Below are 204,662 nucleotides of genomic sequence, written 5' to 3'. Positions count from 1 at the left end.
TTAATTTTAGCGAATTTTTTGTTATTACAATAGCATTTAAAAATGGGTTTCAACATCCATTTTAGGGTGGTACAAAAATGTGAATAAAATTCAGTATAAAAAAATCAATTTGCTATTGATTATTAACTATTTTTTACGTAAAATGGTAAAAAACTAATTGTTCACACATTTTGAAAAATTCATCAACTAAAACACGAATTCGTTATTCAGAAACCGACCAAATGGGCGTTGTCTATCACGGAAATTATGCTCAATTTTTTGAACTCGGGCGTACAGAATGGTTACGTTCCTTGGGGGTTACATACAAAGATATGGAAATAAGTGGTATAATGCTTCCTGTAATTTCGATAAACTTTAATTTTATTAAATCTGCATTCTATGACGATGTTTTAACTATAAAAACTTATTTAAGAAAAAAGCCAATGGTTAAAATTGAATTTGAATATGAAATTGTAAACCAGAATAATGAAATTATTTGCACAGGCAGTTCTGTTTTAGCTTTTATGAATTCTAAAACGATGAAACCAACTCGTTGTCCGGATTATTTATTAAAAAGTTTAGGATATTAAATAGAAACATAAAAAATTCTATTTCACTTTTTAAAAAGAATCTTAATTATTTTCTGTTGTTTCTACACCATTTATTTGTTGATAGGTTAAATTGTCATGTAAATAAGTGGCAACTTCTGGTAGCCTGTTAATAAGGCTTTCCATAACTTCTGGGTTTGTTAAACCACTACGAACTCCGGGAATCATGCTTAAAGAAGGATCGTCAAAATCTGCACAACCCATGGCCCAGTTTAAAAACATTCGTTTATCTACCAAACGATCATCAATAATTTTAAATTCGGTATGTCTAGTATCTTTACGAAGGCGAGCTAAAAGATCATTAAGGTCTTTAGGTTCTCCTTCTAAAATCTGAAGAAAATATCCCTCTTTATGAATTAGCACTCCGCTAATATTATCTAAGGTATTATAGGCTCTAGAATCGTGAAGTAAATCTAATAAATCACGCTTAGTAAACTCTACAGTAGCCTTACTAGTGTAGGCAATACGACGTAATTTCATAAATAAGTGTAATTAAAGTTTAACATAGCTATTTTAACTTTTTTTATAAAGTTACACTATATTTTATTTAGAATCAAATTAATTTTAGTAGAATACCTCAACCGTCAATTCACATAAATTATCAATAAAATTATGAGTAAGTTTTATTGACTTCAATTTTAATCTTTGTTTTGATATGCTCTTTTAGGAAACCTCCTTTACGGCTACTTTATATAAATTATCAAAAATAGTAAAGATAGCAGCTGCATCTTTTTTTCTAACTGAAATAATATACTCGCAATTCATTTCTAAAGTCTGATTGGTAATTTCAATGTTTTTTTCTTTGATGATTCTTTGCACAGCATTCATCATATCATAATTAAAGGTCAATTTATAAAAAACATTAATGGTTTTTACTAAAATATCTGCCGCCTCTAAAGTAATTTGTGCTGATGTTTTATATGCTGAAATTAAACCGCCTACACCTAATTTTGTACCTCCAAAATATCGTACTGAAACAATTAAAATATTGGTTACTTCAAAAGACTGAATTTGGCCGTAGATTGGTAAACCTGCAGAATTATTAGGCTCCCCATCATCATTTGCTCTAAATTTAATTTTTTCGATACCTAATTGATATGCATAACAAAAATGACGTGCTGCGTGATGTTTCTTTTTTAAGTCTTCTAAATGTTCTTTTACATCATCTTCTGATAAAACAGGAAAAGCATACCCAAAAAATTTAGACCCTTTTTCTTTAAACAGTGTTTCTTCAGATGGTTTTTCTATTGTTTTATAAACGTCTTCTAACATATTATGCAATGGTTACTAATACAATACCTATAATTGCCAAAGCAACTCCTATTTTATTTTTTAAACTAAATTTTTCTTTAAATAAAAGTAATCCTATTAAGGTAGACACCACCACTACAGACACGTTATTTATAGTAAACAAAGTTGAACTTTCAAAACCAGAAGTTTGTAAAGCTTTAATTAAAAAAACAATAGTAAAGTAGTTTGGTACTCCTAAAATAATACCTGCCATAACGTTTTTAAATCCAAATGGTTCTCTTTTCTGAATTGTTTTTACCAATAATATTAGCAAGCCAAAAATAGCTGCAAAACCAAATAAACTTCCAGAAAAAAGGGCTACTTCATTTGCTGGCACAAAATTAACTTCTACATATTTAAGAATTGTATCTATGGCGCCAGAACCAAAAAAGAGTAAAATAGGAAACAATAATCCTGCTTTTTGTAAATTACTTTCTTTTTCTTTTACAGAGGCCAAATAAACAGATACTAAAGCGATTAAAATACCTACAATTTTAAAAAAAGTAACCGATTCATCATATAATAAAACACCAAAAAGTACCGGAATAACTACCGACATTTTTCCTGCAACAGAAGCTACAGAAACACCATTTTGTTGCGCTGTATTTGCCATTACAAAGAAAATAGAAACAAATAAAGCACCTAAAATAATAGCCCCAAAAAACCATGATTTCTCAGGGATTTCTGTAATAGAAAATGTAATTTCAGACAGTCCAAAACCTAAACCAAAAGCAACCAAGTAATTTACTACAATGGCTTTTAATGTGTCTATTTTATAAATGTCGAAATATTTAAAAATAACAAATAATGAGGTTGAAAAAAGAATACTAAAAAGTAAGTAAATCAAAATAAAAATTCTTTTTTAACAAATAACTCCGTTACATCTTCTTGACCAGGAATTAAATTCCAAACATGAATACCTAAAGAGTTTGCTGCATCTGTATTTTCTTTTGTATCATCTATAAAAAGGGTTTCTTCTGCAATTAAATTATTTTCATTTAATACAAACTCATAAATATTAAGATTCGGTTTTCTTAAATGTATTTCATGTGTTAAATAAAATTGCTCAAAACAACCTTTAAATGCAGTATACAAAGCTAACTTCCAATCATTTTTAACCCAAGAAATATGTAAATCATTGGTATTACTTAATAAAAATAATCGGTATTTATTACTTTCTGAAAGTTCTTGAATAAATTTTAATCTTTTTTCAGGAAAATCTAACAGAATAGAATTCCAAGCTTTTATTAATTTCTCTTTAGGTACATTAAATTTGGCTTCAAAAAAGGCAACAAATTCTTCTGTAGAAATTAATCCCATTTCATAGTCATTTAGAATAGGTAAATTTGCTTCAGATTCTTGCGAAATTCCAAGATTTTGTAATTCTTTTGCAAACTTTTTTTTATCTAGGTTGATAAAAATATCGCCAAAATCGAAAATGATGTTTTTAATCATTAGTATATATTTTTAAAACATCTGTTTTGATGTTTATTTTTTCTTTAATTGCCTTATTAAAAAATGGTGCTTTTACACCTTCTTTAAATGCTACTTTACCAACAAAAACACGTGCTTCATCCCACAAATCTTCATCAATAAAAGTTTGTAAGGTTTGCGTACCTCCTTCTATAATTACAGATTGAATTTTATGTTTTTGTAAAACTTCACAAATTTGTCCTGCTAGATTATTAGAGAATTTTATAGTTTCTATAAATAGTTCTCCACTACCGTCAAACAAACATTCTTGCTTTTCTGTAATCACTATCGTTTTAACACTTCCATCAAAAACACTAAGGTTTTTTGGTGCTCTTAAAGTACGATCTAAAACAATTCTTACAGGGTTTTTACCAGACCAACTCCTTACATTTAATTTAGGATTGTCTGCAATTACCGTATTTGTCCCTACTAAAATTGCGTGTTCTTCACTTCTCCATTTATGTACCAATTGTTGCGAATATTGGTTAGAAATCCAAACAGGTTTCTGGGCATCTTTTGTTAACGGAGCCACAAAACCATTTTTAGTTTGTGCCCATTTTAAAATAATATAAGGTCTTTTTTTATCTTGAACCGTAAAAAATCGTTTGTGACGTGCTCTACATTCGTCTTCTAAAACACCAACTATAACATTTATTCCTGCATTTATAAGACGCTCAATTCCTTTACCAGCTACCAAACTATTAGAATCTACGCAACCAATAACTACATTTTTAAGTTTGTTTTTTACAATTAAATCTGCACAAGGTGGTGTTTTTCCAAAGTGAGAACAAGGTTCTAGGGTTACATAAATTGTAGCCTTTTTTAAAAGCGATTTGTCTTTTACAGCACCAATTGCATTTACCTCTGCATGATTGCCCCCATAAGGCGATGTAAAACCTTCTCCAATAATTGTATCCTGATAAACAACAACCGCACCCACAGAAGGATTAGGACGAGAAGCCCCAATGCCGTTTTGGGCAATTTGCAAACAGCGTTCTATGTATTTTTTATGGTTGATAACTCTAAATTAAAATTTAATATTCTGTATTTCATCTATTGGATATTCGCTAGAAAAACCAAAAACTTTATATTTTAAATCACCTTTAAATTGAACCTCTATAGATTTCTTTAAAAACGAATTTAACAAGCCTCCTAGAACACCATTTTTATTATTATCAAATACTTTTTTAGCAGGAATTGCCACTTTTAGTGGTATCGTAAATTCCTTTCTTGCAGGTACTTCAAACTCATCCGAAGAAACCTGTGCAACCTCTACTCCATTTACAATTACTTTAATTTCATCGGTTGCAATTTTACCACCAACATCATTTGGGTTTGTAAAAAAAGCATTGGCTTTTAAACGGATTGTATCTCCTGTAAAACTAGAAACTTTTACATTATCTACCTTAATAAAAATAGGCTTTTCACTTACAGAACAGCTTGTAAAAACAAGAAATAAAAGTATAAAATATAAATGATTTTTCATCTTAATTCATTAAAAAATTAGGTAAATTGCTCTTGCAAAAATACAGTAATAAATGACAAGTAAAGATTTTATCATTAGAGAAATTCTACCTAAGGACAATGCACAAATAGCAATGGTAATTAGAGAGGTTCTTTTAGAGATGGGCGCTCCAAAAATTGGCACTGCTTACGAAGATAAAGCTACCGATAAAATGTTTGAAAACTTTGAGAAACCAACCTCTTTTTATTATGTTATAGAACACAAAAACAAGGTTGTGGGTGGTGCAGGAATTGCTCAATTAGATAATTTTGAAGGTAAAACTTGCGAACTTCAAAAAATGTATTTCTTGCCAATTACTAGAGGAAAAGGTTTAGGTTCTAAATTAATTGAAACTTGTTTAGAAAAAGCAAAATCGATTGGTTTTGAAAATTGTTATTTAGAAACGATGCCTTATATGGATGCTGCACAAGCATTGTATAAGAAAAATGGTTTTATAAATCTTGATAAACCCATGGGAAATACCGGACACTATTCTTGCCCAGTTTGGATGCTAAAAAAATTATGATATTAAAAGATTTTAGACTTTATTTTACAGAAGCACTTTCAGAAATCTATCCAAAGACAGAAATTGATGCTTTCTTTTTTTTGTTGATTGAGGCAAAACTCAATTTACAAAGAATTGATACTGTAATGAAACCCGATTTTTTAATTATTGATGAAGCTTTATCAGAATTAAAAGTGATTGTTAAAAGATTAAAAACAGAAGAACCTATACAATATATTTTAGGTGAAACTGAATTTTATGGATTGCCTTTTAAGGTAAATGAGAACACTTTAATTCCGAGACCAGAAACTGAAGAATTGGTAGAATGGGTTATTAACGAGACACCAAAATTAAGAAGCAAGAACCCAGACCAAAAACTAAAAATTCTAGATATTGGTACCGGAACTGGCTGCATACCAATTTCTCTGGCTAAAAATTTAAAGAACGTAACCCTTTCTGCAATCGATGTTTCATCAGAAGCCCTAAAAGTAGCACAACAAAATGCTCTTTTAAATAACGTCGCTATTTCTTTTTTAGAAATAGACATTTTAGATGCAGCAAAATTACCACAAGAGTATGATATCGTTGTTTCTAATCCGCCTTATGTTAGAGAATTAGAAAAGGTAGAAGTAAATAATAATGTTTTGCAAAACGAACCTCATTTAGCGCTGTTTGTTGATGACCATAACCCATTAATTTTCTATAAAAAGATTGCTTCTTTAGCAAAACAAGGTCTTACTAAAAACGGATTGTTGTTTTTTGAAATCAATCAATATTTAGGAAAAGAAACTGTAGAAATGTTACAGAAACAAGGTTTTAAAAATATCGAACTAAAGAAGGACTTTATTGGAAATGATAGAATGATAAAAGCGAATATTTAGAATGTTGTTTCTTTAGTTTGTATTAAATATCTTTATGTAGTAAAAGATGAGTTTACAGAAATGTGGCTAATTTTGATAAAGCTAAAAATAAGTACTTTTTTATACACGGCGTTCTACGCAGTTGTTATTTCAGTTGTTTTTTCAGATCCATTCTCTGGTCCAAAATTCTAACAATTTCCACAATTTCATTTTCTGCTTTTCTGTAAAAAATTAGATGAGAGTTAATTTTTGAATATCTGTAATTTTCTCGAGTTTGTTCAGCCGATTTCCCAATCATAAAGTTATCAGATATAAATTCAATTTCTCCGATTATTAGGTCGTAATACCTATCCGCTTGTTTTTTAGACCACTTGTAAAAAGTATAAACCCAAATATCATTTAAATCCTTAATTGCTTGTTCACTTATTCTGTATTTGTTTATACTCATAAATGTTTACGATGTAATTCGGCTAGGTTTTGCTTTGGATCGAAATTTTCAACAAAACCGCTTTCTTCTCCAACTTCAAGAGCTTTAATTAATTCTCTTTCTTTATTTTCTTCACTTTCTAGCAAACGTAATGCTGAACGAATTACTTCACTTACTGAGCTATATCTTCCTGATTTTACTTCTTGTTTAATAAAATCTTCAAAATAGTTTCCGATTGATATTGATGTGTTTTTTCCCATTTAAAATCTAATTTATTCAAATATACCTAATCTTGGTAACGCAACCAAATTGTGTAGAATGTGATTGTATATGGTTTGTTTCGTGTTTTAAGCAACTAATTTAGTAAATAAAAACAGAATAGAAAATTCGTAATAATTTACATAAATAAGCGATAACCAAACAATAAACTACAGATGGTACTATGTAACGTTATTTTTCATTCTCCATAATTTTCAAAAGTTTTTTCAGATTTTGTCGATTATCCCAAAAGGCAGTAACTAATATTTGTTCATCAGTAACTTTGTAATAAATACTAAAATTTCTTAAAGAAGCGATTCTAACATCTTTAAAATCAGTTGACTTATAAATAAAAGGATTTTCAGAAATCTGTGAGGTTCTTTCAGTAACTAATTTCAAAAGTTTTTTTGAAAATCTATTCGATTTATTCTTTTTAACCCAATATTCTAAAATTCCCACGAATTGAATGTCAGCCGTTCTTGTCCAAACTATATTGCGTTTAGCCATTCAAGATTCCTTTTATTCATTGCTTCTTGAGAAATGAGTTTTCCAGTTTTTATATCATTTTCACTCATTTCCAACATTAACTTTTGCTCATCCGTTAATTCTACGATTTCTAATTCAAATTTACTTGATGAAATTAGTTTATCAAGAGCTTCTAAAAAATCTTTATTGTTAATCGATAGAATTTTGTCAATTAATGCAGTTCTTATTTTGTCAACTGTTGCCATATTATTCTTTTTATAATTCAAATATCCGATATTCTATCGGTCTTTCCTAATGCTGTACACCCCCTTTTTTCCAAACAATCTACCCTTTTTTCAAACCAACTTTATGTCCACCAAAAGCATAATAAAGAATAATGATATAACAAGGTAACAGAATCCAATACCCAAAAGAAGAAGCTTCTGCCAATGCATTCACTTCATTTACGCCAGATATTATTAAATCTTCTTTTTTATTATCGACAATAAAACCATACAAGGGCGGAATAATAGCGCCACCAGAAATTGCCATAATTAACAAAGCAGACCCTCTTTCTGTAAACTTACCTAAACCTGTTAATGCCAATGGCCAAATTGCAGGCCAAACCAATGCATTTGCAATTCCTAAAGCAGCCACAAAAAGCACCGATGTAAATCCGGTTGCATACATAATACAAAATGAGAATACAATACCAAGAATTGCACTTGCTTTTAAAGCGAAAGATTGTGTAATATATTTAGGTATTAAAAAGGCGCCTAAAGCATAGGTAGCCACCATTGCCATTAATGTATAGGTGGTAAAAAATTTGGCTTGTTCTACAGGAATATCTAGAGAAATTCCATAAGAAATAATTGTATCACCAGCAATAACCTCTGCACCTACATATAAAAACAATGCTAAAACACCCAACCATAAATGAGGAAATTGAAAGATGCTCGTTTTGGTTTTTTCTCCAGATTTAGATACTTCAATTGGTTGCGCTTCTACATGTGGTAAAGGTGCTTTTCTAATTAAAATACCCAACACAAATAAAATAACAGCCATTACAATATAAGGCGTAACAACACTATCTGCCATCGTATCTAATAAACTTGCTTTTTCAGCTTCGTCTACAACATTTAATTTGTCTTTAATTTCTTTTATGCCTGATAATAAAATTGCTCCGAAGATTACAGAACCTAAAGATCCTGCTACTTTATTAGCAATTCCCATAATTGAAATACGTTTTGCAGCACTTTCTATAGGTCCTAAAATAGTGATGTAAGGATTAGAAGCGGTTTGTAACAATGTCATTCCGATTCCTTGAATAAAAATTGCCGATAAAAACATCCAGTAAGTTCTTGCTTCTGCAGCCGGAATAAACAATAAAGCACCAATTGCCATCACAATTAAACCTAAAGACATCCCTTTTTTGTAACCAATTTTGTTAATTACATAAGATGCAGGCAAAGCCATTACCACAAAAGAAATATAAGATGCAGATGCTACTAAATAAGACTGTGCATCCGTAAGCTCATTAATGGTTTTCATAAACGGAATTAACGCTCCGTTGATCCAAGTAACAAACCCAAAAATAAAAAATAATCCTGCAATAATAAGTATAGGAATAAGTGTATTATTTTTTGTTTCGGACGGCTGCTGAACAGTAGTAGACATAAAAGGTATCTTTTGATTATTTATAATAAAAATGAAATATACGTATTCCTATATTAAATTCTTATTTAAAATATCAATAAAAATAGATTCAACCCCAAAAAGTAGGTTTGTTTCTAAAATCGATTATCTCCATCTAACAAATCTCCTATACCTCCTAAAACACTGCCTTCTCCTCTACTTCCGTTTCCAGACCTTGGTGCCATAGAAAGGACTCTTCCTGCCAATCTACTAAATGGTAAAGATTGTATATAGACCGTTCCTGGTCCGCGTAAAGAAGCAAAAAACATTCCTTCGCCACCAAAAATGGTGTTTTTTATACCACCAACAAACTCAATATCATACTGTACATCTTGTGTAAAACCAACAATACATCCTGTGTCTACTTTTAAAACTTCTCCTGGTTGCAATACTTTTTTAGCCATGGTACCTCCTGCATGAATAAAGCCTAAACCATCACCTTCTATCTTTTGCATGATAAAACCTTCGCCTCCAAACAAACCTCTACCTAGCTTTTTAGAAAACTCAATACCAATAGAAACTCCTTTTGCTGCACACAAAAAAGCATCTTTCTGACAAATGAATTTTCCACCAAACTGGGTTAAATCAATCGGAATTATTTTTCCAGGATATGGAGATGCAAATGAAATTTGTTTTTTACCTACTCCGTCGTTTGTAAAAACAGTCATAAATAAACTTTCTCCGGTTAAGATTCTTTTTCCTGCAGAAAATATCTTCCCTAACAAACCCGTTTCTTGATTAGAACCATCACCTAAAATAGTATTCATTTTAATGTTGTCGTCCATCATCATAAAAGTACCTGCTTCTGCAACTACGCCTTCTTGCGGATCTAACTCAATTTCTACAAACTGCATTTCTTCGCCAAAGATTTTATAATCTATTTCGTGTGCATTTCTATTAGATGAATTTTGTGGTATTTTATCTTGAAACATAACTCGGTTTTTAAGGTTTATATATTATAAGATGATTTTAGACTCTTTTTGTTACATCAGTAAATAATTAATTTTTAAATTTAATCAATTTTACTTTCTTAAAAAGTATCTAATCTTTTTTCCAAAATCACATATACTCATCTACATTATGATAAAGTTAATTTGATCACTTTACTTATAACACAAAATTAACTTCTTGTTGTTTTACTGCGCAAACAAAAATATTACTTTTGATATGTAGTTAGAAAAAAGCTAATTTGTAAATTATAAAAAAAAGAAATTATGAAATATTTATCTCCAGAAATAGAAGCTTTCTATAATAAATTTGAAACATCAAAACCGTTAGCACGTACAAGTGTATCTTGTGGTATTTTTCAAGATTGTGATTACAACGAAGAAAGACCAGAATTATACAAAAAGAAGGACTAATTTATTTCTTTACACGTAAACTCCAATGGAATTGAAATCTAGAAACCACAACACCTTCTTTATTTTTCCCTTCGGATGTTAAAACAATTACTTGTCCTTCTCCTGTGGCTATAGATTTTTGAATTGCCTCTCTAATCTCATTTCCACCTTTGCAAGAAAAAAGGATTTTTCCTGTTGCCTTTTTAAAGAACTCAGCTTCTTGCTTTGTTACCAGCATCGATACTTTCCGCTTAGAATCATCTATTGCCTTCATTACCAAAACTCCCGTTGGCATTTCTGCTGCCATACCTTGCGCAGCCCAAAACATACTTTTAAACGGGTTTTGATTCATCCAACTATGTTTTATAGAAACCACCACTTCTGTATCTGTAATTGTGCGTGCTCTTACGCCTCCTAAATACGCCAAAGGCAATTTTACAAGGTTAAAAAGATTGACTTTTCTTGGTGTAAATTTCATTTTTTTGATTTAATAAATTTCATCAATATATTTTGACCTTGACAAGGTAGTTAAAATAAATGAAACAAAAACTCAATAAGAACAAGACATACAAGCCTTTTTAATTTTTTTATTTCAAAAAACAAAATGTTAAAAAAATGTTAATTATAGTACTATGCAATGCATAATACCTTTTTTAAGACATATATTTGCATAAGAAAGTATTATATAGTTTATAAATCATGAAACAAAATAAAGAAAACACCAATGCCTTTTTAATTCATATTTCTGCATTTTCAGGATTTATATTTCCTTTTGGTAATATTATTACACCTTTAATTGCATGGCAAACATTAAAAGACAGAAGTAACTTTTTAGACGAACAAGGTAAAGAAGCTATTAATTTTAATATCAGTTATTCTTTATACATCTTTATTTTAACCTTGTCTTTTATCCCTCTTTTTATTGGTTCTATTTTTAAAAACTTAAACAATTTTAACAACTTTAATCAGGTAAGTATCAATTTCGATTCACATAGCTTTTTTGGCTTTATGGGGTTTGCTTCTTTAGCAGGAATTGTAGGAGTTATTAAAATTGCTTTAATCATTATTGCCGCATTAAAAGCAAAAGAAGGAGAAAATTATAAGTATCCTTTCACTATAAAATTTATAAAGTAATCATTTAAAAACCACAATAAATGAAAATAGAAAATACAAAAGCACAAATGCGAAAAGGTGTTTTAGAGTATTGCATTTTATCCATTCTAAAAAATGGTGATGCCTATACTTCTGAGATTCTTAAAACGCTAAAAGGTGCAGAAATGATTGTGGTTGAAGGAACCATATATCCGTTACTAACCCGCTTAAAAAACGCAGGACTATTAACCTACAGATGGGAAGAATCAACCTCTGGACCACCAAGAAAGTATTACGTTTTAACAGAAAACGGAGGCATGTTTATAAAAGAATTAGACAAAACATGGAGTAATTTAGTTAGTGCAGTAAACCAAGTAATCAGCAAAAAACCAACGACAAATGAATAAAACTATCAACATAAATTTAGGCGGATTTTTCTTCCACATAGATGAAATTGCCTATCAGAAATTAAAACGATACCTAGAATCTATTTCTAGATCGTTAAGCGATGATCCGCAAGGAAAAAACGAAATCATTGCAGATATAGAAGCTCGTATTAGCGAATTGTTAACAGAAAAAATAACAGACGCAAGACAGGTTATTAATGAAGGTGATATTGATGATATCATTAAAATTATGGGACAACCAGAAGATTACGCTGGTGCAGAAGAAGAATATAACGATGCTAGTTATTCTTATAAAAGAAATAACTCTACCGGAAAAAAACTTTTTAGAGATGGTGATGATAAATTTTTAGGTGGAGTTGCCGCAGGTATTGCACATTATTTTGATGTAGATACTATTTGGATTCGCCTTGGTTTATTAGCTTTATTCTTTGGGGCTGGTTTTGGAGTAATCTTATACATTATCCTTTGGATTTTATTACCTGAAGCTAAAACCACTGCAGAAAAATTGCAGATGGAAGGTGAACCTGTAAACATCGATAATATCGAAAAAAAGATTCGTGAAGAGTTTAATAATGTTTCAGAAAATGTATCTGAATTTGCCAACAAAGCATCAGAAAAGTTTAAAGACGGTGCCAATGAGTTTTCAGAAAAAATAAATCAAACTTTTTCGGGAAAGCCGGTAAAAAATAACGGACTACAAGATTTTATCAACACCATAGGCAAGATTATTCTTGTACTCTTTAAAGTGATTGGTAAATTTATTGGAGTGCTACTAGTATTTATTGCTGGTGCAGTTATTTTATCACTAATAATTGGTGGGTTTTCTGTAGGAAGTTTAGAATTTTTAAATGTAAATGGTGAGTTTTTACAATATCCGCCGTTTTTCTACGATGCTGTTTTACCTAAATGGGCATTAACATTAGCTGGTTTTTTATTAATAGGTATTCCGTTTTTAATCTTATTTGTTTTAGGATTACGCATTTTATCTAGCAGTATTAAAAAAATTAGCAAACCAACCTCATTAACGTTGTTAGGTATTTGGGTGATTGCTTTATTAACCATGATTTTTACAGGAATAGAATACGGAACGTCTCATGTAAATGACGGACAGTTTGTAAAGAAAACCTCTTTAAATATCATCGAAAAGGATACCATCACTCTAAAAATGATTAATGATGATGAAATCTATTATATCCATAATTTAAGAAGAAGTTCTCGTAAATATGAGGTTGATATAGACGGAACGCCTAAAGCATATTCTAATGATGTAAGTATAAATGTGAAACGCAGTAATTCTGATGAAGGCTATATTATTGTACAAAAAGAATCTGCTGGAAAAACAAGAAGTAGTGCAAATAAGAATGCTGAAAAGCTTGAATATAAATTCGAAATTGTAGATAACACCATCATTTTGGATGCTTATTACTTGTCTAACTTTAAAAACATGTGGAAAGACGAAGAGATTAATGTTACTATTTATCTACCACAAAGCAACACCGTATATTTTGATCATTCTGTAAAAAACTTTTTGAATGATGTAGATAATGAAGGTGATATTTATGATAAAGATATGGCGAATCATCATTTTATAATGACTGATACAACCTTAAAATGTACAGATTGTACCGGTAATGAAAAGACGATCTAATACAATTCACCCATAAAAATTGACAACTGAGTAACCAATCTTTGATTTTAAGCGTCTATTAAAAGACATTTACAATCTAATCAACCTAAAACTCATGAAAAAATCAGTAACAAAAATTATCGCAATCTTATTTATAGCAACTCTTTTTACTTCTTGTGCAGTAGATATGTTAAATAGAGTAACCGGAAACAGAAATGTAACAACGGAAGTAAGAAAAACATCGAATAACTTTACAGGGATTCAAGTTAGCACCGGCATTGATTTGTACATAACGCAAGGTGCAAAAAACAAAGTTGTTGTAGAAGCAGATGAAAACTTACACGATATTATTATGACTGAAATTGAAGGCGGTATTTTAAAAGTCTATGTAGAAAAAGGTATTTGGAGCGCAAAAGCAAAAAAAGTACATGTTACTGTTATAGACTTAACCCTTTTAATCGCCACAAGCGGAAGTGATGTTCGTGGAAAAGGCGTTATAAATACGAATGACATTTCTATTTCTGCTACTAGTGGTGCCGATATTAATATTACTGTAAATGCAACTAGTGTAGCAACTATTGCAACAAGTGGCGCAGATATTAACATTGCAGGAACTACAAAAAACCATGCTTCTAACGCTACAAGCGGAAGCGCTATAGATGCGTATGATTTAGAAAGTAAAAATACCATTGCTAAAGTAACAAGTGGTGCTAATATTAATATTTATGCTTCAGAAAAATTAGAAGCATATGCAACTAGTGGTGGAGATATTGATTTTAAAGGAAACCCAAAATCAATCAATAAAAAAGCGTCTTCTGGCGGAAGTATTTCTAAAAAATAACACCAATTCATCAACCAAACTAAACAACTACTATGAACTCTTTTTTAGAACCTTTTAGAAATTCTTTTGTTATTAAAGTGATTATTTTTATTGCAATGTTATTCTATAACTTTGTTTTAAACGCTCAAGTTGATGACAATTCTGATCTCTATAAAACATTAAAATCTAAAGACAGTATTATTTTTGAAAGAGGGTTTAACCTTTGTGAAACTGAAAAATTAGAAGCTATTATTGCTGATAATTTTGAGTTTTATCATGATGTTTCTGGTATACAAAACAAAGCACAATTTCTAACGATTATAAAGAAGAACCTTTGTGCTAAACCAGGAAACAATACTAGACAATTGGTTGCAAATTCTTTAGAAGTACATCCACTAAAAAACAATGGCGTTTTGTATGGCGCCATTCAGAAAGGAGAACACACGTTTCAAGAAAAACAAAAAGGTGTATTAAAAACTGTTGGAATTGCAGCTTTTACACACCTTTGGATTTTAGAAAATAATATTTGGAAATTAAAAAGGGTTTTGAGTTATAATCATCAACCTTATTCCGAATAAAAATTTATTAGAAAGCTAACTTCTAATATTAGTACTAATACTTGGTTTTATTAGTTTACTTGGTAAGTCGTCGTTTTGTAAAAAACGACGCTTACTTTTTTATAATAACTTATTGTATAGGTTTATCAAAAAACGAATCTGCTAATTGTGCTTGACTTGCTAAAGGCGATTTAAAATCTACAATTTTAGTTGTAGGGCCATATACATCATCCTTATCTTTTGCATACCAAGTAATTTGTTTTGGTAAAACAAAACCATTTACATTTTCCCAAGCATTGTATTTTATCAATTTATAGTTATCAACTGGCGATTTCGTTCTAAAAGTTACGGTATACGCGAGCCATTCCATTTGATACGTTTTAGCATTGTAATACACAATATAATTATCATCAGGAGAAGTACCTACATTGGCTTTGTAAGAAATTTTATAACCCGGATAATTGATGCCTTCAAATACAAAATCAGCTACTTTTTCATAAATAATTCCATCATCAGCTAAAACAAAAGGCATGGCATAAAAGTAAAAATATAGGTTATAATAAAAAGCAGGATCTCTTTTTAAACTTCCTTTTTCTTCCTCTAAAGACCAAATTTCATTTCCGTCGAAACCAAGAGAATATTTAGGAGAGTTCACTAAAATTTTACGTGAATTCATATCAGAAGTATGTACCTCATCTTCTTTAGTAAAAGAAAGCGTTTTTACTTTTCTCCATTTGTCAATACCACCATGAGCTTCAAATACTTTTCCTAACTCTGTAGGAAAAACCTCTTTTTTAACAGCTACAATAGTTTCTTTTTTAATTTCTTTTTTCGCTTCATTTTTACACGAAACTGCTATTATCACCAGTAATACTAAAAGTATTTTTTTCATAATTTAATTTCTATTTTTTTGAACCATTAACTTCAAATAGACTTATTTAATTGGCTTCTCAAAAAATGAAGCTGCCAGTTCTTTATTACTTATAGATGCAAAAGTAAATTCCGTTGCAGGTCTTGCAGGTTCTGTTGGTATACCTGTTTCATCTGTTTTATACCATGCAATTTCAGAAGGTAAAACCAATCCGTTTACGTTGTTCCATTTACCATATTTAATGACATTAAATTTATCGCTTGGTTTTTTAGTACTAAAAGTTGCCGTATATGCCAACCATTCCATTTGATATGTTTTTGGATTGTAATATAATTTATAATTATCATCAGGAGAACTCCCTACATTTGCTTTAAAAGACATTTTATACCCAGGATACACTACTCCATCAAAAGTTAAAGGTGCTATTTTTTTATAAGAAATTCCATCATCAGACAAAACAAAAGGCATGGCATAAAAATAAAAGAAAAGGTTATGATAAAAAGAAGGATTTCCTTTAAAAGCACCTTCTTGTACTTCATCTAACCAAACCTCTTTACCATTAAAACCAACAGCATATTTTGGTGAATTAATTACATTTTTACGCGCATGTAAATCTATAGTATGTACTTCTTCTCCTTTTGTAAAAGTTAAAACAGCTGCATTTTTCCATGCTTTAATTCCCCCATGAGCTTCAAAAACTTTTCCTAATTCTTCTGGAAAACTTTCTTTTTTTACTGCTGCTATTTTTTCTTCTTTGATTTCTTTTTTTGGTTCATTTTTACAAGAAACTGCAAATACAACCATTAATACTAAAAGTACTTTTTTCATAAATAGGTTTATGTTTTAAATTGGATAATTTAGATGGTCGTTATCATAAAGAATCCTTACAAAAAAAGTAAAATTTAACTATTAAATTTTAGATTGATAGGTGTATAAATCAAAATACCTACCTTCTTTAGCAATTAACTCATCATGCGTTCCTCTTTCTGCAATACTCCCCGCTTCTATTACTAAAATCTGATCTGCTTTTTTAATAGTACTCAATCTGTGAGCAATTACAATGGTAGTTCTGTCTTTAACTAATTTTGATAAACTTTTCTGAATTAAAGATTCACTTTCTGTATCTAAACTAGACGTTGCTTCATCTAAAATAATAATCTTTGGATCTGCTAAAATAGCTCTTGCAATTGCCAATCGCTGACGCTGACCTCCAGAAAGTTTCACCCCTCTTTCACCTATTAAAGTATCTAAACCATCATCAAATCTATCTGTAAATTCGTTTACATACGCAGCATTCACTGCATTTTGTAATTCTTCTTCTGATGCATCTGGTCTTGGAAACAAAATGTTTTGTCTAATGGTTCCTTCAAACAAAAATTCGTCTTGTAAAACAACTCCTAAGTTTTTTCTGTAACTAGACAAATTAACCTTAGACATGTCTTGATTATCAATCGTAATCTTACCCGATTTAGGGTTTAAAAAAGTGGCAGATAAACCTGCAATGGTAGATTTACCAGAACCAGAACTCCCAACTAAAGCCGTTACAGAACCAGAAGGCACTTTAAAATTGATGTTATTTAAAACCTCTTTCCCTTCTTCATACTCAAAAGAAACATCATCAAAAACAATTTCTCCTTTTATATTTTCTAAAAAAATGGTTCTGTCTTTATCATCTTCTTCCGCAGCCATATTCATTAACTCTTCTGTTCTATCTAAACCCGCCAAAGCTTCCGTTAATTGACTCCCAATATTACTCATTTGCACAATTGGAGCAACCATAAATGCTAATAGAAATGTAAACTGAATAAAATCTCCAAAGGTCATGGATCCCTCTATCATATAATAACCACCAATTCCCATAACTCCAGTTGTTGCTAAACCAATTAACAGTGTTGATGAACTCGTCATAATAGCTGTTGCAGTCATACTTTTTTTAACATTTATAAAAATATCAGCGACACCTTTTTCAAATATTTTACTTTCTTGCTCTTCTGCATTAAAAGCTTTAATAACTCTAATTCCACCTAAAGTTTCTGTTAAACGTCCTTTTACTTCTGCATTAATTTTTCCTCTAGCTCTAAAAATAGGTCGTATGTATTTAAATGATTTTAAGGCGATAAATCCGAAGATTGATAAAGGAACAAAGGTAAAAACGGTCATCCAAACATTCATTTTAATCAGAATAACCAAAGTTACAATGGCCGTAAAAGAACCACCAATTAATTGTACCAAACCAGTACCAATTAAGTTTCTTACCCCTTCTACATCAGTCATAATTCTAGAAACTAATGCGCCCGATTTTGTGTTATCAAAAAAACTAATAGGTAAAGACAACACCTTCTTTTGTACTTGCGCTCTTAATTCTGATATTAAATATTGTGCCTGAATACTCAATACTTTTGTCAATAAAAAAGAAGTAACGGCTTGTACTAAAATAGCGCCAATAACAATAAATACTAAGTTATATAAGTGACTGTAATCTTTATTAGGTATTACATCATCCATTAATATTTTACTCTGCATGGGTAAAACAAAGCCAGATAAACTTCTAATAATTATAAGAATTAAACCTAAAAACACCAAATTTCTCCTTGGCCAAATAATTGTTTTAAAAGCTTGTTTTAAGGTTACTTTAGGTTTGGTTTTATTATTTTTTGAATCTTTAAGATGTTGCATATTATTTTTTAAGAATATAAGTAAATACGGAAGTCAATTTATATGCCACATAAAATAACATGACAAATTAACAAAACAAATACTGTGCAAAAGTACGTATCTGTTTATTAAAACACCCAAAATACAGCGCATAAAAAGGCAGCTCCAGATCTCATCTGGAGCTACCTACAAAAAAAACTAACTTAACAAATTAGCAAATTAGACCATACTATTTTTTAATTTTTTATAATTATTTAAATGCTCTATATATAAATTTCTATTTTTTTTATGCTCTGTGTAAAAGAATAAATCACATTCTAAATCAATACATTCAATGTAATTATCTAAGACATTTCTATATTCTAAAAGTAACTGATGTAAAACCTTATTATCTTCTACAATCTTAAAAAAAGCATCACTTAAATTCTTTTTTTTAAGTATTTCAAACTCAACATTATTACATTCTTGCGAGATTTCATTAAGATCTAACATCCATCTATTTACCTCTCTTAAACTTCTTTTTTGAATTATTTCATTTTCAGAATATTCACTTATATTATTTTTTACACGCATCATAATTACCTATTTGGTTACCTTTAATTCTTGCTCTACATTTAACACATTCAATTTTTGTAAACCTCCAGGAAAATCCCATAAAATAACATCACCCTTTGCGTAGCCCAAAACAGCTGTTCCCATAGGTAACAATAAAGAAATTTTATTATCTAACGTATTACTATTAGCTGGTACAACTAGTTTAAATGTTTTTTCCCACAAACCATCTTGAGAGCTAACTGTTACCAAAGAATTTAGTCTTACAACATCCTTAGGCATGTTATTTTCCGCAACTACTTTTGTAGCATTTCTTAGCTCTTCTTGTAATTTTAAAATATGATTTTTAACTGTTTTTGAGGCTGTTGCATTGTTTAAATTCAAGAGTTTTTCTATAATTAAAAACTCATTTTCTTCAATAATTAATTGACCATATTTCATTTTTTCTAAAATCTTCATTATTACATAATTTCGAGTTCTATTTCTCCTTCTGTAAAACTAAAATCGGGTGCTATAGTAGTTGTTGAACTCGAAGTACTAAAACTCTTTTTTTCATATTCACTACAAGACCAAATTGCATTTTTATTTGATGTTAAGCTGCAATCTATCTTATGAATACACGTATTACATAAACTTTTACTATTGAGTATCATAATATAATTTTAAATTACAATTACCTATTGGCAAGCCATGTGCCACCTTTTTAGAACAAAAACACAACACCCCTCAAAACACTATAAAACAACCACTTAGTCAAAACATAGCTTATATCACAAAAAAAGCAGCTGAGGAATATTTCCCCAACTGCTACTTTTTTACCCGCTTTTTTAAAAATTTATTTTAATTTTTCTCGAAGTGTTTTCCGGTCTATTTGAAGAATTTCTGCGGCTTTTGTTTTGTTGTTATTGGTTGCTTGAAGCACTTTTAAAATATACGTTTTCTCAAACTCTTTTAAAGATACTAATTCTTTATTTTCAGAAAAATCTATCTGATATTTAATGTGTTCTGGCAAGTGCTCTACATCTACAAACCGATCGCACATAATAATGGCTCTTTGTATTACATTTTCTAACTCTCTAATATTACCTGGCCAATTGTATTTTTTTAAAACGGCTAAAGCTTCTGGAGTTATTTTTAAAAACCGGTCTTTATATTCTATTCCGTATTTAAACAGGAATTTATCTACCAATAACGGAATGTCTGTAACTCTTGCTACCAAAGAAGGAACTTCTATTTGTACTACCGTTAACCTATAATACAAATCTTCTCTAAAGCGCTCTTTTTTTATTAAATCTTTTAGATTGATGTTGGTTGCGGCAATTACGCGAACGTCAATTTTTTCTGGTTTTTGAGCTCCCACTCTTACCACTTCTTTTTCTTGCAAAACACGTAATAACCTTAATTGCGTTGATAAAGGAGCGTTCCCTATTTCATCAAGAAAAATAGTACCATTATTTGCTGCTTGAAAAAAACCTTTTCTGTCTTTATCTGCTCCAGTAAATGCTCCTTTTACATACCCAAATAACTCTGACTCTAACAAATTTTCTGGTATGGCCCCACAGTTTACCACAATAAATGGTGCTGAAGAATATTTACCCATATAGTGAATAGAACGTGCAACCAACTCTTTTCCGGTTCCGCTTTCTCCATGAATAAAAACTGTTGCTTTGTTATTTTTTAAACGCTCTATTACGTCCGTTACTTTTTTCATGGCAGGAGAAGTACCTATTAATTCTCCATATGGTTTTGATACCTTTTCAGCTTTTACCTTGGTAATTTTATCTACTTTAGGTTTAGATGCCATCGATTTTAAAATGGCCGTTTTTAACTCTTCTTTTGTAAAAGGTTTGGTAATATAATCTGCCGCTCCAGATTTCATAACCTCTAAAGCGCCATCTATAGACGGAAAACCGGTAACAACTAATTTAGGTATTTTAGGATAATGTTCTGAGGCATACTTGATTAATTCTAAACCATCTACACCAGGCATTTGTAAATCTGTTATTAACAAATCTATAGAAGTATCTTTTAAAATTTCTAAAGCTTCTTTTACCGAAATGGCTTTGTATGTATGATAATTTAAGGATTGCAAATGCCTTTGAATGAGTTCTAAAATATGAATATCATCATCTACAATTAAAATATTCTCTTTATTTAGCATCTTTTAACTTTTAGGAAAGCGAACAACAAAAATAGTGCCTTTTGGTGAATTTGTTTCATGAGCAATCGTTCCTTTATGACTTTTAATAATTCCGTGTACAACGCTTAAACCTAAACCAGCACCTTCGCCTACAGGTTTGGTTGTAAAAAATGGATTAAAAATGTTTTCTGAGTTTTCTTTAGAGATTCCTTCTCCTTCATCTGAAATTTTAATTTCTACTATTTTTTGTTTGTCTTTTACCTCAATATTAATTTTACCTTTAAAAGGTGAAAAATAGATAGCATTCATTACCAAATTGAAAATAACTTGAGTTAATTGAATTTTATCTACCTTTAAGTAAACCTCATCACTAGAAAAAGAAACTGTGCAACTTATATTTTTCTTCTTAAAATTAGGATTCAACAAACGTATCGATTCTTCTATAATAGTATTGATATTAATTGCGGTCATTTGTTGTGGCATTTCACAAGAAAAAAACATTAATTTTTTTACAACTTCTCTAGAATAAATAGCACTATCTATTACTTTATCTAGATCTTCACTACCAATTTCATCATCCTTATAGCGTTCTTTTAACAACTCTGTAAACCCTAAAATATTAGCTAATGGTGTATTTAATTCATGTGCTATACCCGCCGTAATTTCACCTAAAATAGTTAATCTGCCAGCTCTTTCTATTTGGCTTTGTGCTATTTTTTCTTTTTCTTTTATTTGTTCTCTTTCTAAAAAATCGCCAATTTCTAAAGCTATTTTTTTCAACAGTAATTTCTCTTCTTTTAAAAATGCGTTTTCAGAAAATTTTCGTTTAGAATACCCAACGGTTACAGCTCCTTTTATATGACTAAACGTTTTAATGGCAGAAATTATAAAAATAGCATCTTCTATTTTTTTACCTGTAACAACGGTAATTTCATCAACTTTAATTTCTACAAACGCTTCTTTTGGAAAACGTATTGCTTGTTTTAAACTGATGCCTATTTCATTTAATAGTGCTTTTCTATTATTAAAATTACTATTTCTAATTAAAGAACTGACTCGGTATAAGCAAGTCAGTTCTTTAATTCTTTCTTTTAATTTATCTTCTAAAGTAATAGAATCTTCCATTTATAGTTAAATATCACAATCTATTATCAATAATTATTTGCACAATTTCTGGATTTAACAAAGTACTTGTATCCCCTAAATTATCCATTTCATTACAAGCAATTTTACGTAAAATACGTCTCATAATTTTACCTGAACGAGTTTTTGGCAATCCTTCTGTAAACTGAATTTTATCTAATTTTGCAATTGGGCCAATTCTATCTGTTATTAATTGATTAATTTCTTTTTGTAAATTGTTATGATCTCTGTATTCTCCGGCATCTTTTAAGGTAATATAGCCATACAACGCACTCCCTTTTATATCATGAGGAAAACCAACAATGGCACTTTCTGCAATTGCAGGATGTTCATTTATAGCATCTTCTATTGGTGCGGTTCCTAAATTATGACCAGAAACAATAATTACATCATCTACTCTACCTGTAATTCTATAATAACCAACCTCATCTCTAAGCGCTCCATCACCAGTAAAATACATGTTATCAAACGCAGAAAAATAGGTTTCTTTATAACGCTCGTGATTGCCCCAAATGGTTCTTGCAATACTTGGCCAAGGGTATTTTATACACAATCTTCCTTCTACTTGATTTCCTTTTAATTCTTCTCCGTTTTCATCCATTATTGCTGGCTGAATTCCTATAAAAGGCAATGTTGCATAGGTGGGTTTTGTTGGTGTTACATACGGAATTGGAGTAATCATAATTCCACCAGTTTCTGTTTGCCACCAAGAATCTATAATAGGACTTCTTCCTTTACCAACATTATCATTATACCAGTGCCAAGCTTCTTCATTAATTGGTTCTCCAACTGATCCTAACACTTTTAGGCTAGATAAATTGTATTTATCAATTAATGCTGTACCATGTTTTGCCAAAGCTCTAATTGCTGTTGGCGCCGTATAAAACTGGCTTACTTTATGTTTTTCGATGATATCCCAAAAGCGTCCAAAATCTGGGTAACTTGGTACACCTTCAAACAAAACAGTAGTTGCTCCGTTTGCTAAAGGCCCATAAACAATATAAGAATGTCCTGTTATCCAACCAATATCTGCCGTACACCAATACACATCATTTTCTCTATATTGAAATGCATTTTTAAAGGTATACGCAGTGTACACCATATAGCCTGCCGTGGTATGTACCATTCCTTTTGGTTTTCCTGTAGACCCAGAAGTATACAAGATAAATAACGGATCTTCTGCATCCATTATTTCTGCTTTACATTCTTTAGAAGCGTTATCTAATAAAGGTTGTAACCAAGTATCTCGTCCTTCTTTCATGTTGATATCTGCATGGGTTCTTTTGGCAACCAACACATTTTCTACACCAGGACAACTTTCTAATGCTTCATCTACAATTCCTTTTAAATCTATTGATTTTTTCCCTCTAAAAGAACCATCAGCAGTAATAACCATTTTACAGTCAGAATCATTTATTCTGGTAGCTAAAGCTGTTGATGAAAACCCTGCAAATACAACGGAATGAATGGCTCCTATTCTTGCACAAGCCAACAAAGAAATTGCCAATTCAGGAATCATTGGCACATAAATACAAACTCTATCTCCTTTTTTAACGCCGTGTTCTTTTAAAACATTTGCAAATTGATTTACTCTTTCGTGCAATTGCTGATACGTAATATGTTCTGCGGGTTCTGCGGGATCATTTGGCTCAAACAAAATAGCCGTTTTATCGCCGCGTGTAGCCAAATGCCTATCAATACAATTTTCTGTAATATTTAATTTAGCTCCTTGAAACCATTTTATTTCTGGCTTCGAAAAATCCCAATCTAAAACTTTATCCCATTGTTTTCTCCATAAAAAATGTTCCTCTGCAATTTCTTCCCAAAAATTTTCTGGCTCTCTTATCGATTTTCTATAAACTTTAAAATATTCTTCTAAGTGTTTTATGTGGTAGTTGCTCATACTAATTTAGTTAATTGTAATTATTTCTTAAAAATATAAATTATATTTATGATTGCGAAGGGTAATAGATTAATTTAAGTGTTTTTTTAACATTAAAAATAAAAATCATGCATTTTTACCCCCTTTTTTATATTGATTTCATAAATATATCAATAAAAAAGTACTAATTCTTTTGATCTTAATTCACTAATCTCACTTAAAGAAAGTTCTTTATTTTTAAATTAAAAAGCTATTAAGTATAACAAAGTGGTCTTTTTTATCTATTTAATATTTCAACAATATACCATATCTTTATAAAAAGAAAAGCTAAAGCTATAAAATTACTTAGTAGTTGATATTAAGAAATCATTTAATTCTTAAATTTTATCATTATTTATGCTACCTTTATTTTTTATTACTAAAATATCTTCTTTTTTTTCTAAACTTTTAACTTGTTAATAGACACACTTTTTACTTATTGGCCCATTATATTACTCTTTTTTACTGTTGCTATTTTATATGCGGCTGTAGGATTTGGTGGCGGATCTAGTTATTTAGCTATTTTGGCTTTAACAGGTATTGTTTTTACTCAAATTAGAGCAACTTCACTTTTGTGTAATATTGTTGTGGTTGTAGGAAACGTATTTTTATTTCATCAACAAAAAGCCATTCAATGGAAAAAAGTGATCCCCCTAATTACCTTTAGTATTCCTTTGGCTTATTTAGGTGGATACCTAAAAATAAGTCAACAATTCTTTTTTATTCTATTAGGGCTTACATTACTTTTTGCAGCAATTACCATGTGGATTTCAAAAAAAATAATTTCTTCGGATGAAAAAAACAACTCTTCAACACCAATAAGAAATGCTAGTTTTGGAGGAATCATAGGCTTTGTTTCTGGAATGGTTGGAATTGGTGGTGGTATTTTTTTGGCTCCTTTACTACATCTTACCAACTGGGATACTCCTAAAAAAATAGCCGCTACGGCAAGTATATTTATACTCGTAAATTCTATTGCTGGTTTATTGGGGCAATATTCTAATCCAGATTTTATTATTGATTGGAACTTAACATCTTTATTATTAATTACTGTTTTTATCGGCGGACAAATAGGTAGCAGAATGAGTCATAATTACTTTAGTCCCATTCAATTAAAAAAAGCAACTGCCATTTTAATTGCCTTTGTAAGTTTACGTATTCTATGGAAATATCTTTTTATTTAATTCTCTTTAGAAATTAAAATTTTTAAAACTCCTACTTTCAATCTTTCAAAAATAATATTGTGTAATCAATACAATCGAAATATCTTTGAAACATCTATAAAAAAAAATAAAAAATGTTAGGAATTCTTTTTACGTTATTAATGCTTGTTTTATTACAAGCTGTGCTTGGTTTTGACAACCTCCTTTATATTTCATTAGAATCTAAAAAAGCACCAGAAGCAGATCAAAAAAGGGTTAGAAAAGTAGGTATTTTAATCGCTATCGTATTAAGAATCGTTTTACTTTTTGTATTGGTTTCTATTATTGATTTTTTTCAAGAACCTTTTTCTTTTTTATCTGGAGGAATTACAGATATTATTCATTTTGCATTTAACGGTCATAGTATTATTGTACTTCTTGGTGGTGGTTTTATCATCTACACCGCTATTAAAGAAATTTGGCACATGATTTCTACTAAAGGACTTGAAGTATCTGACATGGCTACAGAGCAAAGTACAAAATCTTCTAATGCCGTTATTACTAGTATTGTTATTATGAATTTGGTTTTTTCTTTCGATTCTATTTTAGCTGCCATTGGTCTTACTAGTGAAATAGAAAGTGCTACAACCGCTTTTATCGTTATGGCAATTGCTATTGTAATAAGTGGTTTATTAATGCTTGTAATGGCCGATAAAATATCTACTTTCTTATCAAAAAACAGAATGTACGAAGTGCTTGGTTTATTTATCCTTTTTATTGTGGGAATTATGTTGGTTACAGAAGGCGGACATTTAGCACATTTAAAACTGTTTGGAGAAGAAATTGTACCAATGAGTAAAACAACATTCTACTTTGTATTGGCTATTTTAATAGTTGTTGATGTTGTACAAGGAAGATATCAAAAGAAGTTACTTTCTCAGAAATAAGAGAATCTAAATTATACTAAAAAGGGTTTCAAATAAATGAAACTCTTTTTTTTGATTTTACATTAATTTTGTTGAACAATAATTAGCTTAAGTTAAACAAATTAATTACATTTGCTTTAATTAGTTTCGGGGGAAACTAATTAATTAATAGTCAGATATATTGTCACACTTGATAATAGATTATTAAAACCGTTACTCTATAGTAACGGTTTTCTTTTTACAAACAATAAATAGCAATAGTAACAGATAAGCAACCAAAAGCTATTCTAGTGGTTTATCTATCAAACATCAAAAGCTTAATTATTATCTTTTAATAAAAGCAACCTGCAATCTCATTACATACATATAGTGCAAAAAAAAAATCCTATTATAAATTATAATAGGATTTTTTTGATATTTATTTTCATCGAATAATACTATTCGATTACATTTATACTGTATTAACAGAAAGTAATAGCATTTTTACTTAGCTACATTAACCGCTCTAGTTTCTCTAATAACAGTTACTTTTACCTGACCTGGATACGTCATATCGTTTTGTATTTTTTGAGAAATACTAAAAGACAATTCTGCTGCTTTGGTATCATTTACTTTACCACTTTCTACCATTACACGTAGTTCACGTCCTGCCTGAATAGCATAAGCTTTTTGAACACCTGCAAATCCAAATGCAATATTTTCTAAATCTTTTAAACGCTGAATGTAAGAATCTAATACCTGACGTCTTGCCCCTGGTCTTGCTCCTGAAATAGCATCACAAACTTGTACAATTGGCGCTATTAACGTTTTCATTTCAATTTCATCATGGTGTGCTCCAATAGCATTACAAACATCTGGTTTTTCACCATATTTTTCTGCCCATTCCATACCTAATAAAGCATGCGGAAGTTCGCTTTCTGTATCTGGCACTTTACCAATATCATGCAATAAACCTGCACGTTTTGCTACTTTAGAGTTTAAGCCCATTTCTGCAGCCATAATACCACAAAGATTAGCTACTTCTCGCGAGTGTTGTAATAAATTCTGTCCGTAAGAAGAACGATATTTCATTCTACCAACGGTTTTTATCAATTCTGGATGTAAACCATGAATCCCTAAATCTATAACAGTTCTTTTACCAACTTCTATAATTTCTTGTGTAATTTGGTTCTCTGTCTTTTTAACAACCTCTTCAATCCTAGCAGGATGAATTCTACCATCCGTTACTAATTTGTGCATTGCTAATCTTGCAATCTCTCTTCGTACAGGATCAAAACAAGAAAGAATAATTGCTTCTGGAGTATCATCTACAATAATTTCTACACCAGTTGCTGCTTCTAAAGCTCTAATATTACGTCCTTCTCTACCAATAATTCGTCCTTTAACATCATCAGACTCTAAGTTAAATACAGACACACAGTTTTCTACGGCTTGCTCTACACCTACTCTTTGTATGGTTCCTAAAATAACTTTTCTAGCTTCTTGTTCTGCTGTTAATTTAGCTTCTTCAATAGAAGTTTGTACAAAAGCCATAGCTTCTGTTTTTGCTTCGTCTTTTAAAGATGAAATCAACTCTTTTTTAGCATCTTCTGCAGATAAACCAGAAATTTGCTCTAGCATGTCTACATGACGCTTGTGCATTTTTTCTAGCTCAGTTTCTTTATTTTCTAAAAAGTCTAATTTTTTATTAAACTCCCCTTCTTTATGTTCTAAAGATTTATTTAATCTTTTATTTTTATCTACTTCAGATGCTACTTGAGACTCTCTATCTCTAATACGTTTTTCTACATCAGAAATCTTTTTTTCTCTACTAAGAATTACTTTTTCATGCTCTGCTTTTAATTCAATAAACTTTTCTTTTGCTTGTAATATTTTCTCTTTTTTTACAGAATCTGCATCTATTTTTGCCTCTTTTAAAATTGCTGCAGCTTCTTTTCTTGTTCCACTAAGTATCTTTTTCCCTTTTGCTTTTTCTAAAGCATTTGCAATTAAAAATCCGACTGCAATTCCTATCAAAACTCCCACAATAATGGGAAGTATCATTCCATCCATAATTTAAATTTAATATATAAAAAAAGCCTACATTAGTGTGGTTTTTTAAACTCCAAATATGTTACTTATAGGACTAACTAACTGTTCAAGGATCCACTTGGTACTGAAATAAATTCAGCAGCTATGGCTTGCTATAGTAGTTAAGACTCATCCTTCATAATTGAATCGTGTTGAGTTTAATAAACAATGTACTAACGTAGGCAGTGTGTTGTTAATGTATATTTTAAAGAACTTATTTTAAATGAGAATCAACCAAATTAGTTAACTCTTTTATTTTATCTACTACTTCTCTATCTGTAGAATCCTTTTCTATTGATGTTATTTCTACTTTAGAAGCAAATTGTAATGCACACATTGCTAAAACATCTTGTTTATCGCTTACTGCATAATTTTCTTCATACATAGAAATTAACTTATTAATAGCAGTTGCGGCTTTTCTCATGCCTTCCTCTTCTTTAGTGTTATTCACACTTAAAGGATAGGTTCTACCTGCTATAACAACATTAATTTTAAGTTTTCCCACAATTTAATGAACTTTATTTGTGTAATTCTATAATACACTTATCGATTTCTCGAATTAAAGTATTTATTTTGAGTTTTGTATCTCTTGTATTTGTACTACTGCCGTCTATAGTTTTTGCAATCTTAAGCAAATCATATTCTTTTTGCTGTTCTGCTAATAATCGCTGACTTTCAATTAACTGATGTTGTAATTTGTTTGTACTTTGAAGCAATATTTCATTTTCATTCTTTAAAAATTCATAATTAGATAATAAGCTTTGTAGCTTATCTTCCAGTAAATGAATTGCTTCTATTGTATTACACATCTAAATCTTAAGAATAAAACTATAACTACAAAGTTAACATTCTGTTTTAAACTTTACAACATTTTGTTACTTATTTTATCAATACATTAAGGATTAACCGTTTAATCAAAAAATGATTTTTACTATTTTTGCATAAAATAATCGCATTTTGAAACAAACAGTATTGTTATTCACATTCTTATCTACTTTTTTTAGTTTTTCCCAAGAAAAATATCCCCAAGACTATTTTAGAAACCCTTTAGACATTTCTACTGTTTTAGCGGGTACTTTTGGCGAATTAAGGAGCAACCACTTTCATTCTGGAGTGGATATTAAAACTCAAGGAAGGGAAGGTTTAAAAGTTTATGCACCTGCAGATGGATATGTCTCTAGAATAAAAGTAGCACAATATGGTTATGGTAAAGCTCTTTATATTACACATCCAAATGGATTTACTACCGTATATGGGCACTTAAGTAAATATGCTGATAAAATTCAAGAATATATAAAAGAACTTCAGTATAAGAAAGAGAACTATGAAACTGGTAATTTATTTTTTAAAGAAGATAAATTTCCTGTAAAAAAAGGAGAAGTTATTGCGTATTCTGGAGACACAGGTAGTTCTGGAGGACCACATTTACATTTTGAAGTGAGAGATACTAAAACAGAACACGTAATTAACCCATTGTTTTTTGGATTAAAACCAGAAGATACAACCTCTCCTCTTTTTCTAGCATTAAAAATATATCCGCTTAACAACAACGCAAGAATTAATAATAAAAATAAAAGCTTGGTTCTTCCTTTAAAAAGTATAAAAAAAGGCAGTTATTCAGTGAATAAAATTGCTGCTTCTGGAATAATTGGTTTTGGTGTAAATGTTTTTGATAGACTAGATAAAGCAAATAATAAAAACGGAATTTATAGTTTAGAAATGTTTGTAAACGGAAAACGTTTTTACCATCATGATGTAGAAACTTTTTCTTTTGCAGAAAGTAAGTTTATTAACTTACACATCGATTATCCACATTATAAAAAATACAAGAAAAAATATCAAAAAACATATAAGGAAACGGCAAACAAGCTTTCTACTTACGAAGGATTGATTAATAATGGGAAAATAAACATAAAAAACGGATTGAATTACAACATAGAAATTATTGCTAAAGATTACAAAGGCAACCTTAGTTCACTTAAAATACCTATAGTAGGAAAAGAAAGTAATGCTATTTTTACTCAACAAAAAGATACAACTGCTTATAAAATTGTAGCTAAAAACTTTTATAAATTTACGCAAAAAAATGTAACCGTTGCTTTTCCTAAAAACACCTTTTATGAAGATCTTTATTTAGATTTTAAAGTGGATAAAGGCGTTGCTAAAATCCATACACCTACCCTTCCTTTAGATAAAAGTTTTACTTTAACTTTTAATGTTTCTAAATATTCTGAAACAGAAAAACAACAACTTTATATTGCTAATGTAGAAAACGCAAAATATCCGTGGTACCAATACACCAGAAAAAAGGACAGTACTTTTTACACTACAACAAAAACGTTGGGCAAATATGCTTTAGTTAGTGATACTCATAAACCAAAAATAAGTTTATTGTATTTTAAAAATAACCAATGGATTTCTAAAAGTAAAACCATTAAAGTAAAAATTTCTGATAGTGGTTCTGGTATTAAAAATTACAGAGCTACCATTGATGGAAAATGGATACTAATGGAGTACAATCATAAAAAAAGAATATTAACCTATAATTTTAGTGATAATAAATTGGTTGGTAGCAAACATATCTTTAAAATTGTAGTCTCGGACAATGTTGGAAATACGAATACACTTTCTGCAACGTTCTTTAAGAAACAAGTAAACTAATATGTATCTAAAAAAAGTATTTCTAATTTTATTATTGCTACCTGTTTGCTCATTTGCTCAAAAAATGACTATTCTAAAGGGAACTGTTAAAGATAAAAACAAGCAACCTATAGAAAAAGTATCCATAAAATATAACAACGTGGGTACAACCACAGATAAAAATGGTAATTACCAAATTAGAATTCCTTACAGAGAAGAAATCATACTAGTTTTTAGTCATTTATCTTACAGAACTTATACTAAAAAATATATTGCAAATAGTAGAAATGGAGTTCGTTACTCTGTTACACTTACTTCTAAAACAGAAGAATTAAAAGAAATAGTTATTAAAGATAACATTAGAAATGCACAGGGTGTAAAGAAAATTGACATTGCAGTTGTTAAAAATGTTATTGGACCAAATGCTGGTGTAGAAAACGTTTTAATGACCTTACCTGGTGTTAGTAATAACAACGAATTAAGTACTCAATACAATGTTAGAGGTGGTAATTTTGATGAAAACCTGGTCTATGTAAATGGTATTGAAATCTACAGACCTTTTTTAATTAGATCTGGTCAACAAGAAGGGTTGAGTTTTATCAACTCAAACATGGTGCAAAACATTAATTTTTCTGCAGGTGGTTTTCAGGCCAAATATGGCGATAAATTATCCTCTGTTTTAGACATTACATATAAAAAGCCAACTGAAACAGCCACCACTATTGATGCTAGTTTATTAGGTGCTAGTGCTACTTTTGAAGGGCAGTTTTTAAATAAAAAATTAAGTACAATTACAGGTATTAGATATAGAGATAACAGCTTGTTTGTAAATAGCAAACAAATTGAAACCAATTTTAAACCAAAATTTACAGATGTACAAACCTATTTATCTTATGAGTTTTCAGAAAAATTCTCATTAAATTTCTTAGGTAACTTTTCTTTAAATGATTACAATTATCAACCACTATCTAGAAGAACACGTTTTGGTACTGTTGCAAATCCTTTAGAGTTAATTGTTTTTTATTCTGGTCAAGAACAAGATAAATACTTAACAATGTTTGGTGCTTTGTCTGCCGATTATAAAGTAAGTGATAATTTTACTTTAACAGCAACCGCATCTAGATACAATACACAAGAAGAAGAACATTTTGATATTGCAGCTGCGTATAATTTAGGTGAAATTGATGCAAATATTGGTTCAGAAAATTTTGGCGAAGTAGATTTTTCTCAAGGAATTGGTTCTCAATTAAATCATGCCCGTAACGATTTAGATGCGTTAATAACCAATCTGCAAATAAAAGGAACCATTAAAAAAGGTGACATTCAATGGAACTTTGGAGCTAAATATCAAAAAGAAGATATTAGAGATCGTATTAGAGAGTGGGAAGTTATAGACTCTTTAGGCTTTGCTATAAGACCGCCTTTCCATAGTTCTAACAATCAACCTTATCAGCCTTTTGAAGGCGAAATAACCCCATATCAAAACATTAGAAAAGACAATAATGTTGCTATCAATAGAGTTTCTGGTTTTGTGCAATTTAACCAACGTTCTTTTTGGAATGAGCATGAGGTTTTTTATAACTTAGGAATTAGATCTCAAAGTTGGTCAGTAACAGGAAATGGTATTGCATCTAAAAACCAAACCATTATTAGTCCTAGAGGTCAATTTGCCATCAAACCTAATTGGGACAAAGACATGTTGTTTCGTGTTTCTGGTGGATGGTATTCTCAACCACCTTCTTATAGAGAGTTAAGAGACTTTAATGGAGATATTAATGTAGATGTTAAAGCTCAAAAATCGATTCACATGGTGGCAGGAATGGATTATAGTTTTCAAATGTGGGAGAGACCTTTTAAGCTAACAACAGAATTGTATTTTAAAGATTTATCTGATGTAAATGCCTATTCTATAGACAATGTTAGAATACGTTATAGAGCAGACAATGTAACTACAGCCTATGCAACCGGATTAGATATGCGATTAAATGGAGAGTTTGTTCCTGGTAGTGAAAGTTGGGTTAGTTTAGGATATTTAAAAACAGAAGAAAATATTGATAACAAAGGTGCTATTGCAAGACCTTCTGATCAACGAATTAAATTCGGAATTCTTTTTCAAGATTACGTACCGAATTTACCAAACCTAAAAGCCTATTTAAACTTGGTATACAACACTGGAGTTCCAGGTGGTTCTCCATCCTATGCAGATGTTTATAATTTTCAAAACCGTTTAAGAGATTATAAACGTGCCGATTTAGGAGTATCGTATATTTTTGTAGATGCAAATAAACAATATACAACAGGTTGGATGTCTAAATTTAAAGAATTATCCGCAGGTTTAGAACTCTTTAATATGTTTGATATTCAAAACTCTATTACCAATACTTGGGTTAGAGATGTGTATTCTAAAACCCAATTTGGTATTCCTAACTTTATGACAGGGCGTGTATTAAACTTTAAAGTTGGTATGAAGTTTTAAATTATTATCTAAAACAATCTGATTTTTTAGGATACTTGTTAGAGCTTAATAAATCTCTTCTATAAAATAATACTTTACCTACAGAGATATTAGATTTTTTTGCAGACATGCCTAAAAACAACTCCTTTTTCCCTTTTCTAGCAAAATCATAAGTTAAGTCTTGATGCAGTGCTTTTTGAACACCTTTGTATCTATAACATACTAACAAACCATAAACACCCGAACTTTTAGTTGGCTTTTTAGCTTTCATATCATAAGAATTTGGTGTAACAATTAATCTAGCATTACCATATTCATTTTCTTCTAATAACGTTTTAACATTAGTAATTGCTTGTGAATTGATGTTTTGTGCTATAAACATTACACCAATAATAAATAATTTTGTTGTTTTGTTCATCTTATTTAAATTTAAATAATTAATACATTCTTTTTTAATAAAAAAAGCGAACAGGTTTTAATTTGCTCACTTTCTTCATTCAAACAAATTTACTTCTCCTTTTTATATTTTATCTAAAACATTAAATGCGTTGGCATATTTATACAAATCAAATATAGATTCTAACTCTAATTTTTGTTTTATATTTTTTCTATGAGTACTAACAGTTGTCGGTTCTATAAAAAGTTGTGTTGCAATTTCTTTGGTTGATTTCCCTAAAACAACCAACTCAAAAATTTGGCTTTCTTTTTTAGTTAACGAATAAAATTTAGCTTTATTCAATTTTTTAAAACGCTTTTCTTCTTGTAAATTTTTAGAAAACTTTTTAAGATATGAAAGGTCTTGCAACCCTAGATTATAAAAACGCAAAAAATCTTCAATAAGATTTATAGGTATTTCTTTATCGCTAATTTGATATTTATTATCAATCGATTTTAACTCGTTATACTCATACAATTTTTTAACTTCCATAGCATAAATCATTTTTCATAAGCAAAATTAGGTTGTACTCATAAAAAAAAAACCATACTTTAGTCGGGTCTTTAAATACTAAATGTGAAAATTAAACTCCCCCTACTCTTATTTTTCTTTGCTTTATGTTCTTTTTCACAAAAAGAAGCACCTTCTGTTTATAAATCTATTTCATACTTTAAACACCCTACCAAAGACACTGTTTCTTTTACTAAAATTATTAAAAACCACAAAGAAGGAAAATTTCAAGTAGAAAAAAACCCGAAAATTTATAAAAAAATAGAAGAAAACACTTTGTGGAATCATTTTGAATTGCAGCCATCTACCATAAAAAATGACTACAAATATTTTACAATTGCCGACCCATATTTACCTTACGGAAAAATATATTTAAAAATAGGTGATAAAATTGACTCTCTTTATAAAGTTTCTAATAACAAAGAATTTCCTCATAAAAATATATTTTACAGATACCCTGTTTGGAAATTACCTATAGATACTGTTAAAACTACAGATGTTTTTTTAAAAATTAAAAATACAGACACTAGAACCCGATTATCTTACTTTTTAGAGACTGAAAATCAATTTTTAAAACGTGTAGAAACCGAGTATTTTTCATTTGGCTTGTTTATAGCCTTTCTAATTTCCATGGCTTTTATTTTGGTGTTTTTTGCCGTTATAAAAAAAGAATATGCCGTTTTATTTTACGCCTTATATATTTTTACGGTATTAATAGAATTTTTAGCTGGTAAAGCAATTGGAGTGCAATATTTTTGGTCTGGTAGCGAATTTGCAATTAATAATATTAGAAGCCTTAGCCAAACAATTGGAGTGGCAGCTATTGGATATTTTTATTTAAAATTTTACAAACTAAACAAATCTCAAATAATTCCTAAATTACTTTTTAAGATTGGTACTTATATTGCTTTAACTCTCCTATTATTCTATTTGTATAAATTTTTCTTTGGTGGACTTATTACTTTATACCTTTATGTTTGGACTATCTTAAAAATAATAATTTTTATTTGGGTTTTAAACCACTTGTATTTAACCATTACAAAACAACTACCAATATACTTGGTTATCGCTTTTATACTACCTATACTAGCCGTAATAAATGGGCAAATTATGAATCCGAGTGTCTACAATCCGCTAGCCATAAAATTTAGTGGTCCGGCAATTTACTACATCGCTTTATCTTTAGAAATTTTACTTTTTACTCGGTTTATTTTTGGATCTGTCATAGAAACTCAGTTTAAATATTTTAAACTTAAAAAAATAAGCGATGAATTAAAATATAATTTTCAAAATAAAACCTTAGCATTTCAGCACGCAGAAAGAAATAATTTAGTAAACAATGTACATGATACTTTTGGTGGTTATTTAGAAGCTTTAAAACTTCGTTTATTACAAAACGATGAAAAATCACCAGAAAAAGTAAAAGAAATTTTAGATGCTTTTTATAACGATTACAGATATTTACTAAACAGTTTATATGCCCCCAAAATTAATTCTGATAATTTTATAGATAGTTTAATAGAGTTCTGTTCTAAAATTGATAATTTAACAAAACACAAAATTAGCTACAACTTCAATCTTAAAAACATCGAACTTTCTCAAGATAAATGTGTGCATCTGTATCGAATAATTTCAGAATTAACTACAAATGCAATAAAATACTCTAAAGCATCAGAAATAAAAATTAGTATGAATGCCCATAAAAACCAACTCATAATACTTAACGTTACCGATAATGGTATTGGTTTTAATGAAGACTTAGTGCTAAAAAAAGGTTTTGGTTTAGAAAGCGTAAAAAAAAGAGTAGAACAAATAGAAGGAACTTTAAAAATAGACACAAGTAAAAAAGGTTCTAATTTTGAAATAAAAATACCTATAACCAATGATTAACCCCCCAATAAAAATTGTTATTGCAGATGATAATCGCTTTTTTTGTGACGCTCTAAAAGATAGTTTAAATGCTCATACTGAATTAAATGTAACCCATACTTTTACTACATTAAAAGAATTGATTCAATATACAAACAGTTGTAATTTAGACGTTTTAATATTAGATGTAAATTTTAATGGTCAAAATTCTTTAGATTTTATTGATGAAATAAAGAAAGTAAATAACAATTTTAAAATTATTGCTTTAACAACAATGAATAATAATTTTATTAAAGAAAAAGCGATAAAAAATGGTGTGGATGTTTTTGTAGGAAAAGACGGAAATCTGGCTAATTTTAAGACAATGATACTAAATTGTTTAACAGATAAAACTGTTAAAAAAGATAAAACCTCATCAAAAATTATTATAGATAATTACACATTTACAAAACGAAAGCTAGAAATATTACAAGCTTTATTTAAGCATTCTGATAAAAATGAAAAAGAACTTTCGGCAATATTACATATTACAGAAAGTTCTTTAAAATCTCATAAAAGAGAGCTTTTTGAAATTACAAATACTAAAAGCACTCCAGAATTAATCAAATTCGGAATTCAAAAATCTTTAATAGTTGTTTAATCTAAAATCTGAGCAGCGTGTGCTTTTGTTTTTACTTTTGCAATAACATCTTCTATTACTCCATTTTCATCAATTACAAAAGTAGTTCTATGAATTCCATCATATTCTTTACCCATAAATTTCTTTGGTCCCCAAACACCAAAAGCTTCAATAACAGCTTTATCTTCATCTGCTAACAACGGAAAAGGTAATTCGTTTTTGTTAATGAAATTTTGTTGTCTTTTAGCAGAATCTGCACTTACGCCCAAAACATCATATCCTTTAGCTAAAAAAGATTGATAATTATCTCTTAAATCACAAGCTTCATTAGTACAACCTGGTGTACTTGCCTTTGGATAAAAGAATAAAACCAATTTCTTACCAGTATAATCAGATAATTTTATGGTGTTTCCTAAATTGTCTTTTGCTTCAAACTCCGGAGCCTTATCTCCTATTTTTAGTGATGTCATGTTTATCTTAGTTTTTAAAGTTTAAAAGTACAAAGAAAAATTTACTGAAGTATAACAAAGAGCATAACAAAAACCACAGTTTTACTTAAACTGTGATAAATAATTTCATAATCTATACTAAATTAGCACTAAGCTCTTTGGTCTGCCAAAGCAAAATTCTGTAACATTTTACCTTTAGCATCTATGATTTCTATTTTACCATCAGAATAAAAACCAATATCGAAAATTTCAGTTGATTCAACCGAATTTTTTATACCTGCAGCAGACATAACACTAGCAACTGGCAAGGCAAAAAAATGATGTCCTTTAAAAGTTGGATTGTAATTTACAGCCACACTACCTGTTAAGTATGCCCTATATGTAACCTTAACTTGCATAGCCCCTTTACTTGCAGAAAGCTTTGCTTCTACAGATTGCCCTGGATCTAAATCTACACTTACACCAGAAGAAGACCCTACAGTAGTAGTTTCACTCTTTGTTTCTCCAATAGACCAAGACTGACTATAAGATAATGTTGTTGTTGATTTTGCACTTACAACCTCTATACTAACACCTACCTCAATAGCTTCACTTATAGAAAGTGTACCTCCTGTAGACCATGAACTTGAAACGGTATTTGAAACCTGCTCAGAAATACTAGCATTAAAAGAGCCTTTAACACTACTATTATTTGTAAATGTTTTGGTTGCTAAAATATCTGGTTTAGATGAGATCCCTAAAATTTCTGCTCTAATAGGTACTAAAACAGTACTTACTTGAGACCAACCATAGGTTCTGTATAAATCATTCCAAGGTGTTGGACTATGAAGATATGCATCATTAGGATTTTTTCCAAAATACTTTCCAACAGCATTCTTTAAAGAAGAGTCAGATAATTTAAATGTAGACCGCTCAGTATCTGTAATAATATGCTGAATACTTCCTGTTGCTGTTGCTTTTGATGCATTTGCATCTGTAGCAGCCGTAATATTAATTACAATTCCCATAATTATTTGGTTTTAAATTATTAATAAAATGTGTTTATTTTAATAGTTAAAAAACTATTTTACTCACTTCAAAAATACACACTTAAACAACTCTATAACATAAGGTTAACACCTGTTTAAAAAATCAAGTTCTTCTACCTATTATTCTTTTTTATTATTAACAAATATTATATGTTCTCTAAATTATTATTAAAAAAAATCAATATGCATATATTTGCTTAATCATATAAAACAACAATGACCAAACAAGAAAAAGTACAATTTGTAATTGACACACTGCAAGAAAAATATCCAGAAATACCGGTTCCTTTAGATCACAAAGACCCTTTTACGCTTTTGGTTGCAGTTTTACTATCTGCACAATGTACAGATGTAAGAGTTAATAAAATTACGCCTTTGTTGTTCGCTAAAGCGGATAACCCTTTTGATATGGTAAAAATGACCGTAGAAGAAATTAAGGAAATTATTCGTCCTTGTGGCTTGTCGCCAATGAAAAGTAAAGGCATTTACGGTTTGTCTAAAATATTAATAGAAAAATATGACGGAGAAGTTCCTAAAACTTTTGAAGCTTTAGAAGAATTACCTGCTGTTGGTCATAAAACTGCTGGCGTTGTTTTAAGTCAAGCTTTTGGTATTCCTGCATTTCCTGTAGATACTCATATTTTAAGATTAATGTATCGTTGGAATTTATCTAACGGAAAAAGTGTTGCTCAAACAGAAAAAGACGCAAAAAGACTGTTTCCAAAAGAACTGTGGAACGATTTACACTTGCAAATTATTTGGTATGGTAGAGAATACTCTCCTGCTCGAGGATGGGATTTAGAAAAAGATATTATCACCAAAACAATTGGTAGAAAAACCGTTTTAGATGACTATTATAAAAAATAGATTAAAAATTAAATAATAATTCTATCGAACTTAATTATTTATCTTCCTCTTCTATAAGTACAGTAACTTTAAATCGATCATCAATAGAGTCGGGGCCACTCCATTCTTGCCAATATTTAAGCTCAACAGTAATTTCACCAAGTTCTTGGGCTATAAATTCTACAACTCTTTTTCCGCTTCCCCCTAAGGTTTTTTTATGGGTTAATTTATAATCATTAAAAACTACCTTTAATAGAGAAGGTATTTCCCCTTCAATATCCCAAATATAACCTGTATTTGAATTTTCTGTAAGTATTATTTTTATAGAATCTCCAATATTTACATGAATAACACTATCATGATCTTCTTTCGTTAAAATAAATTCGTTGTTCATTTCTATTTTTAATTTAAAGTTAAAAAAACTTGAGCATTTCTGCCCAAGTTTTTACACATTCTTTTACCAAACATATATTTCTTTTATTTGCCCACCATCAATTTTAATTTTAGTGTTCTTATTATATTGTTTTGCATGAGCAGCTAAAATAGATAAAGCTACACAAGAAGAGTTATTAGAAGAATTTAATTTCTTCCAACCCATTCCGTTAATTCCTGCCCAAGAGTTTCTTGTTTCATCTTTTGCCCATAAAGAGGTAACTTTTTTGTTTTCGTGCCAAACACCTGCGCCAAAGCTATCATTTTCTGCAGCTTCCTCTTCATTTGGCGGAAGCAATTCTGGACCAGAAAACTCACTAAAAGCATCTGTATTTTCTAAACTTTCTTGTGGTGTAGATTCTAAAGAAGATTGCATATTTAATTCTTCTATATTTTCATCTGGACAGTTACATTTTTTATCATCTTTCATTTTGTTTATTTTTAGTGATTAATAATTAAGCGTAAACTTCAATAATTTCGCCATTACTTATTTTTACAGTTGCATTTCCATTCATTCCTTTAGCTGTAGCTAAATAGGTAAGCATTATATAGAAATTAGTATCATTTTTATTACTAATTCTCTTCCATCCTTCTCCTGATAAATACACAAAAGCATTTCTAGTTGATGAATTTGCCCAAAGACCTGTTACTTTTTTAGTTAAGGTTCCAGAATCAACAATTCCTTCAACGCCCCACACTTCATTATCTATTCCACATTGTCCGTATCCTATTTTAAAGAACCCTTGTTCTCCAAAACCAGTTCCCCAACTATTTTTACAAATCCAATACCTACCGCTGTCACTATAACCTACAATAGAAACACAATGTCCCCCTCTTTGAGTAGCACCAGCAGTTTTTCTATAAACACCACTTCTATAACCATAAAAGTCTGAATACACGGTATAACAAGCTGTAAGTGGTCCTTTTGTAGACAACCAATCTTTCATTTTACTGATAGACGTTAATTTTTTAAAACCACTAATTTTCTTAACACTGTTTTGCCATCCAGATTTTAGTCCGGTACAATCTTGATCACTCGCCGTATAAGGATAATGCGCTTCATCTGTTACCCCTTTACTTTTAAAAGCTGTCATTGCTGGTGGCACCCACCAACCGCCTTTACTACCACTACACCTTCTTCCTTCTGCTCTAGCATGACAATAAAACAAATGTGCTTCTGAGAAATCAACGGCATAATTTGCATCATTTCTCATTTTTCTTATGGTTCCTTCTACCGTAGCAATGGTACCAAAAGCAACACAAGAGCCACAACTTCTTTGATTTTTTACAGGCGTAATAAAATTTTTGCCACCTACATTTCGTAAATCGTAACTAGACGGTGCTGAAAAAGCTTTATTGGATGCTAACATAACCATGTATTCTTGAAAATTTGCTTGAGCAGCTTCTTCTTTTTCTTCTAAAGACGGCTCATCATCTCCTGGAATATATCCCAAAAGTAAATCTTGCTCTTCTTGCGACAATTCGAAAATATCAGAACTACCAGCTTGCCAACTAGCACCTTCATTTTCAATCGCACTTTTAATTGATGTTAATTTTTCTGTTTGATTAGACATAATAATTAGTTTAAGATTAATATAATAAGATATCTACACTTGCAATTGCATTACAAATGTAGTATCAACCCAAACCAATAAAAAAGGTAAACAACTGATAATCAGAAAGGAAAAACACCTTAAAAAATAAATAAAGAAGAAAAAAAAACATAGAAGCACAAAAAAAAGCCCCAACGTTAGTTGAAGCTTTTTCCTCTCTTAATTCAAATTCAATTCAATGAAGTCTTTTGATTTCGTTTTAACAAAAGTTAGCGATTTGGAAAAATTAATCAAAAATTGAACTGTTTCTTGTTTAGGTTGCTTCCGAAAATCAGAAGACTTTTTAGAGTAAAGTTGCATCATATAGTTAATTTAATAAACTGATTATAAACTACTAACGCTACTTAATTTCTTTTATTGTTAATCTACCAAAATAATTTTATGTTTTTCTATTAATTTACGCATATTTATAAGAGCATAACGCATTCTACCAAGTGCTGTATTAATGCTAACCCCTGTATTTTCGCTAATTTCTTTAAAACTCATATCTTTATACATGCGCATTATCAAAACCTCTTTTTGTTCTTCTGGCAGCTCATTTACAAGCTCTCTTACATCTGCATGAATCTGTTCTTGTATAATTTGTTTTTCGGCATTTAAGTTACCATCACCCAAAATAGAAAAAATATCAAACTCATCAGTATTTTTAAAGCTTGGCATTCTATTGGTTTTTCTAAAATGATCTATTACCAAATTATGAGCAATTCTCATAACCCAAGGTAAAAACTTACCTTCTTCGTTATAATTTCCTTTTTTTAAAGTTCTAATAACTTTTATAAATGTATCCTGAAAAACGTCTTCTGTAATATCTCTATCTTGTACTTTGCTATATATAAAGCTAAATAATCTTTGTTGATGTCTTTTAATTAAAACCTCTAAAGCTGCTTCTTTTCCTAAAATATAATTACTTACTAAAGTACTGTCTGTAATTGAGTTTTTTTCCATCATAACCACTTTTAAAGAGCAAGTTGCCCTTCTGTTTTATTATTAAATTAATAATTTAAAAGTAGTTTTTTACGTATATGCGTCTAATTTAGTGGTGCTTATGAGTTCCAAATATCAATATTATTTTTGAAATCAACAAATGTTTTAGCAAAATTCATTAACATTTCTTTTAAATTGGTTTAAAAAAGAGGTATTTTTATACCTTATATTTTTTATGAATGAAGACGGACATTTCTAAAGTAAATCCTAAAGAAAACATTATAATTAAAGGAGCTAGACTCCATAATTTAAAGAACATAGACGTTGTAATACCAAGAAATAAATTGGTTGTAATTACAGGACTTTCTGGTTCAGGAAAGTCATCTTTAGCGTTTGATACTTTGTATGCAGAAGGTCAGCGACGTTATGTAGAGAGTTTAAGCTCTTATGCGCGTCAGTTTTTAGGCAAATTACACAAGCCTAAGGTAGATTATATAAAAGGTATTGCACCGGCAATTGCCATTGAGCAAAAAGTAAATTCTACAAATCCGCGTTCTACAGTAGGTACATCAACAGAAATTTACGATTATATAAAATTATTATACGCCAGAATTGGTAAAACCTACTCACCTATTTCTGGTAAAGAAGTTAAAAAAGACACGGTTTCTGATGTTGTTAACTTTGTAAAAGAGTTTAATGAAAGAACAAAACTATTATTGTTAGCTCCTATTACAATTGATGAAAACCGAGATTTAAAAACCGTTTTACAAGTTTTAGAACAGCAAGGGTATGCACGTTTAAAATGGAACGATAAAGTATATCGAATTGCAGATTTTCCGCAGGCTGAATTTAAAAACGAACCTTTATTTTTAGTCGTAGATAGAATTATTACCAAAGACGATGACGACTTTTTTAATCGTTTAGCAGATGCTATTCAGACTGCTTTTTTTGAAGGAAAAGGAATCTGTTTTATAGAAAATTTAGAAGACAATAAAGTAGCTGAATTTAGTAATAAGTTCGATTTAGACGGCATGTCTTTCTTAGAACCCAACACACATTTATTTAGTTTTAACAATCCTTATGGCGCTTGTCCAACTTGTGAGGGGTATGGAAGCGTAATTGGTATCGATGAAGAATTAGTGATTCCGAATACGGGTTTATCTATTATGGAAGATTGTATTTTTCCGTTTAAAACACCTTCTTATGTACATTATAAAGAAGACTTAATAGATGTTGCGTATCAATTCGATATTCCTATTCACAAACCTTGGTTCGAACTTACCGAAGAACAAAAAGAATTGGTTTGGAATGGTAATAAATCCTTTAACGGAATACATCATTTCTTTACCGTTTTAGAAGAAAAAAGTTATAAAATTCAGAACCGAGTAATGCTTTCTCGCTACCGCGGAAAAACAAAATGTACGTCTTGTAATGGAAAACGTTTAAGACACGAAACGAATTTTGTAAAAATAAACGAAAAAACAATTTCAGACCTAGTAACTCTTCCTTTAGATGAATTATCTGTCTTTTTTAAGAATATTAAATTAGATAAATACGATGCTAAAATAGGGCAGCGTTTACTAACAGAAATTAACAATCGTTTGTTGTTTTTAACCAATGTTGGTTTATCCTATTTAACTATCAACAGAACTTCTAACACACTTTCTGGAGGTGAAAGTCAGCGTATTAATTTAGCAACTTCTTTAGGGAGTTCTTTAGTGGGTTCTATGTATATTTTAGATGAACCAAGTATTGGTTTGCATCCAAAAGATACCGAACGCTTAATTGGTGTTTTAAAAGATTTACGAGATTTAGGAAACACCGTTGTTGTGGTAGAGCATGATGAAGATATTATGCGAGAGGCCGATTATATTATAGATATTGGTCCAGAAGCTGGTACTTTTGGTGGACATGTTGTTGCAGAAGGAAACTTTGATGCGATCTTAAAATCAGACTCATTAACGGCAAAATACCTTAACGAAGAATTAAAAATCGAAGTTCCTACCAAACGTAGAACTTCTAGAAATAAAATTGAAATAATTGGTGCTAGAGAAAACAATTTAAAGAATGTAGATGTTACGTTTCCACTAAATTGTTTGTCTGTAATAACAGGCGTTTCTGGTTCGGGAAAAAGTACGTTGGTTAAAAGCATTTTGTATCCAACAATGCAAAAACAACTGATTGGTCATGGAGAAAAAGTTGGGCAACATACAGAAGTAAAAGGCGATTTTGACACCTTAAAACACGTAGAATTTATCGATCAAAATCCAATCGGACGCTCATCTCGTTCCAATCCTGTAACGTATATTAAAGCTTATGATGATATTCGCTCGTTATTTGCAAATCAGAAATTATCATCCATCAGAAACTACAAACCCAAGCACTTTTCTTTCAATGTAGAAGGCGGTCGTTGCGAGGTTTGTAAAGGAGAAGGAGAAGTTACCATAGAAATGCAATTTATGGCAGATGTACATTTAGAATGTGATGCTTGTAACGGTAAACGCTTTAAAAAAGAAGTTTTAGAAGTTAAATTCGATGGAAAATCTATAGATGATATTTTAAATCTAACGATTGATGATGCGGTTGCATTTTTCTCAGAAAATTTGGTAACAAAAATTGCAAGTAAATTAAAACCTTTGCAAGATGTTGGTTTGGGTTATGTAAAATTAGGCCAGTCTTCTTCTACCCTTTCAGGCGGAGAAGCGCAGCGTATAAAATTGGCTTCCTTTTTAGTAAAAGGAAACACCAAAGACAAGGCATTGTTTATTTTTGATGAACCTACAACAGGTTTGCATTTTCACGATATTAAAAAATTATTAGCATCGTTTAATGCCTTAATAGACAAAGGGCATTCTATTATTGTGATAGAACATAACATTGAATTAATTAAATGTGCAGATTATATTATAGATTTAGGTTTAGAAGGTGGTAAAAACGGTGGAAACCTTATTTTTCAAGGAACTCCAGAAGATTTAGCAAAAAATAAAGAGTCTTATACGGCTAAATATTTGGCAGAAAAATTGGTTTATTAGAAGCTATTTCCGGCTTTACACTATATCTTTTTATAGCCGTCATTGCAAGTTTACTTTTTTGTAAACTGTGGCAATCCCTTAATTAAAGAGATTGCTTCGTTCCTCGCAAAGACGCCCATTAATTAAGGCTATAAAAAGGATGTCGTTTCAATCCGGGCTAGACTTGTTTGCAAACAAAGTGAGAAAAGATATTTAATATGTCATTCCGAATGAGGTACGAAGAGGAATCTTAAAACATTAAAATGATGAGATTTCTCAATCGCTGAAAAGCTCATTTCGAAATGACAAACGTTAGACAAAAGTATTAAAATGACAAACGTTAGAAAATAAAAACAAATAAGATGATCACAAATCTAACAGACAAACAGAAAATAAATTGGGTAAGAATACTTGCTATTCTTGCAGTTTTGGTATTAATGGTCTATGCACCAAAATTATGGCTAACAACAAAAGTTTTCCCTGTAATACCTTTGTTTGATTGGTTGCCAATACCTATCTATCCTTTCGATTATATTTTAGCCGGATTTTTCTTTTTAATACAAATTGTCTATATTTTTCAGAATAAAAGATGGCAAGGTTGGACCATTCTTGGTGTATATCTCTTTTTAGCGCTCGTAGATCAAAACAGATTGCAGCCTTACTTTTATCAAAGTTTTTTAACCATTTTTGCAATAGAAATTTTCAATAGAAAAGCAAATCCAAGGAAAATATTATACGCTATTATCCTTATCTTTTTCGCTACTTATTTTTGGAGCGGAATTCAGAAATTAAATGAAGCCTTTTACATACAGTGGTTAAGCGCTATCAACAAACATTTTAGTTTTTTGCCACAATGGTTTTTAGTTGCTTTTACGTATGCTGTGCCTTGGCTAGAAGCTTTAATGGGGGTTTTACTATTGTTCAATAAGACTAGAAAATTCGGAGTCGTTTTTATCCTCTTAATGCACTCAACAATTACATTTCTATTATTTTATTTAGGGTATGGTTACAATGTTGTGCCATGGAATATTCAGAATATGTTAAGTGTAATCATCATTTTTTGGACTTTAAAAACATCAAATGCATTTGAATTCTTTCTACAATTTTTTAATACACAGAAATTAGCCATTTTGGTTTTCACCATGATGTTGCCGTTAGCAAATAACTTAACAGGTTTTTATGACAACTTGTTATCTTTTCATTTTTTTACGGCAGATTTAAAATACTATATTGTCTATCTAGATGAAGAGTTAGAAGAGAATTTACCAGAACACATTCAAGATTTTTATAGAACCTACGAAGGAAAAACATATATAAGCGTTACAGAATGGTCTCAACATGATAATAAAGTATTGTTTTACCCAGAAGATAGAGCTATTGAATATTTAGATACTTATTTACGTTCTTTTGCAACAAACCCAGCTAAAGAAGGGTTGACACAATTGGTAAATTACAATCAGATTATTAAGAAATAAAAAAGCCGTTTAAACTTTCGTTTAAAGGGCTTTTCCAACTAAAATTACAATTTATAGATTAACTTATTGTAATAAACTGTATATAAATTCTGGATGACCTCGTTCTCCTGCTTCGTTAGTTAATGCTAAAAACTGGAGTTTATATAAGTTACCATCTGTATCATTTACAACATAAAATACATTGTCTTTTAAAGAGGAGGAACTTCCTGGTACAACTCCGTTTATCCAAGTACTAACAATACTTCGTTGGTCTTTTGTAAATTTTGTGGCATAATCAGAAAATCCATAAGAACCATAACGCTCAATTTCGTTGGTAAAAACTGTAAAATTTAAGTCCCAATTTGTTTTTTCTGGGACTACAATAACTTCACTTTCTGTATTAAAACTAAAAATACAATTTCAATTTCTTTATTTAGAAACATTCTTAATAATTTTCGACAAATATATGCGTTATTTTTAATCAATCTAAATAAATTTTATATTTTTGTCGAAATAATTAAAACACCAAAAAATTATAAAATGACTAAATCAATATTAACTACACTACTACTTTTAGTTTCGATAACTATTAGTGCACAAAGTAAAAAGAAGAAAGATCAAAATGCCATAAAAGAAATGTGTGGCTGTTATGAAGTGACTTTCAATTTTGCTGAAACTTTTAACTATAGTAAAGATTCTACTTACAGACCTTCTAAAACAAAAGTTGATAAAGGTTTAGAATGGGCAGGCTTGGTAGAAGACGAGAATAATAAAATATCAATTCAACATTTATTACAAGTTGGTAACCCAAAAGACCCAATGATTATTAAGCATTGGAGACAAGATTGGTTGTACGAAAACACAGATTTTTACATGTTTAATGGTGATAACAACTGGACTTTTGAACAAAAAAGTAAAAGTGATGTAAAAAAACAATGGACACAAAAAGTATATCAAGTAGATGACAGTCCACGTTACGAAGGTTCTGGAACTTGGGTTCATGTAGACGGAAAAAGCTATTGGGAAAACGAAACTACCGCTCCATTACCAAGAAGAGAATACACCAAGAGAAACGATTACAACATCACGTTAAGAGGTAATAGACATGAAATTACAAGCTACGGTTGGCTTCATGACCAAGATAACAGTAAAATTATTCGCGAAGCGGGAAAAAAAGATGTTGTGTTAGCCAAAGAAAAAGGATACAATACGTACGTAAAAGTTGATGATAGTAGATGTAAAGCAGCTTCTGATTGGTGGAAAGCTAACAATAATAAATGGCAATTGGTTAGAAATAAATGGGAAGATGTTTTTAATAGAAACAGAAATTTATCCTTAGAAACTAAAGTAGACAACAAACCATTGTACAAACATTTATTTTCTGATAAAATTACCAAAGAAGACGAAATAAACACAATCATAGAATCATTTGTAAAAAAATAAATTATGCAAAAATCAAATAAAATAGCCTTACTATTTTTACTTATTAGCGTTACAGTAACTGCGCAAAAAAACAACATTTTTCATAACAGAGCTTTTTGGAAAACAAACCCAAGTATCTCTATTATAGATCAAAAAATTGCAGAAGGAAATGATGCTTCTGCTTTAAACCAAAATGCTTTTGATGGCGTTGTCTATGCCATTTTAAATAAAGTAGATAACAAAACAATCGAATATCTTTTAACTAAAAAAGGAAATGACGTTAATAAAAAAACACACGATGGACGAACGTATATTTTTTGGGCCGCATACACTAATAATTTAGAAATTATGAAACACCTTGTTTCTAAAGGAGCAAAAACAGATGTAATAGATACACACGGAAACACTTTTTTAAACTTTGCAGCTTCTGCCGGTCAATTAGATATAGAATTATATAAATATAGTTTTAGTATTGGTGCAGATATTACAAAAGAAAAAAACCATGATGGGGCAAATGCATTGTTGTTGGTTGCTTCTCATTTAAAAGATTTTAAACTTGTAAAATATTTAATTACAAAAGGCGCTTCTTTAGATGATAAAGATGCAGAAGGAAACGGGCTTTTTGAATATGCCGCAAAAGGAGGAAATACACAATTCTTAAAAATTCTTTTAGACAAGGGGGTTGATACCGGAAAAAATGCGATGTTATTTGCTAGCAAAGGTTCTAGAAACAAACAGAACACTTTAGAAACGTATCAATTTTTAGAAAAAAACGGAATAAAACCAAATGTTGTTGATGACAATAATAGAAATCCACTTCACTTTATCGCTAGAAATAATAAGGATCTTTCAATTTTTAAATACTTTATAGATAAAGGAGTATCTACTAACTTACAAGATAAAGAAGGAAATTCTCCTTTTATAAATGCTGCCAATAGCAACAGCTTAGAAGTTGTTAAATTATTATCTAAGGATGTAAAAAGTATCAACCTAAAAAATAATGACGGTCATACTGCCCTAACAAATGCTGTTGGTAGAAACTCTGTTGATGTTATTGAATACTTATTAAAAAAAGGTGCAGACATTAATATTGTTGATAAAGATGGAAATACGCTTTCTTATTATCTAATTAAAAACTTTAAAGCAAATAAGCCCGAAATTTTTGATGCCAAATTAAACGTTTTAGAAAAAAACGGATTGGTTATAAATCAACTTCAAAATTCTGGAAACACATTATTACATATTGCCACTCAAGAAAATAATTTGCCTTTATTAAAAAGGTTAGCCGCATTTAAAATTGATGTAAATACACTAAATAAAGAAAGCTTATCTGCATTACAAATAGCAGTAATGAAAGCTAAAAACACAGAAATCATTAAATATTTACTAAGCATTGGTGCTGATAAAAATATAAAAACAGATTTTGATGAATCTATTTTTGATTTAGCCTCTGAAAACGAATTATTAAAAAAACAACAAATCAACTTTTTAAAATAATACCCTAAACGATGATTAAAAAAATCTTATTTATAGTTCCAATATTTTTATTGGTTGTAACAGCCTTATTCAGTTTTAAAAAAACAAGTGAAAGCACTCCATACAAATGTATGATTCAAATGAAAAACTACACGGGCGAGGGTGCTTATGTAGTGGTGTCATTATTAAACCCAAATGGCGAATATGAAGAAACTTTATATGTGCAAGGTGATGATGATGAATGGTATTTTGACATTACAGAATGGTGGAATTTTCAAGGTAAAAAAAGAGCTGATATTGATGCGATTACAGGAGCTACAATTAGCGGCGGACAACGTACTATTAGCATAATTAGAATTGATAAAGATAAAATAGATAAAGGATATAAAATCCGTTTTGAAACTGCTGTAGAAGATCAAAAATATCATAAAGATGATGTAGAATTTGAGCTAACAACAGCCAATTTAAAGTCTAAAATAGAAGGAAAAGGATTTATACGCTACGTAAGAATGTTAGCACAATAAAAAGAAACAGAATGACAATTTCTATTTGGAGATATAGCCACTTAACCCTAGCTATATCTTCTGCTTTATTTATTATAATTGCTTCTGTTACCGGAATAATATTAGCTTTTGAACCAATCTCAGATAAATTAAACTCGTTTGATGTTGTGCCTACTAATCAAATTTCTATTGCAGAAACCATTGCCGTATTGCATCAAAAATACGAAGAGATAATTACCATAGAAGTTGATGAGAATGATTTTGTGTCTGCAAATGTTATTTTAGAAGATGGTAAAAGTGCTACTTTTTATATCAACCCAAAAACAGGAGAAAAGATTGGAGAGATCATAGAGAAAAAACCAATTTATGAATTTGCTACAAATTTACATCGTTCGTTATTTTTAAAATCTACAGGAAGAATCTTAATTGGTTTTGTTTCCTTTTTACTGCTGTTAATTTCCGTTACCGGAATTGTATTAATTGCAAAAAGACAAGGTGGTATTTCTAAGTTTTTCTCTAAAATTGTTAAAGAAGATTTTAACCAATATTACCATATTATTATAGGTCGCTATACATTGATTCCTATTATTATCATTACCGTAACCGGAGTTTATTTGTCTTTAGAAAAATTTTCTTTGTTACCAAAAGACACTGCTATTCATCAAAATATTGAACAGAAAAAAGACACCTCAACAGTTAATAGCGCTACTTTTGAGTTTTTTAAAACAACAAAGTTAGATAAAGTCAAAAAAATAGAATTCCCTTTTTCTACAGATGAAGAAGATTATTACTATGTAAAACTTACTAATAAAGAAGTTGCTGTACATCAAAAAACAGGACAAATTATTAGCCTAAAAAAACAACCATTGGTAACTTTTGGCTCTTATTATAGCTTATTACTCCATACAGGAAAAGGCTCTATTTTATGGTCTATCATTTTATTATTAGCTTGTTTTGCTATTTTATTCTTTATTTTTTCTGGTTTTGCAATGACTTTACAAAGAAGAAAGAAAACAACAATCATAAAAAATAAGTTTCACAAAGATGAAGCTGAATACATTATACTAGTTGGTTCTGAAACCGGAAGCACTTTTAATTTTGCAACGGCATTTTATAAAGCTTTAATAACTTCTGGAAAAACGGTGTTTTTATCAGAATTAAACCAGTACGCAAGCTATAAAAAAGCCACAAACCTTATTATATTTACTGCAACTTATGGTGAAGGAGAAGCACCCATAAATGCGAAAAAATTTATTTCTAAAATTGAAAGCACACCGCAAAACAATGTCTTAAATTTCTCTGTAGTAGGTTTTGGCTCTAAAGAATATACACAATATTGTAAGTTTGCTGTTTTAGTACACGCTAATTTACAATTACACAATAAGTTCACTCCTATTTTACCCGTTTCTAAAATTAATAATCAATCTTTTTCTGAATTTAATCAATGGTTAGAAGAATGGAATTCTTTTAACAAAACAACCCTTACAATAACTGCAGAAAGTCTTTTAACAAATAACAAAAAGGAACAAGAATTTACGGTAATCAATAAAACTGATATTAATATTGATGATACTTTTTTAATTCAATTAAAGCCGAATAAAAAAACAACTTTCGAGTCTGGAGACTTACTTTCTATTACTCCAAAAAATGAAACGAGAAGCCGTTTGTATTCTATTGCTAAAATTGATCATACAATTCTGTTAAGCATCAAAAAACATGAATTCGGACTTTGCTCTACCTATTTTAATAGCTTACATACAGCTGATAAAATGGTAGCTAGCATTCAAAAAAATGCAGCATTTCATCTTTCGAAGAAAACAAAAGAAGTTATTTTAATTGCCAACGGAACCGGAATTGCACCATTTTTAGGAATGATTAATAGAAACAAATCAAACACAAAAGTCCATTTATTTTGGGGAGGAAGAACAAAAGAATCCTTTAATATCTATAAAAACAACATTAATACTGCTATAGAAAACAAAGGACTTACTTCTTTTTATACTGCCTACTCTCAAGAAGAAAAAGAAAAAATATATGTTCAAGATATAATAAAACGGCAAGCAACTTTAATTGCAAATACTTTAAAAAACGGAAATATAATTATGATTTGTGGCTCTATTGCTATGCAAAAAGGAGTTACAAAAGTGTTAGAAGAAATCTGTAAAAAACACCTACAATCTTCATTATATAAATTTGAAGAAAACAACCAAATTAAAACTGACTGTTACTAAAAATTAAAAGAATGTGTCAAAAATCTAAAATAATAGCTAGCGTTAAAAACGGAGAAATATCAATTTGTAAAGATTGTAATAATTATAACCTTATTTTTAATAATATCTTTTTTCAGTTTGATAAAGAGCAATTAAAGAAATTTAAAGAATATGTTGCCGCCATAGACATTCATTATTGGTTAGATTACAGTGCTAATACAACACAAAGAAGAAAGATACCGGTACCCACTTTTCATCAAAATTTAGTTTTAGTTTTTGATACTTATGAAATTGAAGAACTTAAAATTTTATTAGGAATTTATCCTTCCAATAAAAACAAAATAATAGCTACGGCTGATATCGATTATTCTTTAATTTTAAATTAAAACACGAATTCTAATTCATTATTTACGAATTCTAATAGCCGCAAAATATAAGAGATCTTCTCAACTACTTTTACAGTGTATTAACATTTAAAAAAGCAGAAAACATGAGAACTATCTTAAAAACATCCGTATTTGTAGCAGGTTTAATTTTATTAAGCAGCCCTTTTATCTGTTGTGATAGCAACGAAATAAAAAAAGAAACAATTGCTATAGTAGACAACAACACTATTAAAAATGAAATAGCTGTAAATGTTGCTGCAAGAAAACCCATTGTATTTATTACCGGTTTCGATAAAGGCAACGAAACTTTTTATTCGAATGCGCGCGCCTATTTTCAGGAAAAAGATATCAAAATAATTGACGGACAATATTCTTTAGAAGAAATTATTTTGTGGTTAAATAAAAACGCAAATAAGCATCCTTATGGAGATATTCATATTGTAAATAAAAGCAATCCTTATAAAGGAATGAATTTAGAAACCATTGTTAGAGGAGACAAAATTACCACAGAAACCCTAAAAAGAAGCTTAAAAGAAGGTACTTTGCCATCCCTAAAAGATGTGGTAAATAATAACACAAAAATAGTATTTCATGCTTCTGGTTTGGTAGAAAACGCCACGCTTTTAAATACGTTAAAAAGTGCTTTATCTGCTAAAAGTTTACCAAAAGTAATTGCATCGCCATATTACACCGTTTTTGGCGGCAAATTCTCTAACTACTATTTAGCACAACCTTATTATGTTTTTTATCCAACAGCAAATTCGCCAGGAAAAATAGATTTATCTAAAGAAATCGCCAGAAAATATCCAGAAGAAAAAGACATAAATTGGTATGATGCTTTAAATAATGAAGAAGAAAGATACGTAGGTGAACCTTATACAAAACAGTTTTCTATACCTATTAAATGGGAATTTGGATACCATAATACAGATGATGAAATGCCAATATTTACATCACAAGAAGAAGTAATGGATTGGATTGAACAAAATGAAGAACTAATGGTAGAAATGAACGCACATAACATTCCGCTAGAAAAATATAGATGGAATTGGAGTACTAAAAACAGCACTTTAATAATTAGAGGAAGAACATCTGGTTTAGTGGTTTTAAAACCATTGATTAAGCCTTACGGAGATTTAGAACACATAGAACCAGACACCAACAACAAACGCTTGTATGCGATGAAGTAATTTTAAATGGAAATTGTACCTTAAGCGTCATTACACAAAATTAAAAATGGTGTAATGACGTTTTAATTAGTAAGTTTGTTATCATGGAAATAATTTTTAAAATTTTGTCTTCTAAATATCACGCAGAACAAGGAGCAAAAAGGAGACTAAAAACTTCACTTTTCTTTCTTGTTTTTTTTCTGATAAACGCCATGTATTCTCAAGAAAACACGCTTCAAAATTTTTCTATTTCTGACGGATTACCAACAACTTCTATAAATGATATTGCACAAGATAAAATTGGCTATTTATGGCTAGCCACAGATAAAGGATATACAAAGTTTGATGGTGTAAATTTCACCAACCACACACAAGGAAAAGCAAATTGTATTCTTATAGAAGACAACAAGGTTTATGTGGGGTTAAAAAACGGACTTTTAATTCTTCAGAACAACAAATCAATCTTTTTTGAGAGTAAAGAAATCCTTAAAATTAAAAAGATACAAAATCAAATAATTTTAGCAACGGTACAAGGAGTCTCAGAATTAAGAGAAGATTATATTCAGCCTTTAAAAATAAATACTCAAATAGATTTTTCTATTATTAATGACATCGTTTATGTTAAAAACTCCTTTTACATTACTTCTATAAAAGGATTATGGAACATAGACAAGCTTTACCAACCAAAGAAAGTAACTAAAATTTCTAATGATAATTTTACCTCTTTTTTAATACAGAATGATAAAATAATAGCAAGTAGTTTTTTAAATGGATTAAAAGTTATTGAAAATGATTCCATCATTAAAAACATTCCAACCTCTAAAAACACCTCATCTTTAAAGAAAATAAATGATGAAATTTGGATTACTACCAAAGAAAATGGAATCGAAGTTTTAGACGCAGAAAATTATACTTTTAAAAGAAACATAAACAAATACAATACAGCAATTTCTAATAAAATAAATGCCCTAATTATAGACCAACAAAATACTATTTGGATTGCAAGTTCTAACAAAGGTTTATATAAATACAATACCTTTTTAAAAACAATTACACCGCGTGTTTTTATTGAAAGTATTTCTGTAAATTATAAATTCTTAGATTCAATAAACATAAAAAAGCTAACTTTAAAACCTAATGAAAACAACATTTCATTTACTTTTAAAACAGTAGATTTAAGAAATCCAAAAAACTTACAATACCGTTATCAACTAAATAATAAGTTTACGCCTTGGAGCCATCAAAATCAGGTAGATTTCGCAAACTTAAAAGCTGGTAACTATACATTTTCGGTGCAGTCTAAAGATGGAGATACAGTTAGTAAAAAAGCATCCTTTTCTTTTTTTATAGAAACTCCGATTTATAAAAAAGCTTGGTTTTTAATTTTATGTGTTGCTTTTTTATGTTTGTTATTGGCTGCTATTGTTGAACTATATATTAGAAAAATCAATAAAAAAAATCAACAAAAAATTGATACCCTAAAAATAAAAAACAAGGTATTAACTCTAGAGCAGAAAGCGTTGCAATTACAAATGAATCCGCATTTTATTTTTAATGTTTTAAACGGAATAAAAGCACTTGGTAATGCTGGCGATTCTAAAGAATTAAACAAAACCATTTCTCAGTTTTCTATACTTTTAAGAAGTGTTTTAAATAATTCTCGTTTAGAAGAAATTAGCTTAAAAGACGAACTTGAAACCATAAAGAATTATTTAGATTTAGAACAAAAAATGAATTCGAAATCTTTTGAATATAACATAGAAACCTCTTTAAATAATATAGATTCCGAAGAGATTTTAATTCCGCCTATGTTAATTCAACCTTTTATAGAAAACTGTATCAAACACGCTTTTCAACCGAATAAAAAAGATGCAAAAATTAAACTTATTTTTGAAGTTAGAAATAGTTTCTTACATTTTACCATAGAAGATAACGGTATTGGCTTTTATCAATCAAAAAAAGAAAAGAAAAATACAAATCATCAATCGGTGGCGTTAGAAGTTACAAAAGAGCGTATTCAGCATTTAACAAAATACAATTCATTTTCTATTGAAGAAATAAAAAATAAAAACAACATAGAAGGCACAAAAGTTGGGTTTAAAATTCCTCTAAAAACAGACTATTAAAAAATGGAAAGACGAAAATTTATAAAAAACACTTTACTTACAGGAATAGGAGCCACTGCTATTGGAGGTCTTTACTCTTGGCAGGTAGAACCTTTTTGGTTAGAATTTGTAAACGTAAAAATGCCTATTAAAAACCTACCTAAAAACCTAATTGGCAAAACATTAATGCAAATTAGTGACATTCATGTGGGGAATAAGTTTGATTATAATTACATTATCGATTCTTTTAAAAAAGCACGTCTTTACAACCCCGATTTTGTTGTGTACACAGGAGATTTTGTTTCTTATGAAACTCCAGAACAGTTTGATCAATTAGAAAAAGTTTTTAAATATGCGGTAAACGGTAAGTTAGGAACTGCAGGCGTGTTAGGCAATCATGATTACGGTGTTAATTGGTTAGAACCAGATGTTGCCGATAGAATTTCTAACATTTTAGATAAAAAAAACATTACCATTTTAAGAAACCAAGAAGTTAGTTTTAGTGGGCTAAATATACTAGGTATTGATGATTATTGGAGTTCTAATTTTAACCCCGTAAAAATAATGAACAAATACGATGCTAAAAAAGCTAACGTAGTATTATGCCACAACCCTGATGTTTGCGATTTAAATGTTTGGAATAATTATAAAGGTTGGATTTTATCTGGACATACACATGGCGGACAAGTAAAACCTCCGTTTTTAAACCCTCCTATTCTTCCTGTAAAAAACAAAAGATACGCTGCCGGAGAATTTGATTTGTATGATGGTAGAACTTTATATATTAATAGAGCACTTGGTAATTTGTACCAAGTACGATTAAATGTGAGACCAGAAATTACATTATTTGAACTCGTTGAAGAAGTATAATATGAAAGAATTAACCGCTATTTTAGTTGATGACATGCCAGTAGCTTTAGACATGTTGGCAAATGATATTACTAATAACCATACAGAAATTAAAATTATAGGAAAAGCAACCTCTGTTGTAGAAGCTGCTAAATTGCTACGCAAACAACAACCAGATATCTTATTTTTAGATATTATGCTAGGCGATGGAACTGGATTTGATATTCTAGAGATTTTTCCTGATCTAAAATCCAAAATCATCTTTGTAACCGCAAGTGACGCTTTTGCCATAAAAGCCTTTAAGTTTGCCGCAATCGATTATATATTAAAACCCTATTCCGACGAAGATTTAGCTATTTCTATAGAAAAAGCACAAAATCAAATTCAGCCAGACAAACAACAGCTAAATGTTTTACAAGAAGCAGTAACATCTCCAAATAATAAACCGAGTAAAATTTCTTTACATACTTCAGAAAAAATAATTGTAGTAAATATTGAAGATATCATTCACTGTAAATCTGACAACAACTACACTACCTTCTTTTTTAAAGATAAATCTAAAATATTAGTTTCTAAAACACTGAAACACTATGCAGATATGTTAAAAGAAGTTGGTTTTTTAAGAGTACACCAAAGCCACTTAGTAAACACCACTTATATTAAGGAGTTTATAAAATCTGACGGTGGATACCTTGTACTTACCGACGCTTCTAACATACCTGTATCTGTTAGAAAAAGAAACGAGGTTTTAGAAGTTTTAAATTGTTTTTAACTACTTGCAAGAACTTAAAAAAATAGAAGCCTCCCTTTAACTCACTTTAACAATAGTTTTACACCACTCACCGACCAAAACAATACAATTAATCGAAATTAAAAAATTAAAGGTCATTAAAGTCATATCTTTGAAGTGTCTTAAAAGACATATACATTTATAAGTTGGGGAATTTATAAGTAATGATAAAACCATCTAAAATTAATTTTTAAGATGGTTTTTTTTATATTCTAAAATTAAAACACAATTCTGTATTAAACTCAGAAGAAAAGTTTGGGTACAAAAAAAGCTTCTTATTTCTAAGAAGCTTTGTTTTTTTGGGTGGAAGACGGGACTCGAACCCGCGACACTCGGTACCACAAACCGATACTCTAACCAACTGAGCTACAACCACCATATAATTGCGGCTGCAAATATAAAAACTTTTTCTGTTTCTAAAAAATAAAATATCAAATTAATTTACTTAAATTTTCAACAGCAACGTAACGTTCTGAAATAAAGCCTTCTGCAAAATCTACTCCAATCAGTCTTCCTAAATCTTTTGCTCTATAATCTACACTGTCTGTAAAATTCTTACTCGTAATAGGTGTTTCTGGCTCATTACTGGTTGGATCATAGAACTGAGAAGTGTATGCTAATACAGATTTCTTTTTAAGATCCATAAAACCGGTAACATCAATTACAAAATCTGGTTCTAAATTTTTCCATTGTATATAATGATATACCAACTTTGGTCGCCACTTTTCTTGCAACTCCCCTTCTATTGTTGTTTCAATCTTTAACAACCCACTTAAAAAACACGCATCAGAAACCAAACGGCTTCCTTTTGGATGATCTATATGACGATCATCAACAGCATTACACAACACAATTTCTGGTTGGTACTTTCGTATCATTTTAATAACTTCTAATTGATGTTCTTTATCGTTTACAAAAAAACCATCAGAAAAACGAAGGTTTTCACGCACAGAAACCCCTAAAATTTTAGCAGAATTAGCGGCTTCAATATCTCGTAAATCAGCAGATCCTCTAGTCCCCAATTCTCCTCTTGTAAGATCTACGATTCCTACCTTTTTTCCCAAAGAAATTTCCTTTGCAATTGTTGCTCCACAACCCAATTCCACATCATCTGGATGGGCTCCAAAAGCCAAAATATCTAGTTTCATATATAATGTACTTATTTAAGATATATTAATGTTTTATCAGTTTTTATTATAAAAACCAATCTAATGTCCTTAAAATAGACAACAAATTCATCATTTTATTAATTATTCTACAATAAAACAAGAAAATGAATCATCAAAAATAATCATTTTTTAAAGAAACGTAATAAGAAATTATTTCTATTACGTTTTCGTATTTAATTTTATATAATATTGACTTCTTTTTGTTAGGATTATCATAAAAATTAACTGTATGGTACCGGTATGATATATGTCATAAAACAAACTTTATAATGTGAGTAATTTTACAATATCAAAAAACAATAATATAAAAGCCAATCAGATGGCAATTGTAATAAACATTAATTAATAACTATAAAATTAAATTATGGCAACCAACAGAAACATGGAAACTTACGGATTAAAAAACGTAACAGTAAATTGGAACTTACCTACTGAAGAACTTCAAAAAATTACTATTGAAAAAGGTATGGGTAGAGAAACCAAAAATGGAACTTTAGCTGTAAACACTGGTAAATTTACAGGTAGATCTCCTCAAGATAGATTTATAGTAAAAGATGATTATACAGCAGACAAAGTTTGGTGGGGAAAAACCAACAAACCTGTTTCTCAAGAAAATTTCGATAAATTAAAAAAGAACGTTACAGATTATTTATCTAATAAAGAAATATACGCTAAAGATGGTTATGTATGTGCAGACCCAACTTACAGAACAAATATTAGAACCGTAGCAGAATACCCATGGTCTATTTCTTTTGTTTACAATATGTTCTTAAGACCTTCTGACGAAGAGTTAGCTAACTTTGATGAAGACTGGTTAGTATTATGTGCTCCTGGTTATATTTGTGATGACCCAAAAGCATACGGAATCCGTCAAGGAAATTTCTCTATCATTAACTTTACAGATAAAATTGCTTTAATTGGTGGTTCTGGTTATACAGGAGAAATTAAAAAAGGTATATTTTCTGCATTAAATTTAATTTTACCAGTAGAAAAAGATGTTTTACCAATGCACTGTTCTGCAAATGTTGGTGAAGATGGAGATACAGCAATTTTCTTCGGATTATCTGGAACAGGAAAAACAACTTTATCTGCAGACCCTTCAAGAAAATTAATTGGTGATGATGAACATGGTTGGACTAAAGAAAACAATATCTTTAATTTTGAAGGTGGTTGTTATGCTAAAGTTATCGACTTATCAGAAGAAAAAGAACCAGATATTTTTAGAGCTATTAAGCCAGGTGCTTTATTAGAAAATGTAGTATTTAAAGAAGATGGAGAAGTAGATTACATGGATGGTTCTATTACACAAAACACACGTGTAAGTTACCCAATTTATAACATCGATAATATTGCAGTACCATCATACGCAAACAACCCTAAAAACATTTTCTTTTTAACTGCAGATGCTTTTGGTGTTTTGCCTCCAGTTTCTAAATTAACTCCTGGACAAGCTGCATACCACTTTATCTCTGGTTATACTGCAAAAGTAGCAGGAACAGAAGCAGGAATTACAGAGCCTGTACCATCTTTCTCTGCTTGTTTTGGTGAACCTTTTATGCCATTACACCCAACAAAATATGCTGAAATGTTAAGTACAAAAATGACTGAAGCAGGTGTAAATGTTTGGTTGATTAACACAGGTTGGTCTGGAGGTCCTTACGGAACTGGTTCTCGTATAAAATTAAAATATACAAGAGCAATGATTGGAGAAATCTTAAAAGGAAGTTTAGATAATATCGAATTTGAACAACACCCTATTTTCGGATTATTTATGCCAAAATATTGTCCTAATGTTCCTACAGAAATGTTAAACCCAATGAATACTTGGGTAAACAAAAGTGCATACATTAGTAAAGCAATTCACTTAGCACATTTCTTCCACTTAAACTTCGAAAAATTTGCTAACGAAGCATCAGAACACATTATTGAAGGTGGTCCATTAATTGACGAACACCACCAATTAGATCACATGTAGAATTTTTATAATTTTTACTATATAAAAGCAAAGAGTTTTAACTCTTTGCTTTTTTTATTGCTTGTAAAATATCTTTAATTAAATCTTCTGCTTCTTCTATACCTACAGAAAAACGAATTAAACCATCTTTAATTCCTCTTGCCAAACGTTCTTCTTCACTTAATAAAGCGTGTGTTGTTTGTACCGGACTTACAGTTGTACTTTCTAAACCAGCTAAACTCATAGAAGGTTTTATCAATTGTAAATAATTTTGAAATTTCATAGCATCAATTCCTTCTGATAACTCAAAAGACATCATTGCTCCAAAACCTTTCATTTGTTTTTTTGCCAATTCATATTGCGGATGACTTTTTAATCCTGGATAATAAACCCTATCAATATCTGCGTTATTTTCTAAAAACTCAGCCATTTTTTGTGCATTTTTAGTTTGCTCTTTTACACGTAAATTCAGTGTTTTTAAACTTCTTTCTAACAACCAAACCGTTTGATCACTTAAATTACCACCAAAATTGATAGCTGTTTTCCAAATTTTCTCAATATGTTCTGTGGTTGCTGCAATGGCACCGGCAGAAATATCAGAATGACCACCCATATATTTAGTAGCAGAATGCAACATAATATCAATTCCAAAATCTATAGGATTTTGATTAATAGGTGATGCAAACGTATTATCTATCATTGTTAAAATACCGTTTTCTTTTGCCAAAGCAGCAATTGCTTTCATATCTGTAATACCTAATAACGGATTAGAAGGCGTCTCTATATATAAAACTTTGGTGTTTGCCTTAATCAATGGTTTAAAGTCTTCTACTTTATCAGATTCTGTAAAAGAATATTCTATTCCAAATTTATCAAATTCTGAAACGATAAAATTATAAGTACCTCCATAAATTACTTGCTGAATCACCACATGATCTCCTTTTTTTAAAAAGGCAAATAATGCTGCGGATATAGCTGCCATTCCAGAACCAAAAATTAAAGCATCTTCTGTTTTTTCTAAAGCAGCAATCTTTTTGTGCAACATTTCTTGATTTGGTGTGTTAAAATAACGTGGATAACGTTTTACATCAACCCCATCAAAAGCATAAGAAGTAGCAGTATAAATAGGCGAAACAGCTCCTTTAAATTGCTCATCCTTAACTTCGCCAACATGTACACAAGTAGTGTTTATTCCAAATTTATTTGATTCTTTCATTTCTATCGTTTTATGATGGCTAATTTAATAATTCCTTGTGCAATCCACTAAAAAAATCAATATCTTCGTTTTATGATATCTGTACTACTTGTTGGAAAAGGAAATGTTGCTACACATTTACACACTGCTTTCTTAAAGACTGATGCTATTGCAGTTACGCAAATTAGTTCTAGAGAATTAAAAAACATCCCAAAAGCAGACCTTACAATTATTGCCGTTTCTGATGATGCTATTGCAGAAGTTTCATCAAAAATAAACAACAAATTTGTGGTACACACCTCCGGTGGATGCTCTATTAACGAATTAAAAAACCAAACTAGAAAAGGTGTTTTTTACATGCTACAAACTTTTTCTAAAGGAAAAGAAGTTAATTTTAACGAGATTCCTTTTTGTTTAGAAGCTACCAATAAAAAAGACCAAAAATTACTTGATAAAGTTGCAAAGTCTATTGGAAAAAAAAGATACGAAATAAATTCTGAACAAAGAAAAGCATTGCATGTTGCCGCAGTATTTGTAAATAACTTTACCAATCACTTTTATAAAATTGGAAATGATATTTGCACAGAGCACCATGTTCCTTTCGAAATTTTACACCCCTTAATTAATGAAACTGCTAGTAAAATTGCATCTTTATCGCCAGAAAAAGCACAAACCGGACCTGCAGTTAGAAAAGACAGTAAAACAATTAAAAATCATTTAGATTTGTTAAATAAAGAGCAACAAAAAATATATAAAATTATTACAAAATCAATTCAAAATTCAATTGATTAATTTTTTTTAAACAAATAAAATACTTCTAAAATAGTCTAGAAGTTTTACAAAATATAAATATGGAAATTAGTTACAAGCAATTATTACCCAAAATAAACACCTTAATTTTTGATGTAGATGGAGTACTTACCAACGGAATGGTTACCATTATGCCTGACGGAGAATTGGTAAGACACATGAATATTAAAGATGGTTATGCATTAAAAACTGCCGTAGATAAAGGCTTAAATGTCTGTATAATTTCTGGAGGAAAAAACGAAGGCGTAAGAACTCGTTTAGCTAATTTAGGAATTAAAGATATTTATTTAGGTGCTCACGATAAAATTAAACAATACAACGAGTTAGTAGAGAAATACAATTTACAACCAGAAAATGTGTTGTATATGGGAGATGACATTCCAGATTACCCTGTTATGGAATTGGTAGGAATGCCTTGTTGCCCAAATGATGCTGCTCCAGAAATACAAGGAGTTTCTAAATATATTTCTTACAAAAAAGGTGGAGAAGGATGTGTTAGAGATGTTATAGAACAAATTTTAAGAGTACAAGGAAAATGGGAAAACAACTTTAGTGCAAAATATGATTAACCTTTTTTGGAACAATTATTGAATAACAGAACATAAATACAATTTAAACAAATGAAAAAATCAATTTTTACTTTAGTAGTATTAATGCTTGCAGTAACAGTAAATGCACAATCAATTTTAGGGAATTGGAAAACAGTTGATGATGAAACTGGTGAAACGAAATCGATCGTGAACCTTTATGAAGAAAACGGTAAAGTTTATGGTAAAGTTGTAAAAGTATTTAACAAAGACCGACAAGATGCTGTTTGTGATAAATGTGAAGGAGCTAAAAAAGATAAACTTATCTTAGGCATGACCATTATTGAAGGCTTAAAAAAGAAAGGTGATGAATATAAAGGAGGTACAATTTTAGACCCTCAAAAAGGAAAAGAATACGACTGTAAAATTTGGTTAGAAGAAGACAACGCTAACAAATTAAACGTGAGAGGTTATATTGCCTTTTTTTATCGTACCCAAAACTGGTACCGTGTAGTTGAATAGTTCTTTACAATTCGCATAAATATAAAACCCAGTAAAAGTACTTGGTGGTATTGATATTATTTTATTTAGAAAAATAGCTTTCTATAAAAAAGCTAAATAAATTAAAAAAACATGGAGCAAATCCATTTTACAATTGAAAATACACAACTTTCTGCTAACAGTAAATTAGTAGAAAACATCTTAAAAGGCCTAGATTTTTTACCTTATTTACAAGATAAAAAAGGCCTTTTATTTTCTAACACTGTTTTAGATAGCTTTATAGAAAAAGAAGCCAAACACAATGTACAAACCTTAACAACTAAAGAAAACAGAAGCATTAGAACCTTATCTAGTGGAGAACAAAAAAAAGCTTTACTCAATTACTTACTTCAACAAAAACCCGATTTTTTAATATTAGACAGTCCTTTTGAAAGTTTAGATACTCAAGCAGTTTCTAATTTAAAAACACACCTAATCACGCTATCTTCGGATATTATTTTTATTCAAATTTTCAATCGAAAAGATGAAATTTTACCGATAATTACACACGTTTTAGAAATCGAAAACGACAAAATTACAGAAAGCATCCCTTTAGATACCTATCAATTTAAAGAAATTGATTTTAGTTTTAAAGGAGAGGTACCAAAACCAATCACTTTTTACAAAGACATACCAGAACAGTTAATATCATTACAAGATGTAAATGTTTCTTATGATGATCGTTCTATTTTAAATAACATCAATTGGACTATCCATAAAAACGAATTTTGGCATTTAATAGGTCCAAATGGTTCTGGTAAAACCACTATTTTATCCATGATTTACGGAAATAACGTAAAAGCATTTAGGCAAGAAGTCTATTTATTTGGTAAGAAAAAAGGATCTGGTGAAAGTGTTTGGGAAATAAAAGAAAAAATAGGCTACTTTAGTCCGGCAATATTAGAGTTATTTAAAAGAAGAATTACGGTAGCTCACATGGTGTTATCTGGTTTTTTTGATAGTGTTGGCTTATACGAAACGCCGTCTACCTTACAAATTAAGGTAGCTAATGAGTGGTTACAATTATTAAACTTAGAAAGTAAAAAAAACACCCCATTTAATAACTTAACAACAGCAGAACAAAGATTGGTTTTAATTGCAAGGTCTATGATAAAACATCCGCCTTTGTTAATTTTAGACGAACCGCTTATTAATTTAGACAACCAAGGAACCTCAATTATTGTTAGTTTAATTAATAAAATTGTAGCAGAAAGTGATACTACCATTTTATTTGTATCTCACAGACCTGTTAAAGATTTACATCCTAACTTTATATTTGAGCTGACACCTACTAAAAAGGGTTCTATAGGTAATGTAAAAACAGCTGATTAATTTTTCTCTTCTAGCATGGGTACAAAAGCAAAATCACCTAATTCGTGTTTTTCAAAGGCTGTAGCAGAATTACGAATAAACAAAGTCATTATTTGTGTTTTATCTCCAACAGGAATTAACAACCTACCTCCTATTTTTAATTGAGATAATAATGGTTTTGGTACATAAGGCGCACCTGCAGTTACTATAATTTTATCGAAAGGAGCTTGTTCTTTTAAACCGATATAACCATCTCCAAAAATAAATCTTTTAGGATTGTAACCTAATTTAGGTAAAAAACGAGAGGTTTTTCTATACAACTCTCTTTGTCTTTCTATAGAATACACTTCAGCCTTTAGTTCTAACAAGACAGCGGTCTGATACCCAGAACCTGTACCAATTTCTAATACTTTATCACCAGGTTTTAACTCTAACGTTTGAGATTGAAAAGCAACCGTGTAAGGCATAGAAATAGTTTGATCTGCCGCTATAGGAAAAGCTTTGTCTTGATAAGCATGAGACTCAAAACTACTATCAATAAATAGATGGCGTGGAATTGCACGCACTGCGTTTAATACATTTTCATCAATAATACCTTTTGCTTTTAATACGTTAGCAAGTTGGTTTCTAAGTCCTTGGTGTTTAGAAGTGTCTCTCAATTTTTATAAATTTCTGGAGTCTAAAAATAGTAATTAATCCATATAAATAGGCATAAAATTGTATCTTTGTTTTTGGCTTTTTATTTTGCCTTAAAATATTAAATATCGGTTCGAGCGCAGTCGACCACTCATATATACCTCTCGACTGCGCTCGAGAAGACAATAAAACTATCTTATGCTTAAAGTTGGAGTATTAGGTGCTGGACACTTAGGAAAAATTCATTTACGATTATTACAACAATCAGATAAATATAACTTAGTAGGTTTTTATGACCCTTCTAAAGAAAACGCAAAAAATGTAACCGAAGAATTTGGCTATACTTCTTTTGATTCTATAGAATCGTTAATAGATGCTGTAGAAGTTGTAGATATTGTAACTCCTACTTTATCACATTTTGATTGTGCTAAATTAGCGATAGAAAAAGGACGTCATATTTTTGTAGAAAAACCAATTACAAAAACAGTTTTAGAGGCAGAAGCTATAAAAACGTTGGCGAGTCAATTTCATGTTTTAGGACAAGTTGGTCATGTAGAGCGTTTTAATCCAGCATTTACCGCTGTAAAAGATAAGATTGAAAACCCAATGTTTATAGAATGCCATAGATTGGCAGAATTTAACCCAAGAGGAACCGATGTGCCTGTTGTATTAGATTTAATGATTCATGATATTGATATTATTCTTTCTGTAGTAAAATCTACCGTAAAAAATGTACATGCAAGTGGAGTTTCAGTTATTTCTGACACACCAGATATTGCCAACGCAAGAATTGAGTTTGAAAACGGTTGTGTTGCCAATTTAACTGCAAGTAGAATTTCTATGAAAAACATGCGTAAATCTCGTTTTTTTCAGAAGGATGCCTATATTTCTGTTAACTTTTTAAGTAAAGAATCTGAGGTGGTTAGAATGAAAGATGTACCTGAAAATCCTGATGAATTTGCAATGGTTTTACAAAATGCTGAAGGCGTTAAAAAACAAATTTATTTTGAAAATCCGGAAGTAGCAAACAACAATGCTATTTTAGATGAATTAGAAACTTTTGCAGATGCTATTAATAATAACACGTCTCCGATTGTAAGTTTAAGACAAGGAACAGAAGCTTTAAAAGTTGCTCAGATGATTATTGATTGTTTTTAAATAAAAACAACAAAGTATGATAACAACAAGCTTGTAAACACTCTAAATTTATCTTTTAAATATTGAGGCTTGCAAGTAATTGCGTTAAGGATAGAGCGGTCTGTTTGAGCTCTTTTTAAATTTTTATATAAAAAATTTAAAAAAGCGAGTAGCGAAAGCCTGTTTAAACGCCAAAAAAAAACAACTTTTTAAATAATTTTTATGATGAAAAACATTGCTGTTATTGGAGCCGGAACCATGGGAAATGGAATTGCTCATACATTTGCACAATTTAATTATAAAGTGAGTTTAATTGATATTTCTGAAGCTTCTTTAGAAAAAGGAATGGCAACCATTGCTAAGAATTTAGACCGAATGGTGGCTAAAGAAAAAATTTCTGAAGCAGACAAAACGCAAACTTTACAAAATATTAGCACTTTTACTACTATTAAAGAAGGAGTTGAAAATGCCGATTTAGTGGTAGAAGCAGCTACTGAAAACGCTGTTTTAAAATCCAAAATTTTTAAAGAATTAGATGATGTTTGTGCCACTAACACCATTTTAGCAACCAACACTTCGTCTATTTCTATTACGCAAATTGCTGCCGCAACCAACAGACCCGATAAGGTAATTGGAATGCATTTTATGAACCCTGTACCAATTATGAAATTGGTAGAAATTATTAGAGGTTACAACACGTCTGATGAAGTGATGGAAACCATTGCTGAACTTTCTAAAAAAGTAGGTAAAATTCCGGTAGAAGTAAATGATTATCCTGGTTTTGTGGCAAATAGAATTTTAATGCCAATGATTAACGAATCTATAGAAACTTTGTATAATAAGGTTGCTGGTGTAGAAGAAATTGATACGGTAATGAAGTTAGGAATGGCACACCCAATGGGCCCTTTACAGTTGGCAGATTTTATTGGTTTAGATGTTTGTTTGTCTATTATGAATGTGCTATACGATGGCTTTAAAAACCCTAAATATGCACCTTGCCCATTATTAGTAAACATGGTTATGGCAGGTAAATTAGGTATAAAATCTGGCGAAGGTTTTTATGATTATTCAGAGAGTAGAAAGGCAGAGAAAGTAGCCAAAATGTTTTCTTTGTCTTAGATGAAAAAACACTTTTTTATTTTATTGTTTTTTATTGTTTTTTCTGTATTTAGTCAGGAAAAAAAAGTAGGAATTTGGCATCCAACTAAAGTTGGATTTCTTTACAACAAAGCACAAGACAATAATTTTTTATTTGATGATAAAGATTATTCTTATACTACAGAAACTTTTAAAGCACAACTCTTTTACGATTTAGGAAGTTGGAAAAAATTAAATTTTGAAATAAGTGTTCAACCTCAAATTCAGACTTTAAAACATCAGTTAATAAACGAGCAATTTGTATTGCCTTCCGAAGAAAATTACCAAGATAAAAGAACTGAATTTACAACTCCCAAAACCATGCATTTGTATGCTTTTGAATTAGGTTTTATTCTAAAAAAGAAACTTTTAAAAAAGTTAGATTTACAAGCAAAAATAGGACTAGGTGTTGCCACAATTAACACAAGAACTGAGCGTTTGGCTAAAGGTTTTACGTTTATAGAAAACGGTTCTTTAGGATTCTCTTACAAAACAACCAATACAACATTTTTATATATAGGAACTAACATAGGACATGTTTCTAACTTTGATACGCAAGACCCAAATAACGGGTATAATATTCTTGGGTATGAAATTGGTTTTTCATATTTGTTAAAATAAAAAAGGAACTCATAATGAGTTCCTTTTTTTTTGTAATAACATTAGTTAATTATTTACCTAACCAAGAATTTAACATCCAAATTGTTTTTTCTTGTTCTGCAATAAAGTCACTCATCATAGAGTTTGTACCTTCATCACCTGCTTTGTCTGATAAATCTAAAATTAAACGCTCGTTTTTTAATAATTCTGATAGTGAATTTACTACCAACTCTACACCCTCTACATCATTAGAAATATCTTTACCTACTGCCACAGAAGAGTTTTCTAAATAATCGGAAAATGTATGTAATGGTTTTCCTTGTAAGGTTAAAATACGTTCTGCTATTTCATCTATTTTAACTTGTGAATCTGTATAAAACTCTTCGAATTTTACGTGTAATTCAAAAAAGTTTTTCCCTTTTATGTTCCAGTGCAAACCTCTTAAACTTTGATAATAGATTTGAAAATTTGATAACAATCCGTTTAGTTCTGTAACTAAATTAGCTGTTTCTTTTTTGTCTAATCCTAATATTGTTTTGCTCATTTTGTTGTTATTTTTTAATAACATAAATTTACGAGAAATTTAAGAGGAAATACTATAATTTTAATTGATAGTTTTAATATCTTTATCAAAAAATTTTATCTAAAATGACCATTACACAATTAAAATACGTTTTATCCGTTGCAGAGTATCAAAATTTTACCGTAGCTGCAGAGCATAGCTTTGTAACACAACCTACTTTGAGTATGCAAATTCAAAAATTGGAAGACGAATTAGGTGTTAAAATATTTAATCGTTCTAAAAAACCTATCGAATTAACTGAAGTAGGAAAAAAAATAGTTGAACAAGCTAAAGTTATAGTTGATGAAAGTAATAGAATTTTAGATATTGTACATCAACAAAAAGGATATATAGGTGGTGAATTTAAATTAGGAATTATTCCTACAATTATGCCTACTTTATTACCTATGTTTTTGCAAAACTTTACTAAAAAATATCCGAAAGTAAAATTAATTATAGAAGAGTTAACTACCGAAGAAATTATAAGAAAGTTAACAGACGGACATATAGATGCAGGACTTGCTGCAACACCATTAGAAAACGAAGCTATTAAAGAAAGACCGTTATACTACGAACCATTTGTTGGTTTGGTACCTCAAAACCATAGATTGTATAAAAACAAAAACATTACTGCAGATGAGTTAGAAATGGAAGATATTTTACTTTTAGAAGACGGTCATTGTTTTAAAGATAGTGTCCTTAATTTATGCAGAAATCATAAAATTGATAATAAAAAACGATTTCAGTTAGAAAGCGGAAGTTTTGATACTTTAATTAAACTATCTAAAGAAGGTTTAGGAATGACATTACTACCTTACTTACATACATTAGATTTAAATGAAGTTGATAAAAGCCATTTACGCGAATTTACGAGTCCTCCACCAGCAAGAGAGGTGAGTTTAATTTATCATAAATCGCAATTAAAAATGCAAATGATTGAAGCTTTAAAGAAAACTATTGATGGTGTTGTTAGAGGTGCCATTTCTTTTTCTGATGTAAAAATTATTAGTCCTTTGCAAAAAAAATAAAACAAAATATTTTAGAGTTTAAATATCTATTTACTTAATTATTAGCTTCTGTTATTTTAAACAAAAAAAGCGAAATCTAAATTTAGATTTCGCTTTTTTTTATATAATATATCTTTATGTCTTAAGAGTACATTTTATCTCTTAATTCTTTAATTTTTGGATCAGATAAATACTCATCAAAAGTAGTATATCTATCTATTGCACCTTTTGGCGTTAACTCTATAACTCTATTGGCAACTGTTTGCGCAAACTCATGATCATGAGTGGTAAACAAAACGGTACCTTTAAAATTGATTAATGAATTATTTAATGCTTGTATAGACTCTAAATCTAAGTGATTTGTTGGCTCATCTAAAACTAAGATATTCGCTCTTTTCATCATCATTCTAGATAACATACAACGTACTTTTTCCCCTCCAGACAATACATCACTTTTCTTTAAAGCTTCTTCACCAGAAAAAATCATTTTACCTAAGAATCCTCTTAAGAAAACTTCTTCACGCTCTTCTTCTGTTTGTGCATACTGTCTTAACCAATCTACTAAATTCAATTCGCCATCTTTAAAGAAAGAAGAATTATCTAGAGGTAAATAAGACTGTGTTGTTGTAACTCCCCAATCAAAAGTACCTTCATCAGCTTTTTCATTCCCCATAACAACTTGATAAAAAGCAGTTACAGCTCTAGAGTTTCTAGAAATAATAGCAATTTTATCTCCTTTATTTAAATTGATATGAATGTCTGAAAATAACTTTTCTCCTTCAAATTCTTTTGATAAACCTTCTACATTTAAAATCTGATCTCCGGCTTCTCTATCTCTATCAAAAATAATTGCAGGATAACGTCTACTTGATGGTTTAATTTCATCTACATTTAATTTCTCGATCATCTTCTTACGAGAAGTTGCCTGTTTTGATTTAGCCATATTTGCAGAAAAACGACGAATAAATTCTTCTAATTCTTTCTTTTTCTCTTCTGCCTTTTTATTTTGTTGTGCTCTTTGTCTTGTTGCTAATTGACTAGACTCGTACCAGAAAGTATAGTTTCCAGAAAAGTGGTTAATTTTACCATAATCAATATCAGAAATATGTGTACAAACGGCATCTAAAAAGTGTCTATCATGCGATACTACAATTACACAGTTATCAAAATTTGCGATAAAGTTTTCTAACCAAGCAATGGTTTCAAAATCTAAATCGTTGGTAGGCTCATCCATTATTAGTACATCTGGATTACCAAAAAGTGCTTGTGCAATTAACACACGTACCTTTTGTTTACCATCTAAATCTTTCATTAATGTATAATGTAAATCTTCAGAAATACCTAAGTTAGATAACATGGCAGCAGCATCAGAATCTGCATTCCAACCATTCATTTCTTCAAAAATTATTTGAAGCTCACCAATTTTTTCTGCGTTTTCATCCGTATAATCCGCATATAAATCATCAATCTGCTTTTTAATTTTAAACAGCTCTTTGTTACCCATAACCACTGTCTCTAACACAGGAAACTCATCAAAAGCATAATGGTCTTGTGTTAACACAGACATTCTTTTTCCTTTTTCTAAATGCACTTGTCCCGAAGTTGGTTCTTGTACACCAGAAATTATTTTTAAGAAAGTGGATTTTCCGGCTCCGTTTGCGCCAATAATTCCATAACAATTTCCTGTTTGAAATTTTGTATTAACATCATCAAACAAAACTCGTTTTCCGAATTGAACAGATAAATTAGAAACTGATAACATACTCTATTTTTTAAATTTGTGCAAAAGTACAAATTTGATTTGTCTTTTCACCCTTGATTTCAAACGGTTTTTGAGAAATTAAAAATACTATCATAGTAATAATTTTAGACCTATTTTAACAATCAATTAACAACAATAGCTCTTATGAATACCTAACTTTGTTGCTTATTATATCCCTATAATGTATATGATTAAATATCTACTTCGTTTCATTTTATTAATTACAATTACTGGTTTTGCAAGTTGTAATTCTACTTCTAAAAATACAACAACGTATTTTGGCGGTAAAATTATAAACCCAAAATCTAATTTTATTGTTTTGTATTCTATGGATAAAGTGATAGATACACTTTATCTTGGTAAAGACAATAAATTTTTAGGAAAACTAGATAACGCCAATGAGGGTTTATACTACTTTAAACATGGTAACGAAAACCAGTATATTTATATAGAACCAAAAGATAGTTTAATGTTGCGTTTAAACACTTGGGATTTTGATGAATCTATAGTATTTGCTGGTAAAGGAGCAGAAAGAAACAATATTTTAATAGATTGTTTTTTAGAAGAAGAAAAAGACAATAAAATATTTTACAAGTTAAACCAGCTACAACCTAGTGCTTTTATTAAAAAAGCCGACTCTTTATTACTTTTAAAACAAAAAACATATAGAAATTACATAGAGCAGCACCCAGATGAAACAAAAGGTTTTAACAATGTTTTAAAAGTTGCACTTACCTACCCTATTTATGCAAGAATAGAAAGATACCCAATAGCAAACGTAAAATACAATCATAAAACAAAATTTACAGCCATAGATAAATCATTTTATAAGTACAGAGCATCTGTAAGTATTAATAATGATTCTTTAATGTATTACCCACCTTATTCTCTTTATGTGCGTAATTTCTTATATAATACTACCTATGCTTTAGGTCATAAACCAATGACAGATGAATATTCATCCGATTTTACGGTAGATTTATTAAAAACGATAGACAATAATATAAAATCAGAAGCTTCTAAAAATGCATTTCTAAAACAAACTGTAATTGGTCATTTTTATAAAAAATCTAGCTGTAACGCTAACAAAGATGCGTTTGACGCCTACTTTAAGCTAAGCACAAGTACAAAAGATAAAGACCATGTAAAACAATTACTTTTAGATAGCAAAACGTTGCACAAAGGGCAAGAACTTACAGATTTTACACTTTATGATTTTACAAACGGAAAACACACTATAAAAACGCTTACCAAAAATAAAAATACTTTTCTATTATTTTGGAATTCAGAGTATATAACGCCAATTTACATCTCTTCTAGAGTTAATTATTTATCTAGAAAGTTTCCAAACATACAATTTATTCAAATAAAAATTGATGGAAACTCACATGATAGAATACCAAAACTAGATATTAAAAATCAATATTTTATTACCGCAGATAGTGAGGCTAACTCTTTTCTAACAAGTAAAATGACAAGGTCTATCATTGTTGATAAACAAGGAGTTGTAACCAATGGTTTTGCCTCTATTTCTTCAAAAAAATTGTATTCAGAACTAAAGAAATTAAATAATCACTAATATTTTGGTTTAATCAATATATTATTTGTAAATTTGCACGATTTTTATTTTGAGTTTAACTCATTAATAATCAGGTCGAATTTTATAATCGGGTTTGCAGGTGGGCGTTCTGTGAATCCAAAAAAACACAGTAATGTCAACATTTTTAGAATTAGGTTTAAAAGAACCGATTAACAAAGCATTGACGGATTTAGGTTACGAAAAACCTACCGTTATTCAGGAAAAAGCAATTCCACAAATTATTTCATCAACAGACGATTTAAAAGCATTTGCACAAACAGGTACAGGTAAAACTGCTGCTTTTAGTTTGCCAATATTAGAGCTTTTAGATACTAGCAGTAAGAACGTACAAGCTATTATTTTATCACCAACAAGAGAACTTGCAGTTCAAATTGGTAATAACATTAAAGATTTTTGTAAATACTTACCAGATGTAAAAGTAACTACCGTTTATGGTGGTTCTAGTATGGAAGATCAAATTAGATCTTTAAAAAGAGGGTCTCAGATTGTTGTTGGAACTCCGGGTAGAACCGTAGATTTAATTAACAGAAGAGCCTTAAAATTAGGTAACGTTCAATGGTTAGTCTTAGACGAAGCGGATGAAATGTTAAATATGGGCTTTAAAGACGAGTTAGATAAAGTCTTAGAAGCGACTCCAGACACAAAACAAACCTTATTATTTTCTGCTACTTTTCCTAGAGAAGTAGAAGCAATTGCAAGAAACTACATGACCAAACCGGTAGAAATTACTTCTGGTCAAAAGAATTCTGGTTCAGAAAACGTAAGTCATGAGTATTATTCTGTTACAGAAAGAACTCGTTACCCTGCATTAAAAAGAATTGCAGATTTAAACCCTGATATTTATGCCATTATTTTTTGTAGAACTCGTAGAGAAACACAAGAAGTTGCAGACAATTTAATAAAAGATGGGTATAGTGCAGACGCTTTGCATGGAGATTTATCTCAAGCGCAAAGAGACTCTGTAATGGGTAAATTCCGTAAAAAAACAATTCAGATATTAGTAGCTACAGATGTTGCTGCTCGTGGATTGGATGTTACAGAATTAACACACGTATTAAATCATAAATTACCAGATCAAATAGAAAACTACACACACAGAAGTGGTAGAACTGGTAGAGCTGGTAATAAAGGTATTTCTATTGTTTTAGTAAATGGAAAAGAGAAAGGTAAATTACGCCAGATCGAAAAAATCATTCAAAAGAAATTTATAGAAACAAAAGTTCCTTCTGGGAAAGAAATTTGTCAGAATCAATTAATGAACTTAATTGATAAAGTGCAAAATATTGAAGTAAACGAAACTCAAATTAATGAGTTTTTACCAAGTATTTACGAAAAATTAGAAGCTTTAGACAGAGAAGAATTAATTAAAAAATTCGTTTCTTTAGAATTCAATACCATGTTAGCGTATTATGAAAACGCTAAAGATTTAAACGATTTATCTTCTAGAGACAATTCTAGAGCTAGAACGGTTAATGAAAACATGACACGTTTCTTTATCAATATTGGTAGAAAAGACAACTTAAACCCTGGTAAATTAATTGGTTTAATTAACGACCAAAATATTGGAGACAAGATAGAAATAGGCTCTATAGATATCTTAGATACTTTTTCTTTCTTTGAACTTGATAAAAATTTCGAAGACCAAACTTTAGAAGCTTTTGCTAGCAATCAACCAGATTTTGATGGACGCTCTGTAAACATAGAGATTACTAAGAAAGAACGTTCTGGTGGTGGACGAAGAGGTGGTAAAAAACCTTTTGGTAAAAAAGACGGAGGTTTTGGTAGACGTAGAAGCTCTGAAGGTTCTTCTTCTAGAGGAAGATCAGACAGACGTTCTTCTGATAGATCAGATAGAAACTCTGGCGGAGGTTCTGGAGAGAGAAGATCTTCTGGAGGTTTCGGAAGAAAACGTAGAGAAAGCTAAATAGCACAAATACTATACAAAGCCTCATCATTTAAAAATGATGAGGCTTTTTTTTTGGATTATAAAAAGATCTTGCTATTGCTCTTTTAGCTCCACTATCTATAAAAATCATTTTCTTTTACGTAAAATACCTAAAGAACATCAATGTTGATTTTTAACCATGTTAAATAAAAACTAAAGAGCGTTAATAAAGTTAATTATTCTTTAAAAAATCAGAAATTAAAAAGACGAAACAAGAAAAGATTAAAAAAATAAGCCTATTTTTTTTAGAATTACAAGAATCTATCATCACATTTAAAATTTATTATAAAAAAAATCTTAAAAAATAATAGCATTCATAAAACTAAGCCTTTAAACAACTTAGCACTTACTTTGTTTGGTTAAAATATTCCATTCCTATATTTTTGTTCCAAATGAGAAGAAAAATTCAATTTTATTTGTTTTTGGCATTGGCAGCACTTTTAGTTAGTGTTACTAATCTACATGCTCATACTACAAATAAAAATCAAAAAAACACTCATTTTAAACAACAACTCAACGTTGCAACAACCAACTACCTTGCAACAAGCAAAATAGTTAAACACCTATTTTTTAAACCTTCTACAGGTGTAAATACAGATTTACATTTTTCTACAGAAGTAAATATTGAAGAATTTGAAGAAAGTGAAGAGCACGTAACTTTATACAAACAAAAGCCCTGTTTTGATCATAGTATACACACAGTTTCTCATCAATATTTTATTAAAAACAATTCTATAAAAACCCAAGAAAGAACTGTTTATCAAAATTTTAATACAAGAACTACTCATGTAGGTTTGTATGTGAAATTTGAAGTTTTTAGAATTTGATTCTTAAAAATAGACACGCATTTACTTCTGTCTATTAAAAAAAACATTTAACCATTATTATTTATTTCAGAAAAGATTTCCTTTTAATTATTGGAAGAATTTTCTGCAACCTTTTATTTACAAAACAACCATTATACTATGACACCTATGAAAAAAATTTTCATTGGCTTGTTTATCTTGTCTATATACACAAGCTGCAAACACAAACAAGAAGTACACCACGAAACTGCCAAATACTTAATAACTAGTCCTATAAAACAAGACACCATTATTACAAAAGACTATGTAAGTCAAATTCATTCTATTAAGCACATAGAAATTAGAGCTCTAGAAAGAGGATATTTAAAGCATATATCTGTAGATGAAGGGCAACATCTCAAAAAAGGACAGAAAATGTTTAACATTATGCCCAATGTTTACAAAGCAGAACTACAAAAAGCAAAAGCAGAAGCACAAGTTGCCGAAATAGAATACAAAAACACAAAACTATTAGCCGATGAAAATGTAGTTTCTAAAAATGAACTCGCCATGTCTAAAGCTAATTATGATAAAGAAAAAGCAGAAGTTTCTTTAGCCGAAACTCATTTAGGCTTTACAGATATTAGAGCTCCTTTTGATGGAATAATGGATCACTTACACGTAAGAGAAGGTAGTCTATTAGACGAAGGAGAACTACTAACCACTTTGTCTGATAATAGTAAAATGTGGGTCTACTTTAATGTGCCAGAAGCAGAATATTTAGATTATATAATTAGTACTAAAAGAGATAAAAAAGAAGAAGTATCTCTATTAATGGCCAACAATAAGTTATTTAATCAAAAAGGAATTGTAGAAACTATAGAAGGTGAGTTTAATAACGAAACCGGAAACATTGCTTTTAGAGCTACTTTTCCTAATCCTGATGGAATTTTAAGACATGGTGAAACAGGTAGTATTATAATGACCATCCCTTTTAAAGATGCCATTATTATCCCTCAAAAAGTAACCTTTGAAATTTTAAATAAAAAGTATGTCTATATCGTAGATAAAAACAATACCGTTAAACAACATGAAATTGAAATTGGAGCAGAGTTAGAAAACCTTTTTATTGTAAGTAAAGGACTTTCTAAAGATGATAAAATTTTACTGGAAGGAATTAGAAAAGTAAAAAATAACGAAACCATTGCTACGGAATTTGTAGCTCCAAATTCGGTACTATCAAACTTAGCGCTTTCTGCAGAATAAATAGAATTTAAATTTCAAAAACATGTTTAGTAAATTTATAAAAAGACCCGTCTTAGCAATTGTCATTTCTGTGATGATTGTTTTTATTGGCTTGCTTGCAATTAAGCAATTACCCATATCTCAATTTCCACAAATTGCACCTACCACCGTAAATATATTTATAGCCTACCCTGGTTCTAGTGCAGATGTTTTGGTAAACTCTACCCTTATTCCTTTAGAAACCGCCATTAACGGAGTACAAGGAATGCGTTATATAGCTTCGGATGCTACTAGTGCTGGAGAAGGAACCTTACGCGTAATTTTTGAACCCGGTACAGACCCCAATCAGGCAGTAGTTCGGATAAAAACTAGAGTAGACCAAGTAATGCCCTTACTACCAGAACTGGTACAGAGAGAAGGTGTTATTATTACACCAGTACAACCGAGTATGCTAATGTATGTAAACCTTTTTAGTAAAGAAAAAAAGAATGACGAAAAGTTTTTATACAATTATGCCTACACCAAAATTATTCCAGAAATACAGCGTATTAATGGTATTGCAAGTGCTAAAATTTTAGGTAGTAGAAAATATGCCATGAGAGTTTGGTTAAAACCAGACAGAATGAGAGCCTATAATATTTCTGCCGAAGAAGTTTTAGAAGCAATGGAAGACCAAAGTATCTTGGCAAGACCTGGTCGTTTAGGAAGAAGTTCTGGTAAAACAGCACAATCATTAGAATATGTTTTAACCTATGAAAACAGGTATAACAAAGCAGACCAATACAAAGAGATTATTGTAAAAGCAAATGAAGATGGTCAACTAGTAAAATTATCTGACATTGCTGATGTAGAACTAGGAAGTGAGTTTTTTGATATTTATTCTAATTTAGATGGTCATCCCTCTGCCTCTATCGTACTAAAACAAACTTTTGGCAGTAATGGTAGCGATGTTATTAAGTCTGTAAAAGAAAAATTAAAAGAGTTAAAAGTTGATTTACCTCCTGGTATAGAATTTAAAATTAGTTACGATGTTTCTAACTTTTTGGATGCTTCTGTAGAACAAGTTTTACATACGCTTAGAGATGCATTTATACTGGTAGCCATTGTTGTTTTCTTATTTTTAGGTGATTGGCGTTCTACATTAATTCCTATTATTGCAGTACCTGTTTCTTTAGTTGGCTCCTTTTTTGTGATGCAACTATTCGGACTTTCTATTAACTTAATTACACTGTTTGCATTGGTATTAGCCATTGGTATTGTAGTAGATAATGCCATTGTTGTTGTAGAAGCTGTTCATGTTAAAATGGAAGAAGAAAATCTTAGTCCATACAAAGCTTCTTACGAGGTATTAAATGAAATTGGAGGGGCAATTATTGCAATTACTTTGGTAATGGTTTCTGTATTTATCCCTATTTCATTTATGACAGGGCCAGTAGGTGTTTTTTATCGTCAATTTTCTATTACCATGGCAGGTTCTATTGTTATTTCTGCAATTGTAGCTTTAACATTAACACCTGTACTTTGTGCAATGATGTTAAAAAATAATCATGGAAAACCAAAAAGTAAATCTCCTATAGATAGATTTATTCGTTGGTTTAATGGTGGTTTCGAAAAACTTACAGGAAAATACGTTCTAATTTTAAATAAAATTGTTGCACGTAGAATTGTAACTTTCGGAATTTTAATTGCTTTTTGTTTGGGTATTTTTATCACCAACAAAACACTACCTGCTGGTTTTATTCCGAATGAAGACCAGGGAATGATTTACGCAATTATACAAACGCCTCCTGGTGCTACTTTAGAAAGAACCAATGAAGTTGCTAAAAAATTACAACAAATCTGCGAAGACACAGAAGGAGTTGCCTCTGTTTCCTCTTTGGCGGGTTATGAAATTATGACAGAAGGTAGAGGATCTAATGCAGGTACTTGTCTTATCAACCTAAAATCTTGGCATGATCGCGAATATTCTGTACACGAAATTATGGAGGAATTAGAAGAAAAAACCAAAGATTTAGGAGCCATAATTGAATATTTTGAACCACCTGCTGTTCCAGGTTTTGGTTCTTCTGGAGGATTTTCTATGCGTTTGTTGGATAAAACAAACTCTACAGATTATCATGAGTTTGAAAGGGTAAATAACGAATTTATGAAGGCCTTATCTAAACGTAAAGAAATTACAGGTTTGTTTACTTTCTTTTCTGCAAATTATCCGCAGTATAAATTAAAAATAAACAACAAAATAGCCATGCAAAAAGGGGTTAGTATTGGTAAAGCCATGGAAAACCTAAATATTTTAATAGGTAGTACTTACGAGCAAGGATTTATTCGTTTTGGTCGATTTTTTAAAGTATACACACAAGCTGCACCAGAATACAGAAGGCTTCCAACAGATTTAGATAAATTATATGTAAAAAATGAATCGGGTAAAATGGTACCGTATTCTGCTTTTATGACCATCACAAAAGAATTAGGTCCTAATGAAATTACAAGATATAACTTATACAATTCTGCAGCAATTAGAGGTTTGCCTGCAAAAGGTTTTACCAGTGGAGATGCTATTAAAGCTATAAAAGAAGTTGCTGCTAAAGAATTGCCAAAAGGATATGATATTGGATGGGAAGGTTTAACTTTTGATGAAGCACATAGAGGTAATGAATCTTTATACATTTTTATTGTTGTATTAATATTTGTCTATTTTGTATTAGCTGCGCAATATGAAAGTTTTTTATTGCCATTAGCTGTTATTTTATCTTTACCAGTAGGTGTTTTTGGCTCTTTTTTCTTATTGAAGACAATGGGACTTGCCAATGACGTATATGCACAAATAGGAATTATAATGTTAGTTGGATTACTAGGTAAAAATGCCGTGTTAATTGTAGAATTTGCCGTTCAAAAAAGACGCCAAGGCGCCACCATTTTAGAGGCGGCAATAGAAGGTTCTAAAGAAAGATTTAGACCTATTTTAATGACTTCTTTTGCGTTTGTTGCTGGTTTAATTCCGTTAGTAGTTGCCACAGGAGCGGGCGCAATTGGTAACAAAACTATTGGAGGGTCTGCACTTGGAGGTATGTTTATTGGTACTGTGTTTGGTGTATTATTAATTCCGGGGCTTTACTATGTATTTGCTAAAATGGCAGATGGTAAAACCCTCATTAAAGACGAATCTAGTCAACCTTTATCCGAAGAATTAATGAAAAATATACAAGACGATAGCACAAGTAAGTTAAAACTTAGACTCAACGAGATTTCTAAACTATTGAAAAAATTAACCAAAAGAAAAGATGATGAACAATAGTATAAAAAACAGCCAACTCTTTTTAGTAGCTATTTTCGCAGTAATGCTTTTGCATTCCTGCGCGCCTACTAAAAAGATACGTAAAGAAAATACAGCGGTTCCAGAAACGTTTCTGCATAAAAACGTAGACACTTTAAATACAGCAAAAACAGAATGGCGTACTTTTTTTTCTGACCCTTATTTAATTTCTTTAATTGATACTGCACTTCTACACAATCAAGAATTAAATATAATGTTACAAAGTGTAGATATGTTTAAAAATCAGATTCAGGCTAAAAAAGGAGAATACCTTCCTTTTGTAAATATTTTTGCTGGAGCTGAAGTAGAAAAAGTAGGAGAACACACCAGAAATGGTTCAGTAGAAAAACAATTAGAAATTGATGGGAAAGAATTTCCTGAACCTCTTACTAATTATTCTGTAGGCCTCTCTGCTTCATGGGAATTAGATATTTGGAAAAAACTAAGAAACGAAAAAAAAGCGGCTGTATATGAATATTTAGCTTCTGTAGAAGGTAAAAACTTTATGGTTACTACTTTAGTTTCTGAAATAGCAGATACCTATTACGAGTTAATGGCCCTAGACAATCAATTAGACATTGTTAATCAAAATTTAGACATTCAAAAAAATGCTTTAAGAATTGTAAAACTGCAAAAAGAAGCTGCAAAAACAACGGAGTTGGCAGTGAGACGATTTCAGGCTGAAGTGCTTAAAAATCAAAGTGAAAAATATGAAATAGAGCAAAAAATTGTTGTTATAGAGCATAAAATAAATTTTTTAACAGGACAAAAACCTCAGCATGTACATAGAAAATCGAAAGAGTTTTTAACAACTAAAATAGATACAATGTATGCTGGAGTTCCTATTCAATTATTACAAAATAGACCTGATATTAGAAAAGTAGAATTAGAATTAGCAGCTTCTAAATTAAATACAAAAGTAGCAAGAGCCAATTTTTATCCTTCTGTAGGTATTAAAGCAGGTGTAGGTTTAGAATCTTTTAAATCTAAATTTTTAACCAACACTCCAGAATCTCTAGCCTATTCTTTAGCGGGAGATCTTATTGGTCCTTTAATTAATAGAAATGCAATAAAAGCAGCTTATAAAAACGCAAGTGACCAACAGTTACAAACGATTTTTGAGTATGAAAAAACCATTTTAAGTGCATATATAGAAGTAGAAAATGGTCTTTCTAACATTCAAAATCTAAAAAAGATCTATAATTTAAAAGCTAATCAAGTACAAATGTTAACAGAATCTATAGCCCTTTCTACACGTTTATTTAAATCTGCTAGAGCCGATTATTTAGAAGTTTTATTAACACAAAGAGAAGCCTTAGATGCTAAAATTGCATTAATTGAAACGAAAAAAGAACAATTAATAGCAAATATTCATATTTATAAATCTTTAGGAGGAGGATGGAAATAAAATAATTCTAACTATTCTTTCAATAAAAACGCTGTAAAACGTAGTTTTTTTTGATGATTTTCCTATAAATTAAGTACAAAGCCTCATCATTTTTAAATGATGAGGCTTTGTTAATAATAACGAAACCGATTTCTTACTTTTCTTTAAAATATGACCAATGTTATAAAATAAACCTTGCTTCTAGTCCTACTTTTGTTTCTTATAAAAATAAATTATAAAAAACATGTTAAAGTTTATTACACTATGCGCCATTTTTACATTGATAAGTTTTACTTCTTGTAAATCCTCTAATAAAGAGAAAGAGTTTCATAAAAAAGAACATCAAACTCATTGGACATATGCCGGAGAAACAGCTCCAGAACACTGGGCAGAAATAGAAAAAAACTCAGATTGTGGTGGTAAAAAACAATCGCCAATTAATATTATTGATGTTGATACAAAACCACAAGTAGAAAAAGAAAATCCATTAAATATTTTATATTCTCCTTCAACAAAATTAAAACAAGCCATTAATAATGGACATTCGATTCAGTTTGATTTTGAAACAGGAGATTCTATACAATATAAAGGAAACACCTATTTTTTATTGCAATTACATTTTCATGAACCCTCAGAACACACTATAAATGGCGTACGATTTCCTTTAGAAATTCACTTAGTACATAAAAGTAAATCTAACAAGTATACAGTAATGAGTATTTTAGCCAAAGAAGGCACAAAAAGTCAGTTATTTGAATTTTTTGAAAGCTTTTTACCTATTAAAGAAAAGGAAACGAAAGAAATTCACAAACCTTTAGATTTAAGCACTTTATTTCCAGAAAACACCAATTTTTACTCTTACGGAGGATCTTTAACAACACCTCCATGTACAGAAAGTGTAAATTGGATGGTTTTTAAAGAACCTATAATTATTTCTGTGGATGAAGTATTAAAACTTAAAAGTAATATGCCTAAAGACAATTATAGAAACGAACAACCCTTAAATGACAGAGTAGTTACTTTAAACAAGTATAATGAGTAAGATTTAAACTTATTATTTTAAATCCTTTAAGAAACAAAAACCTCACATTAATAATGTGAGGTTTTTAAGTTATCTTTTTATTTAAAAATTACACCATTGAAGCTGCAATTTTTTTATACGTACCATTTTCTAACAATTCTCTAATTGCAGAAAAAGCTGTAATTGTTTCATCAATATCTTCTTGCGTGTGTGTTGTAGTTGGTATCAATCTTAAAATGATTAATCCTTTTGGTATTACAGGATAAACTACAATAGAACAGAAAATTCCGTGGTTTTCACGTAAATCATTTACCATTGCCATAGCCTCTGGTATATCTCCTTTTAAATAAACCGGAGTAATACATGTTTGTGTCGTACCAAGATCGAAACCTGCAGCACGTAAACCAGATTGTAACGCATTAGTGTTTTTCCATAATGTTTCTTTTAACTCTGGCATTGTACGCAACATATCTAAACGTTTTAATGCTCCTTTAACCATTGCCATTGGTAATGATTTTGCAAACATTTGAGAACGCATATTGTACTGTAAATACTGTATTACTTCTTTGCTACCTGCAAAAAACGCACCAATACCTGCCATTGATTTTGCAAACGTTGCAAAATATACATCTATTTCATCTTGTACACCTTGCTCTACACCTGTTCCTTTACCGTCTTTACCTAAGGTACCAAAACCATGTGCATCATCTACTAACAATCTAAAATTGTATTCCTTTTTAAAAGCAACAATTTCTTTTAAACGACCTTGCTCTCCACGCATACCAAAAACACCTTCAGAAATCACTAAAATTCCTCCACCAGTTTTTTCTGCCATTCTTTGAGCACGCTTAATGTTTTTTTCAAAACTTTCCATGTCATTATGCTTATAAACAAAACGTTTACCAGCATGTAAACGAACACCATCTATAATACATGCATGTGTATCCATATCATAAACAATAACATCGTGTTTTGTAACCAATGCATCAATTGCAGACACCATTCCTTGATAGCCAAAATTTACTAAATATGCAGCGTCTTTTTCTACAAACTCAGCACATTCTTTCTCTAATTGTTCATGAAATTTAGTATGACCAGACATCATTCTAGCTCCCATGGGGTAAGCCATACCATGCTCTGTAGCCGCAGCTCCATCTACTTTTATAACTTCTGGATGATTTGCTAAACCTAAATAATCATTGATACTCCAAGTAACAACTTTCTTTCCATTAAAAGACATTCTATTAGATATTGGTCCTTCTAATTTAGGAAAAACATAATAGCCTTCTGCTTGTTTTGCCCATTTACCTAAGGGACCTTTATCTGCTTCTATTCTTTCAAATAAATCTTTCGCCATGTGCTCTATTTTATATTATTCTTGTAACTGCAAAGTAACCGCTTTTTTTGCAGTTTATCAAATTGTGTACGGTTCTATTCTATTTACAAAAAATCGTTTTGTTTCATCCAATCATCGCTATAAATTTTATTCATATAACGAGATCCATGATCTGCAAAGATTAATACAACAAAACTATCTTTATTAAACATTTCTTTTGCTGCATATTGCTTTGTGGCCTGCATTACAGCTCCACTTGTATACCCCGGAAAAAGACCTTCTTTCTTTACAATATTTCTTGCCTCTAAAGCAGCCTCTTTGTCTGATACTTTTTCGTAGATATCTATGATATCAAAATCGGTAGCCGTAGGAATTAGATTTTTACCTAAACCTTCTATTTTATACGGACTTACCTCATCTAAATCTAGTTCTTTAGTTTCGTGGTATTTTTTTAATACAGAACCAATAGCATCTACTCCTAAAATTTTGATATCAGGATTTTGTTCTTTTAAATATTTTCCTGTTCCAGAAATAGTACCTCCTGTTCCACTTGCCACTACTAAATGTGTAATTTTACCGGCAGTTTGTTCCCAAATTTCTGGCCCTGTACTTTTGTAATGAGCTTCTATATTTAACTCATTAAAGTACTGGTTTATATAAACTGAATTCTTTGTTTTTTTATGGATTGTTTTAGCAACTTCATAATAAGATCTGGGGTCGTCTGGAGCTACATTTGCAGGACAAATATGTACTTCTGCTCCCATAGATTTTAGCAAATCAATTTTATCTTTAGAAGATTTATCACTCACCGCTAAAATACATTTGTATCCTTTTACAATACTTATCATTGCCAAACTAAACCCTGTATTACCAGAAGTTGTTTCTACAATAGTAGCACCTTTTTTAAGGATACCTTTTTTTTCTGCGTCTTGTATAATGTGTAATGCAATTCTATCTTTTGCTGAATGACCTGGATTAAAAGCTTCGAATTTTGCGTAATACGAGCCAGGTAAATTTTTTGTAATCTTATGAAGTTTTATTAGTGGGGTTTCACCTACTAAATCTAATATTGAATTTGTAATTCCTTTATTTCTAGTCATTCTCTCACTATTCTCAAAGTAAAACTCATTACAAGATAACGTGACGATTTTATTTGTTGCTATAAAAAAACAGCTTCGTTACGCTTGTAATGTTATTTATTTTATCTTTGATTCTTGCGGCAAAAGTACGGTTAATCCTTAAATACTGAAACTGTTTTTAATACTTAATTTTTTTTACCATCTAATTTATCTTCTAAGGCCAAAAAGAAGGTGTACATTTTAGCGGTTTCTTTTAAAGCATCAAAACGCCCAGAAGCACCACCGTGACCTGCCTCCATATTGGTTTCTAATAACAATAAATTAGTATCTGTTTTTAATTCTCGTAATTTTGCAACCCATTTTGCTGGCTCCCAGTATTGTACTTGAGAATCATGAAAACCAGTAGTTACCAAAATATTTGGGTAATCTTTTGCCTTCACTTGATCGTAAGGAGAATACGATTTAATATAATCGTAATATTCCTTATCATTAGGGTTCCCCCACTCATCATATTCTCCCGTAGTAAGAGGAATACTATCATCTAACATGGTAGAAACTACATCTACAAAAGGTACAGAAGCAATAATTCCGTTATACAATTCTGGGTTCATATTTACAATAGCGCCCATTAACAATCCTCCTGCAGAACCTCCCATAGCATATAAATGTTCTGAGCAAGTGTAGTTATTATCTATTAAATATTGAGAACAATCTACAAAATCGTTAAACGTATTTTTTTTGTTCAACATTTTACCATCTTCATACCATTCTCTTCCTAAATACTCACTTCCACGTATGTGAGCTAATGCATATACAAAACCTCTGTCTAATAAACTTAAACGGGTAGACGAAAAACTATCTGGTATGGTATATCCGTAAGAACCATATGCATATTGTAACACAGGCGTAGTATTATTAAGCTCTGTATCTTTATGATACACCAAAGAAATTGCTACTTCTTTACCATCTCTAGTAGTTGCCCAAACACGTTTGCTGATATAATTTTCTTTTTTAAACTTTCCTCCTAAAACTTCTTGCTCTTTTTTAATTTCTTTAGATTGATCTTTCATATTAAAATCAATAACAGAACTAGGTGTTGTAAAAGAATTATATGAATAACGAATAACATCTGTATCAAAATCTGGATTTGCATACACTCCTACAGAATACGTTTCTTCGTTAAAAGGTAAATAGTAATCTTCAGTTTCATCCCAACGTTTAATACGTATTTTATTTAAACCATTGGTACGTTCTTCTAAAACTAAATAATCTTTAAATATTGAAAAATCTTCTAATAAAGTATCATCTCTATGCGGAATAACATCTACCCAATTTTCTTTTGTTGTATTTGTTATTGGTGTTTTCATCAACTTAAAGTTGATTGCATTGTCTTTATTTGTTAACAAGTAAAAATAATCTCCAAAATGTGCAACACTATATTCTAAATCTCTTTCTCTTGGTTGTAGCATTGTAAAGGCTCCTGTAGGATTATCTGCATCTAAATACTGTGCTTCTGTAGAAACCGTATTATAAGAACCAATAATAATATATTTATCTGATTTAGACTTGGTTACATATGTACCGAATGTATCATCTTCCTCATGAAATACCTCTACATCTTCGGATGTTGGAGTACCCAACACGTGTCTATAAACACTTGAACTACGTAAAGTTACAGGATCTTTTTTTGTGTAAAAAATAGTTTTATTATCATTTGCCCAAACAGAACCTCCTGTAGTATTTTCTATAATATCTTTATAAATTTTGCCTGTTTCTAAGTTTTTAATTCTTAAAAAATACTGTCTTCTACTTACCGTATCGGTGGCAAAAACCATCAATTTATTATCCGAAGAAACATTTAAACCGCCTAATTGATAGTAATCGAAATCTTTTGCCATTTCGTTTACATTAAAAAGCACTTCTTCTTCCGCTTCTAAATTTTCTTTTTTACGGCTATAAATTGGATATTGGTTTCCTATTTCATAACGAGTAATATAAAAATAACCGTTGTCTTTATAAGGCACAGAAGAATCATCTTCTTTTATTCTACCTTTCATTTCTTCGAATAGAGCTTCTTGAAAAGGTTTGGTATAAGCTGTTACTTCTTTGTAATAGGTATTTTCTTCCTCTAAATAATCTACTACTTTTTGAGTATGAGCATCTTTTTCTATTGCATTTTTTTGTTCATCAGATAAACGCATCCAAAAATAATTATCTATTCTAACATCACCGTGTTTCTCTAATTTTGTAGGTTGTTTTTCTGCTACTGGAGTTTTTGCATCTGTACTTTTCATGGTCTCATTTTTACAAGCGGTTGCAAATGTAAGACTTAAAATAACGAAAGGAATAACAATTTTTCTCATTTTTGGGAGATTTAAATTCTTATAAAAATACTAAATTTGTAGCGAACTAAATTATAATCAAGAAAAACAATGTTTGGAGACCTATCTGGAATGATGAATAAGCTGAAAGAAACACAGCAAAAAGTAGAAGAAACAAAAACAAGATTAAACTCTGTTTTAGTAGATGAAGTTGCTGCAGACGGAAAACTAAAAATAACCCTAACTGCCAATAGAGAAATAAAATCTATTTCTATTGATGATGCTTTACTTTCTGATGCAGAAGAATTAGAAGACTACTTAATTATTGCTTTAAACAAAGCTATTGAAAAAGCCACCAAAATTAACGACGCAGAAATGGCTGTTGCTGCAAAAAGTGGTATGCCAAACATTCCGGGAATGGATATGTTTAAATAATAGCTATGTTTTTAACAATAAATGATTATTTACTGCCTTGTTTAAACAAATCGCTTTTTGGTATCGATTGTTTAGGTTGCGGAATTCAAAGAGCAATTGTGCTACTTATAAAAGGTGAGTTTGTCAATGCTTTTAAAATGTATCCTGCTGTTTATACACTAATTTTATTCGGAATTTTCTTATTGATTAATAATAGACGAAAATTTAAAAACAGTAAAAAAATAATTATTTCTTTTGCTATTATAAACCTTCTAATTATTGTAATTAGCTATGGTATTAAAATGAAACCTATATTTGCACTTTAAAAAACAAAATGGAAAAACAAAACTTACCCAACGCAACCACTTCTTTAGTACTTGGTATTTTATCTTTAGTAACTTGTATTTGTTACGGAATTATTGGATTACCTTTAGGTATTATCGCTTTTATTTTAGGAAACAAAGCAACCAATCTATACAAACAAAACCCAGAAGAATACAACAGTGTAGGCAATGCTACTGCTGGTAAAATAACAGGCCTTATTGGTATTATTTTAAACACTATTTTTATCTTAGTAATGGTATGGTTCTTTTACAAGATTGGCTTAGATGCTTTGCAAGACCCTATTTTGTTAGAACAAAGAGTAAATGAAATATTTGGGCAGTAAATTACCTAAAAAAATAAGCTCATAAATACTGTAATTCTTACTAAGAGTTACAGTATTTTTTTATGTACGATTCTTATATATTTAACGTTCTATAAACATAAACCCAAGTGCCTAAATTGTACTTTTGCAGTTGACACTTAATCAAGTAGAAAAAAATGACAAATACCGAAAAAAAGAAAAAATCAATAGGAAAAAGAATTCTAAAATGGGTTTCTATTGTTGCGTTGCTGCTTATTATAGCCGTAATTTCAATTCCTTTTTTGTTTAAAGATAAAATTGTAGTAATGGTTACCAACACCATTAACAATAATATTAATGCTAACGTAACTTTTAAAGAAGCAGACTTAAGTCTTCTTAAAAATTTCCCTTCGGTAAGTTTAACCGTTAATGATTTAGCGGTTGCTAATAAGGCTCCTTTTGTTGGCGATACGTTGTTTAATGCAAAAGAATTAAGTTTAGCTTTAAATATTACAGAACTTTTTAAAAAGTCTGATGAAACACTTGCAATTAAAAGCATTGCTTCTAAAGAAGGAAACATCAATATTATTTTTGACAAGGAAGGTAATGGAAATTTTGATATTGCTAAAGCTACAGAAGAAACCACTACTTCTAGTGATGAGAGTTCTTTTTCTTTAAATATTGATGGGTATGAACTAGAAGATATCAATTTTAATTATCTTGATAGAAGCACCAATACTAAATTAAGTATAGATAGTATTTACCATACTGGTGAAGGAAATTTTGCAGAAGATATTTTTAATTTAGACACCAAAACTACGGGTTTTGTTTCTTTTGATTTAGATAATACTAATTACCTAAATAAAGTAAAAATTTCTTTAGACGCAGTACTTGGTATCGACTTAAAGAATAGTAAATATACTTTTAAAGAAAATACAGGATACATTAATCAATTACCTTTAGAGTTTGATGGTTTTATTCAACTAGTGGATGGAAATCAACTGTATGACCTAAAATTTAAAACACCAACATCTTCTTTTAAAAATGCTTTGGCCTTATTGCCAAAACAATATGCAGGTAATTTAGAGTCGATTAAAACAGAAGGTAATTTTGAAGTTAATGGTGTTGTAAAAGGAACTTTGTCAGAAAACACGATTCCTGCTTTTGATATCTCAATCATTTCTAAAAATGCACTGTTTAAATATGCTGATTTACCAAAATCAGTTACAAACATAAACATAGACACCAAAATAATTAACAAAACAGGTCTTGTAAAAGACACTTATATAAACATAGATAAATTCAACTTTAAAATTGATGAAGATGTTTTTGCTGCCAATGGAAACTTAAAAAGCCTTACCACAAACCCACGTATAAATTTAACAGCAAAAGGAACTATTAATTTAGCAAATATTGGTAAAGTATACCCTGCTCCTATTCAAAAAGAATTAGCAGGAATTTTAAAAGCAGATATTTCTACAAATTTTGATATGAATTCTGTAGAAAAAGCCAACTATCAAAACATTAAAAACGCTGGAGAAATTACAGTAACTGGTTTTAAATATGATGGTACAGATGTTGCAAATCCTTTTTTTATCAACAAAACCAAAGTTACTTTTAACACCAACGCCATTAAACTTAATGAGTTTGAAGCAAAAACAGGAACATCCGATTTATCGATAAATGGAAACCTAGATAATTTCTATGGATTTATATTTAAAAATGAAGTTTTAAAAGGAAACTTTCTTTTAAGCTCTAATAACCTTAAAGTAGCCGATTTTATTGCTGCTGATGAAACGACTACAACGCAAGAAACAAGTACTTCTTCTTTAAAAATTCCTGCTTTTTTAGATGTTAAGTTTACTGCAAATGCTAAAAAAGTGGCTTATGATAATATAAACCTAACAAACGTTTCTGGTGATCTTTACATTCATGATGAAACGGTGGATTTAAAAAACCTAAAATCTGATGTATTTGGAGGAAACATTGCTATGAATGGAAATGTTTCTACCAAAGGAAAAAAGGCTAGTTTTAAAATGGATTTAAACCTTTCTAAATTAAATATTGGCGAATCTTTTGGGGCGTTAGATATGTTAAAATCCATTGCTCCAATAGCTAAAACTATTGAAGGTAAAATGAACTCTACCATTACCGTTTCTGGGAACTTAAATGAAGATATGACGCCTAATTTAAAAACCATTTCGGGTGATTTATTAGGACAATTATTAGATACCAAATTAAAGGCGAGTAATTCTAAGATGTTAACTACCTTAAGTGAAAAAGTAAACTTTTTAGATATTAGCAAATTAAATTTACACGAAGCAACAGGGTTATTTTCTTTTAAAGACGGACAAGTAACGGTAAAACCTATTAAACTTAATTACCAAGATATTGGCATGCAAGTATCTGGTAAACATGGTTTTGATCAAACAATGGATTACGATATTGTTTTTGATGTTCCTGTAAAATATTTAGGTGCTGATGTAACTAATTTAATTGCAAAATTAACAGCTAAAGATGCTGCCAGCATTAAAAGTGTGCCTGTAAAAGGAACCTTAACAGGTAGTTTTGGAAGCCCTAGTTTTTCATCAAACATTAAAGATGCCACAGCAAACTTAGTAAAAGACTTGGTAGAAAAACAAAAAAATGCTTTGTTAGATCAAGGAAAAGACAAATTAAAGAACTTAATTGGTATTGACTCTAAAAAAGACACCACCAATCAAGAAGATGCAAAAGACAAAGTTACCGATAAAGTAAAAGATGTTTTAGGTGGCCTTTTCGGAAAAAAGAAAACTACTAAAAAAGAAGAATAATTTTACAGATTTAAGTTCATAAAAAAAGGGAAGCAGTATGCTTCCCTTTTTTTATATAATTAATTTACTTATTAAATTGCACCCAAGGCAGCAACTACAAATAATAAAGCATATAAGGATAAGGTTATAATTGTAAAGACACCAATAAATTTATAATGCGATTTTAGCATTTCTAAAGCTTTTGCTAAAGTTTCATCACTTTTTGTAGCCAATGCTTTTTTCATCTTTATAGAAAATTGTAATAAATAATACACAGGAAAAAAGTAAATAACAGATAAAACCAAGTAAGTAATAGTCATAGTTAATCCTAAACCTTTGGGTATATTTGGTTGCATTTGAGCAGCTAATTCAAAAATAGTAGTCGCAAAAATGGCAAAAATCAACATCAATCCAATTAATATAAAACCAATAATTGATAAAAACTTCGCCCATTTAGCGGTTTCTCTTAAAAAGCTTTTAGATGCACTTGTTATTGTTAATTGCTCTAATTGTGTAATAGGATTGTTTATCATAATTTAAGTTGTATGGTTTCGTTTGTTCAAAAATAAACAAAAAAAAGAAGCCACGAATTCACAATTATAACTTTGTGCATTCGTGACTAAATATTGATTAACTCGGTCTTTTTACTTTTGCAAAAAAACAAACATTGTTTTACTTTTTAAAATCAGAAATAGTTTTTTTAATAATAGCAATACAATCCATTAACTGCTCTTTATTCATCACCAAAGGTGGTGCAAAACGAATAATATTACCATGCGTAGGTTTTGCTAATAAACCATTGTCACGCAATTTTATACAAATATCCCAAGCAGTAGAACTATCTTCTGTATCGTTAATTAAAACAGCATTTAACAAACCTTTACCTCTTACAGATTTTACCAAATCGTTTTCTTTTGCAAAAGCAGACAATTCAGCTCTAAAAACAAGTCCTAAAGCCTCTGCATTATCTGCTAATTTTTCATCGGCAACTACCTCTAAAGCAGCAATAGCCACAGCAGCAGCAATTGGGTTTCCTCCAAAAGTAGAACCATGGTTTCCTGGTTGAATAACATCCATAATGTTGTTATTTGCCAAAACAGCAGAAACAGGATACGCCCCACCACTTAATGCTTTACCCAAAATTAAAATATCTGGTTGCACGTTTTCATGATCTACGGCTAACATTTTACCTGTTCTAGCAATTCCTGTTTGTACCTCATCAGCAATAAAAAGTACATTGTAATCTTCACACAATTTTTTAGCAGCTGCTAAATAACCTTCAGACGGTACATAAACACCTGCTTCACCTTGTATAGGTTCTACTAAAAATGCTGCAATATTATTACTACTTTCTAAAACCTCTTGTAATTCTTGTAAATTATCATATTCAATTTTTAGAAACCCTTTGGTATATGGTCCAAAATTTCTTCTTGCAACTGGATCATTAGAAAAAGAAATAATTGTAGTTGTTCTTCCATGAAAATTATTTTCACAAACCACAATTTCTGCCTTATTTTCTTTAATACCTTTTACTTCATACGCCCATTTTCTAGCAATTTTTAAAGCCGTTTCTACAGCCTCTGCACCAGTATTCATTGGTAATAATTTATCAAAACCAAAAAGCTCTGTTGCAAATTTTTCATATTTCCCTAACACATCATTATAAAATGCTCTAGAAGTTAAGGTTAATGTTTTTGCTTGATTTACCATAGCATCCACAATTTTAGGATGACAATGCCCTTGGTTTACAGCAGAATATGCTGATAAAAAATCATAATATCGTTTACCTTCTGCATCCCAAACATAAACACCTTCACCCCTACTTAAAACCACAGGAAGCGGATGATAGTTGTGCGCACCATATTTGTCTTCTAATTCGATTGCTTCTTTCGAAGTCAGTTTGTCTAAAACAGTCATTTTTTTTTCGTTTTAAATGTTTATAATTAAATAACCATTCCTGTTCTACCTTTATCCTTTCAGTGAAAACTGAAAATTCAGCGTGGGAAAGAAATCATCCCCGAAGTTTAACAAAAGTAATGAAATATTTTAACCTGACTTTTATCATAATAAAAGAAAAAACATCTAATTATTTTTACAATCATTTTTTAAATTAAAGTCACAATGAAAAAAATTGTATTACCCCTTGTAACTCTCTGTTTTGTTTTATCTAGTTTTACCTTAAAAACAGAGAAAGAAACAATACTTTATACAAAGTCTTCTTTAGAAAACGGAAAAAAACTATTTGCTAGCAAAACATGTAGTGCTTGCCATCAAGAAAAAGTAAAAGTTGTAGGACCTTCTTTAAAAGACATTGCGGCTAAATACAAAGCAAAAAAAGCAAGCATTGTGTTGTTTTTACAAGGTAAAGCAAAACCTATTGTAGAAACTGAATCAGGACAAACAGCAATTATGCAGGCAAGTCTTAGTATTACAAAACCTATGAAAGCTGAAGATTTAAAAGACATTTCTGAATACATTATGAGTATTAAATAATACATAGCCCCTAAATTTTTTAAAGCGTTGCCTCTGTAAAAAGTAGCAACGCTTTTATTTTTTTTTAGCTTTTTTAATAAGTATTATTAATGAATATTTACTTAAAATAATAGTGACTATTTACAAGTAAATGTGTCTTATAAACTATAGCATATTAAAAAAGAAAATGCCAACAAGTATTCTTAACTTTACAAAAATTAATTTATATTATTTATGAAAAAAATTTTATGTATTGTCTTATTATTAACAGCAATGATTGGGTGTAAATCTACATCAACAGTCAATACTAAATTAGACAATAAAACCGAACGTAGTTTAAAAGGAAATTTTACAATTACAGCAGTAAACTATCCAGGATCTGATTATTTAAAAGTAACGTCTTTTAATTTAGCAGACTCAAAATGTTTTATTGGTAGTAATTGGAGCTTTATCTCGAATAACAATAAAGGAGAAATGACACTAAATAGCCCAAGTACTTCTTGTAAAGATTTTAGTTCTCCTATAACTTGGTACGTTAATAAAGAAGGAAATTTTGTTTTAAAAATTATTAATGATTATAAAGCAAAAGAAGTTAATAATGGTTTTGTTTTAAAATTAACAAATTTAACTCCAACTAGTTTCGACTTAGTAGACAAAATTAACGTTGCAGGACAAGAAAAAAGTATTACATATACATTTCAACAAACAAATCAATAAGAAAAACGATGAAAAAAACAATAATTTATAGTTTAGCAGTATTACTTATATCTCTAGGTTCACTTACATCTTGTGAAGCTGTTAAAAATGCAAATAACACACAAAAAGGTGCTGGTATTGGTACTGCTGCAGGTGCAATTTTAGGTGCTGTAATTGGTAACAATGTTGGTAACGGTAAAAACTCTGAATTAGGAGCAGTATTAGGTGGTGTTATTGGTGGTGTTGCTGGTGGAGTTATCGGTAATAAAATGGACAAGCAAGCTAGAGAAATAGAAGAAGCTTTACCAGGTGCAGAAGTAGAAAGAGTTGGTGAAGGGATTATGTTAACTTTAGGTGAAAATGCGGTTAGATTTGACACAAATAAAGCAACCTTGTCTGCAACTGCAAAAGCTAATTTAGAAAAGTTAGTTCCTATTTTTAATAGTTACGAAAACACTAATATTGTTATTTATGGTTATACAGATAGCACGGGGAGAGTTGAATATAACCAAACTTTATCTGCAAAAAGAGCAAGCTCTGTAAAAGACTTTTTAACTACAAAGGGCTTAAATAACGGAAGAATTGAAACCAAAGGTTTAGGTGTTAATGACCCAATTGCAACGAATGAAACTGCAGAAGGAAGAAGTAAAAACAGACGTGTAGAATTTGCTATTGTAGCAAACGAACAAATGATTGAAGCAGCTAAAAAAGAAGCTGGAAACTAAATAGAATCTTACATTTATAAAAAGGCTACTCAAATGAGTGGCCTTTTTTGTTTCATCAAACTATATTTTCCCTAATTTTGCAACCCATAAACAATTAAGAATGCCACGTAGAGAACGAAACAAATTTGTAAAGAAGAATCAAGTTTTAGAATTAAAAATTGAAGATTACGCTTTTGGCGGAAAAGGAATTGCAAGAATAAAATCTGAAGACGGTAGTTTTGTTATTTTTGTACCCAATACCTTACCTGGTCAATTGGTAAAAGCGCAAATAAGTAAGTCGAGTAAAAACTATGCAGAAGCTAAATTAATTGATGTTTTAGAACACTCTGAAGATGAAGTAGAAGTACCTTTTCAAGACATTCCTGGTGCACCTTACATTCAATTACCAATTGATTTACAACATCAATATAAAAAAGAAAGTACTTTAACTTTATTTAAAAAAATAGGAAAAGTAGAAAATATTGAAGATCTTTTTGATGAATTTGTTACCTCACCAAATGTATTTCATTACAGAAATAAAATGGAATACGGTTTCTCTGCAATTGGTTACGATAGAGTTGCCAAAAGAGATAAAGACGAGTTTACACTTGGTTTTAAAAGACGTGGTGTTTGGTGGATGGGAGATAATTTAGAAAAAGACTCTGGTTTGTTTGATAAACAACTAGAAGACAATCTAAAAAACATTCGTAAATATTGTATAGATACAGGTTTAGAGCCTTGGCATGGACCAAAAAAGACAGGTTTCTTTAGATATTTTGTAGTAAGAAAATCTTTTAAAACGGATGAATTACTATGTAATTTAGTAACCACTTCTCCTGAGTTGTCGAAGTTCGACCTACAAGCTTTTGCAGAATTTTTAAAAAATATTTTTGGCGAAAGATTAGCTGGATTATTACATACAATTAATGATGAAACTGGTGATAGAACTATTGCAACTGCTGGTAGTTTAGATTTGGTGTATGGTAAAGATAAAGTTGTAGAAGAATTATTAGGTTTAAACTTTGAAATTAGCATGAAAAGCTTTTTTCAAACCAACCCAAAATGTGCCGAAAAATTATATAACAAAGTTGTTGAATATGTTTTAGAAGATAAAACGAAAGTAGACAATACAGTTGTAATGGATTTATTCTGCGGAACAGGAACAATCGGTCAGATTGTGGCTTCTAAAAGTGAAAACGCAAAAATTGTTGGTGTAGATATTGTAGCTTCTGCCATTGAAGATGCAAAGAAAAATGCCAAAAGAAATAATATTGATGGCCTAAAGTTTTATGCTGCTGATGTTGGTAAGTTTTTAATTGCTCATCCTGAGTTTAAAGATAAAATTAAAACTATTATTTTAGATCCTGCTAGAGCAGGAATTGCGCCTAAAACATTGCAGAAAATCATCAATTTAAATGCAGACAGAATGGTGTATGTTTCTTGTAACCCTGCAACGCAAGCTAGAGATACAGAATTGTTAGCTGAAGCTGGTTATCAAATTAAAAAAATTAGTTTGGTAGATCAATTTCCCCATACAAGTCATATAGAAACTGTGGTTTTATTTGAGAGATAAAAACACTAAATAAGCTTAAATTATATTAATTATAATTTAAGCTTATTTTTTTTCTTCCTTTATGTAATCTAAAGTCTTTAAACGTATTGTTAATGTCTAATTGAACAATATTAGAGTGCGATGCTACATTCAATAAAAATTCGTTTTTAATTTTAACTGACTTTATATTATCTGGATTTTTAGATAAAAAACAGGTAACTTTTGTATGATGTTCTCCTGATTGTACGTCTAAAATTTGTGGTATTAACTTTTTACCATCAAACTCCCAACTTGTAGTTTTGTTTAAATAGTTACCAAAATCCTCTTTAGAGACATGCAAACTACTAGATTCACCAAACTTGATAAAGTTTTCTTCATCAAACTCAATTTCCAGCATTAAAACGTGTCCTCTTTTTATCACATTAAATGTAGCCGAAATAGATTCGTGCACATCATTTGTCATATTAATGTTTAAGAAAGCAAAACAGATTATTATTAAAATTCTCATTTTACAATAATTTTAGTTGTTCCCAATACTTTCCTTTGTTTTATAATACTCAATAAGTAAACTCCAGCACCTGTTACATTATTTATTTCTACAACACCTTCACCAGTTTTTTCACGAACAAGCTGTCCGTTTATAGAAAACAATTTAACTTGATAGGCTTCTGAATTGGTAGATATGATTGCAAAATTACCATTATTAGGGTTTGAGTTGATATAATATCCTAAATCTTTTAAAGCTAGCTCTTTTGTACCTAAAGTAGTACCACAACTTTCATCGAAACTTGTAGTTGGATCGTCCGTTGCAAACGGATTTATATTTGGGTTGGTATCATCACAATCAAAGGCTTTTACAAAACCATCTCCATCTGCATCCACGTCATTTAAAGCGGAAGAACTACTAATAAAACTATCGTTAAAATTTCCTTTCATACATCTAGAAATCTGAGGAAAATCTTGTGTTACCACGTAATAATATTCAAAAGTTTCTTCACCTTGGGCAGTTGTTAAAGTCACTGACGCTTCAATTCCGTTACATTCGTCTAAATCTCCTTTTCCTGCTACGTAGCCAAAATCATTCGTGTATTTTCCAGAATACGGACCACAAGGAGCACTAAGCCCGTCTCCTGGTCGTAAACCACTTTTTAATTGATAACTCGGAAACATTTCTTTAATATTACCTTCTTTATCCGGACCAAAACGATATAAAATGGGAAACCCATCTGAAGCCCAACCTACTTGCAAAACTTCTGTGGGTGGCGAATCTAATGTAGAAATTCCTGGGTCTAATTCTTCTACATACTCAAACATATTTCCATGATAATGATAACCCGAATTAGGATTTACATGAGCAGAAGCACAATCTAAACCAACAAAATCTCTTCCATCGCCAATATTTGTTGTTGGTTCAAAAACCCAATCCCAATTATATTCTCCTGTATTTACATCTTCAAAAATAAAAGGTGTAGCTGGTGCAGGCATCATATAAACGCCATTTAAAGCAATCCCAAAAAAGTTAACAGGTCTACCATTTGTTCTAGAAATACTAGTAACTTGTCCTGATAGTTTAGGTTTTAAATCGAACCTGTAAACTCTATAATAAGGTTCTGGCGTTCTGTCTGCAACAAAACAAAAATTATGGTTTGGGTAATTGTTAGAATAAACAACTCTTTCGTTTTGTTCTACAAATTCGTAATAAATACTTGGGCTAGATGGTGTGCCGCAACAATCTATATTATCATAACTTAAAACATCTGTAGTACCGCAAGTATTATTACAATCATCAATGGTAGTTTCTGTTCCATTTTTAATTCCGTCGTTACAAGACCAATCATTTCTAATGGTTTGCGCTTCTTGCTGCAACATCTTTTTAATAGTTTCTTGTTCTGTAGTTAAATTGCCTATTAAATTGGTTTCTTCTTTAATATCTGTAACAATATTGTAAAACTCCTCGTTACCGTTAGCATCTTCAATTAATTTATATGTATCGTTTCTTGTTGCCCAATATTGGATACCTCCATTTTCATAATCTGTGTAATTTATTTTTTTTGAAACTTGGTTTTCAAATTTTAACGTCGGTTTTAAACTTAAACTATTTTCTGTACCTCCTAATAATTGCACTCCCGCTAACTCTAAAATGGTAGCATGCAAATCGGTAGCTTGCACCAAACTTGTTTCTACTTCATTTACTCTTTCTACAGATTTACCAGTAATAATCATAGGTACACGAATTCCTCCTTCATATATAGAAGCCTTTGCATGTCCTGATGGCCAATAACTATTTGCCTGACCAGGCGTACCGTTATCACCAATAAAAATGATAACTGTATTTTCTAACGTTTCTGCATCCATGCTTTTTATAAGCCTATCTATTTCATAATCCATAGATTCTATCATAGATAAATAAGTAGATCTGTTATCTGTAGGTATTGTGGTGTAAGTTCCTGTTGGAGGCTCTTGAAAAGGCACATGTGGAGCAACATGAGCTAACCATAAAAACCAAGGTTTTGTTTGATCATCAATCCAAGAAATTGCGCTATTGGTTAAATGCGTTGTTACATATTCTGTTACTTGCTCTTCATTCCCTTCAGAATTTACTTTGGTCCAATTATAGTAGTCAGAAACCTGGCTGGTAAAAAGCCCTTCGTAATAAGGTACACCAGAATCTTTTGGGTGACTGTAATTACTAACATCATTACCACCAATATGCCATTTACCAATTAAAGCCATGGCATAATCTGTTGTACTTTGTTCTTTTATCTTTGTAAACAAAGAAGTATGGCTCGTATCTAAAATTAAAGGAGGTCTCATAACTCCGGTCTTAACTCCAAATTTACCACTCATTATTGCTGCACGCGTTGGTGTACATTGTGGAGCTGCCCAACAATTGGTAAAAGCAAGTCCTTTTTCTCTAAAAGAATCTAATGTTGGTGTAACAGGTAAATCATCATTTATACCAAATCCAGGAATAGCATCAATACCCATATCATCGGCAATAATTAACAATATGTTAGGAGATTGCTGTTGCCCAAAATAACTAGAAGTTGAAAAAAGTAGTACTAAAACAGGTATTAAAATTCTCATTTTTGTTTATTTTTGGTTGTTGATAAACGTCAATTAGTATAAATACATAAAAATACCACTGATGTTAAATTAGTGCAATTACATGTTTAGACCTACTATTATGGCAAAAGTTTAATTGTATGCAGTTTTTTTTATATTTTATATTTCAAAAAGTAAAATTTGCCTTACAAATGTTAAATCGAATCATAATTTCTAAAAAAGTAGGCTTTATCTCTGAAAATGAAACTATTTTAGCACCTAAAACTCCGATATGAAAAAACTTACAGATTTCGAAATTAATAGAAAATTAGAAAAACTACAAGATTGGGATTATTATGATGATGCATTGCATACCGATTTTGAATTTGATAACTTTAAAGATTGTATGTCTGCAATGAATAGAATTGCTTTTGAGTGTGAAGCTTTAAACCATCATCCAGAATGGACAAACAATTACAATACCTTAGATATTAAATTAACTACGCATGATGCAGAAGGTGTAACAAAATTAGATTTTAAGTTAGCAAAAGCCATCAATAAAATTGTAGAAGTTGAAGATTAATATGAGAAAAATATTTCTGATTCTAAGTTTCGTTTTACTAATAATTACCTCTTGCGAAAAAGATGATTTTTGCTTAAAAAATCCCGTTACACCAAATTTAGTGCTCCGTTTTTACAGCGATGCCAGCAAAGAAACTTTAAAAAACGCTAGGCTTTTATCTGTTTGGGCAGAAGGAAAAGATACCATAGCAGATTACACAAGTGTAAGTACAGATAGTATTGCCATTCCTTTAAATTCATTAGCATCAGAAACTATTTATCATTTAAAAATAAATAATGAAGATGGAGCAGAGGCAGACAATCAATACACCACTTTTACTATTAAATATACACCAGAAGAAAAATACGTTTCTAGATCTTGTGGGTATCAAGTTCTCTTTAATGATGTTTCTTTCGATTCAGACAATACAAATTGGATTAAAGATTTTACACCAGAAACACTAACCACCATAGACAATCAAAATACAGCACATGTACAAATATTTCATTAACATATGTTTTCTTTTTGTTTTTGTTAGTGGGTTTTCTCAAGAACAAAAAAAAGATACGCTTATAAACGCCAAAACAGACTCAATTGTATACAAAACCAATTACGGTTTAAGATTGGGTATAGATATTAGCAAACCTATCTTAGCACAATTTAATAGCACTTATAGTGGGTTAGAAATTGTTGGAGATTACAGAATTAAAAAAAACTTATATATTGCTGCAGAGGTAGGTTATGAAGAAGAAACAACAGCAGAAGATTACACAAACTCTACTGCTAAAGGAAGCTATATAAAACTAGGTTTTAACTACAATGCTTACAAAAATTGGTTAGACATGAATAACGAATTATTTTTAGGATATCGTTATGGATTTAGCCTTTTCGATCAAACATTAAATAGCTATACACCAAATGTAAATTCAGTATATTTTCCGGCAAACCAAATTACTACACCGGTTACAACTACTGGTTTAAACGCACATTGGTCTGAATTTGTAATAGGTTTAAAAGTAGAAACTTTTAAAAATTTCTTTATCTCTTTTAGTGGATCTTACAAAGTTTTAATGAGTGTAAAAGAACCCGACAACTTTAAAACATTGTATTCTCCTGGATTTAATAGAATCTTTGAAAGCAGCACAGGTTTTGGTTTTAACTACACACTTACCTACCTAATTCCATTTAAAAAGAAATAAGAATTCCCTTTTATTGAATTTTTACTAACTTTATCGTCCCAATTTTTAAAACAAAATAGCATGAATAAAATACCAAGTGTAAATTTAGCAGATTTTTTATCATCTGATAAAAGCAAAAAACAACAATTTATAGATGAAATTGGTCATGCTTACGAAAACATAGGTTTTGTGGCCTTAAAAGGTCATTTTTTAGACGATAAATTAGTAGAAAGCTTATATACAGAAATAAAAAACTTTTTTGATTTACCTATAGAAACAAAAGAAAAATACGAAATCCCAGGAATTGGAGGGCAACGTGGTTACGTTTCTTTTGGTAAAGAATCTGCAAAAGGAAAAAAAGAGGGAGATTTAAAAGAATTTTGGCATTTTGGTCAATATGTAGATAAAGACTCTAAATACGCAAACGAATATCCAGAAAATGTAATTGTAAAAGAGCTTCCAAAATTTAACGAAGTAGGTAAAAAAACCTATCAAATGTTAGAAAAAACAGCCAAATACGTATTGCGTTCTTTAGCATTACATTTGGGGTTAGAAGAAACGTATTTTGATAATTATATTAAAAACGGAAATAGTATTCTACGCCCAATTCATTATCCGCCAATACAAACAGAACCTAAAGGCGCAGAAAGAGCAGCAGCGCATGGCGACATTAATTTAATTACTTTATTAATGGGTGCACAAGGAAAAGGATTGCAAGTGCAAAACCACAATGGAGACTGGATTGATGCCATGGCAGAACCAGACGAAATTATGATAAATGTAGGAGACATGTTATCGCGCCACAGTAATAACAAACTAAAATCTACCATTCACAGAGTCGTAAATCCGCCCAAAGAAATGTGGGGTACCTCTCGTTATTCAATTCCATTTTTTATGCATCCAATATCAGACATGAAATTAGATGTTTTAGAAAATTGTATCGATGAAAAGAATCCCAAACAATTTGATGATATTACGGCAGGAGAATTTTTAGACGAACGTTTAAGAGAATTAGGTCTTAAAAAATAAGTAAGCAGTCTTCAGTTGCAGTTTACAGTACTTAATTAACTAAAAACTGCAACTGTAAACTGTTTTTATTAGAAGCTATTTCCAGCTTTACATTATATCTTTTTGTTGAAAAAACAAAAAGGATGCCATTTCAATCTGGGCTAAACTTGTTTGCCAACAAATAGAATAAAAAAAAGACAGTAAATTAAAGTAACAGCCTAAAAACTGAGAACTGAATACTAAAAAAATGGATTTAAAAGATCAATTAAAAAACTTATTTCCAGAACACCAGGAAACCGTAGAACCAGTAAAAGAAAAATCAGATATTTGGCTACAAGAAGACCCAATTATTTGTAAATACGAAAAACGAAAAGGAAAACCCATCACTATTTTAGAAGGCTACACAGGCGCAACATCAGATTTTAAAAAACTTGCCAAAGAAATTAAAACAAAATTATCTGTTGGTGGTAGTTTTAAAGATGATAAAATTATTATTCAGGGCGACTACAGAGACCGAATAATGACCCTATTAAAAGAAAAAGGATTTAAAGTAAAACGTGTTGGTGGTTAATTTTTTTTATCACCCACAATAAAAAAACAAAACAAACGTTAATACTTAGATTATGAACTCCTTAACACTACATATTACAAACGGAGATAGTACTACAAACTACCTTAAACAACTTCATTTTTCTGGAGACTTTATTACTTGGAGAGAAATGTTATGCGAAGGCAAAACAACAACAGATATAGGAAGTGAAACCTTTTGGAAACACAGGTTCGAATTCTTAAAATCTTCTTACAAAGTAAGCAAACAAAAGTTTATTAACTACACGTTAAAAGAATACAGAAACCTTTGTAAGAAAAAAGAAACCAAAGAAATCGTTTTATGGTTTGACCATGATTTATTTTGTCAAATTAACATGATTGCGGTAATTAGTTGGTTAAAAGTTTACAGAAAAGGATATGCCATTTCTCTAGTTACCAACAATAAACCAAAAGGAACAAAGAAACCAAAAAGTTTATCTGAACTTACCCAAAATCAAGTCCTGCAACACTATAAAAACAGAGTCAGTTTAACACAAGATGATATTGAGTATGCCGATTACATTTGGCAATTGTATTGCTCAGACAGTCCTTTAAGATTAGAGACCGTTTATAAATACAACCCGATGTCTCCTTTTACGCATTTAGCAGACGCTTTAGCCGCACATTTATTAAGATTTCCTTCTATAAAAAACGGGTTAAACCAACTAGAAAACACCATTCTAGAAACAGCAAATACACATCAATTTTCTTCAAAAAAACAACTCGTACATCAATTAATAGAAACACAAACAACATACGGGTTTGGAGATATACAATACGACCATCACATAGAACAACTCCATAAATTGTTTACCTCTTTTAACCCCGTAAAATTATCACGAAAAGGAAAAAAAGTACTAGAAAACCAATTAAATTTTTATGGTGAACTTCGTAATGAAAATTTGTATCTTGGTGGAGCAAAAAAATATAGTTTTCTATTCAATAATCAATCAGAAAAACTATTACAAATTACATCTTAAATGTCTATAAAACAATCTGAACTTATCTTAAATCCCGATGGTAGTGTTTATCATCTTAATTTAAGACCAGAACATATTGCCAACACTATTATTTTTGTTGGCGACCAAGATAGAGTTGATAAAATCTCTAAACATTTTGATTCTATTGAGTTTACAACTCAAAAAAGAGAATTTAAAACCACCACAGGTACCTATAAAAACAAGCGTCTTTCTGTTATATCAACAGGTATTGGACCAGATAATATAGATATCGTTCTAAATGAATTAGACGCACTTGTTAATATTGATTTAGAAACAAGAAAACCTAAAGAAAATTTAACCTCTTTAACCATTGTAAGAATAGGAACTTCGGGTTCTTTACAAGCAGATATTCCTGTAGATTCTTTTGTTATTGGTTCTCATGGTTTAGATTTAAACGGTATGCTGCACTCTTATCAAATTGAAACAATTTCTAATCCTGCTATAGAAGATGCCTTTGTAAAACACACCAATTGGAGTGCTAAAAAATCATATCCTATTGTAATAGAAAACAATAAAGAGTTAGCCAATAAATTAAAATCAGAAAAAACACATCTAGGTATAACGGCTACTGCAGGTGGTTTTTACGGCCCTCAAGGAAGAATTTTACGTTTGGCTTTACAAGACCATAACTTAAACCATAAAATTGATAGTTTTAATTTTAATGAACATAGAATTACCAATTTAGAAATGGAAACTTCTGCCATATATGGTTTGTCTAAATTATTAGGTCATAAAGCTTGTTCTATCAACGCAATTATAGCCAATAGAGCCAACGGTACTTTTAGTAAAAACCCAGGTAAAGTGATTGCCAATTTAATAGAATACACACTCGATAAAATAGTTAAATAAATGACCAATCTAAAAATTGGTGGAGTTCCTGAGCATTTTAATTACCCTTGGTATACTACCCTAAAAAATAAAGAATACAACAAGCAAAACATTAATCTTCGTTGGCAAGATTACCCAGGCGGTACAGGCGCAATGTGCAAAGCTTTAAGAAACGGAGAGGTAGATATTGCTATTGTATTAACAGAAGGTATTATTAAAGACATTGCTGCTGGAAATCCTTCTAAAATTGTACAAACTTTTGTACAATCACCATTAATTTGGGGTATTCATGTAGGTGCAAAATCAACTTTTAAAAACAGTAAAGATTTAGAACACGCAACCATTGCTATTAGTCGCTTTGGCTCTGGATCTCATTTAATGGCCATTGTAAATGCCTACAACCAAGGTTGGGATATTTCTAAGTTAAAATTTAAAGTTATTGGTAATTTACAAGGCGGAATTGATGCTTTAACTAACGGAGAAGCCGATTATTTTATGTGGGAACATTTTACAACAAAACCATTGGTAGACAACGGTACTTTTAGAAGAATTGCCGACTGCCCTACTCCTTGGCCTTGTTTTGTTATTGCTGTTAGAAACGAAGTTTTAGAAAACAATTTTAACGAAGTTAAAAAAGTTTTAGACATTATTAATAATGAAACAAAAGACTTTAAAAAGACTAAAAATATTGATAAAATTTTAGCCGAAAGATACGAGCAACAATTAGAAGACATACAAGAATGGTTAAAAATTACAGAATGGAATGCTGGAAAACCCATTACCAAAAACATAATTACACGCACTCAAAATAAAATGGTACAGTTTAACGTTATTGATGAGAAGAAAAATTCTAGCAGTTTCATAAAAAATATGTACATTTAACACGAAAATCCATTATTTATGAAAAAAGTAGTATTTATTGCAGTTTGTATTTTAGGAAGCATTTGTTTTTCTTCTTGTAGAAGCACTTCTAAACATTGTGGTTTAGCAGACAATACAACAACTATTCAAACAACATTAAAGCAGGCAGATTTAATTTAAATCGGCTTGTTTCTTAATTCCAAATTCAATGAATCCGCTTTTACAGCGGATTTTTTTTATCCGCTAACCACCTTATTCTCTTAATAGTAAGATAACTTTTAGTAAACTTTTAAATAAAGCTTACCTTACTTTTTTTTCATTTTTATTTTACGTTTACAACACATTCCTTTTTTATGTTTGAAAGAACGTAGAATTAAGACCATTGTTTACCTAATAGAATTAAGATATCTCTTTCTTCTAAACCTTGTGTAAAAAACTCTTTTACACAAAAAACAATTCTTTTTCTTACATAATTTATAAAAATGAAAAAGCAAAAAAAACGTAAATTAGATTATGTTATAATTTCTGATGTGCATTTAGGTACTTATGGTTGTAGGGCAAAAGAATTATTAAATTACTTAAAAACAATTCAGCCTAAAGTTCTAATTCTAAATGGCGATATTATAGACATTTGGCAATTTAACAAACGTTATTTTCCGAAATCTCACATGAATGTTATTAAACACATTACCTCTCTTTTATCTAAAGGAACAGAGATCTACTACATTACAGGAAATCATGATGAAATGTTGCGAAAGTTTAAGGGTTTTAGGTTAGGAAACTTTAAAATTTTAAACAAACTTGTTTTAAATATTGATGATAAAAAAGCATGGATATTTCATGGAGATGTGTTTGATATTACCATGCAACACTCTAAATGGCTTGCTAAATTAGGTGGTAAAGGATACGATGTGTTGATTTTAATAAACACCTTTATTAATTGGATTAGCCATCTGTTGGGATATGGCAAATTATCGCTTTCTAAAAAAATAAAAAACAGTGTAAAAAGTGCCGTAAAATTTATCAATGATTTTGAAAAAACAGCTTCGGACATTGCCATTGATAACGAGTATGATTATGTAATCTGCGGACATATTCATCAACCAGAAATTAGAGAAATTGAAAATCAGAAAGGAAAAACTACTTATTTAAATTCTGGAGATTGGATAGAAAATTTAACAGCCTTAGAATATAAAAATAAACAATGGACTTTATACGAATACGCTTCTGATGAAATTGCTAAAAACAGCGATAAAAAGCTGAGTAAAGAAGAGTTAAAAGCCAAATACAAAGAAGAAAAAAACAACTTTCTTTTTGAAGAGTTGTTAAAAGAATTTGATATTGAAAAACCCCTAAAATAATACGTATGCGAATATTATATGCAATTCAAGGAACCGGAAATGGACATTTAACTAGAGCCAAAGAAATTATACCTATTTTACAACAGAAAGGAGATTTAGACATTTTAGTGAGTGGTAACGAAAATAATTTAGAATTAGGTTTCGAAATAAAATACAAACTAAAAGGCTTAAATTTTACATTTGGTAAAAAAGGCGGTATAGACTTTTGGGCTAGTTTTAAAAAGATGAAATTATCTCGTTTTTATAAAGAAATCAAAAACTTACCAATACAGGAGTACGATTTAATTATAAACGATTTTGAACCTGTTTCTGCTTGGGCTGCAAAATTAAATAACATACCTATTGTTTCTTTAAGTCATCAAAACGCTGTGTTAGATGCGGCATCTCCTAAATACGGAAAATATAAGTTTGAAAAATATATTTTAAAGCACTACGCTCCTTCTAGCGTTCGATTTGGTTTTCATTTTAAAAACTATAGTTCTGCTATTTTTGCTCCTATCATCAGAAAAAAAATTAGAGCTAAAAAAACAAGTAACAAAGGTCATATTACGGTTTACTTACCGTCTTATAATATTGATAAAATTGTAAAAGTTTTATCTAAAATACCCATTATAAAATGGCATATATTCTCTAAAGAAGCTAAAAGTTTAATCTTTAAAAAAAATATGACCATTTATCCCATTAACGAATTCGATTTTATAGAAAGCATGGCTTCGTCTGCAGGAGTTCTTTGTGGTGCAGGGTTTGAAACTCCTTCTGAAGCCTTATATCTTAAGAAAAAATTAATGGTAATACCTATGAAAAATCAATATGAACAACAATGTAATGCTATTGCTTTAAAAGAAATGGGTGTTGCAGTAGTTAAAAAATTAAACAGAAAACAACTTAAAAAAATTGCAAAATGGATTCAGAGTGATACTATTATTGCTGTAGATTATCCAGATATTACCGAAGATATTTTAGAAGCAATATTATCTCCGTACTATACGCAACCTGCTTTCCCTACCATTCTATCTTAGCTATTTTTAAGTTTTTTAAAACCTTATTTGTTTTAGAAAAATGTTTACTGCCAAACCAACCTCTCCAAGCACCTAATGGGGATGGATGAGGAGCTGTAAACACGGTATGCTTTTTTGTGTTTATTAATTTTGTTTTACTTTCTGCAAATTTTCCCCAAAGTAAAAAAACTACGTTTTCTTTTTCTTCAGAAATTGATTTAATAACTGCATCTGTAAAAGTTTCCCACCCTTTTTTCTGATGACTACCGGCTTCATGCGCTCTTACGGTTAAAGTTGCATTTAATAGCAATACACCTTGTTTAGCCCATTTTTCTAAATTGCCACTTTGTGGAATCTCTTGGTTTAAATCTGTTGCAATTTCTTTAAATATATTTTTTAAAGACGGAGGTTGTTTTACATCATCTTTTACAGAAAAACACAAACCATTTGCTTGTCCTTCATCATGATATGGATCTTGCCCAATAATTACCACCTTTAACGCATCAAAAGAACAAAAATTAAAAGCTGCAAAAATATCATCTTCTTTAGGAAAACATTGATATTCTTTATATTCTGAAGTAACAAAAGCTGTTAATTCTTTAAAATATTCTTTTTCAAACTCAGGTTGTAAAATAGGTTGCCAAGACTTAGAGACTTTTTGCTGCATTTTAATTTCAATTTAATTAAGAGCGTAAAGATATTCATTTAATCAAAATAACCATTCCTTTAATGAAACTGGTCTTTAAACTTATAAGGTATTAAAGGCTTTAAAAATTAATATATCTTGATAAAAATTACGCTTTTAAAAACAGTGTTTTGCCCCTAATTTTATCCGACAAGTAAAGCTAACTTTGAAAAAAATAAAAAGCCCAAATATGAAACTAAAACTACTTTCCATTGCACTTTTCTTTATCTCTAGTACAATTTTTTGCCAAATTGTAAACATTCCTGATAATGAATTTAAAAATGTACTTTTAACTTATTCGCCAAGTATAGATACAAATAATGATAACGAAATACAAGTAACAGAAGCAGCCGCTGTAACGAGTTTAGATGTTTCTTACCATCAGAGTATGGAGGACCCTGGAGGTTTTTGTCCAGACCCAAATGACCCTGCTTGCCTAGGTGGTGGTGGCGGTATTATTATTGAAGGTATTTCTGATTTAACTGGTATTGAAGCTTTTATTAATTTAACTTCTTTAAATTGTAGTTTTAATGATTTAACTAGTTTAGACGTTTCTGCCTTAACCCAATTAACTTTTTTAGATTGCTCTAATAATATTAACTATAATAATTTTTCTGGTAACTTTATAGGTATATCTAATTTAACCCTGCCAAATACAAATACGTTAAATACATTAAACGTAAATAATAATAACTTAGCTAGTTTAGATTTAACCAATCAAACCTCTTTAACAACATTAACAGCCAATCAAAATGTGCTATCTAGTTTAGATTTATCTAACCAGACCTCATTAACATCAGCAATTGTAAATAACAATTCATTAACCAGTTTAATTTTAACCAACACCTCCTTATTACAAAATTTAAACTGTGAACGCAACCAATTACCAGCCTTAGATATTTCTACTTCGGTTGCATTAACTACTTTAAAATGTCCTTACAATCAAATTAATGGTATAGACGCAACTAATAACACTGCTTTAGTTACTTTAAATAGTCATCATAATCTTATAAATAGCCTTACGCTACCAACCACTAGTACTTTAACACATATTTATTCTTCGGTTAATCAGATTACAACCTTAGATGCTTCTATGGCAACAGGGTTAATAGAAGTTAGTGTTTATGGAAATTCTTTAACTAGTTTAACTTTGCCTACAACAAATACTTTAAACAAGCTTTTATGTTATCAAAATAACTTAACAACTTTAGAAACTTCGGTTACTTCTGGTTTGGTTACTTTAAATGCATCTAGCAATTCTTTAACTAGTTTAACTTTACCAACCACAGCATCTTTACAAACCTTAGTTTGTAATTTAAATAGTTTACCTAGTTTAAATTTAAGCTCCTCTATAAATTTAACCACATTAAATTGCAATAATAACAACTTAAATATGCTTGATGTTTCTACAAATACAAGCTTAACTACCTTGTCTTGTGCTAACAATAACCTTACTGCTTTAAATACACTAACTAATACTACTTTAACTAATTTAGACTGTTCTAATAACCAAATTACAAGTTTAGACACTACTACCACCAACACTTTAACAAGTTTTATCTGTTCTGGAAACTTACTTACAGAATTAGATTTGTATAACTTTTCTAGTTTAAATAAAATTTACTGTAATAATAATTTACTAACCTCTTTAAATCTTAAAAACGGAAACTCAAACGCTTTAGCTTACAATACTTTTAGCACTAAAAACAATGCCAATTTAAATGCTATTTGTGTAGATGATGCTTTGGTTGCTGCCGGAAGTTTAGGTAATGGTATCGATGCACACACTAACTTTACAGAGTATTGTTCTTTTGTACCCGTAAACTCTAATACAATAACAGGTACAGTATCTTTTGATTTTAATAATGATGGCTGCGATGCTGCCGATACAAAATCTGTAAATACTAGAATTAACACAACTAGTACAAACGTAAGTGCTTCTTCTTTTAGTGCTGCAGATGGTACTTATACAATACATATAAATGATACGGATGTTACAACAGAATTAATACCTAACTTTCCTTCTTTTTTTACAGCAACACCAACTACACAAACTACTAATTTTACGGGTTCTGGAAATACAGAAACTATCAATTTTTGTATTACTGCAAATGCACAAGTAGACGATGTAGAAGTGTATTCTTTTACAACTTCTGAGTCTAGACCTGGTTTTGATACGCACTTAAGAATTTTTCACAAAAACAATGGTTCTACAATTATCCCATCCGGAACGGTAACTTTAAACTTTAATGAAAACCAAGAAGTTTTTAATAATGCAAGTACAACGCCAGATACACAAACAAGTAATTCTTTAAGTTGGAATTATACCAACTTACAACCTTTTGAAGAAAATTTTATAGATGTATACTTTACTATTAACACACCTATTGATGCTACAAACCCTGTAAATGGAGGAGATACAATTAGCTACACAACTACTATTACACCCTTAACGGGTGATGCAACACCGACAGATAACTCGCATATTTTTTCTGACATTATTGTAAATGCATATGACCCAAATGATGTAGTTTGTTTTGAAGGTGATAAAATTAGTACTGCACAAGTAACTAACGATTTAACCTACAGAATTCGTTTTCAAAATACCGGAACAGCTTCTGCTATTAATATTGTGGTAAAAGACATTATTGATATCGATTTAGACATGGCAACTTTTACCCCAATTGCCGCAAGTCATTCTTATAGGACTGCTATTTCTAATACAAATAAAGTAGAGTTTATTTTCGAAAACATACAATTGGCAGACAGTACTAGTAACGAACCTGCTAGTCATGGTTGGATTTTTTATAAAATAAAACCAAAAAATACTGCTGTAATTGGAGATGCCTTTGATACTACAGCAAATATTTATTTCGATTATAATGCACCTGTAATTACAAATACTTTTAACACCACCGTGTCTACAGAAACAACGATTCCTGATAATAATTTTGAAATGGCTTTAATAAATGCCGGTTTAGATGATGGCACACCAGATCAAAAAGTATTTACAGACAACATAAATACCATTACTAATTTAGATGTATCTAATAAAAACATAACCGATTTAACAGGTATCAATGCTTTTACAGCCTTAACAACTTTAAACGTAAGCAATAATCAACTAAGTACTTTAGATGTAAGTACGCATAGTTTATTATCTTCTTTAGATGCACAGTCTAACGGATTAACATCTTTAAACGTAAAAAATGGAAACAACACTAATTTTACTCTTTTTAATACTATAAATAATCCTAACTTAACTTGTATTGAGGTAGATGACGCTGCGTACTCAACTTTAAACTGGACTAACATTGATACTACATCAAACTTTGTAAATAATCAGGCAGCATGTACTGCTTTAAGTACAGATCTATATAATTCATTAGAATTTTCGTTATCTCCTAACCCAACAAACGGAAAAATAAATATTAATTCTTTAGAAAAAGCTACCTTAATTATTTATGCTATTACCGGAAAAGAAATTAAAAATAGAGAAATAGCAATTGGTAAAAATGAAATTACCAATTTAAACTTAGCCAAAGGTATTTACTTATTTAAATTGGTTAGTGAAGACAAATCATCTACTAAAAAAGTGATTGTAAATTAATCATCAATTATAATATTCTGAAAAGAAAAAATAGAATTGTAAATATTAAAACTCCATATCCTTAAAAAACGATATGGAGTTTTTTTCTTTTCGTAGCAATATAGACATGCTACTCTTTAAAAGGTTTACAAATAAATCTATATAAAATAATGCAATTTATAATTACAAATAAAGATTTAAGAAATAAAATAAATATTAAACACACCCAAAACAAACTGACTACAAGCATCTAAAATAAATATATGAAATTTCATATGCCATAAATCTCACATAATAAACCTAGAAAAAGTACGTCATTTTGAGAACGAAGGATACCTAATTTTAGAGAATAAAAAAAGAGTGCCAGTTTCTAAAACCAAACGAAAAGAATTTATAGATTTGTGTTCGAAATAAAAACGATTTTTTTTGAATAAAAACATATCATCCAAGACATTACAAGACTTAGAGTTTTCTACCGTTTTACAACACGTTGCTGCGTATTGTATTTCTGGTTTAGGTAAAGAAAAAGTTACTGAAATTGAACCTATAGCAGATAAAGAAACACTTTTTAAAGAATTGTATTTGGTAAATGAATACGTGTCTTCTTTTGAGAGTGAAAATAGAGTTCCAAACCACAGCTTCGATAATATTACCGAAAACATAAAACGTTTGGCTATAGAAAATAGCTTTGTAGAAACAGATGCTTTTTTAAAAATAGCCACAACTTCTCTTACTGTAAACGAATTGATTAAGTTTTTTAATAAATTTAGCGTTCAGTTTCCTACTTTTTTCGAACTTTCTCAACAAATTGAATTCACCACTTTTATCGATGATGAAATCAAAAAAATAATAGATATTTCTGGAGAAGTAAAAAACAATGCGTCAGAAGTTTTAAAACAAATTAGAAAAGATATTAATAATGTTCGCGGTAAAATTGGTGCAAGTTTTTCTAGTGCTTTATCCAAAGCTATTTCTGCAGGATATTTAGATGATATTAAAGAAACCGTTGTAGACAATCAGCGTGTTTTGGCTGTTTCTGCCATGCATAGAAAAAAAGTAGCTGGTAGTTTATTAGGTTCTTCAAAGTCTGGTAACATCGTTTATATTGCGCCACAAGCAACGCTTGCTTATGCCAGAGAATATCAAAATTTAATATATGATGAAAAGCAAGAAATTGTAAAAATTTTACGCACATTATCTGCAACTATTCGTCCTTATGTATATTTATTAGAAGAATATATTTCGTTTTTAATACATATTGATGTGGTAGGAGCAAAAGCAAAATATGCAAATGAAATGAATGCTGTTTTGCCAAAAATATCTAATGAAAAAAAGATTTATTTTAAGAATGCATTTCATCCCATTTTATGGAGAAAAAATAAACAACAAGATTTACATACGGTTTCTCAGAGCATTGAGTTAAATGAAAAGCAACAGATTATTGTTATTTCTGGTCCAAATGCTGGTGGAAAAAGCATCACTTTAAAAACCATTGGTTTACTGCAAGTTATGTTACAAAGTGGAATTTTAATTCCTGTTGATGAACGCAGTCAAACTTATATTTTTGATACTATTTTAACAGATATTGGTGACAACCAATCTATAGAAAACCAATTAAGTACGTATAGTTATCGCTTAAAAAACATGCGTAACTTTTTGCGCAAATGTGGTAAAAACACCTTGTTTTTAATTGATGAATTTGGTACTGGTTCTGACCCTGAATTAGGAGGAGCATTGGCAGAGATTTTCTTAGAAGAATTTTATTATAAAAAAGCATTCGGAATTATAACCACCCACTACTCTAACTTAAAAGTTTTGGCAAACGAATTAGAGAATGTTACCAACGCAAATATGCAGTTTGATGAGCGTACTTTAGAGCCTTTGTATAAATTATTTGTTGGGCAAGCAGGTAGTTCTTTTACATTTGAAGTTGCTCAGAAAAACGGAATTCCGTTTAGTATTATCAACAAAGCAAAAAAACGTGTAGAAACCGAAAAAGTACGTTTAGATAGAACCATTTCTAAGCTACAAAAAGAACGAAACAGGTTACAAAAAACTTCTGAAAACTTAGAAAACCAACACTCTAAAGGTCAAAAACACCTGGATAACTTGCAAGAAAAAGAACAACGTATGCAAGATAAATTATCTGGTTTTCAAGAACTATATGACCAAAATCAAAAGATGCTTTCTTTAGGTAGAAAAACAAATGAGCTGCTTAATAAATACTTTCAAACCAATAATAAAAAGGAATTAAATTCTAATTTTAATAAATGGGTGGCAGATTTAAAAGTAAAGCAGGTAATGAAAAATCCTGTACAACCTAAAACTAAAGCACAAAAACAAAAAGCTAAAGTTGTAGAAAAACAACAGCAAGAAATTATAAAAAAAGTAGAAAAAGAGGTTTTACAAAAAGTAATAGAAGTTAGAAAGGAAAAGAAAATTGAAGCTGCCAAAATAGCCAAAGAAAAAGCAGAATATGTATATCAAATAAATGATAGTGTAAAAGTAGTAGGCTCTAACTCTGTAGGTACCATCGATAGAATAGACAAAAAAAAGGTAACTATTAACTATGGTTTTTTTACAACCAAAACAACCACAGATAAGTTAGAGTTAGTAAAGAGAGCTAAAAAATAAAAATTCTATAAAACTAAAAAAGGTTCGCAAATTGCGAACCTTTTTTAAATATATCTAAACTAGCAAATACTAGATGTTTTTTGCTAACCAGTCTCCTACTTCTTTCGTTCCATAAGCTTTTCCGCCATCGGCTAAATCTTCAGTAACAAAACCAGCATCTAAAGCTTTATTTACAGCTGCTCTAATTGCTTTTCCTTCTTCTTGTAAACCAAAGTTTTCAAACATCATTGCTGCAGATAAAACAGTAGCCATTGGGTTTGCAATGTTTAAACCTGTTGCTTGTGGGTAAGAACCGTGTATTGGCTCAAATAAAGCATTTTCAGTTCCTACAGAAGCCGAAGGCATTAATCCCATAGAACCAGAAATTACAGAAGCTTCATCTGTTAAAATATCTCCGAATAAGTTTTCTGTAATTAATACATCATAACTATTTGGCCATTGTACTAAACGCATTGCAACTGCATCTACAAATTCGTAAGTAACCTCAACTTCTGGATAATCTTTTTCCATAGCCTGTACAGTTTCTCTCCATAATCTAGAAGTTTCTAAAACGTTGGCTTTGTCTACACAACATAATTTTTTAGAACGCGTCATTGCCAATTCAAAACCTTTTACAGCTAATCTTTGTACCTCAGCTCTTGTGTACACACAATTATCAAAAGCAGTTTCTCCTTCATCTCTTCTACCTTTTTCACCAAAGTAAATACCTCCCGTTAATTCACGTAAAAAAACCAAATCAGTTCCTTCTATTCTTTCTCTTTTTAAAGGAGATTTATCTAATAAAGAAGGGAACGTAAACGTTGGTCTAACATTTGCAAATAAACCTAATTTTTTACGCATTTTTAACAATCCTTGTTCTGGACGAACCGTTGCAGAAGGATTATTATCATATTTTGGATGACCGATAGCACCAAATAAAACAGCATCTGAAGCGACACAAATATCATGTGTTTCATCCGGATAAGGTTCTCCAACTGCATCAATGGCAGCAGCACCTGTTAAAGCAGGTTTCCAAGTAATTTCGTGGTTAAATTTCTTAGCAATTGCATCAGATACTTTTACTGCTTGGTCAATTACTTCAGGTCCTATTCCGTCTCCTGCTAATAATGCGATATTTAATTTCATTGTTTTTGTGCTTTTGGCTGTTTGCTATTGGCCATTGGCTCAATAAACAGCTGATAATTTATATTTTATTTTTATTGTTGATATCCATTCAACTAAGTTAAGAACTTATAATAAAGTCTCTTCTCTAATTAACCAGATACTCTTTTTAATTTATTTCTTCTTCGAAAATGTTCTCGATACTATTTTCTCATAAAATCGAAAATCACTCGAAATGACAAACAGTTTTCACTCGAATAACTAACTGCTTACTGCTACTGCTACTGAATACTGCTTACTGCCAGCTATATTATATTCAACATTTTCTCTGTGGCTTTAATTGCAGATACTGTTTGATCTGAATCTAACCCACGAGTTATAAATTCTTTTTCTTCTAATTTCCAGGTAATAATGGTTTCACACAAGGCATCAGAATTACTTCCTGGAGGAATTCTAACTGCATAATCAATTAAAGACGGTAAATCTCTTTTACTATGCCTTTTATACAATTTACGCAATGCATTCATAAAGGCATCAAATTGCCCATCTCCTTGTGCGTGCGCCTCATACTGCACTCCTTCTACTCTTAATTGTAAAGTTGTAGAGGGTTTCATTCCTTTTGCATGTCCTAAAACATAATTTTCTACAACAACACGTTTTTCTATCGTATCACTGTCTAAAACATCAGAAATTATATAAGGTAAATCTTCTTGAGAAACAACTTCTTTTTTGTCTCCTAATTCAATAATTCTTTGGGTAACCTTCTTAAGCTCTTCATCATTTAAACTGATACCTAAATCTTGTAAGTTTTTCTGAATATTGGCTTTACCAGAGGTTTTACCTAATGCGTATTTACGTTTTCTACCAAAACGTTCTGGCATTAAATCATTAAAATAAAGATTGTTTTTATTGTCTCCATCTGCATGGATTCCTGCTGTTTGTGTAAATACATTTGCACCTACAACCGGTTTATTAACGGGAATTCTAAACCCTGAAAAGGTTTCTACAAGCTTGCTAATTTTATTTAATGCTTTCTCATTAACCGTGATTTTTACATCCTTTAAAAAATCATTTATCACAGCAATAACACTTGCCATTGGTGCATTTCCTGCACGCTCCCCCATCCCATTTATGGTTAAATGCAAACCATTTGCACCTGCCTTAACAGCTTCCATAACATTGGCAACTCCTAAATCATAATCGTTATGACCATGAAAATCGAAATGAGTAGTTGGGTATTTATGGCAAACTTCTTTTATAAAATCGGCCGTTTCTTCTGGCGTTAAAATACCTAAAGTATCTGGCAATAAAACACGTTCTACATTTTGAGCTGTTAAAAAATCTAAATATTCGAAAACATACTCTTTAGAGTTACGCATTCCGTTAGACCAATCTTCTAAATACACATTGGTTTTAATACCATGTGAAGCAGCGGACTCGATATTTTCTTTGATGTCGGCAAAATGTTGTGCTGGTGTTTTTTTAAGTTGATGTGTTAAGTGATTTAAAGAACCTTTGGTTAATAAATTCTGAACTTTTGCACCAGCATCTAGCATCCAATCGATAGATTTTCCGCCATCAACAAAAGTTAACACTTCTATATTCTCTAAAAAATTATGCTCTGTAGCCCAAGAAGTTATTTTTTTAACCGCTTCTAATTCCCCCTCAGAAACTCTGGCAGATGCTATTTCTAAGCGATCTACTTTTAATTCTTCGAGTAATAATTTTGCTATTGTTAATTTTTCAGAAACTGAAAACGACACTCCTGATGTTTGTTCTCCATCACGCAGTGTCGTATCCATTATTTCAATCTTTCTACTTGCCATATTGCAACCTTAAAAAATATTTTTTAAAATGGTCTTGTTTCAGCAAAAGAAGTAATCTCGTTTTCGATGTTTTTTAAATAATCGATATCATCAAAACCGTTTAACATATTGTCTTTTTTGTAAGTATTAATTACAAAAGATTCAGACTCACCTGTAGCCACTAACGTTACCGTTTGGTTTGGTAAATCAACCTTAATTTCTGTTTTAGGATCTGCCATAATTGCTGCAAATAAAGTATCTGCAAATTCCGCTGAAACTTGTACAGGTAAAACCCCTACGTTTAAACAGTTGTTTTTAAAGATATCAGCAAATGCTGATGAAATTACACAACGTAATCCAAAATCGTACACAGACCAAGCTGCGTGCTCTCTAGAAGAACCAGAACCAAAGTTTCTACCTCCAACTAATATTTTAGAACCTGCATAAATTTCTTTGTTTAAAGGAAAATCTGCTTTTGGTGTTCCGTCTGCATTGTATCTCCAATCACGGAAAAAATTAATATCAAAATCTTTACGCTCAGTAGCTTTTAAGAAACGAGCAGGAATTATTTGATCTGTATCTACATTCTCTGTAGGTAAAGGATATGCTGTACTTGTAAGTACTTCAAATTTATCGTAAGCCATGTTTTTATTGTTTGTAAAGTTGAAAGTTTAAAAGTTCTTAAAGTTTAAAAAACTTTATCAAACTACTTTCTAACTTTTGTACTTTATAACTTTTATACTAATAACGTTCTTGGATCTGTAACAACGCCACTAACTGCAGATGCTGCAGCCACTAATGGCGATGCTAATAAGGTTCTAGATCCTGGTCCTTGTCTTCCTTCGAAGTTTCTGTTTGATGTTGAAACGGATAACTTTCCTGATGGAATTTTATCATCATTCATTGCCAAACAAGCCGAACAACCTGGTTCTCTTAATACAAAACCTGCGTCTGTAATAATTTTATCTAAACCTTCTGCTTTTATTTGATCTACTACTTTGTGAGAACCTGGTACTAACCAAGCCGTAACATTAGGTGCTTTTTGTCTTCCTTTTACAATAGAACAAAAACCTCTAAAATCTTCGATACGTCCGTTTGTACAAGAACCTAAAAACACAAAGTCAATCTCTTTACCAATCATAGAATCGCCTTCGTTAAAAGACATATATCCTAAAGATTTTCTGTAAGTATCTACTCCACCTTTTAAACTTTCTGCAGTAGGAATCGATTTTGTTACGCCCATTCCCATTCCTGGGTTTGTACCGTAAGTAATCATTGGTTCAATATCTGCTGCATCATAATTAAATTCTACATCAAATTCTGCTCCTTCTTCTGTATAAAGAGTTTCCCAATATTTCATTGCCTTGTCCCAATCTGCTCCTTTAGGAGTTTGAGCACGACCTTTTAAATATTCGTATGTTTTGTTATCTGGTGCAATCATACCACCACGTGCTCCCATCTCTATAGATAAGTTACACACAGTCATACGACCTTCCATAGACATGTCTTCAAAAACATCTCCTGCATACTCTACAAAATAACCAGTTGCACCAGAAGTTGTTTGCTTAGAAATAATGTATAAAGCAACATCTTTAGGCGTTACACCTAAACCTAATTTTCCGTTTACGTTAATACGCATCGCTTTAGGTTTTGGCTGCATAATACATTGTGTAGACAATACCATTTCTACCTCAGAAGTACCAATACCAAAAGCAATAGCACCAAAAGCACCATGCGTAGATGTATGAGAATCTCCACAAACAATAGTTGCACCAGGTAATGTAATTCCGTTTTCTGGTCCTACAACGTGTACAATTCCATTATTTAGATCTCCTAAACCCCAATGAGAAATACCGTGTTTTGCAGCATTTTTTTCTAAAGCATCTAACTGATTTGCAGATAAAGGATCTGCTACCGGTAAATGTTGGTTTATAGTTGGTGTGTTATGATCTGCTGTAGCGAAAGTACGCTCAGGATATAAAACACTGTTTCCTCTACTTTCTAATCCTAAAAAAGCTACGGGACTTGTAACTTCATGAATAAAATGACGATCGATAAAAAACACATCTGGTCCGTCTTTAACTTGACGAACAACGTGTGAATCCCATACTTTGTCAAATAATGTATTTGCCATTTGTTTGTTCTTTAATTATTTAAATGATAATCAGCTACCAAAAATAAGAATATATTCTGCTTTAAGCTGCTGAAAATATTTATGTATATTATACCCAACTGTTAAACCACCCTATACAATGCTGATAAACAACAAATTAACCTCTAAAAAAATACGATGTCTATTTATTTTATGGAGTCTTTAATTTTTATGATAATTCTTTAATTTTAATTCTATAAAAGTGATAAAATGGGGCTTAAAATATTAAAATAAGCTTCTCTTTATGTCTTATTCTTAACAACAAACTACACCTAAAATAAAACAAATTGTCATTTATACAGAACAACAAAAGAGTGACGAGAAATATTTTTCTTTTATTTCTTTTCTTTTTCCATTGATAAAAAAACATCTTTTATAAGATTCAATAACTAAAAAAAAATGTACACGTTATTAAAAAATAGTCATTAATAACTACTTGTAAATAACGTTTGCAAATTGGCTTAGCCCTGATTGAAACGGCATCCTTTTTATGACTTTATTAAAACCGTTATTGCAAGCAACGAAGCAATCTGCTAACTAAAAAGAGATTGCCGCAGTTTACAAAATAGTAAACCGAACAAGAATAAAAAGATATAGTGGAAAGCAGGAAATAGCTTCAAAAAATTATAGAAAAAAGCTTAAACTAGTTTCAAAATTTTATCAATATTTATTTTGTGTGCCAAATCAGACCCTTCACTTAAGGTGGCGGATACGCCACAAGCAACTCCCCATCGTAACATATTTTTAGGCGTTTCGTTTTGTGTAATGGCATAAATTAAACCCGCCACCATACTGTCTCCCGCACCAATGGTACTTTTTACAGAAATTACTGGTGCGCTCACATAGTCTATTCCGTTTTTATGCGCTATAAATGCACCGTCCTTCCCTAAAGAAACTACCACATATTGAGCTATTTGATCTGCAACCATTTTTAAAGCAAAAGCTTCTTGCTCTTCTTTTGTTTGCGCTTCTACTCCTGCTAAACGTGCCAATTCTTTTTGATTGGGTTTTATTAAAAACAACTCATTTTTTAAAACTTCATTAAAAACGGGACCAGAAGTATCTACAATTACTTTTACGCCTTTTGCTGTTAAATTCTGAATGAGTTTAGAATAGTAATCTGTTGGCAAACCAACTGGTAAACTACCACTAATTACAAAAATATCGTTGTTTTCTACTTGCTCATTTATCAACTTTTCTACCGATTCCATTTCTACTTCATTAAAAGGAGTGGTTGGCATACCAAATCTAAACTGCAAGCCTGTTTTCTCATCAAACACGGCAAAATTTTCTCTAGTCCAAATAGAAATCGGTGTTGCAAAAACATTGATATGTTGCGCTTTTAATAAATCTTTTAAATGCTCGCCTGTTTTACCTCCATAAGGAAACAAACAATGGCTATCTATAGCTAAACGATGTAACACCCTTGAAATATTAACACCTCCACCACCTGGATGATAGGTAATATCTGAACATTCTAATTTATCAAAAGGAGTCATTTCTGCAACTTTTGCGCTTTTATCTAAAGCAGGATTTATGGTAAGTGTTACAACTTTCATTTATTTTATTTTTTGATACTAGTAAAGATAGTTTTTAAAAAAATTAGTAACCTTTTTTTATTGATTTTTATTTGATAAAATCAAAAACTAATTTTCAATCTAATAAATGAATATTCATGGATTTTTTTGATAAAAAACTGTAACAATGTAAGGGTATTGGTCGTCTAAATAATGTACTCATTATAACCAACCTACCATGAAAAACTTTCTAACTCCTTTATTTTTCCTTTTTTTATTAGCTAGTTGTACTTCGCAAAAAAACTCTGAAGATTTTATAACTGCAACACAAGGACGTTATTTATTTAATGATAACGAAGTAATAGAAATCTATTTTAAAGAACACCTACTTTATGCAAAATGGCGTGGTAATAATGATTTAAAATTATTAAAAGTTAGTGACAGCGCTTTTTATATGAAAGAGTTAAACGAAAAAATACTCTTTGTACGTCAACCAAAAATGCATATTGAATTGGCTGAAAAAAGAGAACACAAAGGTGTAAAATATCATTTTAGAAAATTATTAAATGATGAAAAAACGCCTCACGAATATTTTGAAGCCAAAGAATTTAGCAAAGCCTTGGAAGCTTTTAAAGTGATTCAACAAAAGGATTCTTTAAACCCAACCATTAATCAACACACATTAAACAAGTTAGGTTATACATTTATTAAAAAAGATAATTTTGACGACGCTTTAGAGATTTTTAAAATAAATGCTATCTTATACCCAGAAAGTTCAAACGTTTTTGATAGCATGGGAGAAGCTTATTTATTAAAAAAAGATACAGTAAATGCAATTATCAACTTTAAAAAAGCGTTATCTATAAACCCAGAAAACAGCAGTTCTAAACGTTTTTTGAAAAAAATTATAAAGAAATAAATGACACTAGAAGAATTAAAATATCCAATAGGGAGAACAAATGTCCCTGAAAATATCACCAAAAAAAACATTGAAGACTGGATTTCTATTTTAGAACGTTTTCCTCAAGAATTAGAATTTTTAACCAGAGATTTATCTGAAAACCAATTAGATACTCCGTATAGAGAAAACGGTTGGACTATTAGACAAGTGGTACATCATTGCTATGATAGCCATCAAAATTCGTATACCCGTTTTAAATGGGCATTAACAGAAGATAAGCCCGTAATTAAGGCCTATTATGAAGAACGTTGGGCAGAATTACATGATGCTAAAACTGCGCCTATCTCTTTATCTATTGATGCTTTAAAGGCTTTGCACTCTAGATGGGTGTATTTTTTAAATGGTTTAACAGAGGCCGAATTAAATACAACATTTATTCACCCTGTTGGTCATAAAGAGGTTAGTTTAAAAGAAAACATTTGTATTTATGCTTGGCACAGCAAACATCATTTTGCACACATAGAAGAACTTATGATTAGAAATGGTTGGAAATAATAACGATTCCTTTTTTATAAAAAATAGTTATCTTGTAGGTTATTAATATCAATTTTATGAAAACTGCCAAAGAATATTTTGATGAATACGCTGTAAGTCATCAAAATGAAACAAACCAAGCCATACATTACGTTTGTGTTCCTCTAATTTTTTTTAGCGTTATTGGTTTACTAATGAGTATACCAACTAGCTTTTTAGAAAACACTTTTGCACTTTCTAATCCTTTACTAGAAAATTGGGCAGTAGTTGTAGGGCTTGTTATTTCTATTTTTTATCTGCGTTTGGGCTTTTGGTATTTTATTGAAATGCTCTTTATTATTTTAATATCAATTATGGCTAATTTTTTAATAGGTAATCATGTAAACCTACTGTATGCATCCATCATTATTTTTGTTTTAGCTTGGATTGGTCAGTTTTACGGGCATAAAGTAGAAGGTGCTAAACCCTCTTTCTTAAAAGATTTAGAGTTTTTATTGATAGGGCCATTATGGGTGATACAGAAATTAGGAATGAAGAAAAAATAATATGAAAGACGAAATAACCTTCGAAGATTTTTTAAAAGTAGATATTAGAATAGGAACCATTATAGAAGTGAATGATTTCCCTAAAGCTAGAAAACCTGCTTATCAATTAAAAATTGATTTTGGTGCTTTAGGCATTAAAAAATCGAGTGCACAAATAACAGATTTATATACCAAAGAAGATTTATTACACAAACAGGTTTCTGTTATTGTAAACTTTAAACCTCGACAAATTGCTAACTTTATGAGCGAATGTTTGGTTATTGGTGTTTATAATCTAGAAGGAAATGTGGTATTATTACAACCTTCTAAAGAAATTAAAAACGGAGAACAGGTTTCTTAATTCCTTATAGGTTTCAATACGGTTATTTATCCTAAATAAATGCTCCTTAATTCTTCGGATTATTTAAAATTACCAAAGCACCAATTACTCCAGGAATCCATCCACAAAGTGTTAGCAAAAAGATAATAAAGAAAGATCCACAACCTTTGTCTATTACAGATAGTGGCGGAAAGAAAATAGCAAATAATACTCTTATAAAACTCATTTTTATATTTAGTTGGTTACATAAATAAGACGTTTAAGTTTTCGTTTTGTTACAATGCCAAACATTATTAAACCAAAAACCTCTAACGATTGCATTGTCTGTAAAAACAACATCTTTATTTCCCCCATCTTTTGTTCTATAAAAAGAACTGTGTTTTTAATTACTTTAGCATTCTCTATAGAAATATACCAACTTAATAAAGAGGCAATAATTTATATGTCCTTAAATGTTTTCAATACCTTTTTTTCATATTACAAAATCACTCGAAGTGACATTTTAGAATTAAAAAAGATAAAAACACACAACAAGTAATTACAACAAAATCATAATTGCAATAAAGACAAATACTATTATTTGTCCCCATTTTAAATACACTCCTATTTTAGCGTGTTCTTTTAAGTAGTTAGAAATACTACCTGCAAGAACAGCAATCATTCCAAAAACTAAAAAGGAAACTAAAATAAAAATGCCTCCTAAAGTATAAAATTGAATAACGGTTGAGATTGTATTAGAAAACAAAAACTGAGGAAAAAAGGCTAAAAAAAACAAAGCCACTTTTGGGTTTAAGACATTCATGATAAACCCTTTTTTAAATAACGCAGCTATTGATTCTTTTTTAACACCATCATTAGATAAAACAATTTTTGCATCACTTTTAAATACTTTGTACGCCAAAAATATTAAATAACTTGCTCCTATTAATTTAATGATAAAAAAAAGACTTTCATTTTCTTTGATGATTGCAGAAACCCCAAAAGCAACTAAGGTAGTATGAACAAGGCAACCAGACATTAAACCAATAACTGTTGCCAACCCATATTTTGTTCCGTTAACAATACTTTGTGTAAGTACAAAAATATTATCTGGGCCTGGAGAAAGTGATAAAATAGAAGTTGCTATTGCAAAAGAAATTAGAATTTCTATCATAAATTTTTAATCCTTGAAATATCATTCTGAAATGAAATTTATTTAACCCTTAAATATAAACTTATTTTCAGAAACGCTTTTAAGCAGAGAAATAGCTACAATTATAAAACCTAAAGTTGTTTTAAAATGGCTTTATTAATACGTTTTACCAAACCAGGTCCTTCATAAATAAAACCAGTATACACTTGCACTAAATCTGCACCTGCATTTAATTTTTCTAAAGCATCCTTTTCAGAATGAATACCTCCTACTCCAATAATAGGAAAAGATTTATTTGATGTATCGGCTAGATATTTAATAACCGCTGTACTTTGATTTTTTACTGGTTGACCGCTTACACCTCCATTACCAATTTCTGCCAAACGCTCTTTAGAAACTGTTAGATTTTCTCTATTTGTTGAAGTATTCGAAGCGATTACTCCATCTATTTTTGTTTCACTTACCAGTTCTATAATTTCGTCTAACTGAATATTATTTAAATCTGGCGCAATTTTAAGTAAAATTGGCTTCTGTATTTTTTCTTTATTATTTAAGTTTTTACAAGCAGAAATTAACTCTAATAAATAATCTTTATCGTTCAATTTTGCATGACTACCAACATTTGGGCAACTTACATTTAGTACAAAATAATCTACATAAGGATGCAGTTCTTTAAAAACTTCGCAATAATCTTCTGTATAATTTTCTGGAGTAGTTGCTGTATTTTTACCAATATTTCCACCAATAACAACCTGTCCTTTATTCTTTTTAAGGTTTTTAATGGCAGCTTCCATTCCGTCATTATTAAACCCCATTCTATTTATAATTCCTTGATCGTCTTTTAAACGAAACAATCTTTTCTTCGGATTACCTGCTTGTCCCTTTGGAGTAACGGTTCCTATTTCTATAAAACCGAAACCAAAATTTGCCAATTCGTTATACAAAACAGCATTTTTATCAAAACCAGCAGCTAAACCAACAGGATTTTTAAAAGTAATTCCGAATAAAGTTTTTTCTAAACGCTTGTCTTCAACCACATATAAGCTTCTAAATATCGAAGAAACAAAAGGAATTTTACAAAGTGTTTTAACTAAAGAGAAGGTAAAATAATGAATTTTTTCGGGATCGAATAAAAAGAAAATTGGTCTTACAATAGATTTGTACATGCTTTACTAGAATTAATTTAAGTAGCTTATTTCTAGTTTTCAAAATTACACATTTTATAGCGATTAAACTCTAAAACATATTTCAATTTAAAAAATCACAAACAGTAACTAAAAAAAAACATTATTTAAAACAAACACTTAGGTATATCAAAAAAAACAACGATATAAAATATCTATTCTTTAATAAATTAATAAAGAACCTACAAACTCCATAAAAAACCAATGAATTAAAAAAAAATTAAAAAAAAATCAACCCTGTTGTAATTAAAATAATTTGCCTTCGACCAAGCAACCGAACTATTAAAACCATAAAAAATGAAAACAACAAAATTAGTATCAGGATTAATTTTTGGTCTACTATTAACAACACAAACAAATGCCCAAGGCTTACTCGATGGATTTACTCCTAAAAAAGGAGATCTATCTATTACAGCTTCTTACACATCTAGTAATTATGAAAAATTTTATGCAGGAGAAACTAAAATGGATGCAGTTCCTGTTCATAATGAAATTGACCAAAACGTTTATAGTCTTTATGCTAAATACGGTATTACAAACAAATTATCGGTTGTTTTAAATGCTCCTTATATTTCTGCTAAAGGAAATGGTGCTGCAGATCCTGTAAACGGAACTACAGAACAAGATGGTTTTCAAGATATTTCTATCGGATTAAAATACAATGCATATACTTTTAATTTTAATAAAGTAAATTTAGATGTAATAACTGGTTTAAGTTTTGATATCCCTACAGATTACGAACCAAATGGAATTTTATCTCTTGGTAACAATGCCTTTTCTACAAACTTAACAGCAGGTTTACATTTACAAAACGATGCAGGACTTTTTGCTACTATTTTAAATTCTTACCAATTTAGAGGAAAAACAGACAATACTGCTGGTGGAGCAAAATTTGATGTCCCAAATGCATATTATGCAACAACAAAAATAGGATATGCTAGTTCTCTTATTTATGTAGAAGGTTGGTTAGATTATTTAGCTTCTACTGATGGTGTAGATATTACTGATAGTACTTTTGCAGGTAATTTTCCTGAAACAAAAGTAGAATACACAAGAATTGGTGCAACTATTTACAAAAACATCATTCCAGAATTAGGTGCTAGTCTAGGTTTTAGCAGCGTAATTGACGGTCGTAATATTGGTAAATCGACTAACTTTTCTGTTGGATTAACTTACAACCTTAACATATAAGGATTATTTAACAAAGACTAAAAAAGCTCGTGAGAAATTACGAGCTTTTTTGATTTTAAGTTTTTCTATAGAAGAATTATTAAAACAACCTTTTTAAGCATCTAGAAAACCAACTGGAGTAGAGACAGTTTAATTTTTGTCATTCCTACAAAGTAGGAATCTATAATTGATAGACAAAATAGCTCTTAAAAATTCATTTTAAAAATTACTACTTTTAAAAGTTAGCATTTAGTCATTCTAAAATAATTTGTTTGGATTCCTGTCTACACAGGAATGACAGATATGATTATTCTTTTATATTTCTGATAGTAATACTCATTTTGTCATTCCTGCGAAAGCAGGAATCTATAATAGGTAAACAGAACAGCACTTAAAGCTTCATTTAAGAAATTACTTCTTTAAAAAATTAACAATTAAGCGTTCTTTCAAGTTAGTTTGGATTCCTGCCTGCGCAGGAATGACAAGTATGCTTATTCTTTTTATATTTCTGACACTAGTCTTACTTTTTGTCATTCCTGTAAAAGCAGGAATCTATAATTGATAGACAAAATAGTACTTAAAAATTCATTTTAAAAATTACTCCTTTTAAAAGTTAACATTTAACCATTCTAAATAGTTTGTTTGGATTCCTGCCTGCGCAGGAATGACAGATATGCTTATTTTTTTTATATTTCTGATACTAATACTCATTTTGTCATTCCTGCGAAAGCAGGAACCTATAATTGGTAAACAGAACAGCACTTAAAGCTTCATTTAAAAATTACTTCTTTTAAAAGTTAACAATTAAGCGTTCTTTCAAGTTAGTTTGGATTCCTGTCTACGCAGGAATGACAAGCATGCTTATTTTTTTTTATATTTTTGATATTTATACACATTTTTGTCATTCCTGCGAAAACAATAATCTATAATTGGTAGCCAAAATAGTACTTAAAATTCATTTAAGAAATTACTCTTTTTAAAAGTTAACATTTAGTCATTCTAAATAGTTTGTTTGGATTTCTACGAAAACAGAAATGACAAACGCTATAAAATATCATCATACCAATCGCTAGCTAAATCTAGCCATTGAACATTTTCTTCCTCAATTAATTTAATTTTCCAATCGCGTTTCCACTTTTTCATATTATTTTCTCTTGTAATAGCTTCTTCAATATTTTCGAACGTCTCAAAATAAACCAACCTATTTACACCGTACTTTTGTGTAAAACCCTTTTTGATTCCCATTTTGTGTTCATAAACTCTTCTTTGTAAATCATTTGTTACACCAATATATAATGTCCCTCTAATTTTACTTGCTAAAAGATAAACATAATATTGATGGATTGTTTTCATTTATTTTTGAAGTTTGGGTTCTTGTATACTCGGGAATGACAGATTTATTAATTCATTTATATTTCTAAAATTACTCTTTTTTTGTCATTCCTGCGAAGGCAGGAATCTATAATTGCTAAACAAAATAACTCTTAAAAATTCATTTAAGAACTACTTCTTTTAAATTTTAGCATTTAACCATTCTGATTAGTTTGTTTGGATTCCTGCCTACGCAGGAATGACAGGTATGCTTATTCTTTTGTATCTCTAAAATTACTCTTCTTTTTTGTCTTTCCTGCGAAAGCAGGAATTTATAATTGCTAAACAAAATAACTCTTAAAAATTCATTTAAGAAATTACTCTTTTTAAAAGTTAACATTTAGTCCCTCTAAAATAGTTTGTTTGGATTCCTGCCTACGCAGGAATGACAGGTATGCTTATTCTTTTGTATCTCTAAAATTACTCTTCTTTTTTGTCATTCCTGCGAAAGCAGGAATCTATAATTGCTAAACAAAATAACACTTAAAATTCATTTAAAAAATCACTCCTTTTAAAAGTTAGCATATACCCATCATAAATAATTCGTTTGGATTCCTGTCTACGCAGGAATGACAGGTATGCTTATTCTTTTGTATCTATAAAATTAGTCTTCTTTTTTGTCATTCCTGCGAAAGCAGGAATCTATAATTGATAGACAAAATAGTACTTAAAAATTCATTTAAAAAATTACTCCTTTTAAAAGTTAACAATTAAGCGTTCTTTCAAGTTAGTTTGGATTCCTGCCTACGCAGGAATGACAAGCATGCTTATTTTATTGTATCTATAAAATTAGTCTTACTTCTTGTCTTTCCTGCGAAAGCAGGAATCTATAATTGGTAAACAAAATAACTCTTAATAATTCATTTTAAAAACTACTTATAAATCAAATACTTACTTCTAACCAATTTAAAAGCATTTAAATCTTTCTGCCAGGTTTTTCTAATTTCTTGTTCTGAGATACCTTTTTCTATTTGTTCTTGTAGTTTTTTTGTTCCTGCTAATTTGGTGAAGAAATTATTAAAAAAGTCTTTAGACGTATTTTGCTTGTAAGCTTTTATCAAAAAAGACAAATCTATTTTACTCAGATTGCCAATTTCTTGTAGATTTTCTCCGTAACATAATTGGTTTTTAAACTTAGGGTATTTAGCACCTTCATTTGCTTGTGGAGTAAAAGTAAAATTGCTTTTGGTTAAAAATGGAGAACCATAAATTTGGAATTGCATTTCAGTCCCTCTACCTGCAGAAACATTGGTTCCTTCAAAGAAACACAAACTTGGGTATAGATTTATACTTTTATCATTTGGTAAATTAGGAGATGGTTTTATAGGCAAACTATATGCTGTTTGATGCGTATAGTTTTCTAACGGAATCACTTTTAGATTACACTGCATTCCGTTTTTAAGCCATTTTTCTCCGTTAATCATTTGTCCGTATTCGCCAATTGTCATTCCGTAAACTACCGGAACTTTATGCATTCCTACAAAAGAAGTATGCGCTAATTCTAAAACAGGTCCGTCTATATAATGCCCGTTTGGGTTAGGTCTGTCTAAAACAATTAGTTCTATTCCGGCTTCTGCACACGCTTCCATTACATAATGTAAAGAAGAAATATACGTGTAAAAACGCGCACCTACATCCTGAATATCAAAAACAACCACATCAATTCCGGCTAATTGTGCTGCAGAAGGTTTTTTATTTTTACCATAAAGTGATACTATTGGTAAACCTGTTTTGGTATCAAAACCATCTTTTACAACCTCGCCAGCATCTGCTTTTCCTCTAAAACCATGTTCTGGCGCAAAAACTTTTTTAACATTTATTCCGTTATAACTATATAAATAATCTACTAAATGATGGGTTACTTTTTTTGAGCCCATAACATTAGGTGCAACTTCTGCCCTTTCTAAAACAGACAATATAGAGGTTTGGTTTGCAACCACAGCCACATTTTTTCCTTTTAATAAATTAAGGTACAGATTGGTTTGCGCTGCACCTGTTTTAATTTCTAAAACCTCTTTTTTTAAACTTTGAACATTCAATTTTGACTCTTGAACTTCTTTCTTTTGGGCACAAGAAATGAGCTGAAAATTCAGCATTAGAAATAAGAATAAATATGTACTTTTGAAAGGTTTAAAATTGATCATAATTTGAATTACGAGTTATTTATTGCAAAACGCATTATTGCTGGCAAAAAGTATAAAAGTAGCATTTCATCGCCAATAATAAAAATTGCAATCACTGCAATTGCATTGGGAATTATAATTATGCTAATTGCTGTGGCAACTGGCGCTGGCTTGCAAAATAAAATTCGCGATAAAATGGCGGGGTTTAAAGGCCATGTTCAGATTGTAAACTACGATGCCAATAATTCTGATGTTTCTACTGTACCTATAAATAAAAATCAAGATTTTTATCCGAAGTTTAAAAACGTAGATGGTATAAAAAATGTTCAGGTTTTTGCCAACAAAGGCGGAATCTTAAGAACAAAAACCGACTTTGAAGGTATCATTTTTAAAGGTGTTTCTACAGATTACGATTGGTCTTTCTTTAAAGAATATTTGGTAGCAGGTAGCATTCCGAATTTAAATTTACCAAGAACCAAAGAAGTCTTACTATCGCAAACAGTTGTAAACCGTTTACAATTAAAATTAAACGACACTATTTTAGCCACTTTCTTAAAAACAGCTACAAGCAAATTACCTTCTAACAGAAAATATACCATTGTAGGTATTTACAATTCTGGTTTTGCAGAATTTGATAAAACCATGATGATTGGTGATCTTAGAGAAGTGCAAACTCTTAATAAATGGACAGAAAATGAAATTGGTGGTTTTGAAGTTATCTTAGATAGTTTTGATCATGTAGAAGAAAAAGGAGCCGAAATTTACAGTAATATTGGTGCAACTCTAAACAGTAAAACTATTTTAGAAGCCTATCCTGCAGTATTTGAATGGATTCAGCTTTTTGACAATAATGTATGGTTTATTATTGCCATTATGATTTTAGTTGCGGGTATAAATATGATTACCGCCTTACTTGTTTTAATCTTAGAACGCGTACAAATGATTGGTATTTTAAAAGCCTTAGGAAGCAACAACACAAGCATCAGAAAAATATTTTTATACAATGCCTCTTACCTTATTTTAAAAGGCCTTTTTTACGGAAACATCATTGGATTGTCTATCATTTTTATTCAACATTATTTTAAAATTATTACCCTAAACCCAGAAACGTATTATGTTAGCACTATGCCGGTTCATATTTCATTGATGTATGTTTTACTGCTAAATTTAGGTACCTTAATTATGTGTTTTCTAATGTTGATAATTCCGTCTTATATTATTACAAAAATAAATCCATCTAAGTCTATTAAATTTGCTTAACATTTGGGCGTTCCCTAAAAAGGTAGCGCTTGGAATTTATATTGAGCGTAGTCGAAATACTATATCTTTTTCTCGTACCTCTAAAAAGGATGCCGTTTCAATCGCTAACGCAAACATACTGTAAGCTTTAGTAAATACAAATTGCTAGCAGATAATTTGCGTTAGCGATTGAATGGCATGTTTAAGCTCTTTAACACTTCTTAAAAAGTGTTAAAAGCGAGTAATGAAAGTGCGACCCTTTGGGGAACGCCTAAAAAAAATTTACCTTTACAATAGATAGAAAATAGAGACCATGAAATACGCTAAAAATATATTAGAAACTATTGGTAACACACCGCTGGTAAAGTTAAATTCGGTAACAAAAGAAGTAGATGCTTTGGTATTGGCAAAGGTTGAAACTTTTAATCCGGGAAATTCTATTAAAGATAGAATGGCTTTAAAAATGATTGAAGATGCAGAGGCAGATGGTCGTTTACAACCTGGAGGAACGATTATAGAAGGGACTTCTGGAAACACCGGAATGGGGTTGGCTTTGGCCGCAATTGTTAAGGGGTACAAATGTATTTTTGTAATATCGGACAAGCAATCTAAAGAAAAAATGGACATTTTACGTGCCGTTGGTGCAGAAGTAATTGTGTGTCCAACAAATGTAGAGCCAGAAGATCCGCGTTCTTATTATTCGGTTTCTAAACGTTTGGGAGCAGAAACACCAAATTCTTGGTACGTAAATCAGTATGACAACCCGAGTAACGCTTTAACACATTATGAGCAAACGGGTCCTGAAATTTGGGAACAAACGGATGGAAAAATCACTCATTTAGTAGTTGGTGTGGGTACTGGAGGTACTATTTCTGGAACGGCAAAATATTTAAAAGAACAAAACCCTAATATTAAAATTTGGGGAATTGATACGTACGGTTCTGTGTTTAAAAAATATCATGAAACGGGTATTTTTGACGAAAATGAAGTATATCCTTACATAACGGAAGGAATTGGAGAAGATATCTTACCCAAAAACGTTGATTTTTCTTTAATTGATGGTTTTACCAAAGTGACGGATAAAGATGCTGCTGTTTATACTAGAAAAATTGCAAAAGAGGAAGGGATTTTTGTAGGAAATTCTGCAGGTTCTGCAATAAAAGGTTTGTTGCAATTAAAAGAACATTTTACTAAAGAGGATGTTGTAGTGGTTATATTTCATGATCACGGAAGTAGATATGTGGGTAAAATGTTTAACGACGATTGGATGCGCGACAGGGGTTTCTTAGAAGAAGACATTAAAACGGCCGCTGGTTTAATTAAAAATCATGGCGATACTCCTTTGGTTGCTGCACAAACAGAAGAATTGGTTTCGCATGCAATTGAGCGTATGAAAGAATATAAAATATCTCAGATTCCGGTAAAAGACATTCACGGTTTTGTAGGTTCTATTAATGAGTCGGTTTTATTACACAATTTTATTGCTAATAAAAATATTGCAGACAAACCTCTTAAAGACATTATGGGTAAACCATACCCTATTGTAAAAACAACAGCCAAATTAGAGGATATTTCTAAATTGATAACCAAAGAAAATGATGCTGTTTTGGTTGATTTAGAAAACGGAAATCATCAGATTATTACAAAATACGATATTATTAGTGCTATGTAATTTTAGGTTACGAAACTAGTTTCTGAATCTTATTATGTATATCAAAAAACACCTTTAACGAGGTGTTTTTTTTTGCATCCTATTATATATTAGAAGTATATTACCAAACGTCTTAGTGGCCTATTTAAAAAAAACAGAACCTAACTCTGGTACTTATTTTCTTCTTTTTTACAAAAAAAACAATTTTAAAAATAAGTTATGTTAAATATATAATGCAACTATTTTTTTAATAGATACTAACCTTACCCACCATTAAATAAGTGGTTCTTGTTTTTTTTAAGTAAAAAGCAACATCTCTGTTATTAGATGTTTAATTTGTTGCATCTAATTTTGTTGTGTAAAACTATCTTTAAGTTTTAAAAAAGACATATATTCTCTTTTTTAAAACCGAATAAAAGTTAACAAAAATTGCAAAATGACAAACCTATAATTTCTAATCTCTATTATTGATTTTATGAAATTAAATTCTATTTAAAAAAATATCCTCTAATAATATTTAGTAACGGAATTCTGTATTTTATCAGAAATATTTTTATTTTTAAGATAAAATCTATTTAGAAAAATTAGGTTTAAAAACGTCGTCTTACAATAAGTATTAAATTATTAGTCTATGAAGAACCTCTTGGTTTTAATACTATTTTTTTTATGTACAATTTTTCATGCTCAAAAACCTTATAAAGAATATCGTTTTGTAAATATAAAAGAAGGTATCCCCAAAGTTGGTGTGTCTTCTATTGTACAAGATCACCAAGGATTTATTTGGATTGGAACTATTGGTACTGGTTTGTATAAGTTTAATGGTATAGATTATACTTCTTATAAATTTGATGTAGAAGATACCAACTCTTTAAGTAATAACTTAGTGCAATGTGCCTTTATTGATAGCAAAAATAGGCTTTGGTGTGGTACAGAAAACGGATTAAATTTATACGATAGAGACCTAGATCATTTTAAAAGAATACAATTAAATAGTAAAAACTATTACAAAGAAAATGTACTAGCAATAGAAGAGGATTCTAAAGGAAATTTATTAATAGGGACTTATAATAAAGGCCTTTTTAAATTAAATATTAGCACACTTAAAACAGATAGAATTATAAATGAAGATTACCCAGATATAGCCATTAACTCCATACAACACACAAAACAAGGTAAAACATTTGTAGGTACAAATTTGGGTTTAAAAGAGGTAGATTTTATAGAAAATAAATTAATACATACTAGCGTTTTTACAGATCATAAAAAATCTATAAACGCACCTATAGAAAACCTATACATAGACCATAAAGATAATTTATGGATTGGTTTTCAAGGAAATGAGGGTGTTTATAAATGTGGGTTAACTAGCGATAGAAACAACAACATTATTAGCCTAAAAAAATTAGATTTTACTTCAAAAAAAATAATGCAAATCATTCAATTATCAGATAACACTATGATGATTGGTACCGAGAATGATGGCCTTTTTCATCTTGATGAAAATGATAATGTTATAAAAAATTACGTATCTAGTAAAACAGAAGAAAACAGTATACTTCATAATTCTATTTGGGAACTATTTATAGACAAAGATGATAGAATTTGGATGGGCTATTACAACAGCGGTGTTGCTGTTAGTGATAAGTTATATGATAAATTTAAAGGGATTAGAAGTTTACCTAACAAGCAAAATTCATTAAAAATACCTTCTGTAACAGGTATTGTAAAAGATAAATCTGGTAATTTATGGATTTCTACAGATGGTGGTGGTATTGATGTTTACAATACAAACACGTCTAAAATTACTCATATCAATAAAAAAAGTAATACTATTTATTCCGGACTTAACTCTGACTATATTGTTTCTTTATTTTTAGATTCTAAAAACAATTTATGGGCAGGAAGTTGGGATAATGGTATTTTTCTACTAAAAAATGGATCTAAAAAATTTATAAATTATAGTAAAAAAAACACCTCAAATATTTTTAACTCTAATACCATTAGAAGTTTTTCTGAAGACTCTAAAGGAAATGTTTGGATTGCTACTTTTTTTGAGGGCTTATACTCCTACTCTCCAAAAACAGATACCTTTAAAAAGTACAGTGCTAAAGAATTTCTAGAAAACAAGTCTTTGTGTAACAAACTTATGGTAGTATTTGTAGATTCTGAAGATGTTATTTGGGTAGGTACAGCAGATGGGTTATTTAAAATAAAAGAGTTAGAAAACAAAACGTTTAAAGTTGTTTCTTTAAGAGAAAGAATGCAAAAAGAATATGGCAACTCATCAGATGTAAGTCATATTTTAAGCATTTATGAATCTTCTGAAAAATATATTTATATCGGCACAAGAGGCTCTGGACTTTGTAAGTACAATAAAAAAGATGACACCTATACTTGGTACAATAAATCTAAAGGTTTAATAGAAGAAAATATTGCTGCAATTATTGAGGATAATGATCATAATATTTGGGTGAGTGGTAATTCTGGACTCACAAAAATAGATCTAAAAAACAATGATTATACAAATTACACCTCTAATGATGGTTTACTATCTAACGATTTTAATTTTGGTGCTGCCTTAAAAGATGAAAAAGGAACCTTGTATTTTGGAGATTTTAAGGGGGTAGATTATTTTAACCCAAAGGAGATAAAAACAAATGCGAGTTTACCTTCTTTGCATTTAACAGACTTTAAACTGTTTAATGAAAAAGTGATTCCGAAAACAAAAAACTCTCCTTTACAGAAAGTAATTTCAGAAACAAAAAGCATTCAATTATCGCACACGCAGTCTGTCTTTACCATTGAATATACAGGACTTAATTACACAAGACCAGAAAAAAACAATTACGCTTATTATTTAGAAGGATATGAAACAGCGTGGAACTATGTTGGCCGTAAAAGAAGTGCTACCTACACAAATTTAGATCAAGGAAATTATATTTTTAAACTAAAAGCAGCAAACAATGATGGCGTTTGGAATGAAGTTCCTCTAGAATTAAAAATAACAATTCTGCCACCTTGGTGGAAAACAAATTGGGCTATATTAGCTTATATATTGGCTTTTCTTTTTTGTCTTTACTTACTAAACAGCTTAACGCAAAAAAGAATAAAAGAAAAAGAAATACTTAAAAATGAACGTTTACTACAAACTCAAAACGACGATTTAAATAAAAAGAAACTTCAATTTTTTACAAACATTTCTCATGAATTTAGAACGCCTTTAACGCTAATTATCAACCCTATAAAAGATATTATTAGTAATAAAGAACTCGATTTACCACAAAGTGTTAAAAATAAACACGCTATTATTTATAAAAACACCAACAGACTCTATAGGCTAATTAATGAGTTAATGGATATTAGAAAATTAGAGCATAACAAAATGAAAATTAGAGCGAGTAAAATCAATTTAATTGAGTTTACTAAAAATATAGCCAACTATTTTCAGGAAGAAAGCATCAAAAAAAATATTTTATTAAGCGTAGATTCTGATGTACCAGATTTAACCGTTTGGGCGGATGAAAAAATGTTGGAAAAAATAATATTCAACCTCTTGTCTAACGCCATTAAAGCCACTCCAAAAGGTGGTGCTATTAATATAGATTTGTTTTCTAATCATAAATTATACAATTTGCCTTTAGTTGATAAAGAAAAACCAGTAGAAGCAATAGAAATTGTAATTTCTGATACAGGAGCAGGTTTAGATGAAATAGAAGTAGAAAAAATATTTGAACGCTTTTATCAAGTAGAAGATCAAAACAAAACATACATAGGTGGTACTGGTATTGGTTTAGAAGTTGTAAAGAGTTTTGTATATCTTCATAAAGGAAAAATTGAAGTAGAAAGTAAAGTAGGTTCTGGTACCACATTTAAAATTTTATTACCCACAGGTAATGCGCATTACTCAGAAGATCAGATTTTATATGAAAATGAAAAAACAGCCTCTAAAAAAGAAGGTTTCTTAGTAGTTAATACAGACCATATAGAAGATCAGTTAACAGAAGACACCCTTTTAAACAAAACAAAAACAGTGCTCATTGTAGAAGATAATGTAGAGTTATTAGATTATTTAAAACTAGAATTAAATAAAGAGTACAAGGTATTTGTTGCAAATAACGGTAAAGAAGGTATTAAAATGGCAAAAGAAACCTTGCCAGATGCAATTATTACAGATGTTGTAATGCCAGAAATGGATGGCTTTGTTTTTTGTAAATCCATAAAAACAGACGCATCTACAAGCCACATACCTGTTTTAATGCTTACAGCAAGAACTACTATAGAAAATAGAATTGAAGGAATAGAAAATGGTGCTGATGCATACATGGTAAAACCTTTCGATTTAAAACTCTTAAAATTACGTCTATCTCAATTAATTACAAGTAGACAATTAATTTTCGATAAATTTTTTGGAGCTATTAGTGGTGCAGAAGAAAAAATAAACTCAAATTCTATAGACAAAGAATTTATACAAAAATTACTAGAATATATAAATGAGAATATTTCTGATTCTAATTTAAGTGTAGAAGAATTAGCATCACAATTAAAATTGAGCAGAAGTCAGTTGTATAGAAAAATAAAAGCCATAACAGGTCAGACTGTTAATGAATTTATTAGAAAAATAAGATTAGAAAGAGCCAAACAAATTTTAGATTCTGGCAGAGGTAATATTAGCGAAGCTTGTTTTAGTGTAGGCTTTTCTTCTCCCTCTTATTTTTCTAAATGCTTTAAGGCACATTTTGGCATCTTACCTTCTGAAATAGAGATAAAAAAAGATACTAAAATTTAATGTTTAGAGACTAATTAGCACTTTTAAACCCCTTTATATATTAAAAAAAAGCATTTTTAAGTGTCCTCCTTCTTTTTCTCTCTAAAACAATGTAATAAAACAATTGTTGCGCCAAATGAATTAAATGTAGCATTACTGTTAAATAAAGGTTAAAGAGCAACAATTGTTTTAAAAGCTGTTTTTTTTGTGTTAAAAAAGATGCTATTGTTCTTCTATATTTGAAGAGTACAGCAATGTTTATGAAGCAAAAATACTCTAAGAAAAAATTATTTTACGAGGTATTATTAGTAATTATAATGTTATTACTACTAGTACTTATCCTTAATAATATATAACGGAAGCATTTGGTTTGTACATTGTCAATCAAAAAAAATTTAATTAACCAATTAATATGAATGATGATAAAATTTAAAGTCACGATTATTGCATGCCTACTTTTATGTGTGCAGAATGTTTTTTCGCAAAACAAGACAATTACTGGTCAGGTAACAGACTCTCAAGGAAATACTTTACCAGGAGTATCTGTTGTTATTAAAGGAACAACTAAAGGTGCCAATGCAGATTTTGAAGGAAATTACTCTTTACCTGATGTGTCACCAAACGATGAGTTAGTTTTTTCGTACTTAGGTATGAATTCTCAAACAATACTCGTAGGAAACCGAACTAAAATTAATGTAGTTTTACAAGATAATCTAGAGTCTTTAGATGAAATTGTGGTTGTTGGGTATGGTAGTAAGAAAAAAAGCTTGGTTACCGGAGCTATTTCTAGTATCGATTCTAAACAAATTAAAAGCTCTTCTAATCAAAGAGTAGAATCTGTATTGCAAGGTAGAACATCTGGTGTTACCGTATCTTCTTCTTCTGGTTCTCCTGGTTCTGGTGCAAAAATAAGAATTCGTGGTGCGGGTTCTAGTGGAAATTCAGAACCTTTATTTATTGTTGATGGTATGAAAGCATCATCTATTGCAGATATTGCTCCTTCTGATATTGCTAATATAGAAATCTTAAAAGATGCTGCTTCTGCTGCTATTTATGGTACAGAGGGTGCAAACGGAGTTGTAATTATTACTACAAAAAGAGGTAGAAAAGGAGGCTTACAAGTAGCTTTTAATTCTCAATTTGGTATTCAATCTTTAAAAACAGATATGGAGTTAATGAATGCTTCACAATTTGTAACATATATGAATGAAGCTGGTTTAACAAGTGTGGTTGATAATGGTTATGATACAGATTGGATCGAAGAAACATTTTCTACCGCTATTATGCACAGAAATGATATTAATTTATCTGGTGCTACAGATCATTTTTCTTATTACACATCTGCATCTCACTTAGATCAAGATGGTATTGTTGGAGATGGAAGCACGTCTTTTAAGAGATCTACTTTTAGAGTAAACCTAAAAGGTGATGTTGCAAAATGGTTAGAAGTAGGTATTAATTCTACTTATTCTACTTCAGATAAAAGCGGAATTCAAGAAAACAGTGATACTAGAGGTGTAATTCAAAATATGTTAATTATAGATCCTTTAACTCCTGTTACCTATGCAAATGGAAGTGTACCACAATCGGTTATAGAACGTTCTAACACAAATGGTGTACCTGTGTTAAAAGATAGAAACGGTAATGTATACGGATACCCAAGTTTTTCTACAGGAGAAGTAATAAACCCTGTTGCGTATGCCAATAACATCAATAGAACAACTGTAGATTCGTATCAATTTTTAACCTCAGCTTATTTAAAGTTTAAACCTTTTGACGGTTTTTCTTTTACAACAAGATTAGGGTATGATAAAAATCAATTTGATACAAGAAATACTATCAATCCATATTATGTTTCATCAGAAGCAGCAAATACAACCTATACAGGTTCTCAAACCATTGTAAAATCTAAAAGATGGTTGTGGGAAAACTTTGCATCTTATGAAAAAGAAGTTGGTAACCATAATTTTAAATTATTAGCAGGTTATTCTGCAGAAGAAACAAGAGTTACAACACCAACTTCTAGAAGTGGTTCTGCTTCTATTGCAGACTTTACAGGCTTTGATTTTGATTTACCAGACTTTAACACTCAAATTAACTTAATAGATCCATCACCAGATAATATGGTTTCTATGTTTGGTAGACTTTCTTATGATTATTCTGGAAAATATTTATTTGAAGCTTCTATTAGAAGAGATAAATCAGATAAATTTCCAGCAGCAAATAAGGCGGGTACATTTCCAGCATTTTCTGCAGGTTGGGTAGTTTCTAAAGAAAATTTTTGGAAAGAAAATTCTAAATTAGATTACTTAAAACTAAGAGCAAGTTGGGGACAAAACGGTAGTAGAAATAACTTAAACGGTAACTCAGACAAAACCTATATTACCTCTACAATAAACGGACAAAGTATCGACTATTTAGGAAATACTGGTTCACAAATTACCGCATATTCTAACCCTAACTTAGTTTGGGAAACATCAGAACAATTAGATTTAGGAGTAGACTTAAGGGCTTTAAACAATAAGTTATCATTCTCTGTTGATTATTATAAAAAAACTACAAGAGATGCTATTATTAACGATGGCTCTTTAATTACACCAGGTTCTGCTGGTTTTAAATCTAATGAGTTTAATTCTGGTACAATAGAAAATAAAGGTTTCGAGTTTGAAATAGGCTATGGAGATACAACAGATAGTGGTCTTAGATATAACTTTAATGCAAACCTATCTACTTTACAAAATAAGGTTACAGAAATTCTTTTTGTTCCAGAAGGAACATCTCTTTCTGGTGCGGGTGCACCTCAAAATGCTGATGGAATTACAAGGTTTACAGAAGGACAACCATCTTGGTATTTTTACGGCTATAAAACAGACGGAATTGATACTGCAACAGGAGAAGTGATTATAAAAGATACCGATGGTGTTGCAGGAATTACTTCTGCAGATAAAACAAATATAGGTTCCCCACACCCAGACGTATTATTTGGTGGAAATATAAGTTTAGGTTACAAAGCATTTGACTTTAACTTACAGTTTCAAGGAACTATAGGTAATGATATTATTGCAACGTATCATCAACCATCTAGACCTATTACCAACAAACCGGTGCATTTCTTTAATGAGAGATGGCAAAAAGCAGGAGATGTAGCTAGTTTTCCAGGTGCTGCAAGTGTAACGGGGTCTTATGAAACAGATTTAATGGTAGAAGATGGTTCTTTTATGAGAATCAAACAGATTCAATTTGGGTATACTTTACCAGAAAACTTTACCAACAAAATACATATTAAAAACTTAAGAATGTATGTTTCTTTAGATGACTTTTTCACCTTTACAGGTTACAAAGGTTTAGATCCAGAAATAGGAAATTTTAACTATAATTCTATAGGTGTAGATAGAGGTTTTTACCCAACAGCTGCCAAAGCAGTATTTGGACTTTCTTTAGACTTTTAATAAAAAAATAACATATTATGAAAAAAACATTTTTAACAATTATAGGAATTCTTTTTTTAGGAGTCTTTTCTTGTACCGATGAGTTTACAGAAAACCCTAGAATTAATGTAGAAGAATTAGAAACTTACTTTCTTGAAGAAGAAAATGTAGAAACAGCAATTATAGGAATCTATGATTTAATGCAACATAATTATAGTAAAGATTGGAGCAGCGCCTTTTTAGTAAAACTACTTCCAGGCGATGATTCTAATGCTGCAGGTGGTAACTCTAACGATCAAAATCAACTACAAAACATTGATGATTTTGCCAAAGTATCATCATCTAATGTATCTATAGCAAGTGTTTGGGACTTATATTACAGAACTATTGCACTTTCTAACTTAGTAATTAATAACATTTCTGATAGTAATTTAGGAAATAAAGACAGAGCTTTAGCAGAAGCAAAATTTATGAGAGCTTGGTGTTATTTTGAGTTAACTACCATGTTTGGTGATGTTCCTTTAAGATTAACAGTACCAGAAAAAGCTGAAGATTTTGGAATAGAAAAATCTTCTAGAGCAGCTATTTATACGCAAATAGAATTAGATTTAACTGCTGCAATTGCTGGTTTACCGGGAAAGGGACAATCTGATAACTTTAGAGCAACATCAGAAACAGCAGAAGCTTTAATGGGTAAAGTGTTGGTTTTTCAAGAAAAATATAGCGACGCTATCCCTTTCTTTAAATCTGTAATAGACAATCCTGCTATAGACTTAGAAGAGAATCCGGAGGATGTTTGGAGTATCAATAAAGAATTCGGAAAAGAATCATTATTCGAAATGGGATACATTTCTACATCAGCTAGAGACTGGGGTAACCTTGCTTGGGGTGGTAGAAACGAAAGTAACTTACACATACAACTAATGGGCCCAAGAGGTGATGGAATTTTTGATGTAACTGGAACAGGACTTATTAACGGATGGGGATTTAACTTACCTACTAGTAAATTAGTAAAAGCTTTTGAAGCTGCCGGTGATACAAAAAGAAAAGCAGCTACACTTATGACAGAAGCAGAATTAATTGCTGCAGGTGGTTCTGTAGACCCAACAGCAGCAACTGGTGGTGTAATTTGGGATTATGAAGGTGCTATTAGAATAAAATATGGTACAAAACTAGAAGACACAAGTAGTGATGGCGTTAAAGAATTAAATTACGGTACAAACTACAGACTGTTTCGTTATGCAGAAGTTTTACTTTTAGCGGCAGAAGCTTATAATAAAGACGGACAAGATGGTATGGCTAGAACAGAGTTAAATAAAGTTAGAAACAGAGCTGGTTTAGCAAATATTGATGTGAATTTAACAGGTGATGCTTTATTTGAAGCTATTGTAAATGAAAAATTCTTAGAATTAGCTCATGAAGGGCAACGTTTTTGGGATTTGGTTCGTTGGGGTAAAGCTGCAACAGAATTAGCAGGTACAGGATATAGCTCTACAAACAATCTATTCCCTATTCCAATTACTGAAATAGATAAAAACCCTAAATTATCTCTTACAGACCAAAACCCTGGATATTAAATTTATAGTGTCCCCCATAATGTCCCCCAATTTCTTTTTTTTTAAAGCAGTATGTATATTTATTCCATACTGCTTTATTTATTTTAAACACTACAACTCGCCATTTAATGTATAAAATTTTCACTTCCATTTTACTTTTTACCATTATTGTGAGTTGCTCCTTAAAAGAAGACAATAACACCTCTGTAAAATTATTTACAAAACTTTCTGCAAAGGAAACGGACATCCTTTTCAGCAATAACTTAACAGAAACAGATTCTTTAAATTATTTTAACTACTCGTCTATTTACTTAGGTGCTGGTGTTTCTGTAGGTGATATAAATAATGATGGTTTGATAGATTTGTTCTTCACAGGCAACCAAGTAAGCAACAAATTATACTTAAATAAAGGAAACCTTCAGTTTGAAGATATTACAGAAAAAGCAGCTATTTCTGGTGATAAAAGATGGTATACCGGCACCACAATGGCAGATGTAAATAACGATGGATATTTAGATATTTATTGTGCTGTTGCTGGTAAAAAAGGCATTAAAAAAAATCAACTTTTTATCAATAATAAAAATAATACGTTTACAGAAAAAGCAAAAGAATATAACATAGATGACGCTGCAAACTCTATGCAATCTACCTTTTTTGATTACGATAATGACGGCGATTTAGATCTCTATATTGCAAACTATCCTATTATACATCAATCAACTTCTAACATGGTTTATAAAAACAAAATGGACAATGCTACCCTAGCAGAATCTAATAAATTATTTAGAAATGATGGCAAAACTTTTACTGATGTTACAGAACAAGCGGGTGTAAAAAATTATAGTTTGTCTTTAGGTATTTCTGCAGCAGACATTAATAATGATGGTTGGCAAGACATCTATGTTTCTAATGATTATAGTACTCCAGACTTTTTTTACATCAATAATAAAGACGGAACTTTTAAAGAAATTGTAAAAGAAGCCACGTCTCAAACTTCTTTTTACGGAATGGGTATTGATATTGCAGATATAAATAATGATGGGTTTTTAGATATATTTCAAGTTGATATGGAGTCTAATAATAACCGTCGCCAGAAAGCAAATATGGCAAGTATGAACCCTCAATTGTTTTTCGAAACTGTTTTATATGGTTTTCATTATCAATATATGCACAACTGTTTGCAATTAAACTCGGGTTTAATAAGAGATGGAATTCCTGAATTTTCAAATATTTCTAGATTGGCAGGAGTATCATCTACAGATTGGAGTTGGGGTCCTTTATTTGCTGATTTTGATAATGACGGATTTAAAGATTTATATATCACCAACGGAACAAGAAGAGAAGTTAACAACAAAGATTTTTTTAAGAAAATAGGGCATAAAGAATATGATAAATATTCTTTATTAGAAAAAAACAAAATGATTCCGAGTGAGAAGATCAACAACTTTACATTCAAAAACTCAGGAAATCTAAATTTTGAAAACGTTGGCAAAAAATGGGGGTTAGAGAACAAAGGTTTTTCAAATGGAGCCGCTTATGCAGATTTAGATAATGATGGCGATTTAGAAATAATTGTAAACAATATAGATGAAGAAGCTACTATTTTTAAGAACAATAGTTCGGATAATGCTAACTATTTAAAAATAAAACTGAATGGTACTTCTAAAAATAAATTCGGATTAGGAACCAGAGTTTATGCTTTTACTGCGGATAAAAAACAAATGCAAGAATTAACGCTAACAAGAGGATATCAATCTTCTGTAGCGCCAGAAATTCATTTCGGATTGCATAAAACAACAATAATAGACAGTTTAAAAATCATCTGGCAAGATGGAAATCATCAAACTTTAAAAGATGTAAAAGTAAATCAATTATTAACAATTAAATATGCTGATGCGAAGCCAAACCCCAACAAAAAGGGTATCAATAAAAAACAAAGGTTGTTTACAGCAGTAGATAATTTACTACAACCAAAACACATAGAAAACGAGCTTAACGATTTTGACAAACAAGTTTTACTACCTCACAAAATGTCTACTTTAGGTCCTGCTTTGGCAGTTGCAGATGTTAATAATGATGGTTTAGATGATTATTTTATGGGCGGTTCTTTTGGCAATGCTTCACAATTATTTATTCAAAATAAAGGTGATTTTATAAAGGCTGAAATTCCATCCATAGAAAAAGACAAACTTTCTGAAGATTTAGGCGCTCTATTTTTTGATGCAGATTCTGACGGAGATAAAGATTTGTATGTGGTTAGTGGTGGTTATGAGTATGCCCAAAACTCATCAATGTTACAAGATCGGTTGTATGTAAATGATGGTAAAGGCAATTTCGAAAAGGCTCTAATTAGTTTACCAAAATTGAATAGTAGCGGTTCTAAAGCCTATCAATTAGATTATAATAATGATGGAAAACAAGATGTTTTAGTTCTTGGAAGACAAATACCTGGTAAGTATCCTTTACCCGCAACAAGCTATTTACTTAAAAATAATTCAACTTATTCAGACATAAAATTTAAAAACACCTCTACTACTCTTTTTACCAATTTAGGAATGGCTACAAGTGCAGTTATTACCGATTTTAACAATGATTCTTGGCAAGATATTATTATTGTTGGCGAATGGATGAATATAAGAGTGTTCCAAAATAACAAAGGAACTTTTACAGAAGTTTCTGAAGAAATGGGACTAACAAAAGATACTACCGGTTGGTGGTGGAGCATTAACCAAGGTGATTTTGATAATGATGGAGATACCGATTATATTCTTGGAAACAATGGTCTAAACTACAAATACAAAGCCACCCAAAATGAGACTTTTGATATTTTTGTAAATGACTTTGATAAAAATAATACAGATGATATTGTTTTAAGTTATTATAATGAGGGGAAACAATATCCACTTCGTGGAAGGCAATGCTCGTCACAACAAATACCAGGAATCAAAAATAAATTCAAAAATTATAATGAATTTTCTCAAGCTACTTTAGTAGATGTTTACGGCAAAAAGAACTTAGAAAATGCATTACATTATCAAGTAAAATCATTTGCGAGTATTTATTTAGAAAACAAAGGCGACACTTTTGTTGTGCACAAATTACCTGTAGAAGCTCAGTTTTCTAGCATTCAAAAAATACTGATTAATGATTACGATCATGATGGAAATTTAGATGCACTTATTGCAGGAAACCTACACAATTCGGAAGTAGAAACACCAAGAAACGATGCTAGTTATGGTTTGTTTTTAAAAGGAAAAGGTAATGGAACTTTTGTACCATTTTCTGTATTAGAAAGTGGTTTTTATACTTCTGGTGATGTTAAAGAAATGTCTGAAATAACAATAAATAATCAACGTTACATTATAATTGGCAAGAATAACGATGCCATACAGTATTTAAAAATAAACGATTAGTAACCGTAATTTCTACTCTAATTGGAATGAAGTAAAAAGAAATTGGATGCTAATTTCATATAAATTAAAACAAGGTTAAATCATAATAGATTTAACCCTGTTTTTTTTATTTAAAAATTGAAGTAAATTACTTTTTCAATACAAAAGAAGCTTTTAAACCTTGTGCAGCATTAGGGCCAACCCAAAGATTAAACTTCCCTTCTTCTGCAGCTTTTACCAGTTTATGATTTACAAATTCTAAATCTTTAGAAGAAATTTTAAAAGAAACCTCTTTGGTTTCTCCGCTTTTTAAGAAGATATGTTTAAACCTTTTTAATTCTTTTACTGGTCTTGTAATACTACCCACAATATCTTGTACATATAATTGTACTATTTCTTTACCATCCTTTTTACCTGTGTTGGTAATAGATACTTTAACTTCTAAATCTTCATTAAAATTAATAACATCTTTAGATATAAAAATATTTTCATATTTAAAAGTAGTGTAAGACAAACCATAACCAAAAGGAAAATGAGGCGTAAAACCAACATCTAAATAATGAGATTTGTTTCCTAAAGAACTTTGCCATGCAGCAACAGGAATTTTATCCATAGCAATATAATTTGTGCTATCTGCAGGTCTACCTGTATTTTTATGATTGTAGAAATAAGGTAACTGTCCTGCTGTTTTAGGCCAAGAAACAGGCAATCTACCTTCTGGCGATTTTATACCATTTATAATTTCATACAAAGCCTCACCTCCCATTGTTCCGGGATGCCATGCCATTAAAACCGCGTCCATTTTATCAATAAGGTTTGTAATTGTTATTGGTCTACCTGCCATAATAATTAAAACAATTGGCTTCCCTGTTTTTGCCAATTCGTTAATTAATTCTTCTTGTGCTCCGGGTAAATTAATGTTTGCTCTACTATGCGCTTCTCCAGATAAAATAGCTTCTTCACCACCAAAAAATAAAATAACATCAGATTTTTTTGCAATATCAATAGCTTCTTTAAATCCTTTTGTTGATTTATCTCTACTATAATCTAAGCCTTTTGCAAATTTAAAATTTGTATTTACTTTTTGGTACGCATTTAAAGGAGTGTTGGTCTGTTCTTTTTCTCCATCAAAAGACCAAGTACCCAATTGTTCGTGTGGTGCATTTGCCAAAGGACCAATAATTGCTACGTTTGTTTTTTCTGCTATTGGTAAAATAGAATTCTTATTTTTTAGTAAAACAGTACTTTCAATGGCAGCTTTTTTTGCTTCTGCTAAATGACTTTCTGCATAAAAATTACCCGTATGCTTTTTATTTCTATATGGATTATCAAAAAGACCTAATCTAAATTTAACCCGTAAAATATTACGTACAAATTCGTTTAATTCTTCTATACTTACTTTATTTTCTTTAATTAATTCTTTTAGATGATGCTCATAAGCCTCACTACTCATTTCCATATCTAATCCCGCTTTTGCGGCTAATTCTGCTGCCTGTTTATCATCTCTTGCAAAACCATGATACACCATTTCTATTACAGAATCCCAATCACTTACCACAAAACCATCAAATTGTAATTCTCCTCTTAAAACATCCTTTAATAGAAATTTATTACCAGTTGCAGGTATTCCATTTATCTCATTAAAAGCACTCATAACTGTTGCAGCACCAGCGTCTACAGCTGCTTTAAATGGTGGTAAATAAACATTTCTTAAAAGCGGTTCATTTAAATTTACGGTATTATAATCTCTACCTCCAATAGCGGCTCCATAACCAATATAATGTTTTGCAGAAGCTGCTATTCTGTATGGGTTGCTTAAATCATCTCCCTGAAAACCTTTTACGTAAGCGGCTCCTAAAACAGCTGATAAATAAGGATCTTCTCCTGGAGACTCTGCTATTCTTCCCCAACGGCTATCTCTAGCAATATCTAACATGGGTGCAAACGTCCATCTTATTCCTGCTCCCGAAGCTTCAAAAGCAGCAATTTCAGAAGATTTTTCTACCATTTCTGCGTCCCAAGTTGCTGCTAAACCTAAAGGAATAGGAAACAACGTTTTAAAACCATGAATTACATCTCTACCAAAAATTAACGGAATTCCATTCGGGCTTTCTTCTACCGCAATTCTTTGTAATTCATCTACATATTCTAAATTCATGATATTTAAGAAAGCACCAACATTTCCTCTTCTCACAGACTCTTTTAAATCTGTAGGTAAAGAAGTTGCACTACTAGAAACGCCTCTTAAATTGGTTTGCCCAATTTTTTCTTCGAGAGTCATTTTAGAGATAATTGCAGCTATTTTTGCTTCATGAGTGGTGTCTTTTACAAAAGAAACTTTGTTTTCTTTACAACCTATAATTATTGATAGCAATAGTAATGAAAGGACTAATTTTCTCATAATATTTTTTATTTGGTTGGTTTATTTTCGATATAAAAATTACTTTTTACTCCTTTAACACCTGGTTTTACTTTAAAAACAGATCCCGCCAAAGGGTATTTCTCTATTTCTTTTGCAGTCATATCTACGCTTGCAGAAGTAATATAAAGGATGTCTAAATTTTCTCCTCCAAATGCACAGGAAGTAATATTGTGTGCCGGAACTTCTATTTTAGAAACTACTTTACCTGTTTTAGGATTAAATCTAATTACTGCATTACCATTCCACATACCTACCCAAAGCATATTTTCTTCATCAATTGTCATTCCATCAGGGAAACCTAAAGAAGTCGGAATTTCAACAGCAATTTTTCCGTTTGATATTTCGCCAGTTTCATTATTATAATCAAAAGATTTTATGGTTGATGTTGGCGTATCAATATAATACATCGTTTTTTTATCGGAAGTCCAAACAATTCCGTTAGAAATCGTTACGCTATCAATTTTCTTTTGTAAAATATTTTCTGATGTAATAGTGTACAGGTTTGCTTTTGCTGTTTCTTGTTCTAAATGCATAGATCCTACCCAAAACCTTCCTGCCGGATCGCATTTTCCATCATTTAATCTACTTCCGGGTAATTCACTTTTCATGTCTGTAAACAAAGTACTTGCTCCGGTTTGTAAATTCATTTTATGCACACCGTCTTCTAAAGCAACCATTGCTTCTTTTTCTGTAAAAGGCACTACAGTACCAATTCTAGAAGTAGTATTTAACACTTTATTTGTCTTAGAAATCGGATTGTAAATGTTTAATTTTTTTCCTTCTATATCTACCCAATATAATTCTTGCGTTTTATAATTCCAAATTGCACCTTCACCCAAAGTTGCTTTTACTTGATACTCTAAGATAGCTATTTTTTGAGGTTCTTTTACCTTTTCTTCTTTCTTTTTAATTTTAGAATTACAAGAAAACATTGCTAATAAAATGGCGAAAAGCGATACTTTTTTAAACATACTTTATTATTTATTTTTAAGTTTACAAAATAGCCAAGGTACTCATTCTAGTTCTTTAAAAGCTTTCTTTAAAATAAACTCATGGCCTAAATTGTATGCTATTTATTTTACAAACATCTACATTTATTTTAAATAATTTAGAGATTTTTAACTGTTTTCATCTCTAAATAAAATCTAAATCAGGACTCTTTTTTAACTTAAAAAAAGCAGTATAAAATAATTTTATACTGCTTTTCACACTTACCTAACTCAAATTAAAACAAACTAAATTTTATCTTTTTTACAATATTGTTAGATGCATTTCCTACATATAAATAATATGTTCCGTCTTCTACAGACCAATTTAAAATTTCCGTATTATAATAAGCTAATGTTGCTGCATCAATAGAAATTGTAACTGTTTTTTCCGCTCCTTTTTCTAAATTTACTTTCGTAAACCCTTTTAATTCTTTTAAAGCTCTTTTTACTTTAGATTTATGCTTACCTACATATACTTGTACCACTTCTGCTCCTTCTCTATCGCCTGTATTAGCAACATTAAAAGTTACTTTTATTTGATCATTTTTAGTATATTTTTCTTGATCTAACTTTATATCAGTAATTTTAAAATCGGTATAAGACATTCCATAACCAAAAGCATATTGAGGTTTAATTTTTCGAGTATCAAACCATCTATACCCAACCAAAATATCTTCTGTATATTCTTGATTAACTCCATCTCCTGGATACGAAATCTCACCAAATGCATGTGCTGCATTGTCATTTAATTCTTTTGGAAAAGAAAAAGGAAGTTTCCCCGAAGGGTTTACATCTCCACTAACAATATCTGCAATAGCATGTCCTGCCATACTTCCTAAATACCAAGTTTGTAAAATTCCTTTTGTTTTAGAAACCCAAGGCATTTTTACGGCATTTCCTGTAACTAATAAAAATCCTAAATTTTTATTGACTTCACTAATTCCGTTAATTAATTTTTCTTGTCCGTAAGGCAAATCATAAACCTCTCTATCATCTCCTTCGCTATCTTGGTGGTGACTTTTATTTAATCCTCCTATAAAAAGAACAATGTCTGCTTTTTTAGCAACTTCAATTGCTTTTACATACAAAGAATCTTGATTTAAAGTTGCAGGCAAAATTTCATCATACACAGAAGCTCCTGTTTCATATCCCATTGTATGAATAATGGTTGCGTTTTTATATCTTTCTTTAATCCCTTGTAAAGGAGAAATTTCAAAAAGAGGTTTTAATTGAGATGATCCTCCACCTTGCGTCATATCTCTTGTTGCATTTTCACCAATTACTGCAATTGTTAATCCTTTTTTATCCTGAATAGGAAAAAAATTATCTTCATTTTTTAATAACACAATTCCTTCTGTGGCTACTTTTCTAGCAACATTATGATGCTCTTTATTATTCATTTTTCCTAAACCTCTATTTGGGTTTAAGTTTGTACGATAGATTAATCTTAAAATTCTACGTACTTTATCATCTACCAAATCTTCACTTAATTCACCATTTTTAATTGCTTTTAAAAACGGATTCGCTAAATAATAATGTTGATAATGGTTATTTGTCGTTGTACCCAAACCATCAGTTCCAGTCCCCATTTCCATATCTACACCATATAAAGCCGCTTCTTTTGTTGAATGTACAGAACTCCAATCGCTAATTACAACTCCATTAAAACCCCAATCTGCTTTTAAAATTTTATGTAGAATTTTATTATGTGTTGCATACTGACCTCTAAATTTATTATAAGCACCCATTAATGCCCAAACATTTGCTTTTTGCACAGCAGCTTTAAAAGCTGGTAAATAAATTTCATGCAAAGCTCTATCACTTACTTCTACATTAATTTTATCTCGCCAATGTTCTTGGTTGTTTAAAGCAAAATGTTTTACACAAGCGGCAATTCCGTTTTCTTGCACTCCTTTAATATAAGGTACCACCATGGCAGAAGCTAAAAAAGGATCTTCACCTAAATACTCAAAATTTCTACCGTTCATGGGGGTTCTATAAATATTTACACCAGGACCAAGAAGTACATCCTTTTTTCTATACCTAGCTTCTTCTCCTAAACTAAAACCATATTTTCCTGCCAATTCCGGATTAAAACTTGCCGCTAAACAAGTTAATGCCGGAAAAGCGGTGATAGCATCGTTTGTCCAACCTGCATTTTCCCAAGCATCCCAACTAATTTCTTCTCTAACTCCATGCGGCCCATCAGACATCCAAACTTCTGGAATTCCCAATCTCTCAACACCCTTAGTGCTAAATTTAGATTGAGCATGTGTCATTGCTACTTTTTCTTCTAAAGTTAAAATAGCAATAATACTATCTATTTTAGCTTCTATAAAGGCTGTAGATACTTGATTTTTTTCTAACTGAATTTGAGGTATTTTATGTTGAGCTTTCATAAATGAAATGTGTAAAAACAAAACAAAAATTAATAAAGGGATGTTTTTTTTGTAGGGAACTCTCATATCTAAAGTTTATTTTACTGTTTACTTTTTTTGATAAAACTACTATTTAACCACATATCTGAATAAAACTATTTGAACTAAGATTAAAACATTTGTTGCAATCTACCTCTTAACAGCCCATTTTACTTGCCAATAACACATTTGAGTTATTTGATGCTTTAGATTTTGCATTAAAATAATTTTGTGCTCTAGAGTTTTATAATACTTTAGTGCTATAAAAATTTGATTTTAATTTTTAATAAATAATAAAAATTTGAAACCTATAATTAAAACTTTATTTTTTTTAGGTAGTATGCTCTTCTTAAGTTGCCATAAAAAAGAAGCCATAAAATTGCAAAATGAGCTAGCCAAAGAAACAAGCCCTTATTTATTACAACATGCCAATAACCCTGTTAATTGGAAAGCTTGGAACGATAAAACATTACAACTTGCTAAAAAAGAGAATAAGTTAATTGTTATTTCTATTGGTTATTCTGCTTGCCACTGGTGTCATGTTATGGAAGAAGAAAGTTTCGAAAACGATTCTATTGCCAAAATAATGAACGACAATTTTATTAGTATCAAAGTTGATAGAGAAGAAAGACCAGATATTGATAATGTATACATGAACGCTGTACAATTAATGACTGGTAGCGGTGGTTGGCCACTTAACTGTATTGCATTACCAGACGGAAGACCCATTTTTGGTGGAACTTATTTTACAAAAGAACAATGGGAAAAAGTGTTGTTAGACCTCTCTAAACTTTATAACGAGAATCCAGAAAAAGCAATAGATTTTGCAACAAAACTAACAGAAGGTATTCAGAAATCTGAATTAATTACCATTAGAAAAGACAAGGCCGATTTTAAGGATACAGATATAAAAAATGCCGTTACAAATTGGCAACAAAACTTAGACACTATTTACGGTGGTTCTAAAAGAGATCTAAAATTTCCGATGCCAAATTCTTTGGAGTTTTTAATGAGATATGGCCATCAATTTAATGATCCTAAAATAAATAACCATGTAGAAACTACCTTAACAAAAATGGCTTTTGGTGGAATTTACGATCAAATAAACGGAGGGTTTTCTAGATATGCTACTGATAAAAAATGGCACATTCCTCATTTTGAAAAAATGCTTTATGACAACGCACAACTTGTTAGTTTGTATGCAAAAGCGTATCAAAAAGATAAAAACGAGTTGTACAAAACAGTAATTGAAGAAACCTTAAGTTTTGTAGCACAAGAATTAACAGACCAAAACGGTGCCTTCTTTTCTTCTTTAGATGCCGATAGTAAAAACACACAAAACCAATTAGAAGAAGGCGCTTATTATTATTTTACAAAACAAGAATTGCAAGCTTTAATTACTGATGATTACGCCTTGTTTAAAGAGTATTATAATATAAATGATTTTGGTTTATGGGAAAAAGACCGATATGTTTTAATAAGAAGTACTGCTGATAAAACTTTTGCCAATAAACATAAAATAAGTGCGGATGCACTTTCATCAACCATAAAAAATTGGAAAGCAATACTTAAAAAAGCGAGAAAAGAAAAAGCAAAACCGAATTTAGATAATAAAGTTTTAACTTCTTGGAATGCTTTAATGATTAAAGGATATACGGACGCATATAATGCTTTAAAAAACGAAGCATATTTAAAAACGGCTCTTAAAAACGCTAATTTTATTTTAAATAATCAATTACAAAAAGACGGAACTCTTTATAGAAATTACAAAAACGGTAAAAGTACTATTAATGCCTATTCCGAAGATTACGCTACTTTAATAGATGCTTTTATTAATTTGTATGAAGTTACTCTTGATGACAAATGGTTACATGAGTCTAGAAAATTAATGGACTTTACTTTAGAAAACTATTTTAATAATGAAAACAATATGTTTTACTTTACGTCTAATAAAGATGAAAAATTAATTTCTAGAAAAGTAAAAGTTGATGATAATGTAATTGCTTCTCCTAATTCTATTTTAGCAAATTGTTTGTTTAAACTTAGCCTTTATTATTCAGACACTAACTTTAACAAAATTGCAAATCAGATGTTACATAATATAAAAGATGATGTTTTAACAAATCCTTCTAGTTATAGCAATTGGTTAAATTTAATGACCAATTATACAAGACCTTTTTATGAACTGGCCATTGTTGGGCATAATGCAACGCTTCTTAAAAACGAGTTGAAAAATTACTACATTCCTAATATAATTATAGCCGGAGATTTTAAAGAGAACAACACAATCCCTTTACTAAAAGATAAATTTATTACAGATGAAACCTTTATGTACGTCTGTAATTTAGGAACCTGTAAATTACCTCAAACAGAAACCCAAAAAGCAATTGCATTAATAGATAAATAAAGCACAAAAAAAACATCTCTCTCAAGATGTTTTTTTTATTAACTAATTCAAATTATTAACACAATGAAAACAGTTTACTACGTTGTCTTCATTATTATAAAAAGCAACATCTGTGCCAAAATATAATTGAACTATTCTTTTAGATAAGTTTAACAGTTTTACAAACTAACTCCTCTTCTTTTTTACATTATACTCATAAGGTATGCGCTTTTTTAAAGCCTCTACAATATTATAAGCAGCAGGACAAATAGCAGTATTGGCCACAGTTAAATCGGTAATACCTATAAATTTCTTACGATTTGTATGTGGGTATTCTGCACAAGCTTTAGGGCGAACATCATAAATAAAACAAGTATTATCACTTTCATCTAAAAAAGAACAAGGCGCCGTTTTTAACACCATAAAATCATCTTCATCTCTTTGTAAATATTGCTTTTGAAAATCTGCCACTTTCATTTTTAAATGCTTAGCAATACGCTCTGTATCTTTATCTGTAAAAATTGGGCTTGTAGTTTTACAGCAATTTGCACACGTTAAGCAATCTGTTTTTTTAAACTCTGCATCGTGTAATTCTTGCACAACATAATCTAAATTTTTAGGTACTCTTTTTTTAAGGTTCGTAAAATATTTTAGGTTTTCTTTTTTAGCATCTTCTGCTAATTTTGGTAGTTGTTTTAAGCGTTTTTCCATTGTGCAAAAATACAATTATTCTTAACCAAAAATCATTCTAAAAAACAAATAAAAATATGTAATTTTGCAATTCAATTTTCGATACTACATGAGCATTCAAAACATTATAGAAACCAAAGTAAAAGAAGGTTTTTTAGCTTTATACAATATAGAAATTCCATCTGTAGAATTTCAGGCAACCAGAAAAGAATTTGAAGGAGACATTACCGTAGTTGTATTCCCTTTATTGCGTTACAAAAAAGGAAATCCGGTACAAATTGGTGAGGATTTAGGAAAATATTTGGTAGAAAATATAACAGAAATTACAAATTACAACGTAGTTAAAGGGTTTTTAAACTTAGTAATAGACGATAGTTTTTACACAAATTTCTTTAATACCATTTATACAGATACTACTTATGGATCTGTTTCGCCAAAGGCGGATGAAAAAGCAATGATGGTAGAATATTCATCGCCAAATACCAACAAACCTTTACATTTAGGGCACGTTCGTAATAATTTATTAGGCTATTCTGTTGCAGAAATTATAAAAGCTGCTGGTAAAAAAGTCTATAAAACACAAATTATTAACGACAGAGGTATTCATATCTGTAAATCTATGTTGGCTTGGGAAAAATTCGGTAATGGAGAAACTCCAGAATCTACCGGATTAAAAGGAGATAAATTGGTTGGTAATTACTATGTAAAATTTGACCAAGAATATAAAAAAGAAATTGCGCAATTAATTGCGGAAGGAAAAACAGAAGAAGAAGCTAAAAAAGAAGCTCCGTTATTTGTAGAAGCACAACAAATGTTGCTAAAATGGGAAGCTGGAGATGAAGAAGTTGTAGCGCTTTGGAAAGAGATGAACTCTTGGGTGTATAAAGGTTTTGAGGTTACTTACAAAAATATGGGTGTAGATTTTGACACGTTATATTATGAAAGTAATACCTATTTATTAGGAAAAGATGTGGTTGCACAAGGCTTAGAAAAAGGTGTTTTCTATAAAAAAGAAGATGGTTCTGTTTGGTGCGATTTAACTGAAGATGGTTTAGATGAAAAAATTGTGTTGCGTTCTGACGGTACTGCCGTTTACATGACACAAGATATTGGTACTGCTATACAACGTGTAAAAGATTATGCAGATGTTGGTGGAATGGTATATACGGTTGGTAATGAGCAAGATTATCATTTTCAGGTATTATTTTTAATCTTGAAAAAACTAGGTTTTGATTGGGCTAAACAGTTACATCATTTAAGTTACGGAATGGTAGATTTACCTTCTGGAAAAATGAAATCTAGAGAAGGAACTGTTGTAGATGCGGATGATTTAATGGTAGAAATGACAGAAACAGCTAAAACTATTTCGGAAGAATTAGGAAAATTAGATGGCTATTCTGATCAAGAAAAAAATGATTTGTATGAAGTTATTGGTTTAGGAGCATTAAAATATTTTATTTTAAAAGTAGATCCTAAAAAGAGAATTTTATTCGACCCAAAATCTTCTGTAGATTTTCAGGGAAACACAGGTCCTTTTATTCAGTATACCTATGCTAGAATTCAGTCTATCATTAGAAAAGCAGATTTTGATTATTCACAACCTGTAACTATAGAATTACACGAAAAGGAAAAAGAATTGTTAAAACAATTAGAATTATATCCAGAAACGGTGCAACAAGCAGCTGCAAATTATTCGCCAGCAATTATTGCAAATTACACCTATGATTTGGTAAAAGAGTTTAATTCTTTTTATCAGAATGTACATATTTTAGGAGAAGAAGATTTAGATAAAAAAGTATTTAGAGTTCAGCTATCTAAAAAGGTTGCCGAAACGATAAAAGCTGCTTTTTTATTGTTGGGAATTCAGGTTCCCGAGAGAATGTAAAAAACTAAAATTTATGAAGAAAAAAATTACAATTTTATTAATATTTATTTCTTTAAACATATCCTCCCAATCTTTTTTTAACACCTATAAAAAAGGAACTTTGCATATGAGAGACGGTTCAGATTTAAGAGGTTTACTAAAACTTAGCAGTGGTAACAAAATAAAGTTTAAAAAAACAAAAAAAGACAAGAAACAAACTTTTGATTATAAAGAAGTTAGTCGTGTAAAATTCCTTTTTGAAGAAGAATTTCTTTATAAAATAAATATTAAATCCAAAAGACACCTACTAATTAAAAGAGTAGTTAAAGGTAAACTGAATTTATATTCCTTAATAAGTTATAATCCTGGTTTGTTAATGGGAAATCCTGGATCACCTGTTATAGGAGCAAGTTCACAAACTATTTATTATGTAGGAAAAGAAAACTCTGATTATATAGAAGTACTTCCTAGCATAGATAAGAAAAAGTTTATTAAAATTCTATCAAAACAAACTTCTGATTGTCAAGAGTTTTTAAATATGATAAAAGATAAAGAGAATATCGAATATTTTTTCGAAAAAAAAGAAAGTGAGAGCGAAAGAGATTTTATAAAAAAAGACTCAAGGATAGAACAAATGATTAATTACTATAATTCTCATTGTAATTAAAATATTAAGAAGGAGAGAATGTAAATTAGTTGATACTAGCATTGGCTATAAGTATAAAAGTTAGTAAATTAGCCTGCGTTAGGGATTGAAGTGGCATCCTTTTTTGTTTTTACAAAAAAGATACAACGGAAAGCCTGTTAAAACGCCCAAAACAGAGAAATAAAAAGTTAAATATACAATTATGAAATACGACATCATTATTATTGGAAGTGGACCTGGAGGTTATGTTACAGGGATTAGAGCTTCTCAATTAGGCTTTAAAGTTGCCATTGTAGAAAAAGAACACTTAGGTGGGATTTGCTTAAACTGGGGATGTATTCCAACAAAAGCATTGTTAAAATCTGCACAGGTTTACGATTATTTAAAGCATGTAGACCAATATGGTTTAAAAGCGGAAGCTATTGATAAAGATTTTGAAGCTGTAATTAAAAGAAGTCGTGGTGTTGCCGAAGGAATGAGCAAAGGTGTTGCTTTTTTAATGAAGAAAAACAAAATCGATATTATTGATGGTTTTGGAAAAATAAAAACGGGTAAAAAAGTAGATGTTACTGCTGCCGATGGTACGGTAACTGAATATAGTGCAGACAATATTATTATTGCAACAGGTGCACGTTCTAGAGAGTTACCTAACTTACCACAAGATGGTAAAAAAGTAATTGGTTATAGACAAGCAATGAATTTACCAAGCCAACCAAAATCTATGATTATTGTAGGTTCTGGTGCTATTGGTGTTGAGTTTGCTCATTTTTATAACTCTATGGGAACTGAGGTTACTATTGTAGAATTTATGCCAAATGTAGTGCCTGTAGAAGATATTGACGTTTCTAAACAATTTGAGCGTTCTATTAAAAAATCTGGAATTAAAGTAATGACAAACTCTTCTGTAGAGTCTGTTGATACTTCTGGTGAAGGTGTGGTTGCTACTGTAAAAACTAAAAAAGGAGAAGAAACTTTAACAGCTGATATTTTATTATCTGCAGTTGGAATTAAATCTAACATTGAAAACATTGGTTTAGAAGATGTTGGGATTATTGTTGACAGAGATAAAATTTTAGTGAACGATTTTTACCAAACTAACATACCTGGTTATTATGCTATTGGTGATGTGGTTCCTGGACAAGCTTTGGCACACGTTGCTTCTGCAGAAGGAATTACTTGTGTTGAGAAATTAGCTGGCTTACATACAGAACCTATAGATTATGGTAATGTACCTGGTTGTACGTATGCGACTCCAGAAATTGCATCTGTTGGTTTAACAGAAGCAAAAGCTAAAGAAGCGGGTTACGAATTAAAAGTTGGTAAATTTCCTTTTTCTGCATCTGGTAAAGCAAAAGCAGCAGGTACTCCTGATGGTTTTGTAAAAGTAATTTTTGATGCTAAATATGGCGAATGGTTAGGTTGCCATATGATTGGTGCTGGTGTTACAGACATGATTGCCGAAGCAGTTTTAGGACGTAAATTAGAAACTACTGGTCATGAAGTTTTAAAAACAATTCATCCTCACCCAACAATGAGTGAAGCTGTTATGGAAGCAGTTGCGGATGCTTATGATGAAGTAATTCACTTATAAAGTTACCGTTATTACAAGGAGACTAGAATAATGTAATTTATTATTTTTTTAAATTATAAGATTACCACAGAAGGTAAAAAACTTTCTTAGTAATGACATTAAACGATAAAAATAAACCATTAATCGAAAACCGAAGCACCTCGCTTCGGTTTTTTTGTAGTTTTGAATTCTAAGCAAATAACTATAAAAGAATTAGAATGAAAGCAAAATATCAAGAAGTATTAAATTTAGGAGAACAATTAGCAATCCAAAATGGAGATGTAAAAGAAGAAAATGGAGTTTTACATGTAACCGGAACTGCAAAAAATCAATATGAAAAAAACCTTCTTTGGGATAAAATAAAAGAAATTGGAGGAGAAAATCCTAGCGATATTATGGCTAATATTGATGTTGAAGACACTTCTGTATTTGCAATTCATACTGTAAAAAGTGGAGATACATTAGGTAAAATAGCCAAACAATATTATGGTAAATCAAATAAATACAATGCTATTTTTGAGGCAAACAAAAGTATTTTAAAAAGTGCAGATATTATTTTAGTGGGGCAAGAGTTAGTAATACCTAATTTATAGGGAACTATAAATTATATTTTTAAAACCGAAGTAATTTTACTTCGGTTTTTTTGTTTTTAAATAAGTGATTTTTCAAGTCCTTTTTCTATGTTTTTCCAAAAATAATTCCAAAAAGATCTTGTTTTATCTCTTTCTAGATTATCTACTGTTACTTTTACCAAACCATTTTTAGAAGAATCTTTTATAAACAGGTTTACAAGCCAACTTAGAACAGTCTTCTTATCCTTTTCTTTATCTAAAATTTTAATATTAAAATTTTTAAAATCTACATCTAACTTTCCATTAGAAACAGAGTCATTCCCTTCAAAATCAAAAAACATTTTATCTATAAAACCATCCATTTTTACATTCATAGTTGGTAATAAAAAAGAACTCATATTTTTAGAAGTAATATGAAACAAACCTCCTCTTATTCTAAAATTATCATTTTTGTTAGCAACATCAAAAGTCCAAATTATTTCTAAAGGAGATGCTTTCATAAATTGAGATGTAATTTTAGCTGTAGTTAATTTTGTTTTTTTATTGGTTTTATTATTAATATTAACTATTTCGGCATTTAAATCATCAAAAATTAAGACGCCTGCTTTGTTCCCCTTAATAGTATATTCTTTATAAACTAATTGAGAGTTTACTATATTTAACTTCTCTACATTTATATTAAAGGGTAAATCTCTTAATTTTTTACTGTATAAATCTTTTCTTTTGTTTGGGTGCTCTAATAAAGTAGCATCTAAATATAGATTAAAAAAAACCTCATCTAATAAAATATGTTTAGATGAAAAACTTAGCTTTTCTTTTTCCTCTATTTTAAGATCATTAATAATTATTTTTTTACTAAATAAAGTTAGTAATTCTTTTTCTTCGGATACAAAACGGATATATTCTTTCTTATTTTTTAAAGGAACAATTTCTAAACTATCTATAGATAAATTACGCTCTTTAAAGGTTAATTTAGAAAACTTAACTTTTTGAAATTTAGAATATTGCGTTTCTAAATAAGTAATAGAAGATTCTATATTTGAATATGAAAAAGGTATCGATTTACTTAAGGTTGAATCTAACTTAAAATTTTCTACTTTAAAATTAATGCTTTTAACCTTAAAAGGAAAATTATTATTTTTTAATACATCAATTTTAAGGTTATCTATATAAATTGCACCTATCTCTAAGTCTACTACGCTATCTTTTGAAAAAGACTTTAGTGGTTTATCATTTTTTATAACTTTTCCGTTAATCTTTGGGTTTGTAGCTTTTAAACTAGCAACACGTATAGCATTATTTTTAATAAATTGATAGTAAGAAACTCCTTTTACTTCTATTTTTTCTACCTTAAAAATAAGACTATCTTTTTCTTTAAAAACGGTATTTAAAGTAATATTTCCTAAAAACAAATTCATAGAAATATTAGTGTAACTTATTTCTTTAGATTTTAAATAATCGGCTACTTTATCTTTTAGATAATTATCTGCTACCGCATAAATAGAGATAATCATAAATAAAAACAACATTAAATATCTTTTCTTTTTCATAATTATTAGTTTAAGGCAAATTTAGATTGATAATTAGTCTTTTATTATAGCAATAGATATTTTGTTTAACTGATATCATTCAATTTTAACTAAAAATAGAGCAAGCATCAATTTTGTACCTTATTTTACCTATTTAGCTTCAAAAATTAATGTTTATATTTGATTATCAACTAACTATAAAAAAATAAGCTATGAAAAATGAACATCAAACTGAAAATGATTTAATTATTTCTTACAAATTATTAAGAAAACTAATAGGTTCTATTGGTGTTTTTTTACCTGTAATTTTAGGGTTTGGAATGCTATACTTTGATAAAGCAGATTTTATTAAAGACTCTATAAGTGATTATTATGGCACTCAATTAAGAGATGTTTTTGTTGGTTTTTTATTTGTACTTGGTTTTTTCTTATTTTCCTATAAAGGATATAAAAGTGAAGGAAAAGGACTTTTATATAACGATAATTTTTTTGCTAATTTAGGCGGTGCATTTGCCATTTGTGTAGCATTATTTCCAACTACAAGTAAAATTGCATTTATAAGAACAATCCACCTAAGCTCTGCTGTTCTGTTATTTGCCGTTTTTACTTACTTCTGTTTAGTTATTTTTAGAAGAGGTGTTGCTATTGAAAAACGTTCTGAAATGAAAAAATTAAGAAATAAATTTTATTTAGGATGTGGCATCTTAATTATACTATTTGTAGGTAGTGCAGGTCTTAGTTTTATAGTCATGACAGAAGAAGCTAGAAACGAAACAAACATTATCTTTTACTGCGAAACATTAGCTCTTTGGGCTTTTGGTTTTTCTTGGTTAATAAAAGGTGAAGCCGTTTTAGAAGATACAAGTAAAAAGCAAAATTGATAAAAATTTAAACTTACTTTCTAACCAATAAAACAAAAGCACTATTTTTGCCATTGAAAAAACTTACATGATTACAAAAAAAAACGTATTCTTAAAAGAAACGCTTAAAGCCCTCACCAAACTTATAATTGCAGGAATACTAATTGGTGTTTTAAAACAATACGATGCTATTATTGCAGGTATATTAGTACTTAAGATTATACATAATATTTACAAAGAAATTATACTGCCAAAAACAAATAAGAATTGGTTGCTGTTAATAGGTATGATATTAACTGGCTTTGGTGGAATTGTTGGAGAAACTTGGGGCGTTGCAAATGGTTACTGGGAATATCATGAAGTTACAAGAGAACTACCTCTTTGGTTACCTTTTGCGTGGATGTTAGCTTTCCATTATTTATATAAACTAGAACGTAATTTAATTCCTTTATTAAAGGAGCAAAGTCAAAAAAACAAGATTTTATTAGCTATTTTATTAGCATTGATACTTCCTGCTTTTGGTGAAGTAATTACTATTTATTTAGGAGTTTGGACCTACTATTGGCCATATCAATTACTTGGTGTGCCATTATATGCTTTTATATGTTTAGTATTTGTGCACATGTTAGTCTATACTATTTTACACTTTATTTGTAAAAAGTATAAAATTAATGATGTAGTTTTTAACTAATTCCTCTTTTGTCATTTCGAAATGAGCTTTTTAGCGATTGAGAAACCTCATAAAAAAACTAAAAAATCTACATCATTAAGATTAATAAAACACTTTCACTCAATTATGTGATTCCTCTTCGTTCCTAATTCGGAATGACAAACTGAGTTTCGATTCGGAATGAGCTTTTTTGCGATTGAGAAATCTATTATTTCAAACAAAAAAAAGGTTCAATCAAAATGAAATTTGATTGAACCTTTTTTTATAAATATGTTTTCTTATGAAGAAAATAAAGAAGTTTAATCAACAACCTCGCACCAAGAGTACGAATTATGCTTCCGAAACATGTTTTTTCATTTCGAGGCAAGCACCTGGTAATTAAAACCTTGGCTATCGCCCTGCGATTAAAATCTCCAAGCAACAACTCTTGTTACTTTATTTCCTTGATGCATCGGAATAATTTTAAACTCTCTAGCTCCTAATTTAGCTGAAGATTTCTCTAAACTTTTTACGTTTTCTTTCTTAGAAACCAAACTTGTAAACCATTTACTAGTTTTAGGAAACAAAGAACTTTCATATAAATAATTATGTAAAAAAGCTTTCTCTCCACCAATGTACCAAAGTTCATTATTGTTACCTGCAAAGTTTCTAACAGCGTTATTACCTAAATTTCTAGATTTTCTACCGTTTGCTCCTTGTGCTTCTTCTGCCGATTTGTAAAAAGGCGGATTACACATTACTGCAGAAAAAGAATCATCATCTTTTAAAATTCCTTTTAAAATTTGCGCTTCATTTTCTTGGTGACGTAACTCAATTTTAGCACTAAGTTTATTATCATCCATAATATCTTGTACAGTATCTAAAGAATCTAAATCGATATCTGTAGCAACAAAATTCCAATCGTATTCTGCAATACCTAATAAAGGATAAATACCAGTTGCTCCTGTACCAATATCTAAAATTTTAATATTATTTTCTCCAGAAAGTAAATCTGCTAAATGATGAATATAATCTAAACGTCCTGGTATTGGTGGACATAAATTTTTGTCTCCAAAATGCCAAGTAGAAATTTTATCAAAAGAAAATAATAAGGCTTTATTCAATTCTTTTACTGCTTCCGGATTTGAAAAATCGATGGTAAAAGTACCAAATTCGTTTTTAGCAACAAATTCTTTTAATGCTGGGTTTATAACATTTAATTCTTCAAAATTATATCCCTTGTTGAATTTGTTCTTTGGATGTAGACCTTTATCTTTCATTTATTTATTTTATTTCTTATTAATTAAAATTGATATTTTAAACACTTCACTATTTTTTTCTTAAAAACCTAACCCTTTACAAGCACACTTAACTCTCTAACAATATTCACGTTAATTATTAACACATAAAATAGGCATTCTTACTCACACTACATTATTACTACATCGTAAAAAGCAACCTTATAAACCTCTATATTTGAGTAGATAAAAATCCCCCACATTACATTTAAACAAATGCCATTTTAGAATCTCTATAATGGCATTTTTTTTTATAATTTTTCTAAAAACAATGTATATAATATTGTCTTTATTTAGTTTTATTTTTTGTTGAACTTAATTTTTATAAAAACCAAAAAACAACTTCTTTATTTTCAGATTCAGAACAAATTAAATTCATGTTTTTTTTATCTGTAGCAACTATTAAGCTAATCATAAAAAATACGTCCGTTTATACACTAATTATACTTTTAAGTTTACCCTTTTTGTATTCAATAACGTTATTTTACCTCTACTATTTTTAGATAAACACCTTTTTTTAAATACTTCAAAAAAAGTTATTTAAAAAATTAACACAAACACAAAAAAACATAAAAAACTAAATACCAGTACATTAATATAAAAAAAATAAAAATACGTAAAACTACTTCTACTACATAGATACTACATCTCTAAATAAAACAACATAGTTTTATACTTTTACAAAAAACAACACCCCCCTACTTGTTAATATATAATGTCATTTTAGATTTTCTAAGATGGCATTATTTTTTTTATAATTTACTTAAAAACTCCTGTAAGGTTTCGTTTTCTAGTTCTAGTTTTTTCTTAATTCTATACCTTGTGGTTTCTACACTTCTTGGAGATAAACTTAAAATAGTTGCCACTTCTTTACTCTTTAAGTTTACAGCTATATATGCACAATGTTTTTGCTCTGTTATAGATAAATTTGGTAATTTTTTTAATAACCCTTCAAAAAAATAGGGTCTGTTTTTGGTAAATTGAATTTTAAAATCCTCCCAAAAATCCTCTTCAGAAATAATTTCTTGTAAAGATCTGTTTATAGAATGCATTTTAACACTTTTTATACTTTCTTTTTCTTCTATAAGTGTAGTAATCTTTTTTATAACATTATTTACAGCATCTTTATAATTAGAAATTTTTAGTGTTTTAGTTAATAATGTATCTTCATTAAATTTTAATAAAGATTTTATTTCTTCATTTTTAGAAATCAATCCATTATTGGTGTCTTCTAATTTTGCGAAATTACATAAAAGTTGATCGTTTAAGGCTTCTTTTTCTTCTAAAGAAATTTTAAGTTTATTTGAAAACTGATAACTCCTTCTTATAAAATAGAAACTAATTAATAAAAATAAGATACTACCAACTGTAATTATTCTATGGTTATAAATAATCCTTTTATTACTTTTAAGTAATTCGTTTTCTAAAGCATTTTCAGTATCTAAAAAAACATTATTTTTTTCATTTTGATATTTAATTTTTAATAGCAACAAAGAATCAGAAGATTTCATAAATTGATAAGCTAAATCATATTTCTTTTGTTTTTTATTTAGTTGCGCATAAATAAGGTATATAGCCCTATAAGACTTTATAAGATCTTCTTGTTTTTCTTTTCCTTTAAGCTTTTTTGTGATTTTAATTGCTTTCGATAAATTAATTTCGGCTAATTGATAATCTCCTAAATTTACGTAAGCTTCTGCTAAAAATGTGTGAAAATATTTTAATCTTGTTTGCTTATAATTACTTTTCTCTATAGCAGCAATTCCTTTTTTAGCATTTGCAATAACTTTTGTCCAATCTTTTAAATTAGCATGCAACCTACAAAGGCTAAAATAAGTATCTACAACAAACGTTTTATCTTTATTTTTTTCTCCATAAAAAAGAGCTTTGTTATAACTATCAATAGCTAACAAGCTATCTTTCTTATTAGAATAAAATATTCCTAAAAGGTTGTTAAGAGCTGTTTTTACTTCGTAATTATTACATTTTTCAGCAAATAAAACTCCTTTCTTTGCATTTTTTACAAGACTATCACCTTCGTTTAAAGTATAATGTTTTAATGCTCTTAAATGATATACTTTACTTAAAATACAGGGATCATTAAAAGTGATACTATTATTATCTATAAAAAATAAAACTGGTAATAAAGTACTTGTTTTATCTTCTAATTCTGAATCTAAAAAAGCTTGGTTTATTTTTTCTTCTAAATTATTAGTAGTTATCTTTTTGTTGCTATTCTGATTAGAGCAATTAACAAAAGTTAGAATCAGTAAAAATAGATAAAGGCCTTTTAAATTCAACTTTAATAGTTTAAACAAACATTAAATAAAGCTTCTAATTTACAAAGTAATTACCGTAAATTCAAGTAACAATGGTTTTAATGTAGATTTTAATATCTCTATAAAAGAACCTCCATATTCTAAATAATATTCAGAAAAATTACGTTGACGTTCTTCTAAACTTTGGTTTGGTAAAATTTCATTTTGAAGTAGTGTAATTCTATCAACTAAATCTTTTTGTCTTCTTTTCTCTGCTTTTAACAAACGTTTTTGCAGGTTTTCTAAACCTTTAACTTGTTTTCTTTCTTGTGCTTTTACTGCATTTACAAAAGAAATGTCTGTTTTTTTTGCTACTTCTTTCAATTCTAAAAATTGCTTTTCTAAAAACTGAATTTTTTCATCAAAATTTACTTGAATATCTGAGTTTTCGGTTACTTTTTGAGATAATAAATCATATTGGTCTAAAAACAACTCCTCTAAAGAGATATTTAGTTTTTCTAATTTATTTGCTTGTTTTTCTGAAACTACTTGTACAGAATTACGTAACAATAAAATAGGAAACGGAATGGCTACTTTTTCAAAATAATCTTTTAATTCTAACCAATACGCCATCTCTCCTCCTCCTCCTAAATAGCAAAGGTTTGGTAAAATAACCTCTTGGTATAAAGGTCTCATAATTACGTTTGGCGAAAATGATTTTGGGTTATCATCAACTTCCTTCAAAATTTCGGCCTTGGTAAAAGTAATATTTGTGTTATTTACTTTATAAATTCCGTCTTCAAAAAGAATACGTTCTCTAAAATCAGCCCCCAAATAAAATAAATTAATCTCTCTTGGGTTTACTTGAATTTTATATGATTTTTCTAAATCTTTAATTGTTTTAGAAACTGCTTTAAAAGAAGTTTGGTTTTCTAATTCGTCTTTTACAATAGGACTAAATAATTCTTTTAAACTAGCATCATCACCATCTAAAATAACCAAACCATACGCACTAAACAATTCATTTGCAATATAACGCGTTGCATCCGCTAAATTGTTATGCTTTAAATAACCATCAGAAAATAGTTGTTTTAAAAAAGTTGCATTTTTAGAATTGCCTAAATGATTAGAAAAAACATCAAAAACAGCATCTAAACCATCAGTAGAAAATCTACCAACAGCGCCACCATCTTCTCTATTCCACATTACTTTTTTACCATCAAAATTAAAGTAATTAATTTCTTCAAAATCATGATCTTCTGTTGCCATCCAATAAATTGGAACAAAATTTTGCTCAGGAAATTTAGTTGCCAATTCTTCGCACAAATTAATGGTAGAAAGAATTTTATACAAAAAATACAATGGCCCGGTAAACAAATTTAATTGATGACCAGTAGTTACCGTAAACGTATTTTGAAGCTTTAAACTCTCTATATATTCATTCGTTTTCTCTGAAACGTTAAAACCTTGATACTGTTTTTTTAAAGCATCTACCAATACCAATCTAGATTGTAATCGGTAAGACTTTTGCTTTTCTTCTATCTGGTTATGAAAACCTGTGATATCTGGAAAATTATTATAAAATGGGTGTATGGCTTCTTTTTTCTCTAAATAATCTAACATTGTAGCAGAGAAAAATCCGGTTTTTTTAAAAGGTATCTGTGTTACTTTCATCTTAAAGAACACTTTTTTGGCAACAATCAGACTCTGTGGTAGAATTCATTTAGTTTAATTAATTTTTGATAAAAATACGAATAATTTATCCTTTGTCGTAAAGCTAAATTCAATCTAACAAAGTTTTAACATCAAAATATTCAATCTACTGAAAAACAAAAAAATATATTCTTACTTTTGGTTTCCAAACGCTTATTTATGAAATTTAAAGTCCTTTTTATTACCGCTTTCTTAACTATGGGAAGCATTTTTGCACAAACAGTACAATCTCCTTCCGAATTTTTAGGCTATGAAAATGGCGCTCGCTTTACAAGACATCATAAAGTTATTGATTATTTTAAATACGTTAGCAACACTTTAAGCAACGTAAAGTTAGAAAAATACGGAGAAACCAATGAGCACAGACCTTTGTATTTAAGTTATATTTCTTCACAAGAAAATATCAACAATTTAGAAACTATTAGAAAAAACAACCTTGCACAAACAGGTATTATTGCTGGAAATTCTAAAAACAACAAAGCCATTGTTTGGTTAAGTTACAACGTACATGGAAACGAAGCTTCTAGTACAGAAGCGGCTATGTTAACACTTTACGAATTGGTTACTACCAAAAAATCTTGGTTAAAAAATACCGTTGTTATTATAGATCCTGCTGTAAATCCCGATGGACGAGACAGATATGTAAATTGGTACAACCAAGTAAAAAGCACACCTTTTAATAGTAACCAAGATGCAAAAGAACATGCAGAACCTTGGCCTTCTGGAAGACCAAATCATTATTTGTTTGATTTAAATAGAGATTGGGCTTGGGCAACACAAGTAGAATCTGCACAACGTATAAAAATGTATAATAAATGGATGCCACATGTACATGTAGATTTTCATGAACAATATATTAATAACCCTTATTATTTTGCACCTGCAGCAGAACCTTTTCATGAAATTATTTCTGATTGGCAAAGAGAATTTCAAACTGAAATTGGAAAAAATCATGCAAAATATTTCGACCAAGAAGGTTGGTTGTATTTTACAAAAGAAAGTTTCGATTTGTTGTACCCAAGTTATGGAGACACCTATCCTACGTATATGGGCGCAATTGGTATGACCTACGAACAAGCAGGTCACGGAATGGCAGGTTTAGGAATTAAAACAGATAAAGGCACCGTGTTAACCTTAAAAGACAGAGCCATTCATCATTTAACTACAGGCTTATCTACCGTAGAAATTTCATCAAATAATGCAGAAAAATTAAATACCGAATTCAGAAAATTCTTTAACAATGCTTCTTTAGGATATAAAAGTTATGTTTTAAAAAATGAAAACCAAGACAAAACCAATCGTTTGAAAGCATTATTAGATACACATGAAATTAAATACGAAAACACAAAAAGTGGCATTGTAAAAGGGTATGATTATACCACGCAAAAAGAAGGAAAAATGACGGTTTCTTCTACAGATTTAGTTATACACACCAATCAACCGAAAGGAAAAATGGTAAAAGTTTTGTTTGAACCTAAAACAAAACTAGTAGATTCTTTAACGTATGATATTACTGCTTGGTCTTTACCATATGCACATGGTTTTAAAGCGATTGCTTCGCATACAAAAGTAAGTTCTACAGCTAGTAAAACCACAAACGCTATTACGAACTTAATTGATAAAAATGCCTATGCCTACCTTGCTAAATGGAATAGTTTAGAGGATGCTACTTTTTTAGGTGCTTTATTACAAGCTAATATTACACCAAGTTTTTCTGAAAAACCTTTTTCTATTGCAGGAAAATCTTACGAAAGAGGAACCTTAATTATTTTAAGAAATGATAATAGGAAAGAAAATTTTGATGCTACTTTAGTAAATATAGCTAACAAACATCAAAGAAAATTAACAGCTGTAAAAACAGGTTTTGCATCTGCTGGTGTAGATTTTGGTTCGTATTCTGTAAAACCAATCAACCAACAAAAAATTGCAGTTTTGTCTGGTAAAGGTACTTCTTCTTTAAGCTTTGGAGAAGTTTGGCATTTCTTTGAAACGCAATTACAATACCCAATAACCAACATAAATTCAGATGTTTTTGGTTCTTTAGACTATTCTAAATACGATGTTATTATTATTCCTGACGGACGATATAATTCAGTTTTAACAAAAACTACTTTAGAGAAATTAAAAAAATGGACACGTTCTGGCGGAACTTTAATTGCTATTGGAAACGCTTTAAATAGCTTTGCAAATACTAAAGAATTCGCTTTAAAAAAGAAAGCATCTTTAGAGAAAATTAAAGATGCAGACTTAACTCCTTATGCAGATAGAGAGCGTAAAAGTGTTGCCAATTTAATTACGGGTAGTATTTTTAAAAGTACTTTAGACAATACACACCCATTGGCTTTTGGTTACGGAAAAGAGTATTTTTCTTTAAAACTAGGCGCAACTTCTTATGCTTATTTAAAAGACGGAAACAATGTTGCTTATTTTGATATAAACGCTATAAATGTATCGGGTTATGCCGGTAGTAAAGCTGTAAAAAACGTACCTAAATCTATTTTGTTTGCAGAAGAACAAATGGGCAATGGAAGCATTATTTATATGGTAGATAATCCTTTATTTAGATCTTTTTGGCAAAACGGAAAACTCTTTGTTGCCAACGCCGTTTTCTTATTGAATTCAGATAAATTAAAATAGATTTTTAATTTGGGCGTTTAAACGGGCTTTCCATTATATCTTTTTACAAAAAAGTAAAAAGGATGCCATTTCAATCCCTAACGCAAATTGTTAGATGATAATCAAATTACGTTAAAAGTAAAAAACCCGATCATTAGATCGGGTTTTTATATTTTATAAAATAGAAACTATAATTAACTTAAATCACAATACCAAAAACTCGTATCGTGGTTAGCTTCTTCTTTTTTAGCAGCATAACAATTATCATCGTCATTATCATGTAACGTATAAGAACGAAGAACTTTTTCTCCTGTAGAAAAATCAATCGGGTTTTTAAAAATAGGTCCATCAAAAACAAAGGTATGAAACTCACCATTTTCTCCACAAACATCAACATTTTCTGGTAAGTCTTTTATAAATTGCTCATCTATTACTCTACCTACAAATTCTTCTCCTAATAATTTAGCGTTTACACAAACCGTAATAGCTTTAAAACCTAAATATAAAAATTCTTGCAAGACTTCTTTGGTGTCTTTTTTCCAAAGCGGATACACTCCTTTAATATTTACCTCAGCTAATTTGGTATCTCTGTATGCTTTTAAATCTTCCAGAAAAATATCCCCAAAAATAGTATGAGAATATTTTTGTGCCACTAAAGAATCCATGGCTTCTTTCATTATTTTCGCATACAAATCCATGGTTACATCTGCAGGAAATTCTATGATTTTTAAAGGAATCCCAATAGAATCAACTTGTTTTAATAATAATTCGTTTCTAAGACCATGCATAGAAACTCTATTAAAATCTTTATTAATTGTAGTAACTAATAAATCTAAATTATATGTTGGGTCTTGTAAAATTTTATAAAGAGCTAAAGCAGAATCTTTACCAGAACTCCAATTAAAATACGTTTTTTTCATAAGAACAATTTGCATAAAAAAATCCTACATAAAGTAGGATTTTGATTATTTATTTTCTTTTTTGATTTAAAGAAACTGGTTTTTCAACTTTCGTTACAGGTGTTCCGTATAAATCGTAATCTCCAGCATCATGAATTTTAATATCTATAAACTCACCCACTTTTATATAATGTTCTTTAGCATCTACTAAAACATCATTATCTACGTCTGGCGAATCAGATTCTGTTCTTCCGTAGAAAAATTCTCCATCTTTTCTATCAAATAAACATCTAAAAGTTTTCCCTATTTTTTCTTGATTCAATTCCCAAGAAATTTGAGACTGAATTTCCATAATTTCATTAACCCTTCTAAACTTTACATCTGCCGGTACATCATCTTCTAAAACATACGCCCCTGTATTTTCTTCATGAGAATATTCAAAAGCACCCATACGTTCAAAACGCATTTCTTCAATCCAATCTTTTAACTCCTGAAACATTTCTTCTGTTTCTCCTGGGTATCCAACAATTAACGTAGTTCTAATTGCCATTTCTGGTACAACTTCTCTAAATTTATGAATTAAAGCCGTTGTTTTTTCGTGCGTTGTACCACGTTTCATAGACTTTAACAACTCGGTATTAATGTGTTGTAAAGGAATATCTAAATAGTTACACACTTTAGGCTCTCGTTTCATCACTTCTAAAACATCCATAGGGAAACCTGTAGGAAAAGCATAATGCATTCTAATCCATTCAATGCCCTCTACTTTAGCCAACGCTTCTAATAACTGCGCTAAAGATCTTTTCTTATAAATATCTAATCCGTAATAAGTTAAATCTTGCGCAATTAACATTACTTCTTTAATTCCTTTTGCTGCTAATTTGGTTGCTTCGGTAACAATATCTTCTATAGGTGTAGACACGTGTTTTCCTCTCATTAAAGGAATTGCACAAAAAGAACAAGGTCTATCGCAACCTTCTGCAATTTTTAAATACGCATAATGTTTTGGAGTTGTTGTTAAACGTTCACCAATTAACTCGTGCTTATAATCTGCCTCTAAAGCTTGTAAAAGATTTGGTAAATCATGCGTACCAAAATACTGATCTACATTTTTAATTTCTGCTTCTAAATCTGGCTTATAACGTTCACTTAAACAACCAGAAACAAAAACCTTATCAATTTCACCCGCTTCTTTTCTTTTGGCATAATGCAAAATAGTATCAATAGATTCTTCTTTTGCTTTACCTATAAATCCACAAGTATTAATTACAACGATATTTCCATCATCTTCTGGATCTTCATGAACAACATCTTTTCCGTTAGCTTTTAACTGCCCCATTAATACTTCAGAATCGTAAACATTCTTAGAACACCCTAAAGTAACAACGTTAATCTTATTTTTTTTGATGGTTTTTGTACGCATTATATCTTGTTTTAAGCAGATGCAAAGATACATAATGATTGTTGATTACCTATTTTGTTATATATTAAACTTTTAATCTTTATTACGGTCTAATTATAAAAAAAAACATGAAACAACTTCTCTTCATTTTTTGCATGCTATTCTTATTTAATTGTTCTTCAAAAAATTCTGATGAAATTACTGAAGAACTTCCTATTATAGATTCTAGTTATTTCCCTCCATTAAATTCTGACCTTTGGGAAACAAAAACATTAACAGAATTAAATTGGAATGAAACCGAATTACAATTCTTATTAGATTTTTTAGAAGAAAAAAACTCAAAAGGTTTTATCATTCTTCACAATGGTAAAATTGTTGTTGAAGCATATTTTAACAATCACACAGCCTCAAATAATTGGTATTGGGCTAGCGCCGGTAAAACATTAACCTCAACTATTATTGGCATTGCACAAGACAGAAATGAAATTAATATAAACAATAAAGTATCTGAATATTTGGGCACAGGTTGGACCAGTGCTCCTCTTGAAAAAGAAAATTTAATAACATGTAAAAATTTACTTTCTATGAATTCTGGTTTAGATGATTCTTTAGGTGACAGTGTTTCTGCTTCTAACTTAGAATATATCGCAGATGCTGGCAGCCGTTGGGCATATCATAATGTTTATGTAAAATTACAAGATGTTCTTGCTACCGCCGCAAACACCACCTGGAAAGATTATTTTAATTCTAACTTACGTAATAAAATAGGAATGAACGGTTCTTGGACTAACCTAAATAATTTAAATGTTTATTGGAGTAATACAAGAAGTATGGCTCGGTTTGGTCTGTTAATTTCTAATTACGGCAAATGGGAAAACAACCAAATTGTTTCAGAGAATTTTATTACCGAAGCTACCAATACTTCTCAAAATATAAATAAAGCCTATGGATATTTATGGTGGTTAAACGGAAAATCTAGCTATCATTTACCTAGTAGCCAATTAGAATTTAATGGAGCACTAATACCTAATGCACCCAATGATATGTTTGCTGCATTGGGTAAAAATGACCAAAAAATTTATATTGTACCTAGTAAAAAGCTGGTTATTATTAGAATGGGAGAATCCGCAGATTCCTCCAATTTTGCCTTATCTTCTTTTGATAATGATTTGTGGGAGAAAATAAATAATGTTATTAACTAAATTTAAACACTCCTTAGCTCCAAAATTTTCTTTTCTTATTTAGCTCTTCTTCCTCTTTCGTTAATTCTGCTAACTCTTTTACAGATAAGACTTTTAAAAATGAAGGATGCTGTTCTATAGCATACTCAATTTTAGTTACTATTTCTGCAACCGTTTCATTTTCATAGTCTATTTCTAATGGTTCTTTAATCACCATAGACTGTAAAACATTTCGTTTCTTAATATTCAATCCTTTTTTATCAAAAGAACGTCTAAAACCATCAATTACAATTGGCACTACAACAGGCTTATATGTTTTAATAATATGAGCAGTACCTCTTCTAATGGGTCTAAAAGGAGTTGTTGTACCTTGAGGAAAAGTAATTACCCAACCATCTTTTATTGCTTTTCCTATATTAGAAATATCAGAGTTTTTTACTTGTCTTTTTACATCTTTACCACCACTCCTCCAAGTTCTTTCTATAGAAACAGATCCCATGTAAGCAAATATTTTAGGTAATAATCCGGCTCTCATGGTTTCTCCTGCCGCAACAAAATAAACGTTCAATTTTGGTTTCCAGATATATCCAATATTTTTAATAGAATCATCTCTACCACTTAAAGTAGCGTTAAAAACATGATACATTGCTGCCACATCTGCAAAATAAGTTTGATGGTTAGAAATAAATAAAACTCCAGAATCTGGCAAGTTTTTAAGGTTTTCTGAACCTTCTATTTGTAGGTTATTGAATTTACGGTATCTACCGTGAGAAACAATTCCAAAAATTCTTATAAGCCATTTTTTCAAAATCAAAATATGACCAAATGGGTTCCTTTTAAATAAAGGCATTCTAAATTATTTTTAGTTATTTTAACAAACTTACAAAACAAATAAGAAAGAAGCTATTTTAAGAGTTCTTTAATTTCTGAAAGCATCATTGCTGTTGCACCCCAAACCACATAATCTTCTAATTTAAAGCAAGGTACCTCTATATTATCCATATAAGAAGTATTCATCTTAATTGAAGTAAAACTTGTATCATTTAACAAATCGCTTACCAAAACCTCTATGGTTTTATCAACTTCATAATTTAAATTAAAATTAGGTCGTTGGTTTACAAAGCCTAAAAAAGGGGTTGCTAAAAAATTACTTGGTGGTATATAAACATCTGTTAACTCTCGTATTATTTCTATTGATGTTTCTGCCACACCTACTTCTTCAAAAGTTTCTCGTAATGCTGTTTTTTCGAGGTTTTTATCTGTCTTGTCTCTCTTTCCCCCTGGAAAACTTATTTGTGCAGAATGCGTGCCCTTATAACTTGCTCTTAAGGTGAGTAAAAAACAAGTTTCATTTTTTATATTGGGATAAAAAAGTGCCAAAACAGCTGCTTTTCTAGGGTTGTTTGCTATTATTTTATCTGCATCATATTTTAGACGCATTTTAGGCGCTAATTTAAATTGAGCATTTAATCCGCCCAACTTACTCGTTTTAAGTTTCGTTATTTTATTCTTAAAATCATTAAAATTCACGGATAAACATTTAATTTTAACAAAATTATCAATTTCACTTTTAAATCAATGGTTTTTGGCAAGAATTTTGTTTTATCTTAGTTAAAAATAAACATGAATAAGAAATATAAAAAATTAATTTTAAGTATTGTATTAGATATTATTGGTATTATTCCTATACCCTTTTTAGACGTAATTTGGGCACCACTATCTGGATATTTAATGACCAAAATGTATAAAGGAAAACAAGGTAAAGTAGCCGCAATAATTAGTTTTATAGAAGAAGCAGTTCCTTTTTTAGATGTTGTACCAACTTTTACAATAATGTGGATATACTCTTATGTATTTAACAAAGAAAAGGTAGAAAAAATTATAGAATTCTAATTCTCTTTTTTAAATAAAAAGCCCAAGCCCAATCTACCTAAAAACTTTTTCTCAAAAGCCCAAAAGAATTTAAATTGCCCAAATACCCAACCAACTAAAGGAAGTGTAGCTTGATAAATAGGGAAAATCAACATAATTCTTAAAGGCCAAAATACCCAAGGATTTGTTGTTTCTTGCGAAAGCCCTATAAAACTGGTTAAAGGTTTTGCAACCCAAGTAGCAAAAGACCCATTTATAGAAAAAACTAGAATTATAGCTATAATAGACCAATTATTCTTTACTCCCCAACGTTGCCTTAATTTTTCCATAAAGTTTATTGTTTTGCCGTTTCTTTAGATTTCTTAAACATTAACCATAAACCTATTAAAACTAGAGGTATACTTAAAACTTGCCCTGTATTTAATGAATTAAACACCCAATCTTCACGTCCGTCTACTTGAGCTTCTTTTAAAAACTCTATAAAGAATCTTAAAGACCAAAGTACTACCATAAAAAGACCAAAAAGGTAACCTGTTTGTTGTTTCTTATCTGTTTTCCAATACAAATGCCACATCACAAAAAACAAAGCTAAATAACTAAACGCTTCATATAATTGTGTAGGGTGTCTTGGTACTGTTTCTCCTGCTGCTTTAAAAATAACACCAAAACTAGAACCTGTTTCTTTTCCATAAATTTCTGAATTGAAAAAATTTCCAAAACGAATAAAAAAACCTGCCAAAGCAACCATAATTGCCAATCTATCTAAAATAAACAACCACGGTTTTTGTAAGTGTTTTTTTGCGTAAAAATATAAAGCGATAGGAATTCCTATTGCTGCACCATGACTAGCAAAACCAGTAAATCCTGTAAATTTCCATCCTTTTATAATACCAAATAAAGAATCGTTTGCACTTTCTTTAATTGGTAAAAATATTTCTAATAAATGATTTTGATAATAAGACCAACTGTAAAAAAATACATCTCCCAAACGCATACCAACAAGCATAGATACAAAGACATACATAAATAATACGTCTAGTTTTTCTTCTGGAATTTTATCTTCTACATAGATTTTTTTCATCAGTCTTAAACCTAATAAAAATGCTGCTACAAACATTAAACTGTACCAACGAACGGTAAAAAAACCTAAATCTATTCCTATTGAAGGATTCCATGTAATTGCTAAAAAGCTCATATTTTAATTTCTATGTCTGGTCGAGCGCAGTCGAGACCTAATTATTAACTATAAACCTCTCGACTGCGCTCGAGGTGACAATTATTATTCTTTCTTTTCTGGAACAGGATCATACCCACTTCCTCCCCAAGGATGACAACTAAATATTCTCTTTAAGGCTAACCATCCACCAGAAAATAGACCATGTTTTTGTAACGCCTCAATTGTGTAATGTGAACACGTAGGACTGTATCTACAAGTAGCTGGTGTAAATGGTGAAATTGCGGCTTGATAAAAACGAACCAACAATATAAATGGAAAAGACAATATTTTTTTCAATGATTAAAATTTATGAATTAAATGAATAAATCTAGATTATGAGATTTCTCAATCGTTTCTCTTTCGAAATGACAATTACACTCAAAAACTTGAAATTCATAATTCGTAATTACCTTTTTAATTTATTATAAAAGAAGTACCTTCTTTACCATCTTTTAGTTGAATTCCTAATGCAATTAGTTCATCTCTAATTTGGTCTGACAAAGCCCAATCTTTATTTTCTCTTGCTTCTTTTCTTAATTTAATTAACAATTCTACAACGCCATTTATTTTTTCTGAATTGTCTTGAGAATTTTCATTCATCAACCCTAAAACATCAAAAACAAATGCGTTAAACGTTGTTTTAAATTCAGCTAAATCAACTGCCGTTAAACTTGCTTTATGTTCTTTAATTTGATTAACAACCTTTACCGCTTCAAATAATTGCGGAATTAACATTGGTGTGTTAAAATCGTCGTTCATTGCTGCATAACAATCTTTTTTCCATTTTTGCACATCAAAAGTAGATGTTTTACCTGCTTCAATCTTATCTAAGAAATTAACAGCTTCCATCAATTTAGAATGTCCTTTTTCTGATGCTTCTAAAGCATCTCCAGAAAAATCTAAAATACTTCTATAATTGGCCTGCATATTAAAAAAACGAACCACACTTGCAGAAAATGCTTTTGGCAAAATAGTGTTTTCTCCTGTTAAAATTTCATTAGGTAAAATAAAATTCCCTGTAGATTTTGCCATTCTCTGCCCATTTAAAGAAAGCATATTTGTATGCATCCAATAATTTACAGGCTTTACGCCACTACAAGTTTTAGATTGTGCAATTTCGCATTCGTGATGCGGAAATTTTAAATCCATTCCACCACCATGAATATCAAAACTTTCGCCTAAATATTTTGTACTCATTACAGAACACTCTAAGTGCCACCCCGGAAAACCATCGCTCCAAGGAGAAGGCCAACGCATAATATGTTTCTCATCGGCTTTTTTCCAAAGTGCAAAATCTTGCGGATTTTTCTTATCAGACTGCCCATCTAAAGTTCTTGTATTATGTAGTAAATCTTCTACTTTTCTACCAGAGAGAATTCCGTAGTTTTCTTTTTTATTGTATTCATGCACATCAAAATATACAGAACCATTTACCTCATAAGCAAAACCTTTTTCTATGATTTCTTTAATCATTTCTATTTGCTCTACAATATGACCTGTTGCAGTTGGCTCTATACTTGGTGGTAAAAAGTTGTAGTTTTTTAAAACATCATGAAAGTCTACCGTGTAACGTTGTACAACTTCCATGGGTTCAATTTGTTCTAAACGTGCTTTTCTTGCAATTTTGTCTTCTCCTTCATCTGCATCATTTTCTAAATGGCCAGCATCGGTAATATTACGTACATATCGCACCTTATAGCCTAAATGTAATAAATATCTATACACAACATCAAAAAACATAAAGGTTCTAACATTACCTAAATGTGCGTTGCTATAAACCGTTGGACCACAAACGTACATACCTACATATCCGTCTGTTATGGTTTTAAAATCCTCTTTAGATTTGGTTAAAGAGTTGTATACTTTAAGCTGATTTTCTTTGTATAATTCCATTAAATAAGTGACTAATTACAGCCGATAAAGATAGACACTTTAAAAAGAATACCGAAATGGAATTTGTTAGAAGTTTGCTAAGATTTAAAGTCGCTGAAAAAAAATATAATTGTTATTCTTTTATTTATACAAATTACTTCTTAAAATTATAATTAAATTTACATTTCAATTTTTAAAATTGATAAAACCCCATCTTAAAATGAATTGGATACTATTAATTATAGCGGGACTTTTTGAAGTTGCTTTTGCTGCTTGCTTAGGTAAAGCTAAAGAAAGCACAGGTACCGAAACTACCTATTGGTACATTGGTTTTATAGTATGTTTATCTGCAAGTATGTTGCTCCTTTTAAAAGCAACACAAGAATTACCTATAGGAACTGCTTATGCTGTTTGGACGGGAATAGGTGCCGTTGGAACCGTTTTATTAGGTATTTTTATATTTAAAGAGCCCGCTACGTTTTGGCGTCTTTTTTTTATTTCTACTTTAATAATTTCTATAATTGGTTTAAAAGTAGTGTCTCATTAAAAACAAATTTCTTTGTTTTCTATACTCTTACAATCCTAAAACTTATTACCTATAAATATGTTTATAAGTAGCTAATAAGTTCTTCTAAATATAAGACACAAAAGGTAAATGATTTTTAAATTTGAATAGAATTTGGTTTTAATAACAATATCAATTGTTAAAATTAAAAGGGAAATAGGTGTAAAACCTATACTGTTCCCGCAGCTGTAAGCTCTATTAAAAGTTTTACATTCTTTGTCACTGTTTATCTATTTATAAACGGGAAGACGTAAAAACCAGAGTAAGTCAGAAGACCTGCCAACTTCTAATTAGTCAAACTTTCGGGATAAAAGTTATGGCACGATGTATCTACTTATACCATTGGGTTATCGTACCTTTTTTGACACATTATAAACCATCAATAAGTAAGCCTTATTGGTTATATTATTAATGAAAATGAATTATTCTAGCATTCAGATTGTACTACAAGAAGTGCCTGGTGAAATCAGTATTTGTTTTAGCATTTGTGGATGTAAAATTCGCTGCAAAGGTTGTCATTCTCCTATTTTATGGAAAGAAGAAAACGGACAACAACTTTCTATAAAATTATACAAACAAACATTACTAAAATATAAAGGATTTGCAAGTTGTGTTTTATTTATGGGTGGAGAATGGCATCAAAAAGAACTCATAGATTATTTAAAATACGCCCAAAAAGAAGGATACAAAACATGCCTTTATACAGGTAAGGAACATATTGATAAAAATTTACTACAACACCTAACTTGGATTAAAACCGGCAAATGGATTGCTAAAAAAGGAGGCTTAGATAAACCTGATACCAATCAGCAATTTATAGAAGTACAAACAAATAAAAATTTAAATCATTTATTCTTGAAAAACTATTAAGCTATGATTCGATTAACGGAAAAACAGGTAAACCAAAAAATTAATTTTATTCAGAATTACATTAATGCAAGCAATGCTGCTGATGGCTCTAAAATAGACGCCAACGCCAATGTTTCTTCTAAAAACATAGCTACTATGGAAGCTGAACTAAATAAGGATATTAACGTTCAGGTAAATAGGCAATTGGTAAAAAATAAAATTGAACAACTATTTGATAAAAATTTGGCCAATGAATATGTAAGGCAAATAGAAGCTCATGAAATTTATGTACATGATGAAACCTCTTTAAAACCTTATTGCACATCTATTAGTATGTATCCATTTTTATTTGACGGACTTACCAAACTTGGAGGTGAAAGTAAAGCACCACAACATTTAGAGAGTTATTGTGGCGAATTTGTAAACCTTGTCTTTGCCATTAGCTCTCAATTTGCAGGTGCTTTGGCAACTGTAGAGTTTTTATTGTATTTTGATTATTTTGCTAGAAAAGATTTTGGAAACGATTACCTAAATTCTAACACCAAAACAGTTTCTAATCATTTACAACATGCCGTTTATGCAATTAATCAGCCTGCTGCTGCAAGAGGTTATCAATCTGTTTTTTGGAATATCTCTTTATACGATGAAAAATATTTTGACAGCTTATTTGGTGAGTTTGTTTTTCCTGACATGACAAAACCGCAATGGGAAAGTCTTAAAAAATTACAACTATTTTTTATGAAATGGTTTAATAAAGAAAGAGAAAAAGCTGTATTAACCTTTCCTGTGGTTACCGCTGCAATGCTTGTAAAAAAAGGCAAACCTGTAGATACTGAATTTGCCAATATGTGCGCCACTGAGTTAAGTGAAGGAAATTCATTTTTTATCTATCAATCTGAAAGCGCAGATAGTTTGGCTTCTTGTTGCCGATTAAGAAATGAAATTAGCGACAATACTTTTAGCTATTCTTTGGGTGCAGGTGGCGTTTCTACAGGCTCTATAAACGTTATTACACTAAACATGAATCGCTTAATACAACAAGGAAAAGATCTTAAAACAGAAATAAATAAAATTCAAAAATACCAAATAGCCTACAGAAAGTTAATTGAAGAATATAAAAATGCCGGAATGCTGCCTGTTTATGATGCTGGTTTTATATCTCTAGACAAACAGTTTTTAACCATTGGCATAAACGGTATGGTAGAAGCTGCAGAAAGCCAAGGTATAAAAGCCGAAAATAGCACTGTTTATAAAGATTTTGTAGCAAAACAGCTCAAAATAATTTATGATGCTAATAAAGAAGCCAAAAAAGAATATGGCTATTTATTTAATACGGAATTTGTACCTGCAGAAAATTTAGGTGTAAAAAATGCAAAATGGGACAAAGAAGATGGTTTATTTGTACCTAGAGATTGCTACAATTCTTATTTCTATCCTGTAGAAAATAATTCGATAAATTCTTTAGATAAAATAATCTTACATGGTACAGATATTATTAAATATCTAGATGGGGGCTCTGCACTTCATTTAAATTTAGAAGAGGCTCCTAATAAAAATGGCTTTTTAAAATTAATTGAAGCCACAGCATTAGCCGGTTGTAATTATTTTTGCTTTAATGTAAAAATAACTATTTGTAATAAATGTGGTCATATTGATAAAAAAACACTTGTAAAATGCAGCTCTTGCAACTCTAAAAATATAGATTATGGTACGCGAGTAATTGGGTACTTAAAACGCGTTTCTAGTTTTAGTTCTGAAAGACAAAATGAACACGATTTAAGGTTTTATCATTTACAAAACGCTAAAGCGTCATAATGCCCCTAGATAAGGAATGAGTTTCATTTATTTTGATGAAACTTGTTCCTTTAATTTTTAAAACTGTAAAACTCCATTTAATAAGGCTAACTAATGTTACTCCAAATTTTAGACGTTTTAGACAATGCTAAATAGGTAGTTTTAATATTTTTGTTTTCTGGTTTCGACAAATTAGAATCTTCTTGTAAAACATCAATAGCCGTATTTCTGGCTGCAACCAAAATTTTAGAGTCTTTTACAACATCTGCAATTCTTAAATTTAAAACACCACTTTGTTGCGTCCCCATTAAATTACCTGGGCCACGTAATTTTAAATCAACCTCAGCTATTTTAAAACCATCTGTAGTATCTACCATTGTTTTTAAACGTGTTTTTCCTTCTTCGGAAAGTTTGTAACTAGAAAGTAAAATACAATAACTTTGGTCTGCTCCTCGCCCTACTCTTCCTCTTAATTGATGCAATTGCGAAAGCCCAAATCGTTCTGAACTTTCAATAATCATAACACTGGCGTTTGGCACATTTACCCCAACTTCAATAACAGTTGTTGCCACCATAATTTGTGTTTCTCCTTTCACAAAACGTTGCATTTCGTGTTCTTTATCTGCAGGTTTCATTTTTCCATGAACAATACTTATTTGGTATTTGGGCGTCGGAAAATCTCTAGAAATACTTTCATAACCATCCATTAAATCTTTATAATCCATGGCTTCAGATTCTTGAATTAAGGGATATACAACGTAAACTTGTCTTCCTTTTTCTATTTCATCTCTCATAAACTTAAAAACAGACAATCTATTACTATCAAATCGATGTACGGTTTTTACCTCTTTTCTTCCCGGAGGTAATTCATCTATAACAGAAATATCTAAATCGCCATAAACAGACATAGCCAAGGTTCTTGGTATTGGTGTTGCTGTCATGACTAAAATGTGCGGAGGCAGAGAATTTTTAGACCATAATTTAGCTCTTTGCGCAACACCAAATCGATGTTGTTCATCAATAATTGCAATGCCAAGGTTTTTAAACTTTACTTTATCCTCTATCAACGCATGTGTACCTATTAAAATATGTAAGGTTCCGTCTTCTAAATTTGCATGAATTTCTCTTCGCTTTTTTGTTCTAACAGATCCCGTTAATAAATCAACATTAATATCCATGTCTTTTAACATTTCTGAAATTGCATGATAATGCTGTGTGGCTAAAATTTCTGTTGGCGCCATAATAGTAGCCTGAAAACCGTTATCTATTGCCAAAAGCATGGTTAACAAGGCTACAATTGTTTTTCCTGAGCCTACATCTCCTTGTAAAAGACGATTCATGTGTGCACCAGAAGCTACGTCTTTTCTTATTTCTTTTAATACTCTTTTTTGAGCATTTGTTAAATCGAAAGGTAAATAATCTTTATAAAAAGTATTAAAATAATCGCTCACGTTCTCAAAAACAAATCCTTTTATTTTTGTTTTGTTGATGAGTTTCTTGCGTAATAATTGTAATTGAATAAAAAATAACTCTTCAAACTTTAAACGGTTTTGTGCTTTTGCTAAATTTTCTTGACTTTTAGGAAAATGCGCATTTAATAATGCGTCTCGTTTTCCCATCAATTTAAAACTATCTATTATTTCTTGCGATAGGGTTTCTGTTATGGTTTCAAAAAACTGTTGTAACAAATGCTGTACATAGGTTCTCATTAATTTATTAGAAACACCAGAATTTGTTAGCTTTTCTGTAGAAGGATAAACGGGTTGCATTTTAGTTTGCAACTTTTTCTTATATTCTGTAACCAGCTCCATTTCTGGATGCGGAATGCTAAAATTGCCATTGTAGTGGTTTGTTTTACCATACACCACATAAGGTTGGTTAATTTTAAGCGCATCTTTTATCCATTTTTGTCCTTTAAACCAAACCAACTCCATGGTTCCTGTAGCATCTTGAAAAGTAGCAACTAATCTACTTCCTCTTTTTTGAGCAACTGATTTTACATGAGTAATTCTGCCTACAATTTGTACTTCAGAAGAATTAGGTTGTAAATCTTTTATGGCATAAAAGGTAGTTTTATCAATATATCTAAAAGGGAAAAAATTGAGTAAATCATTACATGTTTTTATACCCAATTCGGTATACAAAAGCGCTGCTCTTTGTACACTAATTCCTTTAATATATGTTATTGGATAACTTAAATTCAATTGATAAAAATATAAAAAACGAAAATACAGAAATCTGCAGGAATAAAAGAAAAAATAACACTTTTTGAAGGTTCTTGTATTTCACAATAAAAGGAATCCTTGATATTCTTACAAAAAAATAGCCCCATTGATTTTTATAATAAAAACCAATAGAACTATTTTAAACAAATAATCAATCCCAACGTTTAATTAAAAAACGTCATTTCGCCCCACGCTACTCTAAGATCACTTTTTTAGAAATTTTTCCTTTTTCTGTTTCAATATTGATAATGTAAATAGCATCAGATAGTTTGTTTGTTTTTAACCTCTGTTGTGTAGCTATTTGATCTAGGTTATTCCATTTACCAACTTCTTGTCCTAAAAGATTGTATAATTTTACATTTTTAAGTTGTAAACTATTTTCATTATTAATTACAATTTCTTGTGTATTATTATCTAAATAAACCGCAATATTCTTATTTAACACAGTAGTATTATCTGATACACTTAACGTATTACTTTCTTTAAACGTTAAGAAAAATCTATCTGTATAACTACCACTTGCAAGTTTTAAAGAAAAACTACCGTTGTTAATTAAGTATGCTTGTTTAGTTAGTTTATCTTTTATATACACATTTCTATCAATAGCATCCCACTCATCAACACCAATAACTATAGTACCTTTATGAGCTAATGATATATATAAAGGCACTTCTAAATCATCAGAAATACTTTGCACACCAGCAATTGCGTATTTATTTTCACTATTAGGAAATTTCCAATAAAAATCGGTCTCTCCAACATCTAACATTGCAGAATCATACCCATTATCGTATCCAAAAGAATTGTCGTTTTTAAATGAAATACCAATCTGTCTGTGTAACCCTATACCTTCTTCATTTGTATAATTCATTCCTAATTTTATAATAGGAAGTTTACTTACATTCGTTCTCTTTTTTTCTTTTGATTTTTTACTACTTTTAAACAAAATAGATTCTGTTCCTTCTGCTTTATATTCTCTTTGACTATTATTAAATACTATTGGACCACCATCTGAGTCTCCCATAATAAAAAATCCTTGTCCCATGGCAATATAGGCTTGAGGCACTTTGTATTCTCCTGTTCCTAAAGCAGGTACTCCTTCTGTTACAACACGACCTTTTAATACGAATGAATCTAAATATAAGTTATGTGCTCCTGAATTATCAGTGTATATAACCTCTATAACATCATTCACTTTTATGTCATTTATAAAGCAAACATGTGTATACTGACCACTCGAAATATTTAATGGAACTGATTGTAAATTACCATTAACCTTAACCCCTATAGACCCAGTACTTATAGTTTTATAGTTGATAAATAATGAATCTGCTGCTATTGTACTTGTAAATGAAACACTTTCATTTAAAGAACCAAGAACTACACCAGTAACACCGTCTAAAGAATAATCACTTGCACCATTGTTTTTTGTTTCTAATTCTGCTTCTACTAAGCTTGTTTCAACGTCTGCTCCGTTATTAGACATTACCTGATTTGCTGATAACCCCATTGAAATATTTCTAATAGCATAGCCCCCAACATAACCAGCATAATAATGCCCTAGAGTTCCTACTGCATTCTTTTCTCCTGCATGTTCCCAGAAATACAAACTACCCGTTATAGAATTTGTATTGTCTTCTATAAATTTCTTTGCGCTAATTGCACCAGCAAAAGGATTACCTACTAAATAAGATTGATCTCCACCTACTGCTGTTGCTAATTCTCCGTCTTTTGGCGTACCTACGTATGTATAATTTTGTTCTGGATCTGAAGGTCCTTTAAAAATAAAACCATCTGTTTGCGCAATTGGTGCTCTTCTATATTTGTGTTCCCAATTAGATCTACCTCCTGCAGCACTTCCGTAAGTATATATCCAATAATCGGCAATAGATATTGGCGCAGTATTACTACCGTTATATCCTTCTACAAAAGTTATATCTTTAGCAATATCAGAAGCTCCTTGACCAATAGTACCACTTGCTGTTAATGGATTTGTACCATCTTTTAAAACACTTAAAACGGAATAAGTACTTTCTCCTACAGTATTTACAGGCGACCCCATATAACTATATCTGTACATATTTGGTGCTTTAGATTTTTGATCTACCAATAATTTACCCGCTCCTGTAACTTGTTTTAAACCTTGGTGAGTTTGAACTAGTTGTGCCTTATTAGAATCGTCTGTACTTACCAATCTAATTTCTCCATTTAAGATTACATTGTTTGTTACAACTAATAAATGATCTGTAATACTAAAGATAGCACCTGTATTAACCTCAAATGTACGTGCACTTAATTTTTCTAGATGATTATAATCTTCAGAGATTTTTACTTCTCTAGATCTATCTGGATAACCATTAGACCAAACTGAACCTACTCTATTTGTAAAACCAAAGTTGTGTAATCCTGGTTTTATATTTGCATCATCGTTTGCAGTTGCTATTTCTGATAATAAAGGATCATGAGGGTGACGCTCTGTAGTGTCATCAAATTCTAAATCATTGTATGTTATAATATTATCGTTGATAAAGGCAACCCATTCTGCTGAATCAAAGGTTGTATTTGGTTCTAAAATCATATCACTACGAACATAACTAGTACTATCTGCAATATTACTGATAACATCTACTCTATTAATCCAAGCCTTACTGTCAATATTTTTTGTTAATACAATAATATCATCAGCTCCACTAAAATCTGTAACAGCAGTTGCATTAGGGTCATCTGCTCCTGTAATTTCTGTTGCTCCTGATAATTTATTATTTACAGCTACAGAAGAAATTAATATAGATGCATGTGGATCTATAGCACTTAAATTATTAATAAAAGCAGAAGGTGCTAACGTAGTTAAAGCTCCATCTTTAAATAATGCAATGTTTACAGTATTTTCACCTACAATATTATCAGAAGTATTTGTTATTTCTATCCATTTTTCTGTAGTTGATTGAAATACCTGTGTTATCATTGCGGTTCCACATGCATTTATATTGCTATCTAATGCATAGGTTATATAATTTGATGGATAGGTTGTAATAGCTCTTGCCGTATCATCCGTTTCTATACTTTCTACCAAGCCGTTAAAACCAACTGACTGACCAGAAGATGCAATATCTAAAATAGCATTATCTGTAGCTACTGTTGTATTAGCTGTAGCATCTGTACCGTTTCCGTTGGTTACATTTGTTGTTTTTAAAATACCAGGTACACCTGCTTCTCTAACATCTGGACATCCATCTCCATCTGAGTCTAAGTCTATACTATTTTCAAGTCCGTCATTATCTGGATCATTAAAACTTGCAGGGCATTGTAAAACGCTAAAAACAATATTATCAACCCCAACATCATTACCAGCACCACCATTTGGTTGGTCATTAAAAATTACAATATCAACTTTATCTGTAGTTCCTGTAAAATTTAAGTTTACTCTTACCCAAGTATCATTATTAGTAACCCCTAATGAACTTGAAGAAACCGTTTTTAAAACGTTTCCACTTGTATCTTGTACTTCTAATCTGAATATAGGAGCATCTGCACAACCATTACACAAACCAGCCATATCTAATCGAAATCTATAATCTGCCCCAATAATTAAATTATTAAGTCTATGACGATAAAACTCTATGTTACCAGAATTTACCATATTAATAGATAAATATCTACCATTTATTGATCCACCTGCAGGCCCTGTAAATTCATCTATATTTGCATCTACATTTCCATTTTGGTCTGTACGATTATAAGCAGGTAAACCAGGAGCGTTAGAAGAAACAATTGCATAAGAACCATCTGGTATAGCACCACTAGTATCATAAAGATGATTTTCTACATACGGATTACTTGATCTTCCTGTACCCGTACCAAAGTCTTCGCTATATAACTCTACAATTTCTACTTTATCTTCAATTGCACAATTTCCATTTTCTACAATATCAATAATACCATCGTTATCATCATCAATATCTAAACTATCATCAATTCCATCATTATCAGAATCTATTAAACAAGTTCCAAAACCACTACCTGTTGCTCCTCTTGTATCTACAAAAGCACCGTAAACATCAATTTTATTATTTATAGCAACACTTACTAACGCTGATGCAGAAATTTTTATTCCTGAGTAAGCTTGAGTAGTCTTAAACCCTAGATTAACATCACCTGTAGCAGATGTGCCAATAATATTTGTTAATAATTCTAACCCTACTAAATCGCTTGCTGATTTAGACTCTAAAACGTCTCCGTTTGCATCTAAAGTAGCAATTGTGATACTATTTCTTAATACCTCTAAACTTACTAAAGCATCATCGAAACTTAATGCAAAACCAGCATAAGAACCTGCAGGATATGTATTTGTTGCGTCTCTAACAGCTAAATTAACCTTTGCAGCTACTCCTGCTGTTACATTAATTGTTGCATAATCTGTATCATCACTAGATAAAACATTTTCCGAATTGGATACCGCACAACCAACACATGCTAAACCAGAAACACCTGTTTGCTGAAAATCTACATAAGTAGAAAATGCAGGTGAGTTTAAAGCATAAGTGGTATTACAAGCTAACGTTGTTTCACACATTTCTTGAATAAAACTATTGTAGATTTTAATAGTTCCTACATTTGCATTAAGCGTTGAACTAAATTTAATTCGTACTTCATCAAATTCTTGAGTAGCTAAAAACCCTATTGTTTGTTTACTTGAAGCTGTTAACAAAGGCACCCCTAACAACATTGTAGAGCCAGATTTTGTTTCTACAGGTATAACTGAACCATCTTTATAAGTAGAAATTGAAATATTATTTAATAAATTAACATCTGCTATACTTGCTACCTCAATATCGAAACCAACAAAGTTAGCTCCTGTATAATTATCTAAAACATCATAGACTCCTATTTCTAAATCATCAAGAAGATTTACACTTAACCCTAGTTCAGCATAATCTGTAGTACTTGCACTTATAATATTTTCTATATTGGATAGTCCATTACCTACTCCTAAAAGACCAGAAGTACCTGGAGCATACACCTCTACTGGATAAGCTGTATTTGTCCAAGCGACTTGTGTATTACAATTTGAAGTATCCGTATTATTTTCATAAACCTTTACAAAGGCATTATAAACTATTAAGCTAGTTGTTAAACTACCAATAAGACCAGTATCATAAGTAATTCTTATTTTATTAAAGGGTTTTGTGGTTACAAAACCAACATTATAAGGATTACTACTTGTAAGATCTAACAACGTTAAAGAGGTATCATTACTTACTACATGGGTTTCCTGCAAAGTACTACCGTTATAGGTTGTTATCGTTACTCCATTTAAAAAACTTAATAAATTTGATATGGAAGACAGCAAAGAATTTGATCTTATTTTTGCCCCTGCATAACTACCCGCAGGCATTGTTAAGAGAGAAGTAATTGTTAGATAAGAATCACTGTTTGTAGATGTATAGTCAGAAGTGCCAGAAATTATCGCATTTCCTTTATTACTCCATTCATCAAAACCTAATGCTTTACTACTACTAACCGTAACTCCACTAAAATTAGTACCATCATTCACCAAAGGCACAATTTCGTTTTTAGGTAAATCTGCAAGCGTGTTTACAGCAAGAGCTTTTGTTGGTAAAATTGTTGTTGTTGTTGTTGTTGTTTTTGTTGTCTTAGCTGAATTTGTAAGACCTTTTACCTCTTTTTTATCTATAGCATAAATATTTATAATATTTAATACTAATAAAAGGGTTAACCATTTTAAAGTAGTCGTTCTTTTCATTTTTACGGGGGATTAAAAATTGTTTAAACTTTTGTTTTAATAAAATACACTTTTAGATTATAAATTATAATATAAAAGAATAGCACCATCATTTATTAGATGTACAAATTGATTTTTTACAAAGCGTGCTAATAATAATATTAGTCGCGAAATTTTTTTTATTTTTTTATTGCCTTAGCTAGATTTGCAAGACCTTTTACCTCTTTTTTGTTTATGATATAAATATTTATCATATTTAATACTAATACAATTGGGTAAGCATTTTAATGTAGTCGTTCTTTTCATTTTTACGGGGGATTAAAAATTGTTTAAACTTTTGTTTTAATAAAATACGCTTTCATCCTACAATTTATAAATAAATTATAATCTAAAAGAGATGAACTTCACTATGTTGTTTGTATGAATTTTATTAAAATGACATAGCAACCATTTTAATAAAATTAGTGTTTGTTTTTTCTAAAACACTTTAGATAAGTTTATAATATCTTAAACTTGAAGTAAATATAATAAATTTTATTTAACCGCAAAACTATTTTCTTATTAAATTCATAATAATTCTAAAAAAACACGTAACATAACACTTAGTTAACCTAAAATTCATAAACCACTGCTTTTAAACTCATTAGACACTCCATTATTTGTTTTGTTTAGGTTTTCTTTTAAGAAATTAGAATTTAATAAAAAAACAACATTTACACCCCTCCCCAACTTAAGCTTTAGTCTCACAAATTTGCTTATTAAAAAATAGTATTTAAAAGTTACTCCCACTAATAAACAAACCTAATTTTTATCATTATTATTACAAGCTCTCTTTATTAAAAACAAAAGACTCTACCTTATTTCTAAAAAAAACTATTTTAACACCAAAAACAACGGACAATATTACAACTAAAAGATTCTTGTAACACTTAACAATCTACTTCCACACACTACTTCAAAAGGTAATCATTTCTAATTCAATAAAATAAAAGTGACTTTTTAAATTTAATAGTGTCTTAATAATGGTGCTTAATTAACAATATATGTATAGCACTTTTAAAATTTTTCTAAATGACACACCCCCTAAAAGAAACTAAATTATTTGCGAGGATAATTCGTTTCAAACTAAAGTCCATAGCTTTACTCCTATTTTCTTTATTTGCGTTTTTTTATGTTACAAACATTAATGCGCAATGTGATAATTATGATTATACTCTAAGTAGCAATCAAAATAATGGTTATACTTTTCAATCAGGTATTACTCGTATTGTAGGTAATATTAGTATTTTTAATTCAACAGGCGCTACTTTTAACGATGGAGCTATCATTTGTATTTCAAACGGAAGTACTTTAAAAATTTCAAACTCTGCTTCTACAGGGAATGTATCTTTTATTGTAGAAGATGGTGAATTAATTTTTAATCAAAACCCACAATTTAAAGCGAATGTAAATATAACAGTAAGCAGTAAGGGAACCCTAACCGCTACAAATACAATTAGTTTTAACGGAGCTAAAAACACCATTTATAATGAAGGGGTTTTAGACATTTCCCAATCGTTACAATTTGGATCCTCTTCTATAAATGAATTTGATAATCTAGGTAAAGTAAATGTTGGTGGCGAAATAAATGCTGCATCTGTTGGTCTAAGCCACTTTAGAAATCAAGAGGAAATGGTTATTACTAATAATTTTCAAACAAGTTCTGAAACAACTTTTGTAAATTGTGGCAAGCTAACCTCAATAAGTGCATTTAATAACAAAGGTTTATTTGTAAATACAGGTACCTTTAACATTACGTCTGGGGCATTGTCTTTAGGAACAACAACTGCTACTTTTAAAAATTATGGTGTACTTTTGGTAAACGGAGACTTTAATTTAACAGGAGAATTTTACAATGAAGGATCTGCAGATATTAAAGGTAAAATACAAGGTGGCGGAGACGTTACAGGTCCTTTAACCTCAGAATCGAAAACAGGTTATATAAAAATTGGAAGTCAATCTAACATTTCTGGTATTGTTGGTCCAAATTTAGATTTCTCTTATACTTTTAATGGAACCCCAATACAAAATGCTACAATAGACGCAACCGTATCCTATAATTGTAGTGGTGCCAATTGTGCAAACCCAGAAGATTCATCTGAAACTTGTGCTAATTTAGACGGAACAATCCCTTGTTCATTAACGTCTCCTGGTACTTTAATAGGTTCTTGTACTAATAATAACGATTTACAATTTACATTAAACTTAGAAGGAAGTAAAATCGGTGCATCTTATACAATAACGGGCACAACCACAACTACAGGTTTTTACAATACAGATACCGTTTTTGTAATTACTGATGGTGCAGATGGTTTAGATAAAACCATAACAGTTACAGATATAGATGACCCTAATTGTAACTTAACAATAACGGTTTCTGGAGCTGCTTCTTGTTTAGATACAGATGGTGATGGAGTTATTGATATTGTTGATTTAGACGATGATAATGATGGTATTTTAGATACTGAAGAATTAGCTTGTCTAACCAACGCTCCTTACATTAATCTTGGTCAAACTTTTACACAAGCGAGTACAAATACATCTACAAGCAGCACAACTTCTGGATCAGAAACAAATCTATACACCTTTAACGGTGTAAGTGCTACATTTGCATACCAAGTTACTAATTCTGCTAGATGGGCTAGCGGAGTTCAAAGCCAAGGTCCTACAAATAATGTAGATGGAAATTACATTAATGCACAAATTAAAAACTCTAGTTTTCCTAATGGATCTTTCTATCCTGAAAATGCAGCGGATTTAAGTGTTGTAATTTATACAATAACTTTTACAGAACCAGTTTATAATTTAGAGTTTAAATGGGGAGGGCTAGACAACAGCGATAGAGCAGATATTTCTGCTAATTTAGACGGTGTAAATGTTCCTTTATCTGTTTTAAACAACTCATTAAGTGCAGGTAACTATACAATTATTAATCAATCTGTAGTAAGTACTACGAGTGCGGCAAATGCACCAAACAATAGTGTTATTGTTTCTTCACCAAATCCTATTAAACAAATTGTAATTGTAGGTGGTAAAGAAGATAGTACAGGTAGAGTTGCTACAATGCAATTATTCGAATTAAAATATTGTAGTGCACCCGATACAGACGGAGATGGAATTCCTAATCATTTAGATTTAGATTCAGATAACGATGGTATTCCTGATGTTATAGAAACAGGTGGTATTGATGCAAATCATGATGGAATTGCAGATGGAACGGTAGGAACCTCTTTAACAACAAACGGAATTCCATCTTCAGCAAACGAAGGTAACACACCTACAAATACCGATGCAGATAATAGTCCTGATTATTTAGACATAGATGCAGATAATGATGCTATTCCAGATAATATAGAAGCACAAAGTACCGCTAATTATATTGCTCCTAGTGGAGTTGGTTCTGATATCATTGATATCAATAAAAATGGTATCGATGATGCTTACGAAACTGACGGTATTGGTTTTGTTCCTCACAATACAGACAATACAGACAAACCAGATTATCTAGATTCAGACTCAGACAATGATGGTATTTTAGATATTGCAGAAAACGGACATACAGCAAATGTTGTATCAGGAACGGATACAGATAAAGATGGTTTAGACGATGCTTTTGATGATAATGATGATGCAACAATAGCAGGAGCTACTGTAAACGATGGTGTAACCCCTAATAACACAGTAACAAACCTTACCTCTTTAGAGAATTCTTTTGGTGATGAAGACAACGACTTTAATCCAGCAAGTCCAAGTACAGGTAATCTTGATTATAGAGATACACCAGAAGCTGCAGAAGCTATGATTACACAGGTATATCAATTTGGTACAGATAAATGGATTGAAATTACCAACATCGGTAATGCAACGATTCCTGCAAACACTATTAAAGTACAATTGTACAAAGATAAAACAGGCGATCAAACAGGTGTTAATCCAGATGTTTCTTATACAATTGGTACATTACTAGAAGCTGGTAACTCTGTTTTATTTAAAAACTCAAGTAATTCTATAATCACAAGTGCAGAAATAGCATCAGATGCAACAATCATTACTAATAATGATTTAACAAATTTAGATGATGCTACTAATGATATCATTACACTTTCTGCAGCTAACGGGGTTTATTCTTGGGAAAACAGATACGATGTGGTTTCTAATGTAACCAACAATACTTCTGTAGTAAGAATTGATGAAACGATAGCTCCTAATGCAACTTATACAGAAGGTGAATGGGTTGTTTTTATAAATGATGCTATAACAACTTACCAATCTGGATATGGTTTAGATGATACTAGCGCAAAAAGACACCCTCAAGATCCGTTAATCTCAGAAATTAAAAATTCTGATTCAGAAGCTAATACATTATTAGGTTTACATAGAATTAGAAAAACGGTTAGAGAAAATGGTAACTGGAGTAATGGTTTTCCAGACAGGTCCCGTTATGTTGTAATTCATCAATATTACAATCATGAAAGTAGTAGATTTAGTGCTAGAAAATTAGAAGTAAACGCAGGTAAAGAATTAAGAGTAACAGATAATCTATTAGTGGTTACAAATAGTATTGTATTAGACGGAGAAATTCGTTTAACAGGTGCTACTGCTCAATTGGTACAAACACACACAGATGAAAGTACAGTTAGCGGAAATGGTCAATTATTTGTAGATCAAAAATCAGAAGTACCTAGTTTATATCGTTACAATTATATGAGTTCTCCTGTTACCACTCCGGGAGCAGACACTTATTCACTTGCAACGGTACTTAAAGATGGTACAACACCAAATGATCCTAAAGAGATTACTTTTGTTACAGGATATGATGGTAGTGTAAATGCAACTGGTATTTCATTAGCAGATTACTGGATTTATACTTACGCTGCTGGTAATAACGGAAGATCTAATTGGGAACATAAATATAGAAGAGGAACTATAAACAAAGGTGACGGTTATATCTTTAAAGGACCAGGACAAGAACAAAACTATACTTTTGCAGGAACACCAAATGACGGTAGTTTTACCACTGAAAATGAAATAAGTGAAGGGCAATCATACTTGGTAGGAAACCCTTTCCCTTCTGCTATGAATGCTAGAAAGTTTATAGAAGATAACGAGGCTTTTATAACAGGAACATTATATTTTTGGCAACATGTAGGAGAAGAAGATCCTAATGGCACTGCAGGTCATAATTTTGCAGGTTACATTGGTGGATATGCTACTCAAAACAAAAAAATGGGTACAGCAGCAAATACCACAAACCTAAATGGTCCGGTAGACTACACACTTGAAGCAGAAGATGCTATTGAAGGAACCGGATTTGAAATATCGTTACTTGGTATTGGTAACTCTGTAGTTTCATTAAATCACACAGATTATATAAAATACTCTAATATTTCTAGAGGTGTAGATTCTTTAAGAATAACGTACGCATCTTTTTTTGATAAAAAGCTAAAAATTAAAATCAATAATCAAGAAACAGAAGAAATTATATTTTCTAAAACTGCTGGATTTTACATCGAAAAAAAGATAGCTTTATGTATAGAAACAGGTAGTGACGTTACCTTTACTTCTATTGATGATTCACATAGTGTTTTTATAGATAAAATAGTTTTTAAAGATCAAGATGGTCAAATAGCTTGCGCCCCTAGTACAGGTGATGCTACTTATGCTGATAAATATATAGCTCCGGAACCTTACATTGCAATTGGTCAAGGATTTTTTATAGAAGGTAACAGTACTAGTGGTAAAATTGTTTTTAACAATAGCCAAAGAGAATATATTACTAAAGAGTCTGGAGAGTCTGTCTTTTTTAGAAGTAAAAAGAAAACAACGGCTAAAACATCTAACACAGGATTACCTGTTTTAAAATTAGGAATGAACTATTCTAATACTGTGGGCAACAATTTACACCGTCAAATAGGAATTTCTTTTGATCCAGCAAACTCTTTTGAGTACGAAAAAGGATCTGATTCTAAAATGTATGATGTAAACCCTACTGACTTCTATTGGAAATTTCCAAATGATTACAATAGTTACGTAATTGCTGGTGTACAACAAATATCAAATGATTTAGAAGTTCCTTTAGAAATTATTGTAAAAGCAAATAGTGTTATTAATATTAAAATTGATGAAATCAATAACATCAGTCAAGATGTGTACATTAAGGACAAATTAACAGGTAAAACTCAAAAAATAAACGATGCCAATGCTACCTACCTATTAAAAGAAGGTACATATACAAATCGATTTGTTTTGGCTTTTTCACCATCAGAAAATACTGTACTGAGCGTAGAGGATGATATTCTATTAGACAAACAAACTAGTATTTATGCTGATAATGAAAACCACAACATTGTAATATCTAAAAACCAGGAAGTAAACATCAATAATGTAGAATTATTTGACATCCTAGGTAAAAAAGTAAACCTTTGGACTATTAAAGAACAAAAAGAGGTTTATCAATTAGAAATCACCAAACAAGTACCAACAGGTATTTACATTGTTAAAGTAAATACAGATAAAGGTACAATGAATAAAAAAGTTGTAATTGAGTAATAGCACAGCGGCTTCTTACCTATTAAAAATAGAAGCCGCTTTATAGAATTTACCTTTATTTAAAAACAACTTAAAATAAAGGATTCGTAAAACAGAATTCGTACATTTGTGCCCCATATTCAAAAGAAATAATGAGATTACACAGAAACTTAACTTTTGCTGTTATAGATAGTATTAGAGATATATTTAATGAAGGCGTATATGCAGACAAAGCTGTAGAAAAGGCACTAAAACGAGACAAACGTTGGGGGGCTAGAGATAGAAAATTTGTTGCAGAAACCATTTACGATATTGTTCGTTGGAACAGGTTGTACGCAGAAATTGCCGAAGTTAAAGCACCTTATGATAGAGATAATATTTGGAGATTATTTTCTGTTTGGTGTATTCTAAGAGGAATTGCATTACCAGATTGGAACCAAATTGGTGATGTACCAGAAAGAAGAATTAAAGGTCGTTTTGCTGAATTATCTAAAACTAGAAAATATAGAGAATCTATACCAGATTGGATGGATGAAATGTGTGCTAAAGAATTAGGTGAGGAAATCTGGACCAAAGAAATTGCCGCTTTAAATGTACAAGCTAGTGTAATTTTAAGAACCAATACGTTAAACATTACTAGAGATGTTCTGCAAAAGAAATTAAGAGCAGAAGGTGTTATTACAGAATTTCTACCCAATCATCCAGATGCTTTAATATTGCCAGAAAGAGCCAATGTTTTTAAAACAGAAGCTTTTCATGCTGGATATTTTGAAGTTCAAGATGCATCATCGCAACTTGTTGCTGCTTATTTAGATGTAAAACCAGGTATGAAAGTGATAGACACTTGTGCTGGTGCAGGAGGTAAAACCTTGCATTTATCTGCCTTAATGGAAAATAAAGGGCAAATTATTGCCATGGATATTTACGAAAGTAAATTGCGTAAATTAAAGGTTAGAGCAAAAAGAAACAAAGCGCATAATATAGATATGCGCGTAATTGATTCTACAAAACCAATTAAAAAATTACATGGTAAAGCAGACAGGGTTTTAATTGATGCTCCATGTTCTGGTTTAGGTGTTATCCGTAGAAATCCAGATTCTAAATGGAAACTTCAACCAGAATTTATAGAAAATATAAAAAAAATACAACAAGACGTTTTACAACAATATTCTAAAATGGTTAAACCTGGTGGAAAAATGGTGTACGCAACCTGTTCTGTATTACCATCAGAAAACCAAGAACAAGTTAATCATTTCTTAACATCAGAAGCAGGAAAAGACTTTACTTTTGTCTCTGATAAAAAAGTGTTAGCGCACATTTCTGGTTTCGACGGATTTTACATGGCACTTTTAGAAAAAAAATAAAACGCTATATTTTTGCTGATGTAGTGTGTAATTGCTGAAAAAGAAAAGATTTATTTTTTAATTTAACTTCAATTTACATGGTAAAAAAACTACTTCTTTTATTTTTAACAATTACATCTTTTATTTCATTTTCTCAAGAAGACTATTATGATGATGTAAATTTACAATTAACAGGCATTGCTTTAAAAGAAGCTTTAGCTACAAAAATTATTAGTACGCATTCTAAAATGTTAACCTATACACCTGGTGTTTGGGAAGCTTCTAAAATTACAGATAGAGATACCGATGAACCAGACAATGTTGTTTTAATTTATGGTTGGGAAAATGGTTCTGACCAAGATGCTACCAATGATAGAACTAGAGACAACTCTTTACAAGATGCAGGAACTGGCGCAAACTTTGTTTGGAATAGAGAACATGTATTTTCTAAATCGCTTGCAGAACCAAGTTTAATAACAGACAACCCTGGTTCTGGGACTGACGCTCATAACTTAAGACCCGCAGATAAAAATAGAAATTCAGAAAGAAACAACTACAAATTTGCATTAGGTAGTGGAAACTCGGGGCGCTCTTCTATTACTTACAATGGTCCTGATGGTGCAGACACAAGAGGTTGGTATCCGGGAGACGAATGGAAAGGAGACGTTTCTAGAATTATAATGTATATGTACTTGCGTTATGGAAACCAATGTTTACCTACTTATGTTGGTGTTGGAGACACACAGTTTACGCCAGATGATATGATTGATTTATTCTTAAAATGGAACAGAGAAGACCCTGTTTCAGACATTGAAAAAGCAAGAAATACGTATCATGAAAATACTTCAAATACCTATGCACAAGGAAATAGAAATCCGTTTATAGACAACCCTTTTTTGGCTACCAGAATTTGGGGAGGAGAAAATGCAGAAGATACTTGGGGAATTTATAAAAACAGTGATACTGAAGCCCCTACTACACCTACTAATGTTACCTTAAGCAACACCACGTTAACATCTATAGATATTTCTTGGTCTGCTTCTACAGATAACATTGGTGTTACACAATATCAAGTGTATGTTAATGATGTTTTAACAAAACAAACATCAACAGCTACCTCTACCTCTATTACAGGTTTAGAAACAAATACAATTTACAATTTTAAGGTAATTGCCAAAGATTTAATTAACAAATCTGAAGCAAGTATCGTGGTTACAGGGAAAACCTTGGCAGATACCACACCTCCATCAGTACCTACAAATGTTACCATTACAGACATCACAGATAGTTCTTTTAACATAAACTGGTCTGCTTCTTCAGACAACAATAAAGTAACTGGTTATGATGTTTTTGTTAATGGAACTTTTAAAGCAACTACTACAGCAACTAATTATGCACTCATTGGTTTAGCAACATCTACAACTTATAACGTAACCGTTTTAGCAAAAGACAAAGACAATAACAAATCGGCACAAAGTATTGCTGTAAATGCAACTACAACAGACGGAGCTTCTGGAGGCGTTGCATCAGAGTTATTTTTCTCAGAATATTTTGAAGGAGACGGAGGAACAAACAAAGCATTAGAAATTGTTAATTTAACAGGAGGTACAGTCAATTTATCTGGTTATACAATAAAACTAGACAGAAATGGTACTGGTGTATGGGTTTCTCCTTTAGCACTAAATAGTGGAACTGTTAAAAATATTGTTCCTGGAGATGTTTTTGTAATAGGAAATGGAAAGAACTCTTACCCAGAATTACAACCTTACTCAACAACAAATACCATCGGTCAGGTAGATTTGGTACAACCAGTTATTGAAGAAACTAATTGGGGGCAACCCGTAAACTTTACAGGTAATGATGCCATCGGTTTATTTAAAGACGATGTATTAATAGATATTATAGGAGAATTTGGTAACGGTGCTAATTTTGCTGTAAATAAAACACTTAGAAGAAATGGAAATATCACCGCACCAAATATCGCTTTTGATTTACAAGGTGAATGGACACCTTTCCCTGCAAATACTGTTGACGGTTTTGGTAGCCACACAACAACATTAAATACAAAAAACTTTATTTTTGAATCTTTTAAAATGTATCCAAATCCTACAAACGGAAGCAGAATTTACTTTAGTTTTACAGAAGATGCAAAAATTAACATATACAATCTATTGGGTAAATTAATATCAACATCAGTAATAAACAAAAGTAAAAACAATATTGATATTTCAGATTTATCTAAAGGAGTATATTTAGTAAAAATTAATTCTGGCAAACAATTTATCACAAAGAAATTAATAAAAAACTAACTTCTTACAATTAAACTTTAACAAAAAACGATTCGGAAACGAGTCGTTTTTTAAATTCAAAAAAATGAAAAAAACAGTACTCTTAGCGTTTCTATTAGTTACATTCATCGTTTCTGCACAACAACCTTATTATTCAGATGTTGATTTAACAAAGTCTGGTTTTGATTTAAAAGATGAGTTGGCTATAAAAACAATTGCGGCACACACAAACCTTTTAAGCTATACACCTGGTATTTGGGAAGCTAGCAAGATTACAGACAAAGACCCTTCTAATGCAAATAACATTTTACTTATTTATGGATATAACGATAACGACGGAAACTATGTTACCGACAGATCTAGAAGTCAAAATTTAAACGGTGGTAATTCTGGTACAGATTGGAATAGAGAACACACCTACGCTAAATCTTTAGGAAACCCCAATTTAGGTACTTCAGGTCCTGGTTCAGATGCACATCATTTACGTCCGTCTGATGTAAGTTTTAATAGCCAAAGAGGAAGTCTAAAATTTGCAGATGGTTCTGGTAATGCGGGTCCTGTTTCTGGTGGTTGGTACCCTGGAGATGAATGGAAAGGAGATGTTGCAAGAATGATGATGTATATGTACATCCGCTATGGAGACCAATGTAAACCAACGACTGTTGGTGTCGGAAACCTTGTTGGCCCTGACGATGAAATGATCGACCTATTTTTAGAATGGAATGTAGAAGATCCTGTATCTGATTTTGAACGCCAAAGAAATACCTACCACGATTCTAATGAAACTTACGCACAAGGAAATAGAAACCCTTTTATAGACAATGCGTATTTAGCTACAAGAATTTGGGGAGGAGAAAATGCAATAGATTCTTGGGGACTATACCTAACTCCAGATGAAGAAGCACCTACAGTACCTACAAACCTTGCACTAAATAATATTACAACTTCTAGTATCGATGCTACTTGGACTGCTTCTACAGATAATGAAGCTGTTACAAAATATGAGGTATTTGCAAACGGAACTTTAAACGGAGAAACTAAAAATACAACTTATACACTTACCAATTTAACCCCTAATACGGCATATAGTATAACAGTTTTAGCAAAAGATATTGCTAATAACAAATCTGCAGAATCGGCAAAAGTAGAAGCTACCACTTTAGCAGACACAACGCCACCTACGGTACCTACAAGCATTATTATTTCTAGTGAAATAAGTACTGGTTTTAAAATAGATTGGGCAGCCTCTACAGACAATTCTAGTGTAGCTAGCTACAGTATTTATATAAACGGAATCTTAAACGGAACAACACAAACTACAACCTATCAAGCTACAGGTTTAACGGCTTCAACCACCTATAATGTAACAATTTCTGCAAAAGATATTGCTAACAATGAGTCTGAACAATCTATAGCTGTGCAAGGAATTACAACTGAAGAAAACACAAGTACATCTTGTGGTTCTGAAACTTTTGATTTGATACCAGCCAACAGTAGTTCTTATTCTACTAGAATCTGGACCGGCGATAATGGTTTAGAATGGACCGCTACATCAGCTAGAACAGATCAAACATTAAATGAAAGAGCAATTACCCTTGATGTTAGAGATAGTAAAACAGGCTCACTTACTTCATCTACATTTGCAAACGGAATAGGAAGTTTAACGGCTTCAACTAAACGTGCTTTTACCGGAGGATCAGGCACTTTAGATGTTTTAGTGAACGGAAATAAAGTAGGGACATTACCTTATGGTGACGAAATTGAAACAACAACAATTTCGGATATTAAAATTTCTGGAAATGTTATTGTTGTTATAAATGATTCTAGCGCTGGCGGCGAACGAGTTATTATAGATGATTTAACCTGGACATGCTATTCTACATTAAGTACAGAAGAAGATCTATTTAATTCTTTTAAAATGTATCCAAATCCAGTACCTGGAAACAAAATCTACTTTAATACCATTGATGACGTTAACGTAAACATTTATAATGCTTTAGGAAAACTAGTAAAATCTACAGAAATTTCAAGTTCAAAAAATAGTATCGATATTTCTAACTTTTCTAAAGGTGTTTATTTAATAAAAGTATATTCTGAGAATCAATCTATTACTAAAAAATTGATAAAAAATTAAGCTCACTTTAATTTTTATAAAAAAAAGGCGCCTTTTATTACAAAAGGCGTCTTTTTTTATGGTTTATAACCACGTGAATAACTCTTAAATTTCACTGAATTAATTCATTAGAATTAAGATGAAAAAAAGTAAATTTGCATTTTTACAACAACACACAAATAAAACACAATAATGATTCATTTCTTTGGAAAGATAGACAGTAAAGTATTTGCTGTTCAAACAACAAAAAAATTAAGTACAGAAACGATTGCTAAATTAACTTGGTTATTTGCAGATCAACCAAAAATAGAAGAAACCTCAATTGATGCTTTTTTTGTGGGGCCAAGAGCGGCAATGATTACGCCTTGGAGTACCAATGCTGTAGAAATTACTCAGAATATGGGGATTTCAGATATCATAAGAATAGAAGAATTTACAGCTTGTACAGAAGATTTTTCTGATTTTGACCCAATGATTTCTGAAAAATTCAAAGGTTTACATCAAGAATCATTTGACATTCATATTCAACCAGAAGCCATTTTAGAAATTGAAGATATTGCAGCCTACAACAATCTAGAAGGTTTATCTTTAAGCGACGAAGAAGTAGCGTACTTAGAAGGTGTTGCTACAAAAATCGGAAGAAAATTAACAGATTCTGAAGTATTTGGTTTTAGCCAAGTAAATTCTGAGCACTGTAGACATAAAATATTTAATGGAACTTTTGTAATTGATGGAGAGGAAATGCCAACATCATTATTTAAGTTAATCAAAGAAACCTCTAAACAATTTCCTAACGATATTGTTTCTGCTTACAAAGACAATGTTGCTTTTGTAAAAGGTCCTAAAGTAGAACAGTTTGCTCCTAAAACGGCAG

General features: G+C 30.4%; 169 protein-coding genes, 1 tRNA gene and 1 riboswitch (1 of these 171 only partly in view). Of the genes, 94 read left to right on the top strand and 76 right to left on the bottom strand.

Annotation, left to right across the window (positions count from 1 at the left end; genetic code table 11):
* The first annotated feature begins 170 nt into the window (after window positions 1–170).
* Window positions 171–569, top strand: coding sequence for an acyl-CoA thioesterase (locus tag WG951_RS17260; RefSeq protein WP_105048169.1), 399 nt, complete (start codon window positions 171–173; stop codon window positions 567–569).
* Between the two features lie 42 nt (window positions 570–611).
* On the opposite strand, the gene WG951_RS17255 is transcribed toward WG951_RS17260, so the two are convergent.
* The 6 genes from WG951_RS17255 to WG951_RS17230 form a co-directional block, all read right to left on the bottom strand.
* Window positions 612–1,067, bottom strand: coding sequence for a BLUF domain-containing protein (locus WG951_RS17255; protein ID WP_105048168.1), 456 nt, complete (start codon window positions 1,065–1,067; stop codon window positions 612–614).
* Window positions 1,068–1,250: 183 nt separating this feature from the next.
* Entirely contained in the window at window positions 1,251–1,859 is a 609-nt protein-coding gene (locus tag WG951_RS17250; protein ID WP_105048167.1) for an IMPACT family protein, read from the bottom strand.
* Between the two features lies 1 nt (window position 1,860).
* Window positions 1,861–2,724 carry an EamA family transporter gene (locus WG951_RS17245; RefSeq protein WP_105048166.1) on the bottom strand — a complete coding sequence of 288 codons (864 nt, stop codon included), beginning with the start codon at window positions 2,722–2,724 and terminating at the stop codon, window positions 1,861–1,863.
* Entirely contained in the window at window positions 2,721–3,332 is a 612-nt protein-coding gene (locus tag WG951_RS17240; RefSeq protein ID WP_105048165.1) for an HAD-IA family hydrolase, read from the bottom strand. Before WG951_RS17240 ends, WG951_RS17245 begins: the two co-directional genes overlap by 4 nt.
* A complete protein-coding gene (gene ribD, locus WG951_RS17235; protein ID WP_262510180.1) occupies window positions 3,325–4,368 on the bottom strand; it encodes a bifunctional diaminohydroxyphosphoribosylaminopyrimidine deaminase/5-amino-6-(5-phosphoribosylamino)uracil reductase RibD in 1,044 nt (347 codons plus the stop codon). The genes WG951_RS17240 and ribD overlap by 8 nt, the downstream gene beginning before the upstream one ends.
* Window positions 4,369–4,377: 9 nt before the next feature.
* A complete protein-coding gene (locus tag WG951_RS17230) occupies window positions 4,378–4,836 on the bottom strand; it encodes an LEA type 2 family protein (protein WP_105048163.1) in 459 nt (152 codons plus the stop codon).
* A 52-nt stretch (window positions 4,837–4,888) separates the two neighbouring features.
* Between WG951_RS17230 and WG951_RS17225 the strand changes: the two genes are divergently transcribed.
* Window positions 4,889–5,380: a GNAT family N-acetyltransferase gene (locus WG951_RS17225; RefSeq protein ID WP_105048162.1), complete on the top strand. Its 492-nt coding sequence runs from the start codon at window positions 4,889–4,891 to the stop codon at window positions 5,378–5,380.
* Window positions 5,377–6,240 carry a peptide chain release factor N(5)-glutamine methyltransferase gene (gene prmC / locus WG951_RS17220; protein ID WP_105049345.1) on the top strand — a complete coding sequence of 288 codons (864 nt, stop codon included), beginning with the start codon at window positions 5,377–5,379 and terminating at the stop codon, window positions 6,238–6,240. Before WG951_RS17225 ends, prmC begins: the two co-directional genes overlap by 4 nt.
* 124 nt (window positions 6,241–6,364) lie before the next feature.
* Here the strand turns inward: prmC and WG951_RS17215 are convergent, their stop codons facing one another.
* From WG951_RS17215 to WG951_RS17190, 6 genes are all read right to left on the bottom strand, one after another.
* Window positions 6,365–6,667 (bottom strand): type II toxin-antitoxin system RelE/ParE family toxin, encoded by a 303-nt coding sequence (locus WG951_RS17215; RefSeq protein WP_105048161.1) that lies wholly within the window; start codon window positions 6,665–6,667, stop codon window positions 6,365–6,367.
* On the bottom strand, window positions 6,664–6,906 hold the full coding sequence (locus tag WG951_RS17210; RefSeq protein ID WP_105048160.1) for a type II toxin-antitoxin system ParD family antitoxin: 243 nt from the start codon (window positions 6,904–6,906) through the stop codon (window positions 6,664–6,666). Before WG951_RS17210 ends, WG951_RS17215 begins: the two co-directional genes overlap by 4 nt.
* Before the next feature lie 190 nt (window positions 6,907–7,096).
* Window positions 7,097–7,411, bottom strand: a complete 315-nt coding sequence (locus tag WG951_RS17205; protein ID WP_105048159.1) for a type II toxin-antitoxin system RelE/ParE family toxin — start codon at window positions 7,409–7,411, stop codon at window positions 7,097–7,099.
* Window positions 7,393–7,635 carry a hypothetical protein gene (locus WG951_RS17200; protein ID WP_105048158.1) on the bottom strand — a complete coding sequence of 81 codons (243 nt, stop codon included), beginning with the start codon at window positions 7,633–7,635 and terminating at the stop codon, window positions 7,393–7,395. Before WG951_RS17200 ends, WG951_RS17205 begins: the two co-directional genes overlap by 19 nt.
* A gap of 79 nt (window positions 7,636–7,714) precedes the next feature.
* Window positions 7,715–9,046 (bottom strand): sugar MFS transporter, encoded by a 1,332-nt coding sequence (locus WG951_RS17195; protein WP_105048157.1) that lies wholly within the window; start codon window positions 9,044–9,046, stop codon window positions 7,715–7,717.
* Between the two features lie 113 nt (window positions 9,047–9,159).
* Window positions 9,160–9,996 carry a TIGR00266 family protein gene (locus tag WG951_RS17190; RefSeq protein WP_105048156.1) on the bottom strand — a complete coding sequence of 279 codons (837 nt, stop codon included), beginning with the start codon at window positions 9,994–9,996 and terminating at the stop codon, window positions 9,160–9,162.
* Window positions 9,997–10,278: 282 nt separating this feature from the next.
* On the opposite strand from WG951_RS17190, the gene WG951_RS17185 reads away from it, so the two are divergent.
* Window positions 10,279–10,425, top strand: a complete 147-nt coding sequence (locus WG951_RS17185; protein ID WP_170062864.1) for a hypothetical protein — start codon at window positions 10,279–10,281, stop codon at window positions 10,423–10,425.
* Between the two features lies 1 nt (window position 10,426).
* Here WG951_RS17185 and WG951_RS17180 read toward each other — a convergent pair whose 3' ends face one another.
* Window positions 10,427–10,882, bottom strand: a complete 456-nt coding sequence (locus WG951_RS17180; RefSeq protein ID WP_105048155.1) for a DUF4442 domain-containing protein — start codon at window positions 10,880–10,882, stop codon at window positions 10,427–10,429.
* A gap of 221 nt (window positions 10,883–11,103) precedes the next feature.
* Here WG951_RS17180 and WG951_RS17175 point away from each other — a divergent pair, with 221 nt between their 5' ends.
* The 5 genes from WG951_RS17175 to WG951_RS17155 all read left to right on the top strand — a co-directional run bounded on the left by WG951_RS17175 (window position 11,104) and on the right by WG951_RS17155 (window position 14,928).
* The gene (locus tag WG951_RS17175) at window positions 11,104–11,538 is read left to right on the top strand and encodes a DUF4870 domain-containing protein (protein ID WP_105048154.1); all 435 of its coding nucleotides are present in this window, start codon (window positions 11,104–11,106) and stop codon (window positions 11,536–11,538) included.
* 20 nt (window positions 11,539–11,558) lie between these two features.
* Window positions 11,559–11,903 (top strand): PadR family transcriptional regulator, encoded by a 345-nt coding sequence (locus WG951_RS17170; RefSeq protein WP_068450479.1) that lies wholly within the window; start codon window positions 11,559–11,561, stop codon window positions 11,901–11,903.
* Window positions 11,896–13,551, top strand: a complete 1,656-nt coding sequence (locus tag WG951_RS17165) for a PspC domain-containing protein (RefSeq protein WP_105048153.1) — start codon at window positions 11,896–11,898, stop codon at window positions 13,549–13,551. Before WG951_RS17170 ends, WG951_RS17165 begins: the two co-directional genes overlap by 8 nt.
* Before the next feature lie 94 nt (window positions 13,552–13,645).
* On the top strand, window positions 13,646–14,371 hold the full coding sequence (locus WG951_RS17160; protein ID WP_105048152.1) for a head GIN domain-containing protein: 726 nt from the start codon (window positions 13,646–13,648) through the stop codon (window positions 14,369–14,371).
* A gap of 32 nt (window positions 14,372–14,403) precedes the next feature.
* Complete coding sequence (locus tag WG951_RS17155) at window positions 14,404–14,928, top strand: nuclear transport factor 2 family protein (protein WP_105048151.1); 525 nt, start codon at window positions 14,404–14,406, stop codon at window positions 14,926–14,928.
* A 109-nt stretch (window positions 14,929–15,037) separates the two neighbouring features.
* Here WG951_RS17155 and WG951_RS17150 read toward each other — a convergent pair whose 3' ends face one another.
* The 9 genes from WG951_RS17150 to acs all read right to left on the bottom strand — a co-directional run bounded on the left by WG951_RS17150 (window position 15,038) and on the right by acs (window position 24,171).
* On the bottom strand, window positions 15,038–15,799 hold the full coding sequence (locus WG951_RS17150; protein WP_105048150.1) for a DUF6503 family protein: 762 nt from the start codon (window positions 15,797–15,799) through the stop codon (window positions 15,038–15,040).
* A 42-nt stretch (window positions 15,800–15,841) separates the two neighbouring features.
* Window positions 15,842–16,606 (bottom strand): DUF6503 family protein, encoded by a 765-nt coding sequence (locus WG951_RS17145; protein WP_105048149.1) that lies wholly within the window; start codon window positions 16,604–16,606, stop codon window positions 15,842–15,844.
* Window positions 16,607–16,687: 81 nt separating this feature from the next.
* Complete coding sequence (locus WG951_RS17140; RefSeq protein ID WP_105048148.1) at window positions 16,688–18,454, bottom strand: ABC transporter ATP-binding protein; 1,767 nt, start codon at window positions 18,452–18,454, stop codon at window positions 16,688–16,690.
* Window positions 18,455–18,652: 198 nt separating this feature from the next.
* Window positions 18,653–19,009 (bottom strand): hypothetical protein, encoded by a 357-nt coding sequence (locus tag WG951_RS17135; RefSeq protein WP_105048147.1) that lies wholly within the window; start codon window positions 19,007–19,009, stop codon window positions 18,653–18,655.
* A 6-nt stretch (window positions 19,010–19,015) separates the two neighbouring features.
* A complete protein-coding gene (locus WG951_RS17130) occupies window positions 19,016–19,444 on the bottom strand; it encodes a GreA/GreB family elongation factor (protein ID WP_245893470.1) in 429 nt (142 codons plus the stop codon).
* A 2-nt stretch (window positions 19,445–19,446) separates the two neighbouring features.
* Window positions 19,447–19,638, bottom strand: coding sequence for a hypothetical protein (locus tag WG951_RS17125; RefSeq protein WP_105048146.1), 192 nt, complete (start codon window positions 19,636–19,638; stop codon window positions 19,447–19,449).
* A gap of 182 nt (window positions 19,639–19,820) precedes the next feature.
* Window positions 19,821–21,146, bottom strand: coding sequence for a sigma-54-dependent transcriptional regulator (locus WG951_RS17120; RefSeq protein WP_105048145.1), 1,326 nt, complete (start codon window positions 21,144–21,146; stop codon window positions 19,821–19,823).
* Window positions 21,147–21,149: 3 nt separating this feature from the next.
* The gene (locus WG951_RS17115) at window positions 21,150–22,250 is read right to left on the bottom strand and encodes a sensor histidine kinase (RefSeq protein ID WP_105048144.1); all 1,101 of its coding nucleotides are present in this window, start codon (window positions 22,248–22,250) and stop codon (window positions 21,150–21,152) included.
* Window positions 22,251–22,263: 13 nt separating this feature from the next.
* The gene (acs, locus tag WG951_RS17110; protein ID WP_105048143.1) at window positions 22,264–24,171 is read right to left on the bottom strand and encodes an acetate--CoA ligase; all 1,908 of its coding nucleotides are present in this window, start codon (window positions 24,169–24,171) and stop codon (window positions 22,264–22,266) included.
* A gap of 431 nt (window positions 24,172–24,602) precedes the next feature.
* On the opposite strand from acs, the gene WG951_RS17105 reads away from it, so the two are divergent.
* Window positions 24,603–25,373: a sulfite exporter TauE/SafE family protein gene (locus WG951_RS17105; RefSeq protein ID WP_105048142.1), complete on the top strand. Its 771-nt coding sequence runs from the start codon at window positions 24,603–24,605 to the stop codon at window positions 25,371–25,373.
* A gap of 113 nt (window positions 25,374–25,486) precedes the next feature.
* Complete coding sequence (locus WG951_RS17100) at window positions 25,487–26,278, top strand: TerC family protein (protein WP_105048141.1); 792 nt, start codon at window positions 25,487–25,489, stop codon at window positions 26,276–26,278.
* Between the two features lie 462 nt (window positions 26,279–26,740).
* Here WG951_RS17100 and rny read toward each other — a convergent pair whose 3' ends face one another.
* The 3 genes from rny to WG951_RS17085 all read right to left on the bottom strand — a co-directional run bounded on the left by rny (window position 26,741) and on the right by WG951_RS17085 (window position 29,136).
* The gene (gene rny, locus WG951_RS17095) at window positions 26,741–28,309 is read right to left on the bottom strand and encodes a ribonuclease Y (protein ID WP_105048140.1); all 1,569 of its coding nucleotides are present in this window, start codon (window positions 28,307–28,309) and stop codon (window positions 26,741–26,743) included.
* Between the two features lie 232 nt (window positions 28,310–28,541).
* Window positions 28,542–28,832, bottom strand: coding sequence for a cell division protein ZapA (locus tag WG951_RS17090; RefSeq protein ID WP_105048139.1), 291 nt, complete (start codon window positions 28,830–28,832; stop codon window positions 28,542–28,544).
* 13 nt (window positions 28,833–28,845) lie between these two features.
* Window positions 28,846–29,136, bottom strand: coding sequence for a hypothetical protein (locus WG951_RS17085; RefSeq protein WP_105048138.1), 291 nt, complete (start codon window positions 29,134–29,136; stop codon window positions 28,846–28,848).
* A 148-nt stretch (window positions 29,137–29,284) separates the two neighbouring features.
* Between WG951_RS17085 and WG951_RS17080 the strand changes: the two genes are divergently transcribed.
* Entirely contained in the window at window positions 29,285–30,988 is a 1,704-nt protein-coding gene (locus tag WG951_RS17080; protein ID WP_105048137.1) for a M23 family metallopeptidase, read from the top strand.
* Between the two features lie 64 nt (window positions 30,989–31,052).
* Entirely contained in the window at window positions 31,053–33,443 is a 2,391-nt protein-coding gene (locus WG951_RS17075; protein ID WP_245893469.1) for a TonB-dependent receptor, read from the top strand.
* 4 nt (window positions 33,444–33,447) lie between these two features.
* Here the strand turns inward: WG951_RS17075 and WG951_RS17070 are convergent, their stop codons facing one another.
* Complete coding sequence (locus WG951_RS17070) at window positions 33,448–33,840, bottom strand: hypothetical protein (protein WP_105048135.1); 393 nt, start codon at window positions 33,838–33,840, stop codon at window positions 33,448–33,450.
* 102 nt (window positions 33,841–33,942) lie between these two features.
* Window positions 33,943–34,350, bottom strand: coding sequence for a response regulator transcription factor (locus WG951_RS17065; RefSeq protein WP_170062863.1), 408 nt, complete (start codon window positions 34,348–34,350; stop codon window positions 33,943–33,945).
* Between the two features lie 84 nt (window positions 34,351–34,434).
* Between WG951_RS17065 and WG951_RS17060 the strand changes: the two genes are divergently transcribed.
* Together WG951_RS17060 and WG951_RS17055 are read left to right on the top strand one after the other, a co-directional pair.
* Entirely contained in the window at window positions 34,435–36,258 is a 1,824-nt protein-coding gene (locus tag WG951_RS17060; RefSeq protein WP_105048133.1) for an ATP-binding protein, read from the top strand.
* On the top strand, window positions 36,251–36,877 hold the full coding sequence (locus tag WG951_RS17055; protein WP_105048132.1) for a response regulator transcription factor: 627 nt from the start codon (window positions 36,251–36,253) through the stop codon (window positions 36,875–36,877). Before WG951_RS17060 ends, WG951_RS17055 begins: the two co-directional genes overlap by 8 nt.
* Here the strand turns inward: WG951_RS17055 and bcp are convergent.
* Both bcp and WG951_RS17045 read right to left on the bottom strand, forming a co-directional pair.
* Complete coding sequence (bcp, locus tag WG951_RS17050) at window positions 36,874–37,326, bottom strand: thioredoxin-dependent thiol peroxidase (RefSeq protein ID WP_105048131.1); 453 nt, start codon at window positions 37,324–37,326, stop codon at window positions 36,874–36,876. The genes WG951_RS17055 and bcp overlap by 4 nt on opposite strands.
* Before the next feature lie 128 nt (window positions 37,327–37,454).
* Complete coding sequence (locus WG951_RS17045) at window positions 37,455–38,312, bottom strand: follicular epithelium yolk protein subunit (protein ID WP_105048130.1); 858 nt, start codon at window positions 38,310–38,312, stop codon at window positions 37,455–37,457.
* 237 nt (window positions 38,313–38,549) lie between these two features.
* On the opposite strand from WG951_RS17045, the gene WG951_RS17040 reads away from it, so the two are divergent.
* A complete protein-coding gene (locus WG951_RS17040; RefSeq protein WP_105048129.1) occupies window positions 38,550–39,200 on the top strand; it encodes an endonuclease III domain-containing protein in 651 nt (216 codons plus the stop codon).
* 34 nt (window positions 39,201–39,234) lie between these two features.
* On the opposite strand, the gene WG951_RS17035 is transcribed toward WG951_RS17040, so the two are convergent.
* The 4 genes from WG951_RS17035 to WG951_RS17020 form a co-directional block, all read right to left on the bottom strand.
* A complete protein-coding gene (locus tag WG951_RS17035; protein WP_105048128.1) occupies window positions 39,235–39,573 on the bottom strand; it encodes a protease inhibitor I42 family protein in 339 nt (112 codons plus the stop codon).
* A gap of 63 nt (window positions 39,574–39,636) precedes the next feature.
* On the bottom strand, window positions 39,637–40,041 hold the full coding sequence (locus WG951_RS17030; RefSeq protein ID WP_105048127.1) for a hypothetical protein: 405 nt from the start codon (window positions 40,039–40,041) through the stop codon (window positions 39,637–39,639).
* A gap of 25 nt (window positions 40,042–40,066) precedes the next feature.
* Window positions 40,067–41,185: a C1 family peptidase gene (locus WG951_RS17025; protein ID WP_105048126.1), complete on the bottom strand. Its 1,119-nt coding sequence runs from the start codon at window positions 41,183–41,185 to the stop codon at window positions 40,067–40,069.
* 399 nt (window positions 41,186–41,584) lie between these two features.
* Entirely contained in the window at window positions 41,585–42,169 is a 585-nt protein-coding gene (locus tag WG951_RS17020; protein ID WP_211296700.1) for an RNA polymerase sigma factor, read from the bottom strand.
* Between the two features lie 218 nt (window positions 42,170–42,387).
* Here WG951_RS17020 and uvrA point away from each other — a divergent pair, with 218 nt between their 5' ends.
* On the top strand, window positions 42,388–45,180 hold the full coding sequence (uvrA, locus tag WG951_RS17015; RefSeq protein WP_105048124.1) for an excinuclease ABC subunit UvrA: 2,793 nt from the start codon (window positions 42,388–42,390) through the stop codon (window positions 45,178–45,180).
* Window positions 45,181–45,521: 341 nt separating this feature from the next.
* Window positions 45,522–46,634: a MauE/DoxX family redox-associated membrane protein gene (locus WG951_RS17010; RefSeq protein WP_105048123.1), complete on the top strand. Its 1,113-nt coding sequence runs from the start codon at window positions 45,522–45,524 to the stop codon at window positions 46,632–46,634.
* Window positions 46,635–46,697: 63 nt separating this feature from the next.
* Here WG951_RS17010 and WG951_RS17005 read toward each other — a convergent pair whose 3' ends face one another.
* Window positions 46,698–46,940, bottom strand: coding sequence for an HmuY family protein (locus WG951_RS17005; protein WP_262510179.1), 243 nt, complete (start codon window positions 46,938–46,940; stop codon window positions 46,698–46,700).
* 213 nt (window positions 46,941–47,153) lie between these two features.
* On the opposite strand from WG951_RS17005, the gene WG951_RS17000 reads away from it, so the two are divergent.
* The 9 genes from WG951_RS17000 to WG951_RS16960 all read left to right on the top strand — a co-directional run bounded on the left by WG951_RS17000 (window position 47,154) and on the right by WG951_RS16960 (window position 57,505).
* Window positions 47,154–48,056: a DUF6607 family protein gene (locus WG951_RS17000; protein ID WP_105048122.1), complete on the top strand. Its 903-nt coding sequence runs from the start codon at window positions 47,154–47,156 to the stop codon at window positions 48,054–48,056.
* 3 nt (window positions 48,057–48,059) lie between these two features.
* Window positions 48,060–49,532: an ankyrin repeat domain-containing protein gene (locus WG951_RS16995; protein WP_105048121.1), complete on the top strand. Its 1,473-nt coding sequence runs from the start codon at window positions 48,060–48,062 to the stop codon at window positions 49,530–49,532.
* A gap of 11 nt (window positions 49,533–49,543) precedes the next feature.
* Window positions 49,544–50,035, top strand: coding sequence for a DUF2271 domain-containing protein (locus WG951_RS16990; protein ID WP_105048120.1), 492 nt, complete (start codon window positions 49,544–49,546; stop codon window positions 50,033–50,035).
* Window positions 50,036–50,046: 11 nt separating this feature from the next.
* Window positions 50,047–52,245, top strand: coding sequence for a PepSY domain-containing protein (locus WG951_RS16985; protein WP_105048119.1), 2,199 nt, complete (start codon window positions 50,047–50,049; stop codon window positions 52,243–52,245).
* 11 nt (window positions 52,246–52,256) lie between these two features.
* Window positions 52,257–52,610 carry a DUF6686 family protein gene (locus WG951_RS16980; RefSeq protein WP_245893468.1) on the top strand — a complete coding sequence of 118 codons (354 nt, stop codon included), beginning with the start codon at window positions 52,257–52,259 and terminating at the stop codon, window positions 52,608–52,610.
* A gap of 104 nt (window positions 52,611–52,714) precedes the next feature.
* A complete protein-coding gene (locus WG951_RS16975; RefSeq protein ID WP_105048118.1) occupies window positions 52,715–53,800 on the top strand; it encodes a hypothetical protein in 1,086 nt (361 codons plus the stop codon).
* An 83-nt stretch (window positions 53,801–53,883) separates the two neighbouring features.
* A complete protein-coding gene (locus WG951_RS16970) occupies window positions 53,884–55,905 on the top strand; it encodes a sensor histidine kinase (RefSeq protein ID WP_105048117.1) in 2,022 nt (673 codons plus the stop codon).
* 3 nt (window positions 55,906–55,908) lie between these two features.
* Window positions 55,909–56,754, top strand: a complete 846-nt coding sequence (locus WG951_RS16965; protein ID WP_105048116.1) for a metallophosphoesterase — start codon at window positions 55,909–55,911, stop codon at window positions 56,752–56,754.
* A gap of 1 nt (window position 56,755) precedes the next feature.
* The gene (locus WG951_RS16960; RefSeq protein ID WP_105048115.1) at window positions 56,756–57,505 is read left to right on the top strand and encodes a LytR/AlgR family response regulator transcription factor; all 750 of its coding nucleotides are present in this window, start codon (window positions 56,756–56,758) and stop codon (window positions 57,503–57,505) included.
* A 319-nt stretch (window positions 57,506–57,824) separates the two neighbouring features.
* Here WG951_RS16960 and WG951_RS16955 read toward each other — a convergent pair.
* Together WG951_RS16955 and bshB1 are read right to left on the bottom strand one after the other, a co-directional pair.
* A tRNA-His gene (locus WG951_RS16955) sits at window positions 57,825–57,900 on the bottom strand.
* 54 nt (window positions 57,901–57,954) lie between these two features.
* Window positions 57,955–58,671, bottom strand: a complete 717-nt coding sequence (gene bshB1 / locus WG951_RS16950) for a bacillithiol biosynthesis deacetylase BshB1 (RefSeq protein ID WP_105048114.1) — start codon at window positions 58,669–58,671, stop codon at window positions 57,955–57,957.
* 385 nt (window positions 58,672–59,056) lie between these two features.
* Here bshB1 and pckA point away from each other — a divergent pair, with 385 nt between their 5' ends.
* Window positions 59,057–60,667: a phosphoenolpyruvate carboxykinase (ATP) gene (gene pckA / locus WG951_RS16945; RefSeq protein WP_105048113.1), complete on the top strand. Its 1,611-nt coding sequence runs from the start codon at window positions 59,057–59,059 to the stop codon at window positions 60,665–60,667.
* Window positions 60,668–60,704: 37 nt separating this feature from the next.
* Here the strand turns inward: pckA and WG951_RS16940 are convergent, their stop codons facing one another.
* Window positions 60,705–61,862 (bottom strand): trans-sulfuration enzyme family protein, encoded by a 1,158-nt coding sequence (locus tag WG951_RS16940; RefSeq protein ID WP_105048112.1) that lies wholly within the window; start codon window positions 61,860–61,862, stop codon window positions 60,705–60,707.
* 72 nt (window positions 61,863–61,934) lie between these two features.
* On the opposite strand from WG951_RS16940, the gene WG951_RS16935 reads away from it, so the two are divergent.
* From WG951_RS16935 to WG951_RS16920, 4 genes are all read left to right on the top strand, one after another.
* Window positions 61,935–62,633: a Rossmann-like and DUF2520 domain-containing protein gene (locus WG951_RS16935; protein ID WP_105048111.1), complete on the top strand. Its 699-nt coding sequence runs from the start codon at window positions 61,935–61,937 to the stop codon at window positions 62,631–62,633.
* A gap of 59 nt (window positions 62,634–62,692) precedes the next feature.
* Window positions 62,693–63,220 carry a KdsC family phosphatase gene (locus tag WG951_RS16930; RefSeq protein ID WP_105048110.1) on the top strand — a complete coding sequence of 176 codons (528 nt, stop codon included), beginning with the start codon at window positions 62,693–62,695 and terminating at the stop codon, window positions 63,218–63,220.
* 51 nt (window positions 63,221–63,271) lie between these two features.
* Entirely contained in the window at window positions 63,272–63,700 is a 429-nt protein-coding gene (locus tag WG951_RS16925; protein ID WP_105048109.1) for a DUF2147 domain-containing protein, read from the top strand.
* 111 nt (window positions 63,701–63,811) lie between these two features.
* Window positions 63,812–65,050, top strand: a complete 1,239-nt coding sequence (locus WG951_RS16920) for an ATP-binding cassette domain-containing protein (protein ID WP_105048108.1) — start codon at window positions 63,812–63,814, stop codon at window positions 65,048–65,050.
* Here WG951_RS16920 and WG951_RS16915 read toward each other — a convergent pair.
* Window positions 65,047–65,688, bottom strand: a complete 642-nt coding sequence (locus WG951_RS16915; RefSeq protein ID WP_105048107.1) for a protein-L-isoaspartate(D-aspartate) O-methyltransferase — start codon at window positions 65,686–65,688, stop codon at window positions 65,047–65,049. The two genes, WG951_RS16920 and WG951_RS16915, sit on opposite strands and share 4 nt — an antisense overlap.
* A gap of 175 nt (window positions 65,689–65,863) precedes the next feature.
* Between WG951_RS16915 and WG951_RS16910 the strand changes: the two genes are divergently transcribed.
* The 3 genes from WG951_RS16910 to WG951_RS16900 all read left to right on the top strand — a co-directional run bounded on the left by WG951_RS16910 (window position 65,864) and on the right by WG951_RS16900 (window position 68,560).
* Window positions 65,864–66,823: a Gfo/Idh/MocA family protein gene (locus tag WG951_RS16910; RefSeq protein WP_105048106.1), complete on the top strand. Its 960-nt coding sequence runs from the start codon at window positions 65,864–65,866 to the stop codon at window positions 66,821–66,823.
* A 204-nt stretch (window positions 66,824–67,027) separates the two neighbouring features.
* A complete protein-coding gene (locus tag WG951_RS16905; protein WP_105048105.1) occupies window positions 67,028–67,921 on the top strand; it encodes a 3-hydroxybutyryl-CoA dehydrogenase in 894 nt (297 codons plus the stop codon).
* Complete coding sequence (locus WG951_RS16900; protein ID WP_105048104.1) at window positions 67,922–68,560, top strand: acyloxyacyl hydrolase; 639 nt, start codon at window positions 67,922–67,924, stop codon at window positions 68,558–68,560.
* Window positions 68,561–68,609: 49 nt separating this feature from the next.
* Here the strand turns inward: WG951_RS16900 and WG951_RS16895 are convergent, their stop codons facing one another.
* Window positions 68,610–69,083 (bottom strand): Dps family protein, encoded by a 474-nt coding sequence (locus tag WG951_RS16895; RefSeq protein ID WP_105049341.1) that lies wholly within the window; start codon window positions 69,081–69,083, stop codon window positions 68,610–68,612.
* 104 nt (window positions 69,084–69,187) lie between these two features.
* On the opposite strand from WG951_RS16895, the gene WG951_RS16890 reads away from it, so the two are divergent.
* On the top strand, window positions 69,188–70,129 hold the full coding sequence (locus tag WG951_RS16890) for a hydrogen peroxide-inducible genes activator (RefSeq protein ID WP_105048103.1): 942 nt from the start codon (window positions 69,188–69,190) through the stop codon (window positions 70,127–70,129).
* Window positions 70,130–70,250: 121 nt separating this feature from the next.
* Here WG951_RS16890 and WG951_RS16885 read toward each other — a convergent pair whose 3' ends face one another.
* The gene (locus tag WG951_RS16885) at window positions 70,251–71,870 is read right to left on the bottom strand and encodes an ABC-F family ATP-binding cassette domain-containing protein (protein ID WP_105048102.1); all 1,620 of its coding nucleotides are present in this window, start codon (window positions 71,868–71,870) and stop codon (window positions 70,251–70,253) included.
* A 187-nt stretch (window positions 71,871–72,057) separates the two neighbouring features.
* Here WG951_RS16885 and WG951_RS16880 point away from each other — a divergent pair, with 187 nt between their 5' ends.
* The 7 genes from WG951_RS16880 (at window position 72,058) to WG951_RS16850 (ending at window position 83,187) form a co-directional block, all read left to right on the top strand.
* Window positions 72,058–73,449, top strand: coding sequence for a hypothetical protein (locus WG951_RS16880; protein ID WP_105048101.1), 1,392 nt, complete (start codon window positions 72,058–72,060; stop codon window positions 73,447–73,449).
* 133 nt (window positions 73,450–73,582) lie between these two features.
* Window positions 73,583–75,394, top strand: a complete 1,812-nt coding sequence (locus WG951_RS16875; RefSeq protein ID WP_105048100.1) for a DEAD/DEAH box helicase — start codon at window positions 73,583–73,585, stop codon at window positions 75,392–75,394.
* A 413-nt stretch (window positions 75,395–75,807) separates the two neighbouring features.
* Window positions 75,808–76,242, top strand: coding sequence for a hypothetical protein (locus tag WG951_RS16870; protein ID WP_105048099.1), 435 nt, complete (start codon window positions 75,808–75,810; stop codon window positions 76,240–76,242).
* Window positions 76,243–76,389: 147 nt separating this feature from the next.
* Window positions 76,390–77,466, top strand: coding sequence for an efflux RND transporter periplasmic adaptor subunit (locus WG951_RS16865; protein WP_105049340.1), 1,077 nt, complete (start codon window positions 76,390–76,392; stop codon window positions 77,464–77,466).
* A gap of 22 nt (window positions 77,467–77,488) precedes the next feature.
* Window positions 77,489–80,740 carry an efflux RND transporter permease subunit gene (locus WG951_RS16860; protein ID WP_105048098.1) on the top strand — a complete coding sequence of 1,084 codons (3,252 nt, stop codon included), beginning with the start codon at window positions 77,489–77,491 and terminating at the stop codon, window positions 80,738–80,740.
* Entirely contained in the window at window positions 80,730–82,166 is a 1,437-nt protein-coding gene (locus tag WG951_RS16855) for a TolC family protein (protein ID WP_105048097.1), read from the top strand. Before WG951_RS16860 ends, WG951_RS16855 begins: the two co-directional genes overlap by 11 nt.
* Window positions 82,167–82,389: 223 nt before the next feature.
* A complete protein-coding gene (locus WG951_RS16850; protein WP_105048096.1) occupies window positions 82,390–83,187 on the top strand; it encodes a carbonic anhydrase in 798 nt (265 codons plus the stop codon).
* 88 nt (window positions 83,188–83,275) lie between these two features.
* Here the strand turns inward: WG951_RS16850 and WG951_RS16845 are convergent, their stop codons facing one another.
* The 3 genes from WG951_RS16845 to WG951_RS16835 form a co-directional block, all read right to left on the bottom strand.
* Complete coding sequence (locus WG951_RS16845) at window positions 83,276–84,523, bottom strand: aminotransferase class I/II-fold pyridoxal phosphate-dependent enzyme (RefSeq protein ID WP_105048095.1); 1,248 nt, start codon at window positions 84,521–84,523, stop codon at window positions 83,276–83,278.
* Window positions 84,524–84,606: 83 nt separating this feature from the next.
* Complete coding sequence (locus WG951_RS16840) at window positions 84,607–85,602, bottom strand: PLP-dependent cysteine synthase family protein (protein WP_105048094.1); 996 nt, start codon at window positions 85,600–85,602, stop codon at window positions 84,607–84,609.
* A gap of 164 nt (window positions 85,603–85,766) precedes the next feature.
* A complete protein-coding gene (locus WG951_RS16835; protein ID WP_105049339.1) occupies window positions 85,767–87,875 on the bottom strand; it encodes a S9 family peptidase in 2,109 nt (702 codons plus the stop codon).
* 138 nt (window positions 87,876–88,013) lie between these two features.
* Between WG951_RS16835 and WG951_RS16830 the strand changes: the two genes are divergently transcribed.
* The 4 genes from WG951_RS16830 (at window position 88,014) to WG951_RS16815 (ending at window position 91,754) form a co-directional block, all read left to right on the top strand.
* The gene (locus WG951_RS16830) at window positions 88,014–88,337 is read left to right on the top strand and encodes a YbaB/EbfC family nucleoid-associated protein (RefSeq protein WP_105048093.1); all 324 of its coding nucleotides are present in this window, start codon (window positions 88,014–88,016) and stop codon (window positions 88,335–88,337) included.
* Window positions 88,338–88,342: 5 nt separating this feature from the next.
* Entirely contained in the window at window positions 88,343–88,642 is a 300-nt protein-coding gene (locus tag WG951_RS16825; protein WP_105048092.1) for a DUF2752 domain-containing protein, read from the top strand.
* A gap of 8 nt (window positions 88,643–88,650) precedes the next feature.
* Complete coding sequence (locus tag WG951_RS16820; RefSeq protein WP_105048091.1) at window positions 88,651–88,983, top strand: CCC motif membrane protein; 333 nt, start codon at window positions 88,651–88,653, stop codon at window positions 88,981–88,983.
* Between the two features lie 155 nt (window positions 88,984–89,138).
* Window positions 89,139–91,754, top strand: coding sequence for an AsmA-like C-terminal region-containing protein (locus WG951_RS16815; RefSeq protein ID WP_105048090.1), 2,616 nt, complete (start codon window positions 89,139–89,141; stop codon window positions 91,752–91,754).
* 71 nt (window positions 91,755–91,825) lie between these two features.
* Here the strand turns inward: WG951_RS16815 and WG951_RS16810 are convergent, their stop codons facing one another.
* Both WG951_RS16810 and rocD read right to left on the bottom strand, forming a co-directional pair.
* Entirely contained in the window at window positions 91,826–92,266 is a 441-nt protein-coding gene (locus tag WG951_RS16810) for a hypothetical protein (RefSeq protein ID WP_245893467.1), read from the bottom strand.
* Window positions 92,267–92,405: 139 nt separating this feature from the next.
* Window positions 92,406–93,650 (bottom strand): ornithine--oxo-acid transaminase, encoded by a 1,245-nt coding sequence (rocD, locus tag WG951_RS16805; protein ID WP_105048089.1) that lies wholly within the window; start codon window positions 93,648–93,650, stop codon window positions 92,406–92,408.
* 204 nt (window positions 93,651–93,854) lie between these two features.
* Here rocD and WG951_RS16800 point away from each other — a divergent pair, with 204 nt between their 5' ends.
* From WG951_RS16800 to rlmD, 4 genes are all read left to right on the top strand, one after another.
* Complete coding sequence (locus WG951_RS16800; RefSeq protein WP_105048088.1) at window positions 93,855–94,226, top strand: c-type cytochrome; 372 nt, start codon at window positions 93,855–93,857, stop codon at window positions 94,224–94,226.
* 213 nt (window positions 94,227–94,439) lie between these two features.
* Window positions 94,440–94,922: a lipocalin family protein gene (locus tag WG951_RS16795; protein WP_170062862.1), complete on the top strand. Its 483-nt coding sequence runs from the start codon at window positions 94,440–94,442 to the stop codon at window positions 94,920–94,922.
* A gap of 8 nt (window positions 94,923–94,930) precedes the next feature.
* Complete coding sequence (locus WG951_RS16790; protein WP_105048087.1) at window positions 94,931–95,626, top strand: OmpA family protein; 696 nt, start codon at window positions 94,931–94,933, stop codon at window positions 95,624–95,626.
* A gap of 100 nt (window positions 95,627–95,726) precedes the next feature.
* Window positions 95,727–97,178, top strand: coding sequence for a 23S rRNA (uracil(1939)-C(5))-methyltransferase RlmD (gene rlmD, locus WG951_RS16785; protein WP_105048086.1), 1,452 nt, complete (start codon window positions 95,727–95,729; stop codon window positions 97,176–97,178).
* 25 nt (window positions 97,179–97,203) lie between these two features.
* Here the strand turns inward: rlmD and WG951_RS16780 are convergent, their stop codons facing one another.
* Both WG951_RS16780 and WG951_RS16775 read right to left on the bottom strand, forming a co-directional pair.
* Entirely contained in the window at window positions 97,204–97,665 is a 462-nt protein-coding gene (locus WG951_RS16780; RefSeq protein WP_146105251.1) for a DUF6702 family protein, read from the bottom strand.
* A complete protein-coding gene (locus tag WG951_RS16775; RefSeq protein ID WP_105048084.1) occupies window positions 97,662–100,244 on the bottom strand; it encodes a sulfatase-like hydrolase/transferase in 2,583 nt (860 codons plus the stop codon). Before WG951_RS16775 ends, WG951_RS16780 begins: the two co-directional genes overlap by 4 nt.
* Window positions 100,245–100,494: 250 nt before the next feature.
* Between WG951_RS16775 and WG951_RS16770 the strand changes: the two genes are divergently transcribed.
* The 11 genes from WG951_RS16770 to WG951_RS16720 all read left to right on the top strand — a co-directional run bounded on the left by WG951_RS16770 (window position 100,495) and on the right by WG951_RS16720 (window position 108,608).
* Window positions 100,495–100,785, top strand: a complete 291-nt coding sequence (locus tag WG951_RS16770; RefSeq protein ID WP_105048083.1) for a 4a-hydroxytetrahydrobiopterin dehydratase — start codon at window positions 100,495–100,497, stop codon at window positions 100,783–100,785.
* Window position 100,786: 1 nt separating this feature from the next.
* The gene (locus tag WG951_RS16765) at window positions 100,787–101,275 is read left to right on the top strand and encodes a DUF6452 family protein (RefSeq protein WP_105048082.1); all 489 of its coding nucleotides are present in this window, start codon (window positions 100,787–100,789) and stop codon (window positions 101,273–101,275) included.
* On the top strand, window positions 101,256–101,963 hold the full coding sequence (locus WG951_RS16760; protein WP_105048081.1) for a DUF6048 family protein: 708 nt from the start codon (window positions 101,256–101,258) through the stop codon (window positions 101,961–101,963). Before WG951_RS16765 ends, WG951_RS16760 begins: the two co-directional genes overlap by 20 nt.
* 60 nt (window positions 101,964–102,023) lie before the next feature.
* A complete protein-coding gene (locus WG951_RS16755) occupies window positions 102,024–102,971 on the top strand; it encodes an isopenicillin N synthase family dioxygenase (RefSeq protein WP_105048080.1) in 948 nt (315 codons plus the stop codon).
* Window positions 102,972–103,197: 226 nt separating this feature from the next.
* Window positions 103,198–103,521 carry a translation initiation factor gene (locus WG951_RS16750; RefSeq protein WP_105048079.1) on the top strand — a complete coding sequence of 108 codons (324 nt, stop codon included), beginning with the start codon at window positions 103,198–103,200 and terminating at the stop codon, window positions 103,519–103,521.
* Between the two features lie 52 nt (window positions 103,522–103,573).
* Entirely contained in the window at window positions 103,574–104,518 is a 945-nt protein-coding gene (locus WG951_RS16745) for a DUF1835 domain-containing protein (RefSeq protein WP_105048078.1), read from the top strand.
* Window positions 104,519–105,388, top strand: a complete 870-nt coding sequence (locus WG951_RS16740; RefSeq protein ID WP_105048077.1) for a nucleoside phosphorylase — start codon at window positions 104,519–104,521, stop codon at window positions 105,386–105,388. It abuts the gene before it with no gap.
* Window positions 105,389–106,249: a substrate-binding domain-containing protein gene (locus WG951_RS16735; protein ID WP_105048076.1), complete on the top strand. Its 861-nt coding sequence runs from the start codon at window positions 105,389–105,391 to the stop codon at window positions 106,247–106,249. It begins immediately after the preceding gene.
* Between the two features lie 18 nt (window positions 106,250–106,267).
* The gene (locus tag WG951_RS16730) at window positions 106,268–106,408 is read left to right on the top strand and encodes a hypothetical protein (RefSeq protein ID WP_170062861.1); all 141 of its coding nucleotides are present in this window, start codon (window positions 106,268–106,270) and stop codon (window positions 106,406–106,408) included.
* A 302-nt stretch (window positions 106,409–106,710) separates the two neighbouring features.
* Complete coding sequence (locus WG951_RS16725) at window positions 106,711–107,589, top strand: UDP-2,3-diacylglucosamine diphosphatase (RefSeq protein WP_105048075.1); 879 nt, start codon at window positions 106,711–106,713, stop codon at window positions 107,587–107,589.
* Between the two features lie 5 nt (window positions 107,590–107,594).
* Entirely contained in the window at window positions 107,595–108,608 is a 1,014-nt protein-coding gene (locus WG951_RS16720; RefSeq protein ID WP_105048074.1) for a glycosyltransferase family protein, read from the top strand.
* Here WG951_RS16720 and WG951_RS16715 read toward each other — a convergent pair.
* The gene (locus WG951_RS16715; RefSeq protein WP_105048073.1) at window positions 108,592–109,254 is read right to left on the bottom strand and encodes a uracil-DNA glycosylase; all 663 of its coding nucleotides are present in this window, start codon (window positions 109,252–109,254) and stop codon (window positions 108,592–108,594) included. The genes WG951_RS16720 and WG951_RS16715 overlap by 17 nt on opposite strands.
* A 208-nt stretch (window positions 109,255–109,462) precedes the next feature.
* Between WG951_RS16715 and WG951_RS16710 the strand changes: the two genes are divergently transcribed.
* From WG951_RS16710 to WG951_RS16700, 3 genes are all read left to right on the top strand, one after another.
* On the top strand, window positions 109,463–112,882 hold the full coding sequence (locus WG951_RS16710; protein ID WP_105048072.1) for a DUF7619 domain-containing protein: 3,420 nt from the start codon (window positions 109,463–109,465) through the stop codon (window positions 112,880–112,882).
* 252 nt (window positions 112,883–113,134) lie between these two features.
* The gene (locus WG951_RS16705; RefSeq protein WP_105049336.1) at window positions 113,135–113,275 is read left to right on the top strand and encodes a LytTR family transcriptional regulator DNA-binding domain-containing protein; all 141 of its coding nucleotides are present in this window, start codon (window positions 113,135–113,137) and stop codon (window positions 113,273–113,275) included.
* 12 nt (window positions 113,276–113,287) lie between these two features.
* A complete protein-coding gene (locus WG951_RS16700; RefSeq protein WP_105048071.1) occupies window positions 113,288–115,495 on the top strand; it encodes an endonuclease MutS2 in 2,208 nt (735 codons plus the stop codon).
* A gap of 69 nt (window positions 115,496–115,564) precedes the next feature.
* Here the strand turns inward: WG951_RS16700 and leuB are convergent, their stop codons facing one another.
* The 5 genes from leuB to WG951_RS16675 form a co-directional block, all read right to left on the bottom strand.
* A complete protein-coding gene (leuB, locus tag WG951_RS16695; protein WP_105048070.1) occupies window positions 115,565–116,620 on the bottom strand; it encodes a 3-isopropylmalate dehydrogenase in 1,056 nt (351 codons plus the stop codon).
* A gap of 281 nt (window positions 116,621–116,901) precedes the next feature.
* Complete coding sequence (locus tag WG951_RS16690; RefSeq protein ID WP_105048069.1) at window positions 116,902–118,422, bottom strand: alpha-isopropylmalate synthase regulatory domain-containing protein; 1,521 nt, start codon at window positions 118,420–118,422, stop codon at window positions 116,902–116,904.
* A 23-nt stretch (window positions 118,423–118,445) separates the two neighbouring features.
* Window positions 118,446–119,045 carry a 3-isopropylmalate dehydratase small subunit gene (leuD, locus tag WG951_RS16685; RefSeq protein WP_105048068.1) on the bottom strand — a complete coding sequence of 200 codons (600 nt, stop codon included), beginning with the start codon at window positions 119,043–119,045 and terminating at the stop codon, window positions 118,446–118,448.
* A gap of 92 nt (window positions 119,046–119,137) precedes the next feature.
* Window positions 119,138–120,535, bottom strand: a complete 1,398-nt coding sequence (gene leuC, locus WG951_RS16680) for a 3-isopropylmalate dehydratase large subunit (RefSeq protein WP_105048067.1) — start codon at window positions 120,533–120,535, stop codon at window positions 119,138–119,140.
* 656 nt (window positions 120,536–121,191) lie between these two features.
* Complete coding sequence (locus tag WG951_RS16675; RefSeq protein ID WP_105048066.1) at window positions 121,192–122,112, bottom strand: 1-phosphofructokinase family hexose kinase; 921 nt, start codon at window positions 122,110–122,112, stop codon at window positions 121,192–121,194.
* Between the two features lie 196 nt (window positions 122,113–122,308).
* Here WG951_RS16675 and WG951_RS16670 point away from each other — a divergent pair, with 196 nt between their 5' ends.
* Genes WG951_RS16670 through WG951_RS16655 form a run of 4 tightly spaced genes read left to right on the top strand, consistent with a single transcriptional unit; the run spans window position 122,309 to window position 124,390 of the window.
* Window positions 122,309–122,989, top strand: a complete 681-nt coding sequence (locus tag WG951_RS16670; protein WP_105048065.1) for a tetratricopeptide repeat protein — start codon at window positions 122,309–122,311, stop codon at window positions 122,987–122,989.
* Window positions 122,990–123,526, top strand: coding sequence for a YfiT family bacillithiol transferase (locus WG951_RS16665; protein WP_105048064.1), 537 nt, complete (start codon window positions 122,990–122,992; stop codon window positions 123,524–123,526). It begins immediately after the preceding gene.
* Window positions 123,527–123,582: 56 nt separating this feature from the next.
* A complete protein-coding gene (locus WG951_RS16660; RefSeq protein ID WP_105048063.1) occupies window positions 123,583–124,050 on the top strand; it encodes a DUF962 domain-containing protein in 468 nt (155 codons plus the stop codon).
* Between the two features lies 1 nt (window position 124,051).
* Window positions 124,052–124,390 carry a tRNA-binding protein gene (locus tag WG951_RS16655; RefSeq protein ID WP_105048062.1) on the top strand — a complete coding sequence of 113 codons (339 nt, stop codon included), beginning with the start codon at window positions 124,052–124,054 and terminating at the stop codon, window positions 124,388–124,390.
* A gap of 46 nt (window positions 124,391–124,436) precedes the next feature.
* On the opposite strand, the gene WG951_RS16650 is transcribed toward WG951_RS16655, so the two are convergent.
* The 3 genes from WG951_RS16650 to WG951_RS16640 form a co-directional block, all read right to left on the bottom strand.
* A complete protein-coding gene (locus WG951_RS16650; RefSeq protein ID WP_105048061.1) occupies window positions 124,437–124,595 on the bottom strand; it encodes a YqaE/Pmp3 family membrane protein in 159 nt (52 codons plus the stop codon).
* A gap of 312 nt (window positions 124,596–124,907) precedes the next feature.
* Window positions 124,908–125,522, bottom strand: coding sequence for a LysE family translocator (locus tag WG951_RS16645; protein WP_105048060.1), 615 nt, complete (start codon window positions 125,520–125,522; stop codon window positions 124,908–124,910).
* A 110-nt stretch (window positions 125,523–125,632) separates the two neighbouring features.
* On the bottom strand, window positions 125,633–126,667 hold the full coding sequence (locus WG951_RS16640) for a quinone-dependent dihydroorotate dehydrogenase (RefSeq protein ID WP_105048059.1): 1,035 nt from the start codon (window positions 126,665–126,667) through the stop codon (window positions 125,633–125,635).
* Window positions 126,668–126,982: 315 nt separating this feature from the next.
* On the opposite strand from WG951_RS16640, the gene WG951_RS16635 reads away from it, so the two are divergent.
* Window positions 126,983–127,876 (top strand): transporter, encoded by an 894-nt coding sequence (locus WG951_RS16635; protein WP_105048058.1) that lies wholly within the window; start codon window positions 126,983–126,985, stop codon window positions 127,874–127,876.
* Window positions 127,877–128,899: 1,023 nt separating this feature from the next.
* On the opposite strand, the gene WG951_RS16630 is transcribed toward WG951_RS16635, so the two are convergent.
* Together WG951_RS16630 and WG951_RS16625 are read right to left on the bottom strand one after the other, a co-directional pair.
* Window positions 128,900–129,208 (bottom strand): GIY-YIG nuclease family protein, encoded by a 309-nt coding sequence (locus tag WG951_RS16630; protein ID WP_105048057.1) that lies wholly within the window; start codon window positions 129,206–129,208, stop codon window positions 128,900–128,902.
* An 890-nt stretch (window positions 129,209–130,098) separates the two neighbouring features.
* Entirely contained in the window at window positions 130,099–131,370 is a 1,272-nt protein-coding gene (locus tag WG951_RS16625; protein WP_105048056.1) for an exo-beta-N-acetylmuramidase NamZ family protein, read from the bottom strand.
* A 3-nt stretch (window positions 131,371–131,373) separates the two neighbouring features.
* Here WG951_RS16625 and WG951_RS16620 point away from each other — a divergent pair, with 3 nt between their 5' ends.
* From WG951_RS16620 to WG951_RS16595, 6 genes are all read left to right on the top strand, one after another.
* The gene (locus tag WG951_RS16620) at window positions 131,374–132,609 is read left to right on the top strand and encodes an ABC transporter permease (RefSeq protein ID WP_105048055.1); all 1,236 of its coding nucleotides are present in this window, start codon (window positions 131,374–131,376) and stop codon (window positions 132,607–132,609) included.
* 292 nt (window positions 132,610–132,901) lie between these two features.
* A complete protein-coding gene (locus WG951_RS16615) occupies window positions 132,902–134,260 on the top strand; it encodes a pyridoxal-phosphate dependent enzyme (protein ID WP_105048054.1) in 1,359 nt (452 codons plus the stop codon).
* Window positions 134,261–134,870: 610 nt separating this feature from the next.
* Entirely contained in the window at window positions 134,871–139,025 is a 4,155-nt protein-coding gene (locus WG951_RS16610) for a hybrid sensor histidine kinase/response regulator transcription factor (RefSeq protein WP_105048053.1), read from the top strand.
* Between the two features lie 395 nt (window positions 139,026–139,420).
* A complete protein-coding gene (locus tag WG951_RS16605) occupies window positions 139,421–142,453 on the top strand; it encodes a SusC/RagA family TonB-linked outer membrane protein (protein WP_105048052.1) in 3,033 nt (1,010 codons plus the stop codon).
* A 17-nt stretch (window positions 142,454–142,470) separates the two neighbouring features.
* Window positions 142,471–144,009: a RagB/SusD family nutrient uptake outer membrane protein gene (locus WG951_RS16600; RefSeq protein ID WP_105048051.1), complete on the top strand. Its 1,539-nt coding sequence runs from the start codon at window positions 142,471–142,473 to the stop codon at window positions 144,007–144,009.
* A gap of 107 nt (window positions 144,010–144,116) precedes the next feature.
* Window positions 144,117–147,401, top strand: a complete 3,285-nt coding sequence (locus WG951_RS16595; RefSeq protein ID WP_105048050.1) for a VCBS repeat-containing protein — start codon at window positions 144,117–144,119, stop codon at window positions 147,399–147,401.
* A 127-nt stretch (window positions 147,402–147,528) separates the two neighbouring features.
* Here WG951_RS16595 and bglX read toward each other — a convergent pair whose 3' ends face one another.
* The 3 genes from bglX to WG951_RS16580 all read right to left on the bottom strand — a co-directional run bounded on the left by bglX (window position 147,529) and on the right by WG951_RS16580 (window position 153,190).
* Complete coding sequence (bglX, locus tag WG951_RS16590; RefSeq protein WP_105048049.1) at window positions 147,529–149,781, bottom strand: beta-glucosidase BglX; 2,253 nt, start codon at window positions 149,779–149,781, stop codon at window positions 147,529–147,531.
* An 8-nt stretch (window positions 149,782–149,789) separates the two neighbouring features.
* On the bottom strand, window positions 149,790–150,773 hold the full coding sequence (locus WG951_RS16585) for an SMP-30/gluconolactonase/LRE family protein (protein ID WP_105048048.1): 984 nt from the start codon (window positions 150,771–150,773) through the stop codon (window positions 149,790–149,792).
* 254 nt (window positions 150,774–151,027) lie between these two features.
* Window positions 151,028–153,190, bottom strand: coding sequence for a beta-glucosidase (locus WG951_RS16580; RefSeq protein WP_105048047.1), 2,163 nt, complete (start codon window positions 153,188–153,190; stop codon window positions 151,028–151,030).
* Between the two features lie 319 nt (window positions 153,191–153,509).
* On the opposite strand from WG951_RS16580, the gene WG951_RS16575 reads away from it, so the two are divergent.
* On the top strand, window positions 153,510–155,615 hold the full coding sequence (locus WG951_RS16575) for a thioredoxin domain-containing protein (RefSeq protein WP_317044715.1): 2,106 nt from the start codon (window positions 153,510–153,512) through the stop codon (window positions 155,613–155,615).
* A gap of 165 nt (window positions 155,616–155,780) precedes the next feature.
* On the opposite strand, the gene WG951_RS16570 is transcribed toward WG951_RS16575, so the two are convergent.
* Window positions 155,781–156,305 (bottom strand): YkgJ family cysteine cluster protein, encoded by a 525-nt coding sequence (locus tag WG951_RS16570; RefSeq protein WP_105048046.1) that lies wholly within the window; start codon window positions 156,303–156,305, stop codon window positions 155,781–155,783.
* An 88-nt stretch (window positions 156,306–156,393) separates the two neighbouring features.
* Between WG951_RS16570 and argS the strand changes: the two genes are divergently transcribed.
* The 4 genes from argS (at window position 156,394) to WG951_RS16550 (ending at window position 160,957) form a co-directional block, all read left to right on the top strand.
* On the top strand, window positions 156,394–158,169 hold the full coding sequence (gene argS, locus WG951_RS16565) for an arginine--tRNA ligase (protein WP_105048045.1): 1,776 nt from the start codon (window positions 156,394–156,396) through the stop codon (window positions 158,167–158,169).
* 13 nt (window positions 158,170–158,182) lie between these two features.
* A complete protein-coding gene (locus WG951_RS16560; RefSeq protein ID WP_146105250.1) occupies window positions 158,183–158,815 on the top strand; it encodes a hypothetical protein in 633 nt (210 codons plus the stop codon).
* Between the two features lie 181 nt (window positions 158,816–158,996).
* Complete coding sequence (gene lpdA / locus WG951_RS16555) at window positions 158,997–160,385, top strand: dihydrolipoyl dehydrogenase (protein WP_105048043.1); 1,389 nt, start codon at window positions 158,997–158,999, stop codon at window positions 160,383–160,385.
* A gap of 197 nt (window positions 160,386–160,582) precedes the next feature.
* A complete protein-coding gene (locus WG951_RS16550; protein ID WP_211296697.1) occupies window positions 160,583–160,957 on the top strand; it encodes a LysM peptidoglycan-binding domain-containing protein in 375 nt (124 codons plus the stop codon).
* A 56-nt stretch (window positions 160,958–161,013) separates the two neighbouring features.
* Here WG951_RS16550 and WG951_RS16545 read toward each other — a convergent pair whose 3' ends face one another.
* On the bottom strand, window positions 161,014–162,486 hold the full coding sequence (locus WG951_RS16545) for a hypothetical protein (RefSeq protein WP_105048041.1): 1,473 nt from the start codon (window positions 162,484–162,486) through the stop codon (window positions 161,014–161,016).
* Between the two features lie 191 nt (window positions 162,487–162,677).
* Between WG951_RS16545 and WG951_RS16540 the strand changes: the two genes are divergently transcribed.
* Both WG951_RS16540 and WG951_RS16535 read left to right on the top strand, forming a co-directional pair.
* The gene (locus WG951_RS16540) at window positions 162,678–163,346 is read left to right on the top strand and encodes a hypothetical protein (RefSeq protein ID WP_105048040.1); all 669 of its coding nucleotides are present in this window, start codon (window positions 162,678–162,680) and stop codon (window positions 163,344–163,346) included.
* A 67-nt stretch (window positions 163,347–163,413) separates the two neighbouring features.
* Window positions 163,414–164,016 carry a hypothetical protein gene (locus tag WG951_RS16535; RefSeq protein WP_105048039.1) on the top strand — a complete coding sequence of 201 codons (603 nt, stop codon included), beginning with the start codon at window positions 163,414–163,416 and terminating at the stop codon, window positions 164,014–164,016.
* A 383-nt stretch (window positions 164,017–164,399) separates the two neighbouring features.
* Here WG951_RS16535 and rlmF read toward each other — a convergent pair whose 3' ends face one another.
* The 3 genes from rlmF to bshC form a co-directional block, all read right to left on the bottom strand.
* On the bottom strand, window positions 164,400–165,254 hold the full coding sequence (gene rlmF, locus WG951_RS16530) for a 23S rRNA (adenine(1618)-N(6))-methyltransferase RlmF (RefSeq protein ID WP_105048038.1): 855 nt from the start codon (window positions 165,252–165,254) through the stop codon (window positions 164,400–164,402).
* A 770-nt stretch (window positions 165,255–166,024) separates the two neighbouring features.
* Entirely contained in the window at window positions 166,025–167,572 is a 1,548-nt protein-coding gene (locus tag WG951_RS16525) for a tetratricopeptide repeat protein (protein ID WP_146105249.1), read from the bottom strand.
* 39 nt (window positions 167,573–167,611) lie between these two features.
* Window positions 167,612–169,204, bottom strand: coding sequence for a bacillithiol biosynthesis cysteine-adding enzyme BshC (bshC, locus tag WG951_RS16520; RefSeq protein ID WP_105048036.1), 1,593 nt, complete (start codon window positions 169,202–169,204; stop codon window positions 167,612–167,614).
* Window positions 169,205–169,402: 198 nt separating this feature from the next.
* Here bshC and WG951_RS16515 point away from each other — a divergent pair, with 198 nt between their 5' ends.
* Window positions 169,403–171,880 (top strand): M14 family metallopeptidase, encoded by a 2,478-nt coding sequence (locus WG951_RS16515; protein WP_105048035.1) that lies wholly within the window; start codon window positions 169,403–169,405, stop codon window positions 171,878–171,880.
* A gap of 173 nt (window positions 171,881–172,053) precedes the next feature.
* On the opposite strand, the gene WG951_RS16510 is transcribed toward WG951_RS16515, so the two are convergent.
* Entirely contained in the window at window positions 172,054–172,779 is a 726-nt protein-coding gene (locus WG951_RS16510; RefSeq protein WP_105048034.1) for a diphthine--ammonia ligase, read from the bottom strand.
* A gap of 49 nt (window positions 172,780–172,828) precedes the next feature.
* Entirely contained in the window at window positions 172,829–174,181 is a 1,353-nt protein-coding gene (gene rimO, locus WG951_RS16505; RefSeq protein ID WP_105048033.1) for a 30S ribosomal protein S12 methylthiotransferase RimO, read from the bottom strand.
* A gap of 107 nt (window positions 174,182–174,288) precedes the next feature.
* Here rimO and WG951_RS16500 point away from each other — a divergent pair, with 107 nt between their 5' ends.
* Window positions 174,289–175,362, top strand: coding sequence for a serine hydrolase domain-containing protein (locus tag WG951_RS16500; RefSeq protein WP_105048032.1), 1,074 nt, complete (start codon window positions 174,289–174,291; stop codon window positions 175,360–175,362).
* 13 nt (window positions 175,363–175,375) lie between these two features.
* Here the strand turns inward: WG951_RS16500 and WG951_RS16495 are convergent, their stop codons facing one another.
* Window positions 175,376–176,191 carry a lysophospholipid acyltransferase family protein gene (locus WG951_RS16495; RefSeq protein ID WP_105048031.1) on the bottom strand — a complete coding sequence of 272 codons (816 nt, stop codon included), beginning with the start codon at window positions 176,189–176,191 and terminating at the stop codon, window positions 175,376–175,378.
* 53 nt (window positions 176,192–176,244) lie between these two features.
* Complete coding sequence (locus WG951_RS16490) at window positions 176,245–176,820, bottom strand: CoA pyrophosphatase (RefSeq protein WP_317044714.1); 576 nt, start codon at window positions 176,818–176,820, stop codon at window positions 176,245–176,247.
* A 144-nt stretch (window positions 176,821–176,964) separates the two neighbouring features.
* Between WG951_RS16490 and WG951_RS16485 the strand changes: the two genes are divergently transcribed.
* Window positions 176,965–177,234, top strand: a complete 270-nt coding sequence (locus tag WG951_RS16485) for a hypothetical protein (protein ID WP_105048029.1) — start codon at window positions 176,965–176,967, stop codon at window positions 177,232–177,234.
* Here WG951_RS16485 and WG951_RS16480 read toward each other — a convergent pair.
* From WG951_RS16480 to cysS, 4 genes are all read right to left on the bottom strand, one after another.
* Window positions 177,231–177,542, bottom strand: coding sequence for a DUF6787 family protein (locus WG951_RS16480; protein ID WP_105048028.1), 312 nt, complete (start codon window positions 177,540–177,542; stop codon window positions 177,231–177,233). The two genes, WG951_RS16485 and WG951_RS16480, sit on opposite strands and share 4 nt — an antisense overlap.
* 5 nt (window positions 177,543–177,547) lie before the next feature.
* Window positions 177,548–178,408 (bottom strand): prolipoprotein diacylglyceryl transferase, encoded by an 861-nt coding sequence (gene lgt / locus WG951_RS16475; protein WP_105048027.1) that lies wholly within the window; start codon window positions 178,406–178,408, stop codon window positions 177,548–177,550.
* Between the two features lie 84 nt (window positions 178,409–178,492).
* A complete protein-coding gene (yidD, locus tag WG951_RS16470) occupies window positions 178,493–178,726 on the bottom strand; it encodes a membrane protein insertion efficiency factor YidD (protein ID WP_105048026.1) in 234 nt (77 codons plus the stop codon).
* A 117-nt stretch (window positions 178,727–178,843) separates the two neighbouring features.
* Window positions 178,844–180,322, bottom strand: coding sequence for a cysteine--tRNA ligase (cysS, locus tag WG951_RS16465; RefSeq protein WP_105048025.1), 1,479 nt, complete (start codon window positions 180,320–180,322; stop codon window positions 178,844–178,846).
* A gap of 199 nt (window positions 180,323–180,521) precedes the next feature.
* Between cysS and WG951_RS16460 the strand changes: the two genes are divergently transcribed.
* The 3 genes from WG951_RS16460 to nrdD all read left to right on the top strand — a co-directional run bounded on the left by WG951_RS16460 (window position 180,522) and on the right by nrdD (window position 183,530).
* Window positions 180,522–180,848 carry a DMT family transporter gene (locus WG951_RS16460; RefSeq protein ID WP_105048024.1) on the top strand — a complete coding sequence of 109 codons (327 nt, stop codon included), beginning with the start codon at window positions 180,522–180,524 and terminating at the stop codon, window positions 180,846–180,848.
* 116 nt (window positions 180,849–180,964) lie between these two features.
* Window positions 180,965–181,164, top strand: a riboswitch (cobalamin riboswitch).
* 119 nt (window positions 181,165–181,283) lie between these two features.
* On the top strand, window positions 181,284–181,736 hold the full coding sequence (nrdG, locus tag WG951_RS16455; protein ID WP_211296696.1) for an anaerobic ribonucleoside-triphosphate reductase activating protein: 453 nt from the start codon (window positions 181,284–181,286) through the stop codon (window positions 181,734–181,736).
* A 3-nt stretch (window positions 181,737–181,739) separates the two neighbouring features.
* A complete protein-coding gene (gene nrdD, locus WG951_RS16450; RefSeq protein WP_105048023.1) occupies window positions 181,740–183,530 on the top strand; it encodes an anaerobic ribonucleoside-triphosphate reductase in 1,791 nt (596 codons plus the stop codon).
* An 86-nt stretch (window positions 183,531–183,616) separates the two neighbouring features.
* Here the strand turns inward: nrdD and recG are convergent, their stop codons facing one another.
* Window positions 183,617–185,713, bottom strand: coding sequence for an ATP-dependent DNA helicase RecG (gene recG, locus WG951_RS16445; RefSeq protein WP_105048022.1), 2,097 nt, complete (start codon window positions 185,711–185,713; stop codon window positions 183,617–183,619).
* Between the two features lie 214 nt (window positions 185,714–185,927).
* On the bottom strand, window positions 185,928–191,498 hold the full coding sequence (locus tag WG951_RS16440) for a T9SS type A sorting domain-containing protein (protein ID WP_105048021.1): 5,571 nt from the start codon (window positions 191,496–191,498) through the stop codon (window positions 185,928–185,930).
* Window positions 191,499–192,548: 1,050 nt separating this feature from the next.
* Between WG951_RS16440 and WG951_RS16435 the strand changes: the two genes are divergently transcribed.
* From WG951_RS16435 to purL, 5 genes are all read left to right on the top strand, one after another.
* Window positions 192,549–198,065 (top strand): T9SS type A sorting domain-containing protein, encoded by a 5,517-nt coding sequence (locus WG951_RS16435; protein WP_340914722.1) that lies wholly within the window; start codon window positions 192,549–192,551, stop codon window positions 198,063–198,065.
* A gap of 131 nt (window positions 198,066–198,196) precedes the next feature.
* On the top strand, window positions 198,197–199,408 hold the full coding sequence (locus tag WG951_RS16430; RefSeq protein ID WP_105048019.1) for an RsmB/NOP family class I SAM-dependent RNA methyltransferase: 1,212 nt from the start codon (window positions 198,197–198,199) through the stop codon (window positions 199,406–199,408).
* Between the two features lie 77 nt (window positions 199,409–199,485).
* Window positions 199,486–201,696 (top strand): endonuclease, encoded by a 2,211-nt coding sequence (locus WG951_RS16425; protein ID WP_105048018.1) that lies wholly within the window; start codon window positions 199,486–199,488, stop codon window positions 201,694–201,696.
* 64 nt (window positions 201,697–201,760) lie between these two features.
* Window positions 201,761–203,809, top strand: coding sequence for an endonuclease (locus WG951_RS16420; protein WP_105048017.1), 2,049 nt, complete (start codon window positions 201,761–201,763; stop codon window positions 203,807–203,809).
* Window positions 203,810–203,980: 171 nt separating this feature from the next.
* Window positions 203,981–204,662 carry the 5' end (the start) of a phosphoribosylformylglycinamidine synthase gene (purL, locus tag WG951_RS16415; RefSeq protein WP_105048016.1) on the top strand. It continues 2,990 nt past the right edge of the window, so the window shows 682 of its 3,672 coding nt (coding positions 1–682); its start codon is at window positions 203,981–203,983; the stop codon falls past the right edge of the window.

It is taken from the genome of Polaribacter butkevichii (genome assembly GCF_038024105.1).
In the GTDB taxonomy this organism is placed as follows: Bacteria; Bacteroidota; Bacteroidia; order Flavobacteriales; family Flavobacteriaceae; genus Polaribacter; species Polaribacter butkevichii.
The sequence above is the reverse complement of the archived record's forward strand: the minus strand, read 5'-3'. Positions and strand labels throughout refer to the sequence as shown.

Coding starts and splice junctions, on each gene's coding strand:
- WG951_RS16420 (WP_105048017.1), top strand. CDS start 201,761: ATGAAAAAAACAGTACTCTTAGCGTTTCTATTAGTTACATTCATCGTT.
- WG951_RS17205 (WP_105048159.1), bottom strand. CDS start 7,411: ATGGCTAAACGCAATATAGTTTGGACAAGAACGGCTGACATTCAATTC.
- bcp (WP_105048131.1), bottom strand. CDS start 37,326: ATGACATCACTAAAAATAGGAGATAAGGCTCCGGAGTTTGAAGCAAAA.
- WG951_RS16840 (WP_105048094.1), bottom strand. CDS start 85,602: ATGACTAGAAATAAAGGAATTACAAATTCAATATTAGATTTAGTAGGT.
- WG951_RS17115 (WP_105048144.1), bottom strand. CDS start 22,250: ATGGAAGATTCTATTACTTTAGAAGATAAATTAAAAGAAAGAATTAAA.
- WG951_RS16740 (WP_105048077.1), top strand. CDS start 104,519: ATGTCTATAAAACAATCTGAACTTATCTTAAATCCCGATGGTAGTGTT.
- WG951_RS16880 (WP_105048101.1), top strand. CDS start 72,058: ATGATTAAATATCTACTTCGTTTCATTTTATTAATTACAATTACTGGT.
- WG951_RS16585 (WP_105048048.1), bottom strand. CDS start 150,773: ATGTTTAAAAAAGTATCGCTTTTCGCCATTTTATTAGCAATGTTTTCT.
- WG951_RS16960 (WP_105048115.1), top strand. CDS start 56,756: ATGAAAGAATTAACCGCTATTTTAGTTGATGACATGCCAGTAGCTTTA.
- WG951_RS16540 (WP_105048040.1), top strand. CDS start 162,678: ATGAAAAATGAACATCAAACTGAAAATGATTTAATTATTTCTTACAAA.
- WG951_RS16900 (WP_105048104.1), top strand. CDS start 67,922: ATGAAAAAACACTTTTTTATTTTATTGTTTTTTATTGTTTTTTCTGTA.
- WG951_RS17240 (WP_105048165.1), bottom strand. CDS start 3,332: ATGATTAAAAACATCATTTTCGATTTTGGCGATATTTTTATCAACCTA.
- lpdA (WP_105048043.1), top strand. CDS start 158,997: ATGAAATACGACATCATTATTATTGGAAGTGGACCTGGAGGTTATGTT.
- WG951_RS16500 (WP_105048032.1), top strand. CDS start 174,289: ATGAAACAACTTCTCTTCATTTTTTGCATGCTATTCTTATTTAATTGT.
- WG951_RS17055 (WP_105048132.1), top strand. CDS start 36,251: ATGATTAACCCCCCAATAAAAATTGTTATTGCAGATGATAATCGCTTT.
- argS (WP_105048045.1), top strand. CDS start 156,394: ATGAGCATTCAAAACATTATAGAAACCAAAGTAAAAGAAGGTTTTTTA.
- WG951_RS17155 (WP_105048151.1), top strand. CDS start 14,404: ATGAACTCTTTTTTAGAACCTTTTAGAAATTCTTTTGTTATTAAAGTG.
- WG951_RS16560 (WP_146105250.1), top strand. CDS start 158,183: ATGAAGAAAAAAATTACAATTTTATTAATATTTATTTCTTTAAACATA.
- WG951_RS17030 (WP_105048127.1), bottom strand. CDS start 40,041: ATGAAAGATGATAAAAAATGTAACTGTCCAGATGAAAATATAGAAGAA.
- bshB1 (WP_105048114.1), bottom strand. CDS start 58,671: ATGAAACTAGATATTTTGGCTTTTGGAGCCCATCCAGATGATGTGGAA.
- WG951_RS16670 (WP_105048065.1), top strand. CDS start 122,309: ATGAAAAACTTTCTAACTCCTTTATTTTTCCTTTTTTTATTAGCTAGT.
- WG951_RS16970 (WP_105048117.1), top strand. CDS start 53,884: ATGGAAATAATTTTTAAAATTTTGTCTTCTAAATATCACGCAGAACAA.
- WG951_RS16580 (WP_105048047.1), bottom strand. CDS start 153,190: ATGAAAGCTCAACATAAAATACCTCAAATTCAGTTAGAAAAAAATCAA.
- WG951_RS16815 (WP_105048090.1), top strand. CDS start 89,139: ATGACAAATACCGAAAAAAAGAAAAAATCAATAGGAAAAAGAATTCTA.
- WG951_RS16830 (WP_105048093.1), top strand. CDS start 88,014: ATGTTTGGAGACCTATCTGGAATGATGAATAAGCTGAAAGAAACACAG.
- WG951_RS16920 (WP_105048108.1), top strand. CDS start 63,812: ATGGAGCAAATCCATTTTACAATTGAAAATACACAACTTTCTGCTAAC.
- WG951_RS17225 (WP_105048162.1), top strand. CDS start 4,889: ATGACAAGTAAAGATTTTATCATTAGAGAAATTCTACCTAAGGACAAT.
- WG951_RS16855 (WP_105048097.1), top strand. CDS start 80,730: ATGAACAATAGTATAAAAAACAGCCAACTCTTTTTAGTAGCTATTTTC.
- WG951_RS17070 (WP_105048135.1), bottom strand. CDS start 33,840: ATGAACAAAACAACAAAATTATTTATTATTGGTGTAATGTTTATAGCA.
- WG951_RS16755 (WP_105048080.1), top strand. CDS start 102,024: ATGAATAAAATACCAAGTGTAAATTTAGCAGATTTTTTATCATCTGAT.
- rlmF (WP_105048038.1), bottom strand. CDS start 165,254: ATGAAAGATAAAGGTCTACATCCAAAGAACAAATTCAACAAGGGATAT.
- leuD (WP_105048068.1), bottom strand. CDS start 119,045: ATGGCTTACGATAAATTTGAAGTACTTACAAGTACAGCATATCCTTTA.
- WG951_RS17035 (WP_105048128.1), bottom strand. CDS start 39,573: ATGAACAACGAATTTATTTTAACGAAAGAAGATCATGATAGTGTTATT.
- uvrA (WP_105048124.1), top strand. CDS start 42,388: ATGAAGACGGACATTTCTAAAGTAAATCCTAAAGAAAACATTATAATT.
- WG951_RS16640 (WP_105048059.1), bottom strand. CDS start 126,667: ATGTACAAATCTATTGTAAGACCAATTTTCTTTTTATTCGATCCCGAA.
- WG951_RS16820 (WP_105048091.1), top strand. CDS start 88,651: ATGGAAAAACAAAACTTACCCAACGCAACCACTTCTTTAGTACTTGGT.
- WG951_RS16750 (WP_105048079.1), top strand. CDS start 103,198: ATGGATTTAAAAGATCAATTAAAAAACTTATTTCCAGAACACCAGGAA.
- WG951_RS17180 (WP_105048155.1), bottom strand. CDS start 10,882: ATGAAATTTACACCAAGAAAAGTCAATCTTTTTAACCTTGTAAAATTG.
- WG951_RS17065 (WP_170062863.1), bottom strand. CDS start 34,350: ATGGAAGTTAAAAAATTGTATGAGTATAACGAGTTAAAATCGATTGAT.
- WG951_RS16790 (WP_105048087.1), top strand. CDS start 94,931: ATGAAAAAAACAATAATTTATAGTTTAGCAGTATTACTTATATCTCTA.
- WG951_RS17210 (WP_105048160.1), bottom strand. CDS start 6,906: ATGGGAAAAAACACATCAATATCAATCGGAAACTATTTTGAAGATTTT.
- WG951_RS16675 (WP_105048066.1), bottom strand. CDS start 122,112: ATGAAAGTTGTAACACTTACCATAAATCCTGCTTTAGATAAAAGCGCA.
- WG951_RS17185 (WP_170062864.1), top strand. CDS start 10,279: ATGAAATATTTATCTCCAGAAATAGAAGCTTTCTATAATAAATTTGAA.
- WG951_RS16975 (WP_105048118.1), top strand. CDS start 52,715: ATGAGAACTATCTTAAAAACATCCGTATTTGTAGCAGGTTTAATTTTA.
- WG951_RS16925 (WP_105048109.1), top strand. CDS start 63,272: ATGAAAAAATCAATTTTTACTTTAGTAGTATTAATGCTTGCAGTAACA.
- WG951_RS17195 (WP_105048157.1), bottom strand. CDS start 9,046: ATGTCTACTACTGTTCAGCAGCCGTCCGAAACAAAAAATAATACACTT.
- WG951_RS16780 (WP_146105251.1), bottom strand. CDS start 97,665: ATGAGAATTTTAATAATAATCTGTTTTGCTTTCTTAAACATTAATATG.
- WG951_RS17025 (WP_105048126.1), bottom strand. CDS start 41,185: ATGTCTAATCAAACAGAAAAATTAACATCAATTAAAAGTGCGATTGAA.
- WG951_RS16485 (WP_105048029.1), top strand. CDS start 176,965: ATGAATAAGAAATATAAAAAATTAATTTTAAGTATTGTATTAGATATT.
- WG951_RS17215 (WP_105048161.1), bottom strand. CDS start 6,667: ATGAGTATAAACAAATACAGAATAAGTGAACAAGCAATTAAGGATTTA.
- WG951_RS16710 (WP_105048072.1), top strand. CDS start 109,463: ATGAAACTAAAACTACTTTCCATTGCACTTTTCTTTATCTCTAGTACA.
- WG951_RS16440 (WP_105048021.1), bottom strand. CDS start 191,498: ATGAAAAGAACGACTACTTTAAAATGGTTAACCCTTTTATTAGTATTA.
- bglX (WP_105048049.1), bottom strand. CDS start 149,781: ATGAGAAAATTAGTCCTTTCATTACTATTGCTATCAATAATTATAGGT.
- nrdG (WP_211296696.1), top strand. CDS start 181,284: ATGAATTATTCTAGCATTCAGATTGTACTACAAGAAGTGCCTGGTGAA.
- WG951_RS16850 (WP_105048096.1), top strand. CDS start 82,390: ATGTTAAAGTTTATTACACTATGCGCCATTTTTACATTGATAAGTTTT.
- WG951_RS16715 (WP_105048073.1), bottom strand. CDS start 109,254: ATGCAGCAAAAAGTCTCTAAGTCTTGGCAACCTATTTTACAACCTGAG.
- WG951_RS17085 (WP_105048138.1), bottom strand. CDS start 29,136: ATGTGTAATACAATAGAAGCAATTCATTTACTGGAAGATAAGCTACAA.
- WG951_RS16990 (WP_105048120.1), top strand. CDS start 49,544: ATGATTAAAAAAATCTTATTTATAGTTCCAATATTTTTATTGGTTGTA.
- WG951_RS16545 (WP_105048041.1), bottom strand. CDS start 162,486: ATGAAAAAGAAAAGATATTTAATGTTGTTTTTATTTATGATTATCTCT.
- lgt (WP_105048027.1), bottom strand. CDS start 178,408: ATGAGCTTTTTAGCAATTACATGGAATCCTTCAATAGGAATAGATTTA.
- WG951_RS16510 (WP_105048034.1), bottom strand. CDS start 172,779: ATGAAAAAAACGTATTTTAATTGGAGTTCTGGTAAAGATTCTGCTTTA.
- WG951_RS17045 (WP_105048130.1), bottom strand. CDS start 38,312: ATGGGAATTGTAATTAATATTACGGCTGCTACAGATGCAAATGCATCA.
- WG951_RS16795 (WP_170062862.1), top strand. CDS start 94,440: ATGAAAAAAATTTTATGTATTGTCTTATTATTAACAGCAATGATTGGG.
- WG951_RS17125 (WP_105048146.1), bottom strand. CDS start 19,638: ATGATACTCAATAGTAAAAGTTTATGTAATACGTGTATTCATAAGATA.
- rlmD (WP_105048086.1), top strand. CDS start 95,727: ATGCCACGTAGAGAACGAAACAAATTTGTAAAGAAGAATCAAGTTTTA.
- WG951_RS17120 (WP_105048145.1), bottom strand. CDS start 21,146: ATGCTAAATAAAGAGAATATTTTAATTGTAGATGATGATATTCATATT.
- WG951_RS16650 (WP_105048061.1), bottom strand. CDS start 124,595: ATGAGTTTTATAAGAGTATTATTTGCTATTTTCTTTCCGCCACTATCT.
- WG951_RS17145 (WP_105048149.1), bottom strand. CDS start 16,606: ATGAAAAAAGTACTTTTAGTATTAATGGTTGTATTTGCAGTTTCTTGT.
- WG951_RS17165 (WP_105048153.1), top strand. CDS start 11,896: ATGAATAAAACTATCAACATAAATTTAGGCGGATTTTTCTTCCACATA.
- WG951_RS16865 (WP_105049340.1), top strand. CDS start 76,390: ATGAAAAAAATTTTCATTGGCTTGTTTATCTTGTCTATATACACAAGC.
- WG951_RS16800 (WP_105048088.1), top strand. CDS start 93,855: ATGAAAAAAATTGTATTACCCCTTGTAACTCTCTGTTTTGTTTTATCT.
- rny (WP_105048140.1), bottom strand. CDS start 28,309: ATGGATGGAATGATACTTCCCATTATTGTGGGAGTTTTGATAGGAATT.
- WG951_RS16995 (WP_105048121.1), top strand. CDS start 48,060: ATGCAAAAATCAAATAAAATAGCCTTACTATTTTTACTTATTAGCGTT.
- WG951_RS16610 (WP_105048053.1), top strand. CDS start 134,871: ATGAAGAACCTCTTGGTTTTAATACTATTTTTTTTATGTACAATTTTT.
- WG951_RS16890 (WP_105048103.1), top strand. CDS start 69,188: ATGACCATTACACAATTAAAATACGTTTTATCCGTTGCAGAGTATCAA.
- WG951_RS17130 (WP_245893470.1), bottom strand. CDS start 19,444: ATGAAGATTTTAGAAAAAATGAAATATGGTCAATTAATTATTGAAGAA.
- WG951_RS16480 (WP_105048028.1), bottom strand. CDS start 177,542: ATGGAAAAATTAAGGCAACGTTGGGGAGTAAAGAATAATTGGTCTATT.
- WG951_RS17190 (WP_105048156.1), bottom strand. CDS start 9,996: ATGTTTCAAGATAAAATACCACAAAATTCATCTAATAGAAATGCACAC.
- WG951_RS16655 (WP_105048062.1), top strand. CDS start 124,052: ATGAAAGACGAAATAACCTTCGAAGATTTTTTAAAAGTAGATATTAGA.
- WG951_RS17075 (WP_245893469.1), top strand. CDS start 31,053: ATGACTATTCTAAAGGGAACTGTTAAAGATAAAAACAAGCAACCTATA.
- WG951_RS16435 (WP_340914722.1), top strand. CDS start 192,549: ATGACACACCCCCTAAAAGAAACTAAATTATTTGCGAGGATAATTCGT.
- WG951_RS16930 (WP_105048110.1), top strand. CDS start 62,693: ATGGAAATTAGTTACAAGCAATTATTACCCAAAATAAACACCTTAATT.
- prmC (WP_105049345.1), top strand. CDS start 5,377: ATGATATTAAAAGATTTTAGACTTTATTTTACAGAAGCACTTTCAGAA.
- WG951_RS16885 (WP_105048102.1), bottom strand. CDS start 71,870: ATGTTATCAGTTTCTAATTTATCTGTTCAATTCGGAAAACGAGTTTTG.
- WG951_RS16895 (WP_105049341.1), bottom strand. CDS start 69,083: ATGAGCAAAACAATATTAGGATTAGACAAAAAAGAAACAGCTAATTTA.
- WG951_RS16770 (WP_105048083.1), top strand. CDS start 100,495: ATGAAAAAACTTACAGATTTCGAAATTAATAGAAAATTAGAAAAACTA.
- WG951_RS16725 (WP_105048075.1), top strand. CDS start 106,711: ATGAAAAAGCAAAAAAAACGTAAATTAGATTATGTTATAATTTCTGAT.
- WG951_RS16570 (WP_105048046.1), bottom strand. CDS start 156,305: ATGGAAAAACGCTTAAAACAACTACCAAAATTAGCAGAAGATGCTAAA.
- WG951_RS16720 (WP_105048074.1), top strand. CDS start 107,595: ATGCGAATATTATATGCAATTCAAGGAACCGGAAATGGACATTTAACT.
- WG951_RS16760 (WP_105048081.1), top strand. CDS start 101,256: ATGTACAAATATTTCATTAACATATGTTTTCTTTTTGTTTTTGTTAGT.
- WG951_RS16735 (WP_105048076.1), top strand. CDS start 105,389: ATGACCAATCTAAAAATTGGTGGAGTTCCTGAGCATTTTAATTACCCT.
- WG951_RS16660 (WP_105048063.1), top strand. CDS start 123,583: ATGAAAACTGCCAAAGAATATTTTGATGAATACGCTGTAAGTCATCAA.
- WG951_RS16615 (WP_105048054.1), top strand. CDS start 132,902: ATGAAATACGCTAAAAATATATTAGAAACTATTGGTAACACACCGCTG.
- WG951_RS17040 (WP_105048129.1), top strand. CDS start 38,550: ATGACCAAACAAGAAAAAGTACAATTTGTAATTGACACACTGCAAGAA.
- WG951_RS16910 (WP_105048106.1), top strand. CDS start 65,864: ATGCTTAAAGTTGGAGTATTAGGTGCTGGACACTTAGGAAAAATTCAT.
- WG951_RS16595 (WP_105048050.1), top strand. CDS start 144,117: ATGTATAAAATTTTCACTTCCATTTTACTTTTTACCATTATTGTGAGT.
- acs (WP_105048143.1), bottom strand. CDS start 24,171: ATGAGCAACTACCACATAAAACACTTAGAAGAATATTTTAAAGTTTAT.
- WG951_RS16905 (WP_105048105.1), top strand. CDS start 67,028: ATGAAAAACATTGCTGTTATTGGAGCCGGAACCATGGGAAATGGAATT.
- WG951_RS17135 (WP_105048147.1), bottom strand. CDS start 19,009: ATGATGCGTGTAAAAAATAATATAAGTGAATATTCTGAAAATGAAATA.
- WG951_RS16535 (WP_105048039.1), top strand. CDS start 163,414: ATGATTACAAAAAAAAACGTATTCTTAAAAGAAACGCTTAAAGCCCTC.
- WG951_RS16600 (WP_105048051.1), top strand. CDS start 142,471: ATGAAAAAAACATTTTTAACAATTATAGGAATTCTTTTTTTAGGAGTC.
- WG951_RS16965 (WP_105048116.1), top strand. CDS start 55,909: ATGGAAAGACGAAAATTTATAAAAAACACTTTACTTACAGGAATAGGA.
- WG951_RS16860 (WP_105048098.1), top strand. CDS start 77,489: ATGTTTAGTAAATTTATAAAAAGACCCGTCTTAGCAATTGTCATTTCT.
- WG951_RS16430 (WP_105048019.1), top strand. CDS start 198,197: ATGAGATTACACAGAAACTTAACTTTTGCTGTTATAGATAGTATTAGA.
- WG951_RS17100 (WP_105048141.1), top strand. CDS start 25,487: ATGTTAGGAATTCTTTTTACGTTATTAATGCTTGTTTTATTACAAGCT.
- WG951_RS16460 (WP_105048024.1), top strand. CDS start 180,522: ATGAATTGGATACTATTAATTATAGCGGGACTTTTTGAAGTTGCTTTT.
- WG951_RS17230 (WP_105048163.1), bottom strand. CDS start 4,836: ATGAAAAATCATTTATATTTTATACTTTTATTTCTTGTTTTTACAAGC.
- bshC (WP_105048036.1), bottom strand. CDS start 169,204: ATGAAAGTAACACAGATACCTTTTAAAAAAACCGGATTTTTCTCTGCT.
- WG951_RS16765 (WP_105048082.1), top strand. CDS start 100,787: ATGAGAAAAATATTTCTGATTCTAAGTTTCGTTTTACTAATAATTACC.
- WG951_RS16825 (WP_105048092.1), top strand. CDS start 88,343: ATGTTTTTAACAATAAATGATTATTTACTGCCTTGTTTAAACAAATCG.
- WG951_RS16730 (WP_170062861.1), top strand. CDS start 106,268: ATGAAAAAAGTAGTATTTATTGCAGTTTGTATTTTAGGAAGCATTTGT.
- WG951_RS16665 (WP_105048064.1), top strand. CDS start 122,990: ATGACACTAGAAGAATTAAAATATCCAATAGGGAGAACAAATGTCCCT.
- WG951_RS16870 (WP_105048099.1), top strand. CDS start 75,808: ATGAGAAGAAAAATTCAATTTTATTTGTTTTTGGCATTGGCAGCACTT.
- WG951_RS16495 (WP_105048031.1), bottom strand. CDS start 176,191: ATGCCTTTATTTAAAAGGAACCCATTTGGTCATATTTTGATTTTGAAA.
- WG951_RS16690 (WP_105048069.1), bottom strand. CDS start 118,422: ATGGCAAGTAGAAAGATTGAAATAATGGATACGACACTGCGTGATGGA.
- rimO (WP_105048033.1), bottom strand. CDS start 174,181: ATGCGTACAAAAACCATCAAAAAAAATAAGATTAACGTTGTTACTTTA.
- rocD (WP_105048089.1), bottom strand. CDS start 93,650: ATGACTGTTTTAGACAAACTGACTTCGAAAGAAGCAATCGAATTAGAA.
- WG951_RS17255 (WP_105048168.1), bottom strand. CDS start 1,067: ATGAAATTACGTCGTATTGCCTACACTAGTAAGGCTACTGTAGAGTTT.
- WG951_RS17250 (WP_105048167.1), bottom strand. CDS start 1,859: ATGTTAGAAGACGTTTATAAAACAATAGAAAAACCATCTGAAGAAACA.
- WG951_RS16515 (WP_105048035.1), top strand. CDS start 169,403: ATGAAATTTAAAGTCCTTTTTATTACCGCTTTCTTAACTATGGGAAGC.
- WG951_RS16625 (WP_105048056.1), bottom strand. CDS start 131,370: ATGATCAATTTTAAACCTTTCAAAAGTACATATTTATTCTTATTTCTA.
- WG951_RS16835 (WP_105049339.1), bottom strand. CDS start 87,875: ATGAAAAGTACAGATGCAAAAACTCCAGTAGCAGAAAAACAACCTACA.
- WG951_RS17020 (WP_211296700.1), bottom strand. CDS start 42,169: ATGGAAAAAAACTCAATTACAGACAGTACTTTAGTAAGTAATTATATT.
- WG951_RS16645 (WP_105048060.1), bottom strand. CDS start 125,522: ATGATAGAAATTCTAATTTCTTTTGCAATAGCAACTTCTATTTTATCA.
- WG951_RS16630 (WP_105048057.1), bottom strand. CDS start 129,208: ATGAAAACAATCCATCAATATTATGTTTATCTTTTAGCAAGTAAAATT.
- WG951_RS16875 (WP_105048100.1), top strand. CDS start 73,583: ATGTCAACATTTTTAGAATTAGGTTTAAAAGAACCGATTAACAAAGCA.
- WG951_RS17170 (WP_068450479.1), top strand. CDS start 11,559: ATGAAAATAGAAAATACAAAAGCACAAATGCGAAAAGGTGTTTTAGAG.
- WG951_RS17200 (WP_105048158.1), bottom strand. CDS start 7,635: ATGGCAACAGTTGACAAAATAAGAACTGCATTAATTGACAAAATTCTA.
- WG951_RS16985 (WP_105048119.1), top strand. CDS start 50,047: ATGACAATTTCTATTTGGAGATATAGCCACTTAACCCTAGCTATATCT.
- WG951_RS17150 (WP_105048150.1), bottom strand. CDS start 15,799: ATGAAAAAAATACTTTTAGTATTACTGGTGATAATAGCAGTTTCGTGT.
- WG951_RS16980 (WP_245893468.1), top strand. CDS start 52,257: ATGTGTCAAAAATCTAAAATAATAGCTAGCGTTAAAAACGGAGAAATA.
- nrdD (WP_105048023.1), top strand. CDS start 181,740: ATGATTCGATTAACGGAAAAACAGGTAAACCAAAAAATTAATTTTATT.
- WG951_RS17175 (WP_105048154.1), top strand. CDS start 11,104: ATGAAACAAAATAAAGAAAACACCAATGCCTTTTTAATTCATATTTCT.
- WG951_RS17160 (WP_105048152.1), top strand. CDS start 13,646: ATGAAAAAATCAGTAACAAAAATTATCGCAATCTTATTTATAGCAACT.
- leuB (WP_105048070.1), bottom strand. CDS start 116,620: ATGAAATTAAATATCGCATTATTAGCAGGAGACGGAATAGGACCTGAA.
- WG951_RS16550 (WP_211296697.1), top strand. CDS start 160,583: ATGAAAGCAAAATATCAAGAAGTATTAAATTTAGGAGAACAATTAGCA.
- WG951_RS16425 (WP_105048018.1), top strand. CDS start 199,486: ATGGTAAAAAAACTACTTCTTTTATTTTTAACAATTACATCTTTTATT.
- WG951_RS16935 (WP_105048111.1), top strand. CDS start 61,935: ATGATATCTGTACTACTTGTTGGAAAAGGAAATGTTGCTACACATTTA.
- WG951_RS17140 (WP_105048148.1), bottom strand. CDS start 18,454: ATGCAACATCTTAAAGATTCAAAAAATAATAAAACCAAACCTAAAGTA.
- WG951_RS17000 (WP_105048122.1), top strand. CDS start 47,154: ATGACTAAATCAATATTAACTACACTACTACTTTTAGTTTCGATAACT.
- leuC (WP_105048067.1), bottom strand. CDS start 120,535: ATGGCAAATACATTATTTGACAAAGTATGGGATTCACACGTTGTTCGT.
- cysS (WP_105048025.1), bottom strand. CDS start 180,322: ATGGAATTATACAAAGAAAATCAGCTTAAAGTATACAACTCTTTAACC.
- WG951_RS16745 (WP_105048078.1), top strand. CDS start 103,574: ATGAACTCCTTAACACTACATATTACAAACGGAGATAGTACTACAAAC.
- WG951_RS16775 (WP_105048084.1), bottom strand. CDS start 100,244: ATGAGAATTTTAATACCTGTTTTAGTACTACTTTTTTCAACTTCTAGT.
- WG951_RS16940 (WP_105048112.1), bottom strand. CDS start 61,862: ATGAAAGAATCAAATAAATTTGGAATAAACACTACTTGTGTACATGTT.
- pckA (WP_105048113.1), top strand. CDS start 59,057: ATGGCAACCAACAGAAACATGGAAACTTACGGATTAAAAAACGTAACA.
- WG951_RS16810 (WP_245893467.1), bottom strand. CDS start 92,266: ATGATAAACAATCCTATTACACAATTAGAGCAATTAACAATAACAAGT.
- WG951_RS16605 (WP_105048052.1), top strand. CDS start 139,421: ATGATGATAAAATTTAAAGTCACGATTATTGCATGCCTACTTTTATGT.
- WG951_RS16635 (WP_105048058.1), top strand. CDS start 126,983: ATGAAAACAACAAAATTAGTATCAGGATTAATTTTTGGTCTACTATTA.
- WG951_RS16845 (WP_105048095.1), bottom strand. CDS start 84,523: ATGGCGAAAGATTTATTTGAAAGAATAGAAGCAGATAAAGGTCCCTTA.
- WG951_RS17010 (WP_105048123.1), top strand. CDS start 45,522: ATGATCACAAATCTAACAGACAAACAGAAAATAAATTGGGTAAGAATA.